Below are 180,222 nucleotides of genomic sequence, written 5' to 3'. Positions count from 1 at the left end.
TATTCAAAAAGCCTTAGGATACTTATCTCCCTTAGAATACAAATTAAAATATCTATAATATTTTATTTGATGTGTACTTGACAGGGCATAGTATCAATAAGCTCTATATTTTTATATTAATTTTTGCATCGCTTCATCTACAAAAAGCTCTGTAATACTGGAGCTAACGGGGGGAATTGAACCCCCGACCTCTACATTACCAATGTAGCGCTCTACCTACTGAGCCACGATAGCATTTCATCTATTATAGCATAATTTATTTAAAAAAGACAAAATAAGCTATCTGATTTTTCAATTTAAATATTTAAGTGCTACATTTATATGAAGCATTGCTGATATTAAAAGACTTCTCTCGTCTATGTCAAAATACTCACTATGATGAGGAAAGTTTGTTTTTTCTGAGCTTGCACTTCCAACATATACAAAGCATCCCTTTGTAACTTCTAAATAATCTGCAAAGTCCTCTGCGCCAAGACTTGGTTTATTTTCTATTATATTTTCTTTTCCAACTATATCTTTTGCAATATTTTCTACAAATTCTGCTGATATTTCATCATTTACAAGTGGTGATGCTGCGTCATAGTTTGAAAACTCTACTTTACAGTTATGAATTTCTGCAGAAAGTTTTGCAATACGCTCTATTTTTTCTAATAAATCTTTTCTAGTTTTTTTATTAAAACATCTTAAGGTCCCCTCCAGTTCTCCATTTGATGCTATAATATTGTATTTTGTTCCTGCACTTATTTTTCCAATAGATATTAGAGCAATATCTTGTGGATTTTTTTGTCTTGATATTATGCTTTGAATTTCAAGAAGTATTGATGCCACTGCTATTGCTGAGTCATTTCCCTGTTCTGGATTTGCTGCATGGGCACTTTTTCCCTTTACTTTTATTTTAAAAATATCGCAAGATGCATTTACTTCTTTTTTATTTATTCCAATTTGTCCTAGTGGCATTTGTGAATTTAAGTGAATTCCAAAGGCAAAGTCCACATCATCTAATACTTTTTCTCTTACAAATATTCTTGCTCCTGCTCCTATTTCTTCTGCTTGTTGAAATATTATTTTTATATTTCCTGAAAATTCATCTTTTTTACTATTTAATATTTTTGTCGCTAAAAGAAGTGAAGCTGTATGCCCATCATGTCCACAGGCATGGCAGACTCCCTTATTTTTAGATACATAATCTACATCTTTTTTGTCAAATAATTCTAATGCATCTATATCTGCACGAAGAAGTATTGTTTTATCACTTTTTGATTTTTCACCTTTTATTTCTGTTAATATTCCAGTTTCTCCAATTTCTTCATAGGAAAGTCCAATTTTTTTAAGTTCATTTTTAATATATTTTGATGTTTCATATTCTTTTAAACTTGGCTCTGGATTTTCATGTAAATGCCTTCTAATATTTACTACATAATCTTTAAGTTCTAAAATCTCTTTATCTAAAATAATATCTTCAAAAATCATTTAATCATCTCCTAAAACTCAATATCCCAAGCTGGTATTGCACTTCCCTTTGAGCTTTCTTCTATTATTTTTTTTGTATCTTCTTCTTGATATACTTCAACTATTTTTTTATATATTTCATTGTCTTTATCTTCAAATCTTGAAACTATAATATTTATATAAGGTTTTGAATTCTTATCAACTGGCTCTAAAAATATTGCATCTTCTGTTGGAATAAAACCTGCATCTGTTGCCACTCCATTATTTATAAGTGATACTGCTACATCATCTAGTGATCTTGCTGTTTGAGATGCGTCCATTTCAATAATCTCTAGGTTTTTATTATTTTCTTCTATATCTTTTAATGTTGGAAAATCTACATTTTTAACTTTTATAAGTCCTGCACTTTGAAGAAGAACTAAAGATCTTGCTTCATTTGTTATATCATCTGGTATTGCTATTTTGTCATTGTTTTTGATTTCATCTACTGATTTTATTTTTGAAGAATAAATTCCAAGAGGAGCTAGTTCTGTATTTCCTATTGCCACTAAATTTGATTTTTTGTCTTCATTAAATTTATCTAAAAATATTTGATGTTGAAAGGCATTAAGTTCAATATCTTTAGATAAAAGTGCATCATTTGGCTGATTATAATCTGTAAATTTAACAAGTTCTACATTTATATTTTCATCTTTTAACTTGTCTATTACATAATCCCATACTTCTTGTTTTTCTCCTACTACACCTATTTTTATAGATGATTTATCAGTATTTCCACAAGCTACAAGTGATAGTGCAAAGGTTGATAAGATTAATGTTAAAGCTAATTTTTTAAATTTTTTCATAATACTCTCCTTAGTGAATTGTTTTTTTTATTAAAATATTTGAAATACCTTGAATTATATATACTATTATTAAAATAATAAACATAGAAACTAATGTTACATCATCTTGAAATCTATTGTATCCCTGAGCTATTGCAAGCTTTCCAAGACCTCCTGCTCCTATTGCTCCTGCCATTGCACTAAGTCCTATTAAACTTATTAATGTAATAGCACAAACTCTTATTAAAGATGGCAGTGATTCTTTTAAATATACTCTTGTAATTATTTCTATTTCGCTACTTCCCATAGCTTCTGCTGCTTCTATAATTCCACTATCTACTTCTAAAAGCACATTTTGAACTTGTCTTGCAAAAAATGGAAAAGTTCCAAAGACAAGTGGCACTATTGCAGCTTTTTCTCCAATTCTTGTACCAACTATTACTCTTGTAAGTGGAGCAAGTATTGCAAGTAGAATAATAAAGGGAATTGATCTAAATAAATTTATTATTTTATCTAATAGACTATTTACTATTTTGTTTTCTAAAATTCCATCTCTTTCTGTTACTGTTAGAATTATTCCTAAAATAAGTCCTATTATTCCTGCTATAATTGCTGTAAAAAACACCATATATATTGTGGATATTGTTGCACTTAAAAATTCTTCTTTTATTGCAATTGCATTTTTAAAATAATTCATAATTACCTCCTAAATTAATCTTTCCACTAGAGTTTTTTCTTCTTCTAAATACTTATAAGCATTATTTATATTTTCAGAATCACCTTCATTTATAACTATTAAATTTCCAAAGGGAGTATCTCCTAAGTATTCAATACTTCCTGATAAAATATTTGTACTTACTTTAAATTTTTCATATAGATTTACTATTAAGGGTTTTTCTGCTGAAGATCCAATATAGGAAAGTTTCACAAGTCTTTTATTTTCATTAAAATCTTTAATATCTAAATGATCTTTTAATTTTTCTAAAGTATTTATTGTATTATTTGCTGTATTTATAAAATTAATTGTCAATTCTTTTTGTGGCTTTGCAAAAATCTCAACTAAACTTCCCCTTTCAATAATCTGCCCCTTGTCCATTATTGCAACTTTATTGCAAATCTCTTTTACAACTTGCATCTCATGAGTTATAAGAACTATAGTAACTCCCAAAGATTTATTTACTTTTTTAAGTAATTTTAATATGGAAACTGTAATTTGAGGATCTAGTGCAGAAGTTGCTTCATCACAAAGTAATATCTCTGGATCATTTGCAAGAGCTCTTGCTATTGCAACTCTTTGCTTTTGTCCTCCTGATAATTCTGATGGATATACATCTCTTTTTTCTTTAATCTCTACAAGTTCTAATAGTTTAATTGCCTTATCTTCTATTTCTTTTTTTGATAATTCTGAATTTTTTAAAGGATATATTACATTTTCAAGAACTGTTCTTGAATTCATTAAATTAAAATGTTGAAATATCATTCCTATATTTTTTCTTTCTTCTCTTAATTCTTTTTTTGATAAATCCATTAAATTTTTATTATTTATTAAAACTTCTCCAGAGCTTGGCTTTTGAAGTAAATTTATAGTTCTTACAAGTGTAGATTTTCCAGCACCAGAAAATCCAACTATTCCATAAATATCTCCTTTACAAACTTCTAAAGAAACATTATTTACTGCATGAAATTTTTCATTTTTTCTATTGAATTCTACATTAATATTTCTTAGTTCTATCATTTTTTTCTCCCACTTTCACTAATTTTGCATAAAAAAAAGCCCTTTGTATTAAAAATACAAAGGACGAATAATCGTGTTACCACCTTATTTTATGTACACCTCACAATATACAACTCTTCAAGTACTATCATACTCTAGCTCTATAACGGGAGCTCCCGTAAATATCTACATTTCGACATTTACCATTAAAGACCATGTTCCCCTTTAATTTTCTCTATCTTCTCTCACCACATGAAGATTCTCTGTAAAAGCTTCCTAAAAGGTACTCTTCTTTTCAACTAGTTTTCTATTTGATTGTTTTTAATATTATAGGCAGGATTTTTTTAATTGTCAAGTTTTATTTTTAATTATTTTTATATTTTTTGCATAAAAAAAGGCCTAAAGTTTATCTTTTGGCCTTTAAATATTTCTTATTTGTCTTCTACAACATATTTTTCAATGTATTCTTCATATGTCATTGAAACATCTCTATATGTTCCATCTGGGAAAAATTCAATTATTCTATTTGCAATAGATGAAATAAATTGATGGTCTTGAGAAGTAAACATAATATTACCTTTAAAGCTAATAAGTCCATTATTTACAGCTTCAATACTTTCAAGGTCTAAGTGATTTGTTGGTTGGTCAAAAGTTAAAACATTTACAGGTTCAAGCATCATTTTAGAAAACATCATTCTAACTCTTTCTCCACCTGATAAAACATTAGCTTTTTTAAGAGCAGCATCACCTTTAAATAGCATTTTACCTAAAAATCCTCTTAGATAAATTTCAGATTGTTCTTCTGAATACTGTCTTAACCAATCAATTAATGTAAGATCTACATCATCAAAATACTTAGAATTATCTTTAGGGAAATATGAACTAGTTATAGTTTGTCCCCATTTAAATTCACCTTCATAATTGTCATCTTCGCCATTAACTATGTCAAAGAATTTTGTAATTGCAAGTTCACTACCTATAAATCCAATTTTATCATCTTTATTTACTCTAAGTGATAAATCTTGTATTAAATAGTTTCCTTCATCATCTTTTGCAGATAATTTTTCACAATTTAATATTTCATTTCCAACTTCTCTTGATAATTCAAATCCAACAAAAGGATATTTTCTTGAAGATGGTTTAATATCATCAAGAGTGATTTTATCAAGAAGTTTCTTTCTACTTGTAGCTTGTTTAGATTTTGATTTATTAGCTGAGAATCTTGTAATAAATTCTTGAAGTTCTTTAATTTTATCTTCTTTTTTCTTATTTTGATCCTTAGCCATTCTTTGTGCCAGTTGTGATGATTCATACCAGAAATCATAGTTTCCTACAAACATTGTAATTTTACTAAAGTCTATATCAACCATATGAGTACATACTTCATTTAAGAAATATCTATCATGGGATACTATAATTACAATTCCATCAAAGTTTGCAAGGAAATCCTCAAGCCAAAGTACAGCTCTAATGTCAATACCATTTGTAGGCTCATCTAGAAGTAAAATATCTGGATTTCCAAATAACGCTTGAGCAAGAAGCACTTTTACTTTGTCTGATTCTACAAGATCTGCCATTTTTTTATCATGAAGATCTGTTTTTATTCCAAGTCCTTGAAGAAGTGTTGCAGCTTCTGATTCTGCTTCATATCCATTCATTTCAGCAAATTCTGCTTCTAATTCTGCAGCTTTCATACCATCTTCATCAGAGAAATCTGGTTTCATATATATTGCATCTTTTTCACGAGCAATATCATATAGTTTTTTATTTCCCATAATTACTGTATCAATTACAATCTCTTCTTCAAAGGCATAGTGATCTTGAGATAATTTACTAAGTCTTGAATTTTTATCTATAGAAACATTTCCTGTTGAAGGATCCTTTTCACCTGATAATATTTTTAAAAATGTAGATTTTCCCGCACCATTTGCACCAATTATTCCATAACAATTTCCAGGTGTAAACATTAAATTTACATCATCAAATAATTTTTTATCTGGAAATATAACACTTAAATTATTAACACTAATCATATATTTCACACTCCAATATCTTAGATATTATAGCATAGAGAGGCTTAAAAGTGGACATATATTTTCTTTTAAAATACAATATTTGTTTAATTAAATATATTTCTTAAATTTTTGCACAAAAAAATCAGCACTTAAGTACTGATTTTCTTTTAATTATAAAGCTGCATCTGTGATATCTGTTAAAAGTGCACCTGTTCCTGCAAGAGTTGCTCCAGAAACTGCATCAATAGGTTCTCCTGCTTTTGATTCAGAAACTACATTTTTAATTTCTTCAGCTGTTTTTCCAGCAGCAAAATCTTCTATTGCCTTGTAATTTTCCATCATAGATTTAGTTGATTTTCCGTATTCTTTCATAGCTTTACTATATTCTTCATTATTAACTTTTTTAGAAACTAATGGAGATTTAGCATCTTTGTATCCTTCTCCGAAAGATTTGTCAGAATTAGGAACTCCAACTCCATTTTCCATAAAGAATAATTCATCAATATTTGCAACTACTATTTTATCTCCATCTTTTAATACTACTGCATCTGTTACATATTTTTCTTCGCCATTTGCAGTGTAAGTTTGAGCTATTTTTAAATCTTCTACATTGCCATCAAAAGCTGCTGTTGTAGCAAGACTTCCATCTTTTGCTGTTTCAACTATTGCATTTAAATATCCAACAGTGTCTGCAAGAGTTGCTCCAGATACTGCATCTACTTTTTCTCCTGGTTTTGCTTCATTTGCAACTTTTTCAACTTCTTCAATTGTCTTACCTACTGCAAAGTTTTCAATCGCTTCATAGTTTTCTACAATTGTCTTAGTTGCTCCACCCTTTTCAGCCATTAATTTACTGTACATTTCGTTATTAAGTCTTTTTGATGCAAGAACTTTTCCATCAGCAAATCCTTTTCCAAACTCTTTGTCTGTATTTGGAAGTTTTTCATCAGCTGAATCTAAAAATTGAAATTCATCAATATTTGCAGCTACAATTTTATCTCCACTTGTTGCTACTATTATTCTACCAAAAGATTTGTCTCCATGAGGAGCTAGATAACTTCTGTGTAGTATAATTTCTCCATTTTCAGCCTTTGTTTCTTCTGTACTTTCTACTACTGCATTATTATTTGTTGCAGTATTTTTATTATTCGCTTCTTTATTTCCACAAGCAGATAAAAGTAGTGCACATGATAAAGCTGTTGTAATTAAAACCTTTGATTTTTTCATACAATTCCTCCTATATTCATATACTATGATTATATAAAATTGTAAAAAAATTGTCAATTTCAGTTTACTTTTTAAAGCAGTATTTCTTAAATTTAAATTATATTTTTATTAAATAGTAGTATTTCTATTTTGGGTACATATATATAAGAGGTGATACTATGAAAAAGCGTTTATTGTCATTTACGCTACTATTTTTATTTATATTTACAATTCCAAGTTTTGCTCAAAATACCAATCAAGTAGAAGCAAATAAAGATGAAGTCTTAAGACTTAAAAAAGTTTTTAATATTTCTAATAATTTTGATAAATTTAATTTTACTTCTACTAATGTTGAAAAAAATCTATTTTATAGTTATTCTTGGTCTAATAATAAGGGCGAAAATATAAATATAATAACAGATAAAAACAATAATATTATTAGTTATGATAAATATTTAAACTTAGAAGAAAATAAAGCTCTAATTAAAAATAAAGATGAAATTGAAAATATTATTAAAGACTATCTAAATAAAATAGACTCTAATTTATTAAAAGAATACTCTTTAGATGATTTTGATATTAATTTTAAAAATAACTATGCAAGATTTACTTATAATAGAAAAGTTAATGATATCTTTGTTTTAAATGATTATTTATCTATTACAATAGAACTTACTAAGGGAGAACTTTCAAACTTTTCAAGAAGTATTGATAAAATAGTAAAAAAAGAAGACTTTGAAAAAACAAATAATATTATAAATATTGAAAAAGCTAAAGAAATATTCCAAGAAAAAGAAAGCTTAAAACTATCTTATTTCATTAAAGATATAGAAAAAAATACAGTTTTAAATGTATATTCTCAAATTAATAAAAATATGCCAATAGATGCAAAAAATGGCGATTTAATTATTATTGAAAATAATATTATGCCAATATCTTTAAATAGTGAAAAAGAAGCTGCCGATGAAAGTGTAGAACTAACTCCTGTTGAAAAAGAAGAAATAGATAAAATCAAAAATCTAAGACCTATTTCAGACTATAAATCTTATATTAGTAAAAACTTTAATACTAAAGGTTTAAATTTTTCAGATTATAGCTTAATTAATAGTGAAGATAAATATTTATATAGCATAATATATAGCGATAAGGAAAATACTCCAAAAATAGAATTTTACTTTGAGGCTAAAGATTTGAATTTAATAAGTTATGATAAATTTATTCAAATTGAAGATGACAAAGATAAACTTGATGAAAAAACTGCAATGAAGATTTCAAAGGACTTTTTAAATAAACACTTTAAAAATAATAATATTGATTTGAAAAATCCTTCTATTAACCTATATGACAGTACAACTTCTATTAGTTTTAATAGAGTTGAAAATAATAATTATGTAATAAATAATAATATCTCAATTGTAATAAATAATAAAAATAAAGAAATTAGTCATTATAGTGTAAACTTCAATAATCTAGATTTTAATAAAATAGATGATTTTATACCTGAAGATAAAGCTCATGATATTGCTTTTTCAAAGGGTGATTTTGGACTATATTATATATATAATAAAAATACTCCAAAACTTGTCTATACTTTTAATGAAAATACTGCACCAATTCTACTTTCAAGTAATGGTGATGAAATAGACTTTAGTGGAAATCTAATAAAAGAAAATCAAATAATTTATGATAATATTGATAATTCTAAATATGCAAAGGAAATAAACTATCTTAAAACTTTAAAAATAGGAGTTCCTGGAGTAAGTAATCTAAAGGAAAAAATCAAAGAAAAAGATTTCGTCTATTTAGTTAAATCTATTTCCTCTAATATTATTTATAGTGAAGAAAGTATAAAGGATATATATGAATATCCTGCAGAACTTGAATTAAACAAATCTGATTTTAATTCAAAAGACAATATTACTAAAAATAATTTTGCAATAAAGTTAATCGTAAATGTATCAGGATACAAAAATCTTTCTAATTTAGAAAATATATTTAGAGATAATTTATTTAAAGATCAAGAGCAATTATCAAAGGAAGATAAAAACTATTTTGCAATTGCCTATGGTCTAAATTTATATAATGATAGTTTAGCAAATCCAAATATAGAGCTTACTCATGAAGATGCACTATATTATATATACGAACTACTAAAATAAAATGGGAATTTCCCATTTTATTTTTTATTAAATTTTATTAACAAATTTTTAACCTTTCTGTTGTTGAAAATTATCTATTTATGTTATATTCTTTTACTATACTCTTTTTGGAGGGAAAAGAATGAGCCAAGATAACAAAAATAATAATTATTCACGAGAAGAACAAATTGCAAGAAGAAAAAGAAATAAAAAAATAATGCTTCGAAAAAAACAGATGAAAAAAAGAAGAATAATGTTTTTTGTTTTAGTTATTGTAATTATTACAATAATTGTAAAAATCTTTGCAAATTTCATCTCTAATAGAAATTCAACAAAGAAAATATCTTATGAAACAACACTTCCTATTTGGTATTTAGAGCAAGTTTTTAGACAAAATAATGGAAAACCTGATCACTCTAAGATAAATTATCATACTGAAGAAGAAAAAATGCTTGCGGCTTTTGATAAGGCAACAGGTGTTGAACAAAAACTTATGAAGGGAACTAATCACTTAGTTTCTGCTAATGAGTATGCCTATGATACTAAGGAAATTAGATCTTATATTAGAGGAGAAAAAAAATACAATGGAAAAGACAAATTAGTATTTTTAACCTTTGATGATGGCCCAAATACTGTAATAACTCCTCAAATTTTAAATACACTATCAAAAAATGATGTTCACGCAACGTTTTTTGTAGTTGGTAAAAATATTGTAGCAGAAAACTACTCAGTTCTTAAAAAAACTGTTATGAATGGAAATGCACTTGGAATACATTCCTTTAGCCATGATTATTCAGGACTTTATCCTGGAAGAAAAGCTAATGAAAATAAAATTATTGAAGAAGCTAGAATTGCAGAAGGTAGAATGAAAAAAGTCTTTGGAGATGATTTTTCTTGTAAGGTTTGGAGATATCCAGGTGGACATATGTCTTGGGAAAATATTCATAATTCTGATGAAACACTAAGAAAAGACGGTTATGAATGGATTGATTGGAACAGTCTTACAGGCGATGCCGAAAGAAAAGAAGTAAGACCTACTAATACTCAAGAACAAATTAATTATCTATCAAAATCACTTCATCAAAACTTACATTCTGATGTTGCAGTTGTATTAATGCATGATGCAAAAAATAAACAATTAACTGCAGATAGTCTTCAAGCTGTAATTGACTATTTTAAAGAAAATAATTACAAATTTGGAATACTAAGATAAAAAAAGCTTAAAGGTTAAACCTTTAAGCTTTTTATAATTCATAACTATATAAGTAAATATCTAAATTATTTCTTTTATTATTTCTTAGATAATTTATAATTTTTTTATTTTTTCTTTTAAATCCCAAGTGATCATAAAATTCATAATTACAAAATGAATCTGTAAATAAATAAATTTTCTCCACACCTTCATTATTTAGATAACTTTTAAATTTTCTAATTAGCTCTTTACCTATTCCACATCCTCTTACTTCTTCTGAAACTATAAATAAGGACAATACTCCATCATATTCTTCTTTACTATTTTCTAAAAAGTAGTCATAAGTTTCATTTATTTTTTTTGAATCAGCTAGTCTATCCTTTTTCAAAAAGGCAAGTATTCTCCATTTTATTAAATTACTATAATATTTAATATAGTGGTCTAAATGTCTAAATACACTATAATCTGACTTAGCTTGTCCCATTAATACGCCAACTACTTTTCCATCTTTTTCAGCAATGCAAGTATAACTTTGCTCTACAAGTGCTTCATACAGTTCACAGTCTAATTCTAAATCTAATACTTTATCATTTTCTACATAATCTTCTATAAAGAAACTTACATTAATTAAGTCCTTTATCTCTTCATAGTCACTTTTTCTAATCTGCCTATATATAATACCTTCCATAAATATCACCTATCAATCTTACAATTTTCATTGCATTAGATCTTTAGGTGTGAACAAAAATAAACTTCCAAAAAGGAAGTTCTAAAAGATGTGCAAATTTATAATAAATTTACTTATTTATTATAACATATATTAATATTGTTTTCAATTCTATTTATTAAGATACAATTTTCATTATATTAATATTTTTATTTAATATACTAAGTTTTTAAGTAAAATCTGCAATTTTATTTTTTAAATTTATTTTTTTAATTATATATATTAATATTACTAAAGATATTAAATCTGCTATTGGCTGAGATAAATAAAGCCCTTTTATTCCAAATATTCTTGGAAGATTTAATATGATTAATGGATATACAATTCCCTGTCTTACAAAGGAAATTAACATTCCAACTTTTGGCATATTTATAACTTGCAATGTAACTGTTAGCATATAGGAAATTCCAAATACAAAATAAAACAAAACCTGTGATATTAATATTTTACTTCCATAGTCTAATATTATTTCATTTTTGTTAAATAATGATATTAAAGGCTTTGCAAATAATATAAAAAATATACTTATTACAATGGAAATAAAAACAGTCATAATTTTTGTAAATTTATAAGACTCTTTAAATCTTTCTTTATTTTTTGCACCCTTTGCATAGGCTATAACTGGTTGATATCCCTGCATAAATCCAAGTATTATAAATAATCCTATTACTATTAATCTTTGAACTACTCCATATGATGCCAAAATATAGTGGGAATTATTAAGTTTTGAAATTGAAATATTTGTAAGTGCTGTTCCAATTGCCATTGTGATTTGCATAATTGCTGTTGGAAGTCCTATTTTTATTATATTTTTTAACATATCTAAATTTATATTTATATTTTTAAAATCCAATTCTACAATAGATCTCTTACTTAGGTAATACCATAATATTATTATAAAACTCACTATTTGAGATATTAAACTTGCCATTGCAGCACCTTTTATTCCAAGGTTTAGTCCAAAGGAAAACATAAATATTGGATCTAGTATTATATTTAAAATAGCTCCTATTGTAACTGCTATTGTCGTTATTTTTACAGAGGATTCTGCTCTTAGTGAAAAACTTAAGGATTCTGATGGAACATTTACTAATATAGACAAAAACATAAATATTGCATATTCCTTTGCTTTTGGAAGTGTTATTTCTGATGCTCCAAATACTTTTAATATATCTTCCATAAAAAATATTCCACTTAAAGAAAATACTAATCCTATTATTATAGATACTAAAAAAGTTGATGATAATATTTCACTAGATTTTTCTTTTTTATTTTCTCCTAAATACTTTCCAACAAGTACTGATGATCCTGATGCAAATATATTTTCTACTGATGATGATATAAGTATTATTGGAAGTGTAACACCTACTGCTGCAAGTGCTATTTCATCATTTAACATTCCTATATAGAAAGTATCTACTATATTGTAAAAAGCCTTTACTAAAAGTGCTATTATAGCGGGAATTGCAAGTTTTACTATTGCATTTCTTGGTTTTTCTTTTGATAAGATAATTTCTCTATTTTTCATATAGTCACCTTTTATGTAAAAAAAAGCCCAGCATAAGCTGGGTTTTAATTATTTATTTAATAGTGAATCTAGTCTTGCTTTATCAAATCCAACTATTTCTTCTTCATCTACAACTATAACAGGAACTCCAGTGTATCCTTTTGCCATAAGTTCTGTTCTAGCTTCTTTGTCAATTTGAACATTTTTCTCTTCAAATGCAACATTTTTTTCTGTTAAATAATCCTTAGCCATTGTGCAATAAGGACATGTGCTTGAAGTGTATACTACTACTTTACTCATTATAATATCCCTCCTCTTTTTTGAATATACCCCTATAAAACTCTACTTAAACTATGGTTATTCTTTTTGTTTATGCTCAGCATGTTCATATCCTTCTTTAAAAAGTGAAATAACATGCTCATCATCTAGAGAGTATATAGCTTTTCTCCCTATTCTGTCAACTTTTATCAGTTCTTTATTTCTAAGTAATGCTAATTGATGAGAAATTGATGATTGACTCATCTCTAACATATTAGAAATATCTGTTACGCAAAGTGGTGACTGAGATAATGCATAAATTATTTTAAGTCTTGTTGGATCTCCAAGTACTTTAAATATTGAAGATAATAAATTTAATGTTTTTTCATCTTCTGCAAAATCTTTTATATTGGCATTTACATTTTCTCTTTCATTATCACTTAACTCTTTGTAAATCATTTTACCTCCTATATTTCAGGAAAATTAATTGATAAAACTATAAATTCCTCTGAGGTTAAAGTCTCAGCACGTCTTTTCTCATCTATATTAGATACTAATAATGCCTCTTTTATTTCATCTTTTGTAGTATCAAATCCATAAGTTGAAAGAGCATTTATTATAGTTTTTCTTCTTTTAGAAAATCCTGCTCTTACTACTTTGAAAAACTTTTCTCTATTTATATCTGGTAATTCATCTTTAATTTTTAATGTTACTACTGCTGAATCTACATTTGGCTTTGGCATAAATACAGTACTTGGTACTGTAAAGTCATAGACTACATCTGAATAAAATTGTATAAATACAGATAGTGAGCCATAGGCTTTTGTTGAAGGCTTTGCTGCAAATCTATTTGCAACTTCTTTTTGAATCATAACAGTAATAGATTCTAAATTTAAATCATCTTCTATAAGTCTTGTAATAATCGGTGTTGTAACATAATAAGGTAAATTTGCAACTACTTTAAATTTATTGTCGCCAAAATTTTCCTTTATTAAGCTTTTTAAATCAGATTTTAATACATCTTCAAAATGAATCACTACATTATCATAATTATCTATTATAGTTTCTTGAAGTAGAGGTTTAAGTCTATTATCAATTTCAATTGATAGCACTTTTTTTGCTCTTAGTGAAAGTTCCTCAGTTAAAGTTCCTATTCCAGGTCCTATTTCTAAGACATAATCATCCTTTGTTATTTCAGCAGCATCTACTATTTTTGATACAATATTTCCATCTATTAGAAAATTTTGTCCTAGAGCTTTTGAAAATCTAAATCCATATTTTCTTAATATTTCGCTTACTCTACTAGGTTTAAATAATCTTTCCATCTTCCACCGCTTTCACTGCATTTTCAAATTCTTCTATGGATATATTAAAACTATTAAGTTTATTTAAAAACTGTTTTCCATTTCCATGTCCAATTTTTAATATATCTGATACTTTATTTCTTTTTTCATTTGCGCCATCTGAATTTACTAGACCATTTAATCTAAGATCTTTTTGAGTAAATCTTTCAATCTTTTCTTCATAATTTGGTCTTGCTCCCTTAAGAGCTTCTATTATATCTTCAGCACTTGCATTTTCAACACCTATATTGTCTTTTTTCATTGCCTTGCCTTGTGGTAAAAATGCATGTTTTGGATTTTCTAAATTTTTAGCCAAATCTTTTCTTATTTTATTTCCCATATAATCTGGATCTGTAAAAATTATAATCCCACGTCTTTTTTCTATATCTTGAAGTAAAGATATAAGTTTTTTACCATATCCAAAGCCATGAGTTGATATAATTTCTGCATCTACTGCTGCTTTTACTGCTGATATATCATCTTTTCCTTCAACAACTATTACTTCTTTAATCATTATAAAACCTCTTGGTATTTTCATCTGTTATTTTAACAAGTTCTTCAACAGACATATTTCTTAATCTTGCAATTTCCACTGCAGTATATTTCATAAACATAGGCTCATTTCTCTTACCTCTCATTGGAACTGCAGTAAGATAAGGAGCATCTGTTTCTAAAAGTAGTTTGTCTATTGGAACAAGTCTTGCAACTTCCTTCGGTACCTTTGAATTTTTAAAAGTAACCACTCCACCAAGAGCTATATAACAACCTAGTTTTGTATATTCTTTCATTAATTCTACACTTTGAGAAAAGCAGTGAATTAAAATATCCATATTAGGATATTTTTCTTTTGTCTCTTTTACTATTTCAAAAGTTTCCATTGCTGCATCTCTTGAGTGTATTACTATTGGTAAATTAAGCTTATTTGCAAGTTCTATTTGTTTAATAAAGGCTTCTTTTTGAATATCTCTTGGTGAATTGTCATAATAAAAATCAAGACCTATTTCACCAATTGCCCTTACATTTTCATCCTTTGAAAGCTCAATTAACTCTTTTTCTACTTTATCATTATAAGTATCAGCATCATGAGGATGCACACCTATAACGGCATGAATATTTTCATACTTTCTAGCAAGCTCTACAGATTTTTTAGAAGATGCAAGATCTGCCCCAATATTGTAGACAAAATCTATTCCATTATCCTTTAAGTTTTTTATTAAAATATCTCTATCATAATTAAATCTCTTATCATCTAAATGAGCATGAGAATCTATCACTATATCACTCCTATGATATTACAGAACCATCTGGTAAGTCTTCATATACTGTTGCTAGAGAGAAGTTTCCATCTTTATCTTCTGCTCCAAGAAGCATTCCCTTAGATTCAATTCCCCTAAATTTCGCAGGTTTTAAATTAGTAAGAACTAGGATTTTTCTTCCAGTTAATTCTTCTTTAGTATAAACATCTTTAATATTTGATACTATAGTTCTTTTTTCATCACCTAATTTTAAGTTTAATAAATATAATCTATCTGCTTTAGGATGGTCTTCCACTGATTCTACAAGTGCAACTTTAATTTCAAGTTTGTCAAAATCATCAATTGTAATTTCTTCTTTTCCACTTGTTTCTTCTTTTTTCTCTTCTTCTACTACTATTGGTTTTTTAGCCCATTTAGCTTTTTCAGCATTTCTCTTTTTAACAAGTTCTTCAGTTTCTGCATTTAGTTTTTCTATTTCTTCATCTACTTTAAGTCTTGGGAATAATACATTTTTAAGTTTAACTTTTGTTCCTGCTTCTAAAAGTCCCCATTTACTTGCATCTTCCCAGTTTATTTCACCTTTAACTCTAATAGATTTTCTAATAACTTTAGAAGTTTTTACTATAAATGGATTTACTAAAATTGAAATAATTCTAAGTGATTCTGCAAGATTATATAATACAGTATCAAGTTTAGCTTTATTTGCTTCATCTTTAGCTAAAATCCAAGGTGTTGTTTCATCTATATATTTATTACATCTTCTTACAAATTTCCAAATTTCTTCAAGTGCAACAGAAAATTGGAAGTGTTCCATTGCAATATCTACTTTTTGTGCAGTTGATACAGCAACATTTATTAAATCTTCATCAAATTCTGTTTTTTCAGTAGCTTCTGGCACATATCCATCATTGTATTTTTCAATCATTGCAATAGATCTAGATACTAAGTTTCCAAGGTCATTTGCAAGATCTGAATTTAATCTATTCATAAATTTCTCTTTATTAAATGAACCATCTGATCCAAAAGAGAACTCACGAAGTAAGAAATATTTTAATGCATCTACTCCATATAATTTAATAATTGGTTCTGGATATACTACATTTCCCTTTGATTTAGACATTTTGTCATTATCAAATAATATCCATCCATGACCAAATATTTTTTCAGGAAGAGGTAGATCAAGTGCCATTAAAAGTGCAGGCCAAATAATTGTATGGAATCTTATAATTTCCTTACCAACTAAATGAACATCTGCTGGCCAGTATTTATTAAACTGCTCTTCATCAGTTCCATATCCAATTGCTGTTAAATAGCAAGATAATGCATCTATCCAAACATATACCACATGTTTATCATCAAAGGGAACTTTAACTCCCCAGTCAAATGATGAACGAGTTACAGATAAATCATCTAATCCTTCTTTTAAGAAGTTATTAACCATTTCGTGTTTTCTTGAATCTGGCTCAATAAACTCTGGATGATCTTCATAATATTTAAGAAGTTTATCTCCATATTTTGAAAGTTTAAAGAAATAAGATTCTTCCTTTTGTAAATGTGTTTCTCTGCCACAATCTGGACAATTATGTCCTTCTAGTAATTGAGCTTCAGTCCAAAAAGATTCACAAGGAGTACAGTAATATCCTTCATACTCATCTTTGTAAATTTCTCCCTTATCATATAGTTTTTGGAATAATTCTTGAACATTTTTCTCATGTTGTGGATCTGTAGAACGAATAAATGCATCATAATCAATATCAAGTTCTTTCCATAATGCTTTTATTGAATCTACAATTTTATCTACATATTCCTTAGGAGAAACTCCTAATTCATTTGCTTTTTCTTCAATTTTTTGACCATGTTCATCTGATCCAGTTGTAAAAAATACATCATATCCTTGTAGCTCTTTGTATCTTTTAATGCAATCTGCTGCAACGGTACAATATGTGTGACCTATATGCAAATTGTCACTTGGATAATAAATAGGTGTAGTTAGATAATATTTTTTAGACATATTTCCCTCCAAATTAAAATATCCTCCGCCAATAACAACGAAGGAACTGCTGTTTACACTTTAGTGCCTGTTTTTTCACAAAATGTATATATGAAAATCGTAAGTGTATTAAGTTAAAAAAATAATATTATTACTTTCTCTAACTTATAGATATAGTAACCTTCCGACTTGTTTAATCTTTATAAAATTATATTATAATATGAAGGTTTTTTCAAGTATTCTAAATGCAAGAAAGAGCCTTAGGGCTCTTCCTCACTATAACAATGAAATTTTACCATTAAGTATAGAGTTAATTAATAATATTTATTATGACTATTCTTCTTTAGCTCCATCTTTAACTACTAAAACGGAAACTTTTGATTGGTTTATAACTTTATTAGATACTGATCCAAGAAAAGTTCTTGAGAAAGCACCAAGTCCACGGTTACCCATAATAATTAAATCTGCATTATGATCTTCTGCAAATTTTACAATTTGATGAGCTGGATTTCCACTTGTGTAGTAAGTTTGAATTTCATAAGGATACTTAATAAGTTCTCTTTCTACATCTGATAAAACATACTCTGCCCTATCAACATTAGCCTTATCCATCTCTAATGTATATGGGAAATTCGTAGGATATTGCTCAAAAACAGTTGTCTCTGGAATAACTGTTAGTATCATAAGTTCAGCTTCAAACTTTTCACCTATTTCACGAGCAAGTACAACTGACTTTTTAGAACTTTTTGAACCATCAATTGGAACTAATATTTTCATTAGCAATCCCTCCTTCTTATATAAAAAATATACCCTTGTTTCAGCTTATTAATCAAGTAAAGCAGTTTTGATTAACAAAAGAGAAGTATCTCTACTTCTCTATTTATCTTATTTATTAAGTTCTAAATTATTATATATTTCAATTAATTCCTTTTCACTTGCACCTTTTTTCATAATACTTACTAAAAGTCCATTAGATTCAAAATCTATTGATCCCTTTGAATAAATAATATCTATTCCATTAATATTTATTTCTTTTATATTTTCTCCACCTGTTTCATAGGCATTTTCTGGAGTTGATATTCTTTCAGATAAAACTATTTTTTCATTTTTATTATTTTCATAAATAAATGTAGCATATTCTGATTTAATATTTTCATCATTTTTAAATCCTTCTGCCTCTACAAAAGTATATTTACTATTTAAAAGTAAAGGTTTAAAAGCTAATGTATTTAAATATTTATCTAAATTATTATACTTTTCTACCATTGCATCACTGTCATTGTCAGAATAATAAGTTGTCTTTCCACTTTGTCCATCTAAGGCAGATCCTGTAATTAATTCACCTTTTTTATTATAAGTTTTCTCACCATATTTTATTTCTTTTAGAATATTTCCATCTTTATCAAAAACTTGTCCTATTGCATCTTCTGGGATTTTTTCTACCATTTCTGATGGATCAATATTTTGTTTTTCTTCAACTACAGAAATTCTTTCTGATGGAATTACTATTTCTTTTACCTTAGTAAAAAATTCTCCAGCAAAGGTATTTGCTGATACTGATACTAATAAAACTCCTGCAATAGCTGCAACTTTAACTCCATTATTCTTCTTTTTATTTTTCATATTATTATAAACCTCTTTTTTTATATCTTCTTTATCATTTTCATCTGACATATAAAGATTATTTAATTTTTCAGTAATATCTAAATCTTTTTCATTAGAGGAAATCTCTTTTTTATTTTTCATAGTAAGCCTCCATTTCACTTCTTAATTTCTTTACTGCTCTGTGATTTATTACACCTACATTTGATACAGAAATATCCATTAAAGAAGCTATTTCAATATTAGTAAGCTCTGCTCCATATTTGTAAGAAATAAGCATCTTTTCTTTTTCTTCTAATTCCTGAACCTTTAATCTTAAATAATCATACTCTTCAAGTTTTTCTATATTATCTTCAACATATTTTTCACTAGAGAAGAAATCTTTAAATTTATCTATAGAAATCATTTTAAATTTATTTTTCTTTCTGTAATAATCATAAATAGTATTTCTAGCAATAGTAAATATCCAAACTGCAAGATGAGATTTCTCTTCATTATAAGTATCTATATTCTTATATATCTTTATGAAAATATTTGATGTAATATCATGAGCATCTTCTTTATTATTTACTCGATAAGAACTAAATTTATATACTCTTTCAAAGAATTCATCATATATTTCATCAAAAAGTTTCTCTTTAGAAAATTCATTATCTAAATTTACAATATTGTTTTTTAAATTTTCCAAATCAAAGACACCTCTTTTCTAATAGCGCTATTTGTCTTGCAATAGTTAATACGTTTGAAAAGACAAAACATTACAAAAAATATTAAAGTTTATAAAATTTTTTTACATTATTTCATAAAAAGCCTAATACTTCAACATTTAAAGTCTTTTTACTGATATAATATTTCTACATTTAAATTTAATTTATGGAGGCTAATATGTCACAAAAAAATGAAGGATTTAGTTCAATCCTAGGATTTATCCTTGTAGCAATAGGGCTTGCCCTTGGTATTGGAAGTTTGTGGCGTTTTCCCTATGTAGTTGGCCAAAATGGTGGAGCACTTTTTATATTAATGTATGTAGCAATTATTTTAGTTATAGGTATTCCATTAATGACAGCTGAAGTTACAATAGGTTTTACAACGCAAAAAACGGCAATAAATGCCTATAAAACTCTTTCTCCAAATTCAAAATGGTACTTAGCAGGTTATTTACATCTTGCTGCAGCTATTGTTATATTAGGTTATACTGCATCAATTTATGCTTGGATTTTAAAATATGTAATTTCAAGTATTTCAGGGGATTTTGTAGGACTTGATACTAAGGGAGTTATAGACTTCTTTGAAGCTTTTAGTTCTAATAAAAAACTTGTACTTATTTATTTTTTAGTTAATTATGCTTTAAATATCTTTGTAATTTTAGGTGGAATTCAAAAGGGTATTGAGAGAATTTCTAAAATTCTTCTACCAGCTCTTTTTGCAATTATGCTTGTTATTATAATAAATGCATTAAAACTTCCTGGATCAAGTGAAGGACTTAAATTTTTATTTAAACCAGATTTTTCAAAATTTACATTTAATTCCCTAATAACTTGTCTTGGACAGGCATTTTTTGCCCTTGGTCTTGCAATGCTTGGATCAATGGTCTTTGGTTCTTATATTAGAAAGCCAAAGGAAAAAATATTTAAATCATCAAGTCTTGTTTGCTCAAGTCTTGTATTTGCAGGAATAGCAGCAGGTCTTATGATACTTCCAATTGTATTTGCAACAGGTCTAAAACCAGAAGAGGGCGTTGCACTTACATTTCTAACTCTTCCAAATGCCTTTAACTTAATAAGTGGCGGAAGATTTTTAAGTATTTTATTTTATTTTGGATTTTATATAGCAGCTTTTACATCAAGTGTTGGAGTACTTGAAGCAATTGTTGGTCTTTTCATAGAAGAATATGATTTATCTCGTGAAAAAGCTATTGCTCTTGCATCTGTATTTATAATTCCAATTGCAATTATTTCTATTTGGTCTAGTAATTTCTTTAACTTTATGGACAAATTACAAAATAATTTTATATTGATAATAGGAGTTCTTGCAATAGCAATATTTACAGGATATGTATGGGGTATTGATAATTGTATTAAGGCTGCAAATATTGAAAATATTTTTGTTCAAAAATGGATGAAAATTTCAATTAAATATATTGCACCAGTTTTAATAATAATAATATTTATTTCACAATTTATAAAATTTTAAAATTAAAGGACAGATATCTGTCCTTTTTTTGCACAAAAAAATAACTGGATAATCCAGTTATTTTAAATTGCTATTTTTTCAAAACCTCTACCACTTATCTCAGCAGTATCTGAAATAGCTATAAAGGCTTTTTTATCTTCTCTTTCAACTAGTTTTTTAACTTGTATTAGTTCTCGTGATGTACATATTAAATAAATAACTTTAACGTCTTTATTTTCATATCCACCTTCACCGTCTAAATAAGTTATTCCCCTAGCTACTTTTTCTTGAATTAAATGTGCTATTTTTTCATTTTTTTCACTTATTATAAATACTTGCTTCTGTCTTCCAACTTTTGTTTGAATTACATCCCCAATTTTAAAGGATAGTGCAAGTGATATAAGTGTATACATTGCCTTATCAGGTGTATAAATAAAAGCACTAGCTCCAATTATAAAGAAATTTACTAATAAAAGAACTTCACCTATTGCAATATTATATTTTTTCTTAAATATGGCTGCTAAAATATCAAATCCACCAGAACTTGCATTATTTTTAAATAATATTCCCACTCCAAGACCTTTTACAATTCCTCCATATATTGCAGCAAGCATTATTTCATTTGTAACTGCAAAACCCTTAGGTGCTAAGCTTTCAAATAATGAAACTGCAACTGAGGATATAAATATTGAAAAAACTGTAAATATTGAAAATTCTTTATCTAAAAATTTAATAGATAAAAACATCAGTGGAACATTTAATAAAAATATTAAAAGTCCAAGAGGAAGTCCAAATAAGTATTCTATCATTATAGCAATACCATTTACTCCTGATGATACCATGAGATTTGGCTTTAAGAAAAACACAATAGAAGCAGCTATTAAGCTATCTCCGATTATGATACTTAGAAACTTTCCTACAACTTCTTTTTTGTCAAAATTGAACTGACCATTCATTTTTTTAAATAGTGACCTCCAAAGTTTTATAAACAATAATTTAAATTAAGAAATTATTTTCTCAATTTAAAACCTATTATATACTATTTAAGAATAAAAGGCCAAGAATTCCTCATTAAATGGCAATTTTTTTAAATCCTCTACCACTTATTTCTGCTGTATCTGATACAGCTATAAATGCTTTTTCGTCTTCATTTTCAACTATATTTTTAACTTTAATAAGTTCTCTTGAAGAACATATTAGATAAATAACTTGTAGGTTTTTATTTTCATAAGCACCTTCTCCATCTAAAAATGTAACTCCTCTTGTAGTTTCTTCTTGAATTAATTTTGCAATTTGTTTATTATGAGAACTTACTATAAATACTTGTTTTTGCTTTCCAACTTTTTGAGCTACAATATCTGAAATTTTAAAAGATAATGTAAGTGCGATCATAGTATACATTGCCTTATCTGGAGAATAAACTATAGCACTTAAAGCTACGATAAATACATTTATTAATAAAAGCATATTTCCAAGGGCTATATTAAAATACTTTTTCATACTTGCAGCTACTATATCAAACCCACCTGCACAGGACTTATTATTAAATACTATTCCAGATCCAATTCCCCTTATAACTCCTCCATATACACAAGCAAGTACTATTTCATTAGTAACTACAAATCCATCAGGCTTTATAAATTCAAAAAATGCAATAGACATAGACAGTGCAAATACTGAAATTATAGTAAGAATTGAAAATTCTAAATCTAAAAACTTAATTGATAAAATTAATAATGGTATATTAAATAACAATATTAATAGTCCCAGTGGAACTCCTGTTATATATTCAATCATAACTGCAAGACCATCTACTCCTGCAGATACCATTTGATTAGGCTTAAATAAAAATACTAGAGCAAAAGCAGCAAGTGCATCTCCTAAAATTATATTAACTACTCTTTTTAAAAATTCACTTCTATCTAAATTTAGTTTCACAACTACCTCCTAATAACATTATTAATAATATTGATATATCTGAGTAGAATTTATGTAAAAAATCAATATTATTAATAATTAAATTTCAATCCTCAATCTTCTTCCCTATTTCCCTTATGTCTTAATCTCAATAAATTATTTAAAATTTTTAAAAGTATTTATAGTATTAATAAAAAACAAATTATTTATTAAATAAAAAAACAAGAGCATAAGCAGAAATAAAATATCTACTAATACACTTGAAAATTTTTTAAAAGGTTTTATTAATTTAAAATTCATCATTACCTTCTAAATAGCAAGTCTTATTATTTAATTAAAATTCATCTTGTCCCTATAATAACTTACTATTATGATAATAGAACCAATACTATATTAAATATTTATTACATTGTCAATTACTTTTCAAAAACATTTTCCCATATTCTTAGTAATTAAATACCAAGACATATTATAACTAATTATTCTACAAAGTAAATAGCTTTTAAGCATTTAAAATTATTTAATTTATCACTAGATTTAAACATAAAAAAAGAAACCCTTTTCAGTTTCTTTTTTTCTAATTTATTAATGATTTTTAATATATTCCATTATCTCATTATGATATTTTTCTAAATCCATTTCCTTAGCATAAGTTTTCTCATTTAAAACTAAATCCATCATATATCTTGGTTTTTTTCCACCATAAGTCATAGACTTTATACAAGATACACAATATACAACTACATCATCACAGGGCATTTGATCTGCTCTTCTTTTTTGAAATTCACGAACTTGTTCTAATGGAAATTTTCCAAATAAATTGTCACCACAACATATTGAATTTGTACCACTAAATTCAGATTCTTCAATTGAAATATTCATCTTTCTAAGAAGACTTCTCAAAGAACTGTGGACTTGAGGTTTTAATCTATAAGAACAAGAATCATGTACAGAAACAGTTAAATCTTCATATTGTGGAAGTTCTAAATCCTCTATTTGATCTAATACTTCCCATAATGAAATAGTATTAATACCTTCATATAGAGATCTAAATCTTCTATCACATCCAGCACAATTATTAATAATTGTAGATCCCTTAGGAAGACCTGGATCATTATGACAACAGATACTATGAAGTTTTACTGGTCCAAAATATTTATTTAAAATTAAAAGCATCTTATCTACTGCTTCTTTATTGTGAAGAGTTAATGCACATCCTGGATTAAAATAGCACTTATCTCTATTTATTTCATCTAAGCTAATACTTTCTAAATACTGAACTTTTTCCTTACTCATTAATACCTCCAAAATATAATTTATTTTTTAAATTTATTTAAATCTAATCCCTCATGCTCTAGAAGCCAAATCTTCTTTTCTACTCCACTTGCATAGCCTGTTAAGCTTCCATTTGATCCAACAACCCTATGACATGGTATTATAATAGAAACTGGATTATGACCTACTGCTCCACCTACAGCTTGTGCTGACATGGACTTTAAATTTCTTTTTTTTGCAATTTTTTTTGCAATTTCTCCATAGCTTATAGTTTCACCATAGGGAATTTCACATAATATCTTCCAAACATCTTTTCTAAATTCTCCTCCAATAGGTCCTAGAGGTATATCATCAATACTTGGATTTTCCTTATTAAAATAACTATCTATCCATTTTTTAGATTTTTTAAATATTTCTAAATCTTCTTTTAATTCCATTTCTTTAAATATAGTATCTCCATGATATTTTTGCCCTTCAAACCAAAGTCCAATTAAGCTATCTCCATCAGATGCAAACTTTATATTACCTAGTGGTGATAAATAATTCATTGTATATATCATATAATCCTCCTAAAATACTTTTAATTTATTAGAATTAAAATTTAAAAAATCATTTTATTTTCATCAATTTATTATAACATATTAAAAGGATTAATTCCCTTAATTTCAAAGATGAAAAGCTTTTTATTATTTTTAAAAAACAATAAAAAAACCTAAGAGAAAAATCTCTTAGATCTTTATTTTTTTATTAAATGACATATCATTTCACAATGACTTGTTCTTGGAAATTGATCAAGTGTCTTTAAATTTTCTATAATATATCCCCTATTTAAAAATTCCTCAATATCCCTTACAAAAGTTACAGGATTACAAGAAATATATAAAAATTCCTCTGGATCAAAATTTATAATATTTTTTATAGCCCTTGGATTTATTCCCTCTCTTGGTGGATCAAGAACAATTATATCTGGATTATATTTTAAATCCTTTACAGCATTAAAAACATCATCACAAATAAATTCTACATTATCTAAATTATTTAACTTTGCATTTTCTCTTGCTGATAAAACAGCATCTTCTACTATTTCAATTCCCAAAGCTTTTTTTGCACTTTGTCCAAAAATTTGAGTAATAGTTCCTGTTCCTGAATACAAATCAAGTAATACCTTATTATCTAAATCACTAATCATATCTTTTGCTAGAGAATATAGAACTCTTGCAGAATCTGTATTTGTTTGGAAAAATGAAAAAGCTGATACTTTAAATTTAAGCCCTAAAATCTCTTCATATATATAATCTCTTCCATATACAGTTTCTACTCTTTCAGGAATAATAGCATCAGATACTGAATTGTTAAAAGTGTGTAATATTCCAACTATTTTTCCGCTTAAATCTAACTTTAATAAATCTTCATAATATCTATTAAAATTAAAATCACTTGATGTAGTTACTAAATTTACTAAAATTTCTCCTATTGAAGATCTTCTAATAACTAGATGTCTCAATGTTCCAGTATGTCTCATTCTATTATATTTCTCAAGCTTTTCATCAAAAAACTCTCTTGTAAATTCTCTTATAATATTAAAATCTTCATTTACAATATTACAATTTGGAGTATTTACAATATCATGGAAATGATTTTTTCTATGAAGTCCTAAAGCTAAAGGACCATCTTTAAACTCATCTCCAAAAGTATATTCCATTTTATTTCTATAAGCTTCATATGTTGGACTTTTTAAAAATTTATAATCCTCAAAATAAATTTCATTTTCATCAAGTAGTTTTTTGATTAAACTTTCTTTATACTCTATTTCCTTATCATAGCTAAAAGTTTGATAAGTACATCCACCACATCTATTAGAATGTTCACAGTAAGAATCTTCTTCTAAATCAGATTTTTCTAATACTTCTACAAGTTTTGCTTTTTTTCCTCTAGTTCTTTTTATTGCAACTTTTTGACCAAGGATTCCACCTTTAAAATCATATTCATAATCTCCATCAATTAATTTACATTTGTTTGGAAATTCAACATCCTTTACAATACCTTCTATTATTTTATTCTTTGCCATATCAGTCTCCTTAAAAACTAATTTTATTATAGAATTAGCTATTTATCAATAATCATTTTAAAATATATACCTCTGTGGTAAAATTTAACTTATAAGTAAAGGGAGGATTTAATGAAACATAAAAAAATATATACTACTATCTTTGTACTTGCATTGATTTTATGTGGTTTTTTATACTTTTGGTTTTTCATAAGAACAGTTGGTGCTAATACTATTCCTGTTATAACTTACCATAGTATACAAGATGAAAACCCTGAAAATAACGAATATATAGTTGAAACTAAAGATTTTGAAAAAATGGTAAAGGGACTATCTGAAGAAAACTTCACATTTTTAGATACTTATTCTCTACTTAATATTATAGAAAATAAAGAAAAACTTCCAAAAAATCCAGTATTAATTACCTTTGATGATGGATATAAGGACAATTATAAAAATGCCTATCCAATTCTTGAAAAATACAATGCAAAAGGAACTATATTTATAATAGGTTCTTATGTTGGATCTAAGGGAAATTATTTAAATTGGGATGAAATTCAGGAAATGGCAGATTCAAATGTAATAGATATACAGTCACATTCTTATAATCTTCATGATCTTTTTGAAGATGGAGAAAATAAGGGAAAAACTTGGCTAAGTGCAAAACTTAAAGATGAAAGTGATGAGCACTACTATGAAAAAATTAAAAATGATTTAATTTGGAATAATAATCTAATCTATGAACACTCTTCAAAGTTCCCAGTAGCTCTTGCCTATCCTGGTGCTATGACTAATGATATTGCCCTTCAAGCTGTTAAAGATTCTGGAATCTCAATTGGCTTTGTTGGTGCAAATAAAAGAGCAAGTAGTCTTGATAATTTAGATAGCTATGAAATAAAAAGATTTCATGTAAAAAATAACTCAAATGTAGAAAATATAATTAGATTTTTACATTCTAATAATAGGTGATTTTTTGGAAAAAGAAATAATAAATATAGACAATAAAGTAATTGTAAATATATATTCTAATAGTGAATATATTTATAATTATAAAAGTGCAATTAAGTTTTTTGACAAAATAGCTTTTAACAATAATTCTAATAATATAATTGTAAATAAAGAAATTTTTTCTAAGAACTTTTTTAAAATATCTAATAATTTATTTAATAGACTTTTTAAATATCTAAATAGAAATAATATAAAAATTGCAATTATTGGAGATTTTTCTATCTATGAAAATGAAGAATTATTAGATTATATTTATAGTATTAATAAAAAAAATTTAGCCTTCTTTTTATATACAAAAGAAGAGGCAATATATTCATTAAAAAAAGGAGACTATTAAGTCTCCTTTTTTAAATATCATAAATTATACTAATTGATCAAGTGATTGTTTTAAATCAGCAATGATATCATCAGCATCTTCAAGACCAATTGATAGACGAATTAGTCCTTCAGCAATTCCTGAAGCTGCTCTTTCTTCTACTGTATATGGTGAGTGAGTCATACTTGCTGGATGTTGAATAAGTGTTTCTGTATCTCCTAGTGATACTGCAACTTTACATAGGTGACATCCATTAAGAAGTTTGATTCCTGCTTCTCTTCCATCTTTAAGTTCAAATGAAATCATAGCTCCTGGAAGCATCATTTGTTTTTTAGCTAGTTCATATTGTGGGAATGATTTTAGTCCTGGGTAGAATACTGCTTCTACTGCTGGATGTCCTTCTAGGAATTCAGCAACTTTCATTGCGTTTGCACAGTGTTTTTCCATTCTGATATCTAGAGTTCTCATTCCTCTTCCTACTAAGAATGCTTCGAAAGGTCCCATAACTGCACCAGTCATGTCTTTTAAGCCTACTCCTCTTATTTCATTAATAAGTTCTTGGCTACCTACTGCAAATCCTGCAATAACATCTCCATGTCCATTTAGGTATTTTGAAGCTGAGTGAACTACAATATCTGCTCCTAGTGGAATAGCTCTTTGTACATATGGAGTTGAATAAGTACAGTCTACTACTAATTTACATCCTTCATTTGCATGAGCAATTTCTGATATTGCTTCAATATCTGAAATGTACATATTTGGGTTTGCTGGAGTTTCAAGATAAACAACTTTTGTGTTTTCTTTCATAGCGTCTTTGAAGTTTTGTGGATCTCTTGGGTCTACAAATGTTACTTCAACACCATATTTTTGGATTCCGTGGCTTAAGAATGCAAATGTACATCCATAAAGAGTTTTTGATGCTACTACATGATCTCCTGCTTTTAGAAGAGTCCATAAAGTTGAAGTTATTGCTCCAATTCCTGATGCTGTAGATATTGCGTCATCTGCTCCTTCAAGGTCTGCAAGTTTCTTTTCAATTACTCTATTTGTAGGGTTTGAAATTCTTGAATAAACATATCCTTCTTCTTCTCCTGCAAATCTTCTTCCACCTTGTTCTGCACTGTCAAATACGAAAGTTGAACTTTGATAAATTGGAGTAGCTAGTGCTCCGTATTTATTGTCTTCATATCCTGCATGTATTTGTCTTGTTGCAAATCCTAAATCTTTAGTGTTTTCCATTGTAAATTCCTCCTAATTTTAATTAACTTTTAACTTTTAACTTTTAAGTAATAACTTTTAATTTTGTCTACCCCATAGTTTTTCGTCCATAGAGTAGACATATATTCACAAAGCTTCTTTAATTAAGCTTTATTTTCTGCTGCTTGTTTTTTTGTTTCAGACATTGGTTGCCATTTTTCAAAATCCCATGGGTTCTTCTTAATATAACCATCTGCAAATGGGAAGAATATTGATGCAATAACTATTATTGTTAGTGCAAATTGATACCATAAAAATGGCATGATATCAAATGGTGAACATTCTCCATTTGTAAATTGAACAGCCATTAAAAGTTGTGCTCCATAAGGTATAAATCCTTGCATTATTGATCCAAATGAGTCAAGTAGTGATGCTGATCTTCTTGGGTCTACTTGGAATTCTTCTGATATATTTCTTGCAATTGGTGCTGCTATTATTATTGCTACTGTATTATTTGCTGTAGCAGCATCTGCTATTGAAGTAATAAGTGCAATACCAACTTCTGCTGATTTTCTTCCCTTAACAAATCCTTTGATTTTATTAAGTAACCAATCAAGTCCACCTGCTTCTTGAACCATAGCAGCAAGTCCACCTATTAACATTGATAGTAAAAATATTTCAAACATTCCTAAGAATCCGTCATAAATAATATTACTACATTCTAAAAGTCCAAATGTTCCATAGTAAAGTCCTATAACACTTGATAAAACTGTTCCAAGAGTAAGTACAACAAATACGTTAACTCCTGCTACTGCAGTTACAAGTACAAATACATATGGTACAACTTTTATAATATTGTATTCTAAGTTTTCAATAACTGGTACAACTTCAGGTCTTCCAAAGATAAGAAGAAGAACTACTGTAATAAGCATAGCTGGAATAGCCATACCAAGGTTTGTTCTGAACTTATCTTTCATTTCAACACCTTGAGTTCTTGTTGCAGCAATTGTTGTATCTGAAATAACTGATAAGTTATCTCCAAACATTGCTCCACCAATTAATGTAGCTATGATAAATGCAATTGGGATATTTGTCTTTTCAGCAAATCCAACTGCTATTGGTCCTATTGCTACTATAGTACCAACACTTGTTCCTGTTGAAATTGAAATGAAACATGCGATAACGAAAATACCAACTGCTATTAAGTTTGGTGGGATTATTGATAATCCTAAGTTAACTGTCGCATCAACACCACCCATTGCAGATGATACTGCTGAAAATGATCCAGCTAATAAGTAAATGATACACATGATAATTATGTTTTCATTACCACAACCCTTAACAAATACGTCAAATTTGTCTTCAATGTTTCCTTTTAAAATTAAAAATGCTACTATAATTCCTAATAAAACTGCTATTGGGGATTTAAATCCATAAAATCCCATTGGATCTCCATTTGCTATAAGCGTTATTCCAATCCCTAAATATGAAACGATAAATACTATAAATGGTATCAGTGCTACTGGATTGGCTTTTCTGTCCTTTCCATTCATTATTAATCCCTCCTATTAAACTCAATCTTAGCTTAACGTTTTCCTAGATGCCCATGATTCCTAAAATGTCAAAACAATATTCGTACAAAAATATTCACAACTATTAACAGCTATGATTATATGCTCCGTTTTTTATTTTGTCAACGTTTTTATGAAATTTTTAATTTTAATCAAAAAACATCTTAGAGGTAGAACCTCTGTCTTTTAGTGAAATATAATTTATTAAAAATACATTTTTTTAATTACTTATATATTTTTAAGTGTTTTTTCTTGTTTTAAATAAATATCTTGGGGTAAATTGTATTATATTATATTTTTTCATTTTTAACAATTCTTTTTATTTGCAAACTCTTTCCTTTTTTTCATTTTATAAAAATTATCCCATTTATAAGATTTATTTTTATTTATTCATAGTTAATATAAGTAATCCATAATAAAGTTATGAAATCATTATCATATTAAAGTGATTTTATATATAGGTTTTGTTTTTTAATCTTTTATATATATTAAACATAAATTTTCATATTTTAATTTTATTAAAGTAAAATACTTTAATTTATTGTATATACCATAATAATTTTTTCGCACAAAAGCTTTCACAAACTATTTATAATTTTTTTAAAGCTATATTTAGAGTATATAATAGAAGGAAGTTGTTCAACTCTAGTTAGAATATTTATTAAAATATCTAATTATAGTAGTTCTCATCTTTTATTGTAATAATAATTTATTATTTCACCTTTTTAAAATTATAAAGTTTTTATCTATAATTAATTTTATTGTCACTACATAAAAAAGTTTTATTTAATACTATCTTATAAACCTTATTTATATTCTCATATAATCTATTCTTTAAAATCACAAAGTATTTACATATAAAAAATCTTCCTTTTACTTTGCTTTGATAAGATCTATTTAGAAAAGGAGGAAATTATGAAAAATTTCAAAAAAAATCTTAGTATATTTCTATTGTTAATTATTTTATTCTCAACAAATACTTTTGCACAGTCTAATAATACAGCTAAAAATGTAATTGTTATGATTCCCGATGGTATGAGTGTAGAGGCTCTTAGTTTTGCTAGATGGATGACAGAGGATAATAAGTTTACTATTGATGATTTAGCAACAGGACTTGTAAGAACAAATAATTCAAATACTCCAATTGCAGATTCTGCTCCTGCTGGAACAGCTATGGCAACAGGTATTAAAACTATATCTCCCTATATAGGAAGCTATCCCCTAACTTCAACTATGCCAGGTAGTGATAATTTTAATAAAAATAAAATTAATTTTCCCGTTGCCAATGTTTTAGAAGGAGCAAATAGACTTAATAAATCTACTGGAATTATATCCACCTCTAATATTCAGCATGCAACTCCTGCTGATTTTTCAGCACATCATCTAGATAGAAATGCCTATGAAGAAATTGCAGAACAACAAGTTTACCAAAATATTGATATTGTCCTTGGTGCAGGTTCTAAATATCTAGAAAAAAGCATTAGAAAAGACAAAGAAGATCTCATAAAGGAAATCAAATCTAGAGGATATGATTATATTACAAATACTCAAGAACTTAAAAATTCTAAATCCGATAAAATTTGGGGCTCTTTTAATGAAGAGTCTATGTCCTATGACTTAGATAGAGATGAAAAAGTTGAACCTTCTTTAGCTGAAATGACAGAAAAAGCACTAGATGTTTTATCTAAAAATAATAATGGACTATTTTTAATGGTTGAAGGATCGGAAATTGATTGGGCAGCCCATGCAAATGATCCAATTGCTCTTAAGTCTGATATTTTAGCTTTTGATAAGGCAGTTAAAGTTGCTAAAGATTTTGCAGATAAAAATCCAAATACTATTTTATTAATCGCTTCTGACCATGGTACTGGTGGTATTACTTTTGGAAATAATAATATTTCAAAGGGATATGATAAAGTTCCCCTAGATGAATTTACAAAAATCATTAAAGATGCAAAAATAACTTCAACAAAACTTACAAAGCAAATAAATAAAGATAAATCTAATATTTCAAATCTATTAGAAGAACATTATAATATTAAGGATTTAAGTACTTTAGAAATTGAAGAAATTAAAAACTCTAAAAGTATGGAAAACACAATTAATAAAATTATAAGTAATAGATCAAATATTGCTTGGACTACTGAAGGACATGTTGGAGGAGATGTTGCTCTTTACTGTTACTCTACAAATGAAAATATAAAACCACTATCAGGTACAGTACACAATTCCGATATTGGAAAATACCTTGCTCAAATTCAAAATATAGATCTTGATAAACTTTCAAAAGAGCTATATATTCCTGCAAGAAAATCTTTTGAAGATAAAGGAGCAAAAGTAGAATTTATATCTTCTCCTAATCAAATTTTAAAAGTTACTAAAGATAATACTTATATTGAGTTTTTTGTTAATAAAAACTACTGTATTATAAATGGAAAGAAAAAAACTTTAAGTGGTCTTATTGTATTTAATGGTGAAAAAGTCTTTATACCAAAAGATGCACTTTCTCTTATTAATTAATCTCTTTACTTGGGGAGAAAACTCCCCAATACATAATGGTTATTTAAATTTGTTTTTTCTTATTATAATAATTTTTTCACATAAAACCCTAACTTAATTATTTGTATTTTAAATAGTATCATATTTACACTATATAATAGAAGGAAGTTGTCTAAAAATATTTCAAAAACTGATTAAAAGCTCTTATTAAAGTCCTTATATAATATTTCTATAATAAAAAATTATTATCTATTATTTTTAAAATTACATACTATTTACATATTATTAATAATATGTTTACTAAGTTTTATTAAAATATAATTAAGATATAAAATACTGTTTTATTTATAGAAAGGAGTTTTATTATGAGATACATTAAAAATAATTTTATCTTAGTTTTTATCTCTCTTTATATATTAATGTTACTTTTTATTAATTCTAAACTTTTTGAATTTTTATAAATATTTAATTTCCCATAAAAAAAAGACTTAAAAATAAAATTTTAAGTCTGATTTTCTTTTTCTAACTCTTGTTTTTCTTTTCTATCTTTTACTTTTTTAAGTCTGAAAAAATCCTCTCTTTCCTTTTCAGCTAATATATTTTCAATTTCATTTACAATATCTGTATATTTAGGAATTTGAATTTTATCTAAGGCATTTGCTCTTTTTTGAGTTTTCTTTATCTCTTGTGCAAGTCTAAATACAGATGTCTCAACTTGAGCAAGTTCATATATTAAATACTCAATATTTATCATATCAACTGTTGCCTCATCAAAGGCTGTTGTTGTTTTATGAATTGAATATTCAGTTTTTAATCCTTCTTTTTCATATTTAATTTCAGGGATTTCAACTCCCATTACAGATCTTGAAATAATTTCATATTCCTTCTCTTTAGGAGTTGATTTTGCAATTTCATACATTGACTCAGATCCCATTGTAATAGTTGCATCTTCTAGGGCTGTGTAAGATTCTTCAAAAGTTTTTTCTATTACTTCTTGAAGTTTCATTGCCCTTTTATTTAGATCCATCATTTCTTTTATTAAAACAGTTCTTTTTTTGTCTAATAAATCATATCCTTTTTTTGCAAAGTTTAAAGCTGATTTTGTAGCTATTAAATTCGCTTTTGTCGGTACAATTTTTTTAGCCATTGTTAATCACAGCCTTATTTAAATATTTCTCCCTTAATTTTGGATCAATTCTATCTAAGCTGTCCTCTGGAAGAAGTTTTAAAAGTTCCCATCCAAGATCTAGTGTTTCATTTATATCTCTATTTTCATCAAATTTTTGAGTTAAAAATCTCTTTTCAAATTCTTCTCCAAATTTTAATATTTTTCTATCATTTTCAGATAAGTCCTCTGCTCCAATGATTTGTGCAAGAGATCTTACTTCTTGAACTCTTGAATAAGATGCAAAAAGTTGTGATGACAAGTCTGAATGATCTTCTCTTGTAAATCCATCTCCTATTCCATCTTTCATAAGTCTTGAAAGTGATGGAAGTACATTTATTGGTGGATAAATTCCAGATTGATTTAAATCTCTTGATAATACAATTTGACCTTCTGTAATATATCCTGTTAAATCTGGAATTGGATGAGTTATATCATCATTTGGCATAGTTAGTATTGGAATAAGTGTAACAGATCCATCTATTTCTTTAATCATTCCTGCTCTTTCATAAAGCATTGCAAGATCAGAATATAAATGTCCTGGGTATCCCTTTCTTGATGGAACTTCTTCTCTTGAAGATGATACTTCACGAAGTGCTTCTCCATAGGAAGTAATATCTGTCATTATTACAAGTACATGTTTATGTTCTTCATAGGCAAGATATTCTGCAGCAGTTAGCGCACATTTTGGCACTATAAGTCTTTCCATAATTGGATCATCTGCATAATTTATATACATTGCTACTTTTTCTGTTACTCCTGCATTTTTAAATGCTTCTCTAAAATAGTCTGCATCATCGTGTTTTACTCCAATTGCAGCAAAAACTATTGCAAAATTATCCTCTTCATCATTTGCAGAAATTTTAGCTTGTCTTACTATTTGTGCTGCAAGTTCATTATGAGGAAGTCCAGATCCTGAAAATATTGGAAGTTTTTGTCCACGAATAAGTGTCATCAAACAGTCTATTGAAGATATTCCTGTTTGAATAAAGTTTCTTGGATATTCTCTTGCAACGGGATTTATAGGCCTTCCATTTACATTATAAAATTTATTAGAATAAATATCTCCGCCCTTATCTATTGGCCTACCAATTCCATCAAATACCCTTCCTAAAATTCTATTTGAAAGTGGTATTTCAAAGGGCCTTGCTTCAAAGGTAATTTTAGTATTATTTGTAGAAACTCCAAGATTTTCACCAAAAACTTGAATTGTTGCTGAATCTCCATCTATTTTTACTACTTGGCCTACCATTTCACTATTAGAATCTGTTGATTTTATTTTTACTACTTCATCATAGGCCACTCGGTGCAAGTTTGAAAGTTCAATTAAAGATCCTTCTACTTGATCTAATAATAAATATTCTTTTTTCATCTTATCACCTACTGTATATATTTAACTTCAAGATTATTATAATAAGCTCTAATCTTGTTGTTAAGTTCTACAAACTTAGAAAGTTCGTCATTTTCAATATCGTATTTCATATTTATTACATCAGCATATATTTTATCATTTCTTATTTTTGAAATTGGAATTGCATGTGATACTGCATCTTTTCCACATTCATATAGAAGATCAATTGTCTTTAGCATTTCAAATTGTTTTTCTAATGGAACAAAAGTATCTATTTTGTTAAAGGCATTTTGTTGTAAAAATGCAACTTTTACTATACGACATATTTCAAGCACAAGTCTTTGATCATCTGGAAGCACATCTTCACCAACTAGCATTACTATTTCATTTAATTTTGATTCTTGATGTAATAAATCTAAAAATTTAGATCTTAATGCTGGAAGATCTCCATCAAGTCTTAAATCATAATAATTTTTAAGTTGTGCAATATATTCTGAATAAGAATCCATCCAGTTTATAGCTGGATAATGTCTTGCATAGGCAAGTTCCTTATCAAGAGCTAAAAATACATTGACAAATCTCTTAGTATTTTCTGTAACTGGTTCAGAAAAATCTCCACCTGCAGGTGATACAGCACCAATTAATGTTACTGATCCTTCTTTTCCTGAAAGTGCATTTACATAACCTGCTCTTTCATAAAACTGTGCAATTCTAGATGGCAAATATGCAGGATATCCTTCCTCTGCTGGCATTTCTTCAAGACGACCCGATATTTCACGCAGTGCCTCAGCCCAACGAGATGTTGAATCTCCCATAAGTGCTACATGATATCCTTGATCTCTAAAATATTCTGCCATTGTAACTCCTGTATATATAGAAGCTTCACGAGCTGCTACTGGCATATTTGAAGTATTTGCAATTAATATAGTTCTATCCATTAGAGGTTTTCCAGTATTTGGATCAATTAGTTTTGGAAAATCTTCAAGAACTTCTGTCATTTCATTTCCACGCTCTCCACATCCAATATATACAATAATATCTGCATCACAATATTTTGCTATTTGATGCTGAGTCATTGTCTTACCAGTTCCAAATCCTCCTGGAATTGCAGTTGTTCCACCCTTTGCTATTGGGAAAAACACATCAAAAACTCTTTGTCCTGTAACTAATAAACGATCAATAGGAAGTCTTTCTTTAGATTTTCTTGGCACACGCACTGGCCACATTTGATACATTTTTAAATTGTGAATTTTTCCTAAATCATCTTTTACCTCAACAAGATCTCTTTCAATATTATATTTTCCGTCTTCAACTTTTTTAGTTACAATTCCATTTACTCCAATTGGAACTAAAAGTCTATGGGTTATAATATCTGTTTCTGGAACTTCACCAAAGATTTCTCCTTCATGAACTCTATCTCCAATATTTACATTTATTTTAGTATCCCAAAGTTTTTCTTCATCTAGAGATATAAGTCCAATTCCCTCTGGCATAAAATTTCCATGTTCAGCTTTTATCTTATTTAATGGCCTTTGTATTCCATCAAACATATTTGATATCATACCAGGTCCAAGTTTTACAGAAAGTGGTGATCCAGTTGATATTATCTTCTCATCTCGTTTAAGTCCCGAAGTTTCCTCATAAACTTGAACAGTTCCAAGATCCCCTTTAATTGATATTACTTCACCAATTAATTTTTTATCTCCAACTACAACCATTTCTCTAAGTTTAAAGTCCTTCATATTTTTTCCAATTACAACAGGACCATTTATACTTTTAATTAATCCACTTTTCAAGCTTGCTCACCTTCTTTTCTAAGTGAAAAGTCTAGAAGCTTTCCAATTTCATATTTTTTGTCCTCTATTTTTTCTTTTAAAGAAGAGTCAATATTATAAGTTTTTTGCTCATCAGAAACAATAAAACCACCTAGAAGATTACTGTCTAATTCCTCATAAATAAAATTAATATCTCGTCCATTAGTTAAAGATATAAGTTCATTAAAAAGTTTATCTTTATCACTAATTGTAAGTTTTAAAATATAATTTCCATCATCAAGTTCTTCAAGAAGAGTTCTAAATTTATCTTTTTCAAACTCTATATATTCATCAGTACTAGTAAATTCCAAAACTTTTTTCTCAAGTTCTTCAATTAGTTTTTTTCTAAGTTCTTCTGTCTTTTGAAGTTCAGCTATTCGCTTATCTTCAGCAACCTTACCTAAAATTTCATATTTTCTTTTTTTAGCAAGACTAGTTCTTCTTTTTATTATTTCATCTGAATTTTTTTCAAGTTCAACTTTTTTCTTTTCAATTTCTTCTTCACATTGTTTTTTTACTTCATCTAATTTTAATTCACATTCACGTTCTTTTGTCTTATATACAATTTTGTTGAACATTTCCAACTTATTTTCAAGTAAAATCATAAATCATCCCTCATTATCCTACTTTAACTCCTATGGATTCTTTTATATATTTAAGGATAAAGTCCTTGTCCTTTAGTCCACCTTTATCAGGAATAGTAACTACTAAAGGGAGCTTTTTTGAGAGTTTTACCTTTATTACTTCTTCTTCTATTTCTTTAAAATCACTTTCAGTTAGAATTATTATTCCTAAATTTTCATAATCTTTGTAGATTTTAAAGTTTTTCTCTAGCTCTTCTAAATCCTTACAATACACCCCTTCAATTCCTGCAAGTCGTATACCTGCAAGTATATCCATACTTCTAGATATCATTAATGATCTCATTATAATCTTCCAAGAATAATTATTGAGATGATTAGTCCATAAATAGCAATACCTTCTGCAAGTCCAATAAATATTAGAGTTTTACCTAAGAATGAAGGGTCTTCTGATACAGCTCCTATTGCAGATGAACCTACGCTACCTACGGCAATACCAGCTCCAAGTGCTGCAAGTCCTGTTGAAAGTGCTGCTCCTAAAAATCCCATTCCACTAGCAGAATCACTTGCACCAGCTGCTGTTACAGCTTGAGGTATTACTGTTACAAGGGCAAAAGCTATAGTTGGAATAAAGGCAAATAAATTAACTTTCATAACTTTTTTTAATTTTTTCTTATTTGCTTCAGTTCCTTTATATACAAGATAAAATCCTGTTGCTATAGTAAATAGCACAATTAGTGATGATAATATTAGTACTTTTTCCATATTAATTCTCCTTTAATTTAACTTTTGCAGGTTCAAACTTATATCCATCGCCTGTAAAATATTTACTAAATAATTCATAATATTCAAGTCTTAAACTTTGAATAAATACAATTAGACCTTCAAGTCCAATAATTATTATATTTCCTACTAAAAGTACAATAAAGTTTCCTGCACTATTCCCAATCATTTCTCCTAAAGTTTGAAATGCAAGGAAAAGTCCAACGTGGTTTATTGCAAATGCTCCAACTCTTATAAATGAAATAATATTACTTAATATTGAAATCAATGTCTCAAGTAATGAGAAAGATCCTTCTATATAATATCCACCCTTATCATTGTTGGGATATGATATTTTTTGTTTTGATAATTTTTGATAAAGTGGTCTTTTAAATATCATTAATACAAGAGATATTAAAATTATTATTCCTGCTACAGAATTTGGAAGAAGTCCCTTTTTAGCAACTAAATTAAGCCCAATATTAATCATTGATAAAAATATTAAAAATCCTGCAATTCCATCTTTTCCAAAAACTGCCTCTTCAACTTCATTATTTCTAATCTTATTAACAAATCCTAATACATAGGCAATTACTAATAATAAAACTCCAAAACCAACTGATATTCCAAGCACTTGATTTATATTTTCAAAGGGTCTCATCCATACTGCTGGAAGAATCTCTTCTGATCCAAAAACCGAACCATATAAAACGCCAAATACCATTGATGACAATCCAAGACATCTTAAAAGTGCGCCAAAACCATCATTTCCTTTCTTAGATAAAATTAATCCACCTAAGAAAAATATAGCCCCTTGACCTAAATCACCAAACATTGCTCCAAATAAAACCATATATGTCAAACCTAGAAACACTGTTGGATCAAGCTCTTTGTAATTTGGTGTACCATACATATTTATTAGTAGTTCAAAGGGTTTAAAAAAATTTCTATTTTTAAGTTTCGTTGGAGGAGTTATCTTCATCTCCTCAGGTGTTCTAAAATCAAGAGATAAATCATCATATTCCATCAAAACTTTCTTCATATCATCAATATCTGATACAGCAATCCATCCTGATAAATAGAAAAATTTATTTGATCTTGCCATAGATTTTTTAACTTCTTCAATCTTTTCATTTAGAAGCATTCTAGCAAGTATCTTCTTTAACTCATCTTCTTTTTCATTAATAAGACTATCTCTATAATCCTCTATTTCTTTTTTCTCTTTTAGTAAAGCTTCTTTTTCCTTAGAAAGCCCCCCTAAAATATCCTCAGCAGTTCCCTTATTTTTTCCAAGTATATCTACATCAATCCAATTTAAACTCTTTAAAACTCTGTCAATTTCATTTGAAACTTCATTTGGATATATAGCAAGATATACCTCATTATTTTCAATAGTTGCTGTATGATAAATCATAGCTAGAATATTTCCATAATTTTTCTTAAATCTAAATCTAGCTTCCTTATCTAAAATTCCAAACCTTGCTGTAAAATATTTTAAATTTGCAAGATCCGATAGATCAATTTCAACATTTCTAAAAAGATCGTAATTGCTTTCTATACCTTCAGTCTTTTTAATTTCTTTATTAATATAATCTAATCTATCAATTTTTACCTTTAAATCATTGTAAAACTTATCAAAATCAAAGTTCTCCTTTAAATCTCCTATATACTTATCTTCAATTGATTTAAAAGAGAAAAAATTCATAAGTTCCCTTGCTCTTTTTACTATAAGCTCCTTAGAACTATCCTTTTCAAAAGGCGAAACATAGTTAAGTTCAATTGTTTTTTCAATATTTTCTTCACTTTCAAGATTAAAAGCAAAGGCATTAGAGTCAATTTCAAGTTGTGAATTAATAATATTTACAGATTTTAATCTTAAAATGTCAATAATAACATTGTCCATATAAGATAGATCTCCTACAACATTCATCATTTTCATTTTTTCTACTGCCACTAAATTTCACTTCCTTTATAACTTCTTACTAAGTATTTAAGTGTTTCCTCAAAGGAAATATTAAATCTTGTCGTTTCCATAATTGCACTTATATCTTTAATTTCTGCATCTAAAAGAACTATATAAGAAAGAAGCTTTCCCATAGTAAAAGTGCTTTTTGAAAATTCTTTTTTTGCAATATAATATAAATATCTATTTGACCTTCTATCCATATAAATATCAGTATTTGTAGCATCAAATAAAAATTTGTATTCAGTATTTAAAATTTTATTTACAAACTCATCTAAATTTTCTGAATAACACAATTCTCTTAAATCATCATATTTTAGATTACAACCTCCAAATATGCAAAAATTAATTAACTCCTCTGGCAAAAGTTTGTAATATTTAAGACCTCTATAAATCCAAATAATATTTAATAAATCAATTTTTTTACCTAAAATATTTTTAACTGCAATCTTGTCATCATTAGCAAAACCCTTAGAAATATTTACTAGATTTGAATAATATAATCTATCTAAATTCATCTCCATATAAAAAAGTATTACATCATTTTCCTCCTCTTGATAACTTTGGAGCACTCTGTAATACTTAGTGTTTTTTAGCGAATTAATAAAGGTTGGTATATCTGTTGAAGAGTCAATTTTAAAATTCGGATCATTATTCATAATTACAAACTTTGAACTTAAATCTTCATAACCTTGATTTCTTTGCAAAACCCTTAGAACTTTTTTAATATCTGCAATCTCAAATTCTAATAATAATGCATTTATATATTTCTTATAATCATCTGTTAAATAATGAGATAATTTTCTAATTTGAGTTAGCTTATATTTTTGCAAACTAAGTTCTGCTTCATCAGTTCTATTATGGGGAATAAGAAGTTCTCCTATTTCAGAATTATCCTTTAGATAATTTACTATTTCATTTACATTATCTAAATGAGCTAAATTAATATAATCAGTATCATCTAAAAAATTAGAATACATCTTGTCAATTTTGGCATTTACTGCAGAAAATCTCACAATACTTCTCATACTATTCTTCCTTACCTAAAATAAATCTATTAAAGGCCTCTTCAAGTAAAATTTCTTTATTTTTTTCAAATAAAACATCTACTTTTTTTAAAGATTCTTCATTTTCAGATTTTCTTTTATCCACCTTTTCTTCTGCCTCTTTTAAGATTTCATCAAATTTTTCTTGAGCTATTTTTTTAGCTCTTTCATTTGATTTATTTTCCATATCTGTAAGAGTTACTCTTAAATCTTCCCAATCTTTTTCAATTTGAATTTCCGTCCTCTCTGTAATGTCCTGAGTTTTTTTGTCAATCTCTAAGATACCTTCAATTCTTTCTTTCAAAATATCCCTTCTTTCTAAATTAATCAGGGTTTTAATATTACGTCGATATATTTTATACCTCATTTACAAAAAAAGAAACTCCTAGAAAGCGCATTCTTGCACATTTTAGAAAACTTTCAAAAACATGTTACTGTATTAATAATATAAATAAGTACATAACTAAAGTTTAGTCCCAAAAAAAATTTCTCTATAACCAATAAAAAAAATAAAAGGCTAAATATAGCTATTCTATATAAACCTCTTATTCCTTATTTTAATAATCTTTTTTAGTTTTTTTGTTTAATATCCTAATCTAACTCATCTAAATCATGAGATTCTATAATTATTATAATTTTTTCTGCATACTTTGGATCAGTTGCATATCCACATTTTTTAATTGCATAAGCTGCTTGCTTATAATCCTTTGCATCTCTTACTGCTTCATATCTAGGTGCTGTTCCTATTAAAAGTCCATAGTGCTCAAAAGATTCATTAATAGAAGTATATTCCCTAAAGGGCTGATTAATTTTTATTTCTTTTCCCTTTACAAACTCAGAAGTCATTAAATCCTTTGAATTTGAACTACTATTTGATTTTATTCCAAAATAATTATTATAATCACTTGAAAGCCCCGAAGTCCCCCAGCTACTTTCCAAGGCAGATTGTGCCAAAACTACACTTGGAAATAAATCATATTTTTTTGCAACTTTTATTGCAATTGGCTTTGCCATATTAATATATTCATCTCTATAATCAACTGGCTCTGAATAATTTCTATCCTTATTTTTATTAAAAATTAAACTTAAAAATACAATAAATATTACACTAAAAAAGAAAACTCTATTTATTTTTCTCTTTTTAGTATTTCTTCTTCTTCTTTTTTTAACTCTCTTATCCATTAAAATCCTTTCTAAGAGATGTAGACAATATATTCATCTCAGTTCTGTATTTTGCTACAGTTCTTCTTTTTATATCTATGCCCTTATTATTTAAAATATCTGCAATTTTTTGATCAGAAAGTGGCTTTTTCTTATTTTCATTATTTATAATATCTAATATTTCCTTTGATATGTAATCCTTTGATATATTATTATTATTAGATTTTAAACCACTTTGGAAAAAGTAATTTAGAGGATAAATACCCTTTTCACATTGTAAATATTTATTTTTTGTAACTCTTGAAATTGTAGATTCAGAATAATCAGTTAAATCAGCAATATCTTTTAAAGTCATAATTTTAAGTGGATCATTTTTTACAAAAAACTCTTTTTGAAAATCTATAATTTCACCTATTACAATTTTAATAGTATTATTTCTTTGATTAATTGCATTTATTAAAAAACTTGCAGAATTAAACTTATTATCTAAATATTTTTTTGTACTATCATCTATATTTTCACTCATAAGATCTTTATAGTAATTATTAACTGATAAATCAGGGTTAAAACCATCTTTAAAACTTAAAATTACCCTCTCATCTTTTACATCTACAAAAAAATCAGGACTAATATATTCCGTTGAAGTATTATCAGTTAGATACCCAGAAGATGGTATTGGATTTAAAGACTTTATAATTTTTATTTTACTTTGTACTTCTTCAATAGTTATATTTAAAGACTTAGAAATAATATCTAATTTATTTTTTGCTATATCTTCTAAATAGTCCTCAATTAAAACAACTAATTTTTCATCACTATTATCTACTTGAGCAAGTAAACAATCCCTTAGATTTGCTGATGCGACACCTCTTGGCTCAAATTGTTTAATAATATTTAAAATTTTTTCTACATCTTTTTTATTTATCTTTAAACAATCACTGATTTCATCTATTGTCATTCTTAAATAGCCATCATCATCAATATTTTCTATTATAAAATATCCTATATTTAATTCTTTTTTGCTTAAATCTAAAGCAGTAAGTTGTTCAAATAAATAATCAACTAATAATAAATCCTTTGCAATATAATTTTCAAAACTCTCTAGCTCATCAGAAGAGAAATTTTTACTATATCCCTTTTTTGAATCTGTATTTTTAAAATCTTTACTAGTTGGACTATAATCAATCATGATATTGTTTTCCGACTCTTTACTAAGATAAGAATTTAACTCATCAGTATTATATTCTAAAAGTGTAATTGCAGAAATAAGTTCAGTACTTAATTTTAATTCCTGTATTTGATTAATATTTAAATCTAATCCCATAGCTATCACCGAGTATATTATAACATGATAAAATACTATATTATCTAATATTCTTCTCTTCTTAATTAAATTTTTATTACATAGATTATATCAATAAATATCTATATAATTCCTAAAGAAATTCTTAAAAATTCCTTAAATAAAGTATTTTTCTATGTTTTTCTATTAATGTATACTATAAATAGTACATATTTAATATAAAAGGAGTTTAAAATGTTTAATAATAATTATGAAGTAGCAAGTAAAGATTTTTGGCAAGGCAGAATAGATAGTGAAACTGATTTTGATTCATTTAGATGGCATCAATGGGTTCAGTTTATAGATTTAAAAGATGAAAACTTAAAGCCCTTTAGTGAAAAACTTGGATTTTGTTTTTTAGGTTTTAGTAGTGACTATGGTATAGAACTTAACAAAGGAAGAGTGGGAGCAGCACTTGGACCTGAAAGTATAAGAAAAGAACTTTCAAATCTTCCCTGCCATTTTTCTGAAGATACTATGCTCTATGATGCAGGAAATATAAGTGTTGAATCCTTAAGTCTTGATGAAGCTCAAGAACTATTAAAAAAAGCAGTATCTAAAATACTATCCCTTAACTTATTTCCAATACTTCTTGGAGGAGGACATGGCATTGCCTTTGGACATTATAAAGGAATAATAGATTACTTTAAAAATAAAAAAGAAATGAAAAATCTAGGAATTATAAACTTTGATGCACATTTTGATCTACGTCCCTATGAAAATGGCGGAAACTCTGGCACAATGTTTAGACAAATTCACGACTTAGCAGAAGAAGAAAATTTAAACTATTCATACTTTTGTCTAGGAATTCAAAAGCATTCTAATACTAGAAATTTATTTAAAACAGCAGATGAATACAATGTAAAATATATACTTGCAAAGGACCTATTAAGTAGCGACTATTATAATACCTTTGAAGAACTAGATGACTTTATAAGAAAACAAGACCATCTATATATTACAATTTGTTCCGATGTATTTTCATCAGCCTTTGCACCAGGAGTATCAGCACCTCAACCTCTTGGACTCGATCCTGAAATTGCACTTATTCTATTAAAACACATACTATCTTCTGAAAAAGCAATTAGTTTTGATATAGCAGAAGTATCACCTAGATTTGATCAAGACAATATTACATCAAATCTTGCATCAGTTATAATATTTACACTTGTTACAACACTTAATAGAATATACGACAAAAGTGCTATATAGCGCTTTTTTTAATCCTTAATCAACAATTTTTTATAACTAAAATCTATTAATTTTGCAAAAATAGGTGCTGTAAATAAAATAGCAAATACCCCAACAGTTAAAATAGTCTCTCCACTAGAAATCCCCATAGAAAGTGGAATAGAAGAAATCGCCGCTTGAACAGTTGCCTTTGGCATATAGGAAATTGTAGTAAATAATCTTTCTTTCTTATTTAAATCACTTTTTAAAATTGCAATATTTACACCAATTGCTCTAAATATAAGCCCAAATATTATTACAATAAGTGGAAGATAAGATAATTTAAAAGCATAGGAAATATTTACACTTGCTCCAACAAGTACAAATAATAAAATCTCTGCAAAAACCCAAATACTAGAAAAAGACTTAGACAAATCCCTTGCAATAGATTCACTTTTTTTCTTTAAACTTGCACTAAAAGCCATTACTGCAATTAGCCCTGAAAAGGGAATAGTTGATTTAATAGTATTTTCAAAAAATAATAATACAAAAGAAATACTAAGTAAAATTAATATCTTTTTTTCATTTATAATATTAAATTTCTTAAATAGAATACTTAAAATATTCCCAAGTATAGATCCAAATAATATTCCAAGTAATATTGAGATTGGAATAGAAATAATACTAAAAATACTTACACTTCCACCAGTTCTAATACTTAAAAGTGCAGTAAATATAACTATTACAAAAATATCATCAACAGATGCTCCAGCCATTATTAAATCAGGAATTCCACTTTTTCTTCCATATCCCTCATCTATTAATTTTAACATCTTTGGAACAACTACAGCAGGTGATACTGCAGCTAAAACTGCTCCTAGAATTAAACTATCTATTGCTGAAATATTTAAAACTTTTGGAGCAATTAAATATATTCCAAAGATTTCAAAAGTAGCTGGCAAAAAACACATTAAAATAGCAGAAATACCAACCTTTCTTAAAATATCTAAATCTAAATTAAGCCCTGCTCTTGTTAATATTACAACTAGTGCAAAAGTCCTAAGTTCTCCAGAAATATTTAAAACTGATTTGTCAATTAAATTAAAACCATAAGGTCCTATAATAATTCCTGCAATTAACATACCTAAAAGACTTGGCAACTTTATCCTTTCAAAAAAACTTCCAAATAATATACCAAATAAAATAATAAGTCCCAAACTAAATAACATAATTACCTCCATTTTGCGCACAAAAAAAGCCAATGATCTCTGCAAAAGCAGAAGTCATTAGCTTATTATCGCGGTTTTGGTTACCATGGGAAACTTCATTCCCAAGATTATTATATATAAATATTAGATTTTGTCAAATTTATTCAACACTTTCTACAAATCCTCTTTGTCTTTGAAGTATTTTTGACAAGATAATACTTACTAAAAAAGTTACTATTGCAGGTATTACCCATCCAAGACTTAAATCTGCAAAGGGAAGTTTCATAAATAAATCATATAATAATGGCACTTTTATATTTAATGCTTTAAAGGCATCTACTAATGAAATCGCCATAGTTACATATATCGTCAAAGTATATACAAGTTTATTTCCATCTAAATACTTATCTAAAAATGATAATAGTACTAGTATTATTGAAACTGGATATATTACAACAAGTAGTGATAAACTATATTTTAATATTGTATTTAATCCAAAATTTGCAAGGACTAAACTTGAAAATGTCCATATTCTCACCCAAGTTCTATAAGATAATCTATTTTTAAATAAATTTGTAAAATAAGCTGAACATGATGTAATAAGCCCTACACTTGTAGTAAGACAAGCAAGTGTAAATATTACAGCTACAAGGATTGCTCCAAAATCTCCTAATAAATATTTTGATACTTCTCTTAATACCTCTGCTCCATTTGCAGTATTTGGAAATAATGATGTACTTCTTGCACCTATTATTGCAAGCATTAAATATATAATCATTAATATACTTCCTGCAAGTATTCCTGATTTAGTTGCAATTGATAATATTTTTCTATCATCACTTATATTAAATTTTGAAATAGTAAGATATATTACAAATCCAAAATTAAGTGCAGCAACAGCATCCATTGTATTATATCCATCTAAAAATCCACTTACTGCAGGATTTTTGCTATATTCCCCAATTGGAGCTGTAAAACTTGGCATTTCTTTAAATAAAGATACTACAAATAAAAATAAAATTAAAGTTAAAAGAGTTGGTGTAAGTATTTTTCCCATTCTCTCTACAAGTTTATTTGGATTTAAGGAAAGCCAATAAGCTATTCCAAAAAATACTAATGTATATATAAGTAATGCTATTTTATTTGAAAAAGTTTCTGGCAGATAGGGTGCTACTGCCATTTCAAAAGGTACACTTCCTGCTCTTGGTATTCCAAGAAGAGGTCCTATTGAAAGATATATTAATACAGTAAATACAGTTGCAAAAACTTTATTTACACGACTTGCAAGATTTTCAAGTCCTTTTGATTTTGCTACTGCTATTACTCCAAGTACTGGAAGAACTACTGCTGTTATACTAAAAAACATCATTACTAAAAGCATATTTGTTCCAGACATTTTCCCTGCCATTGGTGGAAATATTAAATTTCCTGCTCCAAAGAAAAGTGAAAATAACATTAAACTAACCATTATAAATTCTTTTTTTGATAATTTTTCCATTTTTACTCCCTTTCATCAATCATAAATTACTACTTTCTTACATTAGTTATAATCTTGATCAAATCTTGCAAGAGTACAAATAGAAATTGTGAATTAAAATGATTTTGAATAAAAAAAAGCCCTTTGTATTATAAAATACAAAGGGCGAAATATCCGCGTTACCACCTTTATTCCAATTTTCATTGGCTCTTAGCAAGTATCCATCAATACTGTGTTTTTGTAACGGAAAACAAAGCCGTCAAGCCTTACTTTTATTTCAGACTGCTCCTAAGAGATGATTTTCAGTAAATTATATTTTATAGGCTCTCACCAAATGCCCACTCTCTGTAAAAACTTTTATCTACATACTTTTTCTCTATAAAAGGATTTAATTATTGTGATTATAATATACTCTATTAATCATTTTGTCAAGTTATTTTGATAATTATTTAAAATATCAATTTTTTAGTTTTTTCCATTTTCTTATTTTAGTCCTAAAAGTTTTAAAAGGTGCAACTGTATTTATATGTATCCATTTCCATATTGGCCAATTAGATTTCGTACTAGATGCCCATTGTCTTTTGTCTCTTTCAAAAAACTCTTCATCACTTAAATTTTTAACAAGATCAATAATTTTATCTACACTATTATTAAACTCATCTATTAATCCCTCTAAGGAATATTTTTCATACTGTTTATAAAAATCTTCATATAATCCCCTAGATTATTCCATTTATAATCTTTACTTGGAGTTTTTACATCAATTCCCTTTTTATTTTTATCTTCCCAAAAAAGTATTAGATTCATCCAGCCTAGTTGATAGCTAATCATCTGTGCAGGGGTTCTATCTATTTCATCAATTATTATATCTTTTTCATTTTCTTTAATGCTTTCAAATTCATTTATAAAAAGTTCTTTTCGTTTTATTATTTCATCTATTAATTCTTCTTTACTATTATAACTTTGCATATTCCCTCCTTTTTATTATATACCCAAATTAAAATGGAGCATATAAAATGCTCCACTTACAATATTGCTTCTAATGGTGTCCAATCTGTAATTTTACATTGAACATTTTCCCCTGTTTTTAATCTAACAACTTCCCCAATTTGTCGCCCTATTACTGCTTCAGCAAGTGGTGCTTCATGAGATATTCGTCCTTCGATTAAATCTGCTCTTTCTGGCTGTACTATTTCATATTCCTGAATAAAACCATCTGCTAAGTACTTTATTTCAAATGTGTCCCCCACATCTATTCCAGTATTTATTTTTGGTTTTTCTTCTTTAACTTCCTTTTTCTTCTTTTGTAATTCATTTAGTCTTTTTCTAATTCTTTCTTTTTGAATTATAGACTTAATTTCATAGTCGCTTAATTCACGCTCTGTATAATTTTTGCAACCACTACTTGTCTTACATATATCGTGTATTTTACACTCACTTTTTTCAAGAATATATATGCATCTAGATTTATGCCTTCTTCGGTTTTTGTGTTTTAAGCGAACCTTTCCAATAGATTTATTAAATACAAACCCTCCTCTTTTTTTGTTCACTTCACCACTGTAATATGATTATATCACTAAAGATTAGGTAAATGCAAACTTTTAAATAAAAATAAAAAGAGTATATAAAATATACTCTTTTTATTTTGCTACTTTTGCAAATACTTTTTTACTTTTCATTGTCTTAGAAAATACCATTGCCATTGTAAAAGAAATTATCGCTGGCATTACCCAACCTAGATTTAAACTTGCTAGTGGTAAATTCATAAATAAGTCATTTATTACTGGTAATTTAAGATTTAAAACCTTAAATCCATCTACTAAAGAAATAATAAGCACAATATATACTGTTGATCTATAAACTAATTTATCTGATGCAATAAATTTGTTTAAAAGTGACATTGCAATTAATGCTATTGCAACTGGATAAATTACAGTAATTAAAGATGATGTGTATTTTAATATCATATCTAATCCAAAGTTTGCAAGACATAAACTTAATAAAATTAATATTCTAAGCCAAACTTTATAACTTAATTTTTCTTTAAATAAATTTGTAAAAAATGTACTAGTAGATGTTACAAGACCAATACTTATTGTAATACAAGCAAGTGTAAATATAAGTCCTACTATTATAGCTCCAAAATCTCCAAATAAATATCCAGAAACACTACTTAATATTGCAGCTCCATTTTTACTTTCTGGAAATAAACTTGCACTTCTTGCTCCAATTATTGCAAGCATAAAATATACTACCATTAGAAGTGTTCCAGCTATTATTCCTGCTTTTTTAGTTACAGATAAAACTTGTTTTTCATCACCTATATTAAAACTTGCAATAGTTGCATATATTATAAATCCAAAATTTAAAGCTCCTACTGCATCCATTGTATTATATCCATCTAAAAATCCCTGTATTCCTGGATTTGTTCCATATATTCCAACAGGATTACTTGCACTTGGAAGTCCCTTTATTATTGAAGTTGCAAATAAAAGTACTATTAATATAAGTAGTGCAGGTGTTAAAAATTTTCCAATTATGTCTATTAATTTCTTAGGATTTAAAGATAAAAAATAAACTATAGAGAAAAATACTATTGTATATAGTAAAAGTGCTATTCTACTTGGAAATATTTCTGGTAAATATGGTGCTATTGTCATTTCAAAAGGTAAACTTCCAGCTCTTGGAATTCCTAGAAATGGTCCTATGCAAAGATATATACAAACTGTAAAAATAACTGCAAATAAAGGGCTTACTCTTCTTGCTAAATTATCAAGTCCTTTAGTTGTTGAAACAGCTATAACTCCAAGTATTGGAAGAACTACTGCAGTTAATCCAAAACATATCATTACAATAATCATATTTGTTCCAGACATTTTACCTGACATTGGTGGAAATATTAAATTTCCTGCTCCAAAGAAAAAAGAAAAGAGCATTAAACTAACCATTATAAATTCTTTTTTTGATAATTTTTTCATTTTATATACCTCTTTAAATAAATTAATTGTTTTTTTGATAAACAATATTTACCCAAGTTTTTTTAAAATATAGTATCCCAAACTATTTTTTTATAAATTTTTTTAGGTCTATAAAATAAAAAGATAGCTAAGCTATCTTCTTAAAATTATCAAATTATGCAGAGTGACTAAGAACTTTTTCTAGATTGTGTTTTTTTACAAATTCATCTAATACACTTTCTAAGTTTAAATCTCCCTTTTCATCTAAATCATAATAAACCCTTGCAACTGGCTTATTAATATTTATTATTCTAGATAAATCTATTGGAGTTCCAATTATTACAGAATCACAATCTGTATTATTAATTGTCTCTTCAAGGTCCTTAAGTTGTTCTTCACTATATCCCATAGCAGGAAGAAGTGTTCCAATATCTTTATATATTTCAAAAGTTTCAGAAAGTTTTCCAACTGTATATTCCCTTGGATCTACCATTTCCAATGCTCCAAATCTTTCAGCAGCAACAGTTCCTGCTCCAATTTTCATACAGCCATGTGTAAGAGTTGGACCATCTTCTACAACTAAAACTTTTTTACCCTTTATAAGTTCTGGTTTATCAACTGTAATTTTTGATTCAGCACTTATTATTTTTGCATTTTTATTTAAATTATTAATATTTTCTGTAACTATTTCTATTCCCTCTTTTGTTGCAGAATCTATTTTATTTATTATTGCAATATCAGCAGACTTTAAACTTACCTCTCCTGGATAATAGTTAATTTCATCTCCTGGACGAAGGGGATCTACTACTGTAAGTGATAAATCTGGTTTATAAAAAGAGAAGTCATTATTTCCACCATCCCAAAGAATAACATCACATCCATCAGGATCATTTTCTGCTTCTTTTAAGATTTTTTCATAGTCCACTCCTGCATATATTACATTTCCACGAACTATATGAGGCTCATATTCTTCCATTTCTTCAATAGTACAATTGTGTTTTTCAAGATCTGATACTTCTGCAAATCTTTCAACTATTTGATCTTCTAATTTTCCATAAGGCATTGGGTGACGAATTGCTACAACTTTAAGACCTTTTTCCATTAAAATTTCTATTACTTTTCTTGAAGTTTGACTTTTTCCACATCCTGTTCTTACAGCACATACTGAAATTACAGGTTTATTGCTTTTTATCATTGTCTTATTTGGTGCAAGAAGTTTAAAATCAGCTCCAGCTTCATTTACAATTGCACTTATATTCATTAAATCTTTATATTTTATATCACTATATGAAAAAACACATTCATCAACATTATATTCTTTAATAAGTTCTTCTAGCTTATCTTGAGAATAAATTGGTATACCACCTTTATAAAGTTTGCCTGCTAGTTCATAAGGATATTTACGATTATCTATATCAGGAATTTGTGCAGCAGTAAAAGCTACAACATTATAATTTTCATTATCTCTATAATAAGTGTTAAAGTTATGGAAATCTCTACCAGCTGCACCTATTATTATTATATTTTTCTTGCTATACATCTAATCATCTCCTATGTTTTTTAATTTTAAAATAATTGCTAAATACTTTAAAAATTAGAAAATCTGCAGTATAAACTAATTTTTAATATAAAAAAAAGCCCGTCTCAACTAAGAGACGAGCATATTAACCCGTGGTACCACTCTAATTGTATTTCTCCTTTTAAACAAAATTAAAAATACAACTCTTTCAAATTAACGCTTTGATAACGTAATGAGATACTCGAAATTCTTTGTCCCATTCATCTTTGCAACTCTCTTCAAAAATACTTTTGAAATTCTGGCTCTCACCTAATCCAGTTCTCTGTAAAATCTAATCATATATTTACTCTTTGCTTCTTCGATTTTTTTGATATTGCATCCTATCTTACTTGCCAAAGATATTTTTGTCAAGGGATTTTCAAAATGTTTTTTTATTTTCTTTTGTATTTTAAAAATTCCACATTCATTTTTTAGCTTTTAAAATATACAATTAAATTGTTTTTTTATTCAAAATCAACTATTAAAATAGTTCTTTCTCTATCAGTTTAAAGTGTGAATTTATCGCCAATTTCTCTACCTAATAGCTCTTTTGCTATTGGAGAATTAGCATTTATCTTATTATTTAAAATATCTTCATTTTCTAGAACTATCTTGTATAGATCCACTAAATCATCTTCTACATATTTTACTTCTACTAAACTTCCAACTTCTACTGTTTTTCTATATTCATCGTCAATAAAATCTATTTGTTTATTTTGATTTTCTTTTTTCTCTGTTTTTTCTTTTTTTAATTTATTTTCACGATATTTTTCAAACATTTTTCCCACTGTAGCATTATAGAGATTTTTATCCATTTCTTGTTTTGGAATATCACTTTGAATAAGTTCATCATTTATTTCTTTATTTATTTCTTTTTCTTTATAATACTGACAGTGACTACTTCCTATACAACTTTCATATTTTTTGCAATCATATTTATCCACTAAATAAATACATCTTGATTTATGCCTTCTAGAATCATCTTCATCCATTGTCAAATAACCTATGTTATATGGCACTTCTATAAAAGCATTTTTACTCATTTTATACCTCCATTAATTTTCCTCTAAAGATTATAAATTCTATATTCTATTTATCAGATCTAGGAAGTATTTATATTGCAATTAAGTAAATTTTATATATTTATTTAGATTTTTCTATCTCATCAATATAACTATAAACTGTTACACTTTTTATATTCATTCTCTTTGCAACATAGTCAATACTGCCCTTCATATTGAAAATACCCTTATTGTTCATTAACTTAATTTTTTCAATTCTCTCCTTTCTATTTAATTTTTCAACATTTACATCTGACAAAGTTTTGTCTATTAATTTTTCTACTATTTCCACTACATTTTCATCTTTTTCATTAAACTCTCTATAATTTTCTAAATGACTTTCTAAATAATTTAGAGTTTTTATTATTTCTTCTGTTTTAAAATTTATTAAAATACTTCCTATAATTTTCTTCTTTAATTTTATTGGCATAAAAGATGCCTTAATTATTTTTCCATCTTTTGTATAATAAAAGTTTGATTTATATCCCTTATTATCTAAATCTTTTTCTAATATTTTTAATAAATCTTCACTTAGATTCATTCCAATTTCAGTATTTGTAAAATTATTTTTAGATATATAAATAGCTGTATTTTCTAAATTATATATAATTACTTCACAATCACTTCCATAACTTTCTGATAACATTTCTGCAAGTTTTATATAATTTTCTAAATTGTTGTTTTCCATCTTTTCCTCTTCATAGCTTTAATATTTTATTTAATTTTATTTTATGTAATATTTAAGTTTTTTTCAACTTTATATTAAAAAAGAGAAGATTTCTCTTCTCTATCTTTGTAATAAAAACCTAACTCTATTTATAAAAGTTTTTGTATATTCTTTATTTTCTCTAATTTCAATTGCTCTTTCTGGATAATTTGTAATTATTGCATCTATATTTAATCTAAAATATTTTTGCATTAAATCATCTTCATTAATAGTCCAAGCAAAAAGTTTTATATCTCTTTTTTTAGCATCTTCAATTATATTTTTACTTATAGAAAAATCTTCTAATACTAAAAAATCATGATCAGTTTCTGGCAAACTTCCAAAATTTAGAGGAATTATATATCCTGTTTCTATTTCAGGATCTATACTTTTTATTTTATCTAATACTTCTAAATCCAGGGATTGAACCATAAAATGTTTATCTACCTTTTTTTTCTTTAGAAGTTTTACTAAGTTCTCTTCCATTTCATCACTTTCATAGCCATGAGGTTTTACTTCAATTAAAAGTTTTATATTTCTTCTCTTTGCAACATCTATATATTCACTAAGAGATGGAATTTTTTCTTCATAGCCCCTTTGTTTTATAGTTAATTTTTGAAGTTCTTCTAATGTGAGATTTCTCACCTTTTTATTTTTCCCAGTTAGCCTCTTTAAGTTAAAATCATGCATTACTACAAATTTTCCATCTTTAGTCTCTTGTATATCCATCTCAACTGCATCTGCATGGACATTTGCAGCTTCTTTTAAAGCTCTAATAGTATTTTCTGCAGCATTTGTCGTATTTCCTCTATGAGCTATTACAAGAGTTTCTGGCTGATATACTACTGTTAATAGTGAAAATGTATTAAATCCCATAAATATTAAAAGCACTACTATTATTATTTTTTTAGCACCTTTTATTTTCTCAAGAATTTTCTTAATAGAAATTGGCTCTCTTAGTGGATATTCGTGAGTTTTCTCAATAAACCCTGTACTCTCAACTATTACATTTACTATAAGAGGTTGTATTAAACCACCTAGTAAAAGTATTACTATTTGCATTAAAGTAAGAGATATTCCAGATGTTATTGGAGATATTATCGGAGCATATTTATCTGTCAAAAGTACAGGAATTATACAAATAAATAAAAACAAAGACATAATCAAACCATAAATAACTGTTGTAATTAAAATTAAAATTCCATTTTTAAATGTTTTATCCTTTGAAAACTCCATACTTTCTTTCATTGAATTTAGTATATTTTTATCACTTGTTCTAATGAAAAAGTACATAGTATAAATAAGTCTAAAGGCAAGATATACAAGTGCTAGTACAAGTACAAAATAAATAAATTTTCCAAGTTTATTAAGTAACATTTCATCTACTATAAAGTTTGGAATTTTAATCCAATCAGTAAGTTCTGATCCAAGTCCTATTGAAACTATAGGCAAAAGTAAAAGAAAATATCCAATAAATAAAAAAGAATAAATACTTAAAAAATACTTCGCCTTTTTATTTAGTTTTCTCAATATATCTTTAAATGTATAAAACTCATTTTTAACCTGTGCATCTGCAAGTACAAAATAATACCCAAGCTCATAAAATATAAATAAAATAGAGAGTATCAAAAGCGCTATAATTAATAAAATACTAATTGGATTTTCAAATAATCTAAAAAAGTTTTTATTTGTAATATTATAAACTCCTGCTTCATCTAATATTTTTGTAAATAAATAAGAGAGCATTGGAAGTATTAATAGTATTCTAATACCTTGAAGAACAACCATACTTACAAAATAATCTGAAAAATAATGCTTTAATCTAAGAAAACTATTTTTTATAATTTTAAAACTGTTCAAATTATCACCTACTTATTATAATAATTTTCTATATTAAATATTACCATATTATAAATCATATAATCAAAATTACAAATTAATATATTTTACTAAAAAAAATACCTATGGCTAAGCCATAGATACTTTATATTAATCTTCTTTAATTTCTTGATCTTCTGTATTTAAAACCTCTTTAGCATTTTCTGCTATCTCTTTAAGATTTTCTTTTACTTCATCTACTTTTACTATAAATTCCTCTGTTAAGGATTTATAATCTTCTGAGGCATCAGATACAAAATTATAACTTCTAAGTTCCTTGCCCTTTAGTTGAATTTCTTTTACTGTATCATCATCACGAATCATATTTTTAAATACAAATAGATCTTCTTCTTTTGCAATTTTATTTATTTCTTCAATTTCAACAGCTGAAGTTTCAGAATCATCATAACGCATTATAAGAATACAAATACTTTGATTGTCCTCAATACTTTTTTTAATATGTTTTATAGTATGTTTTAAATTTTGAACATCATATCTTTCTGGTATTACAGGAACTACTATAATCTCTGATTGATATATTGCCATAGTAGAAGCCATATTTTCACAAGATGTATCATAGAAAATATAATCATAATTTTCTTCAACTTCTTTTATATGCTCTCTAATACTTTTTTTAATTTCTATATTATTTATATTATAATCTCCAGGAATTAAATCAATATATTCTGTCTTAACTAAAACCTCATCTAATTTTACAATATCCTCAAGTAAAGGACTTATAGTATTTTTATTTTTTATATCAAAACTTTGAGTAATACTATTTTTATAATCTAAATCTACTACTAAAATCTTTTTTCTTTTTCTTTCAAGAAATAGTGATATTTCTCTAACAAAAGTTGACTTACAACTTCCTCCCTTGTCATTATAGACTGCTATATACATCTTCTAAACTAATCCTCCAATGCTTTTAAATCAGAAATAAGTCCATTTATTTCCTCTTCATTTGTCCTATAACTTGTTACAAATCTAAGTACTTTTTCACTATCACTTAGAGGTTGAATTTCAAAGGCATTATTTTCTTCTAAAGGCTTAATTTTTTCTATAGGCATTTCTATAAAAATTTGATTACTTACAGGTTCTTGATTAAATTTAATATTTATTTTTTCAAGTTCTTCTGCAAGTTTTATACTCATATCATTAGCTTTTTTTCCAAGCTCATAATAAAGTCCATCTTCAAATAGAGCTAAGAATTGTGCCCCTGTAATAAATCCCTTTGCTATTACAGATCCTCTTTGACGCATAAAGTTTCTTAAATTGTGCTTAAGCTCTTCTTCTACTATTACAAGTGCCTCTCCAAACATTGCACCATTTTTTGTTCCACCAAGTGTGAAAATATCACAAATATCACAAAGATCTGAAACTTCTATATCTGATGCTGCAAGGCCCACTGCCATTCTAGCACCATCTATATATAAATATAGACCATATTCTAAACAAACATCATAAATTTCTTTAATCTCTTCATAAGAATAAACAGTTCCAAGCTCCGTTGTCTGTGAAATATAAACAAGTTTTGGAACAATATGATACTCATCAGTAAAATCCTTTAATCTATTTAAAAGTAAATCCTTAGATAATTTTCCATCACTTGTTTCAATAAGTTCAACCTTATGTCCAGTTGCCTCAATAGATCCTGTTTCATGACCTACAATATGTCCACTTTTAGCTGCAATAACTCCCTCATAAGGAAGTAAATTTGCAGAAATAGCTATAATATTTGCAATAGTTCCACCAGCTAAAAACTCTATTTGAACATCTTTATTTTCAAGATCTCTTTTTATACATCTTTTTGCTTTTTCAGAATATTCGTCAAAGCCATATCCTATATTTCCCTTTTCCTGAACTTCACTAACTTTTTGATATACATTTTCATGACATAAATCATTATAGTCATTTAAAAAAATATTCATAAAGCACCTCCATATATATATAATTATATCTAACCTAATGATATAATTATATATGAAAGCGATTGTAAATGAAAATGTTTTAAGAATTTATTATAAGAAAGGAGAAATTATGGTCAAAAAAGACAAGCATGGTGCCAACTTATTTGAACTTTCTAAAAAATTTAATTTTAAAATAGAGGATATTCGTGACTTCTCGTCAAATATAAATCCCCTAGGTCCAAGTAAAATTGCACTAGAAAAACTAAAAGAAAATCTAAATTTAGTAACAACATATCCAGATCCTGAATATATTGATCTTAAAAACTCTATTTCTAATTATGTAAATGCAAATTTTGATGATATTTTCTTAGGAAGTGGTACAACACAACTATTAAGAGAATATATTAGCCTAGTTAGTCCAAAAAATTCCCTTCTTTTAAGTCCTTGTTATAGTGAATATGAAAATGAATTATCTAAACTTGATGGAACTATTCATCACTATAAACTTACTGAAGAAAAGAATTTTAAAATAGATGTTAAAGAAATAATAGATTATATTAATGAAAACAAAATAGAACTTTTCGTCTTTGCAAATCCAAATAATCCAACAGGAACTATATTAAATGTTGAAGAAATTGAAGAAATACTTCAAAATACAAATACAAAAATTTTAATTGATGAAACCTATGTAGAATTTACTAATACTTTAGTTTATTCCTCAATTCCACTTACAAAAAAATACAAAAATCTCTTTGTCACAAGAGGAGTAAGTAAGTTTTTTGCAAGTCCTGGAATAAGACTTGGATATGGAATTACATCAGATGAAAAGACAAAGGAAATCTTCTACAAAAATTCAATGCTTTGGAATATAACAATATTTTCAGATATTATGGGAAGATATATGTTTGATGATACATCTTACCAAAATACAGTTTATAATTTTATAAGAGAAGAAAGAGACTATGCAACTTCTGAACTATCTAAAATAGATAATATCAAAGTTTATAGATCAGAGGGAAACTTTGTACTTTGTAAAATTTTAAATGAAAAAACTGCAAATGACTTAAGAGAAAATCTTCTAAAAGACGCTCTTGTAATAAGAGATTGTAGTTCATTTTTAGGACTTAATGAAAAATACTTTAGATTTTGTATTTTAGATAAAGAAGACAATAGAAAATTAGTAGAAAAAATTAAAGACTTTTTTAATTAAAAATCAAACAAAGAAATTAATAAATGATTAAGGTAGATAACTCTACCTTTTCTTTTTATATAAGGAGGTATTTATGCAAATTCACAAAGGTAAATTAAAAGATTTAAAAGAAATATGTAGACTTTATGAAGTGCTTTTTACAAATATGGCAGAGCTTCAAAGTGACTACATTAAAGTAGTTCCTCAAGATGAAAATTTTATAAAAATGGTAATTAATGACAATAATTACGATATTTTCCTAGCTGAAGAAAATAATACCTTACTTGGCTTTGTAATAGTACAAGAGATGAAAACAAGAGAATATAAATGTATAGTTCCCCACAATTATTCCTATATTATAGATATAGTTGTAGATACAAATAGTCGTTCTAATGGAATTGGCAAACTTTTATTAGAAGAAGTTAAAACTTGGTCTAAAAATAGAAATCTAGAATATGTAGAGTTAAGTGTTTTATCTAATAATTATAGAGCTATTAAATTATATGAGAATTTTGGATTTAATGAATATCAAAAAAAATATGAAACTTCATTTATAAATAAAAAAAGATGGCTGAGCCATCTTTTTCTTATTTTAGTATTTTCTATCTAAATCAACAATATTAATTAATTCTTTATTTTCTTTTAAGTTTTCAAGATTTTTTCTTGCACATCTTACAAATCTTTCATAATTGTCCTCTGCTGTTCCTGAAATATGTGGTGTAATATATACATTTTCCATATCCCAAAGTGGGCTTTCTTCACTAAGTGGTTCTTCTTCAAAGACATCTAGTGCAGCTGATGCAATTTTTCCCTTTTCCAAATATTTAATAAGTGCTTTTTCATCTACTACATCTCCACGAGATATATTTATAAATTTCGCACCATCTTTAAATTCTTTTATTAAGTCTTCATTTACAAAATACTTTGTCTTTTCTGTTGATGGAAGTACAAGGACTACATAGTCTGCAGTATTTAATTCACTATTTAAATTTTCTAAATTTACACATTTATTAAAATACTCTACATCTCGTCCATTTGTATTATATCCGATTATTTCAAGATCAAATCCTGATAGTCTTTTTGCTGCTTCTTGTGCAATATCTCCAGTGCCTAAAAACACTGCTTTTTTATTGTATAAATTTCCTGTAATTGCTCGTCTTTTCCAAATTTTATTTTGTTGATTTTCTATATTTGTCCTTGCATATTTTTCCATTGCAAGAAGTGAATATACGATAAATTCACCTATTGGCTCTGCATATGCTCCCTTATTGTTGCAAAGTATAATTTCTTTTTCTTTAATATAATCAAGGGGTAAATAGTCAATTCCCTGAGAATATAAAAATATATATTTTAAATTTTCAAATTCTCTAAGATCCATTCTCTCAAATAACATTGATCCACATAATATTTCAAAGTCTCTACTATAATTATTATTTCCTATATCTTCTTTTGAAATTTTTTCAGTTTCATATCCTAATTCCTGCACATATTCTACAAAACTTTCTTCTACACTTCCTAAAAATGCAACTTTCATAAAGACACCTCTTTTCTTAATTATAGCTTACCCTATTTTTCTTATAGGTCATCTTCTATTACACTTGATTTAGAATAAGCAGATACTTTTGCTTCAAAAAAGTCTGTTTTAATTGCATTTGGATCTGAGTATTCTCTTACCCAAGTCATTGAACTTGGCTCTTTTTCAAATCCTTCATATAGCATTTCAAATCCAAGTCCTCTACATCTAAGATTTCCTAAATATTTTAAATATCCTTCTACCATTTCCATTGTCAAACCTTTAATATTGTCTCCAATAACATAATTTGCCCATTTTATTTCTTCTTCTACACCTTGTTTTATCATATTTCTAAAAGTTTCAATATTTTCACTTGTAAAAAGTTGAGGTTCTTCTTTTTTAAGCTCTAGTATAATAGATCTAAATAGCCATAAATGTGTGTTTTCATCACGATTTATATATCTAATTTCTTGAACTGTTCCTGGCATTTTTCCAATTCTTCCTAGAGAATAGAAAAACATAAATCCTGAATAAAAATAAATTCCTTCTAATACATAATTTGCAACTGCTGTTTTCACAAGATTATAAGAAGTTCTATTATTATAAAAGTCATTATATTGATCTCCTATAAACTTATTGCGTTCAAGAAGAAGTGGATCGTCTTTCCATAGATATAATATTTTACTTCTCTCTTCTGGAGAACATATTGTATCTAGTATATATCCATAACTTTGTGAGTGTATAGCTTCTTGATAGGCTTGTATTGTAAGACATAGATTTACTTCATTTGCTGTAATATACTCAGCTAGATTTGGAAGATTTGCAGTTTGTAGCGAGTCTAGAAAAACTAAAAAAGACAGAGTTTTATCATAGGCTCTTTTTTCATGCTCATCAAGATTTCTATAATCTTTTATATCTTGAGATAAATTTATTTCTTCTGGTATCCAAAAGTTATTCATAGCTTGACGATACCAATCACTTACCCAACTATATTTCATATTGTTAAAATCATTTAAGTTTGTAGTATTTCCATTTATCATTCTACGTTTACTTAGCTCAATATCTCCATGTTCGTTAAATAGAGCTTTTCTCTTTAATTCTTTCATTATTCCTCCTTATGCTGAACAACTATCACAATCTTCTACCTCAAGAGATTTACCTCTTACATAATAAATAGTTTTTACCCCTTCTTTGTAAGCATTAATATATAATCCCAAAATTCTACTCATTGTATATTCAGTAGTTATATATAAATTTAGTGATTGTGATTGATCTATATGTCTTTGACGAATTCCTGCAGCTTTTACTACATAGTTTTGATCTATTTCGTGAGCATTTTCATATAGCCAAAATGTTTTTGGATTAAGCCCTGGTGCAACTCTTGGCACAATTTGTCCCTTTTTCTCCTCAAGGAAGTATCTCTTCATTACAGGATCTACCGCAGCAGTTGTTCCTGCAATAATAGAAGTTGAGCCTGTTGGAGCTATTGCCATTAAATAAGCATTTCTTATTCCAAATTTTTGAACTTCAGATTTTAATTTTTCCCATCTATCTGAATTATAATCTCTATATTCAAAATATTCTCCACTTTGCCATTTTGATCCTTCAAAATAATCATAATGTCCCTTTTCCTTTGCAATATTACAACTTGCCTTTATTGTATAATAATTTATATTTTCATATAGTTTATCTGCAAAGTCAAAATGCTCCTCACTTTCAAAACTAATATTATTTTTTACAAGACAGTGATGATATCCACTTGTTCCAAGTCCAATTGATCTGTATTTTTTATTTGTGATTTTTGCATAAGGTATTGGATAATAGTTAAGATCTATTACATTATCAAGTGCACGAACTACAGTATTTATTATTTCTTCAAGTTCTTCATTATTATTTACATCAATATTTCCAAGTACAAGTGATGCAAGATTACAAACTACAAAATCTCCAGCCTTTGTACTTTCTACAACTATTTCTTCTCCATCAATTATTTTTATTTCTCTTTTTGCAAGTTCTATTGCACTCATATTTTGAGCAATCTCTGTACATAAATTTGAACAGTAAATCATTCCCTTATGTGCATTTGGATTTGCTTCATTTACAATATCACGATTAAATATAAAAGGAGTTCCAGTTTCAACACAAGATTTAATAATAAGACGAACCATATCTTTTACTGAAATTACTCTTTTTTCAATTCTATCATCATCTACACAGTCTAGATATTTTTCAAGCCATTCTTCCCCATAAGAATCCTCAAGACAATATCCTTTTACAGATTCTATTTCATGAGGGCACATCATATACCAATTTGCATCTATATCTTCATCAGCAAGTTTCCAAAAATAATTTGGTACACAAATTCCTGGAAAAACATCATGAGCCTTCATTCTGTCGTCTCCATTATTTGTCTTAAGTTGTAAAAATTCTGCAATATCCTTATGCCAAATATCTAAATAAACAGCAACAGCTCCCTGTCTTACTCCTAGTTGATCTACTGCAACAGCTGTATCATTTGCAAGTTTGATCCATCTTGAAACTCCCCCTGCAACACCTTTAAATCCACGAATATCTGAACCCATTGCACGAACTTTTCCAAAATAAAGTCCCATTCCACCACCATGTTTTGAAACTTGAGCAAAATTTGTAATAGATCTATATATTCCATCTAAACTATCAGGCACAGTATCTATAAAACAAGAGGACAATTGGTGATAGGGCTTTCTAGCATTTGACATAGTTGGAGTTGCCATTGTAACTTTTAAATTACTTAAAATATCATAGATTTTTTTAGCCCAGATAATTTTATTATCACCCTCTGGTATTGCAAGATGCATTGCAATTCCCATAAACATCTCTTGAACAGACTCAAGAACTTCTCCATTGTGATTTTTTATTAAGTATCTTTTCATCACAAGATCAAGACCACTATAATTAAATAGATTATTTCTACTTTCATCTAAATAATCTTCAAGCTCATCTATATCACTACTTGAATAATTCTCTAAAATATAACTTCCATATAAATTTTCATCAGTTAAATACTTTATCTTATCTCTAAAAGTAAAAATCTCAAGTCTATTAGTAATAGATTCAATAGACATTTTTATTTTATAAGATAAAAATCTTGCAGCAATAAACTCCCACTTTGGAGCTTCCTTTGATGTAAGTTCACTTGCAGCTTTTATTAAAATATTTAAATACTCTTCTTCATTCATATTTTCCTTTGCAAAGGAAGAAAATTTAGAATATAAAAAAGACAGATTATAGGCATCTTCTTTGTAATCTTCTTGAATATTTTTCATAATCTCAATAATATTTAAATCCTTAAAATAATCTGAAAAATCTTCAATAGTTTTTCTCATCATATGATGAGAGGCTCTATATAAAATATATGACTTCACAACTGTATAATAGTTATTTTCAAGAAGTGTAATTTCTACTAAATCCTGAATTTCCTCTACATTTATCTCATGGCCCTTTGGAAAATTATTATGAATTTTCTCCTCTACACTTTTTGCCATTTCCTTTATTTTTTCTTCATCTATTGGTTTTCCAACACTAATAAATGCCTTTTTCATAGCTCTTTCAATTTTGGAAATTTCAAATTCCTTCTCTTCGCCACTTCTTTTTCTAATCTTCACTTTACATTCTCCTATACAAACTATATTTAAACTATATTTAGTTATTTCCTTTTTTCCACTTATATAAATATACCATATATAGTATACCCTTTAAACTCATTTAGACAAAATAAGTATAGATTTTTTTATCTTTTATAATGAATTCTATTGATTAATTTTTATATTTTAATCTTTTTATTCAAAATTTAAACAAATGCTTACAATGGATACAATATAGTGACAAAGAGGCTGATTTATTGAATTTGCATTTTTTTTATAATATAATTAGAAATAATACCTATGAAGGGGGAATTTTAAATGAACTCAGATTTTCAAACACTCCCCACTGTAGTAAAATTAAATCCAAAAGATAAAATTCAAATCATAAGAGCTGAAATTACAAGAGATTTAAAACTTGCAATTGATATTTTAAATGTAGATGATAAATCAATTACAGATATTACCTTTAGTATAGTATTCAAAGACGAAAATGATAGTTATCTCTTTAATGGAAGCGAATTTTTTTACTACAGCAAAAATCTGAATATTCAACCACATACAGTTTACTATATAGAGCCTTTTGTAATAGATGAGAGGTTTAATACAGCAAGAAAAATAGAAATTTATATAAAAAATATAACTTTTGTTGATGGTAGAGCTAGAGAATATAATAATTCTTCTGAAAAAGAATTTACACTTCCTATAATACCTGACAAAAAACAAGAAAAAATAGAATCCATCCTTGGACCTGAGATTTTAACCTATGGTGAAAATTTAATCGACGGTTGGAGATGCGTATGTGGTGCTATAAACGAAAAAGAGTCACAAGAATGTATCAACTGTAAAAGAAATAAAAACTTTGTTTTAAATAATTTAACAGAGCCACTTATTAATCTTAAACTTTTAAATACACTTTCTGGTTCTTTAGAATATGATGAGGAGAAAAAGGATATTCTCACAAGTAATCTAACTCAAACTCAACTTACAAAAATAGCTCCAGAGGCAGAAGAGTTAGAAGAAAAAAGAGTAAATCCTATAGATATTGTTCCCGTAAAACAAAAATCTAGTTTAAAAATATTTTTAAAGGTTTTGGTAACAGTATTAGTAATTTTTGCATTATTATTTGCTGGAATTTTTGCATTTAAGTTTTTTATAAAATTAAAAACAACACATCAACTAGAAGATGCAAGAGCCTATGTTGCATCAGGAAAATACGAAGATGCACTTGTTCTTTATAATGATGTTAAAGAAAATAATAATAAAAAAGATATAAATTCTGAAATTGAAGATACTAAAAAACTTCTAGAATCACAAAGATCCTATGAAAGAGGAAATGACTTAATATTAAAAAGCGAATATTTAGCATCAGTTAAAAGTTTCAAAGAAGTAATACCAGAAGATACTATTAACTTTTCTAATTCTCAGGATAAAATATCAGAACTTGAAAATATAATACTTCAAAAAGCTAAGACAAAACTTAAAGCTTCTGATAAAAACACAGCTTTGAAAATAGTAAATGACTATTTAAAAGTAGTTCCAGAATCTGCAAATGCAATTAATTTAAGAGATATGATCTTAAAAAATTCACTTGAAGAAAAATCACTTGAAGAAAAACTAAATGACTCTATAGAAGAAGGTTTTGAAACTGATAAATCCAGAGCTAAAATTACAAAAAAAGCTGAAAACTTACTAAACACCTACCAAAAAGTTCGAGCTTCAAAGGGAAATCTAAGAGTAAGTCCTAGTATTGATTCAGATATAATAGTAGTGCTTCCAACAGATTCAGACCTATATGTACAAGAAACTAAAATTGAAGGTGAAGAGAGAATTTGGTGTAAAGTTGCAGCTAAAAATGTAAATACAGGAGAAGTTTTTCATGGTTGGATATCAAATAAAATCATGGAAGAAGGAACTGATTTATAAAAAATAAAAGAGATGAATATTCATCTCTTTTTTCTTACATTTTATTCTATTAGTTTAATAATATTTATAATAGGCTCTTCATAAGGGTGCTTTATTTCAATTATTTTTCTAACTTCGTCTAAATCTTCTTCTTTAATTCTAAACTCCATTTTAACTTCGTCACATTCATGTACAACACCAATTTCTCCACTAAAAGGATTTGCACCTTCAATAGGTCTAAAATGGCCCTTTACCTTTGTTGTAGCAAAAACATAATCATAGTTTCCTTCTCTTAAAACATTACTTTCATTTAATCCATTTACTATTTCTACAACATATTCTTCAGGTATAAATACCTCTATTTTTAAATGATTTAACATTATATCACCCCACTTTCATTATATATTAGCAAAAAATTTTTTTCAATATCTTCCATGTATAAAGTATGAAAACGTGTTATTATTACTCTTGAGGTGATTATATGAAATTATTATGTCCAGGACCTACATCTGTAAATGAAGAAGTTATTAAAGCTATGGCAAATTGCAAAACTAATCCAGATCTAGATCCAGAATACAAGATATTCCACAGAAATATGGAAAAGAAAATCTCAAAATTACTTAATACAAAAGCAACTAGTTTTATAATGCTTGGAGAGGGAATTTTAGGCCTTGAAGCATCAATTGTTTCACTTATGGAAAAAGGTGAAAGAGTTTTAGTTATATATAATGGATTTTTTGGAGAGGGCTTTGCTGATTATGTTAGATTTTATGGCGGAGAAGCTGTAAAATACGAAGATGATTTTAGACATGGAATAAATCTTGAAAAACTTGAAAATTTCCTAGAAAAAGATCATGACTTTAAAATAGCAACAATGGTTCACTGCGAAACTCCATCAGGACTTACAAATGATATAGAAGCAATTTGTACATTACTTAAAAAATATAATATTTTAACTATTGTAGATTCAGTATCTGCAATGGGTGGAGAAAAAATAAACTTTGACTCATCAAATGTAGATTGCTTACTTGGTGGATCTCAAAAATGTATTTCAGCACCTGCTGGACTTACTTTAGTTACACTTTCAGAATCTGCAAAAGAAAAAATTGAAAATAGAAAAGAAGAAATTCCTAGCTACTATATGAATTTTAAAAATCATTATGATTGTAGCTTTGCACCATTTCCCTACACTATGAATGAAAACCTTGTCTATGCTCTTGATAAAGCACTAGATATTACACTTGAATCTGACTTTGCAAATCTTCATGAAAAATACGCATCATCTACTCGTGAAGTATTTACAAAAGCTGGATTTGAATTATATCCAAAAGACTCTTTTTCAAATACAGTAACTGCAGTTTTAGTTCCTGAAGAACATAATAGTAGTGAAATTGAACTTGCCCTTCAAAAAAAAGGCATTATTATCGGTAAAGGCGTTGGACCTTTAAAAGAAAATATCATAAGAATTGGACATATGGGACAAAATATTAATTATGAAAACTTTGAAGAATTATACTCCTCTCTTGATGAAGTTTTTGAAGAATTAAATATTAAAACCAATGAATCTCTTCTTGAGTTATTTAAGAAAACTAATGTAAAATAATGAAAACTGGTCATATTCAATGAATATGGCCTTTTTTTATTGAAATCCTCTCTTTTTTGGTATATATCTAAGGATATTTAGAAATTCTTTAGATTTTATTAATATTTTTTTAAAAATCTTATATTATAATTATTAAAGCAATTATAAATTGGAAAAAGGGGGAAATTCCATATATGAGTAAATTCATTAATATAATAAAAAACAATAAAAAAAAAGTAATTATTCTTTCTGTAATTATTATTGTACTTCTAGGATTTTTTGCAATAAAAAGCAAATCTTCTAACAAAGGACCAGTAATTGCAAAAAGTGAAACTACTACACTTGCAAAAAAAGACTTAACTAGTTCTGTAAATGAGTCAGGTACTGTTAAAGCTGAAAAATCAATGCAAGTTTTTACAACAAAATCTCTTCCTGTAAAGGAAATTTTTGTAAAAGTTGGAGATAAAGTAAATGAAGGAGATATTATAGCAAAGCTTGATGACTCTTCTATTAAACAACAAATAGCACAAAAAAATGCAGCTATTAGTTCAACTAATAAATCTGCAGGCACTCAAATAAAAAGTGCAAAGGACAAATTAAATGAAGCCCACAGAAATAAAAACGAGGGCACAAATACAGCTTTAATATCTGCAAATAATGCTGTTGTATCTGCTTATGATGCATGGCAAGCTCAAGAAAAAATATATAATGATTTTAAAAAGTCCATAGAAGAAGGATATAATGAGCAAATTGTTGCATCTGAATCTTCAAAAGACAGTTTAAACTCATCTATTAAAAGTGCAGAGCTAAACAAAAGACAATCTGAAGAAAAGAAAAATGAAACCTATGACAAAATTTCAGAAAATGAAAATAAAGCAGATGATGCAAAAGATGATGTGAGAAAATATGAAAGAAGAGTTAGAGATTTACAAGAAGATGTTGATGATGTAACTGGTATTGAAAATACTATTTCTAGCATTGAAAATAAAATTTCTAAACTAAATCCTAAAAATGACAAAGAAAATATAAAAAAACTTGAAGAAGAACTTGAACTTGAAGAAGAACTTGAAGAAGAACAAAATAAATTAGATAATTATGATAGTTTTAGCGAATTAAAAAGAAATTTGGCAAAGGCTGAAAAAGATTTAGCATCTGCTGAAGCTGATAAGTCTAAATATGAAAATATTGCTGAAGAATCAAGAAATGCAATTGACTCTATAAATAAAGAAATTGAACAAACTACTCTTGCTGCTGAAAATGCTAGAGAATCTCTAGCTACTAATTACAAACAAGATTTGTCTAGTAAAAAATCAAGAGAAGATATGTTAAAAACTTATAGATCTAGTGCAGATACTGCACATAATTCATATATTGCCGCTCTTGAAAACTTAAAATCAACTGAGGTGTCAGTAGATGATGAAATTCGTGCTTTAGAAAATAATCTAAAATCTGCAAATGCAGGAGCAGATAATTCTATGAATGCAGTTGATCTTAAATATTTAAAAGAAGATTTAGCTGATACTATAATAAAATCACCTGTAAGTGGTGCTATTACAGAGCTTGATGCTGAAATCGGAACTGCTCCAACTTCTGCTGTTGCAAAGGTTGAAACTTTAAATAAGGTAATAGTTGAAAGTCATATTAAAGAATTTGATGTAAATAATATTAAACTTGGAATGAAAGTTGAAATCACAAGTGATGCTTTAAGTAAAAAAGATGTCTTTGAGGGAAAAGTTATTTCAATAGATCCAACTCCTGAAAAGAAAGCTCAAGGTGCTACTTCAAATGAAGTCTATTACAAAACACAAATTGAACTTGTATCTAAGGATCTTTCAAAATTAAAACCTGGTATGAATGTTCGTGTAAAATATATTCTTGAAGAAAATAAAGATGTATTTGCTGTTCCATCTACTGCTATTTATGAAAAGGGAAATAAAAAGTTTGTCCTTGGAATTAAAAAATCAGCAAGTGGATCTACTATTCAAGAATATGAGGTAAAAACAGGTTCTGAAAATGATATTGAAACTATAATCACAGGAGATAATGTAAGAAATAAACTTATAATTATAAATGCACCAGAAAATTATAGTAATGGTATGGAGATAAGTGTAGAAGACTCCCCAGAAATTAAGTAGGCGATAATATGAAAGAAAAAGTAATTTCAATGCGTAATATCACTAAAAAATATTATATTGGAGAACCAAATGAACTTGAAATATTACATGGAATAGATCTTGATGTATATTCTGGAGATTTCATTTCAATAGTTGGTCAATCTGGTTCTGGTAAATCAACTCTTATGAATATTATAGGACTTTTAGATAGGCCAACTACTGGCGATTATGAACTTGGTGATTTAGTAGTAAGTGAGGCAAAGGACTCTGAACTTTCTCAAATTAGAAATAAAAGAATAGGCTTTGTATTTCAAAGTTTTAATTTAATTCCAAGATCTAATGCCCTTTCAAATGTTGAACTTCCAATGCTCTATGCTAAAATACCAAAAAAAGAAAGACAAAAAAAGGCAATGGAACTTTTAAAACTTGTAGATATGGACGAAAGATATAATCACAGACCAAATGAACTATCAGGTGGACAAAAGCAAAGAGTTGCAATTGCAAGAGCTATGGCAAATAATCCCGATATTATTCTTGCTGATGAGCCAACAGGAGCTCTTGATTCAAAAACTGGACGAACTGTTATGGACTTGTTCCATAAATTAAATAAAGAAGAAAAAAAGACCATTATTCTAATTACTCACAACTACGAACTTGCTGAGGAAACTAGTAGAATTTTAACTATGAAAGATGGCTTTTTAGAAGAAGAGTAGGTGAAAAATGGATATTTTAGAAAGTGTAAAACTTGCACTTGAGGGTTTAAGATCTAACAAAATGCGTTCATTTTTAACTATGCTTGGTATTATTATTGGTATTAGTTCTGTAATTTCAATTATGACAATTGGACGAGCTATGAGTGATTCTGTAAGTAAGTCCTTTGACTCTCTTGGAAATACAAATATATTTCTAAGTGTAAGTCCAAGATCAGGTTCTCAAGATTATGACACTATGGCAACTATGCAAGATACAGACTATATGACTGATGAAATGTTAGATGCTCTAAAGGAAAGATTTCCCAGTGAAATAAAATCAATTGCACTAGATGGCCCTTCAAAATCAGGCTTTGTACGCGATGGTCGTAAAAAGGCAAATATATCTTTAAACTCTGTAAATGAGGGAACTAAGGATTCAAATAATATAAAATTACAAGCTGGACGATTTATTGAAGAAAAAGATTTACAATCTAATAGGTCTGTTGCTGTAATTTCAGACAAAGTTGTCAAAAAAATCTTTAACAATAGCAATGAAGAGGCTTTAGGAAATGAAATCACAGTTTATCTTGATGATAAAATGGAAGTTTTTTCTGTAATTGGTATTTATAAATTTGAACAACAAAGTTTTGGAGGATTTGGTGGTGCTGTTAATTCAGATGATGTAACTACATCTACTTATATTCCTCTAACTACTGGAAAAAATTTACTTTCAACAGAAGACACTGAAGATGGATATAGATTTGTTACTCTATCTGCATCAAGTAGTGAAATTTTAAAAACACTATCTACTGAAGTGGCAGACTTTTTTAATAATACTTATTATAAAAACAATGACAAGTTTGAAATCCAATCACAAAGTATTGAGTCTATTACAGATGAGGTAAATAAAACTCTTGGCACAGTTAAACTTGCAATAGGTGCTATTGCTGCAATATCTCTTCTTGTAGGTGGTATTGGAGTTATGAATATACTACTTGTCTCTGTAACAGAAAGAACTCGTGAAATAGGTATTAGAAAGGCTCTTGGAGCTACAAATAGAGATATTAAATCCCAATTTATAATAGAGAGTATTATAATATGTATAATCGGTGGACTATTAGGAGTTCTCCTTGGTACAACTATTGGATTTGCAGGAAGTAGTTTAATGAAGATGCCTACTTTCCCATCTCTATTGTCTATTATTATTGCAGTAGGTTTTTCAATGTTTATTGGAATATTCTTTGGATATTATCCAGCAAATAAAGCAGCTCAACTTGATCCTATTGATGCACTTAGATATGAATAGAATTTATAAAAAGCAAGGTTTAGGCCTTGTTTTTTTATATCTTTTTTTAGATTTATAATATAAGATACTTAAAAAGAGGTGTATATGAATAATTTTTTAAAATCTTTACTTTATTATTTTATTGCAGGTTTTGGAATAAGTCTTACTGTAATTGCAAATATTGGAGTCAGTTCTTATAGTTCTATGAGCTTATCTCTATCACATATTACTAATTTAAAATTTGGAACTATTATGACTATATTAAATTTAATATTTTTACTTTTATATTTTATAATTTCAAAAAATAAAAACCTAAAAAATATTTTTATAATGTTTATCTCTCTTATTTCCTTTGGATATGTAACTAACTTTTATCTATATTATGTACTTAAAAATCTATCTTTTGATAATTATATATATAATATATTTCTATTTATTCTAGGAACTATTATTGCAGGATTTGGCTCAGGGCGAGTTTTAAAACTAGATATTTTAAAATTTCCACTAGAAGCCTTTTGCAAAGAACTTGGAGAACTTACAAAATTTTCCTTTTCTTTTTATAGATATTTATTAGATTTTATTTTTACAATACTATCAATATTTTTATCCTATTATTTTTCTGTACCATACTTTATAAGAGAGGGCACTATTATTAGTTTATTTTTGCTTCCTGGTGTTATTTCAATATTTAGTAAAGATAATAGTTTAAAATCAAAGTAAAAAGCAAGGTTAACCTTGCTTTTATAATTTTTTATACATTTTTTTAAATTCTTCAAAATTAATATTATTCTTTTCTAAAATATTTTTTATTTTTTCAATATCCCTATGTTCATCAAGATTTACTTTTTCAACTAATTCACTTGCCATCTCAAGAATATCACTTTCTTTTATATCCTCAATATCTATATGATTTAATATAAGAGCTGACTTTATTTTTGCACTATAATAATTCTCAGGATTTACTCTTGGATATATTAACTTATCATTAATATTTGCAACTAAACTATCATATTCTAGAACTTCATCATAGTATTTTCTTATTTCTTCTTGTTGAAATATAGAATAATCATCAAGATCTATATCTAAATCTTCTAAATCTCTAATTAATCTTTTTTCTATTCGCTCTTCTTTTTTTCTTTCAAAATAATTTTCACTCATTTAATTTCCTCCTATAAAATTTTCTTTTTTTCTTATTACCCAAATTTTACAAAAAAATAAAAGCAGAATTAAATCTACTTTTATCTTTTTCCTATTTTAAATTCTCTATCAATAAAATCTTCATAAAAATCTCTCTCATGACATACTAAAATAACAGTTCCCTCAAAATTAACTATTGCCCTTTGTAGCACTTCTTTAGTTTCTTTATCTAAATGGTTTGTTGGCTCATCTAAAAATAAGAAGTTGTATTCTTTTAATATAAGTCTACAAATTTTCACCTTAGACTGCTCTCCTCCACTTAGTGTACCCACTGCTTGCTCAAGGTCTTTAGACTCTATTCCACACTTTGTAAGCTCACGTCTAATACGCTCTGTCTTAAGTCTTGGAAACTCATCTCTAATTATTTCTAGTGGATTTAAAGAAGGATCTTTCCAATTCAATTCCTGCTCATAATATCCTATTTTATGATCTTTAGAAAATTTAAAAGATCCATCAATTTTTTCAATTTCTCCATATAATGTCTTTAAAAGAGTTGATTTACCTATTCCATTAAATCCAGTAATTGCAACTTTTTCTCCTGTTTGAATTCTAAAATTTAGTGGTGGCAATAGTGAATAGTCATATCCTACTTCTAAATCTTTTACAATAAGTGTATTTTCAAAAACTCCATTGAAATATGAAAAATCAAAGTTTGCAGTTTTACTTTCTGATGGTGGAGTAAGTCTATCTACTCTATCTAGTTGCTTTTGTCTACCTCTTGCTATTTTTGAATTTACACCTGCTTTATTTCTTCTAATAAATTCTTCAGTTTTCTTAATATGAACTTGTTGCATTTCATAACTTCTAATATAGTTTCTTTTATATTCATCTTTTAGTCTTAAAAACTTATTATAATCTCCATGATATTTTTTAATATCTTGAAACTCAATATCTATAATAGTATTTGTAACTGATTCTAAAAATTCTATATTATGTGAAATAACTATAAATGTTCCCTTAAAATTACTTAAATATTCACTAAGCCATTTTATATGATTGTCATCTAAAAAGTTTGTCGGCTCATCAAGTAATAATACATCAGATTTCTCTAGTAAAAGTTTTGCTATTATTACCTTAGTTTGTTGACCTCCTGATAATTCACTAAGAAGTTTATTTTCTCCAAAGGAATTTATTCCAAGTCCAACTATTACCTTATCTATTTCACTTTCTATTTGATAAAATTCTCTTTTTTCAAGTTCTTCTTGATATTTTCCAATTCTATTTAATAATTTTTCATCATAGTCCTGTGCAAGTTCTTCATACATTTTATTTAATTCTTTTTCAATATCAAATTCTTCTTTATAGGCTTCTTTTAAATATTCTAAAACAGATATATTATCTGATTTTAAATGCTGTTTTATATAGCCTATTTTTATATTTTTTTGCCAGATAATTTCTCCGTCATCTGGAAGTATTTCATTAAGTAAAAGTCTAAATAGTGTAGATTTTCCTGCACCATTTTCTCCTACAAGTCCCATATGCTCACCTTTATATAACTCAAAGGAAGCATCTTCAAATAATTCTTTATCTCTAAATCTATGTTTTAAGTTTTTAACTTCTAATAAACTCATAATTTCCTCCTAAAATAAAAAAGAAGGCTTTAGCCCTCTTATTGACAATAAAAAAAGACTCCATACAATATCAGAGCCTTAAGCATGACAAAAAAGCATGATCATAACCATACTTTTCACAACCTAATATCTATTTGAATTTATTTTTTTAGGCTCTGAACAATATTAAACTTTTTTAGTTTAGTACAGAGCTTACTTTTATAATATATCTTTTATTCATTCTATTCATTATTATCACCAGATTCATACTATAAAGATTTTTTTAATCTTTGTCAAGTTTATATATAAATTTAATAAATAATTAATATTTTTTTAAAATTTATATCATACAATATAATAGGTGATGAAATGAAAAAAATACTAAAAATACTTATTACTTTTCTTTTAATAATATTAATCTATATATTAATATTTAATTTTAAATCTTTAAATTTTAACAATTTAAGTGATTTAAACAAAAAGGCCCTAGAAGAATATAATACTGCAATGTCTTCTAATCTTTGGGAAGGATACTCTTTAGATCATCCAATGATCTTAATTGAAAAGGGAGATTTTTTTAATAATAAAAAACACAGTATAAATCTCTATAGGAAAAATATTTTTTTAGTAAATGTAGATATTAAAAGTCCCCTTGCTAAGAAAATTAAAATGCCAAAGGATTTTAAACTTCAAAAAGTCTATAAACTAAATAGATTACATCCTCTTGCAATAAAGACAATAAGTCCTATTGGAAATTTTTCTTCAATAGATGAAAATTTAAAATACAAAAATTATAATAATATTTATAAATTTAAATATGGTAAAAACAATTTTAATAGTGCTAAAAAATCACAAGAATTTATTCCCTTTTTGTCTCATGAATTCTTCCACTACAATATGCAAAAGACTTGGTCTATTAAAAATGAATATTTAGATATTATAAATAATAAAGACTATATTTCCCTAATTGGACTTGAATATAAAATTCTTGATAATATAATGAATAATTTAAACAATAAAGTTCTTTTAGAAAATTATTTAAAGGAATATATTGTAGTTTCTCGTGAAAAAGAAAATATCAATAAAGAATATTTTAATACTGAAAAAGACTATGAAACTATTGAAGGATCTGCAACATATATTGGAATGAAATATGGAAATTTTGTAAATACTCCTCTTCCTTTTTTAGAAGGTGCTAGAAGAGATGAAGATAGAAGTTTTTATTATATTTTTACTGTAGTTGCAAATTATGACAATTATATAAATGAATTAAGATACTCAAGATATGACAGTGGCTCTTTACTTCTTTTTGCTCTTAATAATTTAGATTATAATTTTTATAATAATTTAGAAAATAGTACTATTTATAAGGAAGTTGAAAAATACAATAAAGATGATTTAAATTCTTTAGATTTAAATTCTATTAAAGAAAAATATGATTTTAAAAGTATTGAAATAGAATCCTCTAAAATTTTTAATAAGTTAAATTAAAAGAAGCAAGATTTCTCTTGCTTCTTTCTTCTAATAGTCCTGATATTAGAAGAGTTTATTTTAGGAAAAATAAATAACTTAGTCTTCACTTCTCAATATATTTATGTCTTTACCATCCATTACTCTATTCATATTTCTTACAGAGCACATTTTTCCACACATTGTGCAACTATCTGAAAATTCTGGTGTTGATTCTTTTCTATAAGTTCTAGCCTTATCTTCATCTATACTTAATTTAAAGATTTCTTCCCAGTTTAATTCTTGTCTTGCATGGGCCATTTTAAGATCCCATTCTTCTGCTCCACTTACACCCTTTGATATATCTGCTACATGTGCTGCTATTTGTGATGCAATAATTCCCTCTTTCATATCATCAAGAGTTGGAAGTCTTAAATGCTCTGCTGGTGTTACATAACATAAAAAGTCCACTCCACAGCTTGCTGCTATTGCTCCACCTATTGCTGATGTTATATGGTCATATCCTGGTGCTATATCTGTTACAAGTGGTCCTAATGTATAAAAAGGTGCATCAAAGCAAAGTTTTTTCTCAAGTAATACATTTGCTTTAATTTCATCAATTTTTATATGTCCTGGTCCTTCTACTATTACTTGAACATTTCTCTCCCATGCTCTTTTTGTAAGTTCTCCTAGAAGGATTAACTCTGCTATTTGTGATGCATCTGTTCCATCATCAATACAACCAGGTCTTAGAGAATCTCCAAGACTTATTGTCATATCATATTCTTCACAGATATTAAGTAATTCATCATAGTATTCAAAAAATGGATTTTCTGCCTTATTAAGTTCCATCCAAGCATATAGAAGTGATCCTCCTCTTGAAACTATATTCATAACTCTTTTATTTCTTTTAAATACATCTGCAGTTGCATTTGTTATTCCTGCATGAACTGTAATAAAGTCTACTCCATCTTCACCATGTTTTCTTGCAACATCTAAAAATTCCTTTGATGTTATATCTTGAAGTTCCTTATCATAAAAACCAACAGCATCATATACGGGAACTGTACCAATCATAGCAGTTGATCTATCTATTAATTTTTTTCTAAATTCTTCAGTTTTTCCATAGGAAGAAAGATCCATTATTGCATGAGCATTCATTTTTATAGCCCAATCAACTTTTTCAATTTCCTTATCTACATTTGGGCAATCTCTTGAGATTCCAAGATTTACATTTATTTTTGTACTAAGTCCCTTTCCTATACCACAAGGTTTTAAAGATTTATGATTTTTATTTGCAGGAATTACAATTTGTCCCTTTGCAATTCGCTCTACTAAAAGATCAATATTAATATTTTCTTCTTTTGCTACTATTTCCATTTCCTTTGTTATTATGCCACGTTTTGCAGCATCCATTTGTGTAGTGTAGTTCATTTAAATCTCCTTTTAGTTTTAATTTTAAATAAAAAAAAGCTGTACACCAAAAAAGGTATACAGCATAAATTACTATAAAAATAGTCTGTCGCTAATCCCTTCGTTGGCATTATCCAAATCAGGTTCTTAGGGTCAGAAATAACATTTCTATCTCAGCTTATTAATATAAGCACCCCCTTAACTTTATTAAGTTGTAAGTTAATCTTACTACTTTTTTAAGGATTAGTCTAGTTTAAGTCTCATTGCATTTATTGCAACTATAACTGTACTTAGCGACATAAATATTGCACCAATTGCTGGATTTAGCATAATACCAATAGGTGCAAGAATTCCTGCTGCAAGTGGAATTGCAATTAAATTATATCCTGCTCCCCACCATAAATTTTGAATAGTTTTTTTCCAAGTGTTTCTTGAAAGTTTTAATAAATTTAAAATATCCATAGGATCTGATTTCACAAGTATAATATCGGCTGAATCAATTGCTACATCTGTGCCTGCTCCTATAGCCACTCCAACAGTTGCTCTTGCAAGACTTGGTGCATCATTTACACCATCTCCAACCATCATAACTTTTTTATCATTTTCTATATATTTTTTTATAACCATCTCTTTGTCTTCAGGCATAAGTTCTGCATAAACCTCATTTATTCCAAGTATTTTTCCTACGTTTTCAGCAACCATTTTATTGTCACCTGTAAGCATTGCTACTTTTATTCCTTGACTTTTAATTTTAGAAATAATTTCACTTGCATTTTCTTTAATTTCATCACCTTGTGAAACTATTCCAGAAACTTTATTTTCTATTAATAAAAAACTAATTGTATTTCCAGAAGAAGCATATTTATTAAACATATCCTCATTAAAATCAATATTATTTTTTACTAAATAAGCTCTATTTACAATCATTACTTCTTTATTATTATAAATACCTTTAAGTCCAACCCCAGAAATATTTTTAATATCTAGTATATTTGCACTTTTTATATTTAATTCTTTTGCCTTATCTAATATTCCAACTGCAAGAGGATGAGAAGAACCTTCTTCTATTCCTGCAATAATAGATAAAATTTCCTCTTTTGAATATTCACTATTTAGAGAATCAAAATAATTTAATTTGAAATTCCCCTCAGTTAATGTACCAGTTTTATCCATTACTATATAATCAAGATTTCTAGACTCCTCAAGTCCATTTCTGTTTTTTATTAAAAGTCCATTTTTAGCTCCAATTGAAGTTGACCTTGCACTTACTAGTGGAATTGCAAGACCTAATGCGTGAGGACATGCAATTACTAAAACAGTAACCATTATTTCAATTGCAATATTTATATTATTTGAAACTATAAACCATACTATAAAGGCTATTATTCCAACAGAAAGTGCAATATAAAATAAATATTTTGCAACCTTGTCTGATAAATTTTCCATTTTTGACTTGTCCTTTTGTGCTTCACTTACAAGATTCATAACTTGTGCTAAATATCCACTTTCTCCTGTTGCACTAACTTTTACTGTAATAGTTCCATTTCCATTTATTGAGCCTCCTATTACCTTGTCCTTTATATTTTTTTCGACAAGTTTAGATTCTCCTGTAATCATTGACTCATTTATTGATGTTGAACCCTTTATTACTTCTCCATCAGTTGGCACAATCTCTCCAGCTCTTACTAAAATATTATCATCTTTTTTTACATCTTTTAAAGATATAACTTCAATGCTTTCATCAGATTTTAATAAATTTGCATCACTTGGAAGAAGTTCAGCCATCTTTTTAAGTGCATCTCCTGCATCTCCTACAGCTTTCATTTCAATATAATGACCAAGTAGCATTATTAAAATTAAAGATGCAAGTTCCCAGAAAAAATCCATCAACATATTTTCTAAATGTAAAATATTATTTCCTATAAAAGCATAGACACTATAAATATATGAAACTGTAATACCAAGTGAAATAAGCATCATCATTCCAGGACTTTTCTTTTTTAACTCATCTCTTGCACCAGATAAAAATGGCTTACCTCCATAGAAAAATAAAATTGTAGAAAGTATTAATACAACCCAATCTGAACCTTTAAATATAATTGTAAAAGGAAGGTTAATACCCATCATTGGTGATAAAATTAAAATCGGAATTCCCAAAAATAATGAATATATAAATTTCTTTTTAAACATCTGAGCATGGTGAGAATGCCCACCCATTGCCATATGTTCCTGTTCATTCATATTCATATGTTCATGTTCATTCATATTCATATGTTCATGTTCATTCATATTCATATGTTCATCTTTGCTTTTTAAATTATCTTTTTTCAAATTTAAATCATCTTCTTTTTTATCTTTAAAATTATGATTATTTTTAGTATTCATTAAATTTCACTCCTTATTCAAATATCCAACTATATTTATTTTATAGCCCCAATTTATTTATTCAAACATTTGTACTATTGTATTAAAGTTTTTTATGTTATAATCTAATAAACTAATAGATATAGTATTTAATACTAGATAAAGAGGTGTTTAAGATAAATAATCAAATTATTAATATAATAAAAGATTTTAAGATGACAAAATATGAAGATTTACCAAGTTTTGATCTATATGTTGATCAATTAATTCAAATAGTACAAGAGGAATTAAAACCATTTTTTTTGCTTTCAAATAGCCAAAAATTAACTACTTCTATGGTAAATAATTATGTAAAGTCTAATGTTATGGATAAGCCAATTAAGAAAAAATATAATAAAGAGCAACTTTCAACATTAATTTTAATTACATCACTTAAATCGGTTTTTTCCATAGATGAAATAGACCAATTTATTAAACAAATTATAAATAATGAAGATTTTCAAAATTCTTATAATAAGTTTTGCATATCTTTAGAAACATCTATAAAAAATCTTTTTCTAAATAATGAGTATAAAGTTTTACAAGAAAAAAATTCCATAGATATTATTGTAAATGCAGTAGTTTCAAAATTATACATTCAATTAAAACTTGAATTGTTAAAAGGAGATTTTATTAATGAAGAATTTAGATAAGAAAAATATTTTAGTAGAAATTTTAAATAGTATTACTCATGGAATAGGAGTTATTTTAGGAATTGTATTTTTAATTATAATGATTGTTCAATCTTCTAAAATGCATAGTGGTTTAAGTGTTGCAAGTTTTGCAATATATGGCAGTTTTTTTATATTTATGTTTCTTGCAAGTACTATTTATCATGCTACAACTTTTACAAGATTTAAAAATTTCTTTAGAATTTTTGATCACAGCTCCATATTCTTTTTTATAGCAGGATCTTATACTCCTATTATAATAAATATCTTAAGTGGTAAAGAAAGAATTATTTCAATTTCTCTAATTTGGGCTATTGCTCTTATGGGATTTTTATTTAAAATATTTACTTATGGTAAGTATGATAAATATATTAAAGTTTCAGTTTTACTTTATATTGCAATGGGCTGGCTTGCAATTTTTCTAATAAGACCTATGATACTTTATACATCTTTTAAATGTGTCTTAATGATTGTTTTAGGTGGAATTTTATATACAGTTGGAACTTATTTTTACAAACAAAAATCTTCACAATATAGTCATGTAATATGGCATTGTTTCGTGCTAATGGCCGCTGTTTTTCAATTTATTGGAATATATGATTTGATTTAATTTATACTTTTAATCAAACAATTTTCTTATTATATCTTTTTTATAAAAATAAGATTTTTCTATTGTATCTTTTTTAATCTTTATATATAATACAGTCTTTGGAGGGCTTTATGAATATAAGAGAATATAATAAAACAGATAATAATGAAATCTTTAATTTATTTTACAACACTGTTCACAGCATAAATACTAAAGATTATTTAGAAGAACAAGTAAATGTTTGGGCTAAAAAAGATATTGATATTGATTGTTGGTGTGAAAAGTTTATAAATAGTTATACTATTATAGCTGAGGAAGATAATAAAATAGTTGGTTTTTCTAATATAGATAATGATGGATATCTTGATATGTTATACATTCACAAAGATTATCAACATAAAAATATAGCTTCTGAACTTTTAAATATAATTGAAAAATATTCTAAAGACAATAATATTTGCCAAATAACTACTTATTCTTCAAAAACTGCTAAAGACTTTTTTCTAAAAAAATATTTTGATTTAGTAGAAAATAATATTGTTATAGGAGATAATGTTGAACTTGAAAATTATTTAATGAAAAAAGAAATAAAAATAGGCTAATTAATTAGCCTATTTTTTATTTAAAAAAAAGATGCCTAAGCATCTTCTTTAATTTATTTTCCAAGACAAGTTTTACAATTATCAAAGTCTTTTAAATTTTCTTCTAATACTATTCTTAGATTTACATATTTTACATTTTTAATAAATCTACAATCTAAACTATGACATTTGTTTGAATTTTTTGAATGTGCATATTTTATATTTCCAAAGGATAATATATATACGCCCATTAAAATAATTAAGTTTGAGTATAAAATCTTAAATATACTAGACATTTGTCCTAATATTGGCATATTTCCAAAAAAGTCCTTAACTACTAAATTCATATTATTATTATTTAATAAGTTTCTTTTTTCTAAAGAAATAAGTAAGTCTTTATTAAAATTATTATTTTTAAAAGCTTCTTCAGCTATTGAAAAATATAATTTATTTACAAATATAACAAATCTCTCTCTTTCTAAGGGATCTATTCTACCAATAGTTTTTAAAGCAAGTTGCTCTAATTCTATTTCACTTTCTATATTGAGATTTATAAAATTATAATATTCTCTTTTAAAGTCAGTAGATACAAATAGTTTTTTAGCGTATTTATTTAAATCACTTCTAAAATCTTCTAAATAACTTCCATCGCTAAATAAAATAACTTGTTTAAATAGCTTTACATAATCTTCAATCATAAAATCATAATAGTTTTCTAAACTCTTATTAAAATCTTTATTAATCACTCTATTCCTCCAATAATTTACAATATACCTTTTATTATATTACTAATATAGATAAAATCAAAATTTTTATATAAAAAGTATTATTTTTAGTCCCATTTTTAAAATTCACAAAAAAAATCTATGAAAACTCATAGACTTTTATTTTTAAATAAATACTGCACTTATTAAAACTATTATTCCAAGTATTATTCTATATATACCAAATACTTGAAAATCATGTTTTTTAATATATCCCATAAATTTAACTATTACAGCATAAGCTACTGCAAAAGATACTACTGATCCTATTAGAATTAATATCCATTGATAAGATGTAAAAGCAAGTCCAACTTTAATAATCTTTAAAAGTGTTGCTCCAATCATTGTTGGAATTGCAAGGAAAAATGAAAATTCTGCTGATGCTGTTCTTGAACATCCAAGTATCATTGCTCCTATTATTGTTGCAGCTGATCTTGATGTGCCAGGTACCATTGCAAGACATTGGAAAAATCCAATAAAAAATGCAGTTTTCAAGCTTATTTCATCAAGAGTTTCAAATTTAAAGCTCTTTGTCTTATTTCTTCTTTCCATTATTATTATAATAATTCCATAAAATATAAGTGCTATTGCAACAGTTATCTTATTAAATAAGTATTTGTCTATTAAATCATCAAATAGTAGTCCTAGTACCATTGCTGGTATTACTCCAACTATTATCTTTGCAATAAGTCTCATAGTTTTCTTATCTAAGTATTTAAATCTTTCTAAAAAGCTAAGTTCATCTGCTTTTTCTTTTCCAACTCTTTTTACAAGTTTCTTTTTGTCTAAGGGATTTAATGTATTAAAATAAAGAACTACTACTGAAAGTATTGCTCCAAGTTGTATTATTACATTAAATGCATTTTGAAATTCCTTAGGTTCAAGTGTTAAAAACTCTCCAACTAATATAAGATGTCCTGTTGATGATATTGGAAGAAATTCTGTAATTCCCTCTACTATTCCAAGTATTAAAACCTTTAAAAAATCCATTTAGTCCTCCATAAATTTTTGATTAATCTCTATAAATTCTGTAAGTGGCTCTATTAATATATTATATGTTTCTGAACTATTTACTATTTTATATGATCCATCTTGTTTTTCTAAAACTAATTCTATTATAGTTTCCTTCTTTTCATCATATTTGTCTAGCTTTTTTGACAGTTCTTTATAATATTGTTCGAATTTATTAGCAAAGTCTTCTTCATTTAATTCTGGTCTATCTATTTTTAATACTTCATCTTTATAATCTGTTCCATCTTGATATTCTAGTTTAATTTTAACAATTCCATGATTTTTATCATTTTTAGAACTTAATATTTCATAGTCAAAATCCATTGCCTTTTCATAAGCTAAATCATTATAAGATTTAATTGCCTCTGTAACTTTATTTAAATCTTCTTCAGATTCTATTTTATTTTTTTGAATTATTCTAAATCCATCACTAATTCTATCTGTAAAATCTTTTAAGACAAAAAATTCATTTTCATTTGCATAATAACTCTTTGTCTTTTCATATTCTAAATTCTTTAAGCTATCTAAATAATCTGATGCAACATTTTCTGGATTGTTCTTTCCACATCCTACTAATAGTAATAAAAGTGTCAATATTGGTATTAGTTTCTTCATATGTCTATATTTCCTTTTCTAAGTTTAAGAATTTTGTAAATTCCTTTTTAAATGCTAGCTCTATTGTACCTGTTGGTCCATTTCTATGTTTTGCTATTATAACTTCACCAATATTTGGCTTTTCAGATTCCTCTTTATTATAATATTCATCTCTATATAAAAACATTACAACATCGGCATCTTGCTCTATTGCTCCTGATTCACGAAGATCCGATAAAATCGGTCTATGATCTGTTCTTGTCTCTGGCATACGTGATAATTGAGAAAGTGCTATTATTGGAACTTCAAGTTCCTTTGCTATTGCCTTTAGATTTCTAGATATTGCAGAAATCTCTTGTTGACGGGACTCTACACGTCCACCCATTTGCATAAGTTGAAGATAATCGACTACTATAAGGTCTAGTCCTCTTTCTATTTTTAGTCTTCTACATTTTGCCTTTAATTCTAGTGGTGATATTCCTGCTGTATCATCTATTTCAAGTTTCATTTCAGATAATACTGGCATTGTATTTATAACTTTAAGCCATTCATCTTCATTTAAATTACCACTTATTACCTTTTGAAGATCTACATGGGCAGTAGAAGATATAATTCTTTGCACAAGCTGATGCCTACTCATCTCTAGAGAAAACATTGCAACTGATGCTCCAGCCTTTAAAGCTGTATTTGTTGCTATATTTACCATTAAAGCAGTTTTTCCCATAGATGGACGAGCTGCAAGAAGTATAAGATCTGATTTTTGCATTCCAGATAGTTGATTGTCAAGATCTACAAATCCTGTAGTAAGGCCTGTTAATTTATCAGGATTTTGTGCTCTTTTTTCCATTTGTGCAAAGGACTCAAGTAGCACTTCTTTTACTGGAACAAGACCTGTTCTATGAGAGTCTTGAGTTATGTCAAAGATATTTTTTTCAGCTGATTCAATAATTCCATCTATTTCTGCATCTGATGAATAAGATTTTGAAATTATAGAATCACTTACTTCTATAAGTCTTCTAAGAGTTGATTTTTCTTTTATTATTTCGCAGTAATATCCTGTATTTGCAATTGCTGCAACAGAACTTGTAAGATTTGCAAGATAAGATAATCCTCCAACTTCTTCCATTACATTTCTTTTTTTAAGTTCTTCTGAAACTGTTACTATATCTGCTGGCTCATTTCTATTATATATAGAAAGAACAGCTGAATATATTTCACCATGTGCTGGTGAATAGAAATCCTCTGGTCTAAGAATTTCAATTGCAGTTGTTATTGCATCCTTTGAAAGCATTAGAGCACCTAGTACAGACTCCTCTGCTTCTTGATTATGTGGTGGAATTTTTAGCTCCATTTTTTCACCTCAATTAAGGAAACTCTAAAATATCTTTTGAAAGTATTTTAGAGTCTCACATTTTTTTATTCTGTTACTACTGAAACTTTAAGTGTTGCTACTATTTCAGGATAAAGTTTTATATTTACATTTTTTACTCCTGAAGTTTTTATATTATCACTAAGTTCAATTTTTTTCTTATCAATTTTAAATCCAAGTTGTTTTTCAGCTGCAGTTGCAATGTCCTTTGATGTTACAGCACCAAAAAGTTTTCCATTTTCTCCGCCTTTTGCTTTGATTTCAACTTTTGACTTTTCAATTTTTTTCTTTAATTCTTCAGCTTCTTTTTTATTTTCAGCTTCTTCTTTAGCTTCAATAGCCTTTTGTTTTTTCCATTCTTCTAAATTTTCAGGTGTTGCTTCTATTGCAACCTTTCTAGGAAATAGAAAGTTTCTAGCAAAACCATCCTTTGCCTCTACTAATTCTCCTGCTTTTCCCAGTTGTTTATGGTCTTTTATTAAAATTACTTTCATTCTTTCTCATCCTCTTCATAATATTCTTTTATTGCATTTATTAAACTTTCTTCAGCATAATTTACATCTGTTGATTCAAGTTGAGCTCCTGCCATATTTAAGTGACCTCCGCCACCTAGTTTTTCAAGGATTAATTGAACTGAAATATTTCCTCTACTTCTTCCTGATATATGAGTTTTTCCACTAGAAACAGTTATTACAAAACTTGCATTTACTCCATTTATATCTAGAAGTTCATCTGCAGCTTGAGCTGCTATTAATATAGAGTTTGGAGCTTCTCTTTCCATTTTAGAAATAGCTATTTCATTAAATATTATCTTTGTATTATGCACTACTTCTGCTTTATTTAGAAGTGTATCTAAATCATCTTGGAAAAGTTGTTTAACCTTAAACATATCTGCTCCAGCTCTTTTTAATATAGATGCTGCTTCAAAAGTTCTAACTCCAGTTTGGAAACTAAAGTTTTTCGTATCTACTACTATACCACTCATTAGAGCATCTGCTTCAAAATGAGTAAGATTTAATTCATCATTCATATAAGTAAGCATTTCTGTTACAAGCTCACTTGTAGAAGATGCATAGGGTTCTACATATGTTAATACAGGATCTTTAACAAATTCCTTTCCTCTTCTATGATGATCTATAATTACAACTTGTGGTGTCATCTCTAAAAGTTCAGGTGCCTCTGTAAAGGAAGGTTTGTGATTATCTACAAGTATTAATAGTGATTTTGGAGTAATATTATTCATTGCATATTCTCCTGTTACTATCATATTATATGTTTCTTCCTCTTCTTCTTTCATTCTATTTAATAGATTTTCTATTGAAGGATTAGAATTATTTAATACAATATGACCTTTTTTACCTCTATTTAATACAGCTCTAAGCACTCCTATTCCAGAGCCTATTGCATCCATATCAGCATTTTTATGTCCCATAATATAAACATCACTTGCTCCATCTATTAATTGACGAAGTGCAATACCAAGGACTCTTGCCTTAACTTTATTTCTTTTTTCAACGGCCTTTGATTTTCCACCAAAGAACTCATAATTGTCATCTACTTTTACTACAGCTTGATCTCCACCACGTCCTAGTGCAAGATCTAAACATGTATCTGATTCTGCATAAGCTTCCTTATAAGATAGTCCAAAAGAAGATACTCCAATTGAAAGTGTAATTGGAATTGTATTTCCCTTATCAAGTTCTCTTAAATCATCAAGTAAATCAAATCTCTTTTCTTTAATTTGTTTTAATGATTTAAAACTCATAACTACAAGATACATATCCGTATCATATTTTCTTACAAGAGCATCAAAATCTTCAAAATATCCTCTTATTGTAGAGTCTATTTCTGCAATTAATTGTGGTCTATTACTTGATGGAGCAGAATCCATTGCCTCATCAAAGTTATCTACTTCAATTCTTGCTACTATTGAATTACTATCAATATATTTTCTCTCTAGCTTTTTAAAATGTGTCTCATTAATAAAATAAAACATCATCATTCTATTTCGATCTGAATTTGTCTTTGATACATCAATTAAATTTGGATAAACACTATAATTGCTATTTTCTATTGTTATTGGAAATGTATTTTTTAAACTTCCATCTAAAACAGATTCTATATCAATTCCATTTATTAAATCATTTAGATCAGCATTCATAATATCTTGATCTTTAAATAAATTTAAAAAGGGCGTATTATACCAAATTATTATTCCCTTTTCATCTGCTATTACAAGGGGAAAAGGCATACTAAAAACTGCTTGTTTAGTTACAGTATCAAAATCATCACTTATTTCTTCAATATACTTTTTAGACTCTTCATTTTTAATTTTAATATTTTTCAATAAAGTATATACAATATATACATACAAAAATACTGCTACAAGTCCTATTAATGGCGTAAAATAAGCGACAATAACTATTAATAAGGCCGAAAATATAAGATAATATTTAATATCTTCTACAGAATACTTACTATTCATATAATCACCTCTTAGTTAGGTACATTTCTAAAGTTTAATAAAACATCAAAAAATCCTAACACAATAAATATAATTTGTACACCTGGTATTATTAAGGCACAAACTATAATTAAAATTTGTAAAATACTTGCCATTCTAGCTTTCATCATTAAAAACTTAGCTACACTAAGTCCCTCAAAAAGTAAAAGAGTTCCCATTACAATTACTATATTTTCTATAATAACAAAATAATTTTCTCCAATTAATTCTTGAAATAGAAATACTCCTGCTACACCTATTATACTACTAATTACAATACCATTTGGTAGTCTAAAAAATATAAAAGAACTTGGTTGCATTATTATTTTATTCTCTTTTAATAAAGTTCTTCCTGTTATTGTATAAGTTGTATATGAAATAAATAAAGACATTAAAAGCAAAATAGCTGGCATTATCTGAAGTGTTCTATTATATATCATTGTAATATTTGATGTTGAAAAATCAACATTAACACTTGCATCTAAAAGCTCTTTTTGCATTTCTATAAATTTTGAAATTGTATCTTGTGATTTTAAAGTTTCAGGAGTTATTCCAAAAGTATAACTTATAAAAATCATTGATACAAAAAATAATATTGCATTTATAACAATAGTTGTATTTACATCGTATTTATTTATAATCATATAATTAAATATCAGAATCATTGGCCCAAACATTGTAAGTACAGAGATTCCAACTACTGGAGATATTAATATTGCAAGTATTAAACACACTCCAATAAAACACCCCATTACTTTTACTATACCTTCTTTTAAAGACTCTGCAACAAACATTGCAGGAAATAAAATATATAGCACAGGAAAGAATGATCCAAGCAATGCTATAAGAGAAGATTTAGTCATTAATTTTAACAAATTATTAATGGTTTTTTTATTCAAAGAATCACTCCTAACTATCTTAGTTTACCATATTTAGAAGTTTTTTTATAGTATTTGAGCTCTTCAATATAAGTATATAAAAATTAATATAAAATTCGTTATTCCTCATAGTGATATTCATTTCATTTTATGGTATACTAAAAATAGTATATTTATTCTTAAAGGAGAACAATTATGATACAAAGTTTAGTTAAAGCATCAAATATTTTAGAGTTTATGAAACCAGTTAATAAGGAATATACTATAGCTGAAATTTCAGAAGGTGTAGATATTCCACCTAGTACTACTCATAGAATACTAAACACATTAATCGGATGCGATTATGTAATGAAAGATGAAAGAACTCATCTTTATAAACTAGGACCCGGACTTATTTCTTTAGGTATTGCTGCAACATCTAATATTAATCTACAAGAAGATGCCTATCCTATTTTAAAAGCACTTTCAAAGGTTACTGAAGAAGATGCCTTTTTAATGATAAAATCAGGCAATAAAGGTCTTGTTATAGCAAAAGCTGAAGGCCCTCACTCTTTAAAAGCTGTAGAGCATTTCGGTCTTGAAATTCCTCTACATATGGGCGCTATAAGAAAAGTGCTTCTTGCTTTTCAACCTGAAAAGTATATTGATTTTTATTTAAATGAAAAATTAACACCTTATATTAATGGTGGTGTTCCTGATAAGGACAAACTTATAGCAGAGTTAAAGCATATAAAAGAAACTAATATTTCAATATCTACTTCTGAATATATTAAAAATGGTGGAGGAATAGCAGCTCCTGTATTTGACTACAAAAAAGATATTGTGGCATCTATTGGAATAATTGCACCATCTTATAGAATTACACCTGATAATCAAGAAGAACTTGTAAAACAAGTTTCTTATTATGCAAATGAACTTTCTAAAAAACTTGGATATTATTAAAAAAGTCTTGCCATTGGCAAGACTTTTTTATTTATTACATCATTCCCATTCCTGGATTCATTGGCATTTCTGGTTCTTTTTCAGGTATTACAGCTACTGCTGCTTCTGTAGTTAGAATCATAGATGCAACAGATGATGCATTTTGAATAGCTGATCTTGTAACCTTAGTTGGATCAACAATTCCTGCTTTAATCATCTCTTTATAATTGTTATTAAGTGCATCATATCCCATTCCCTTTTCAAGGCTTTTTACTTTTTCAACAATTACAGAACCTTCAAGTCCAGCATTTTCTGCTATTTGACGAAGTGGAGCTTCTAAAGCTTTAAGAATAATATTAACTCCTGTTCTTTCGTCTCCTTCAAATTCCTCAGCAAGTTTTGAAACTGCAGCAATACAATCTACAAGTACAGTTCCACCTCCTGGAACAATACCCTCTTCAACAGCTGCTCTTGTTGCAGATAGAGCATCTTCTATTCTTAATTTTCTTTCTTTAAGTTCAACTTCTGTTGCAGCTCCAACTTTTACAACTGCAACTCCACCTGATAATTTTGCAAGTCTTTCTTGAAGTTTTTCTTTGTCAAATTCAGATTCAGTTTCTTCAAGTTGTGCTTTAATATGGTTAATTCTATCATCTAAATCATCTTTAGATCCAGCACCATCTACTATTACAGTTAAATCTTTTTCAACTCTAACCTTAGCACAGCTTCCTAAATCTTCTATTGTAGCATCTTTGATTTCTTGACCTAAATCAGCTGAAATAACACTTCCACCTGTTAAGATTGCAATATCTTCAAGCATTTCTTTTCTTCTATCGCCATATCCTGGAGCTTTAACACTTACAACATTTAAAGTTCCTCTTAATTTATTTAATACTAAAGTAGCAAGAGCTTCTCCTTCTAAATCTTCAGCAATAATTAAAAGTGGTTTTGATTGTTGTAAAACTTGTTCAAGTAATGGAAGAATTTCTTGTATATTTGTAATTTTCTTATCAGTAATTAAAATATATGGATTATCAAGTTCAGCAACCATTTTTTCATTATCAGTTACCATATAAGGAGATACATATCCTCTGTCAAATTGCATACCCTCTACTACATCAAGGCTAGTTCCCATTGATCTAGATTCTTCAACAGTAATAACTCCGTCTTTTCCAACTTTTTCCATTGCTTCAGCAATTAAGTGACCAATTTCTTCATCAGCTGCAGAAATCGATGCAACTTGTGCAATTGACTCCTTAGTTTCCACAGGTTTTGAAAATTCTTTTATATTTTTAACAGTTTCATCAACAGCTTTTCTAATTCCCTTTTGAAGAATCATAGGATTTGCTCCTGCTGCTAAGTTTTTCATACCTTCTTGAATCATAGCTTGAGCTAGAATTGTAGCAGTAGTAGTACCATCACCAGCAACATCATTAGTCTTAGTAGCTACTTCCTTAACAAGTTGAGCGCCCATATTTTCAAATTTATCTTCACATTCAATTTCTCTTGCAATAGTTACACCATCATTTGTAATAAGAGGTGAACCATATTCTTTATCTAAAATAACATTTCTTCCCTTAGGTCCAAGTGTTACCTTTACAGTATCAGCAAGTATATTAATACCATTAATTAAACCTTTTCTTGCATCTTCTGAAAATTTAATTTCTTTTGCCATTTTTTCTCCCTCCAAAAATTACTTTTCAATAACAGCTAAAATATCTGAAAATTTAATAATTGTGTATTTCTCTTCTTCAAGTTCTAGTTCTGTTCCAGCATATTTTGAAAATACAACTTTATCTCCTATTGAGATTTCACCTTGTTTCTTTTCATCATCAGAAATACCCTTTCCTATAGCAATTACTTCAGCTATGTTGGATTCTTCTTTTGCAGAAGAAGGAAGTACAATACCAGATGCTGTAGTTTCTTCTTGTTCAACTTTTTTAATTACAACTTTGTCCTCTAATGGTTTTAAATTCATAATATGCCTCCTAATAATTATTTTTCTTTTTTAGCACTCACAATGTTTAAGTGCTAACTTTATTAATATAATAATACATTTCAAAAATAAATTCAAGTATTTTTGACATTTACTTACCTTCGTTTTGACATTTTTTTACCATTGATTTTCTCTATTGATATACCCAGTTTAAATACTTTCTCACAAATTAATATTTATATTGCTTTTTTATATAGATAGGATTAGAATATTCTCATTGTTCAAAATTTTAATAATATTTTAAAAGGTAGGTTTGTAAATTGAATCTAGTTAAATTAAGCAATAATGTATATTTCACATCTTCTACATCTTATGAGAACTATCCAAATATTGGATATATTAGAGGAAATAAATACTCTATTATGATTGACTCTTGTAGCTCAAAAGAATACTTAAAGGATTTTGAAAATTCCTTAAAAAATAATAATTTTAGAAATCCAAAACTTACTATTATTACTAATTATTATAAAGATAAATTTAAAAAAGAAAATTATCTAAAATCAAAAACTATATCTTCTATTAATATTAATAATAAAATTAAAAATGCTATTAATTGTACAAAGGGATCAAATCTATGCTTTTCAGGTAAAACTACATTTTCTCTTGGAAATTTAACTTGTGAAGTCTTAGAAATTCCATCACCTTATTGTAATGAAGCAGTATCTGTATTTGTAAAAGAAGATAAAATACTATTTTTGGCAAATGCCCTTACAAGTAATAATAATCCTTACAATATAAACAATGCAAAAAAACTATATAAGATGCTTTATGCATTAAATTTTAATAAATGTCTTTTAGCACATTTAGATAAAATCTTTACAAAAAATGAAATTATGAATATATTAGAAAATCAAATAGATGAAAATAAAAAAAGAATGGCTTAAAACCATTCTTTTATTTGCTTCCCAGTTTATTTTCACGACCATAGAAGAATAAATACTGTTGTGCAATACCTGCATATTCTTTAAATAACTTTCTTCCCTCATTTGCTATTTGGTTTTTATTAGTTTCCTTATGAAAGTACAACTCTTCCATAACTCTTTTTATCCAAACATCAACAGGAAAAGACTCAGATCTCTTAAAAGAAAATAATAAGCAACAATCAGCAACCTTTGGACCTACTCCAGGCAATTTCATAAGTTCATTTCTTGCATCTTCCAAATCTCCATTAAAACAAATATCAAAATCTATTTCATTATTATTTATCATAATTGCAGATTCAACTATTCTCTTATCACGAAATCCTACCTTTGCAAACTCCCTTAAATCCTCAACTTTTGCACGAGACAACTGCTCAGGACTTGGAAAAGCATAGTATTTTTTTCCATTAATCTGCTCAATTAAATCGCCATACATCTCAGAGATTAACTCAACAGATTTTTTTATTCTTGGAATTTGATTATTTGCAGAAATAATAAATGTAATAATCGTCTCAAAATTTGATTGATTTAAAATTCTAATACCTTCTCCATAATCAATACAAGTCTTTAAAATCTCATCTTTTGAAAGAACTTCCTTCATTTTATTATAATCTCTATTTAAATCAAAATAGTCTTTCCATATATTATTAAAATCTTCTTCATTTACATTACTTAAAATAATATTATTTTTCTCTTTCTTTACATTAATAACTCTATTAAAAGCTACATTTGTAAAAGAAGAATCCTCTTCTTCATTCCATCTAAAAGCTTGCCCACATTTAAAAATATGTGCAGGCTCAAAAGAATCTACATTTTCTATTATATATTTTTCCATATTTCACCTTTTAAAAAATGGCACAGTTTCCTGTACCATTATTTCTCACTAAAATGTTCCTTTAAGTAATATGAAAGTTTAAGTAGTGAATCATTAAGTCTAATATTTTCAATGATTACATCACTATCTTCTGGCATATGAAAATCTATTGGTGCGAAATTCCATATTCCCTTTATACCAGCTTCTATTAGTGTATGAATAACATCAATTGCATTTTGCTTTGGAACTGTGATAATACCTACGTCAATATTGTTTTCTTTTACATATTCTTTCATCTCAGAATAAGGAAGGATTGGTACATTATCCACTTTTTCCCCTATAAGTTTATCATTTGTATCAAAAAGTGCTTCAATTTTAAAGCCACTTGCTCTAAAATCGTCATACTTTGCAACAGCAGAACCTAAAGAACCTGCCCCAACTACAATAGTCTTATAAGTGTGATCCATCCCTAAAATCTTATCAATTTGATTTCTTAAATCAACGGCATTATATCCATAACCCTGTTGACCAAATCCACCAAAGTTGTTTAAATCTTGTCTAATTTGAGACGCTGTAAATCCGGTTAATTTACTTAACTCAGATGAAGAGATTCTCTCAATATCTCTATCTATTATTTCTGTTAAATATCTGTGGTAAATAGGCAATCTTCTAATTACTGTTTCCGAAACTTTACTAGCCTTATTCGCCATTGACGCACCTCCCTTTATGTTAATATTATATCAAGCTTTCCATAATTTGTAAAATTTGATAAAATTAAAGTCTGAGGTGTAAATATGTTATTAAGTATATCCAATATTAAAAAATCCTATATTACAGATCCTGTACTTGATGGTGTATCTCTTATAGTTGAAGAACATGATAAAGTTGGTTTAATTGGAAACAATGGTTCAGGTAAAACTACTTTATTTAATATAATAACTGGAGAAATATCTAAAGATGATGGCGATATATTTATGCCAAAAGATTTAAAAATAGGATATTTAAAACAACAACTTCATATTGAAAGTGAAGAAAGTATTTATAAAGATTGTGAAAATATATTTGTAGATTTAATAAATATGGAAAAGAATTTAAGAAAACTTGAACATGAGATTGCAGATCCAAATTGCAAAAATTTAGAAAATCTTATGAATAAATACGGCAAACTCCAAGAAGAATTTCAAGAAAGAGAAGGATATTCCTACCCTTCTAAAATACGAGGCACATTAATAGGTCTTGGATTTAAAGAAGAGGACTTTGAAAAAAAAGTAAAAGAATTATCAGGAGGACAAAAATCACGTCTTGCCCTTGCAAAACTCTTACTAGAAGAACCTGATCTTATGCTTCTTGATGAGCCTACAAACCATCTAGATATAAATGCAATATCTTGGCTTGAAAAATATTTAAAAGACTTTAAAGGTGGACTTATTTTAATATCTCATGATAGATATTTTTTAAATAATGTTGTAAATAAAATAGCTCTACTTGAATATCACAAATTAACTATATTTAAAGGAAACTACTCATCCTATGCAAAAGAGCGAAAAAAACAAATAGAACTTTTAAAAAAGCAATATGAAGATCAACAAAAAGAAATTAAAAGACAAGAAGCAGTAATAGAAAGATACTTAGGTCTTGGTAGAGAAAGATTTATAAGACAGGGTAAATCACGTCAAAAACTATTAGACAAAATGAAAAAACTTCCACCACCACAAGAAGTTAAAAAAACTCAAATAAGATTTGCTCCAAAATATGAATCAGGACGTGAAGTTTTAAAAGCGACAGACTTAGAAAAAGCCTATGATGACAACTTAATATTTCAAAATATAAACTTTATGGTCTATAAAAAAGATAAAGTTGGAATTATTGGACCAAATGGAGTAGGTAAATCTACACTATTTAAAATAATCACAGAAAAATTAGAAGCAACAAGTGGAAGTGTAGAATTTGGATCAAATGTAAATATTGCCTACTTTGATCAAGAAATGGAAAATCTAAGTGATGAAAAGACAATTATAGATGAAATTTGGGACGAATATCCAACACTTGATCACTTTCAAATAAGAAGATACTTAGCACAATTTCTCTTTGTAGGTGATGATATCTTTAAAATCATAGGTGACCTATCAGGTGGAGAAAAAGGTAGAGTTTCACTACTTAAAATAATGCTTCGTGGTGCTAATCTATTATTACTAGATGAGCCAACAAACCATTTAGACATAGACTCTAAAGAAATCTTAGAAGAAGCACTAAATATTTACGATGGAACTATTATCTCAATATCCCATGATAGATACTTTTTAAACTCCACTTGCAATAAAATTTTTGCAATGAGTAAAAATAGTATAGATGAATATCTTGGAAACTATGACTACTATCTTGAAAAAACAACAATTACAGAAGAAGAGGACGAAGAAATAATCTCTAAAACTGAACTAGACAATATTAAAAAACTAAAAAGACAAGATAGACTTAAAAAGAAAAAAGAACGAGAAGAAAAAGAAAAACTTGAAAAAGATATCCACAATATAGAAGAAAACATTAAAAAAATTGACTTAGAACTTTCTAGCCCAGAAATATATGAAAATTTAGAAAAAGTACATGAACTTTCAGACAAAAGAGATGCACTTAATATTGAGCTAGAAGAACTTTATGAAATTTGGTTTAGCTTTGAAGAATAAAATCCTATGAAAATAGGATTTTTTTATTGTAAAAAATGAATATCCACAGAATATAGACAATGTAAACAATTTTCATGAAAAATTAGCTTTAAAATATTTAATTAACATAAAACTTATCAACAGTTTTATATATAAACAATAGTTTTCAACAAAGTTATGCACATACTCAACAGCTCTAATTTACACACTTATTTTCTTTGTTTATTAAATATACTTGATAAACCTCTATTCTATGCCATTCATCTTAGTTTTTACTAAAAAATAACTATAAACAGCTTTAAGCCTTGATTATAAGCTTATCCCCAAAGTTATGCACATTATCAACAATATTCTGAACATACTTTTTTGTGGAAAGGTATTAATACCCATGAAATAATGTACTAAATAAAGATTAAAATTTATATGTATAATATAATAAATATTAATACTAAAAAAACTTTTACTTTAAAACAATTTTAATTTTACATAAAAAAAAGACACCAAAGTGCCTTTTATAAAAATTGTTCAAATATATTTTCTTTTAAATTTTGAACTTCCTTTTCTCTTTCTTCCTTCTCTTTTTCTATTTGTTCCTGTGACTTAGAAATTTTAATAATATAGTTTTTAGGATCTTGATTGTCAAATTCAACAGTATATCCTAAATTTTCAGAAACAAATCTTAAAGGAACCATAGTTCTATTATTTATTACTTGAGCAGGAACATCAAGTTCTACCTTTTCAGTACCTACAAGAGCATTTTTATTTCCAATTTCAAGAGCAATTCCAACACCATCTTTATTTGCTCTAGCAACTCTATTGGCATTGTCCCAAGAAATATCAGCACCCATTGCTTCAAATACAGCTCTAAATGGCACTAAAGTTCTATTCTCTTTTATAATAGGAGCTTGATCTTTAAAATCTATTGCAACATCATTTATTAAAACTGAAATATTTACATTGCTTTTTTCTGCTATAAAAATTGAAGTAGGTCCATCAGCTTGTCCAATTATCTCACCTGAGCCTTCCTCTGTAACTAAAGACACAGCCTCAGCAGCATATGAAATATTTGGAGCAATTATCATAGACATAAAACAAAACGCACTTAAACCTAAAACCTTTAAACTCTTTCTCATATTTCCTCCTTAAAAATTTAAATTTTATCTAGATTTAGTTTATCATATAAATTATAAATTCAATATAAAATTCATTAAAAGCATAATATTTGATAATTATAAATTAGTTCCAAATGTATTTATACATACAATCTTGAACGGACGGTTAGGGACAACCGTCCCTACAAATAGGTCCGAACATATAAATCTTTTTATTGTAAGGAGCTTTGTCCCCAACGCTCAACATACAATGCATATATTTACACAATTAAAGATTAGTTAAAACCCTTATCATTCAAAGATTTCTTTAATACATACAATTTAAGCGGACGGTTAGGGATAACCGTCCCTACAAATAGGTCCGCACATTTAAATCTCTTTACAATAATAATTTTGAAATGTCAGTTGATATTGTAAGGAGCGTTGTCCCCAACGCTCAGCATACAATGTATATATCTACACAATTAAAGATTAGTTAAAACCCTTATCCTTCAAAGATATTTTTAATACATACAATCTTGAACGGATGGCTCACGACAACCGTCCCTACAAATAGGTCCGCACATTTAAATCTCTTTACAATAATAATTTTGAAATGTAGGTTGATATTGTAAGGAGCGTTGTCCTCAACGCTCAGCATACAATCTATATATCTTCACAATCATAAATTCCTTCCAACATACCTTTAATTATATCCACACAATAAAAAAGACCACTTTCGTGGCCTTCTATTATTTTGCTACTTCTTCTTTTGCAATTTGTTCTTCTTTTTCATCTGCAAACATAGCTTCTAATTCTTTTAATTTTTCTTCTTCTTTTTTAGCTAGTTCTTCATCACTAATATTATATATATCAATCATATATATTGGAGAATTTTCATTATCAAATTTAACTTTATATCCTAAGTTTTCTGAAATAAATCTTAGTGGTATCATAGTTCTATTATTTAATACTTCTGCTGGTACATCAAGATTTACTTCTTTCCCATTTACCTTAGCTACTTTTGATCCAATAATAAGTTCTATATCCATATCATCTTTTTTAGCACTTACTTTTTGAGCTTTTTGATCCCATTTAACTTCTGCTCCAATATTTTCAAGTAATGCTCTTACTGGTACTAAAGTTCTATTTTCTTTTAGTACTGGTTCTTGATCTTCAAAATAAATTTCTTCTCCATTTACTTTTACAAATATCATTGGTCCTGATATTTCTTGTGGACTTATTCCACTTATCATTGTAAAGTATTCCATCATTGTAATTTCTTTTACTGATGTTGGAAGAGTAATTTCAACATTATCTACTTTTTTAGAATTAGTAGTCATAGTCATATTCATACTAACCATATTTTCTACATTTAAAAGATATTTAATTTCTTGAGTATATGAATCTTTATCAAATGTTGTTTTTGAAGAAATTTTTGATCCTTTTAATGTTTCTTCTACAAGTTTAGTTTGTTCTTCAAATTTTTCTTTATTATAAGAATTAACCATTTCTTTTAAATCTTCTTTTTCAATTGGCATTTCAAATTTTTTCATTAATTCTATAATTGGTTCTTCAAATTCCGAATAGTTATTTACAACACTATCTACTGCATTATTAAAATCTTTTACAATATCATTAATACTTGCCTCATAGGAATAAGTATTGTCTTTAACTTTTACATCTGTAGATGGCTTAAATCCTTTAAATGCTTTTTCTACAATCCCAAAAATTTCTGCTTCAAATTCTTTACTTTGCATATATTTTGTAATTGTTTCAATTTTTGCTTGGTCAATCGTATTTGCACCTTGCATTGAATTTGCACCTATATTAATAGCTAAATAATCTTCTTTTATATTTTTAAGTTCTTCTGAAGCTTCATCTCCTAGCATATCTGTAAAAAATTTCTTTTCTATATATGCTTTTTCATTTGTTGCAAAAATATTCATATTAACTTCATCTGGAATACTTACTGGAATTTCTTCTCCTAGTTCTTTTGCCATAGATTTTATAGCTTTAAGATCCATTTTCATATTCATTTGCACAAGATTTTGCCCTTTAGATTTTCCTTTTAATTCCATTGGAATACTAAATTTAATTGCTTTTTCATCTTTAACTTCAACTTCAATATTTGCCTTTGCATCTATTGATGTGCCTTCCCATTGTGAAACTCTTTGTAATTCTTTAGAATAGCTCATCATATTTGGACTACATCCTACTAAAGAAAACATCATTACAGCAATCATTAAAACTGCCATTAATCTTTTTTTCATTTTATCCTCCTTATTAACACAACTGTGTATGTAACATATACACATTATATTCTTAGCAGTCATTTCTGTCAACAGTTGCATTTACATATTTATAAAGGATTTTATATGAACTATAGTCATTTATTTGCATAAAAAAAGACTAACATAAGTTAGTCCTTATTTCTATATTTAGTTGTATTTATCATATTCTAATTTTTAAACAAAGTGTTTAGGCTTTTAGCATTTAGCTACAAAAATATTCAAATTATCCTATGATATCTTTGAGTACCTTTCTAATCGCCTTAGAAAGGTTTTTAAATTCACTTTTCATTGGAATCACCTTTCCTTTATACCCTAAGCAATATCCCTTTTGAAATTTTCATTGGTATCACCCAAGTCTTTCATAAAATAGTTATAGCTTCTTTAAAATTTTCATTGGTATCACCCAAATCTTTCATAAATACAGTTATAGCTTCTTTAAATCTTTCATTGGTATCACCCTTAAGATATTAAGTTATTTTACATTCACAAGTGTTATTATAATATTACCCTGTGTTTTAAAATTTAAACTTTTCTAAATAAAATTTTTTTAACTTTTATTCTATCTTAAAGCTGTGATATAATCTCCTTTAGACTTATGGGAGGATTAATATGAATAAAGAAAACATCAAAGTTGGAATTGTCGTACTAATTTCTTGTGGTATTCCTGCAGTTGTGCAAAGGGCCTTTGGACCAAGTCCCTATATGCTATCTCCTGGAATGCTTTATGTATTATGGGCAGTAATAAACTTTTTATTTATAACTACTGTTTCTGAGCTTAGCTCTCAGTACACAAAAGTATTTAAATTAAAAAAACTTAAAATGCAAAAAATGACATTTTTCGTAAATTTAATTGTTTATTATAGTTTTTTAATATTTATAAACTTATACTTTACTCAACAAATATTTATTAGAGACAATCAAACTTTAAACAGATTTACTAGTGTATATATACTTATTGTAATTTTAATAGCTTATTTACTTAATTTAAATTCTGGGCAATTTCCAGAAGAAAATGAAACTGATAGTACTAAAATTTATAATATGAGAGAAAAAGGACCTTTTAAATTTGGTAAAGAAAAATTTGCAACTCTTATTGGAGAGTATGAAGATGGATTTGTAATGGGAGTTCATAGTTTTAAATATGAAGATATTAAAAATATCTATAATGACAAAAAACAAGATTCTCTAGTAATAAAAGGTAAAGATGAAGAGGGTAATTTTAGAATTTCAGTAGCTGCTGAAAAATCTAAAAAAGAACTTAAAGATATTCTTTTAAAAGCTAATAAAGAAAATAAATTAGTTAATGGACAAGTTAACTTATAAAAAAATAACCACCTAAGGTGGTTATTTTTATTTTATATTAAAGCCTTGTTTTTCAATTGATTTTAAAACATCTTTTCTAAGTTCTATTATATTTTCAAATTGTTTTACTACTTGTTTTGAAAAAGAATCTGATCTTCTTCCACTCATTCTTGTGTCATAATAGTGAGTCATTTCTTCATCATAGTCTTTTATTTTTTCAAGATAATTGTCAAATCTTTCATATTCATCTGTAAATATTTTAAGTTCCATTGGCATTCTTGGTTTTAATTGAGGATCTTGTGCTGGATATCCAAATCCAACTCCAAAAACAGGAAAAGTATATTCAGGAAGATTTAAAATTTCACATACTGAGTCATAATCATTTAAAATTGATCCAAAATAAACTGCTCCCATATCCATAGATTCAAGTGCCACTGTCATATTTTGTGCTGCAAGACAAGCATCTGTAAATCCTTGGAAAAATCTATCCATATCTTTATAAGTTTTTGCACTAGAGTTCATTTCTTCTAATATACTTTTATTTCTATATATATCTACAATAAAAACAAATAGTTCAGGGCATCTTTTTAAATATTCTTGATTTGCAATTTTAGAAAGTTTTTCTCTTTTATCTATATCTTTTACTCTAATTATAGAATATTGTTGCATTCCAGTTGATGTTGCAGTTTTATTTAATACATCTAATAGAGTTTTTAAAACTTCATCACTTACTTCTCTATCTTCAAATTCTCGAATTGTTCTGTGATTTAATTGTTTCTTTATAGTTTCATTCATCTTTAACTCTCCTTTATATATCTTTTACTTTTTTCTCTTCTAAATCAAATTTATTTTTAATTGCCATTGTTGGACAAACTCTCTTACAGTCTAAACATCTAATACACTCTGGACTATTTGGATTTTTGTAAGGTTCTATATGCATCTTACAAGTATTTGTGCACTTATTACACTTAATGCACTTGTCCTTATCTACTTCTAATTTGTAAAAAGAAATAGGATTAAACAATCCATAAAAAGCTCCTAAGGGACATATATATTTACAAAAAACTCTATATATTAATATTGAAAATACTACAAATAATAATGCAAGAAACACTTTCCAGGAAAATAAAAAACCTATTGCACTTCTTAAAAAACTATTTTTTATAAGTAAAGGTGCTGCTCCTTCAATAATTCCTGCAGGGCATATGTATTTACAAAAATATGGATCTGAATATCCCTTAAAAATTGAAACTATAAAAGGCAGTGCTATTACAAATATTATAAGATTAAAGTATTTTAAAAATTTAAGTTTATTGTGAATACTATCTTTAACCTTTATTTTTTTAGATTTAATCTTATATAATAAGTCCTGAATAAATCCAAAGAGACATAAATATCCACAAAAAAATCTTCCAAAAGTAATTCCAAATAAAATTAAAAGTCCCATTACATAATAACTAAATTTTTTATTTGATCCAAGAACTGCTTGCATAGATCCTATGGGACAAGCTCCTATGGCTCCTGGGCAGGAATAGCAATTTAAAACAGGCACACATACTCCCTTTGTAGGTCCTGTATATATTCGCCCTTCTAAAAATCCCTTTAAATTTCCATTAAAAAATAATGCTCCTAGTCCTTGAATTAAATGTCTATTATCTTTTTTAAATATATTAACCAATTCCAATACACTCCATACAAATATTTGCAGCTTTTGTCAAAACTATTCCCATTTCACCTGTATATATTCCATAGCTTATAAGTAAAATTGAAAATAAAAGTAATGTTTTTTTCATAATATCACCTAAGTTTATATTACCCTATAATAAACTTATTGCAATAAAAAAAGAGCATATAAAATGCCCTTTACAAAATTATCTTCTTACAAAGATTTTTTCTAATTTACCAAAATAGTTTTTTGCAATATTTACTTTAAATACTTTTGCTAAAAATAACATTACTAAATTAAATAAAATATTATATATAATTAGAAACTTAAAAAGTTCTATTAAATTACCACCTGTTGAAAAACTAATATCTATTGTTCCTAAAAACATATTATAAAAATATGTTGCAATAATAGGCATAATTATAAACCAATATTTTTTTATACTTTTAGACAATTAATCACCCTCCAAAATTATATGCTTTTGCATATTAAAACACTTTTCATTATAAAGTCTTCTTGTTTCTTTATTGTCTTTTTACTTAGCTTCATTTCAAGCCTTATTATGAGATACCCAAACGTAAGTCTAAATAATATTAAAATTGATATTTAATTTCAATAAATTCATTATACTCTTTAAAATTAAATTATGATAGATGAAAAGAGCTTAAAATAGTTAAGGTTTTTCAAGTTTTTCTATAATTATTTCTATACTTTTTTAACTTTTCTATAAGATTTTGCAAAAATAAATATTCCAAAAAATATTAAATTTATAATAATTGCATCTATTGTGTCATTTAAAGATATAACTTTATTTGCTATTTCTCCACCTGATACCATTCCAGCTAAATTATTATTTAAATAATGTATAATTACACAAAGCCAAATATTTTCTGTTTCCATATAGCACATTCCCATAAATATAGACATTGCTATACAAAAAAACACCTGTATTAAAACTTGATATAAAAAAGTATCTGGGCTGTAATAATATAATGAAATAAAAATATGCCATACTCCCCATATTACTCCAAGTATTATTACACCAATTCTCTTACCAAAAATCTTTTGAAGTTTTGGTTGAAGAAAGTATCTCCATCCAAGCTCTTCTCCAAAGAAAAAATAAAAAGAAAAGAAATAATTTAAAAATAAAATTAAAAATAATAAAATATTAATATTATTAATCATATTGAAAAATTCATCTCTATTGAAGAAAAATGCCATAAAAGATCTAAGAGCAAATAAAAACACAAATAAAATTATAAAAAATATAGATTTTCTACTATTTGTAAATGTATATAATCTCTCCTCTCTTACAAGTATTGACTCTTTAAAGTATATTGTAATGAGAAGTAGATGAAATATTGCCGAAGAAATCCCAAAAATCATATTAAAAATTTCATTTTGAAATAATAGTCCAAGCATTAAAATAATATATGAAAACATTGTAAAAATTGTAAATAGAAAATTAAAAGTAAAAAGTATATCTTCATGTTTTTCAGTTTTTAATTCTGCAATCATTACAGAAATAGCAGGAATTAACATTTGAACTGCCACTAGATTTGTAATAGTCATATTATCCTTTAAAATATATGCCCATCTTAAAGATAAACCTAATATAAATGTTGTAATAATTAATACTATAAAAAATATCTTCATTTGTTTTCTTTCTAATCTAGTTATCATACTTTCCTCCTAATATTATTAATCATATTATATAGTAAATAAATAAACTTTTGTACATTAATATTCATAATCTCTGGGTAATAAATAAATAGGTGATATTATGGATTATAAAAAATTAAATGAAAAAGAATTAAAAGAAAAACTTACAAAAATTGAATATGATGTAACTCAAAACGCTCATACTGAAATGCCCTTTTCATCAATATATGACAACTTCTATGAAGAGGGAATATATGTAGATATTACAAGTGGAGAGCCACTTTTTTCATCAAAGGACAAATTTAATGCAGGCTGTGGGTGGCCAAGCTTTTCTAATCCAATAGATGAAAATAATATTAAAACAAAAGATGATTTCTCCCATGGATTAAATCGAACAGAAGTAAAATCAAATATTGGAAATGCTCATTTAGGTCATGTCTTTGAAGATGGTCCTTTAACACTTGGAGGGCTTAGATACTGCATAAATGGAGCAAGTCTTAAGTTTATAAAAAAAGAAGATTTAGCAAAGGAAGGATATGAACAATATTTAGAACTATTTGAAATATAATTAAATAAATTGAATATTTTTTAAACAAATTCCTACTTTATTAAAAAATTATATTTATTTAATGTAATTTGTTGACAAAGGCCTTAAAATTTGATATTCTATCAAAAATAATTTATTTAAGGATTGAGACTGTATTTAATCAAATTGATTAAATACTTTTATTTTAGAAATATTTAATTATTAATGAATAGTTTTTTTATAAATATCCCTATAAACTTTTAAATATACAAACTTTTAAACATAGTATTAATCTCCTTCTTAAATATTTCTAATTAACTTTATAGTATTAAATAAATTAATTTACACATTCATAAAAAAGAGCTGTTTGGCAGTTCTTTTTTATTGAAAATCAAAGATGTCAAAGTTTTATCGCAAATAAGACAAAATCTATATATTAACTAGTTTTTATATGGTAAAATCTTTTTAATTCTTACATATTAATATTAAAAGCAGGAGGTCAAAATGGCTAAATTTAAAAGTTTCTTTAAAGATCAATTTATAAAAGTATTTTGTATGGTTATACTTTTATTTCTTTCAGATAAAATGTAAAAATATCTACTAAGCTAAGATTACTTAGCTTTTTTTATTTGCAAAAAAAGAAGAACTAAATTTCTTAGCTCTTCTTATTATTTATTATTTTATTTTGCAAGTGATCCCATTGGATCCCAAGGTTTTAAGTGTTTAGGTTCTTTTTCCCAATTTTTAAGGATTTCTTCTGATAAATATTTTTTATTTATAGCAACTTGATACATATATTGATCAAACCATCTATCAGTCATTACAAGATATCCGTCTTTTCCTGCATCTTTACCCCAAGAGTTTTCCACTCTCCATCTTGTAGAATTTCCATTTTCATCTAAATCTACACCTTGAAATACCATTGCATGAGTCATTAATGATTCTGAATAATCAAGTCTTTCTTCCTTAGTCATATCATAATCTACTTTAAATAAATCATCTACTTTAACAGCTTCAAGATCAAGCACAAATCCATCTCTTGAGAAGAATTGTCCAACATCACATCCAAACCATACAGGTTCTCCTGCTTTTAATTGTTCAATAGCTGCCTGTTTTAATTCTTCAATTGGAAGGTTGATATATTTTACATTTTTTCCTTCTACTACATTTCCTAAGAAATCAACAGTATAAGTTTCATTATATGGCTTGTCCTTAGTAGGAGCATTTATAATTGAAATATATTCATTTAAATCTTGTTTTACATATTTTTTAAAGAACTCTTGTGGAGTAATATTTTTTTCACTTATAAAATTATCATCTTTATCTCTTACTTCAAAATCAAATACTTCTGGAGGAGTTCCTAAAGAAACACATAATGCTCTATGAACATCTTCCATGTATCCCTCTACCATTTTTTCAAGTTCTTCCATAGATGCACCATTTTCGTGAGATGATCTTAATTTAGAAGCATAAGTTCTTAGAAGTTTTGTTAAATACTCATCCATAAATCTAGTACTTTCAGAGTTAGCAGATTCTGGCATAACATCTTTTGGAACAACACCATATTTATCTACAAGATTTACAAACATATCCCATTGTCCACCATCTCCAAGGGGATCTGATAATAAATGAGCTAGAAGTCTTCCATCTAAATCTTCATCTAATGTTTTTAAAATACTATTGAAGAAATAATTTGATTTTTCAAGTTTATCATAAAATAATGGATAACTTTGTGATAATTCAAAGTTTTTAAGGTTTAAATCTTTAATAATTCTATATCTAAAAGTATTAAGTGCTGCAAACATCCAGCATCTTCCTGATTGCTTTTGATTTGTAATTTCACCTTGATTTAAGTTTATTGAGAAGCTGTGTCTTTCAATACCCTCAATCTTTTTATTTGTTGCAGCTTGTGCAACTCCATTTGTCATAGCAGCATTTTGTGCTATTCTATTTCCACGACAATTGTCAAATTTTTCATTTAATTCTTTTATCTTTTCTACTTTAATGTCCATAACTTCCTCCTGTTATATGAATTTTCGTCCAAATATATATAATTTAATATACCACTTAATAATCATTCTCAAACTTATTAAGTAAATTATCTACAATTAATCACTATAATATCACAATAGCTCTTTATTTTAAAGAATAGTAGTTATCATTTACAATACTATTTTAGTATATTTCTAATTGATAATTGATTTATATTCATTTTTGGCTTATAATCCTTATTATAAAGCGATTTATGATACGACATATTTCTAATTGATAATAATATTTAATAAGAGGTGTAATATGAGTTTTGTTCAAACACTAAGTTTTGACTTATTTATAGATGGTCATCACGCAAGAGATCTAATCTCAAATAGTGAAGAAATTAATAATTTAAAAAATTTTCTAGATAGTGGATACTTTTATAAAACAACAGAACCACTAGACTCTAGAGATGAGGTCTTTATAATAAATGGAGATTTTTACAAATGGGACAATAAAATGCACTTACTTCTTTTAATATCATCAGATTCCTTTAAAAACTCTAAAAAATTAGTAATAAATGAAACAAATTCTTTTAAATACAAAAACGAACTTTCAATAACACTTTCACTTATTGCAATATTTTTACTTATTTTTAACTTAAATAAATATACATTTTCTATTTCAACTGTATTATTTATTTTAAACTATATAATTTACAAAAAATAAAGAGCAGATATCTGCTCTTTTTAAATATTTATTAATTTTACTTTATTTTTATTTACTTTAATTAACCCTTCTTCTTCCATTCTAGACATCTCTCTTGAAAGTGCTGATCTGTCACAGGATAAGTAAGATGCAAGGTCTGATCTCTTAAAGGGAAGCATTATTATATTGTCACTATACATATGATCAAGTCTTTTAAAATACTTTATAATCTTTTTTCTAAGAGATTTCTCAAGATAAATATCTACTTTATAATTCAATTCCTCAGTTTGCATATTTTGAAGTTTTATTATATTTTCCATTATATTTTTGCGTATGGCACAATTACTCTTTTCTTTTTTAAATATAGATTCTAAATCTAATATTAATATTTTAGAATTTTCTATTGCAATAAAATCCTTTGATTCATCTTTTATATCAAAAATAAAGCTTTGATTTTTAAAAAATCTATTGTGTAATATTAATTTCCCATCTTCATCAGAGCTTATTAAATCAATTACTCCATCAAGTATTATTGCAGATGATAATGTATTTTTGTCTATATTTAAGTATTCTTTTTTATCATAATTTTTAACATATCCATTTAGGCATTTTATAGCCTTTGAATAATCTTTTTTATCTATATTTTCAAAAAATATAATATTTTCTAAATTATTCATAATAAAACCTCCTATGTTGCCATGGCAACAGATAATAATTATCACAAGTATATAATATAAGTATAAATACTTCAAAGAAATTCCTATTTTTGAAAGGATGATATTATGAAAAATTTACCTAAATCAAAAGTTTTTAAAATTATAGATTCAATTCCTCTAAAGGAGCATCATACTATTTCAAAGTCTTTATCTAATAATGCAGATTTAGATTTTATGCTTTTTTCACTTGCAAAGGATACAGATATAAGTAAGGAGCATTACAATAATCAAAGTATTTTTTATGTATTAAAGGGAAGTATTAATATACTTGATAAGTTTATAAAAGAAGATAATATTTTTATTACTCCAAAAGAAAGTTTACGTGGAGTAAGTACAAAGGAAGATAGTGTATATTTAGAAATTAGTTTTAATGGAGATGATTTTATGAAAAATATAGAAAAAGGACAAGTTATAAATTTAAAAGATCAAATTGATTATATTTATGGAGGTATTTCAAATTTAGATATTGTTTCTAAAGATGGTATTAAAATAATGCTTATGGCCTTTGATAAGGGTGAGGGACTATCTGATCATGCAGCTCCAGGAGATGCTATGGTAATTGCACTTGAGGGAAGTGCAGATCTTAAAGTTGGAGATGAAATTCACGAAATAAAAGCTGGTGAGCAACTAGTATTCCCAAAAAATATTACTCACAATGTCTTTGCAAAGGAAAAATTTAAAATGGCTCTTATTTTAGTAAGAGATTAAAAAAAGAGCAGAAAATCTGCTCTTTTTTATATTTCTAATTCTTCATTTGGTTTTACTGAAAATATTTTATATTCTCCACCACAAACTTCTTTTATATTTTCACAAATTTCACCTAAGACTTCTTCTCTAAATTCTTTAGAAGTTTTAGAGTTTCCTTGTATTACTAAAAGTACATTTTTAGTATCATCAACTATTTTATAATCATCTGCATCTCTTGCATCTAAGTAAGCTGCAATTCCCTTATTATCTCTATATACAAAGTCTCCTACATGAACTGGCTTTGATCCTCCACCTACTGGTGTAAATGTATCTGCCTCATCTGCAAAGGTAAACTCTATTGGTCCTTCAAAGGAATCTGCATCATGAGCTCCTATTGATAACATACTTTTTAGTGAGCCTATATTATAAATATCTATTAATGTTTTTATTCTAGGCATTTCTCCACGTCTTTTCATATTGTTAATTAATGCTTCTGCTGATGGTGGATACCTCTTTAAAGATCTTCCTATTTGTCTTGTCTTTTCTCTATAACCCTCTAATATTTCATTTTCTTTTAATGTTTCATCTGAAATATTAAGTGCATTTTCTGTAACTTCTTTAATTTCTTCTTCAAACTTTTCAGGAAGAGGGGCATCTATATCTACATTTGTAAGAAGTGCTGCTACTATTGCATCTACTCCAAGTATGCTTCCAACTCTTTCATCAATAATAAATTTCATATGTCCTCCTTTTTAATAATTTATTTTAAATTCGCCATTTTCTATAATAATTTCATCATCTAAATAAAGCGTTGGTTTTAATATTATTCCATCTAAATGACAACTTGCAGAATTCTCTCCTCCAAAAGAAGTATTTGTTCCAAAAGCTATATGAACTGTTCCAAAAACTTTTTCATCTTCTAGTATTATTCCTGTAAGTCTTGCTGCTGGATTAGTTCCTATTCCAAGTTCTGCAATAGTATGATTTTCTTCACTTTCAAATAGTATATCTAGCTTATTTTCTATATCGCCTTTTAATTCTACTATTTTTCCACTTTCTATTTTCATATATAGTGGATTTTCTAAAAGTCCTATTCCAACCATACTTCCATCTATAATAATTTCGCCATTTACACTACTTTCAACTGGTGCAATAAAAGCCTCTCCCGATGGAATATTTCCTGCTTCTTTTTTATTTATATATACTCCTGGTGAATTTATTCCCTGTCTATCTTCTAAATTAAATTCTAGTACTTTATTATCTTTTTCAATTCTTGCATATTTTGCCTTAGTTAATTTTTTAGACAATTTTTCTGTTAATTTTAAAACTATATCAAAATCTGCATTAATAGCTCCATTTATAAACATATCTTCTGTAATATTTGGCATAGAACCAATTCTAGTCCCACTACTAGATGCCTCTGATCTTGCTAAGGTGTGAGTTATAGAAACAGTTGTTGGAGCAATTACAACATCTACACTTCTCATAAAATCTGCAATTTCTTCTGGAGGTTCTTCTCCATTTACATCCCTTGGCTTCATAATAGTCATATATACATTGTCTGTTATTTTTCTAGCTTCATTGTATAAATTTTGTGCAATATTAATTTTATTGTCATCTGTAAGTATAAGAACGCTTTCTTCTTTTTTAATACCCATACAATCATTAATAACTTTATTATACCCCATGATAAATCACCTTTTTTATTTTTATAAACCTTTATATAATATCAATCCTAACAAATAGGCTAAATTTAATCAAATTATAAAAAAAGAAAGTAGAAATATCTACCTTCTTAATCTTATTTTAATTTTTCAACTATTTCATCTATGCTAAATTCTTCTTGTTCACCTGTTTGCATATTTTTAAGTGAGAATTTTTGATCCTTTACCTCTTGTTCTCCAACTACAATAGTATATGGAATGTCTAAATTATCTGCATATTTAAACTTCTTGCCCATTTTTGCTTTTTCTGTATATAAAACTACTTTTACGCCCTTTTCTCTTAATTCTGATACTAGTTTTATTGCATCTAGCATTTGTTCTTCCATTGGAATTACCATTACATCTACTAAACTTTTCTTTTGTGATTTGATTATTTTTGCTTCATTTAGTTGATAGAAGAGTCTTGATAGTCCTATGGATATTCCCACGCCTGGAAGTTTCATATCTGTATAAAAGCTTGCAAGATTTTCATATCTTCCACCAGAGCAAACTGATCCTACTTTTGGATAATCATCAAGAGTTGTCTCATAAACTGTACCTGTATAATAGTCTAGTCCTCTTGCTATTTTTAAATCTACTGCAAAATTCTTTTTATCTACTCCAAAAGCCTCTATATATTCTACTACTGTTTTAAGCTCATTAAGTCCTTCATTAAATACTTCATTTTCAATATTTAAATCACTAAGGGATTCTAAAATTTCTTCACTACTTCCTTTAATTGAAATAAAGTTTATTATTTTTTCTGCAGATTCCTCAGAAACTCCATTTTCCATTAATTCTTTTTTAACAGAGGCATTTCCAATTTTATCTACTTTATCTACAGTTCTTAAAACTTGTACTGTATCTTCTATATCAAGTGATGAATAAAAACCATTTAAGATTTTTCTATTATTAATTCTAATTGTAAAATTATCAAATCCTAAATCTTTAAAAGTGTGATAAATTACAACAGGAATTTCTGCATCATTTACTATATCTAGCTTTCCATTTCCAATTATATCTATATCACATTGATAAAATTCTCTAAAGCGTCCCTTTTGAGCCTTTTCTCCTCTATAAACCTTTCCTATATGATATCTTCTAAAGGGAAAGGACAATTCGTGAAAATGCTCTACTGTATATCTTGCTAATGGAACTGTAAGATCAAATCTTAGGGACATATCAGTCTCACCCTTTTGGAATCTATAAATTTGCTTTTCTGTATCTCCACCACCCTTAGCAAGTAATACTTCTGACTTTTCTATTGCTGGTGTATTAATTGGCAAAAATCCATGTTTTTCATAGTTCTTTCTTATAGTATCAAGCATTTCATTAAATAATATTTGGTCCTGTGGCAACAATTCCATAAATCCAGGAAGTGTTGATGGTTTTACAATTTCTGTCATTTTATCCCTCCGTTATCACGATATTTTATTAATTTAATATTTTATATCATATTTATTTATATTACCAATTTTTTGTATAAATTTCCTTATTTTCTCAAAGATTTTAAAAGTTCAATCTCTTCTTTATATCCATCTAAATCATTTGGAGTTTCTAAAAACATTGGAATATCCTTTAATCTTTCATTATTTACAATATTATTAAAAGTATCTAGTCCAATACTCCCCTCACCTATTTTCTCATGTCTATCCTTATGAGATTTAAAAGGATTTTTTGAGTCATTTAAGTGAATTGCCTTTAAATATTTAAGACCTATTACTCTATCAAACTCATCTAGAACATAGTCTAAATCTTCTACAATATCATATCCTGCATCATATATATGACAAGTATCAAGACATACTCCAAGTTTTTCTTTAAGTTCAACTTTATCTATTATTCTCTTTATCTCATCAAAACTTCTTCCAACTTCAGTTCCCTTTCCTGCCATTGTTTCAAGTAAAACTGTAGTTGTCATATCTTTATTTAAAATTTCATTTAAAAGACTAGATATCATATCTATTGCAAGATCCACTCCCTGTCCCACATGAGATCCTGGGTGAAAATTATATAAATTATTTGGAAAATACTCCATTCTTTTTAAATCATCTTCCATTACAATATGAGCAAATTCACGAACATGCTCCTTATCCGAACAAGGATTTAATGTATAGGGTGCATGACATAGTATTTTACCAAAACTATTTTCTTTCATAAAATCTTTTAAATTATCTGCATCTTTTTCATCAAATTTTTTGGCACGAGATCCCCTTGGATTTCTCATAAAAAATTGAAATGTATTTGAATCAATATATTTTGCATCTTTTCCCATTTGTAAAAAACCTTTAGAAAAAGATTGATGTGCTCCTATTACAAAATTATTCATTATATCACCTTTTAATATTCTACCATAGTTTTAGACAAAAAAATAAAAGCCCTTATTTTGAGCTCTTATTTTTATTTATTTTTCTAATTGTACTTCTTACCATATCTGGAAATGTGCAAGTTAATCCAACAAATCCAATTATATTTCTATCACTTATTTTACAATTTATACAGTATTCTTTTTCACAAGTTACCATTCCGCACTTTTTGCAGGTATTTATTTCCTTTTTCTTCATAATACCTCCTTGTTACTTTATCTCTACCCCAATATTTATATTGTAATAAAATAAAAGCCCATAGGAGCTCTTATTTTCCTTTTTTTCTATTAAATTTTATTCCACCAAATAGAGATGTTCCAGCATCTAGGATATTATTTCCAAGTCTTGTTATTTTAGATTTGCAATTATGGCATATATTTGCCTTTGAAAATAATACTCCCCCACAAAATTTACAAACATTTTCTTTCTTTTTCATAAGTATCCCCCTAATCGCTATATTTTTATAAATTTTTTACCCTGCTTTTTTAAGAAAAAACTTCCCTAGATAAACTTTAGAATTTCCTTTATATTTTCTTTTCTTATTCCTCTATTTTTAAAGCTTCTTACGACTTTACTCGATAAAAATCTACTGATTTGTTATAATATTACAAAAGGGGGAATTTTAATGTTTGGTAAAATTCTTGTAGTTGATGATGAGGCAGCTATTGCTGAAATTATTCAATATAATTTAACACGTGAAGGATATGAAGCAAAAATAGCACATGATGGTAAAGAATGTCTTGATATTGTAGAAAAAGAAGACTTTGATCTTATTATTCTTGATGTTATGATGCCTAAAATCGACGGTTTTACTGTTCTTAAAGAAATTCGTAAAGAAAAAAATATTCCAATTATTATGCTTACAGCAAAAGAAGAAGAGGTTGACAAAATACTTGGTCTTGAGCTTGGTGCTGATGATTATGTTGTTAAACCTTTTTCCATGAGAGAGCTTACTGCTCGTGTTAAGGCTATTTTAAGAAGATGTGATTTTGAAATGGAAAACTCCGAAAATCCAGAGGTTATTGAAGCAGGAGATCTTGTAATAGACTTAAATAAATATGAAATCAAAAAAAGAGATAAAGTTATAGATCTTACTCTTCGTGAATATGAACTATTAAAATTTTTAGCTTCAAATAAGGATCAAGTTTTTTCAAGAGAAGAACTTTTAGAAGAAGTTTGGGACTATGACTATTACGGAGATATTCGTACTGTTGATGTAACTGTAAGAAGACTTCGTGAAAAAATTGAAGATAAAGACAAAGAATTTAAATATATTTTAACTAAACGTGGAGTTGGATATTACTTTGGAGGATAAGTATGTTTAATAGTATTAAATACAGATTTATTACAATATACTTTTTACTAGTTCTTCTAGTTATGTCCATTGTAGGCACATTTATTATTAATAGACTTGAAACTCAACAAATTAATAATGTAGCTGAAAATATGAGTCAAACTCTTGATTCGATAAATAGAACTTCAACATATATGACTAATAAAAATTGGCAGGAGCAAAATTCTGAAATTTCCAACACTTTGACGGAGTGGAAACTATCACCTGATGAAAGTATCTATGCTATATCAGGAAGTAAATCTCCAGAGATAATTGCATCTACAACAAATAGAGATGAACTAATTAAGGGAACTAATGCACTTTCTTATAAGATTTTAAACTCTGAACTTGTACTTAGTGCCTTAAATGGTGAAACTACTGATGCAATTGTTGTAAATAATAATAGTGCACAAAGGGAAAAACACATTGCTATGCCAATTTTTTCATCTGATGGAGATGTTCGTGGCATCTTATATATGACTCATAATCTATCTAATGTATATAAGGTTATAAATGATGCTAAAATAATTCTTACTTATGCAACTATTCTTGCACTAATCATAACAACTGTACTTGGATATTTTATAGCATCATCTATTACAGAACCTATTCGTGATGTAACTAAAACAGCTAGCGAAATGGCAAAGGGAAACTTCGATCAAAAAGTAGAAGTAAAATCAAAAGATGAAATTGGTAATCTTGCTTCTATGTTTAATTTTTTAACAGAAGAACTTAAAGTTACAATTAATCAAATGGATCTTGAAAAAAGTAAGTTAAATACTATCTTTAACTATATGGCAGAAGGTGTTATTGCAATTGACAGAGATGGATACTTAATCCATGTAAACCCTATTGCTCGTAAAATATTAAAACTTGATGAAAATGCACTTTTCAAAAAACAAGACCTTGGAGATTTGAAAATTTATAATTTAAATTATTATGATACATCTTCTCTTCAAGGTGAGAGCCAAGTTGAAATTGATGATAATTTTTATAAGGTTAAATATGCTCCTTTTAAAAGAGAAAATATGGAAAACTCAGGCATTATAGTTGTTTTACAAGATATTACTAAGGAACATAAACTTGATATGATGAGAAAAGAGTTTGTTGCAAATGTATCTCATGAGCTTAAAACTCCAATTACAACTATAAAAACTTACACAGAAACTCTGCTTGATTCTCCTGTTGATGAAGAGCAAACTAGATATTTTTTAAATGTTATAGATAGAGAAAATAATAGAATGGCAAGACTTGTATCTGATTTATTACAACTTTCAAATATGGATTATAATAATTATAATTTTGATCTTCAAGAAGTTGACACCTATGATATTATAAATCAAACTCTTGATGGACTTGCTGTTTTAATTAAAGAAAAAAATCACAATATTATTATTGATGTACCTGTTGATATTAAAAATATAATTGCAGATAGACACTCTCTTGAACAAATTCTAATGAATATAGTATCTAATGCTGTAAAATATACTGATCCTTCTGGAGAAATTAAAATTTCTGCATCATCAAATTATTTTAATGTAAATATAGTTGTAGAAGACAATGGTATTGGAATTCCTCAAGAAGACTTAAATAGAATATTTGAAAGATTTTATAGAGTTGAAAAGGGACGAAGTCGTGCAATGGGTGGCACTGGACTTGGACTTTCTATTGCAAAACAAACTACAAAAGAAATGGGCGGAGATATAAAAATAGAATCAGATTTTGGAAAAGGTACAAAGGTTACTCTAACCTTTAAGGCAGCCTAGGTGATAATATGAAGAGAAAAGAAATTTATTTGAATTTAAGCTTAATTCTACTTATTGCCCTTATGATAGTTCAAGCAAGTTTGCTTTGGATTAAACTTCCAGAACTAAAGCAAAAAACAATAGTTCAAGAACAATATAATACAGAAGATATATTTAAAAATCTTTTAAAACCTAAAAAGTTAATAGTTAATTTTGGAGCAAATAATCATACAGTATTATATGATTTTCCAGAAATTTGGAATGAATATGTAGATGTAATATCTTCAATATTTATGCAGATTTCAGATAGTAATTTAAGTCTTATAAGTCCACAGGAATATATGGACCTTCAAAAGGAAAAATCAATTGTATTTTCATTTACTAAAGAAATGACTGCAAATTTATTTTTAAACTTAATTGGAAAATCAACTCACTCAGAGCCAAAGACAAATATTGTAATAAGAGAAATTTATATTTCAAATGATGATATTGTAATTTCAAACTCTAAGGGGATTTATAAATTAAAGATAAACCTTGGAAAAGATCCAACATCTAAAATAGAAGAGCTTGCTAAATTTAGCACTAGAAAATATGAAAATTTTTATGAAAAATATAATATTGCAAAAAATATCTATATTCCAATAAATAATAAAATGACATATAGAGAAATATCTTATAAAGATGAAATTTCAGATATGGAAAAACAATATAAAAACAATCTTGCATCAAGAGTATTAAATCAAAATATCGACTATATAAGAGAGATAACTCAAGCTGATGGAACTACCTATATATATGAAGATAGATTTTTAAAACTTCTTTCTTCAGGAATAATTAATTATGAAAATCCAGAAAATTTTCAAATAAAAGAAAATAACTTATTCCTATCTTTAAAAACAGCAATGTCTTTTATATCTTCTAAAATGGGAATATCATCATATATTAGATTAAATAAAATAGAACCTATAAAAGAAAAAGACAACTTAGGATATAAATTTACCTTTAACTTTACAGAGGACTCTATTCCTGTATATTTAATAAGCAATAAATTATTTGATTATATAGAAATCGAAGTATATTCTGATCATGTAAAAAGTTATAGACAAGTTTATAGATCATCTATAAAAGAACCTGAAGAAACTTATAGAGAAATTGCAGAAACTACCATAGAAGAAATCATCAAAAATAATTTCAATAAATTTGTTGAAAATTACAATGGCATTGATGAAATTGAACTTATTGATATAATACAAAATATTGATGATATTGACCTTGTATATATTGATAGTGATTTAAATGATAATATTTCAAAACTTGAGATTAGCGTATGTATTACTTATAAAAATAGAGATTTGTTCTTCTCACTTGATGATGGCAAATTTATAATGGAGAGATAGTATGGATTGGGCAAAGGCAAAAAGTATATTAATAGTTGCTCTATTGATTACAAATATTACACTATTTGGATTTAACTTTTACAATCATAATCTTACAAAGGATAGTTCTAGATCTAAAAACTTTGCAAATGAAACTATTGAACTCTTAGCAGAAAAGGGAATTAAAGTTAATTCTTACATTCCAAGATCTGAAAATAAACTTCCAACTTTAAGAGTTGAGTTTGAAAATTATAATCCAGATGAATTAAATAGTAAATTTTTTGAAAGTCTTGGAAATGTTGAAAATCCAAGTACGGATTTTTCAAAAGTAAATTATGCAACAAAATTAATTACAATAATGAACAATAGAAGAATGAGATATGAAGATTCTAGTATGACAGAAGAATATAATCTTACAAAAATATCAGAAGCTCAAGATATAGCAACTGATTTTCTATTAGAACATGGCTTTGATACAAGAGATATGGAAATAACTCATACTGAAAAATCAGACAATCAATATATTATAAACTTCTCAAAAATTCATGATGGAATTGTTTTAGAAAGATCTTATACAAATTTTGTAATAGATAATAGAGGCGTCATATCAATGGATAGACTATGGCTTAATGTAACTGATATATCACAGTCAGAAGTCCATCTAATGCCTGCTGCAAAGGCTCTACTTACACTTCTAGATGACAACGACTACTACAATAAAACAGTTAAAAATATAGATGAATGCTATTATTTTGATCCAGAAGAACAAGGTTATGTAGAAGATATTACAAAGGCAGAAAGAGGACGTGCAATTCCTGCTTGGAGAATTCAATTTACTGATGGAGAAAATATTGAAATAGACAACTATTAAAAAAAAGACATATTTCTATGTCTTTTTTTATACATATTTTATTATCATTGGCATTAAAACCACTGTTATTATTCCTGCTACAACTATAGAAAGCCCACTCATTGCACCTTCTATTTCTCCTATTTTTCTAGCTCTTGATGTACCTATGGAGTGAGTTGCTGTTCCAATGGCAATACCAGTTGCAATAGGATCATCTACACCAGTTTTTTTAAGGAAATTAGGTCCACAAATTGCACCTTGAATCCCTGTAAGCATAATGGCAACAGCAGTAATAGCTGCCATTCCACCAAATTCATTTGTAAGTTCAACTGCAATTGATGTAGTAATTGATTTAGATAAAAGTGAAATTGTAAGTGGAAAATTAAATCCAAATAATTTTGAAAAAAACATTACAGAAAGTAAAGCAGATACACTACCTGCTAAAATTCCAGCTAAAATAGCAATAAAGTTTTTCTTTAAAATATGAATTTGTTCAAATAATGGAACGATTAAAGCAACAGTTGCAGGACCTAATAAAAAGTTTATGTATTCTCCTCCAACATAAAAGTCTTCATATGTTATTCCAGTATAATATAAAAAAATCATAGATAATATAACCGCAATTAAAAGCGGATTTGCAAGTGGACTTTTAACTTTTTTAGAAATCAAAGTACCTATTGCATAAGTAATAATTGAAAGCAAAATTCCAAAAAGTGGATTACTACTCATCTAATACCTCCTCTAGAACTTCTCTTTTCTCTAAAGCTCTTTGTACAATTTGTACAACATGGCCTGTTACAAATAAAACTATAAAAGTTGTGATAAAAAGCATTAATAGTATTAACAAAACCTTTCCCTTAACATTGTCCATTTCATTTATCATAGCAACTCCAGTTGGTACGAATAAAAAAGGCATTATGTCAAGAAGTCTTGTAGTTACAGGTTTTATGCTATCTGCTTTTACAATTTTAAAACTTAATAATAAAAATAATAAAATCATCCCATATACAGGCGCTGGAATAGTTGCGGGAATTATCTCTCTTAGGACAAGACCTGCAAATAAAACACCTATATATACCCCAAATTGATATAATGTGTGCATATTTCTCCCTTCGCTAAATTATAAATTAACTCAATAATAGTATAATGTGTATTTTTCAACATTTCAAGAAAATATTTTCATAAATCATAAAAAATCACAAAAAAAATGTATTTATTAAATTAATAATAAATACATTCTATCTTTTAATTAAACTAGGCTTACAAATATTGGCATTAAAAGAACTGTTATTATTCCACAAATTCCAATACATAAACCACTCATTGCTCCTTCTTCTTCTCCAAGCTCCATAGCCTTTGAAGTTCCAACAGCATGAGATGCAGTTCCCATAGCAATACCAACAGCGACAGGATCTTTTACCTTTACAGCCTTTAATATTGAAGGTCCTGCAACAGCTCCAAAAACTCCAGTTAAAACAATTGCAAAAGCAGCAATAGCTGGAAGTCCTCCAAACTCAGCAGCAACATCAACACCAATAGCAGTAGTAATTGATTTAGGTAATATTGAATAAATTAATTCAGTATTTAAATTAAATGCCTTTGACATAACTAAAACAGTAATTAGTGAAGTTAGTCCACCTGCAAAAATACCACCTAATACAGCTACTATATTTTTCTTTAAAATGTCTAGTTTTTTATAAAGTGGTACTACCATACAAACTGTAGCAGGTCCTAATAAAAACTTAATATACTCTCCACCCATCTTAAAATCTTCATATGGGATCTTAAAGATTTGAAGAAATGCAATTGAAAGCATTATAGAAATCAAAAGCGGATTTGCAATTGGAGATTTAGTCTTTCTAGCAAGATATGCTCCGAATTCATAAGTAATAATCGCAAGTAAAATTCCAAAAAAAGGATTATTAGTCATTTTCCTTCTTCAACCTCCTTTGAATAAACTGAACTACATGCCCAGTTACAATAAAAGTAATAATATTACTTATTATTATAATTAATAAAACCTTTACTAAACTTCCCTCTAGAGTTTTAAACTCTGTTATCATTCCAACACCAGCTGGAACAAATAAAAAGGCAAGGTTTGCAAGTAATCTACTAGATACAGGTTCTATCTTTTCAACCTTTACTACATTGATTTTTAATAATATAAATAATACTATCATTCCGTAAACAGTTGCAGGTATTGGAAATGGTATTACCAGTCGTAAAAGCGTACCGACTAAAAGGGATACCATTAAAACACCTATTTGAGCTAAAACACTCATACTTCCCCTTCTTTCTTTCATATTAAATAAATAACTTCTATTAATATAAAATTATACTTGTTAATTGAATGTTTTTCAATACATCCTAAGCAAATCCCTTAAAATAAACAATTTTTCAAATTTAAGTATTTTTTGTTAACAAAAATAATACTATGTGTTAGAATAATCTTCTGGAGGTAATGACATGAAATTTTGTTCGCTTGCTAGCGGATCTAGTGGAAATTGTGAATACATTGAGTACAAAGATACAAAAATTTTAATAGATGCCGGCCTTTCTGGAAAAAAAGTAGAAAATCTTTTAGACAGTATTAATGTAGATATAAAATCTATTGATGCAATATTTGTAACACATGAGCATATTGACCATGTTAAGGGTGTTGGTGTACTTGCTAGAAGACATAAATTAAAAGTTTTTACAAATGAAGATACTTTTAATTCAATGATTCCTACTACAAAGGAAATAGATCCAAACAATGTTTTCTTTTTTGAAAACGAAAAACCATTTCAATATAAAGATCTATATATAGAACCTATTAATTCTTTTCACGACTGTTCAAAAGGTAGTTGTTTTACTATCACTGGAAATAAAAAAATATCACTTGTAACAGATACAGGCTTTGTTGACCAAAATATAATGGAAAAAATATCTGATTCAGACCTTTATTTTATTGAGGCAAATCACGATAAAGAAATGCTTTTAAGTGGAAGTTATCCTTGGTCCTTAAAGCAAAGAATTTTATCTAATCATGGACATCTATCAAATGAAAATACATCAAATATGCTACAAAAACTTTTAAAAAGAAATAAAGAAATTGTTATGCTTTCACATTTATCAGAGGACAATAATCTACCTAGTGTTGCATCAAGAACTGTAAGAAATTCTCTTTTAAATAAAAACATAAACGAAGGAACTGATTATATTTTAGAAGTTGCCAAAAGAGAATGTGCATCTACTATGTATGAACTATAATAAGGGGGCTTAAATGAATATATTATTAACAAATGATGATGGAGTTTTTGCACCAGGAATAGCTGAACTTGGAAGACAATTATTAGAAAAAGGCTATAATGTAACAATTGTAGCACCAGAAAAACAAAATTCTGGAAAGAGCCATGCTATTACATTAATGAAAAAATTAATCGTAAAAAAAGTTCACATTGAAGAAATAAATTTAGATGCATATAGCGTATCAGGAACACCAGCTGATTGTGTAAGAGCAGCACTTGAAATATATGGCAATAAGTTTGACTATTGCTTTTCAGGATGCAATCTTGGATATAATGCTGGTATGGACATATTGTACTCAGGTACAGTTTCAGCAGCTATAGAAGCAAATGTATTTAGAATACCATCAATTGCTGTTTCAGCACAATATAATAGAGAAAATACTAATTATAAAACTGCATCAAAAGTTGCAATTGAAATTTTTGAAAAAGTTCATAGTCAAATTAATGATGCAATAGTCTTAAATGTAAATGCACCAAAACTTGAATATGAAGACTTAAAAGGTATTAAAACTTGCAAAATTGGTGGCTCTGTAATGGACAAATACACTACATTTAAAATAGAAAATGGATATTCACTAGAGCTTCATGGTAGAAATAAAAGTGAAAATAAAGAAAATACTGATAGACACTATTTAGAAAATGGTTATGCTACAGTTACACCACTACTTTATGATTTGACAAGCGACTCATTACTAAAATCATTAAGGGAGTATATGAAATAAAATGAACGTTAAGCTTTGGAAGAAGAGAGAAAAATTAGCAGAAATTATTTTTGCTATATGTTTAGTTATTGCTGTAAGTTTCACATTTTTATGTGATATTGTTACAAATGGAAAAATAGTATTTTTTGTAATAATGGGACTTTTAGAAGCAAGCTTGCTTGTTTTAATATTTTCAAGTATAGTTAGCTTAGTAGAACTTTATATTAATAAATACAAAATTAACTTTGAAAGAATTGTATCATTAGCTATTTATTTTATAATGTTTGCAAGTTTCGGATATTACTTTAACTTAATTTACCTAATATAAATGAGAAAAAATAAAAACTATGAAAAATGAAATATATTTTAAATCCTCAAATAAAAAAAATGACATTCGTGCCTTAATATATGACTGCGAAAAACCTACTTTAATTGTTCAAATGCTTCATGGCATGTGCGAACATATAGAAAGATACGAAGAATTTGCAGAATTTTTAAATGCTCACAATATAATATTTGCTGGAAATGACCACTTAGGTCATGGCAAATCTACAGATTATCTTGGATATTTTGGCACAGGAGATACAATTGAATATGCAGTAGATGATGTAAATAAACTATCTCTAATATTAAAAGAAAAATACGACCTACCAATAGTCTATATCGGTCATAGTATGGGATCTTTTATATTGAGATACTATATTTCAAAATATAATACAGAAAAAATAGTTTTAATGGGAACTGGATATATAAATAATATCTCAGCCTTCACATTAAAAACACTATCTAGTATTATCGCCATTTTAAAAGGTGAAAAATATACAAGTAAACTTTTAGTTAATCTTACTACTAATAAATTTGCAAGAATGGTCAAAGGAAATAAACATGACTGGATTAGTTTTAATGAAGAAAATATAAAATCCTTTGAAAATGATCCCTATTGTAACTTTGACTTTACAGTAAATGGATATAAAACTCTTGCAAACTGCCTTCTAAAAATAAATAATAAAAATAGACTTAATAAAAGCAATAAATCTACAGAAATATTATTTATATCAGGAGCAGAAGATCCCGTTGGAAACTTTAAAAAAGGTGTCTTAAAAGTTTATAAAATTTATAAAAATGCAGGATTTAAAAATATTAAATTTAAGTTTTTAAAAAATATGCGTCATGAAATATTAAATGAAAAAGAAAAAGATGAAGTCTATAAAATACTATTAGATTATTTAAAGAAGTGATTAATCACTTCTTTTTTTATGCAAAATTTATTGACAAACGATAAAACTATGCTATAATTTATTTATCGTTAAACGATAAGGAGGCAATATGAAAAAAGCTAATAACATACTTTATTATTTAGTTAAAATAGGTTTAGCATTTACTATTCTTGGACTTCTTTTATTTCCAGGAATATTTACTACATTTTTAAAAGTACTCTATGGAGATAGTAGTCTAATAGCAATACCAAAACAAAAAAGTTTCATAATAGGAATAATCTCCTTTTATACACTTTCTATCCCCTATACAATTATAATTTTTCATTTAAATAAAATTGTAAATCTCTTAAAAAAAGAAAATTACTATAATAGTATTATTGTAAAAAAACTAGAAAATATATCCTTAATATTTTTAATCTTATCAGTACTATATCCATTAATAAATATATTTTTATATTATGGATTTAATATATTTTTATATGCATTTACAATAATCCCATCAATAATCCTTCCTTTTTTAGGAATTGTACTTTCTCTTTTATTTTTTATAGCAGCAAAATTCTACGAAAATGCAATAGCTATAAAAGAAGAAAATGACCTTACAGTGTAGGTGATAAAATGGCTATAATTGTAAACTTAGATAAAATTATGGAAAAAAGAAATATTACACTTACAGAACTATCTGAAAAAGTGGGCATTACAATGGCAAACCTTTCAAATTTAAAAAACCAAAAAGCTCGTGCAATTAGATTTTCAACACTTGATAGTATATGTAAAGCGCTAGATTGCAGCCCAGGAGATATTTTAGAATATATAGAGGATAATAGTAATGAAAAAAATAATTAGATTTATACCATTTATACTAACAGCAATTTGTTTTATTTCATATAATATCAAAGGATCTTATATTGATACAAATGGATTTTTAATAGAACCTTTCTTTTTAATTCCAATGGCATATATTTTTTTCTTTGTAGGAATAATACTTAATATAATTTTACTAATTAAAAATTTAAACAAATAAAAAAAGCAGTTATATAACTGCTTTTTTTATTATCATTATTAAAATTGAAAATATCCAAAATTAATAATGCATATTAAAAAATAATTTTTCAATATAATAATAACATTTAAATCCACGCACCCCACTTAAAACTACACTTAATATATCGTTGTTTAACATCGCTATAGGGGGAAAAGTGTATCATATACGGGCTTATCTAATTAAGCAGGATGCGGCCTTACGGCTTGGGGAAAAGTTGTTTTAATCCACACATCTAATGATGCGACAATTGCTTTATTTTCACATATAATATGTGATATTTTTATCCACGCACCTAAAAAGGTGCGACTATATCCTAAGCAAGATCCTAATATAGTAAAAATATAAGTATTATTTATAATTCAATTCTACTAAGTCACCTTTTTCATTTCTTTCAAAGGTATTAGGTATATTTTCTACTATTCTATACCTATTAAAATCTTTTAAATTTGGATCTTGTATCTCTAGTTTAACACATTTATGCACTTTTGAGGCAGGATAATCTCCAATTTTACTTTTATGTTTAAACCAATAAAGTCTACTAACCTCCATACTACCCTCAGGTCTTGAAGAAGAAGCATCATTTTCAAAAATAGTCAGTAAAGACTTTTTAAGAATCTCAACATCATTCTCATTAAAACCAGTTATCTCCGAAAGTTGCGGGTTAATACTTCCCACAATTTTATAAGTACCAAACTCAACTCTATGTTTATTTCCCATAGTATCAGAAGATCTTATAGTTGGATTTTTTTTATTAGAGACACTATTTACAGATTTTGTAATTTGCATAGAAGAAATCTCAACAACCTCTTCACTTATTCCAGTATGAATACTTACAGGTCCTCTAATTCCAACAGAAATACCCTTTTTATTATTAGCATTCTTACCAAAGGCAAAAACCTGTCCAAAACTTCTAACATCAGTCCAAATACTACTTGCAATCTCTACAATCCTATCAGGATCGCTTTCAGTTTTTAGACTTGGTATTTTTTCAAATCTCTCTTGTAAACTCTTACAATTATCAATCTTTCTTTCATTTGATTGGACAAAGACACTCTCGCCTAAATCCATCATTCTATTTCTTATTTTTCTTTTTAAGCACACATCAGAAATTTCACCAAATCCATCATAATCTATTCTTGGTCTATTCCCATTTAAAGGATCCCCATTTGGATTGGCTTTTTTTACTGTTACATACATAATAAAATCATACTTGTGATCTAAGGCCATAACTACTCCTATATATTTTCATTTATTATTTCTCATCTCATACTCTTGAGAATAAAATCCAAGTAAAAACTCACCATTTAATGGACCATTATTATAAAAATCCTCACCAGAAAAAGACAATATCACATCTGCGACTAAATCTTTATAATAATTATTTAGATAGGGTAAAAATTGATTATACACCATATTCCAAACTCTACAAGGGCTTTTTGAGAAAAACTGCATATTTCTCTTTACAATTGTAAATTTAACCTCTTTTTTTTGTAAATTATAAAAATCTTCCTCAAAAAAATTTATAATAGCTAAAAGCCTACCATATAAATAATCCCTACTTGTATTTTTATAATCAATATTTAAAGTATATTCCCTATTTTTCTTTCTACTATAATAACTTTTATAAAAAGCACAAGTTGTAGACAAAAATCTCCTCCAAGACAAATCATCAAGTAGCATTGGATTAGTAGCATTTCTATATAACATATTTAACAAATCAATTGAAATATTTTCATCCTCACTAATACTTCTAAAAATTCTTTCTAGAGTACTTTTGTATAAATTTTCCTGTTTTCTTTCACCACAACAAGCCCTTATAATCTCCTTAATAGAAGGAGACTTATAAATATAATTTTTGTTTTTATTTTTTATTCTCAAAAATTCCCAAGACGTATTCTTTAACCATTTCTCAATATTTAAAATGTAATTTTCATATAGCATTTCACTATAATAATTTACAGAAATCCTACCAGCAGTAGGTGAATCCAAGACTAGAAGATGTATTCTACTATCAAAATCATTAAAATTTATATCTTTAAACTCAATAAATTTACTATTTATATAATCAATATATAAAGACTCAATACAAACTCCATAACTAGATTCTATGTAATAACAATCTTTAAAAATATTTGGAAAAGAGTAGTTTTCATTAGAATAAATCAAAAAAACTTTACTAAATATATAAAAACCACTACTATTAATTAAATATCTTAAAGAATTATGTAACTTCTCACTTACCTCATGTCCAATAGACAAAGCCTCAACAGGATTAACAAACCTTCCCTTAAAAGTAAAATTTCTCTCATCATTACTTGAAATAAGCTTTGCTGGAGAAGAAGAATTTAAAATACACTTTTGATGCTTAAGCGTAATTCCCATATACTTTCCCGTAATATAATCATAATCCTTAACTGGATTAGCTAAATTCAAATAATATCCATAGGACTTTTGGATACTTATATTTTTTTCAACCTCAACAATATTACCATTATTTAAAACCCTAAACCTAACAAGAGATTTTATTACATTTGAAATAACTAAAGATAAATCACTCTTTTTACTATTACAATAATTAGACAAAAAGCCCTCACTATCCAAATGCAATACATCTTCCTTAATTAAATCTTGCAAAATACTTTTTTTTCTAATATAAACATTAATTGCCCTTAAATAAATCAAAGCCTCCATAGGATCAAAATTATAAATTACATCAGAATTATATCTAATAAAATTAATCCACTTTTCATTCTCTTTCAAATAAGATTTAAAATAAAGTCCCCTAGAAAGATCATTATATAACTTCTTATTACAATTTTTTTTATTAATATAATTTACAATATCAGAAGATAAATACTGCAAATTATCAAAAAGTGGGTGAGCAAATATTCCACTAGTCCTACTTTGAGACTCTATTGACACAGGTATCATAGTCCTTAGATCCTTTTTATCTACAACTTTTGCAAATAAAAAATCACCATCTAAATTAATAACAATCTCAATATAAGCATTCTTATTTGAAAAACCATAATTAGTAAGCTTCAAAGAACCCTTACTAGAAGAATTCATAAGCTCATAATAATCATACAAACTTTCTAAAAGAGCCACAATCATTCCCCCTCATAGAAAATTTCTTCATATAAATCATCTACATCTTGAATATTATCTTGAGAGAATTTTTTCATTCTAAACTTTCTTATCTTTCTTACAGTCTTAATATCCTCTGGCCTCTTAAAATAAATAACACCTTTTTCCATCTCTGGCTGCCATAGTCTTATTTCAAAAGAAGAATCCATATTCTCATCAGGATAATTAATACCATGAACCATAGTACCTAAAGGAATAGACGAAAGATTTTCATAAAAAGAAACACCCTCATCAAAATCAAAAGGCTCAACATAACCTTGACACTCACGAGTACCAAGAAATATATCCCTTCTACCGCCCCTTGAAAGAACTCTTTTTGCAATATTATGATGCTTATTTTCATTCCAATCATCTTGCAAATCAGGCCTATTTTTATTAAACTCAAAATGAGCAGAAACATGATACTCAACATTTCTTAAATAACAATAATTAGAAAGATCATTCTCCTTAAAACTATCCCTATACTTCTTCGTCTTAACCCCAATTGATTGAGTACTAATCCTATTTACAATCCTAACCTTATCAATATACCAAGTAATAGATGGCTTCCAATAAATTGACTCAGTAATTCCCTTTAAAGCCTGATAAGTAGGTACTTGATAAGAACACTTCTCACCACCAACCCTCATAATAGGATTAAAAAAAAGCGCATATCTACCCCAAACCTTATATTCTATTGAGTTTCTCATTTCTCACCTCAATTCCAAAAATAAATTAATATAATAAAAAATCAATTACTTTACATACTTTGTTAAAATATAAACTATTATAAATAAAAAAATAATTATAACAAATCACTAAACATAAACTAGTTTATATAAAACTTATTTCTTCCACAAATCTACACTAAGTTTAATCAAGCATTTAACCAACTTAAAACTAAAACTGTATATTGTTCATTTTAGTAATGTACATATTGTAACGCATAATGATAAATTTATAAACACCTAAATTATAAATTTTATAAAAAAATATATAAACTAATAATGTTCAAATCATGACATTAAAGCATAGTATTACACATACTTCCATATCTTAATATATTTGTTCTTCTTAAAGATGAATAATAAACTATTTTCCAAATATAATGAAAATAAATCATACATAAACGAAAAACATCATTAAAAATACACAATATTTTATCTTATAAAATAATACACTTAAAAAACACTAAAATAATATAATTAAAATATAATATATAAAATCTAAAAAATATTTTAAACAAACGTTTTCATTATATATGAAATAACCTCTCTAAAAATTTTATGAACATTAAACATAGTTTGTTTATACTTGTATATTAACATAATATAAATTAAAAATATAGTACCATTTGTTAATTTATACTTAAACTCACACATTTCTATCCATACATCTCTTAACCCTAGTATCAACTTAACAGTAGATAATTTCAATCCACGCACCCTTGTGAGGGTGCGATAACAACGCAACAGGTTTTGATTATGGCATAACTCTTGTTTCAATCCACGCACCCTTGTGAGGGTGCGATGTATGGGTACAAGAGAAAATTCCTAGTAAACCTATTGTTTCAATCCACGCACCCTTGTGAGGGTGCGATAATAGTAACAATTACTATCATATGTGTAGTGTTTAGTTTCAATCCACGCACCCTTGTGAGGGTGCGATTATCAAATCCTAATGCTTGTAGTACGGCCTTTAGATTGTTTCAATCCACGCACCCTTGTGAGGGTGCGATTGGGGCAAATTCTAACTCCCTTATATCTTTAAATGTTTCAATCCACGCACCCTTGTGAGGGTGCGATAACTACTAAACAACTTGCTGAACGTTGGGAGTGCAACGTTTCAATCCACGCACCCTTGTGAGGGTGCGATGTGTTGCCATCTTAACTTCGTTACTCATGAGTTTATTTCAATCCACGCACCCTTGTGAGGGTGCGATAGAAGTAATAAGAAAGAAAAACAATTATAAAGTCGTGTTTCAATCCACGCACCCTTGTGAGGGTGCGATACCAGAAAATCTAGTTATACCAAAAAATGAAATAGGTTTCAATCCACGCACCCTTGTGAGGGTGCGATGCATACTATACCAATCCATAGAGCGACCTTCTACGTTTCAATCCACGCACCCTTGTGAGGGTGCGATTTGTATTTACTGTTGAAATGGTAGAAAATTATTTGTTTCAATCCACGCACCCTTGTGAGGGTGCGATGAACAGAATTCACAGCATCAGAAATAGAAGAACTGTTTCAATCCACGCACCCTTGTGAGGGTGCGATTCTTTTTTTTTAATTTTTGTCAACTATTTTTTTAATGTTTCAATCCACGCACCCTTGTGAGGGTGCGATATAATAAGAGAGTTGGGAGATGTGCAAGGTAAAACGTTTCAATCCACGCACCCTTGTGAGGGTGCGATCTTTCAGTTTCTGCTTTAGTCTTAGATCTTACTTGTGTTTCAATCCACGCACCCTTGTGAGGGTGCGATTTGAAGAATATAGAAAGAAAATCCAGGAGGTAATGTTTCAATCCACGCACCCTTGTGAGGGTGCGATTTGAGTTAGTCGGTTCTTGGATATGGCTAAGTGGTCGTTTCAATCCACGCACCCTTGTGAGGGTGCGATATCAAATTGTAGTGTTACAACTGCAAGAGAGTTCTTGTTTCAATCCACGCACCCTTGTGAGGGTGCGATAAGCAGTTTTCGAGCAAGTTTCAATTCCTGCCAAGTTTCAATCCACGCACCCTTGTGAGGGTGCGATTGTACCATCTTCATTTATTTTCTTTCCATATATTCCGTTTCAATCCACGCACCCTTGTGAGGGTGCGATTCTCCATTTTTCATATTTAAAGGCTCATTTTCTTGTGTTTCAATCCACGCACCCTTGTGAGGGTGCGATAGTATATAGTAATTCATGACACAGGCAATTATTCGTTTCAATCCACGCACCCTTGTGAGGGTGCGATTTTATATGGTCGTGATGATTTAGATGTATCAAGGGTGTTTCAATCCACGCACCCTTGTGAGGGTGCGATAACTAGTTTTTAAGCCGTTTAGGCTGTATAATTCTATTTTTATACTTTTTAGTAATATTAAAACCAGCTATTTATATGCTATATTCTTCGTTTTTTGCGCGAAGCTTATAGGTGTTTTATGTTTAATATACTTTCGCACTAAAAGATTAGTATATCTTCTATATCATATTCAGTATTTTTACCTAAGGATATTATTTTACTATCTATATTTTTTCCAAGTTTAAATATCTTAATATTATCTTTTTTTAAGTCCATTAAGTTTTTAAGGTCATTTTCAATTGATGGAAGCATATAGTTTTCAATTTTACATTTAAATACTGAGTTTTGTATTCTCTGACCATAATTTTGACAGTATTTTGCAACTTGTCTTAATCTTTTAGCTCCATTTTTATCTTTTGTACTTACATCATAAGTTATTAAAATATACATTTTTTCACTTCCATAAAAAAGGAGGATATAATTCTAAGTCTCCTCTGATACTTCTTGCTAATAACATTGATTGAATATAGGGAATCATTCCCCACTGAACTTTTTCTTTTAAGTAAGGATGTGTTATCTCTTCTAATTTTTTACTTCTTATATTTGAAAATATTTTCTTTTTTCCTTCATCTGTTATTAACACTACATTATTTTCAAGTATTCGAAAATCTTCTATTGTTATTTGTTTTTGATTTACTAATGTTATTGCCATTCTATCAACTACTGGAGCTCTTAGTTCTTCTACTAGATCAAGTGCTAAGGATATTCTTCCTGCTCTGTCTGTATGCATAAATCCAACATAGGGATCTAGTCCTACAGTTTCTAGTGATGATGCTATTTCATAGGATAATATTGTATACAAAAAGGAAAGTAAACTATTAAATGGATCTAGTGGTGGTCTTTTACTCCTCTCTTTAAAATAAAAGTCATCTTTTTGATTTAATATTAATTTATCCAGTACTGAAAAATACATTTGAGATGTTAGCCCTTCATATCCTCGAAGTTCCGCTTTATTTTCTGAGCTCCATACTTTTTTAGAGTAATATTTTAACATTTGTGCTACATCTGCTATTTCCTCGGTTTCAATTCTCAACGAATAGTCTCTTACTGCTCTATTTAATACTATTCGTTGGTTATGGATTTTTCCAGATATAAAAGATTTTGCATATTTTAAAGATTCTATATCTTCTGATATTTTATACTGTTCTTTTCTAAGATGAACATTTCCCTTTGTTTCTCCTACTACTCTTGCAAGAAATCTTCCGTTACTATTTAAAAATGTTAAAGATATATTTTTTTCTGCACATTTGTACATAAGTTTTGGGCTTGCTCCTATATATCCACAAGTTACTATTGCTTCTAGATTATGAAGTGGTAATCGCCCTAAAGTTTCTCCATTATCTTTTATTAAAATATTTTCTCCATCTAAGGCAAGATATACTGATGGTGTTGTAATATACAAGGTATTTAATATTTTTCTCATAAATCTAACCTTCTATTTATATAATTAACTACATCTTCTTTATTGCTTAAATTTGGCATACATATTTCATTTACTGAACAACTTTTACACTTTTTTGAAATTCTTACTTTTGGATTTTTCTTTTGTTTATATATTCTATGCATTTCTTCTACAATGTTTTTAAAGTTATTTATATCTTCTTCTGTGAAATTAATTTCTTCTCTTTTTCGAGTTTTATTATAATAAATAGCTCCTTTTCTTATTTTTGTTACAAACATTTCTTCAAGAGATATACATTGTGCTAAAAGTTGCATTTTATCACTTTCATCTTTTTTAATATTTCCTCTTTTATATTCCACTGGATATATAATATATTTATCTTTTTTTTCTTTTATGTTTATTCCATTTTCATCTTTTATAAATTCTACAATGTCACATTCTCCTGTTAGTTTGTAAGTATGTGATTTGATTGGCATACTTCTTATTACAAAATAATCTTTTCTACTTTCTTTAAGGTTATTATCATGTGCTCTTTCATGAATTACTCTTCCTTCTGCTGTTAAAAAATTTTCTTGCCATTGATCTTCTAAATAAAGTATAGCCCATTGTCTTTTACAAAATACAAAATGTTGAATGCTTGATATATGAAGATAGTCTTCTTCCATTTTATTTACCTATTAAGTTTACTATTTTTCCTTCTTCTTCTTTTTTAAATTCTTTAGGTATATTTTCTACTATTTCATATCTGTCAAAGCTATTTTTTTCAGGATCTATAATTTTTAAGTCTACACTACTATGAATTTCAGCTGGTGAATACTTACCAAGTTTAGAGTTATGTTTAAACCAATATAATTTATTTACTTCCATACTTCCTGCTGGTCTTGCTGATGAATAATCATTTTCAAATATATTAATTAATGCTTTTTTTACAGTTTCCGCATCTTTTTCTGTAAATCCAGTTTTTTCTGCTAGTTGTGGACTTATTGTTCCAACTACTTTATATGTTCCAAATTCAACTCTATGTTTCATTCCCATTGTATCTGGTGTTTTAGCTGATGGATTCTTTTTGTTTGTTGTACTATTTACAGATTTTGTAATTTGCATTGAAGATATTTCTACTTCTTCTTTACTTTCTGCTGTTTGAATACTTACAGGTCCACGAATTCCTATTGAAAGCTTGTCTCCAGAAAAGGCAAATACTTGACCAAAACTTCTCACATCTATCCAATTTTCACATACTGCTTTTGCAAGAACATCTTCATCAGCTTTTTCTAATCCCTTCTCTTTTTTTAAAGCATCATATCTATCTTTAAGACTTCTATGTTCATCTACTCTTTTATCATCATTTTGAACAAATACATCTTCTCCAGATTCAATTAGTCTATCTCTTATTTTTCTTTTAATACATACATCTGATACTTCTCCATATCCGTTATAATCTATTCTTGGTCTATTTCCATTTAGTGGATCTCCATTTGGATTTGCCTTTATTACTGTAAAGTACATTATAAAATCAATTTTATTTTCTAATATCATTATTTTTCCTCCTTATTTTTCTTTGAAAGTTCTTTTATTCTTTGTCTTATTTCGTATTTTTGTGAATAATAACTAAGTAAATAATTCTCTTCTAAGGCTTTATTATTTGAAAAATCATCTTCATTAAATTTCGAACTAATTTCTTCTAATAATTCGTTATAATAGTTAGTTTTTACGCCTACTGTATCTAGGTACGGAAGTATTGCATTGTGAATTATTCCCCAAATTTTATAAGGACTTCTAGAAAACGAACTCATATATCTCTTTGCATTTGTAGTTCTTTTTCCTGCATCTTTAATATATATTGCATAATTTTCCACTTCATCTGCCACTGCAAGAAGTCTTCCATATAGATAGGACCTATCTTTGTTTTCATATTCAAGTGTCATATAGTTATACTCCTTTTCTTTTCTATTTATATAAAAATTTCTTATTACACTACATGCTACTGACAGTACTTTTTCATATTCATACTCTTTCTTTTTTTTATTATCTTTCTTTTTTTTATTATCTTTCTCAAAACTCATTGGGTTTGATGCTCTTTGATATAATTTTTTTACGATATCTATTGGTATTTTTCTTCCATCTACTATAGATATAAATAGCCTTTCATAAGTATTTTTATAAAGACTATCATTTACCATTTTTCCATAGGCAGATTCTATTATTTCTTTTATTCTAGGAGTTTCGTTATAATATTGACCTTTGTATTTAAATTCCCAAAATGTATCTATATACCATTTTTCAAGTTTATCTAAATAATCATTTATATTTATTTCTTTATAGTAAAGAACTGAAACTCTTCCTGGTACTGGTGAGTCTAATATTAAAATATTTATATTGTCTTCTCTTTTAAATTCTTTTTTTCTATAACCATTTAACATAGAGTTTATTTTTTCTGCATAATTTCTTCTTGTTATATCTTTTATTTCTAAATCACTATCATCAAAAAGATTACCTCCTATTTTTGGAATACTTTGATTTTCATTTCCAAATATTAAAAAAACTCTTTCTTTTTGTCTACTTGCTTGATTTTTTATTAAATACCTTAGTGCCATATGAGCTTTTTCACTAGTATAATATCCTATGGAAAGGGCTTCTTGATCGTCTATAAATCTTCCTTTAAATGAGAAGTTAGCAGTATCATTTGACGATATTAATTTTGCACCTGAACCTGCATTTAAAATATATTTTTGATGTTTTGTTGAGATTGGTGATATTTCACCTGTTATATAGTCAATATCTTTTTCATATTTCTGATTTTTTAGATGATTATAATAAGCTATTTGCAAGTCTTTATCTTTTTCTATTTCATAACCTCTTTTATTTTTTTTATCACTTATTCTAAATTTAACTAATGCCTTTTCAAAATTGCCACTACTTATTTTTTCTAGTTCAATTTTTTCATTATTTTCATCTTTATTTGTAAGTTTTTGATTTTCATCTAAGTATAAAATTTTCTCTTTTACAAGGTCATCTATTATACTTCCACTTTCTATATAGTTTTTTATTGTATTTAGATATGATAGTACTTTTTCTTTGTCATAGGATTTATCACTATCTTTTTCAACTGATTTTATAAAAGAACTTAATTCTTCAATGTAAGATTTGTAATGATCTTCATTTTCCAAAATAGGTTTTTTATTTTTAAAAGTTGAATATTCTTCTAAGTTTTTTGAAATATATTGAATAGTGTCAAATAATGGATGCGCAATAATTCCTCTTGTTCTACTTTGAGAGTCACTTGTTGCGGGTATTATCGTTTTATATTCATCTTCATCTACTAAATTAGCACTTATAAATCCTTTATCCCTATTTAAATTTATATCCACATAGGCTTTTTTTGTCGTAAATCCAAAAGGCTCTAATTCAATATCTAAATCTTTTTCATTTTCAATCATATAATCATAATAATTATATAAATTTTCTAAAAGACTCATTATTCACCTCCAAATATCTCATCATATGTTGCTTCTACATTTTTAAAATTATTTTTATTAAATTCTTTTTTATCATATTTTCTAAGTAGTCTTACTATTTCAATATCTTCTGGTCTTTCAAATTCTATTATTCCATTTTTCATAATAGGTCTACAAAATCTTATATTAAAATTTCCATCTTTACTTTCATCTGGATAGTCTACTCCATGAACCATTGTGCCAAAGTACATCTCTTCTATATTTTCATAGTAGGATTTACCCTCATTAAAGCTAAAAGGAGCAACATATCCTTGACACTCACGTGTTCCAAGAAATATATCTCTTCTTCCTCCACTATTTAAAGATCTCTTTGCAATTGCACTATGTTTATTTACATTCCAATCTTTTTTTAAATCAGGCCTATTTTCATTAAATTCAAAATGTGCAACAACATGATACTCTACATCTCTTAAATAGGAATACATTGAAAGGTCTGATTTTTTTTCTTTATTTCTTTCATTGTATTTTAGTGTCTTTATTCCCACAGATTGACTTTCTATTTTATTTACTATTCTTACTCGATCTATATACCATATAATAGATGGTTTCCAATAAATCGATTCTGTAATACCCTTTAATGCTTCATAGGTTGGGATTTGATATGAATACTTTTCTCCACCAACTCTCATTATTGGATCTGAAAAAAGTGCATATTTTGCCCAAACTTTATATTCAATTTGATTTTTCATACTTCACCTCAAAATATAAAATCCTCTACATTTTCTCCCTCTAAATCTAAACCATTTTCTCCATAATATGTACTTACTAGTGCATATATTCCTTCTATTTTAAGTTCATAAATCGCCCCTTTTTCAACTAAATCTTTAAATGTATTTTCATATATATTTAAAGAATATCTTTGTGATTTTTGTAAAATTTTCTTAATATCTGGTATTTCTCTTTGAGAGTTTAAATTCTCAATTATATCTTCTCCCTCTTTGTAGGGAACTATTATAGATTTATTATTTTCCTCTATTACATAAAAATTTTCTTTTACATCTTTTATTGCTGAGTTAAGAACTAACTTTCCTGCTCCAGGCTTATTGCTATTTTTGCCATCATTATTTATAGAAAATAAATCAGAAAGAGTTGTATTTTTAAATATAAAATCATATTCTTTTTTATCTATTTCATCATTTTCACATTTAAAATACTCATCTAGAGATGCTTTTGATAGATAATCAAAGTTTTCTATTTCTTTTCCATAAGCTAATAAGTCCTTCATAATATTTTTCCCTTTTTGAATATCCTTTAAATTTTTTAAACTTTCTCTACTTGGACTAAAGTTTACTATTATTACATCTGCTATTTCTCTTTCTTTATTTCTATTGCATCTTCCAGAAGACTGAGCTATTGATGTTAATGAAGATAGAGATCTTATTACTTTTTCAAAACTTATATCCACTCCAGCTTCAATTAATTGAGTACTTATCATAATTAATTTTTTATCTCTTTTTTTATCTTGAATATCTTTTAATTTCTTCTTTGTTTCTTTAATTATTTCACTTCTGTGTTCTGGACAAAAATTTGTATTTAATGTAATTACTTCATATTCATCTGATGAAATAGAGTTTTTTACAAAATCTACAGTTTTTTTAGTATTTACTATAAATAATATTGAACTTACATCTTTTATTTCTTCATTAATTAATATATTTACATCTTCTTCTGTTGTTAAAATATTTTCAGTCTTATCTAAAATATTTACTCTTTTAAATTTCTCAAAATACTTTTCTTCATTTTCTATTAATTTAATAGGCTCTTTATATCCAAGCCTTATTAAATCTTCATTAAATTTAGGTTGTGTTGCAGTCATTAAAAGAATTGTTGTATTTAAATATTTTTCTAAAAATCCTATAGCATAAAAAAACAATGTTCTAGTATAGTATGGAATTGATTGAACTTCATCAAATACTATTACCGAATTTTTAAGACTATTTAGTCTTCTATTATTTCTCGTTGGTTTTGAATAAAAAACATTTAAAAACTGAACTAATGATGTAAATATAAGATCATTATCCCATCTATCTTCATAGGTTTTTTTCTTTCTAGAATTGATATATTCTTTAAAATCCCCTATTTCCTCTTCATCTCTTATTACATTTGAATGAAACTCTAATAAGTTTGATCCAGTAGCTTTTTTAATCACTTCTGCATTTTGCTCTATTATTGAAATATAGGGCATTATATAAATAATTCTTTCTTTTTTATGCTTTATTGCATGATTAAGCGCAAACCTCATTGAAGAAATCGTCTTCCCGCCACCGACAGGTACTGTTAAATCATATATTCCTTTTTGCAAAGAACTTTTTTCTAAACAAATATTTGAAATTTCGCTTCTAAGTTTATCTATTTCATTATTTACTTTAAACTTTTTAATATACTTTTCTAAATTTTTACTATAATCTATAAATTTATTTTCTTGTTCTTCATACTCTAAATTCAAATCAAAATTAAAGGCATCAAGCCTATCTGCATCAATTAAAGCTGAAAATAAAAAATTAATTAAATTAGATATATCATATCTCTTATTACAATTTTTCATAAAAACTTTAATTTCTTCTAAACCTTTATTGAAAAGTTTTTCAAATTCTTCCTTTTCTATTATGTATTTGTAGAAGTTTTCGATACATTCCTCTTCATATTCAAAATCTCTATTTAATCTATTTAAAAAATCTTCATTGCCATTTATATCTATAAAATTATTAAGTCCTGTGTGATGTGACATTACGACTTGAGCAATTATTTCTTTATATAATTTTGATATTGAGTTTTCTTCTATATTATATTTATAAATAAATTTAGCGCCAATCGTTGAATGGTCTGATTTTGCAGGCACTTTAATAGACTCATCTTGAGTTGACATATAAGATTTAATTAAATATTCAGTAAAAGAATCTCTACACTTGCCCATATCATGTAAATATCCTAAAATCTTTCCAGTATTCTTAAAGCCTATACTGTCACAAAAAATAGAACAAATTCGAGAAACGTTTTCACAATGTTCAAGTATACTTTGCTTTTTTCCAAAAGAATTTATATGAGCTATTAGATTTACCATATAATCACCTCTTTACTTGTATATTAACATATCCAAATTTTAAATTACAGTTTTTAAAAAAAATTCTCACTGGACTCATCAATTCTTTTCATTACAGTAACAATATAAACTTAAAATCATGGTCCATTAATATATATAGTTCTACTATTTAATATTTATTTCTTTAACAAATTTTATAATTCAAATAATAATTTTTATTTATTTTATCGTTATTTAATTAATTATATATTATATTACTATTTACCTATCTCTAATAACTATCATTTTTTATAATATCATAAAATTTTATATATTTATTTTTTATGGTTTTATTAATAAATTTTGTCATAAAAACAATATCATCTTTAAAGTTTCATTTAATATAAAAAACTCTAATGATCTTTTCTTGTAGTTAATTTCTACAATATTAGTTTATCACTAGAGTTTTTTATTTTTTAATAGTTTAATAATAAATCTTTAAATTATTTCTTTGAATTTCCTCTTATATCTACGTTAATAATTTGTTCTATATTTTCTCCTCGATACCCATATATAAAGCTAGTTAAATTTGCTGTTGAACATGAATGATTTGGTATTATTTGAATTCTTTCTGATACTTTCAAATCTTTTGCTTTTACTTTTCCAACTTCTTCAGATAAACTTTCTATTACAGCTTCAGAATGTCCAATTATTTTTCCATGTCCTATTATTGAATCATTACCATGTGCACCTTTATCAAGTCCTATACTCTTTGCTCCCGCATCTAAAAGATAGTCACCGTCTCTTGGATTTGATATTATTGAGGCCAATACTCTAAGAGCGCAATCTTCTTCTTTTGCAATTCCTAAAGACATTTGAATTGCGTCTAAATAAACATAGTTTCCTGGATGAAAAATATTTATTACATCACTTTCAACTGCATACAAAAATGTAGGTGTTGATCCAGAACTTATTATTTCATAAATAATATTTTCTTTATCTAATTCATTTTTTACATATTTGAGAGTATTTATTTCATCTTCAACATATTTTTGCACTTCAGAATTTTTAGTAGCACTATATACATGACCAGGATGTGTAGAAATTCCTTTAAATATTAAGTTTTCATATTGATTAATTTTTTTAATCGTATCTATAGCATCTTCTTTTCTTACACCAAATCTATGAAGTCCACAATCTATTATTAATGTATAATTTATTTTTATATCTTTTTCTTTTGCAATATTATTTACAATTTTTGCAACTTTAACATCATCAATTCTAAGTATAAAATTTGTCTTTTTTGAAATCTCAATAATTCGTTTTATTGAAATAATATCACTTACAGGATAAGCATACATTACATTATTAAATCCAACATCCGCTGCTAGTTCACATTCATCAAGCGTTCCGCAAAGAACTCCATTGGATCCAAATTTTTTTTGCATTTGCAATATCTCTGAAGATTTATGAGTTTTTATCATAGGCCAAATCTCTTTGTTATTCTCACTTGCCAGTGAATGGAATTTTTGTAAGTTTTTTTCTAATATATCTAAATCTAAAATTATAGACGGAGTTTTAAGTTCATTTAGTTTCATTTTTATCCCCCTTTAAAGTAAAATAGCTTTTAAAATGAATACAACTATTATACCTGTTATTGATTGAGCAATTGATGCTACAGTAAAAGTTTTATAAGCTGTTCCCGTATCTATTCCCATAGTAGAAGAAGCTACCCAGAAATAGTCATCATTAGCATGAAATATCATTGATCCACCAGATGCACATGCAAGCATAGCTATAACTCGTCCCATTGGAGAACCCATTCCTAAAACATCTAATAATGGAGCTAACATACTTGCTGCTGTTACCATTGCAACTGTTCCAGATCCTATAGCTGTTCTAAAAATTGCCCCTATTATAAATGGTGCTAATATACCAATGTCGATTCCAGAGAAAAAATCCACTAAAATATTTTGAAGTTCTGATGCTTTTAATACTCCTCCAAAAGCTCCTCCTGCTCCTACTATTAATACAATCTGTCCAGCAGTCTTTAAAGATTCCCCGAATTCTCCATCAAAAGAATATACTGATTTATCCCCAGGAAAAATCTTAAAATATCCTATTAAAGCGATTATCATACCTATCAATAATGCTATCATCGGAGTTCCCACAAAATTTATAATATTTACAGCTAAATTATTAGCTCCTTCTTTCCCTATTGTCATATCTGAAAATGTCTTTATTAACATTAATATTACTGGCAATATAATTGGAATAAATGACATAAATGGAGATGGCAAAGTATGGTTTTCATCTAATTCTTCAATATCATCTGGTACAAAATAATATTTTTTACCCATTTTATCACCAAGAAAATGAGCTACTAACATTACTGGAATGGAAACTATTGCTCCAAATCCTATAACATATCCAAGATCTGCGCCTAAAATTCCAGCTACAGCTAAAGGTCCTGGAGTTGGCGGAACAAACATATGAGTTGCATGTAGTCCCATTGTAAGAGATACTGCAAGTGCAGTCATAGATATTTTAGTATCTTTTGAAATTCTCTTTGCGATTGGTGCAAGTAATACAACTGCAGCATCACAAAATACTGGAATCGATACCAAATATCCTGTTATTGCAAGTCCAAGAGATGCATGTTTCTCTCCTGTAACTTTTAATATACTTTGTGCCATAGTTTCTACTGCACCACTTTTTTCTAATAAAGATCCTGTAACAGTACCTATTGCAATTACTATTCCAATTCCTGCAATAGTACCTCCCATTCCTTCAGTAAATGCTTCCAATGCATTTTCCATTCCCATTCCTGAAATTATTCCAAAAGTAAAAGATGCTGCTAAAAGTGAAAAAAATGGATGAATCTTAAGCTTTACAGTACCAATTATCAATACAGCAATTCCTATTAAAAGAGCTAATATAGTTATAAATTCATTATTCATTTTTTCCTCCTATAAGTAAGTTTTTAAATATTCTTGCATAATATTTTCAGGGACAAGTTTACCACCAGTAGCCCAAATAATATGCGTAGAATTCTTCATTTTATCATTTAAACTATTGTCTTCTAAATAGTTTTTAGATAATTCATATTCTTTTAGTTTTAAAGGTCCTTCAAATGCTGCACAAGAAGAGGGTTCTATTTTTATATTTTCTGTTTCATTTAACAATCTCATATAATCAAATAGTTTTTTATCCTCTACTGTGAAAATACCACTTAAGATAGGTTTCATAATAGATCCAACAAAACCAGAAGGACGTCCTACTGCTAATCCATCCGCTTCAGTTTTCCCATCAATTCCAAAGTCTTGAACCGAAATTTTTTCATTAAGTCCTGTTGCCATTCCTAATAACATAGATGGAGCATGCGTTGGTTCTATAAAAAATACATGTGCATAATCACCAAAAATCTTCTTTAAACCAAAAGTAACCCCTCCAGGAGAACCTCCTACACCACAAGGAATATATACAAATAATGGATTGTCTTCATTTATAGTAATGTCTTTTTCTTCAAATTGCTTTTTTATTCTAAGAGCTGCAACAGCGTAACCTAAAAATAAAGTTTTAGAATTTTCATCATCTACAAAATATGAATTTGGATCTGCATCAGATTCTTTTCGTCCTTCACTGACTGCTGCTGTAAAATCACCATCATATTCTCTTACAATAGCGCCTTTTGATCTTAATAAATTTTTCTTCCATTCTTTTGCATCACTAGACATGTGAACAATTACATTAAATCCTAATGTAGCAGAGGTTATACCTATCGATAATCCTAAATTTCCAGTTGATCCTACTTGAATTGTATATTGTGAAAAAAAATCTCTATTGCTTTCACTTGCAAGCACTGAATAATCATCTTCTATAGTTATTAAATTATTTTCTAATGCTAATTTCTCTGCAAGATATAGTACTTCATATATACCTCCACGAGCTTTTATCGAACCCGCTACTGCAAGGTGCGAATCCATTTTAAGATATAAATCACCTTCAAATTCCGATCCATTTTTTATTTTATTTTCAAGTTTGTCTATTCTCTTAAGAGGAGATTCAATCACTCCGTTATATTCTTTTGTGTCTTCAAAATATTTCATTAAAAGTGGAGCGAACCTTCTTAATCTTTTATCTGCTTCTTTAATATCCTCTATACTAATATCAATGTTTTCCCAAGCTGTTTCTCCATATTTAAGATCAGGATTAATCCAAACTGTTGGTTTTAAATCCTTTACATTATCTAGTATAGGCTCTTTTTCTAAAAAATTTTTGATATCCATAAAACCCTCCTTAAATTTAAAAATGATAAACGATTTCTTGCTTAGATATTATAATAGCACTGCCAAAAAGTCAACTGTATTTAACTATTATTAAATTACATTTAACTATTTTAAATTTATTCATTATATAAATACTCAAATATAAAAATTATGATATAATTAAATTCATTAAAGAGGTGATTACACATAAATATTAAATTACTAGGTGAAAAAATTAAATCTGTACGAATTGAACATTCTATGTCTATTAAACAATTAAGTGAAATTATCGGAGTCTCTTCTTCACTTCTAAGTCAAATTGAACGCGGTTTAGCTAACCCATCATTAAATACTTTAAGAGCAATTTCAGATGCGCTAAACGTACCAATATTTTCTTTATTTATGACTGAAGATAACGAAATAGGTGCTGTCGAAGTAGTAAAAAAAATAGATAGAATTAATATAAAAGATGGAGATACAGAAGAAAAAAATGTAGAATTACGCTATGATTTACTTACTCCAGATTTAAAAGGGGCTATTCAACTTTGTGAAATGATTCTTGCACCAGGAGAAATCAACTCTACAAGTCTAAATAGACATAATGCTGAAGAAGTTGCCGTTTGTACTATTGGTGAAATAACACTTATATTAAACGATAAATCTATTCTTTTAGAAAAAGGCGATAGTGTTAGAATAGAAAAAAATACAGGCCACAGATGGAAAAATAATACTAAAGATTTTACAGGTATAATTTTTGCAATATCTCCACCAATTTTTTAAATTATTAATATTTAAAAATATAGTATTATTGAAACAAGTGCTATCTATAAATTAATAATAACAATATGACAATTTGATTTAGATATTAACAATATGAACTATATAAAACCTACTATTAACCACTGTATTCTATAGACACTAAAAGATTTGTAAAATAAAGAATTATATCACTATATATAAATATTTGAATTTTAAAATCTGAAAATAATTTAGTAACTAATACAAATTAAGATTTATTATACTATTCATATAATTCTATTAAATATCTAAAAAATTTAAATCTACTACTGAATTAGAGAAACTAATGTCAAGTAATATAGAAAGTATAAAAAACTATTTTTAAGATAATAAGAAAGATCCACTGGCTTAGCTAGTGGTTTTTAATTTACAGGCACAAGGACCTTTTTTACTTTCTAAACCTAAAAGGTATAAAAAATTGCCTATCACTTACTATTTCTTACTTAAATAGATTTGATGCATCAAAGGTTAATTATCCTGTTAATTCATCATTTTTTAACTTATTATTTATATATTCTTCTATCATTTTTTTATTTCTTTCTACCAAATCAATACAATATCCCCTATGCCAAAAACTTCTATTCCTATAATTATATATTAAATTTTGTCATAATTAAATATATAATTATACTGATTTTCACTTTTAGAAATCCTATAAAACTTAATATGATAATTTGGGGTGGTATTTCTAATAAAATATGAACATGATCTGAACATACTTCTGCTCATATTTTATTTAATCCCTTCCTATTACAAGACTCTATTAAAATTACTCATATTTCCGATCTTCTATATCCATAAAAATTTTTTATTCTATATTTTAGTACAAACACTATATGATATTTACAAGTTTTATTTTATTTTTGATAAATTATGTATATTATTATTTAACATAAAAAACATCTAGTGATTTTTCTTGTAGTTTACAGTCTACAATATTATTTTATCGCTAGAGTTTTTTTTAATGATTTAACGCTAAAACTTTATGGAACACATAGTCTAATTGGAGATTTTCTATTTACAAAAAGACATTCAGTTGTAAATATCTGAACGTATCCAAAAAACTTTAACATTTTCATCTCTCTTACATATCCAAATTTTAAATTACAGTTTTTAAAAAAATAAAAAGGTGATCTCTCACCTTTTTATTTAGTTACATTTTCATAAAAGTTATTTATCTTATTAAAGGAATTAAAAAAACAAACAAAGGAGTTTATTAAAAAAATATAAAAATTAAAGGGTAATAAACTATACCCAAGACTTAATAAATAAGTAATAAATAATCTATATATAAAAATATAACTATACTTATTATACCTAATATCTTATCTATAATAAAGCATTACTTTGCTAAATTGATAAATTATTTTATTTTTTATGTATTTTTTTGCCATTTTAGCAATAAAAAAGAGAATGAACTAATAACTAATCTTAAAAGTTCACTCTCTTAATATCTTAACAAAGTCATCCAACTAAACCTTTTTGGTTCTATCACTATTTTATCTACCTTCATTCGTCAATATTTTACATTCTAGTTGTAATATTTTCGTTAAATCATATAACTCGATTCCATTTTTTTCTTCTAAATTTAATCTATCCTTTAAATCTTTTTTTGTCTAATTCCCAACTCTTAAGAATTAGAAAATTTTCAGAACGACTAAATTTAAATTCTTTATAATCTAATAATTTACATTCTTTACACTTTTTATATTTTTAATTTAATTAATTTTTTACATTTTTACATTTTTTACATTTTTACATTTTTACATTTTTTACATTTTTTACATTTTTTAATTTAATTAATTTTTTTACTATAGTGTCGTCTTTAATAATATTATATTAACTAGCTTTAGCAAATACAATTTAGTCAACATCTATATCAAAGTCCCACTTAGGACTATTAAAAATCACGTTGGATGAAATTGTCAAGATTCACACCAAGTGAGTTGGTTGTTTCTTATAACTCTTTCTTGGTATTAATTATTTACCCAGTGTAATTCTTTCTAAACACTTTCTATAAAGTTTTTTAAATTTATTTATTTTTTTATAAAGCGCTATTTTTCAATATTTTTTATTATATTTTCTAAATTTTTAATATAGTTTTTTGACAATTTAATTATATTTTCTATTAATTCTTTTTCATTTTCAAAGTTTGGATTTTCATTAAGAGCTATTTCTATTATTGAATATTTTGTAATATCTTTTATTTGATTTTCTACTTTTATATCTTTTAATAATTTTATATATTTATTTTTTATTTCTTCATTTTGTCCCATTAGCCAAAGTTCAAATCTCATTTTTTTATGATTTAAAACTATTCCAAATCTTAATTGTTTTTCTCTTAATTTTTCATTATATATTGAAAAGTAACTATAATCTAAGTTTCCTGGTGAAATATATCCTGTTTTATATTGATCTTTGTATTTTTTTGAAAATTCACTTTTTATACTTGCAAGTAATTCTATTAAGTATCTATATGTATAGCTTAAGTTTTTTTCTATTAAGGTTTTTTGATAGTCGTTTATTAAGATATTTATTTCTTTATTTTTCATTCTTTCTCCTTTGCTTTTTATTTAGTTTTTTTATAAAATTATCTTGAGGTGATTTTTTGAATTCTAATCATGAGTTTTTCATGAATGAGGCTTTAAAACTTGCACAAATTTCCTATGATAATGGTGATATTCCAATAGGTGCTGTTGTAGTTTTAGATAATAAAATAATTGGATGTGGATATAATAGAAAAGAACTTCTTCAAGATGGTACTGAACATGCTGAAATTATGGCTCTTAAGGAGGCTTCTAAAAATCTAAATTCTCATCATTTAGATGATTGTAATATATATATAACTCTTGAACCATGCGTAATGTGCGCCGGTGCGATTTTAAATTGTAGGATTAATAATGTTTTTGTTGGTGCTAGGAATAAAAGGTTTGGAGCTTGTGGTTCTTATATTAATATTTTAGATATGGATTTTAATCATAGGTCTAATGTATTTTTTGGAGTTCTTGAGAAGAGTTGTTCTAGTATTATTTCAAAGTTTTTTAAAAATTTAAGAAACAGTAAAAATTAATTAAACTTTTACTGTTTTTTCTATTATTTTATTTGAAATTATTCCTATTATTATTCCAAGTACTATTCCTGCTAATACATCTGTTGGATAATGTACGTATAGGTACATTCTTGAAAATCCCATTATAAATGCAAATATAAAAAATACTACTCCCCATTTTTTATTGTTTAGATAAACTGCTGTTGCTGCTGCGAAGGCTGAGTAAGTATGTCCTGATGGGAATGAATATCCAGATGGTGGATTTACTATTATTGGCACTGAATGCTCTATATATGGTCTTATTCTGCTAAAGTATGGCTTTAAGATTCCATTTCCTATTATTGCACAAAGCATTAATGATAGTGATATTGTAAGTCCTAGTTTTCTTGTTTTTTTATTTAGTAAAAATATTACTGAAATTATTATAAATACTATTCCACCTGATCCTAAAGCTGACATTATGCTCATTATTTTATCTAAAAAAGGATTGTGAATTTTTGCTATTTCATTTAATATATTAATTTCCATGTTTTCCTCGCTGATTTTATTGTGTATTTATTATATGAATAATATGTAAGAAAGAGAGATTTCTCTCTCTTTTTTTATTTACATTCTTGTTTCTTCGTCAACCCAAGCTTTTGCTTCAACAACTGATTCTTCTGTTGGCACTTCTACTCCTGTTTCTGGATCTTTTGAATGGATATCTGCATATAAGTCACTACCAGGTCTTTTTTCGTCATTAATTGCCATTTCTTCTTCAATTTTTGCTTTTAGTTGTCTTTTTTTGGCTTCCGATATGTTCATATTCTTATCTACCATAATATTCCCTCCATTTATATATATATCTTAATCTGCTAATTTATTAACATATACCCTATTTTTAAGTTTTTAAATAAGGGGTATAATTATTTATAGTTAAATTGTTGTAATTTTTTTATTTAATGTTACAATAATTTGTTAAAAAGGAGGTAATTTATGGTAAAAAATATTCTTTCTAATTTGAAGGAAAATAAAAAATACGCAATACTATCTCCAATTTTTGTAATAGTTGAAGTTTTTATGGATATCGCTCTACCTTATTTAATGAGTCTTATAATCGACAGAGGAATTTCAGCTAAATCTAAAGAAGATTTATTAAAAATTGGAGTTTTACTTATTTTAAGTATAGTTATTGCCTTTGTTTCTGGAATTTATTCTGGTTATTTTGCGACTAAGGCTTCATCTGGTCTTGCAAAAAATTTAAGAGAAAGTATGTTTAATAATATTCAAAGTTTTTCTTTTGAAGATGTAGATAAGTTTTCAACTGGCTCTTTAATTACTAGAATGACTACAGATGTTCAAAATATTCAAATGGCTTTTCAAGCAAGTATTAGAATAGCAATTAGATCTCCTCTAATGCTTATTTTTTCTTTTATTATGAGTTTTAGAATTCATAGGGAGCTTGCTATGAACTTTTTGTTTATTTTTCCAATTATAATTCTTGGAATGTATTTGATTATATCAAAAGCTCATCCTATTTTTTCTCAAATATTTAAAACTTTTGACCGATTAAATACTATTGTTTCTGAGAATTTAAGCGGTATTCGTGTTGTTAAGTCTTTTGTTAAGGAAGATCATGAGATTGAAAAGTTTAATGATACTTCTTATGATTTATACGAAAAACATGTTAAGGTATCTAAGCTAATGGCTTTTGGTATGCCACTTATGCAATTTTCAATTTATTTAATTACAATTTTAATTGCTTGGTTTGGTGCACATTTTGTAGTTGTTGGAAGTCTAACTACTGGTGAGCTTATGAGTCTTATAACTTATGCTTTTCAAATTCAAATATCACTTATGATTCTTTCTATGATTCTTGTTCAGGTTACTATATCTAGAAATTCTGCTGAAAGAGTTTCTGATGTTTTATCTGCTACTTCTAGTATTAGAAGTCCTAAAAATCCTGTTTTAGAAGTTGCAAATGGTGATATTGAATTTAATGATGTATATTTTTCTTATGTACATGATTCTGATAAATGTGCTCTTAAAAATATAAATTTAAATATTAAATCTGGAGATAATGTAGGGATTATTGGCTCTACTGGTTCTTCTAAGACTACTCTTATAAATCTTATTCCAAGACTTTATGATACTTTGTCTGGAAATGTAAAAGTTTCTGGTGTTGATGTTAGGGATTATGATTTAAAGACTCTTCGTGATTCTGTTTCTGTAGTTTTACAAAAAAATCAACTTTTTACTGGAACTATTATTGAAAATTTAAGATGGGGTAATGAAGATGCTAGTCTTGATGATGTTATTAAGGCTTCTAAAATTGCTCAGGCTCATGACTTTATTTTAAGTGAAAGCGATCAGTATGATGCAAAAGTTGAAAGAGGTGGCACAAATTTCTCCGGTGGTCAAAGGCAAAGACTTTGTATTGCAAGGGCTCTTCTTAAAAAGCCTAAGATTTTAATTCTAGATGACTCCACTTCTGCTCTTGATAATACTACTGAGCAAACTTTAATAAATGAACTTGATAAAAACCTTCCTTCTATGACTAGAATAATAATTTCTCAAAGGGTTAATTCTCTAAGAAATTGCGATTATATTATAGTTATGGATAAGGGCAGAATAAATGGTATTGGTACTCATGATGAGCTTGTAAAGACCAATAAAATTTATAATGAAATTGTAAGCACTCAAGTGGAAGGGGGAGATTTTGATGCGTAATAAAGAAAAAACTAAAAGTAATCTTTTGTCAGCAGAAAATAAAGAAGTTACTAAAAGGCTTTTTAAATATATCTTTAAAGATGCAAAGCTTAAATTTTTCTTTGTTCTTATTCTTGTTGTAATATCCTCTTTTGTTGGTGTTGCTTCTTCACTTTTTATAAAGGTGTTAATTGATGATTATATTGTGGTTTTAGTTAATCAAGGTACTCCTGATTATGCTCCACTTATTAGTCTTTTAATAAAAATGGGAATTATTTATGCAATTGGAATTTTATCTACACTGACTTATTCTAGAATGATGGTAGATATTACTGAAGTAACTTTAAGAGATATGAGAAATGATTTATTTGCTCATTTACAAAAACTTCCAATTTCATACTTTGATACAAATTCTCATGGAGATATTATGTCTCACTTTACAAATGATATTCAAGCTCTTGAAAGAATGATTGCAGATGTGCTTCCTGGTCTTTTTTCATCGATTATGACTATTTTTGCAGTTGGATTTGCAATGATATATTCTTCTATTATTCTTACAGTTGTTGTATTTATAACTTTAATATTTTTAATTTTAGTTATGAAAAATGTTTCAAAGAAATCTTCAAAATATTTCTTAAAACAACAACAAATGATTGGTAAGACAAATGGATATATTGAAGAGATGATTGATGGACAAAAGGTTGTTAAAGTTTTCTCTCATGAGAAAAATATAATAGATGAGTTTAATAAAATAAATTCTGATCTTGCAGAAAATACTATGCTTGCTAATAGATATTCTCTATATTTAATACCTATTGTATTTAATATTGGAAATCTTCAATATGCTTTTATTGCAATTATTGGAGGACTTCTTGCTATATCTGGTAAGTTTGGAATTACAGTTGGTACTATTGCAGCTTTTCTACAACTTTCAAAGTCCTTTGGTGGACCTATGAGAAATATATCTCAACAAATGAATCAACTTATTATGTCTCTTGCTGGAGCTGTAAGAATTTTTGATTTATTTGATGAAGTTGAAGAAGAAGACAATGGAAATATTGAGCTTGTTAGAATATGTAAAGACGATAGTGGAAATATTAAAGAATGTAGTGAAAGAACTGATATGTGGGCTTGGAAAGATATTCAAGATGAAAAAGAAGTATATACAGAGCTTAAAGGTGATATTAGATTTAAAAATGTAAACTTCTCCTATGACGGCGAAAATGATGTACTTCACGATATATCTCTTTTTGCAAAGCCTGGACAAAAACTTGCCTTTGTTGGCGAAACTGGTGCTGGTAAGACTACTATTACAAATCTTATAAATAGATTTTATGAAATTCAAAGTGGTACTATTACCTATGATGGCATTGATATAAAAAATATCAAAAAAAGAGATTTAAGAAAATCCCTTGGTATGGTTCTTCAAGATACAAATTTATTTACAGGTACTATTAATTATAATTTAAGTTATGGTAATCCTGATGCCTCTTCTGAAAAAATCATTGAAGGAGCTAAAAAAGTTCAAGCAAATCACTTTATTGAACTTCTTCCTGATGGATATAATACAAGAATTTCAGGAACTGTATCTGATTTATCTCAAGGACAATCTCAACTACTTTCTATTGGTAGAACAGAAATATATAATCCACCTGTTTTAATACTTGATGAGGCAACTTCATCTATAGACTCTCGTACAGAAAAACTTGTTCAAGAATCTATGAATGAGGTTATGGTTGGAAGAACAACTTTTGTAATAGCACATAGACTTTCTACTGTTCGTGATGCCGATGCGATTATTGTACTTTCAAAGGGTAAAATCATTGAAAGAGGATCCCATGATGAGCTTCTAGAACAAAAAGGTGTATATTATAAACTCTATACAAGTGGACTTGAATAATAAAAAGGACTTCTAATTTTTTAGAAGTCTTTTCTTATATAAATCTTAATCTTATCTCAATTGACTTTTACACTTTCCTAAACTAAAATTAATCCAAGGGAGTGAGATTTTTGGACAAAAAAACATATTCTTCTTTTAGAAAAATACTAGTATATTTACTTATCTACATAGCAATAGGATATGTAATAATTCACTTTGGTTTTAATAAAAGATATTTAATTTTCAATGCAGGACTTTCCTTTATACCATATATTCTCACATCATTTTGTGCTAATAATAAAGATAGAATTTTACTTTGTACTATACTTACACTTATAGCAATAATTTTTTATCCTAATGCTATATATATGTTTACAGACTTTACTCATATTAAAACTAAAGAATATTATGAATTTGTAAATGGTGTTGTAACTTACAATATGGACTATCTTGTATGGATTAAACTTTCTTGTGAAGTGTCTCTTATTACACTTTCTCTAGTATTGTCTTTTGAATCTTTTTTAAATATTTTAAAAATAGTAAACTGCTACAATCATTTAGTGGCAAGCTTTATAGTTTTATTATTTTTCTCTGCTATTACAGGAATAGCTCTTTATTTAGGAAGATTTTTAAGATTAAACTCTTGGGATATTTATAAAATAAAAGAGATTTTTATACATTTATTGCATAATTTGACTACTAATGACTATATTTTAATTGGAGTTTTTGCAGCAATACATTTTGTAATAATTTTAATATTTGCAAATTTAAAAAATAATTAAAGGAGTATTATGAAAAAATTTACTGGTTATTTTGCATCACATTTTTTTAATGATGCAATGTTTACATGGACTGAAAAAGTAGCATCTAGAATTGAAAAAGAAACAGAGCTTTCTCTATATGTTCCTCAGAGAAATAGCTCAATTAATGATAAGAAAAATAATGATGATATTATTACAGATATAGCTATTTCAAAGGCTGATACCTTAGAGCTTAAATCTGCTAATATATTAATAGCAAATCTTGATGGACTTACTATTGATGATGGAGTTTCTGCAGAGATTATGGCTCATGGAGTTATTTCTGAAATGGAAGATGAATACAATATAAATACTGATTTTCCAAGAATGATTATAGGAATTATAACAGATATGAGATATGCTGGAACTGGAGACAACCATCTTTATAGAAATCTTATGATCATTGGCAAGGTAAAAGAACATGGTCATATTGTAGTTGGATATCCTTCAGATGATAGCTATATTGATGAGGTTATAAAACTTATTAATAATTTTATAGAAGAACATAAATAAAAAAAGCATCAGTGATTATAAGTACTTATACTATTACTTAAATCATTGATGCTTTTTGTAAGTTCTGAAATTTTAAACTCAATTCTAATTAGCAAATAGCAAGATATTGCAATGGGAAATCCAACATTTGCTATTTGATTAAATAACTCTTCCATAATTCACCTATACTATATCTTCATAATTAATTTCTTTAATATATGCCTTTGTAAATTTTTCTAACTTTCCAACTTTTCCCACAAATAACTCTGAGTCTATTACAAGACTTGATATATTATTTATTTGAGATAGTTCAATATTATCTATTGGATCATCTAATGAAATTTTAAACTTTTTCTTTCCAATATCTTCAAACTCAATTTCTAATATTTTATTATTTTTCAAATTATGCCTCCTTTGTTAATAATTCTTCTATTACAGTTTTTGTTGCTAAATGCTCTTTCTTACATAATGAGGACAAGTCCTTTGCAAAGTCATAAATATCTTCAAGCTCTGCTTTTTCGTTTAAATTTGAATAAGTTTTAGTCTTTTTAAGTTCTCTTCCACTTTCACTAAGTCCATTTTCAAATTCAAGTTTAAGTTTTCTATTTAAGATTTCTTTTTTTATCATTTTCTCACCTCCACTATATACATAGTAAATTTCTTAAAAAGTTGCTATTATTATTCACAAAAACTTAAAATCAATAAAAAAATATCCACAATTAAAGACATTTATCTTCAACTGTGGATATTTATTATGCTGCATTTCTTATATTATAAAATATATTTTCGCATATATTTTGTATTTTAAATAAAAATCCCTTTTCACTTGCACTATTTGTAAGGACTAAATCAGTTTTAAAAACTTCCTTATCTCCCATATAATAGCTTACTTCTCCTACTATTTCTCCTGCTGGAAGTGGTGCTTTAAGATTTTTTCTAATATTTACTTTTGTGCTTATTTCTGTCTTATTGTCCCAAAGTGCTGTTCCAATTTCTTTTGGATATACATTTGTTTCTTCTTCGCTACAACCTTCTATATTTACCTTTGTCACAATATCTTCAAGATTATTAACTGGAATATAGGAATAATTTTTAAATCCATCTTCCATAAGTCTTCTTGATGCAGAGTATCTTTGCCAATCACCCTTTGATCCTGTTGTAACTCCAATTAGTCTAATATCCTTTGTAGATCCATCTTCAGCCCCATTTTTAAGACCTGTTGCTATAAGACATCTTCCTGCTGCATTTGTATATCCTGTTTTTAATCCATCTATTCCCTCAACTACTCCAAGAAGTGGGTTTGTATTGTATTCATGATATTCTCTATCTGTTTTATTTAACTCCTGTATGCTTGTAAGTTGCAAAATATTTGGATGAGTTCTAATTAGTTCTCTTGTTAAAATAAACATTTCTCTTGTTGTCATTTTATTATAATCTTCTATGGAATAATCTGTAAGACCTGTTGGATTTACCATATGTGCATTTGTAAGACCAAGTTCTTTACACTTTTTATTCATCATATTTACAAAGCCCTCTTTTGTTCCTGATACATGCTTTCCAAGTGCTGTAATAGCATCATTTCCAGAAACTACAAGAGAAGCCTTTAAAAGATCATCTACAGTTATTTCTTCATTTTCCTTTAGTTTGTAAGTTGAACCAGTAAGAGAAGAACATTCATGATCTATTTTTACAATATCATCTCTACTAATAGTTCCATCTTTAATCTTATCTAGCACTACAAATACTGCTACAAGTTTTGAAGTAGATGCCATTGCCCTTACTTCATCAATATTATATCCTTCTAATATTTCACCTGATTTATAATCTCCTAAAATATAGGAACCAGTTAATTCTTCTAAGCCCATTTTGTTGAATTTATCTATTTTAATTGCCTCTTCATATGTAGCTCTTTGAACTCCATTTCTTGTTGGAACATATATATTTTGATCACGAATTTCTACATGTTCCTTTAATACATTTTCATCAATAGCTTGTGCAAAAGAAGTTGATGGTACAAGTAAAGTACAAGCTGCTAATAAAATGCTTATAAATTTTTTCATTATTTCACCTCGTTAGCTATTCTATCAAACTATTATAGATTATTACAGAAAATAAAAAAAGTAAATAGATCTTATTTAATATAATTATAATAATATCTTAGATATTAAAAGAAAAAAGAGAGGAATTACTCCCCTCTTTAAATTACTCCTCTTAATAAAAATAATATAAATAATATTATTAAGACTAAATATACTATTAAAAGTCTTTTAAAAAACTCTTTATTTTCTTTTTTGGCATATACTAAAGTTGTTATCATTATTAATGCCATAACTACATACTCCATATATCTAATATTTTTATTATATACTCCAGTTTTTAATTTTATTTGAGAATAAACAAATTGAAGTATTAAAAATACTATAGATAAAGAGATTAATATTTTGTTGAAAGTTTTTTGTTTCAACTTATCACCTTTAACTATTTATTTTTTTATATTCATCTAATCCTATTTTCAAAAGATTAATAGCTTTTTTCAAATCTTCGCAATTTAATACAAAAGCAAGTCTTATTTGTGACTTTCCAACATTAGAATCATGATAAAAACCAAATCCTGGAGCAACCATTACAGTTTCACCATCTAAATCAAAATCAGTTAGCATCCACTTTGCAAAATCTTCAGCATCCTCTACTGGAAGTTCAGGCATTACATAAAATGCTCCCTTAGGTGCATAAGTTTTAACTCCATCTATTTTTTGAAGCTCTTCATATACACAGTCTCTTCTTCTTTGGTATTCTTCATTGATTTCTTTAAAATAACTATCTTGAACATCATATAATTTTGTTGCACCAATTTGTTCAAGAGTTGGTGCTGCAAGTCTTCCTGTTGCAAGTTTAACTATCTCAGTCATAAGATCTTTATTTTTACTTGCAATAGAACCAATTCTAGCTCCACATGCTCCAAATCTCTTTGAAATAGAATCAAGTAAAATAAGTCTATCTTCTATTCCCTCGATTTCTGCAAAGGACATAAATTCTTTATTATCATATACGAACTCTCTATATACTTCATCAGCTATAATAAATAAATCTTTTTCTATAGCAACTCTTGCAACTCTTCTAATCTCTTCTTCTGTATATACAGCTCCAGTTGGATTTGAAGGATTTGAAAGAAGTACTGCCTTAGTATCTTCATTTACTGAATTTAATATAGTCTCATAATCTGGAAGTTTATATCCATCTTCTACTTTTGTATCAAAGGTTTGAGGTTTGATGCCAATTTGTCTAAAGATTGTATAGTAATTAGAGTAAAATGGATTACAAGTAAGAACATTATCACCTAAGTCTGTAACAGCTATTAAAGCAAAAACTAAGGCTTCACTTGCACCTGCAGTTATGATAATTTCATCTTCTGCATCATAGGCGATCGCGCGATCCTTATAATATTTACTTGTTGCTTCTCTAAGCTCTAAAAGTCCCTTTGATGGGGCATATCCCACTCTATCTTGATTGAAATCTTGAACGGCCTCGAAAAACTCCTTAGGAGTTCTAGTATCTGGCTCACCAATATTTAAGTGATATATTTTTTTGCCACTTTTCTTCGCCGCATCGGCATATGGTGTTAACTTTCTTATTGCCGAATAGGGAACTTCTTTTACTCTTTGTGATACTTTCATCTTCTTTTCACCTCTTAAGAATTTGTTTTTAATCTTAAATCATTCCCATAAAATTTAATAGGAATAAATTTTTGAAACACTCTTGAAAAGACTCTATCAGTATAAGTACTTGACAACTCTTTTGGTGATAAATTTGTTGATATTAAAGTTTTTTTACCGCCAAGTAGTCTTTTGTTAATAATGTTAAAAATTCCAGAAGCAGTAAAGGAATTAGTCATTTCTATTCCAAGGTCATCTACAATAAGTAGATCTGAGCTAAAAAGTTGAGAGTACTTTAAATTACTTATTTCAGTTCTTCTAAACTTTTGCTCCTCCATTACTTCACAAAGTGTAAAAGCAGTTTGATAAACTACATTTACATTTTCATCTAAAAGTTCCTTTGCAATACAATTTAGCATAAAGGTCTTACCCTGTCCTGTTGGACCATAGAACAATAGATTTCTGTCATTTTCATCATTAAAAGTCTTGATAAAATCTCTTGAAATTTTAAGAATCATCTCCATATTTTCCCTAGGAGATAAATCCTCATCATTATATTTTTCTTTAGAGAAAACACCTAGATCAAAGGTATTAAAATTTTCTCTTTTCAATGTATAGGAAAGATTACTAATATTATAAAGTTCTCTTGCAAGTTTATTTTCCATACAAGAACATCTCTTGCCATTTGGAAGTTTTCCTGTATCCTTGCATTTATTACAAGAATAAATCTCATCAAGATAATCTCTAGAATATCCAGCATTCTTTAATAAGCTTTCTTTTTTGCCCCTAAGGGCTATTATCTCAGCATTTGCTCTTTCACGAGCATCTTCTGAAGGATTTAAAATTTGCTCCTTTGCAGCAATAAATCCAATATTTTTTATAAATTCATCTATTTCTTTAATTTGTGGAATTTCAGAGTAAATCTTAGAAGTTCTAAATTCTAAAATCCTATTATTTTCTCTTCTTAACTCCTCATATTCTCTTTCAATATCTCTAAAAATATCCTTCATATTACTCTCCTAGCGTCTTTAGAAAATCCTCACGTTTCTTTCTTGCAAGATCTTCTAAATCATCCTCAGAATAATCATCAGAAAGTTGTTTAAAATTATGAAATTTCGTCTTTTGAACACTTGATTTAGGTTTTACATCTTTAGTTTTAATATCTTCAAGATTTTTAATGCCCTTCTCTTGCCAATTCATAAGTATTCTATTTACATATCCAAGATTTGGGTTACTAATATTTATACACTTATCACAAGCTGCATAAACAACATCAATATCAAAATTATATTTTTCAAACCAATCATTTACAATATCAAAATCAACTTTAGTATAAGGTTTAAAACCTATACCTATTCTATTTTTGATTTTCATAAATCTATAATACTTCTCATCATATTCAATATAACTTTTTTCAACATCTTCCATAGTTCTAATGTTTTTTTCTGACCAATTTCTAACAATTGCTTCAATATAACTTAAACTATTTATTTCTTTTACATTTATCGAATAATTAAAAGCCTCAATTATTAACTCCACAGGCATATTGTAAATATCTCGCCAATTTGCAATATCTTGTTTCTGTGCAATAGTAAGCCTTGCGCCCATAAGTTTATCAGCTTGAGACAATAAATTTGCAATCTTTGGATCATCAAGTATTGAATTTTGATTTCTTCTTGTATCTTTTTCAGGAACAGAGTAGATATTTTTAATATATAATTCCTTTAAATTTACAAATTGTATACTAAAATTTTTCTCATCTCCAACAAAGACTTTTTTTATAACTCCATTTTTCTCCCAATAGTCCCAGGCCCTAAGTACATCTGATTCAATAAGACCTAATAAATCTGCAATTAAATTAGAATCAAAGCTTTTAAGCCCCATCGATTCCTTTGCAAGTTTATACCCCATTAAATAGACCTTAACAAAATTCCCATCAGCCATTGGCATAAAATCATTAATAAATATATTTTCAATAGGAGTATCTCCTAAATCCATACTTAAATTTTGAAGTTTGAAATACATTTTATCACTCCATTGAACTTATTTCTATCTAAAACCATCTTATCTACATAAAAAAGAGTTTTCCCCATAAAATTTATAAAAGAATCACTATTTTCTCTATAATCAACTATTGTATCATCAAAATATCCATTTTCATAAAAATTCAAATGAGTTGAAACTTTTTTAAATCCAACTTTACTATATAAACTAATAGCTCTTTTGTTAAAAGTTGCAACCTTTAAAGAAATCTTTTTTTGATCTAAACTATTAAAATAATAATCCATCATATATAGTAAAATTTCACTGCCATATCCCTTATTTATCTCACTAGGATCTAAAACAATACCTAAAGTTGCAGACTTTATTAATTTATTAAAATATTTAAAACTAATATAGCCTATTGCAAAATCTTCCTTAAATATGGAAAAATACATATTATTTGGATTTTGCGTCTTCCAATTAAACCAGTCTTTCAATTCAATATCTGTATCTTCATAAAAATTATAATCATCAAGTAATGGAGTATTATGTCTGCCCCATTTTTTAAAATCATATACATCTTCTAATTTCATTTTCCTATAAGAAAAATTTTTACTCTTTAGCATATTCACAACCCTAATATAATAGTTTTATTTCTTCATAAATTTTAATGATTATTCTATATTATAGATTATATATATAAAAAGAACAAAGTTTTTTATACAAAAAATAGGCCTTTTGGCCTATTTTTGTTATAAATTTTCACTTTTAAAATATTTATCTATATTTTATTTATGAAAAATAAAAAGATATTCATGAGCTAACAATAAAAAATTATATTTAATACTGTTTGTTTTCCAGAATCCCGTTGCCCTACAATTATGCTGTTCTTTTATAACTATCTCTTTTAATATAAACCCTTCTTCAATAAATATATTCATTATATTAAATCCCATTGGAATTACATGACCTTTTTTCCTAGTATCTCCCATTAGAACTGCACAAAATTTTTCTTCTTTTAACACCCTATAGCTTTCCTTTGCTACCAATTTCATAGATTTATAAAAATCATCAAGTTTCATAAGAGATAAATCTCCATCAATGTCTTCGCTATATTTTATTATATTTGAATAAGGAGGATGCATCATTATTAAATCTATACTATCACTCTTTAAAAAGTCAAGATTTCTAGAATCTCCTTTTCTCAATGTAACATTGGATTTAGTATTAGAATCAAATTTAATTTTCTCTTCACATATCTTCAATGCTTTAGGATTTATATCAACTCCTATTATATTTCGATTTAATATTTTAGCTTCAATTAAACTCGTTCCTGAACCTACAAATTGATCTAATACTAAATCATCTTCTTTTGAATATCTTTTCAAAATATTTCTCGGTATGTATGGAGACCAATTCCCTCTATATTTAGAATCATGAGTTGCCCATTTTCCTCTTTTCGGAAAACTCCAAACAGACGTATTTTCAATTTCAAAATCTTCTAATTCAAATCTATCTATATTCAATACTATCCTCCTATTACAATATCCTCTAAAACCCCATTTTCTAAATCTTTTATATTCAATATATTATCTATTTCATTAAAAGCTTCCTCTAAAGGATTTTTTGCTGTTTCCCATCCCTTCCCATCAGTTATCCATACAAATTTTGTATTCTCATTTTTATTTATTAAATTATTTAATGTAATAAATTCTCCAGCAGTTGCTTTTAATTTTGAACCGCCACCATTATAAAAATTAGTTTCTATTAAAATAATCTCTTTTCCTTTTTTTATTGCAAAATCATACCTACGACTAGATTTATCTGTTGGTACTTGTTCATTAAACTCAGACTCAATTTTTTTTGATGTAGCTTGACTAATATAACTTATATTATTTTGTTTACACATCTTTTTTAAATATTGCTCTACCAAATTTTCCATTAAATTCCCTGTTCTATTTTTTCTTGCATTAGTATCTAATCCAACTTCAATTCCAAAATAATAATCTGATAAATTTTTAATATTTTTGTTTTTTAATATATTTAAAAAGCCTGTTTTTTCTGAAAAATCTACTATATGCTGAATTTCTTCATTTGTATATTCTTTCTTTTTATAAAATTTATAAATAATTGATTCTTGATTATCAAAAATATCTATTTTACTTTCTCGAATTGCTAAACACATTGGAATAACAGGTACTACTTCTGGATATTCTTTAATTATATATCTAAATTCATCCAAAATATTTTGCTTTCCTATTAAAGTATTTAAAATATTTAATGGTATTTCAACTTTACCTGTATTTCCAATCACTTTATCCCAACAAACAAAATAGTCGTACCCTTTAATTGAATCTCTCATGTTATTAATTAAATCATTGAAATTTCTCTCCATAACTAAACCTCCATGTTTGTAATTAACACTTCTTTAACTTCTCCTCTTTTATCTCCTTGTGAATTTATTACTCTCTTAGAATATATTTCAATAATATTATAATCACTATATAAATCTAAAATAAAATCACAATAAGAATTAGATTGTAAAAAATTAATATTTTTTTTATTTAACTTATCACAATTTTCTTTCAATCTAATTTGGTCCTCTTTATTAAAACCATCTTTACTATAATCTGTGAAATTTGATGTATCTGATATAGGATAATATGGTGGATCTAAATATACAAAATCTTCTTTTTTAGCCATCATAAGTATATCTTCAAAATCTTTATTAAATATCTTAATATCATTTTTATTTAAATATTTATTCAAATTATATAAATTTAATTCATCTATTATTTTTGGATTCTTATAATTTCCATAAGGAACATTAAACTCATTTTTCTTATTAACTCTATACATACCATTAAAACATGTCTTATTCAAATAAAGCATCCTAGATGCTTTTTCTATATTTGATAATTTATTAAAATCATCTATACTTCTGTCTATTTCTCTAATTTCATAAAAATATTCTTTATTATTTTTATGTTTATTTAAATCTAAAATAAGTTCAGATACATCACTTTTAATAATATTGTATAAGTTTATTAGTTCTCCATTTATATCATTAATAATAGCTTTTTTTGGTTGCAACTTAAAAAATAATGCACCACCACCTATAAATGGTTCAATATAATTATTATAATCATCAGGTATATACTTCTCTAACTCACTTAAACTCTGTCTTTTTCCACCAACCCACTTAACTATTGGTTTTAATTCTACATTACTCAATTTATCACCTTTTAATTTCTATTTGTATTTCTATTATAATTTATATCTCTAAAAAGAACAAAGTTTTAAAAATAGGCCTTTTGGCCTATTTTTGTTATAAATTTTCACTTTTAAAATATTTATCTATATTATACTGATATTTTTCCTTTGCAATAACAGTTATCTTATCTCCATTTAGAAGTTTATCCTTTGATGTTGGCACTATTTCAACTCCATCTCTTTCTATTGAAGCTACTATTAAATGATGAGGAAATTCAATTTCTTCAAGGGTTTTTCCAGTACATTTTGAAATATCAGAAATTATATATTTATATATTCCATATCCTTCTTCTTCACTTACTTCTTTGATTTTTAAGTTTTTCATTATTCCATCAAAAAGCGTTTCGTAAATTGGTGGATTATGAAAGGACTCTGCTATAAAAAATGCAACTATTGAAACTGCTGTTAGAGATATTAAATGAGAAAAAGATCCTGTCATTTCTGTTACAAGAAGTATGCTCATAATCGGTGCTCTTACAACTGATGTTAAAACTCCTGCCATTCCTAGTATTATAAAATTAATATAATATTCTTCTATATTAAGTACAGGACTTACTAATTTAAAAAATATTGCCCCACTTACTCCTCCAAGCACAAGCACTGGCAAAAATATACCACCTTGAGCTCCTGAGCCATAGGAAATCCATGTATAAATTAGTTTTACTACTAATACTACTAATAGAAATTTAATTGGATAAAACTCCCCAGAAATACTTTCTATAAGCTCATGCCCTCCACCTGTTGCAAAGTGAAAGTTATATCCTACAAAAAGTGCCACAACCATTGCTATTATAAGTCTTGCACTTTGATTTAATTTTGTCTTTTTATATAATTTTTGAGTCTTAACAAGTCCTATATTAAATAGTATTCCAACAAGCCCTGTTATTATTCCTAAAATAATTGCAATATAAATGTATTTTACTGGAAGAGTTTCTTTTACACTAAAAGAAAAAGCTGACTCTTCACCTAATAATAAAAAGGAAATATAATTTGCTATAACAGATGCTATAAGACAAGGTACAAGAACAAAATGTGAAAAACTCTTATGAATTTCCTCTAGAGAAAATAATGTTCCTGCAAGTGGAGCATTAAAAGCTGCTGCAAGTCCTGCTGAAGATCCTGCTGTAATCATATATTTTGTTTCAATTTCATCTCTTTTTAAAATTTCCGCTATTTTTTTAGCAATAGCTCCACCTATTTGAATTGATGGACCTTCTCGACCTAGTGATAGTCCTGCAATATTACCTAATGTTCCTCCAATATATTTTGATATTAAAGTTTTATTTTCATCCATACTTACTCTTCCTAAAACTTCTGCTCTTATTTGTGGAATACCTGATCCACCTGATAAGGGTGCCCATTTTAGTAATTTGGCCATTATTAATGCCATTAATATAAATAAGAAAAGAAAAAGAATAATATGAGGTATATCTTTAAAACTATAAATATATTCTCTTACTATATTAGTTTTAGAAATTATGTATCTATATAGTACTGAGAAAAATCCTGATATAATTCCAATTAATATACCATCAAAAACCATTCTTAAAATCAACCTATTATCCTTTGGTTTTTTTATAAAATCTTCTTTCAAATTTTTCACCTCATTAATATAATATCAAATATTTTTTTAAATTTAAAATTTTACATAAAAAAACTGCCCTATTTCTAAGACAGTTTAATTTTTATATACTTTGTTTTTGTTCTTTTAGTTGTTCTTTTAGTTGTTCTTTTAGTTGTTCTTTTGGTCTCCACTTTCCGAAGAAATAATATAATGTAGTTAAAATACAAGTCACAATCCAAGATATTGGATAGGATAAATATATTATTCTCATACTTGGCCATACTTCAAGTGCTGTATAAATCCAAACCATTCTAAGTCCACACATTGAAAATATTGAAATAATCATTGGTGGCATAGCTTTACCTGCACCTCTTATAAATCCTCCAAAGACTTCACTTATTCCATATATCCAGTAGGATGTTGCTAAAACATAAAAACATTCTGCTCCATATTTTATTACAGCTGGATCCTTATTAAATATTCCAATAAGTTCTTCTGCAAATATTGCTCCTATTAGTGAAAGAACTGCTGCAAGACCTATTACAAGTCCTATTGAAACTTTTACACCTTGTTTAATTCTTTCGTGTTTTTTAGCTCCATAGTTTTGTCCTGCAAAAGTAGTAGCTGCAAGTGCTATTGCCTGTAAGGCCATAAATATAAATCCATCTATTTTAGTTTCAGCTGCCATTCCTGCAATTGCATCTGGTCCAAAAGCATTTATCTTTGCTTGAATCAAAACATTTGATAAGGAAATAACTGCTGATTGAATTCCTGTTGGTATTCCTATTTTAAATATTGTATTTAACATAATTTTGTCAAATTTAATATCTTTTATTTTAAGTCTAAAGTTTCTTTCTGATTTTATTAAGTTATAAGTAACTAATATAGCCGCTGCAGTTTGAGCACCAAATGTAGCCCAACCAGCACCTCTTGCAGACATTTTAAAACCTGCAACAAATATTAAATCTAGTACAATATTTATTACAGCACTTATACATAAGAAGTTAAAAGGTCTTCTTGAATCTCCAACAGACCTTAATATTCCAGCTCCCATATTATATATAAGAAGAGGAGTTACACCTAAGAAAAATATTCTCATATAAGCTGCTGCATCATCCATAATTTCAGCAGGAGTATTTAACATCTCAAGAAGTTTTGGAGATGTAACTATACCAATTACTGATAAAATAAGCCCTCCTACTATTGCTATTGCATAAGATGTGTGAACTGACTTTTGTAAATTCTCACGATCTTCAGATGCAAATAGTTGAGCAACTACAACAGATGCTCCCGTAGTAAGACCTAAAAAAAGTCCAATTAATAAGTTTGCAATCTGTCCTGTTGCTCCAACAGCTGCCATTGGATTTTTTCCTGCAAATTTACCTACTATCATAAGATCTGCAGTATTATAAAGTTGTTGTAAAAAATTTGATAATAAAATAGGTATTGCAAAATAAATAATACCTGATGCTATTGAACCTGTTGTTAAACTTAAATTTTTCTCTAATCTTTTCATATCTTTGGTATCCCTACATAAACTTCCTTAATTTTTCCCACAAAATCGTTCTTTAATAATCCATGTTTTATATCATGAATAGTAATAGTTTCATCTGATTTAACCATTATTCCTAAAATATCTCCAGAATTGGCATCAAGACCTGATGGTATATCAATAGCAATTGTATAATTTGAATGTTGATTTATACAATTTATTACATCTTTATAAATCCCACTTATATTTCTTGAAAGTCCCGTTCCAAAAATACAATCAATGCTTATTTCATTTATCTCTAAACTATTTACTAAATTATCTAAATCTTCTTTTTTATTAATATAATAAATATTTTTTGTAAGTTTTTTTAAAATTTCAAGATTTTCAGTAAATTCATTACTTTGTCTTCCTTCAATAATAAAAATATCTACATCTTTCTTATTAAGTAATAAATGTCGTCCAAGGGCCAGTCCATCTCCACCATTATTTCCACTTCCACATATAATAGTAAAGGAATTATAGTCTTTGACTTCATTAAATACACCCATTGCTGCGTTCTCCATTAAAACAATTGATCTTATACCATAATTTTCTATGGCATTTCTATCAAGCTCAATCATTTCTTCTCTTGATATACTCATAGTCTCACCTCATTTGCTCTACTTTTATCATAACAGAAATAAACTATATTAATAGCAAAATCCTCTTTTAAAACACTTTATTTCAAACAAGTATTTATAGCTATTATGCATATTTTTATAATATTAATACAAAGTAAATATTTTGTCTATATATTTTTACACTATATATTGATTTTTACCCATTTAATCATTAAACTAAAGTAGCAGACAAAAGCAATAATTAAAATTGTTAATAATATCATTATTAAAATATATATAAAGGACGAAATATGAAAACATTAAAAAAAATCACATTAATAATTTCTCTTTCTATTTTCTTAACATCTTGTGGATCAAATAGTCCCATTAAAGAATCTAAAGTAGAAGAAAAACCAAAATACTATGCACCACTTAGTGGAGTTGAAACAGAAAAAGACATTAAAAATGAACCAGTTTTTTCTATTATGTTAGATAATCACCCAGGCGCTAGACCTCAATCAGGACTTAATGATGCAGAAATAATCTATGAATTTAAAGCAGAAGGTCAGTACACAAGATATCTTGCACTATTTCAAAAAAATCAAGCCTCTGTAATAGGACCAGTTAGATCTGCAAGACCTTATTTTGTAAATACAGCCTCTGAATATAACTCAATCTATGCCCATTGGGGAGGATCAGAAGCTGGATATAATCAAATTCAAAAATTATCTCTAAAGGATTTAGACGGAATATTTCTTGAAGGAAGTACTTATTATAGAAATAGAGATGTAAAAAAATATGCCCCACATAATGGTTATACAAATTATGAACTATTAAAAAAATCATCAGAAGAAAAGGGCTATTTAGAAAATATTGAAGAATTTCACAGTTTTTATTATGACTATTCTAAAGATCTTGAAAGTGTAAATAAACAAATGGGTGAAATAAATGCAACTAATATGTCCTTTGACTTTTTTAAACAATATAATATGAGTTTTGAATATAATATAGAAACTAAATACTATAAGGCAATTAGAAATAATGAAACTTTAATTGATGAAAAAGACTCATCAGAAGTAAGACCTAAAAATATAATACTGCAATTTGCAAACTCAAAAGTTACAGGTCCAAATCTAACTCTTACAATAGATCATATTGGAAGTGGTAGTGGAAAATTATTTACTCAAGGAAAAGTTATAGATATAAACTGGACAAAAGACTCAGAAAGTTCAAAAACTATTTTTACAACTTCTTCAGGTGATGAAATAATACTATCTCCTGGACTTACTCTTATAGAAGTACTAGATGAAAATGACAATATTAAAATCACTCCAGATATAGATTAACAAATTAAAAATCTTGAGCAAATTGAAAAAGAAAAAGAAATTGAAGAATTAAAAATTGAAGAAGAAAATTCTAAAAAATTAAACTATAAAATTAAAAATAAAATAGACTCTATTAAAAACAAAAAAGACGCCTAGGCGTCTTTTATTATTTTACTTTTCCTTCTTTTATAAAATCAACTAATTTGTCAAATAATACATCTTTTTTTACAGCTTCTGCTGCTTTTTCATCATTTAAATATTCAATTAATTCAAAAGCTAAAACTTGAGCAAAAGATGGTCCCATAGCAGTGATAATATTATTATCATGAACTACTGCCTCATCTAAATTTCCCTTAGTTTCAAGGTTTTTTTCAAATCCAGGATAACAAGTATATTTTCCCTCTTTTAATATTCCAGTTTTATCAAATACAATAGGTCCTGCACAAATTGCAGATACAAGTCTATCTGAATTTTCATACATTTTAACCATTTCTTTAACTCTAGAATCATCAGCAAGATTTGTAGCACCAGGAAGTCCACCTGGAATATAAATTCCTCTATATTCTTTTAAATTAATTTCATCAATATGTTTATCAGCTACAACATCTATACCATGTGCACCTTTGACACGTTTTCTATCTGTCATAATACTTACAAGATCTATTTCAAAATCTGCACGTCTTAAATAATCACATACTGTTAAAGCTTCAATTTCTTCAAATCCATCTGCTAAAAAAATAAGTAAATCTTTCAAAAATTATCCCTTCTTTCTATAATACACTAAATTAAAGTTCTTAATTTTATAATAAATATTCTCTATATTACTTACCCATATTCTTGCTTTTTTTAACTGAGGCATCTATTGCAGATATTATAGCTGATCTAAAACCATTATCTTCTAGTGCTTTTACTCCCTCAATAGTTGTACCACCTGGAGATGTAACCATATCCTTTAACTCTCCTGGATGAAGATTTGTCTCAAGAAGCATCTTTGCAGATCCAAGTACACTTTGTGCTATAAATTTATAAGCATCTGCTCTTTTCATACCATTTAGTACAGCTGCATCAGAAGCCGCCTCTATAAACATATATACATAGGCAGGAAGACATCCACAAGATCCAGAAAATGCTGGAAAATACATTTCATCTAAAACCTGCGCTATACCAAAACTACTAAAAATCTCCACAATATCTTGAATTTCTTTTTCATCAATTAAACTATTTGGACAAATTGCAGTAATAGCTTCCTCAACCATAGCTGGTGTATTTGGCATAGTCATTACTATTTTTCTATTTGGAAGCATCTCTTCAAGAGATTTAATACTAAAACCTGCAGCAATTGAAATAAAAACTTTATCACTAGTTAAATATTCATTTATTTCATTAATTACCTTTTCATATATATTTGGCTTAACAGCAAGAATTATATAATCAGATTCCTTTGCAACTTCTATATTGGAAGTAGTTGTTTTAATATTTTCAAAATTTTCAAACTTCTCTAAGTTTTTTTTGCTATGATTCGAAAGTATTAAATCATATTTATTTTTACAAAGTGCAGTTGCAATTGCACCACCCATATTTCCAACGCCGATTATTCCTATTTTCTTCATAAATTACCTCCTATAATTAATTTCATTATTGCACAAAGACAGTTTTTTTTCTATATTTTATAATTAATTATCCTTTATACCTTGATTTTACCTACTTAGTAGGTGTTATACTAGTATAGGTGATAAAATCAATGGAAAAAACAGAAAGAACTATCAAAGAAAAAGAAGAGAAAAATATTTCTCTACTTAAATTATTTACGACATTTTTCAAAATTAACGCCATTACCTTTGGTGGGGGTTATACTATTGTGCCCATTATTAAGGACACTTTCGTAAGAGATTATAATCTTATGACAGAAGATGAAATGCTAGATATTATGGCCCTTGCTCAAAGTGGACCAGGCGCTATGGCAATTTCAACTTCAATACTTACAGGATACAAGCTAAGAGGACCAATAGGTGCTATTACTACACTTAGTGCATCAACTTTACCTTGTATACTAATACTTTCAACAGTATCTGTATTTTATCAAGAATTTAAAACAAATTTTTATGTAAATGCAGCACTTGAAGGAATAAGTGGAGTTATATGTGCAATTCTTTTGACAACAGTATATAACATGGGCAAACTTGCCTTTGACAAATATCCTGGATTTTCATTATTAGTTATGGTTTTAATATTTATACTTGGATTTTTTATTAAAGTCCATACAGCAAAACTAATATTACTATCAGCAAGTCTTGGAATAATTATTTTCTTTTTACTTCATATAGGAGGTAAACTAAATGATTAAATTTTTTACAACACTTTATTTAACATGTCTTAAAATTGGAGTATTAGCCTTTGGTGGAGGATATGCTGCAATGCCTCTAATAGAAAGATTTATAGTTAAAGAAAATGGCTGGCTTCAAATGAGTGAATTTGTAGATTTAGTTTCAATATCTCAAATGACACCAGGACCAATTGCAATAAATGCAGCAACCTTTGTCGGTCAAAAAGTAGGACATTTACCAGGCGCCTTTGTAGCAACACTTGGAGTAGTTACACCACAATTTATACTTATGATGATTTTTGGACATTTACTTTTTACAAAGGGCAAAAAATTCAAAGTACTAGACTGGATGTTAAATGGTGTAAAAGCAGGAATTGTAGCATTAATACTTATTACAGCTCTAAAACTTATAGGAGCAAGTATATTTCCACAAGGACTTGTAATTTCTAAAATGCAAATAGCAGCAGCTATTACATTTATAGTTGGATTTATACTATATTTTAAAAAACTTCAACTATTTCAAATAGTAGGAATAGGAGCAGTACTTGGAATAGCAATTAATCTTATAATTGTAAATATATAAAATTGACCTTTTTAGGTCTTTTTTTATTATTAAAAATAAAATTTTTCTATATTGCTTTTTACTTATTGCCTTATTGGATATAATAAAATTAGGTGGTGATTTTTTGGAAAATAAAAAAGACATATCTTTAATGAAACTATTTACAACATTTTTTAAAATTAACGCCCTTACCTTTGGTGGTGGTTATACAATAGTTCCAATTATAAAAGATACTTTTGTAGAAGATTTAAAACTAATTAGTGATGATGAAATGCTTGATCTTGTTGCCCTTGCACAAGGTGGACCAGGAGCTATGGCAATATCTACATCACTACTTACTGGATATAAACTTCGTGGAGCACTTGGTGCTATTACTTGCTTAATTGCATCTGCACTTCCCTGTTTATTAATACTTTCAGTAGTATCTTTATTCTATAAAGAATTTAGATCAAATTTTTATGTAAATGCAGCCCTAGAAGGAATAAGTGGTGCGATCTGTGCAGTTTTATTTATAACAGTTTTTAATATGGGAAAAACTGCCTATAAAAAATTCCCAGTATTCTCATCAATAATTATGATTTTAATATTTGTACTTGGATTTATACTTGGAGTTCATACAGCTCCATTAATATTACTAAGTGCCATTTTAGGATTTAGTGTATTTTTCATAATAGACAGGAGGGGTGAACTTGATTAGTTTAATGGTGCAATTATACTTTACTTTTTTAAAAATCGGCGCCCTAGCCTTTGGAGGAGGATATGCAACAATACCTCTAATAGAAAGATATGTAGTTAACGAAAATGGTTGGCTCATAATGGAAGAATTTATAGATCTAATATCAATATCTCAAATGACACCAGGACCAATAGCAGTAAATGCAGCAACATTTGTTGGACAAAAAGTAGGTGGATTTGTAGGAGCAGTTATAGCAACACTTGGAGTTATAACACCTCAATTTATACTTATGATGATCCTTGGATACTTCTTATTTTCTAAAGGTAAAAAATTCAAAGCACTTGATTGGATACTAAATGGAATAAAAGCAGGAGTAGTCTCTCTTATTTTAATAACAGCAATAGAACTTTTTGTAACTAGTCTATTTCCAGAGGGAATAAATGCCTTTAAAATAGTTCCTGCAATAACATTTATAGTAGGATTTATACTATATATTAAAAAAATAGATATGTTAAAAATTATTGGAATAAGCGCCCTTTGTGGCATAATACTTAATTTTGTAATATAAAAGGACCTTTTAAAAAGGCCCTTTTTTTATTATAAGAAAGATTTTAAAATATTGATTAAATCTTCTTTTTTAATAGGATCATTATGTCCTAAAATTCCAATTTCAAAATCAATAGATTCTAAATTTTTTATTAAAATATTTAATTTTTCTAAATCATAATACATATTATTATAATAATCTTTACTTATTGAATCTCCTAAAAATAAAACTTTATCTTTTGGTACATAAATTAATACACTGTCATTAGAATGAGGTGCTTCTGTATGAAAAATCTCCACTACTAAATTTCCCAAATCAAACTTTAAATTATCTTCAAATTCAATATCACCCTTTAAAATTTTAATCTTAGATAAATCATCAAATTCCTTTAAGATATTATCATGAGCAAAGGGTATATCAATATTATTGCTAAGCCTGTAATTCATATCTTCAATATTCCAAGACCATTTAGACATTTCCTCTAACTTTTCATTAGTTTTTTTGTGCACAATAGTCTTTGCATCTAAAGCACTCATACCAAAAGTATGATCCCAATGCCAATAGTCAATATTGTAAAACTTGGCATAATAAAACCCAATTCCCTTAAAGCTTTATTATAAGAATTAACATGCTTATAAGAGGCACCAGCATCAACCATTATAGAATAGTTGTCCCCCTTAATATATCCAAGATTTGGATAGTCTTTTTCTTTGATTTGTGGAAGGTAGTAAATATTTTTACTAATTTGTTCAAACTTCATATTATCACCTTCTTTATTTAATTCATGCTTATTATAATCTCATAATCTAAAATTCTCTAGTATTATAAACTTAAAAATACTAATAAAGTAAATAATAATACAGAAAAAACATCAATAAAATATATTATAATAAAATAGTTTAAATATTTCTTAATAGGCCTATTTATCTTAAAATTATAATTAGTTAAAATAAATAAAACTATTAAAAAAATAAAATATAAAGCACCAAAATAAAAACTAATTTTATTAAAAAAATCTACACTTAAAACTCGTCTTTTTAAATACAAAGCTAAAAAATATATTAAATAAGCAAAACTCATTAAAATTCTTTGCAAAAAATATATCTTTGAATTTTTAAATCTCAAAAAATCACCTAATTAATAATAACACAAAATGAATAATATACATAAATTAATCAAAATGGTTAAATTTCAATATCAAGGGTATATTTTAATTAAAGGTAGTACCAGTTTACCTATTAAAAAGATTTTATTTAAGGAATTGTAATTTATAATGTTAAAAATATAACAATCTAGTAGGTGATCAAATGAAAGAAAAAAATATCTCACTTTTTAAATTATTTATAACTTTTTTTAAAATAAGTGCTTTAACCTTTGGTGGTGGATATACAATTATTCCCGTAATAAATAATGTCTTTGTAAATGACTTAAATTTAATTAAAGAAGATGAAATGTTAGATATTATAGCCCTTGCTCAAAGTGGCCCTGGCGCTATTACAATATCTACATCTATTCTAACAGGATATAGACTTCGTGGAGCAAAAGGTGCTATTACATCACTTATAGCTTCCTCCCTTCCCTGTCTATTAATTCTTTCTTTAGTTTCTTTATTTTATCAAGAATTTAAGACAAACTTTTACATTAAATCTGCTCTTGATGGAATTAGTGGAGTTATTTGCGCAATGCTATTTATAAGTGTATTTAATATGGCAAAGTCCTCTTACAAAAACTATCCAATATTTTCAGTAGTAGTTATGATTTTAATATTTTTCTTAGGATATACTTTATCAATACATACAGCACCACTTATTTTACTATCAGCACTTCTTGGATTTAATGTGTTTTTTATACTCAATAGAGGTGATAATATTGACTAATTTATTTAATTTATATATTACATTTTTTAAAATAGGATCTCTTGCCTTTGGTGGAGGATATGCAACAATACCACTTATAGAGAGATTTGTCGTAGAAGAAAATAACTGGCTTAGTATAATGGAATTTAGAGATATAGTATCTATTTCTCAAATGACACCAGGACCTCTTTCAGTAAATTCAGCAACCTTCGTCGGCCAAAAAGTATCAGGGACAATAGGAGCAATTATTGCAACAATTGGAGTAGAAACACCACAATTTATCCTTTTAATGATACTTGCAAATTTACTATTTAAAAAAGGCAAAAACTTTATAGCACTAGACTGGATTCTAACAGGAATAAAAGCAGGAATAGTTTCATTAATTTTTATAACAGCTTTAGAACTATTTAAAACTTGCATAATTCCAAATGGAATTAATAGCTTAAATATTATTTCAGCTATTACATTTATTATTGGAATAAAACTACATACTAAAAAAATAAGCCTATTTAAAATAATAGGTCTTGGAGCATCTCTTGGAATAATACTAAATATTATAACTCAAACAAATCTAATATAATAAAATCCCTTGGGTATATACTTTAACGAGGTGAAAAACTTTTGAAAAAATTAAATCTAGAAAAAAGAAATCATTATATTGATATGATTCGTGGAATTAGCTTAATTAGTATGATTTTATATCATCTCTTTTATGATTTAGTTTATGTTTTTAATATAAATATTGATTTCTATCGATTAAATAATGTAAAACCTTGGCAACTTTCCATATGTATTACATTTATATTAATAAGTGGCATTAGCTTTCACTTTTATAAAAATCATAGGAAACAAGGCTTAATAGTCTTTGGACTTAGTCTATTAATAAGCCTAATAACATATATATTTATACCCGAAGAAGCAGTAAAATTTGGTGTACTATCATTAATAGGTGCATCAATTATAATAATGGACTTGCTAAATAAATTTTTAAATAAACTAAACCCCTACTTTGGATTTGTATTATTTATATTATTATTTTTAATTTTTTATAATCTTCCCTATGGAAACCTTGGAATTAGCAGCATTGAAATATTAAATATTCCAGATTATATTTATAAAAGTAAATACCTATATCCAATAGGACTTCCCCACGAAGACTTTGTATCAGCAGATTACTTTCCACTATTTCCATGGAGTTTTCTATTTATATCAGGATATTTCTTGGGACATATATTAAAAAGAAAAAATCTCCTAAAACCAATGGGGAAAAACAATATTATTTCAGCAATAGGAAGACATAGTTTAGTCGTGTACCTTCTTCACCAACCAATACTTTACTTTGGACTTTTCATAATATTTGAAATAATAATTAGAAGATAGCCTAGGCTATCTTTTTTTTATGTAAATATTTAAGAAGTGTCTAATTTTTAGTTTCGCCCGATTTATCAATCTTTTCACAGGGTAATTTTACAATATAAATTATAGCATTTTATTTAAACAGTTTTAGTCACTTATGCTATGTTTTTTATATAAATGGAAGAATATTTTAACTTTTAATGAAAGAGGTGTTTTTATAGGAGAGGGCTATTATGAAAAATTTAATTAAAAAACTCATACTTTTTACTTTAGTTATTTCCCTATTATTTGATGTAAATATTTTTATGGGTTCTGTTTTTGCAAAGAATAATATTAAAAATAATGCAGTAAATACTATTGTAAAAAAAGATAATAATGAAACTCATAATCTAAATGATGATGATGAAAAAGATAGTGATAATAAAGAAGATTTAGATGATGATGAAAAAGATAGTGATAATAAAGAAGATTTAGATGATGATGAAAAAGATAGTGATAATAAAGAAAAAGATATTGATGAAGATATTGAGCTCGATACTAAAACTAAAATAAATGTAGTTGCTCTTTTAGATGGAGAAAAAATTCAAGATTCCTCTTTAAGTCCATCAAAAAATTTCGATAAATTTGAATATTCAATTTTTGATATTTTATATAATATTTTTGGAACTATTAATTTTGAAAATAATTATACTAATAAAAATTATGAAATATTAAACTATGAAATAAACGGGAAAATATATGATAAAAATTCCATTAAGGATAATAAAATAGATTTATCTGATAAGGATTTAAAAGAGTTAAATATAAATGTAAATTGTCAAAATATTTATTCTGTAAAAATCAATATCGGTCTAAATGATATATATCACCCAGAAAAAAAGCTATCAAACTTATCAAGAAATATAAAAGTAAGACCAAAAGATAAAATTAATATTAGTATTAATACAACAAGTAGAAATATTTCAATTAAATCTAGTTATGAAAGTACAAATATTTCTATTCCTAGTTACTATAGATCAATTAAAGAAATAGAAGAAGAATATGATTTTGAATTTGATAAAGATCTTGATATTTTCCAAAAAGATTTAAACTTAGATTTAAGACCAATAGAAATAACAAACACAGGAATTTCTTTTAAAAATATTCACAACGAAAAAAGTGTTAATATTAATTTTAAAAAATTAAATGAAATTGAAAATAAAAGTAATAAAAATGTTTTTTCTAATGAATATAAAATTGAAAAAATTACTGAAGATAAAGATTTAAAAGAAAAAATCAATAATTCTAAAAATGATGATAAAAAAGATACAGACAAAGTTGATACAGAAGATGTAGACCAAGATGATAAAGATAAAGAAGATAAAGATAAAGAGGATAAAGAAGAAAATAACTTTATTGATTCTGCGAAATTAACTGTTTTAAATAGATCTAATGAAATAAACGAAGAAAATTATAAAGAAGATTCTATTTATTATAATGACGAAATTAATGCATCTCTAAAAAACACTTTTGCAGAAGATGTATTAAGTAGTGGTAATCATATTTATGATTTTGATCTTTTCTTAGATGATGGAAATAAAAAAGAAATGTCAGAAGAAGAATTAAATTTTTCTATTATTCCAAATAGAAGTGTTAATAAAACTTTTAATTTTGATTCAAAAAGAGTTAATTATATTATAATAAGTGACTTTAATGGACAAAAAGTTGAAAATGAGTATTGGGTTACAATGGACCAAATAGTTAAATTTAATGGACAAAACATTGATAACTACACACTTAAAAATAAAAATATAAATTATATATTTGATGCTTCTACTGGTAATTTTAAAAATAATAATTCTAATACAGTTACTCTTGAATATATATTAAAATCAAGAACTGTTCCAGATAGTGACTCTTTAAATATAAATTATAATGTTTTAAATAAGCTTACTAATCAATTTGGAGCCGACGAAAATACTAATAAAAAACATGCACCTAGATTTTATAAAGGATACAAAGGTTCAGAGATTACTGTAAGCCCTATTAGAAACCACGATTTTGAAGATGATGATTACAAAATGTCTAGATTTAGACTTGCTGATGATAAAACTAAGACTAAGATTTTAAAATCTGATCATGATTTTTCTTTTCAATATATTTGTAACAACTTAACTTATTATATTGTTAAATATTTAGTATCTGATAAAGATGAAAATGGAAATGAAGTAATTAAAGAATTTATGAAGCCAGAGGTTAAATTTGATAAAACTGATACAACTGTAAAAATCATAGCAAAAGATTTAAGCAAATATAACCTATATCTTTCTGAGGACTGTATTAATCATAAAGATACTGAAATAGAAAAAGATGAAGATGGAAATGTTATAAATTATTATAAAAAAATCAAACTTGATGAAGACGGAAAAGTAGTATTTTTTAAATATGATGGAAATTTAGAACTACCAGAAATAAAGACAGCTGATATTACTATTGCTTTTTATAGACATAGAAAAGAATGTAATATTGAATATCCATACACAGATAAAAACTGTACTGAGAATTGTAAATATTTTCAAGATATAAAATCTAAAACTGGAGAATATGTAAAATTTAGCATACCACTTTCTGAGACTAAATCTATTATAGAGATGCCTATAATCCAAACAATTGGTTCAGGTTCTATTAAAACTGTAAAACTAAATAATAAACTATTAAAAGATTTAACACAATTTAAAAATAAATCCTCAGGCGAAGTAGCTCAATACGACGAAGAACATAATGTATATATAACACCTGATAGTTTAAACGTTGATTTATGTCGTGAAAAATTCAAAGATTATAAATCACTTACTGAAGAAGGTAATAAAAAATATGATATTGAAGTTTTTTATAAAATGACAAAAGGTGATCCAGAAACTCTTCCATCAATATTAAGTGATGTAAATTTAAACCATAAATATAGAGATGGAATTGAATTTAAAGATATTAATCTAGAAAATCAAGATTATTCTAATTTAATAACTCAATATTTAACTGGAACAACAATATCTCCAAGACCAATTAGCGAAAATATCGGTATTTATGAAAGAGAAGATGAAGAATTTAATGTAGTTGAAGAACCTAATAAATCATTTAAAGATGGTTCTACTTTATTAATAGATGGCGATAAAACAATAATTTATAAATATAAAACTAAAGATGAATTTATACCAAAAGATGATTTTAGATACAAAACAAATTACTACTGGATAAATAATAGTTCTTATGAAAATCTTATAGCTAATGATAAAAATATTGATATTAAAAACTTTACTAAATATTCAAAACTTGGTTCTCATGGAAGTATAAGCCCAAACAGTCAGGTATCTCCTATTGTAGTGCCTGCAAGTAATCTATATTCTAGTCCTGAAATTAAATATGTAGATCTTGATGGAAAAGAACATCTTGATGAAAATGGAAATAAATATAGATTTAGATATGAATATATATTTGAAGAAGGTCCATTTTATGATGAAAATCATATGACACGTAAAATTGTGAAAAACGAACAAGAAATACAAATTAAATATATAAGACATACAAAAGTTACTAAATTACCTCCAAATATTCCTGGAGAAAAAGATGATGGATCTTATACTGTAAATTATTTATATTCTAAAAAACAAAATGAAGATGGAACTATAACAAATGTAACTCCTGCAAAAAGTTTCTTTAAAATACAAGGAAATCTTTTAAGAGGAACTGTTGTTGGTGCTATTGCTTTTGATTTTGAAAACTTTGGATACACTCATCTTAAAGAAGATGATGAAGCATATAAAACTATGGTAATTTCAAATAACAAAACAAATGTATTAAATTTTTATTATCAAAAAAAATATAATTCTACAGAAATAGACCAACTTCCTGAAAATTGTTATATAAATTATTTAGACTATGATGACAAAAACAATATGAATATTTCTCCATCTGATATAACAATAGCTTTTCCAGAAGAAAAAGTTTCAGCAATAGCAAAAAACTTTGAAGATATTGGATACTTCTTACTAGCAAAAAATAAAGCTGGCAAAAAAGAACTAACTCTTAATTATGATTACGAAAAAAATACTATTATAGAAAATGGAAAATATAATAAAATCGACTTTTATTATAGAAAACTAAAAGACAATGAATATTTAAAAAACTATAAAGTGCGCTATGTAGAAAAACTTGAAGATGGTAGTTATCTAGATCTTATCCCTTCTAAAGAAGTTAAAAAACTTGAACTTAATGGATTTGAAGAATACTTTGAAAATCCAGAATTAATAGAAGGATATAGAACAACTGATAAACCTTATAAAATAAATGAAGAAAATATTAAAGAAACTAAAGAGATAATATTTGTATATACAAAACTTGGATATGTAGTTAAATATATTGATATGGACACTAAGGAAATCCTAGATATTTCAGAGAAAAAAATAGTTAATATTCCTGAAAATAAAAATGGCGAAAATACTATTTATGCTATTGAAAAGCCAAAAGAAATTGAACATCATATAGCTATATCTGATAATAAGACAATAGATCATAAGGGATTACTTGAAAAATATTCTATTGAAAATAATGATGAAAATAATGAGCCTATTACTGAAAATAATCAGGAATATGCAGTGTATAAAATAAAATACAAAAGAGTTCTTCCTTTTGAAGTAGCATATAGAGATATAGATACCTTAGAATTAATTAAAGATAATCTAAGAACAGGACTTAAGACAGAAGATCAAAAAGAAAAGAAAGCAAAACCTATTGAAAACTATATAAAAGTAGGAACTAAGAAAAAGAAAGTATATAGAAAAAACTTCTTCAAAAATCCTGACAATCCAAAAGAAGGATATAAGACTATTGAATATATTGATGAAGACAAAAATCTAACTAAAAAAAGCCTTCTTGCTCTAATAGTAAATTAAGATAATCAAGTAGAAAAAGAAAGCTTTAAAAAGTTAAAAATATTTAACTATAGACTTGATCTTCCTTATGAAGTCAAATATATTGATGAAAGTACAAAAGCTGAAATTGCAAATACAAAACACGCTTCTCTTTCTGATAAAGATGAAGTACTAGAAAAATCAATTGATATTTCTGGATACTATGGCCCTGATATTACAGAGCAATTAGTAAAAAGATCAGACTATATAAAAGAAAATAAAGATGGCAAAAAAGAATATCAAAAAGATAAAATAGTAATCGTATTTGATTACAAAAAAATTCCAAAATCAGGAATTCCATTTTTTGGAAAAATCACTCCTAAAGAGGATAAATTTTCTGAAAAATTGAATATTGATGATCACTTTGAATATATACAAGGCTATCCTGATCAAAGTGTAAGACCTAATTCTAATATATCAAGAGAAGAGGTTGCAGCAGTATTTTATAGACTTTTAGATGAAGATTATAAAAAAGAAATTTATTCACTAAAAAATAACTTCAATGATATTTCTAAAGACAGATGGTCAAATAAGCATATATCAACACTTACAAAGGGAAATATATTAAAAGGATATAAAGATAATAGCTTTAAAGGAAGTAATTTTATAACAAGAGCTGAAGCAGCAGCAATTGCATCTAGATTTGATAATTTAGAAAAAGTAAACTATAACTTCAAAAATACAAAGGGCCACTGGGCAGAAAAATATATCGGATCAAGCTACAATAAAGGCTGGATCAAAGGTTATGAAGATGGTACTTTTAAACCTGACGAATATATTACAAGAGCTGAATTTATAACACTTGTAAATAATGTTCTAAATAGAAAAGTTCTTCGTGAAAATATTTTAGATGGAATAAAAGAATTCAATGACCTAGAAAAAGACAAATGGTACTACGAAGCAATAGTAGAAGCCGTAAATGGCCATATTTACAACAAAAAAAATAATGTTGAGATTTGGAAAGTACTAGAAGACTTTAATCTTGATATGTAAAAATAAAAGGAGGCTTTAAAGATACTATGCCCTGTCAAGTACACATCAAATAAAATATTATAGATATTTTAATTTGTATTCTAAGGGAGATAAGTATCCTAAGACTTTTTGAATACGTTCAGTATTATACCACTGAACGTATTTTTTTATCTCCAAAATAGTTTCTTTCATATTTTTTAAACCAACTAATCTTAATCTT

At 27.1% G+C, this 180,222-nt stretch carries 173 protein-coding genes, 1 tRNA gene, 1 pseudogene, 1 CRISPR repeat array, 2 riboswitches and 2 other annotated features; of the genes and pseudogenes, 53 read left to right on the top strand and 122 right to left on the bottom strand.

Translation table 11 applies throughout. The annotated features are described in order from the left end of the window. Positions 1-158: 158 nt before the first annotated feature. The 7 genes from J2Z71_RS00875 to J2Z71_RS00845 form a co-directional block, all read right to left on the bottom strand. Positions 159-234 (bottom strand) — tRNA-Thr (locus tag J2Z71_RS00875). 57 nt (positions 235-291) lie between these two features. Beyond that, positions 292-1,470, bottom strand: a complete 1,179-nt coding sequence (locus J2Z71_RS00870) for a M20 metallopeptidase family protein (protein ID WP_210059961.1) — start codon at positions 1,468-1,470, stop codon at positions 292-294. Positions 1,471-1,481: 11 nt separating this feature from the next. After that, the gene (locus J2Z71_RS00865; protein ID WP_210059960.1) at positions 1,482-2,294 is read right to left on the bottom strand and encodes a MetQ/NlpA family ABC transporter substrate-binding protein; all 813 of its coding nucleotides are present in this window, start codon (positions 2,292-2,294) and stop codon (positions 1,482-1,484) included. Between the two features lie 10 nt (positions 2,295-2,304). Then, positions 2,305-2,970: a methionine ABC transporter permease gene (locus tag J2Z71_RS00860; RefSeq protein WP_210059959.1), complete on the bottom strand. Its 666-nt coding sequence runs from the start codon at positions 2,968-2,970 to the stop codon at positions 2,305-2,307. Between the two features lie 9 nt (positions 2,971-2,979). Beyond that, positions 2,980-4,008 carry a methionine ABC transporter ATP-binding protein gene (locus J2Z71_RS00855; protein WP_210059958.1) on the bottom strand — a complete coding sequence of 343 codons (1,029 nt, stop codon included), beginning with the start codon at positions 4,006-4,008 and terminating at the stop codon, positions 2,980-2,982. Positions 4,009-4,064: 56 nt separating this feature from the next. Then, positions 4,065-4,295, bottom strand: a binding site (T-box leader). Positions 4,296-4,418: 123 nt separating this feature from the next. After that, on the bottom strand, positions 4,419-6,020 hold the full coding sequence (locus tag J2Z71_RS00850) for an ABC-F family ATP-binding cassette domain-containing protein (protein ID WP_210059957.1): 1,602 nt from the start codon (positions 6,018-6,020) through the stop codon (positions 4,419-4,421). A 153-nt stretch (positions 6,021-6,173) separates the two neighbouring features. Further along, positions 6,174-7,229, bottom strand: a complete 1,056-nt coding sequence (locus J2Z71_RS00845; RefSeq protein ID WP_210059956.1) for a peptidoglycan-binding protein — start codon at positions 7,227-7,229, stop codon at positions 6,174-6,176. 158 nt (positions 7,230-7,387) lie between these two features. On the opposite strand from J2Z71_RS00845, the gene J2Z71_RS00840 reads away from it, so the two are divergent. Beyond that, positions 7,388-9,367 carry a YcdB/YcdC domain-containing protein gene (locus J2Z71_RS00840; protein ID WP_210059955.1) on the top strand — a complete coding sequence of 660 codons (1,980 nt, stop codon included), beginning with the start codon at positions 7,388-7,390 and terminating at the stop codon, positions 9,365-9,367. Between the two features lie 121 nt (positions 9,368-9,488). Beyond that, positions 9,489-10,559: a polysaccharide deacetylase family protein gene (locus J2Z71_RS00835; protein WP_210059954.1), complete on the top strand. Its 1,071-nt coding sequence runs from the start codon at positions 9,489-9,491 to the stop codon at positions 10,557-10,559. Positions 10,560-10,590: 31 nt separating this feature from the next. Here the strand turns inward: J2Z71_RS00835 and J2Z71_RS00830 are convergent, their stop codons facing one another. From J2Z71_RS00830 to J2Z71_RS00780, 11 genes are all read right to left on the bottom strand, one after another. After that, positions 10,591-11,226, bottom strand: a complete 636-nt coding sequence (locus J2Z71_RS00830) for a GNAT family N-acetyltransferase (RefSeq protein ID WP_210059953.1) — start codon at positions 11,224-11,226, stop codon at positions 10,591-10,593. A gap of 208 nt (positions 11,227-11,434) precedes the next feature. Further along, positions 11,435-12,793: an MATE family efflux transporter gene (locus tag J2Z71_RS00825; protein WP_210059952.1), complete on the bottom strand. Its 1,359-nt coding sequence runs from the start codon at positions 12,791-12,793 to the stop codon at positions 11,435-11,437. 48 nt (positions 12,794-12,841) lie between these two features. Continuing rightward, positions 12,842-13,072: a glutaredoxin family protein gene (locus J2Z71_RS00820; RefSeq protein ID WP_210059951.1), complete on the bottom strand. Its 231-nt coding sequence runs from the start codon at positions 13,070-13,072 to the stop codon at positions 12,842-12,844. A gap of 57 nt (positions 13,073-13,129) precedes the next feature. Then, positions 13,130-13,489, bottom strand: coding sequence for an ArsR/SmtB family transcription factor (locus tag J2Z71_RS00815; protein ID WP_210059950.1), 360 nt, complete (start codon positions 13,487-13,489; stop codon positions 13,130-13,132). Positions 13,490-13,497: 8 nt separating this feature from the next. After that, complete coding sequence (rsmA, locus tag J2Z71_RS00810) at positions 13,498-14,355, bottom strand: 16S rRNA (adenine(1518)-N(6)/adenine(1519)-N(6))-dimethyltransferase RsmA (protein ID WP_210059949.1); 858 nt, start codon at positions 14,353-14,355, stop codon at positions 13,498-13,500. Continuing rightward, positions 14,339-14,887: a ribonuclease M5 gene (gene rnmV / locus J2Z71_RS00805; RefSeq protein ID WP_210059948.1), complete on the bottom strand. Its 549-nt coding sequence runs from the start codon at positions 14,885-14,887 to the stop codon at positions 14,339-14,341. The genes rsmA and rnmV overlap by 17 nt, the downstream gene beginning before the upstream one ends. Further along, entirely contained in the window at positions 14,880-15,647 is a 768-nt protein-coding gene (locus J2Z71_RS00800; RefSeq protein WP_210059947.1) for a TatD family hydrolase, read from the bottom strand. The genes rnmV and J2Z71_RS00800 overlap by 8 nt, the downstream gene beginning before the upstream one ends. 10 nt (positions 15,648-15,657) lie before the next feature. Further along, on the bottom strand, positions 15,658-17,640 hold the full coding sequence (metG, locus tag J2Z71_RS00795; protein ID WP_210059946.1) for a methionine--tRNA ligase: 1,983 nt from the start codon (positions 17,638-17,640) through the stop codon (positions 15,658-15,660). A gap of 312 nt (positions 17,641-17,952) precedes the next feature. Beyond that, complete coding sequence (locus tag J2Z71_RS00790; RefSeq protein WP_210059945.1) at positions 17,953-18,396, bottom strand: universal stress protein; 444 nt, start codon at positions 18,394-18,396, stop codon at positions 17,953-17,955. Between the two features lie 108 nt (positions 18,397-18,504). Then, positions 18,505-19,365, bottom strand: a complete 861-nt coding sequence (locus J2Z71_RS00785; RefSeq protein ID WP_210059944.1) for a hypothetical protein — start codon at positions 19,363-19,365, stop codon at positions 18,505-18,507. Beyond that, on the bottom strand, positions 19,355-19,909 hold the full coding sequence (locus tag J2Z71_RS00780; RefSeq protein WP_210059943.1) for an RNA polymerase sigma factor: 555 nt from the start codon (positions 19,907-19,909) through the stop codon (positions 19,355-19,357). The genes J2Z71_RS00785 and J2Z71_RS00780 overlap by 11 nt, the downstream gene beginning before the upstream one ends. Before the next feature lie 197 nt (positions 19,910-20,106). Here J2Z71_RS00780 and J2Z71_RS00775 point away from each other — a divergent pair, with 197 nt between their 5' ends. Beyond that, complete coding sequence (locus J2Z71_RS00775) at positions 20,107-21,414, top strand: sodium-dependent transporter (protein ID WP_210059942.1); 1,308 nt, start codon at positions 20,107-20,109, stop codon at positions 21,412-21,414. A 62-nt stretch (positions 21,415-21,476) separates the two neighbouring features. On the opposite strand, the gene J2Z71_RS00770 is transcribed toward J2Z71_RS00775, so the two are convergent. From J2Z71_RS00770 to rlmD, 5 genes are all read right to left on the bottom strand, one after another. After that, positions 21,477-22,349, bottom strand: coding sequence for a YitT family protein (locus J2Z71_RS00770; protein ID WP_210059941.1), 873 nt, complete (start codon positions 22,347-22,349; stop codon positions 21,477-21,479). Positions 22,350-22,464: 115 nt separating this feature from the next. Then, entirely contained in the window at positions 22,465-23,331 is an 867-nt protein-coding gene (locus J2Z71_RS00765; protein WP_210059940.1) for a YitT family protein, read from the bottom strand. A 564-nt stretch (positions 23,332-23,895) separates the two neighbouring features. Then, on the bottom strand, positions 23,896-24,606 hold the full coding sequence (locus J2Z71_RS00760; protein ID WP_210059939.1) for a heterodisulfide reductase-related iron-sulfur binding cluster: 711 nt from the start codon (positions 24,604-24,606) through the stop codon (positions 23,896-23,898). 20 nt (positions 24,607-24,626) lie between these two features. After that, a complete protein-coding gene (locus J2Z71_RS00755; protein WP_210059938.1) occupies positions 24,627-25,145 on the bottom strand; it encodes a methylated-DNA--[protein]-cysteine S-methyltransferase in 519 nt (172 codons plus the stop codon). Positions 25,146-25,321: 176 nt separating this feature from the next. Then, positions 25,322-26,653, bottom strand: a complete 1,332-nt coding sequence (rlmD, locus tag J2Z71_RS00750; protein ID WP_210059937.1) for a 23S rRNA (uracil(1939)-C(5))-methyltransferase RlmD — start codon at positions 26,651-26,653, stop codon at positions 25,322-25,324. 111 nt (positions 26,654-26,764) lie between these two features. Between rlmD and J2Z71_RS00745 the strand changes: the two genes are divergently transcribed. Both J2Z71_RS00745 and J2Z71_RS00740 read left to right on the top strand, forming a co-directional pair. Continuing rightward, a complete protein-coding gene (locus J2Z71_RS00745) occupies positions 26,765-27,601 on the top strand; it encodes a polysaccharide deacetylase family protein (RefSeq protein WP_210059936.1) in 837 nt (278 codons plus the stop codon). 4 nt (positions 27,602-27,605) lie between these two features. Then, positions 27,606-27,977: a DUF4180 domain-containing protein gene (locus J2Z71_RS00740; protein ID WP_210059935.1), complete on the top strand. Its 372-nt coding sequence runs from the start codon at positions 27,606-27,608 to the stop codon at positions 27,975-27,977. Positions 27,978-28,001: 24 nt separating this feature from the next. Here the strand turns inward: J2Z71_RS00740 and megL are convergent, their stop codons facing one another. Then, positions 28,002-29,195 carry a methionine gamma-lyase gene (gene megL, locus J2Z71_RS00735; protein WP_210059934.1) on the bottom strand — a complete coding sequence of 398 codons (1,194 nt, stop codon included), beginning with the start codon at positions 29,193-29,195 and terminating at the stop codon, positions 28,002-28,004. Positions 29,196-29,317: 122 nt separating this feature from the next. Next, positions 29,318-30,706, bottom strand: coding sequence for a Na+/H+ antiporter NhaC family protein (locus J2Z71_RS00730; protein ID WP_210059933.1), 1,389 nt, complete (start codon positions 30,704-30,706; stop codon positions 29,318-29,320). Positions 30,707-31,639: 933 nt separating this feature from the next. Between J2Z71_RS00730 and J2Z71_RS00725 the strand changes: the two genes are divergently transcribed. After that, on the top strand, positions 31,640-33,244 hold the full coding sequence (locus J2Z71_RS00725; protein ID WP_210059932.1) for an alkaline phosphatase: 1,605 nt from the start codon (positions 31,640-31,642) through the stop codon (positions 33,242-33,244). A gap of 481 nt (positions 33,245-33,725) precedes the next feature. Here the strand turns inward: J2Z71_RS00725 and J2Z71_RS00720 are convergent, their stop codons facing one another. The 11 genes from J2Z71_RS00720 to rpoN form a co-directional block, all read right to left on the bottom strand. Then, positions 33,726-34,370, bottom strand: coding sequence for a V-type ATP synthase subunit D (locus J2Z71_RS00720; protein WP_210059931.1), 645 nt, complete (start codon positions 34,368-34,370; stop codon positions 33,726-33,728). Continuing rightward, entirely contained in the window at positions 34,363-35,760 is a 1,398-nt protein-coding gene (locus J2Z71_RS00715; RefSeq protein ID WP_210059930.1) for a V-type ATP synthase subunit B, read from the bottom strand. The genes J2Z71_RS00720 and J2Z71_RS00715 overlap by 8 nt, the downstream gene beginning before the upstream one ends. Positions 35,761-35,768: 8 nt before the next feature. Then, complete coding sequence (locus tag J2Z71_RS00710; protein WP_210059929.1) at positions 35,769-37,535, bottom strand: V-type ATP synthase subunit A; 1,767 nt, start codon at positions 37,533-37,535, stop codon at positions 35,769-35,771. After that, entirely contained in the window at positions 37,532-38,158 is a 627-nt protein-coding gene (locus J2Z71_RS00705; RefSeq protein ID WP_210059928.1) for a hypothetical protein, read from the bottom strand. The genes J2Z71_RS00710 and J2Z71_RS00705 overlap by 4 nt, the downstream gene beginning before the upstream one ends. Positions 38,159-38,171: 13 nt before the next feature. After that, positions 38,172-38,480 carry a V-type ATP synthase subunit F gene (locus J2Z71_RS00700; protein ID WP_210059927.1) on the bottom strand — a complete coding sequence of 103 codons (309 nt, stop codon included), beginning with the start codon at positions 38,478-38,480 and terminating at the stop codon, positions 38,172-38,174. Further along, complete coding sequence (locus J2Z71_RS00695) at positions 38,480-38,899, bottom strand: ATP synthase subunit C (RefSeq protein WP_210059926.1); 420 nt, start codon at positions 38,897-38,899, stop codon at positions 38,480-38,482. The genes J2Z71_RS00700 and J2Z71_RS00695 overlap by 1 nt, the downstream gene beginning before the upstream one ends. 1 nt (position 38,900) lies before the next feature. Next, positions 38,901-40,850: a V-type ATP synthase subunit I gene (locus tag J2Z71_RS00690; protein WP_210059925.1), complete on the bottom strand. Its 1,950-nt coding sequence runs from the start codon at positions 40,848-40,850 to the stop codon at positions 38,901-38,903. After that, on the bottom strand, positions 40,850-41,887 hold the full coding sequence (locus J2Z71_RS00685; protein ID WP_210059924.1) for a V-type ATPase subunit: 1,038 nt from the start codon (positions 41,885-41,887) through the stop codon (positions 40,850-40,852). Before J2Z71_RS00685 ends, J2Z71_RS00690 begins: the two co-directional genes overlap by 1 nt. A gap of 1 nt (position 41,888) precedes the next feature. After that, positions 41,889-42,209, bottom strand: coding sequence for a hypothetical protein (locus J2Z71_RS00680; RefSeq protein ID WP_210059923.1), 321 nt, complete (start codon positions 42,207-42,209; stop codon positions 41,889-41,891). Positions 42,210-42,496: 287 nt separating this feature from the next. Then, positions 42,497-43,087 carry a glycoside hydrolase family 73 protein gene (locus tag J2Z71_RS00675; protein ID WP_210059922.1) on the bottom strand — a complete coding sequence of 197 codons (591 nt, stop codon included), beginning with the start codon at positions 43,085-43,087 and terminating at the stop codon, positions 42,497-42,499. Further along, the gene (gene rpoN / locus J2Z71_RS00670; protein ID WP_210059921.1) at positions 43,080-44,390 is read right to left on the bottom strand and encodes an RNA polymerase factor sigma-54; all 1,311 of its coding nucleotides are present in this window, start codon (positions 44,388-44,390) and stop codon (positions 43,080-43,082) included. Before rpoN ends, J2Z71_RS00675 begins: the two co-directional genes overlap by 8 nt. 213 nt (positions 44,391-44,603) lie before the next feature. Between rpoN and hutG the strand changes: the two genes are divergently transcribed. Beyond that, entirely contained in the window at positions 44,604-45,620 is a 1,017-nt protein-coding gene (gene hutG / locus J2Z71_RS00665) for a formimidoylglutamase (RefSeq protein WP_210059920.1), read from the top strand. An 8-nt stretch (positions 45,621-45,628) separates the two neighbouring features. On the opposite strand, the gene J2Z71_RS00660 is transcribed toward hutG, so the two are convergent. The 11 genes and pseudogenes from J2Z71_RS00660 to J2Z71_RS00610 all read right to left on the bottom strand — a co-directional run bounded on the left by J2Z71_RS00660 (position 45,629) and on the right by J2Z71_RS00610 (position 58,354). Then, positions 45,629-46,807, bottom strand: a complete 1,179-nt coding sequence (locus tag J2Z71_RS00660; RefSeq protein ID WP_210059919.1) for a cation:proton antiporter — start codon at positions 46,805-46,807, stop codon at positions 45,629-45,631. A gap of 41 nt (positions 46,808-46,848) precedes the next feature. Next, positions 46,849-46,919, bottom strand: a riboswitch (Fluoride riboswitch). 27 nt (positions 46,920-46,946) lie between these two features. After that, on the bottom strand, positions 46,947-48,284 hold the full coding sequence (brnQ, locus tag J2Z71_RS00655) for a branched-chain amino acid transport system II carrier protein (protein ID WP_210059918.1): 1,338 nt from the start codon (positions 48,282-48,284) through the stop codon (positions 46,947-46,949). Positions 48,285-48,421: 137 nt separating this feature from the next. Further along, positions 48,422-48,655, bottom strand: a binding site (T-box leader). 65 nt (positions 48,656-48,720) lie between these two features. Next, positions 48,721-49,232: pseudogene (locus J2Z71_RS00650) on the bottom strand (ClbS/DfsB family four-helix bundle protein). 56 nt (positions 49,233-49,288) lie between these two features. Then, positions 49,289-49,813 carry a GreA/GreB family elongation factor gene (locus J2Z71_RS09040; RefSeq protein WP_210059917.1) on the bottom strand — a complete coding sequence of 175 codons (525 nt, stop codon included), beginning with the start codon at positions 49,811-49,813 and terminating at the stop codon, positions 49,289-49,291. Positions 49,814-49,903: 90 nt separating this feature from the next. Further along, entirely contained in the window at positions 49,904-51,241 is a 1,338-nt protein-coding gene (gene brnQ, locus J2Z71_RS00640) for a branched-chain amino acid transport system II carrier protein (protein WP_210059916.1), read from the bottom strand. Between the two features lie 154 nt (positions 51,242-51,395). Then, complete coding sequence (locus J2Z71_RS00635; RefSeq protein ID WP_210059915.1) at positions 51,396-52,760, bottom strand: cyclic 2,3-diphosphoglycerate synthase; 1,365 nt, start codon at positions 52,758-52,760, stop codon at positions 51,396-51,398. A gap of 524 nt (positions 52,761-53,284) precedes the next feature. Further along, the gene (locus tag J2Z71_RS00630) at positions 53,285-53,821 is read right to left on the bottom strand and encodes a GreA/GreB family elongation factor (RefSeq protein ID WP_210059914.1); all 537 of its coding nucleotides are present in this window, start codon (positions 53,819-53,821) and stop codon (positions 53,285-53,287) included. Between the two features lie 100 nt (positions 53,822-53,921). Beyond that, positions 53,922-54,527 carry a helix-turn-helix domain-containing protein gene (locus J2Z71_RS00625; protein WP_210059913.1) on the bottom strand — a complete coding sequence of 202 codons (606 nt, stop codon included), beginning with the start codon at positions 54,525-54,527 and terminating at the stop codon, positions 53,922-53,924. A 99-nt stretch (positions 54,528-54,626) separates the two neighbouring features. Continuing rightward, positions 54,627-56,405, bottom strand: a complete 1,779-nt coding sequence (locus J2Z71_RS00620; protein ID WP_210059912.1) for a glycerophosphoryl diester phosphodiesterase membrane domain-containing protein — start codon at positions 56,403-56,405, stop codon at positions 54,627-54,629. 129 nt (positions 56,406-56,534) lie between these two features. Then, positions 56,535-57,326: a ParA family protein gene (locus J2Z71_RS00615; protein ID WP_210059911.1), complete on the bottom strand. Its 792-nt coding sequence runs from the start codon at positions 57,324-57,326 to the stop codon at positions 56,535-56,537. 8 nt (positions 57,327-57,334) lie between these two features. After that, positions 57,335-58,354, bottom strand: a complete 1,020-nt coding sequence (locus J2Z71_RS00610; protein WP_210059910.1) for a threonine aldolase family protein — start codon at positions 58,352-58,354, stop codon at positions 57,335-57,337. 109 nt (positions 58,355-58,463) lie between these two features. Between J2Z71_RS00610 and J2Z71_RS00605 the strand changes: the two genes are divergently transcribed. Together J2Z71_RS00605 and J2Z71_RS00600 are read left to right on the top strand one after the other, a co-directional pair. After that, positions 58,464-59,543, top strand: a complete 1,080-nt coding sequence (locus tag J2Z71_RS00605; protein WP_210059909.1) for a pyridoxal phosphate-dependent aminotransferase — start codon at positions 58,464-58,466, stop codon at positions 59,541-59,543. A gap of 73 nt (positions 59,544-59,616) precedes the next feature. Further along, positions 59,617-60,132 carry a GNAT family N-acetyltransferase gene (locus J2Z71_RS00600; RefSeq protein WP_210059908.1) on the top strand — a complete coding sequence of 172 codons (516 nt, stop codon included), beginning with the start codon at positions 59,617-59,619 and terminating at the stop codon, positions 60,130-60,132. On the opposite strand, the gene J2Z71_RS00595 is transcribed toward J2Z71_RS00600, so the two are convergent. From J2Z71_RS00595 to J2Z71_RS00585, 3 genes are read right to left on the bottom strand one after another with little or no spacing between them, the layout of a single operon-like run. Then, the gene (locus J2Z71_RS00595) at positions 60,115-61,056 is read right to left on the bottom strand and encodes an NAD(P)-dependent oxidoreductase (protein WP_210059907.1); all 942 of its coding nucleotides are present in this window, start codon (positions 61,054-61,056) and stop codon (positions 60,115-60,117) included. The two genes, J2Z71_RS00600 and J2Z71_RS00595, sit on opposite strands and share 18 nt — an antisense overlap. 41 nt (positions 61,057-61,097) lie before the next feature. Next, positions 61,098-62,141, bottom strand: a complete 1,044-nt coding sequence (locus tag J2Z71_RS00590) for a ribonucleotide-diphosphate reductase subunit beta (protein ID WP_210059906.1) — start codon at positions 62,139-62,141, stop codon at positions 61,098-61,100. A gap of 9 nt (positions 62,142-62,150) precedes the next feature. Continuing rightward, positions 62,151-64,679, bottom strand: a complete 2,529-nt coding sequence (locus J2Z71_RS00585) for a ribonucleoside-diphosphate reductase subunit alpha (protein ID WP_210059905.1) — start codon at positions 64,677-64,679, stop codon at positions 62,151-62,153. A 297-nt stretch (positions 64,680-64,976) separates the two neighbouring features. On the opposite strand from J2Z71_RS00585, the gene J2Z71_RS00580 reads away from it, so the two are divergent. Beyond that, positions 64,977-66,581 carry an SH3 domain-containing protein gene (locus J2Z71_RS00580; RefSeq protein WP_210059904.1) on the top strand — a complete coding sequence of 535 codons (1,605 nt, stop codon included), beginning with the start codon at positions 64,977-64,979 and terminating at the stop codon, positions 66,579-66,581. A 41-nt stretch (positions 66,582-66,622) separates the two neighbouring features. Here J2Z71_RS00580 and J2Z71_RS00575 read toward each other — a convergent pair whose 3' ends face one another. Further along, on the bottom strand, positions 66,623-66,940 hold the full coding sequence (locus tag J2Z71_RS00575; RefSeq protein WP_210059903.1) for a YqfO family protein: 318 nt from the start codon (positions 66,938-66,940) through the stop codon (positions 66,623-66,625). 101 nt (positions 66,941-67,041) lie between these two features. On the opposite strand from J2Z71_RS00575, the gene J2Z71_RS00570 reads away from it, so the two are divergent. The 5 genes from J2Z71_RS00570 to J2Z71_RS00550 all read left to right on the top strand — a co-directional run bounded on the left by J2Z71_RS00570 (position 67,042) and on the right by J2Z71_RS00550 (position 72,953). Next, positions 67,042-68,163 carry a pyridoxal-phosphate-dependent aminotransferase family protein gene (locus tag J2Z71_RS00570; protein WP_210059902.1) on the top strand — a complete coding sequence of 374 codons (1,122 nt, stop codon included), beginning with the start codon at positions 67,042-67,044 and terminating at the stop codon, positions 68,161-68,163. A gap of 173 nt (positions 68,164-68,336) precedes the next feature. Then, positions 68,337-70,277 (top strand): beta-barrel domain-containing protein, encoded by a 1,941-nt coding sequence (locus J2Z71_RS00565; RefSeq protein ID WP_210059901.1) that lies wholly within the window; start codon positions 68,337-68,339, stop codon positions 70,275-70,277. An 8-nt stretch (positions 70,278-70,285) separates the two neighbouring features. Next, a complete protein-coding gene (locus J2Z71_RS00560; protein ID WP_210059900.1) occupies positions 70,286-70,969 on the top strand; it encodes an ABC transporter ATP-binding protein in 684 nt (227 codons plus the stop codon). 7 nt (positions 70,970-70,976) lie between these two features. After that, complete coding sequence (locus J2Z71_RS00555) at positions 70,977-72,254, top strand: ABC transporter permease (protein WP_210059899.1); 1,278 nt, start codon at positions 70,977-70,979, stop codon at positions 72,252-72,254. Positions 72,255-72,338: 84 nt separating this feature from the next. After that, positions 72,339-72,953, top strand: coding sequence for a DUF6198 family protein (locus J2Z71_RS00550; protein WP_210059898.1), 615 nt, complete (start codon positions 72,339-72,341; stop codon positions 72,951-72,953). 21 nt (positions 72,954-72,974) lie between these two features. Here the strand turns inward: J2Z71_RS00550 and J2Z71_RS00545 are convergent, their stop codons facing one another. Then, the gene (locus tag J2Z71_RS00545) at positions 72,975-73,391 is read right to left on the bottom strand and encodes a hypothetical protein (RefSeq protein WP_210059897.1); all 417 of its coding nucleotides are present in this window, start codon (positions 73,389-73,391) and stop codon (positions 72,975-72,977) included. Positions 73,392-73,471: 80 nt separating this feature from the next. After that, entirely contained in the window at positions 73,472-75,001 is a 1,530-nt protein-coding gene (locus J2Z71_RS00540; RefSeq protein ID WP_210059896.1) for an ABC-F family ATP-binding cassette domain-containing protein, read from the bottom strand. A 348-nt stretch (positions 75,002-75,349) separates the two neighbouring features. On the opposite strand from J2Z71_RS00540, the gene J2Z71_RS00535 reads away from it, so the two are divergent. Continuing rightward, positions 75,350-76,471, top strand: coding sequence for a hypothetical protein (locus tag J2Z71_RS00535; RefSeq protein WP_210059895.1), 1,122 nt, complete (start codon positions 75,350-75,352; stop codon positions 76,469-76,471). 78 nt (positions 76,472-76,549) lie between these two features. On the opposite strand, the gene thiC is transcribed toward J2Z71_RS00535, so the two are convergent. Together thiC and J2Z71_RS00525 are read right to left on the bottom strand one after the other, a co-directional pair. Beyond that, entirely contained in the window at positions 76,550-77,863 is a 1,314-nt protein-coding gene (gene thiC / locus J2Z71_RS00530; protein WP_210059894.1) for a phosphomethylpyrimidine synthase ThiC, read from the bottom strand. Positions 77,864-77,941: 78 nt separating this feature from the next. After that, a riboswitch (TPP riboswitch) is annotated at positions 77,942-78,050 on the bottom strand. Positions 78,051-78,085: 35 nt separating this feature from the next. Beyond that, positions 78,086-80,227 carry a heavy metal translocating P-type ATPase gene (locus tag J2Z71_RS00525; RefSeq protein ID WP_280954002.1) on the bottom strand — a complete coding sequence of 714 codons (2,142 nt, stop codon included), beginning with the start codon at positions 80,225-80,227 and terminating at the stop codon, positions 78,086-78,088. Between the two features lie 194 nt (positions 80,228-80,421). On the opposite strand from J2Z71_RS00525, the gene J2Z71_RS00520 reads away from it, so the two are divergent. From J2Z71_RS00520 to J2Z71_RS00510, 3 genes are all read left to right on the top strand, one after another. After that, a complete protein-coding gene (locus J2Z71_RS00520; RefSeq protein WP_210059893.1) occupies positions 80,422-80,898 on the top strand; it encodes a DUF1836 domain-containing protein in 477 nt (158 codons plus the stop codon). Next, the gene (gene trhA, locus J2Z71_RS00515; protein WP_210059892.1) at positions 80,882-81,526 is read left to right on the top strand and encodes a PAQR family membrane homeostasis protein TrhA; all 645 of its coding nucleotides are present in this window, start codon (positions 80,882-80,884) and stop codon (positions 81,524-81,526) included. The genes J2Z71_RS00520 and trhA overlap by 17 nt, the downstream gene beginning before the upstream one ends. A 110-nt stretch (positions 81,527-81,636) precedes the next feature. Beyond that, a complete protein-coding gene (locus J2Z71_RS00510) occupies positions 81,637-82,107 on the top strand; it encodes a GNAT family N-acetyltransferase (protein WP_210059891.1) in 471 nt (156 codons plus the stop codon). Positions 82,108-82,160: 53 nt separating this feature from the next. Here the strand turns inward: J2Z71_RS00510 and J2Z71_RS00505 are convergent, their stop codons facing one another. From J2Z71_RS00505 to J2Z71_RS00475, 7 genes are all read right to left on the bottom strand, one after another. Next, positions 82,161-82,832, bottom strand: coding sequence for a hypothetical protein (locus tag J2Z71_RS00505; protein WP_210059890.1), 672 nt, complete (start codon positions 82,830-82,832; stop codon positions 82,161-82,163). 144 nt (positions 82,833-82,976) lie between these two features. Further along, positions 82,977-83,840: an undecaprenyl-diphosphate phosphatase gene (locus J2Z71_RS00500; RefSeq protein ID WP_210059889.1), complete on the bottom strand. Its 864-nt coding sequence runs from the start codon at positions 83,838-83,840 to the stop codon at positions 82,977-82,979. Continuing rightward, positions 83,841-84,476 (bottom strand): hypothetical protein, encoded by a 636-nt coding sequence (locus J2Z71_RS00495; protein WP_210059888.1) that lies wholly within the window; start codon positions 84,474-84,476, stop codon positions 83,841-83,843. It lies immediately after the preceding gene. Positions 84,477-84,480: 4 nt separating this feature from the next. Continuing rightward, entirely contained in the window at positions 84,481-85,806 is a 1,326-nt protein-coding gene (gene dnaB, locus J2Z71_RS00490) for a replicative DNA helicase (protein ID WP_210059887.1), read from the bottom strand. A gap of 65 nt (positions 85,807-85,871) precedes the next feature. Then, positions 85,872-86,318 (bottom strand): 50S ribosomal protein L9, encoded by a 447-nt coding sequence (gene rplI, locus J2Z71_RS00485; protein ID WP_210059886.1) that lies wholly within the window; start codon positions 86,316-86,318, stop codon positions 85,872-85,874. Then, on the bottom strand, positions 86,315-88,309 hold the full coding sequence (locus J2Z71_RS00480; RefSeq protein WP_210059885.1) for a DHH family phosphoesterase: 1,995 nt from the start codon (positions 88,307-88,309) through the stop codon (positions 86,315-86,317). Before J2Z71_RS00480 ends, rplI begins: the two co-directional genes overlap by 4 nt. An 11-nt stretch (positions 88,310-88,320) precedes the next feature. After that, the gene (locus J2Z71_RS00475) at positions 88,321-89,226 is read right to left on the bottom strand and encodes a DUF2232 domain-containing protein (RefSeq protein WP_210059884.1); all 906 of its coding nucleotides are present in this window, start codon (positions 89,224-89,226) and stop codon (positions 88,321-88,323) included. 174 nt (positions 89,227-89,400) lie between these two features. On the opposite strand from J2Z71_RS00475, the gene J2Z71_RS00470 reads away from it, so the two are divergent. After that, positions 89,401-90,147 carry an IclR family transcriptional regulator gene (locus J2Z71_RS00470; protein WP_210059883.1) on the top strand — a complete coding sequence of 249 codons (747 nt, stop codon included), beginning with the start codon at positions 89,401-89,403 and terminating at the stop codon, positions 90,145-90,147. 34 nt (positions 90,148-90,181) lie between these two features. Here J2Z71_RS00470 and groL read toward each other — a convergent pair whose 3' ends face one another. Next, positions 90,182-91,801 (bottom strand): chaperonin GroEL, encoded by a 1,620-nt coding sequence (gene groL, locus J2Z71_RS00465; RefSeq protein ID WP_210059882.1) that lies wholly within the window; start codon positions 91,799-91,801, stop codon positions 90,182-90,184. A gap of 18 nt (positions 91,802-91,819) precedes the next feature. After that, positions 91,820-92,104: a co-chaperone GroES gene (locus tag J2Z71_RS00460; RefSeq protein ID WP_210059881.1), complete on the bottom strand. Its 285-nt coding sequence runs from the start codon at positions 92,102-92,104 to the stop codon at positions 91,820-91,822. A 278-nt stretch (positions 92,105-92,382) separates the two neighbouring features. On the opposite strand from J2Z71_RS00460, the gene J2Z71_RS00455 reads away from it, so the two are divergent. Continuing rightward, a complete protein-coding gene (locus J2Z71_RS00455; protein ID WP_210059880.1) occupies positions 92,383-93,006 on the top strand; it encodes a hypothetical protein in 624 nt (207 codons plus the stop codon). Between the two features lie 10 nt (positions 93,007-93,016). On the opposite strand, the gene J2Z71_RS00450 is transcribed toward J2Z71_RS00455, so the two are convergent. Together J2Z71_RS00450 and J2Z71_RS00445 are read right to left on the bottom strand one after the other, a co-directional pair. Beyond that, positions 93,017-93,877: a DNA-3-methyladenine glycosylase family protein gene (locus tag J2Z71_RS00450; protein ID WP_210059879.1), complete on the bottom strand. Its 861-nt coding sequence runs from the start codon at positions 93,875-93,877 to the stop codon at positions 93,017-93,019. A gap of 38 nt (positions 93,878-93,915) precedes the next feature. After that, positions 93,916-94,566: a redox-sensing transcriptional repressor Rex gene (locus J2Z71_RS00445; RefSeq protein ID WP_210059878.1), complete on the bottom strand. Its 651-nt coding sequence runs from the start codon at positions 94,564-94,566 to the stop codon at positions 93,916-93,918. Positions 94,567-94,650: 84 nt separating this feature from the next. On the opposite strand from J2Z71_RS00445, the gene J2Z71_RS00440 reads away from it, so the two are divergent. Continuing rightward, positions 94,651-96,537, top strand: a complete 1,887-nt coding sequence (locus J2Z71_RS00440) for an ABC-F family ATP-binding cassette domain-containing protein (protein ID WP_210059877.1) — start codon at positions 94,651-94,653, stop codon at positions 96,535-96,537. 491 nt (positions 96,538-97,028) lie between these two features. On the opposite strand, the gene J2Z71_RS00435 is transcribed toward J2Z71_RS00440, so the two are convergent. Then, the gene (locus J2Z71_RS00435) at positions 97,029-97,649 is read right to left on the bottom strand and encodes a stalk domain-containing protein (protein ID WP_210059876.1); all 621 of its coding nucleotides are present in this window, start codon (positions 97,647-97,649) and stop codon (positions 97,029-97,031) included. Between the two features lie 710 nt (positions 97,650-98,359). Continuing rightward, positions 98,360-99,880: a copper amine oxidase N-terminal domain-containing protein gene (locus J2Z71_RS00430; RefSeq protein ID WP_210059875.1), complete on the bottom strand. Its 1,521-nt coding sequence runs from the start codon at positions 99,878-99,880 to the stop codon at positions 98,360-98,362. A 630-nt stretch (positions 99,881-100,510) separates the two neighbouring features. Between J2Z71_RS00430 and J2Z71_RS00425 the strand changes: the two genes are divergently transcribed. Continuing rightward, the gene (locus J2Z71_RS00425; protein ID WP_210059874.1) at positions 100,511-101,224 is read left to right on the top strand and encodes a hypothetical protein; all 714 of its coding nucleotides are present in this window, start codon (positions 100,511-100,513) and stop codon (positions 101,222-101,224) included. 27 nt (positions 101,225-101,251) lie between these two features. Here J2Z71_RS00425 and J2Z71_RS00420 read toward each other — a convergent pair whose 3' ends face one another. The 5 genes from J2Z71_RS00420 to J2Z71_RS00400 all read right to left on the bottom strand — a co-directional run bounded on the left by J2Z71_RS00420 (position 101,252) and on the right by J2Z71_RS00400 (position 104,552). Next, the gene (locus J2Z71_RS00420; protein ID WP_210059873.1) at positions 101,252-101,998 is read right to left on the bottom strand and encodes an NADPH-dependent oxidoreductase; all 747 of its coding nucleotides are present in this window, start codon (positions 101,996-101,998) and stop codon (positions 101,252-101,254) included. A 13-nt stretch (positions 101,999-102,011) separates the two neighbouring features. Beyond that, the gene (locus J2Z71_RS00415; RefSeq protein ID WP_245311138.1) at positions 102,012-102,887 is read right to left on the bottom strand and encodes a 4Fe-4S binding protein; all 876 of its coding nucleotides are present in this window, start codon (positions 102,885-102,887) and stop codon (positions 102,012-102,014) included. Then, positions 102,874-102,996, bottom strand: a complete 123-nt coding sequence (locus J2Z71_RS00410; RefSeq protein WP_210059872.1) for a CD1871A family CXXC motif-containing protein — start codon at positions 102,994-102,996, stop codon at positions 102,874-102,876. The genes J2Z71_RS00415 and J2Z71_RS00410 overlap by 14 nt, the downstream gene beginning before the upstream one ends. A gap of 78 nt (positions 102,997-103,074) precedes the next feature. Beyond that, positions 103,075-103,323, bottom strand: a complete 249-nt coding sequence (locus tag J2Z71_RS00405; RefSeq protein ID WP_210059871.1) for a hypothetical protein — start codon at positions 103,321-103,323, stop codon at positions 103,075-103,077. A gap of 251 nt (positions 103,324-103,574) precedes the next feature. Continuing rightward, the gene (locus J2Z71_RS00400; RefSeq protein ID WP_210059870.1) at positions 103,575-104,552 is read right to left on the bottom strand and encodes a CPBP family intramembrane glutamic endopeptidase; all 978 of its coding nucleotides are present in this window, start codon (positions 104,550-104,552) and stop codon (positions 103,575-103,577) included. A 100-nt stretch (positions 104,553-104,652) separates the two neighbouring features. Between J2Z71_RS00400 and msrB the strand changes: the two genes are divergently transcribed. Next, positions 104,653-105,099: a peptide-methionine (R)-S-oxide reductase MsrB gene (gene msrB, locus J2Z71_RS00395; protein ID WP_210059869.1), complete on the top strand. Its 447-nt coding sequence runs from the start codon at positions 104,653-104,655 to the stop codon at positions 105,097-105,099. 638 nt (positions 105,100-105,737) lie between these two features. On the opposite strand, the gene J2Z71_RS00390 is transcribed toward msrB, so the two are convergent. Next, a complete protein-coding gene (locus tag J2Z71_RS00390) occupies positions 105,738-107,069 on the bottom strand; it encodes a C1 family peptidase (protein ID WP_210059868.1) in 1,332 nt (443 codons plus the stop codon). 283 nt (positions 107,070-107,352) lie between these two features. Between J2Z71_RS00390 and J2Z71_RS00385 the strand changes: the two genes are divergently transcribed. Next, a complete protein-coding gene (locus J2Z71_RS00385) occupies positions 107,353-107,760 on the top strand; it encodes a hypothetical protein (RefSeq protein ID WP_210059867.1) in 408 nt (135 codons plus the stop codon). Between the two features lie 20 nt (positions 107,761-107,780). On the opposite strand, the gene J2Z71_RS00380 is transcribed toward J2Z71_RS00385, so the two are convergent. Then, complete coding sequence (locus J2Z71_RS00380) at positions 107,781-108,416, bottom strand: Crp/Fnr family transcriptional regulator (protein ID WP_210059866.1); 636 nt, start codon at positions 108,414-108,416, stop codon at positions 107,781-107,783. Between the two features lie 105 nt (positions 108,417-108,521). Here J2Z71_RS00380 and J2Z71_RS00375 point away from each other — a divergent pair, with 105 nt between their 5' ends. Beyond that, positions 108,522-109,163: a cupin domain-containing protein gene (locus tag J2Z71_RS00375; protein WP_210059865.1), complete on the top strand. Its 642-nt coding sequence runs from the start codon at positions 108,522-108,524 to the stop codon at positions 109,161-109,163. A 26-nt stretch (positions 109,164-109,189) separates the two neighbouring features. Here J2Z71_RS00375 and J2Z71_RS00370 read toward each other — a convergent pair whose 3' ends face one another. The 6 genes from J2Z71_RS00370 to J2Z71_RS00345 all read right to left on the bottom strand — a co-directional run bounded on the left by J2Z71_RS00370 (position 109,190) and on the right by J2Z71_RS00345 (position 113,647). Then, positions 109,190-109,882 (bottom strand): B3/B4 domain-containing protein, encoded by a 693-nt coding sequence (locus tag J2Z71_RS00370; RefSeq protein ID WP_210059864.1) that lies wholly within the window; start codon positions 109,880-109,882, stop codon positions 109,190-109,192. A 12-nt stretch (positions 109,883-109,894) separates the two neighbouring features. Continuing rightward, positions 109,895-110,830: an aminopeptidase gene (locus J2Z71_RS00365; protein ID WP_210059863.1), complete on the bottom strand. Its 936-nt coding sequence runs from the start codon at positions 110,828-110,830 to the stop codon at positions 109,895-109,897. Between the two features lie 113 nt (positions 110,831-110,943). Continuing rightward, positions 110,944-112,251, bottom strand: a complete 1,308-nt coding sequence (gene hisS / locus J2Z71_RS00360; RefSeq protein WP_210059862.1) for a histidine--tRNA ligase — start codon at positions 112,249-112,251, stop codon at positions 110,944-110,946. An 86-nt stretch (positions 112,252-112,337) separates the two neighbouring features. After that, positions 112,338-113,174, bottom strand: coding sequence for a deoxyribonuclease IV (locus tag J2Z71_RS00355; protein ID WP_210059861.1), 837 nt, complete (start codon positions 113,172-113,174; stop codon positions 112,338-112,340). A 52-nt stretch (positions 113,175-113,226) separates the two neighbouring features. Next, positions 113,227-113,409, bottom strand: coding sequence for a hypothetical protein (locus J2Z71_RS00350; protein WP_210059860.1), 183 nt, complete (start codon positions 113,407-113,409; stop codon positions 113,227-113,229). A gap of 70 nt (positions 113,410-113,479) precedes the next feature. After that, positions 113,480-113,647, bottom strand: coding sequence for a hypothetical protein (locus J2Z71_RS00345; protein WP_210059859.1), 168 nt, complete (start codon positions 113,645-113,647; stop codon positions 113,480-113,482). Between the two features lie 189 nt (positions 113,648-113,836). Between J2Z71_RS00345 and J2Z71_RS00340 the strand changes: the two genes are divergently transcribed. Genes J2Z71_RS00340 through yycI form a run of 4 tightly spaced genes read left to right on the top strand, consistent with a single transcriptional unit; the run spans position 113,837 to position 118,536 of the window. After that, positions 113,837-114,526, top strand: coding sequence for a response regulator (locus J2Z71_RS00340; protein WP_210059858.1), 690 nt, complete (start codon positions 113,837-113,839; stop codon positions 114,524-114,526). A 2-nt stretch (positions 114,527-114,528) separates the two neighbouring features. After that, positions 114,529-116,310 (top strand): HAMP domain-containing sensor histidine kinase, encoded by a 1,782-nt coding sequence (locus tag J2Z71_RS00335; RefSeq protein WP_210059857.1) that lies wholly within the window; start codon positions 114,529-114,531, stop codon positions 116,308-116,310. An 8-nt stretch (positions 116,311-116,318) separates the two neighbouring features. Then, a complete protein-coding gene (locus J2Z71_RS00330) occupies positions 116,319-117,686 on the top strand; it encodes a hypothetical protein (RefSeq protein WP_210059856.1) in 1,368 nt (455 codons plus the stop codon). Position 117,687: 1 nt separating this feature from the next. Further along, positions 117,688-118,536, top strand: coding sequence for a two-component system regulatory protein YycI (gene yycI, locus J2Z71_RS00325; protein ID WP_210059855.1), 849 nt, complete (start codon positions 117,688-117,690; stop codon positions 118,534-118,536). A gap of 27 nt (positions 118,537-118,563) precedes the next feature. On the opposite strand, the gene J2Z71_RS00320 is transcribed toward yycI, so the two are convergent. From J2Z71_RS00320 to J2Z71_RS00305, 4 genes are all read right to left on the bottom strand, one after another. Next, positions 118,564-119,244: an LrgB family protein gene (locus J2Z71_RS00320; protein ID WP_210059854.1), complete on the bottom strand. Its 681-nt coding sequence runs from the start codon at positions 119,242-119,244 to the stop codon at positions 118,564-118,566. Next, positions 119,237-119,617 (bottom strand): CidA/LrgA family protein, encoded by a 381-nt coding sequence (locus J2Z71_RS00315; RefSeq protein WP_210059853.1) that lies wholly within the window; start codon positions 119,615-119,617, stop codon positions 119,237-119,239. The genes J2Z71_RS00320 and J2Z71_RS00315 overlap by 8 nt, the downstream gene beginning before the upstream one ends. Positions 119,618-119,764: 147 nt before the next feature. Continuing rightward, on the bottom strand, positions 119,765-120,445 hold the full coding sequence (locus J2Z71_RS00310; RefSeq protein ID WP_210059852.1) for an LrgB family protein: 681 nt from the start codon (positions 120,443-120,445) through the stop codon (positions 119,765-119,767). Continuing rightward, on the bottom strand, positions 120,438-120,797 hold the full coding sequence (locus J2Z71_RS00305) for a CidA/LrgA family protein (protein WP_210059851.1): 360 nt from the start codon (positions 120,795-120,797) through the stop codon (positions 120,438-120,440). Before J2Z71_RS00305 ends, J2Z71_RS00310 begins: the two co-directional genes overlap by 8 nt. A gap of 184 nt (positions 120,798-120,981) precedes the next feature. Here J2Z71_RS00305 and J2Z71_RS00300 point away from each other — a divergent pair, with 184 nt between their 5' ends. From J2Z71_RS00300 to J2Z71_RS00270, 7 genes are all read left to right on the top strand, one after another. Next, the gene (locus J2Z71_RS00300; RefSeq protein ID WP_210059850.1) at positions 120,982-121,767 is read left to right on the top strand and encodes an MBL fold metallo-hydrolase; all 786 of its coding nucleotides are present in this window, start codon (positions 120,982-120,984) and stop codon (positions 121,765-121,767) included. 13 nt (positions 121,768-121,780) lie between these two features. Next, a complete protein-coding gene (surE, locus tag J2Z71_RS00295; RefSeq protein WP_210059849.1) occupies positions 121,781-122,527 on the top strand; it encodes a 5'/3'-nucleotidase SurE in 747 nt (248 codons plus the stop codon). 1 nt (position 122,528) lies between these two features. Beyond that, positions 122,529-122,834 carry a hypothetical protein gene (locus tag J2Z71_RS00290; RefSeq protein WP_210059848.1) on the top strand — a complete coding sequence of 102 codons (306 nt, stop codon included), beginning with the start codon at positions 122,529-122,531 and terminating at the stop codon, positions 122,832-122,834. A 19-nt stretch (positions 122,835-122,853) separates the two neighbouring features. Then, complete coding sequence (locus tag J2Z71_RS00285) at positions 122,854-123,744, top strand: alpha/beta fold hydrolase (RefSeq protein ID WP_210059847.1); 891 nt, start codon at positions 122,854-122,856, stop codon at positions 123,742-123,744. Positions 123,745-123,832: 88 nt separating this feature from the next. Then, positions 123,833-124,333: a DUF2975 domain-containing protein gene (locus tag J2Z71_RS00280; RefSeq protein ID WP_210059846.1), complete on the top strand. Its 501-nt coding sequence runs from the start codon at positions 123,833-123,835 to the stop codon at positions 124,331-124,333. 8 nt (positions 124,334-124,341) lie between these two features. Then, entirely contained in the window at positions 124,342-124,569 is a 228-nt protein-coding gene (locus J2Z71_RS00275) for a helix-turn-helix domain-containing protein (protein WP_210059845.1), read from the top strand. Then, positions 124,553-124,747: a DUF3955 domain-containing protein gene (locus J2Z71_RS00270; RefSeq protein ID WP_210059844.1), complete on the top strand. Its 195-nt coding sequence runs from the start codon at positions 124,553-124,555 to the stop codon at positions 124,745-124,747. The genes J2Z71_RS00275 and J2Z71_RS00270 overlap by 17 nt, the downstream gene beginning before the upstream one ends. 369 nt (positions 124,748-125,116) lie before the next feature. Here the strand turns inward: J2Z71_RS00270 and cas7c (J2Z71_RS00265) are convergent, their stop codons facing one another. The 13 genes from cas7c (J2Z71_RS00265) to J2Z71_RS00205 all read right to left on the bottom strand — a co-directional run bounded on the left by cas7c (J2Z71_RS00265) (position 125,117) and on the right by J2Z71_RS00205 (position 143,190). After that, complete coding sequence (cas7c, locus tag J2Z71_RS00265; protein WP_210059843.1) at positions 125,117-125,995, bottom strand: type I-C CRISPR-associated protein Cas7/Csd2; 879 nt, start codon at positions 125,993-125,995, stop codon at positions 125,117-125,119. 18 nt (positions 125,996-126,013) lie between these two features. Further along, positions 126,014-127,876 (bottom strand): type I-C CRISPR-associated protein Cas8c/Csd1, encoded by a 1,863-nt coding sequence (locus J2Z71_RS00260; protein WP_210059842.1) that lies wholly within the window; start codon positions 127,874-127,876, stop codon positions 126,014-126,016. A gap of 2 nt (positions 127,877-127,878) precedes the next feature. Then, positions 127,879-128,604, bottom strand: a complete 726-nt coding sequence (gene cas5c, locus J2Z71_RS00255; RefSeq protein ID WP_210059841.1) for a type I-C CRISPR-associated protein Cas5c — start codon at positions 128,602-128,604, stop codon at positions 127,879-127,881. Positions 128,605-129,323: 719 nt separating this feature from the next. After that, a CRISPR array of direct repeats spans positions 129,324-130,926; the repeat unit is 33 nt; unit sequence GTTTCAATCCACGCACCCTTGTGAGGGTGCGAT. 138 nt (positions 130,927-131,064) lie between these two features. Then, positions 131,065-131,355 (bottom strand): CRISPR-associated endonuclease Cas2, encoded by a 291-nt coding sequence (gene cas2, locus J2Z71_RS00250; protein ID WP_210059840.1) that lies wholly within the window; start codon positions 131,353-131,355, stop codon positions 131,065-131,067. A 4-nt stretch (positions 131,356-131,359) separates the two neighbouring features. After that, entirely contained in the window at positions 131,360-132,388 is a 1,029-nt protein-coding gene (cas1c, locus tag J2Z71_RS00245; RefSeq protein WP_210059839.1) for a type I-C CRISPR-associated endonuclease Cas1c, read from the bottom strand. Beyond that, the gene (gene cas4 / locus J2Z71_RS00240; RefSeq protein WP_210059838.1) at positions 132,385-133,032 is read right to left on the bottom strand and encodes a CRISPR-associated protein Cas4; all 648 of its coding nucleotides are present in this window, start codon (positions 133,030-133,032) and stop codon (positions 132,385-132,387) included. The genes cas1c and cas4 overlap by 4 nt, the downstream gene beginning before the upstream one ends. Position 133,033: 1 nt before the next feature. Next, positions 133,034-133,903: a type I-C CRISPR-associated protein Cas7/Csd2 gene (gene cas7c, locus J2Z71_RS00235; RefSeq protein WP_210059837.1), complete on the bottom strand. Its 870-nt coding sequence runs from the start codon at positions 133,901-133,903 to the stop codon at positions 133,034-133,036. Further along, positions 133,903-135,843 (bottom strand): type I-C CRISPR-associated protein Cas8c/Csd1, encoded by a 1,941-nt coding sequence (cas8c, locus tag J2Z71_RS00230; protein WP_210059836.1) that lies wholly within the window; start codon positions 135,841-135,843, stop codon positions 133,903-133,905. Before cas8c ends, cas7c (J2Z71_RS00235) begins: the two co-directional genes overlap by 1 nt. Next, complete coding sequence (gene cas5c, locus J2Z71_RS00225; protein WP_210059835.1) at positions 135,843-136,571, bottom strand: type I-C CRISPR-associated protein Cas5c; 729 nt, start codon at positions 136,569-136,571, stop codon at positions 135,843-135,845. The genes cas8c and cas5c (J2Z71_RS00225) overlap by 1 nt, the downstream gene beginning before the upstream one ends. Positions 136,572-136,579: 8 nt before the next feature. Next, positions 136,580-138,943 (bottom strand): CRISPR-associated helicase Cas3', encoded by a 2,364-nt coding sequence (gene cas3 / locus J2Z71_RS00220; RefSeq protein ID WP_210059834.1) that lies wholly within the window; start codon positions 138,941-138,943, stop codon positions 136,580-136,582. A gap of 461 nt (positions 138,944-139,404) precedes the next feature. Continuing rightward, entirely contained in the window at positions 139,405-140,499 is a 1,095-nt protein-coding gene (locus tag J2Z71_RS00215; RefSeq protein WP_210059833.1) for an alanine racemase, read from the bottom strand. Positions 140,500-140,511: 12 nt separating this feature from the next. Continuing rightward, positions 140,512-141,861 carry a GntP family permease gene (locus J2Z71_RS00210; RefSeq protein ID WP_210059832.1) on the bottom strand — a complete coding sequence of 450 codons (1,350 nt, stop codon included), beginning with the start codon at positions 141,859-141,861 and terminating at the stop codon, positions 140,512-140,514. A gap of 9 nt (positions 141,862-141,870) precedes the next feature. Then, positions 141,871-143,190, bottom strand: a complete 1,320-nt coding sequence (locus J2Z71_RS00205; protein ID WP_210059831.1) for a D-serine ammonia-lyase — start codon at positions 143,188-143,190, stop codon at positions 141,871-141,873. Positions 143,191-143,376: 186 nt separating this feature from the next. On the opposite strand from J2Z71_RS00205, the gene J2Z71_RS09035 reads away from it, so the two are divergent. Further along, entirely contained in the window at positions 143,377-143,949 is a 573-nt protein-coding gene (locus J2Z71_RS09035; RefSeq protein WP_342590791.1) for a helix-turn-helix domain-containing protein, read from the top strand. Between the two features lie 608 nt (positions 143,950-144,557). On the opposite strand, the gene J2Z71_RS08900 is transcribed toward J2Z71_RS09035, so the two are convergent. Both J2Z71_RS08900 and J2Z71_RS00190 read right to left on the bottom strand, forming a co-directional pair. Beyond that, positions 144,558-144,641 carry a hypothetical protein gene (locus tag J2Z71_RS08900; RefSeq protein WP_342590790.1) on the bottom strand — a complete coding sequence of 28 codons (84 nt, stop codon included), beginning with the start codon at positions 144,639-144,641 and terminating at the stop codon, positions 144,558-144,560. A 1,380-nt stretch (positions 144,642-146,021) separates the two neighbouring features. Then, positions 146,022-146,519 carry a DUF7000 family protein gene (locus tag J2Z71_RS00190; RefSeq protein ID WP_210059830.1) on the bottom strand — a complete coding sequence of 166 codons (498 nt, stop codon included), beginning with the start codon at positions 146,517-146,519 and terminating at the stop codon, positions 146,022-146,024. 56 nt (positions 146,520-146,575) lie between these two features. Here J2Z71_RS00190 and tadA point away from each other — a divergent pair, with 56 nt between their 5' ends. Beyond that, complete coding sequence (tadA, locus tag J2Z71_RS00185) at positions 146,576-147,037, top strand: tRNA adenosine(34) deaminase TadA (protein ID WP_210059829.1); 462 nt, start codon at positions 146,576-146,578, stop codon at positions 147,035-147,037. Here the strand turns inward: tadA and J2Z71_RS00180 are convergent, their stop codons facing one another. Both J2Z71_RS00180 and J2Z71_RS00175 read right to left on the bottom strand, forming a co-directional pair. Continuing rightward, a complete protein-coding gene (locus tag J2Z71_RS00180) occupies positions 147,038-147,544 on the bottom strand; it encodes a phosphatase PAP2 family protein (protein ID WP_210059828.1) in 507 nt (168 codons plus the stop codon). Between the two features lie 78 nt (positions 147,545-147,622). Beyond that, positions 147,623-147,835 carry a CDIF630_02480 family spore surface protein gene (locus J2Z71_RS00175; protein WP_210059827.1) on the bottom strand — a complete coding sequence of 71 codons (213 nt, stop codon included), beginning with the start codon at positions 147,833-147,835 and terminating at the stop codon, positions 147,623-147,625. A gap of 156 nt (positions 147,836-147,991) precedes the next feature. Between J2Z71_RS00175 and J2Z71_RS00170 the strand changes: the two genes are divergently transcribed. The 4 genes from J2Z71_RS00170 to J2Z71_RS00155 all read left to right on the top strand — a co-directional run bounded on the left by J2Z71_RS00170 (position 147,992) and on the right by J2Z71_RS00155 (position 152,896). Next, the gene (locus J2Z71_RS00170; RefSeq protein ID WP_210059826.1) at positions 147,992-149,725 is read left to right on the top strand and encodes an ABC transporter ATP-binding protein; all 1,734 of its coding nucleotides are present in this window, start codon (positions 147,992-147,994) and stop codon (positions 149,723-149,725) included. Continuing rightward, a complete protein-coding gene (locus tag J2Z71_RS00165) occupies positions 149,718-151,604 on the top strand; it encodes an ABC transporter ATP-binding protein (protein ID WP_210059825.1) in 1,887 nt (628 codons plus the stop codon). The genes J2Z71_RS00170 and J2Z71_RS00165 overlap by 8 nt, the downstream gene beginning before the upstream one ends. A 110-nt stretch (positions 151,605-151,714) precedes the next feature. After that, on the top strand, positions 151,715-152,365 hold the full coding sequence (locus J2Z71_RS00160; RefSeq protein ID WP_210059824.1) for a DUF1361 domain-containing protein: 651 nt from the start codon (positions 151,715-151,717) through the stop codon (positions 152,363-152,365). Positions 152,366-152,374: 9 nt separating this feature from the next. Continuing rightward, a complete protein-coding gene (locus J2Z71_RS00155; protein WP_210059823.1) occupies positions 152,375-152,896 on the top strand; it encodes a nucleoside 2-deoxyribosyltransferase in 522 nt (173 codons plus the stop codon). An 8-nt stretch (positions 152,897-152,904) separates the two neighbouring features. Here the strand turns inward: J2Z71_RS00155 and J2Z71_RS00150 are convergent, their stop codons facing one another. The 15 genes from J2Z71_RS00150 to J2Z71_RS00080 all read right to left on the bottom strand — a co-directional run bounded on the left by J2Z71_RS00150 (position 152,905) and on the right by J2Z71_RS00080 (position 165,481). Further along, positions 152,905-153,051: a YvrJ family protein gene (locus J2Z71_RS00150; protein WP_210059822.1), complete on the bottom strand. Its 147-nt coding sequence runs from the start codon at positions 153,049-153,051 to the stop codon at positions 152,905-152,907. A 7-nt stretch (positions 153,052-153,058) separates the two neighbouring features. Continuing rightward, the gene (locus J2Z71_RS00145; protein WP_210059821.1) at positions 153,059-153,277 is read right to left on the bottom strand and encodes a DUF2922 family protein; all 219 of its coding nucleotides are present in this window, start codon (positions 153,275-153,277) and stop codon (positions 153,059-153,061) included. A gap of 1 nt (position 153,278) precedes the next feature. Then, a complete protein-coding gene (locus J2Z71_RS00140; protein WP_210059820.1) occupies positions 153,279-153,503 on the bottom strand; it encodes a DUF1659 domain-containing protein in 225 nt (74 codons plus the stop codon). A gap of 124 nt (positions 153,504-153,627) precedes the next feature. Then, positions 153,628-154,935, bottom strand: a complete 1,308-nt coding sequence (locus J2Z71_RS00135; RefSeq protein ID WP_210059819.1) for a D-alanyl-D-alanine carboxypeptidase family protein — start codon at positions 154,933-154,935, stop codon at positions 153,628-153,630. Positions 154,936-155,072: 137 nt separating this feature from the next. Next, positions 155,073-155,339, bottom strand: a complete 267-nt coding sequence (locus J2Z71_RS00130) for a hypothetical protein (RefSeq protein ID WP_210059818.1) — start codon at positions 155,337-155,339, stop codon at positions 155,073-155,075. Between the two features lie 10 nt (positions 155,340-155,349). Further along, positions 155,350-156,549 (bottom strand): pyridoxal phosphate-dependent aminotransferase, encoded by a 1,200-nt coding sequence (locus J2Z71_RS00125; protein WP_210059817.1) that lies wholly within the window; start codon positions 156,547-156,549, stop codon positions 155,350-155,352. Positions 156,550-156,563: 14 nt separating this feature from the next. Continuing rightward, positions 156,564-157,538 carry an ATP-binding protein gene (locus J2Z71_RS00120; RefSeq protein ID WP_210059816.1) on the bottom strand — a complete coding sequence of 325 codons (975 nt, stop codon included), beginning with the start codon at positions 157,536-157,538 and terminating at the stop codon, positions 156,564-156,566. Between the two features lies 1 nt (position 157,539). Then, positions 157,540-158,553, bottom strand: a complete 1,014-nt coding sequence (locus J2Z71_RS00115) for a DnaD domain protein (protein ID WP_210059815.1) — start codon at positions 158,551-158,553, stop codon at positions 157,540-157,542. Beyond that, positions 158,529-159,137 carry a GNAT family N-acetyltransferase gene (locus J2Z71_RS00110; RefSeq protein WP_210059814.1) on the bottom strand — a complete coding sequence of 203 codons (609 nt, stop codon included), beginning with the start codon at positions 159,135-159,137 and terminating at the stop codon, positions 158,529-158,531. Before J2Z71_RS00110 ends, J2Z71_RS00115 begins: the two co-directional genes overlap by 25 nt. A gap of 162 nt (positions 159,138-159,299) precedes the next feature. Next, positions 159,300-160,037 carry a TRM11 family SAM-dependent methyltransferase gene (locus J2Z71_RS00105; RefSeq protein ID WP_245311135.1) on the bottom strand — a complete coding sequence of 246 codons (738 nt, stop codon included), beginning with the start codon at positions 160,035-160,037 and terminating at the stop codon, positions 159,300-159,302. A 2-nt stretch (positions 160,038-160,039) separates the two neighbouring features. Continuing rightward, complete coding sequence (locus J2Z71_RS00100) at positions 160,040-160,906, bottom strand: type II restriction endonuclease (protein ID WP_210059813.1); 867 nt, start codon at positions 160,904-160,906, stop codon at positions 160,040-160,042. A gap of 2 nt (positions 160,907-160,908) precedes the next feature. Beyond that, a complete protein-coding gene (locus J2Z71_RS00095) occupies positions 160,909-161,745 on the bottom strand; it encodes a DNA adenine methylase (protein WP_210059812.1) in 837 nt (278 codons plus the stop codon). Positions 161,746-161,839: 94 nt separating this feature from the next. Further along, on the bottom strand, positions 161,840-163,378 hold the full coding sequence (locus tag J2Z71_RS00090) for a ClC family H(+)/Cl(-) exchange transporter (RefSeq protein ID WP_210059811.1): 1,539 nt from the start codon (positions 163,376-163,378) through the stop codon (positions 161,840-161,842). A 91-nt stretch (positions 163,379-163,469) separates the two neighbouring features. Further along, the gene (locus J2Z71_RS00085; RefSeq protein ID WP_210059810.1) at positions 163,470-164,864 is read right to left on the bottom strand and encodes an MATE family efflux transporter; all 1,395 of its coding nucleotides are present in this window, start codon (positions 164,862-164,864) and stop codon (positions 163,470-163,472) included. Further along, positions 164,861-165,481, bottom strand: coding sequence for an NAD(P)H-hydrate epimerase (locus J2Z71_RS00080; protein ID WP_210059809.1), 621 nt, complete (start codon positions 165,479-165,481; stop codon positions 164,861-164,863). The genes J2Z71_RS00085 and J2Z71_RS00080 overlap by 4 nt, the downstream gene beginning before the upstream one ends. A 269-nt stretch (positions 165,482-165,750) precedes the next feature. On the opposite strand from J2Z71_RS00080, the gene J2Z71_RS00075 reads away from it, so the two are divergent. Next, on the top strand, positions 165,751-166,785 hold the full coding sequence (locus J2Z71_RS00075) for a DUF3048 domain-containing protein (protein ID WP_210059808.1): 1,035 nt from the start codon (positions 165,751-165,753) through the stop codon (positions 166,783-166,785). Between the two features lie 145 nt (positions 166,786-166,930). Here the strand turns inward: J2Z71_RS00075 and J2Z71_RS00070 are convergent, their stop codons facing one another. Both J2Z71_RS00070 and proC read right to left on the bottom strand, forming a co-directional pair. Next, on the bottom strand, positions 166,931-167,518 hold the full coding sequence (locus J2Z71_RS00070; RefSeq protein ID WP_210059807.1) for a DJ-1 family glyoxalase III: 588 nt from the start codon (positions 167,516-167,518) through the stop codon (positions 166,931-166,933). Between the two features lie 67 nt (positions 167,519-167,585). Beyond that, positions 167,586-168,374 (bottom strand): pyrroline-5-carboxylate reductase, encoded by a 789-nt coding sequence (proC, locus tag J2Z71_RS00065; RefSeq protein ID WP_210059806.1) that lies wholly within the window; start codon positions 168,372-168,374, stop codon positions 167,586-167,588. Positions 168,375-168,505: 131 nt separating this feature from the next. Here proC and J2Z71_RS00060 point away from each other — a divergent pair, with 131 nt between their 5' ends. From J2Z71_RS00060 to J2Z71_RS00045, 4 genes are all read left to right on the top strand, one after another. Then, positions 168,506-169,108: a chromate transporter gene (locus J2Z71_RS00060; RefSeq protein ID WP_210059805.1), complete on the top strand. Its 603-nt coding sequence runs from the start codon at positions 168,506-168,508 to the stop codon at positions 169,106-169,108. Next, positions 169,101-169,670 carry a chromate transporter gene (locus J2Z71_RS00055; RefSeq protein ID WP_210059804.1) on the top strand — a complete coding sequence of 190 codons (570 nt, stop codon included), beginning with the start codon at positions 169,101-169,103 and terminating at the stop codon, positions 169,668-169,670. The genes J2Z71_RS00060 and J2Z71_RS00055 overlap by 8 nt, the downstream gene beginning before the upstream one ends. A gap of 103 nt (positions 169,671-169,773) precedes the next feature. Continuing rightward, positions 169,774-170,346: a chromate transporter gene (locus tag J2Z71_RS00050; protein WP_425351645.1), complete on the top strand. Its 573-nt coding sequence runs from the start codon at positions 169,774-169,776 to the stop codon at positions 170,344-170,346. Further along, positions 170,339-170,893, top strand: coding sequence for a chromate transporter (locus tag J2Z71_RS00045; protein WP_245311133.1), 555 nt, complete (start codon positions 170,339-170,341; stop codon positions 170,891-170,893). The genes J2Z71_RS00050 and J2Z71_RS00045 overlap by 8 nt, the downstream gene beginning before the upstream one ends. A gap of 29 nt (positions 170,894-170,922) precedes the next feature. On the opposite strand, the gene J2Z71_RS00040 is transcribed toward J2Z71_RS00045, so the two are convergent. Continuing rightward, complete coding sequence (locus tag J2Z71_RS00040) at positions 170,923-171,408, bottom strand: MBL fold metallo-hydrolase (protein ID WP_210059803.1); 486 nt, start codon at positions 171,406-171,408, stop codon at positions 170,923-170,925. Next, positions 171,405-171,632, bottom strand: coding sequence for a hypothetical protein (locus tag J2Z71_RS00035; protein ID WP_210059802.1), 228 nt, complete (start codon positions 171,630-171,632; stop codon positions 171,405-171,407). Before J2Z71_RS00035 ends, J2Z71_RS00040 begins: the two co-directional genes overlap by 4 nt. 547 nt (positions 171,633-172,179) lie before the next feature. On the opposite strand from J2Z71_RS00035, the gene J2Z71_RS00030 reads away from it, so the two are divergent. The 5 genes from J2Z71_RS00030 to J2Z71_RS00010 all read left to right on the top strand — a co-directional run bounded on the left by J2Z71_RS00030 (position 172,180) and on the right by J2Z71_RS00010 (position 180,023). Further along, on the top strand, positions 172,180-172,749 hold the full coding sequence (locus tag J2Z71_RS00030) for a chromate transporter (RefSeq protein ID WP_210059801.1): 570 nt from the start codon (positions 172,180-172,182) through the stop codon (positions 172,747-172,749). Further along, on the top strand, positions 172,742-173,308 hold the full coding sequence (locus tag J2Z71_RS00025; protein WP_245311131.1) for a chromate transporter: 567 nt from the start codon (positions 172,742-172,744) through the stop codon (positions 173,306-173,308). The genes J2Z71_RS00030 and J2Z71_RS00025 overlap by 8 nt, the downstream gene beginning before the upstream one ends. A 41-nt stretch (positions 173,309-173,349) precedes the next feature. Beyond that, positions 173,350-174,108 (top strand): heparan-alpha-glucosaminide N-acetyltransferase, encoded by a 759-nt coding sequence (locus J2Z71_RS00020; RefSeq protein ID WP_210059799.1) that lies wholly within the window; start codon positions 173,350-173,352, stop codon positions 174,106-174,108. 209 nt (positions 174,109-174,317) lie between these two features. Beyond that, a complete protein-coding gene (locus J2Z71_RS00015) occupies positions 174,318-179,012 on the top strand; it encodes a hypothetical protein (protein ID WP_210059798.1) in 4,695 nt (1,564 codons plus the stop codon). A gap of 363 nt (positions 179,013-179,375) precedes the next feature. Further along, positions 179,376-180,023: an S-layer homology domain-containing protein gene (locus J2Z71_RS00010; RefSeq protein ID WP_210059797.1), complete on the top strand. Its 648-nt coding sequence runs from the start codon at positions 179,376-179,378 to the stop codon at positions 180,021-180,023. Between the two features lie 57 nt (positions 180,024-180,080). Here J2Z71_RS00010 and J2Z71_RS09065 read toward each other — a convergent pair whose 3' ends face one another. Further along, complete coding sequence (locus J2Z71_RS09065) at positions 180,081-180,194, bottom strand: IS3 family transposase (protein ID WP_425351647.1); 114 nt, start codon at positions 180,192-180,194, stop codon at positions 180,081-180,083. Positions 180,195-180,222 lie beyond the last annotated feature (28 nt).

It is taken from the genome of Peptoniphilus stercorisuis (genome assembly GCF_017874395.1).
In the GTDB taxonomy this organism is placed as follows: domain Bacteria; phylum Bacillota; class Clostridia; order Tissierellales; family Peptoniphilaceae; genus Anaerosphaera; species Anaerosphaera stercorisuis.
Note: the sequence above shows the minus strand (reverse complement) of the source record. Positions and strands in the feature narration are given on the sequence as shown.

Coding starts and splice junctions, on each gene's coding strand:
- cas4 (WP_210059838.1), bottom strand. CDS start 133,032: ATGGAAGAAGACTATCTTCATATATCAAGCATTCAACATTTTGTATTT.
- J2Z71_RS00675 (WP_210059922.1), bottom strand. CDS start 43,087: ATGGATAAGAGAGTTAAAAAAAGAAGAAGAAGAAATACTAAAAAGAGA.
- J2Z71_RS00775 (WP_210059942.1), top strand. CDS start 20,107: ATGTCACAAAAAAATGAAGGATTTAGTTCAATCCTAGGATTTATCCTT.
- J2Z71_RS00135 (WP_210059819.1), bottom strand. CDS start 154,935: ATGAAAAAATTTATAAGCATTTTATTAGCAGCTTGTACTTTACTTGTA.
- J2Z71_RS00725 (WP_210059932.1), top strand. CDS start 31,640: ATGAAAAATTTCAAAAAAAATCTTAGTATATTTCTATTGTTAATTATT.
- J2Z71_RS00435 (WP_210059876.1), bottom strand. CDS start 97,649: ATGAGAAAGAGTTTAAAGGTTTTAGGTTTAAGTGCGTTTTGTTTTATG.
- J2Z71_RS00630 (WP_210059914.1), bottom strand. CDS start 53,821: ATGAGTAAAAATGCTTTTATAGAAGTGCCATATAACATAGGTTATTTG.
- J2Z71_RS00625 (WP_210059913.1), bottom strand. CDS start 54,527: ATGGAAAACAACAATTTAGAAAATTATATAAAACTTGCAGAAATGTTA.
- J2Z71_RS00525 (WP_280954002.1), bottom strand. CDS start 80,227: ATGAATACTAAAAATAATCATAATTTTAAAGATAAAAAAGAAGATGAT.
- J2Z71_RS00125 (WP_210059817.1), bottom strand. CDS start 156,549: ATGAAAGTATCACAAAGAGTAAAAGAAGTTCCCTATTCGGCAATAAGA.
- cas1c (WP_210059839.1), bottom strand. CDS start 132,388: ATGAGAAAAATATTAAATACCTTGTATATTACAACACCATCAGTATAT.
- J2Z71_RS00305 (WP_210059851.1), bottom strand. CDS start 120,797: ATGAGTGTTTTAGCTCAAATAGGTGTTTTAATGGTATCCCTTTTAGTC.
- J2Z71_RS00355 (WP_210059861.1), bottom strand. CDS start 113,174: ATGAATAATTTTGTAATAGGAGCACATCAATCTTTTTCTAAAGGTTTT.
- J2Z71_RS00340 (WP_210059858.1), top strand. CDS start 113,837: ATGTTTGGTAAAATTCTTGTAGTTGATGATGAGGCAGCTATTGCTGAA.
- J2Z71_RS00520 (WP_210059893.1), top strand. CDS start 80,422: ATGACAAAATATGAAGATTTACCAAGTTTTGATCTATATGTTGATCAA.
- J2Z71_RS00685 (WP_210059924.1), bottom strand. CDS start 41,887: ATGAGAAGTATTGTGAGATTTTCTGCAGTAAATGCCAAAATTGACAAG.
- msrB (WP_210059869.1), top strand. CDS start 104,653: ATGGATTATAAAAAATTAAATGAAAAAGAATTAAAAGAAAAACTTACA.
- J2Z71_RS00275 (WP_210059845.1), top strand. CDS start 124,342: ATGGCTATAATTGTAAACTTAGATAAAATTATGGAAAAAAGAAATATT.
- J2Z71_RS00280 (WP_210059846.1), top strand. CDS start 123,833: ATGAAAAAAGCTAATAACATACTTTATTATTTAGTTAAAATAGGTTTA.
- J2Z71_RS00430 (WP_210059875.1), bottom strand. CDS start 99,880: ATGAAAAAAAGATTAATGGCAGTTTTAATGATTGCTGTAATGATGTTT.
- J2Z71_RS00310 (WP_210059852.1), bottom strand. CDS start 120,445: ATGACTAATAATCCTTTTTTTGGAATTTTACTTGCGATTATTACTTAT.
- J2Z71_RS00165 (WP_210059825.1), top strand. CDS start 149,718: ATGCGTAATAAAGAAAAAACTAAAAGTAATCTTTTGTCAGCAGAAAAT.
- J2Z71_RS00425 (WP_210059874.1), top strand. CDS start 100,511: ATGAATAAAGAAAACATCAAAGTTGGAATTGTCGTACTAATTTCTTGT.
- J2Z71_RS00850 (WP_210059957.1), bottom strand. CDS start 6,020: ATGATTAGTGTTAATAATTTAAGTGTTATATTTCCAGATAAAAAATTA.
- J2Z71_RS00470 (WP_210059883.1), top strand. CDS start 89,401: ATGATACAAAGTTTAGTTAAAGCATCAAATATTTTAGAGTTTATGAAA.
- J2Z71_RS00540 (WP_210059896.1), bottom strand. CDS start 75,001: ATGAGTTTATTAGAAGTTAAAAACTTAAAACATAGATTTAGAGATAAA.
- J2Z71_RS00350 (WP_210059860.1), bottom strand. CDS start 113,409: ATGAAGAAAAAGGAAATAAATACCTGCAAAAAGTGCGGAATGGTAACT.
- J2Z71_RS00760 (WP_210059939.1), bottom strand. CDS start 24,606: ATGAGTAAGGAAAAAGTTCAGTATTTAGAAAGTATTAGCTTAGATGAA.
- J2Z71_RS00595 (WP_210059907.1), bottom strand. CDS start 61,056: ATGAAAGTTGCATTTTTAGGAAGTGTAGAAGAAAGTTTTGTAGAATAT.
- surE (WP_210059849.1), top strand. CDS start 121,781: ATGAATATATTATTAACAAATGATGATGGAGTTTTTGCACCAGGAATA.
- yycI (WP_210059855.1), top strand. CDS start 117,688: ATGGATTGGGCAAAGGCAAAAAGTATATTAATAGTTGCTCTATTGATT.
- J2Z71_RS00215 (WP_210059833.1), bottom strand. CDS start 140,499: ATGAAACTAAATGAACTTAAAACTCCGTCTATAATTTTAGATTTAGAT.
- dnaB (WP_210059887.1), bottom strand. CDS start 85,806: ATGGAGCTAAAAATTCCACCACATAATCAAGAAGCAGAGGAGTCTGTA.
- J2Z71_RS00450 (WP_210059879.1), bottom strand. CDS start 93,877: ATGGAAAAATATATAATAGAAAATGTAGATTCTTTTGAGCCTGCACAT.
- J2Z71_RS00855 (WP_210059958.1), bottom strand. CDS start 4,008: ATGATAGAACTAAGAAATATTAATGTAGAATTCAATAGAAAAAATGAA.
- trhA (WP_210059892.1), top strand. CDS start 80,882: ATGAAGAATTTAGATAAGAAAAATATTTTAGTAGAAATTTTAAATAGT.
- J2Z71_RS00835 (WP_210059954.1), top strand. CDS start 9,489: ATGAGCCAAGATAACAAAAATAATAATTATTCACGAGAAGAACAAATT.
- J2Z71_RS00055 (WP_210059804.1), top strand. CDS start 169,101: ATGATTAAATTTTTTACAACACTTTATTTAACATGTCTTAAAATTGGA.
- J2Z71_RS00785 (WP_210059944.1), bottom strand. CDS start 19,365: ATGAAAAATAAAAAAGAGATTTCCTCTAATGAAAAAGATTTAGATATT.
- J2Z71_RS00155 (WP_210059823.1), top strand. CDS start 152,375: ATGAAAAAATTTACTGGTTATTTTGCATCACATTTTTTTAATGATGCA.
- J2Z71_RS00015 (WP_210059798.1), top strand. CDS start 174,318: ATGAAAAATTTAATTAAAAAACTCATACTTTTTACTTTAGTTATTTCC.
- rplI (WP_210059886.1), bottom strand. CDS start 86,318: ATGAAAGTAATTTTAATAAAAGACCATAAACAACTGGGAAAAGCAGGA.
- brnQ (WP_210059916.1), bottom strand. CDS start 51,241: ATGAAAAAATTATCAAAAAAAGAATTTATAATGGTTAGTTTAATGCTC.
- J2Z71_RS00480 (WP_210059885.1), bottom strand. CDS start 88,309: ATGAATAGTAAGTATTCTGTAGAAGATATTAAATATTATCTTATATTT.
- J2Z71_RS00500 (WP_210059889.1), bottom strand. CDS start 83,840: ATGGATTTTTTAAAGGTTTTAATACTTGGAATAGTAGAGGGAATTACA.
- J2Z71_RS00270 (WP_210059844.1), top strand. CDS start 124,553: ATGAAAAAAATAATTAGATTTATACCATTTATACTAACAGCAATTTGT.
- cas8c (WP_210059836.1), bottom strand. CDS start 135,843: ATGAGTCTTTTAGAAAATTTATATAATTATTATGATTATATGATTGAA.
- J2Z71_RS00400 (WP_210059870.1), bottom strand. CDS start 104,552: ATGATAACTAGATTAGAAAGAAAACAAATGAAGATATTTTTTATAGTA.
- J2Z71_RS00580 (WP_210059904.1), top strand. CDS start 64,977: ATGAACTCAGATTTTCAAACACTCCCCACTGTAGTAAAATTAAATCCA.
- brnQ (WP_210059918.1), bottom strand. CDS start 48,284: ATGGAAAAATTATCAAAAAAAGAATTTATAATGGTTAGTTTAATGTTA.
- J2Z71_RS00755 (WP_210059938.1), bottom strand. CDS start 25,145: ATGATATATACAATGAATTATTTATCACCACTAGGTAATATAAAGTTT.
- J2Z71_RS00035 (WP_210059802.1), bottom strand. CDS start 171,632: ATGAAGTTTGAACAAATTAGTAAAAATATTTACTACCTTCCACAAATC.
- hutG (WP_210059920.1), top strand. CDS start 44,604: ATGTTTAATAATAATTATGAAGTAGCAAGTAAAGATTTTTGGCAAGGC.
- J2Z71_RS00730 (WP_210059933.1), bottom strand. CDS start 30,706: ATGAATGGAAAGGACAGAAAAGCCAATCCAGTAGCACTGATACCATTT.
- J2Z71_RS00600 (WP_210059908.1), top strand. CDS start 59,617: ATGCAAATTCACAAAGGTAAATTAAAAGATTTAAAAGAAATATGTAGA.
- cas5c (WP_210059835.1), bottom strand. CDS start 136,571: ATGAAAAATCAAATTGAATATAAAGTTTGGGCAAAATATGCACTTTTT.
- J2Z71_RS00290 (WP_210059848.1), top strand. CDS start 122,529: ATGAACGTTAAGCTTTGGAAGAAGAGAGAAAAATTAGCAGAAATTATT.
- J2Z71_RS00370 (WP_210059864.1), bottom strand. CDS start 109,882: ATGAAATTTATTATTGATGAAAGAGTTGGAAGCATACTTGGAGTAGAT.
- J2Z71_RS00140 (WP_210059820.1), bottom strand. CDS start 153,503: ATGATAAAAAAAGAAATCTTAAATAGAAAACTTAAACTTGAATTTGAA.
- J2Z71_RS00210 (WP_210059832.1), bottom strand. CDS start 141,861: ATGAATAATGAATTTATAACTATATTAGCTCTTTTAATAGGAATTGCT.
- J2Z71_RS00315 (WP_210059853.1), bottom strand. CDS start 119,617: ATGCACACATTATATCAATTTGGGGTATATATAGGTGTTTTATTTGCA.
- J2Z71_RS00865 (WP_210059960.1), bottom strand. CDS start 2,294: ATGAAAAAATTTAAAAAATTAGCTTTAACATTAATCTTATCAACCTTT.
- megL (WP_210059934.1), bottom strand. CDS start 29,195: ATGGAAAACACTAAAGATTTAGGATTTGCAACAAGACAAATACATGCA.
- J2Z71_RS00825 (WP_210059952.1), bottom strand. CDS start 12,793: ATGAAAAATAGAGAAATTATCTTATCAAAAGAAAAACCAAGAAATGCA.
- J2Z71_RS00080 (WP_210059809.1), bottom strand. CDS start 165,481: ATGAGTATATCAAGAGAAGAAATGATTGAGCTTGATAGAAATGCCATA.
- thiC (WP_210059894.1), bottom strand. CDS start 77,863: ATGAACTACACTACACAAATGGATGCTGCAAAACGTGGCATAATAACA.
- J2Z71_RS00820 (WP_210059951.1), bottom strand. CDS start 13,072: ATGAGTAAAGTAGTAGTATACACTTCAAGCACATGTCCTTATTGCACA.
- J2Z71_RS00510 (WP_210059891.1), top strand. CDS start 81,637: ATGAATATAAGAGAATATAATAAAACAGATAATAATGAAATCTTTAAT.
- J2Z71_RS00715 (WP_210059930.1), bottom strand. CDS start 35,760: ATGAAAAAAGAATATTTATTATTAGATCAAGTAGAAGGATCTTTAATT.
- J2Z71_RS00605 (WP_210059909.1), top strand. CDS start 58,464: ATGGTCAAAAAAGACAAGCATGGTGCCAACTTATTTGAACTTTCTAAA.
- J2Z71_RS00390 (WP_210059868.1), bottom strand. CDS start 107,069: ATGGACATTAAAGTAGAAAAGATAAAAGAATTAAATGAAAAATTTGAC.
- J2Z71_RS00330 (WP_210059856.1), top strand. CDS start 116,319: ATGAAGAGAAAAGAAATTTATTTGAATTTAAGCTTAATTCTACTTATT.
- metG (WP_210059946.1), bottom strand. CDS start 17,640: ATGTCTAAAAAATATTATCTAACTACACCTATTTATTATCCAAGTGAC.
- J2Z71_RS00575 (WP_210059903.1), bottom strand. CDS start 66,940: ATGTTAAATCATTTAAAAATAGAGGTATTTATACCTGAAGAATATGTT.
- hisS (WP_210059862.1), bottom strand. CDS start 112,251: ATGACAGAAATTGTAAAACCATCAACACTTCCTGGATTTATGGAATTG.
- J2Z71_RS00545 (WP_210059897.1), bottom strand. CDS start 73,391: ATGAGTGAAAATTATTTTGAAAGAAAAAAAGAAGAGCGAATAGAAAAA.
- rpoN (WP_210059921.1), bottom strand. CDS start 44,390: ATGGGATTAGATTTAAATATTAATCAAATACAGGAATTAAAATTAAGT.
- J2Z71_RS00100 (WP_210059813.1), bottom strand. CDS start 160,906: ATGGAGAGAAATTTCAATGATTTAATTAATAACATGAGAGATTCAATT.
- cas5c (WP_210059841.1), bottom strand. CDS start 128,604: ATGAGAAACTCAATAGAATATAAGGTTTGGGGTAGATATGCGCTTTTT.
- rnmV (WP_210059948.1), bottom strand. CDS start 14,887: ATGATTAAAGAAGTAATAGTTGTTGAAGGAAAAGATGATATATCAGCA.
- J2Z71_RS00535 (WP_210059895.1), top strand. CDS start 75,350: ATGAAAAAAATACTAAAAATACTTATTACTTTTCTTTTAATAATATTA.
- J2Z71_RS00345 (WP_210059859.1), bottom strand. CDS start 113,647: ATGAAAAAGAAAGAAAATGTTTGTAAATTTTGTGGGGGAGTATTATTT.
- J2Z71_RS00380 (WP_210059866.1), bottom strand. CDS start 108,416: ATGAATAATTTAGAAAATATTATATTTTTTGAAAATATAGATAAAAAA.
- groL (WP_210059882.1), bottom strand. CDS start 91,801: ATGGCAAAAGAAATTAAATTTTCAGAAGATGCAAGAAAAGGTTTAATT.
- J2Z71_RS00440 (WP_210059877.1), top strand. CDS start 94,651: ATGTTATTAAGTATATCCAATATTAAAAAATCCTATATTACAGATCCT.
- J2Z71_RS00320 (WP_210059854.1), bottom strand. CDS start 119,244: ATGAGTAGTAATCCACTTTTTGGAATTTTGCTTTCAATTATTACTTAT.
- cas3 (WP_210059834.1), bottom strand. CDS start 138,943: ATGGTAAATCTAATAGCTCATATAAATTCTTTTGGAAAAAAGCAAAGT.
- J2Z71_RS00610 (WP_210059910.1), bottom strand. CDS start 58,354: ATGAATATTTTTTTAAATGACTATAATGATTTATGTCATGAAAATGTA.
- J2Z71_RS00570 (WP_210059902.1), top strand. CDS start 67,042: ATGAAATTATTATGTCCAGGACCTACATCTGTAAATGAAGAAGTTATT.
- J2Z71_RS00695 (WP_210059926.1), bottom strand. CDS start 38,899: ATGGAAAAAGTACTAATATTATCATCACTAATTGTGCTATTTACTATA.
- J2Z71_RS00110 (WP_210059814.1), bottom strand. CDS start 159,137: ATGCTAAAGAGTAAAAATTTTTCTTATAGGAAAATGAAATTAGAAGAT.
- J2Z71_RS00190 (WP_210059830.1), bottom strand. CDS start 146,519: ATGAAAAATAAAGAAATAAATATCTTAATAAACGACTATCAAAAAACC.
- cas7c (WP_210059837.1), bottom strand. CDS start 133,903: ATGATATTAGAAAATAAAATTGATTTTATAATGTACTTTACAGTAATA.
- J2Z71_RS00460 (WP_210059881.1), bottom strand. CDS start 92,104: ATGAATTTAAAACCATTAGAGGACAAAGTTGTAATTAAAAAAGTTGAA.
- J2Z71_RS00830 (WP_210059953.1), bottom strand. CDS start 11,226: ATGGAAGGTATTATATATAGGCAGATTAGAAAAAGTGACTATGAAGAG.
- rsmA (WP_210059949.1), bottom strand. CDS start 14,355: ATGGAAAGATTATTTAAACCTAGTAGAGTAAGCGAAATATTAAGAAAA.
- J2Z71_RS00700 (WP_210059927.1), bottom strand. CDS start 38,480: ATGAGATCATTAATGATATCTAGAAGTATGGATATACTTGCAGGTATA.
- J2Z71_RS00720 (WP_210059931.1), bottom strand. CDS start 34,370: ATGGCTAAAAAAATTGTACCGACAAAAGCGAATTTAATAGCTACAAAA.
- J2Z71_RS00385 (WP_210059867.1), top strand. CDS start 107,353: ATGAGTTTTGTTCAAACACTAAGTTTTGACTTATTTATAGATGGTCAT.
- cas7c (WP_210059843.1), bottom strand. CDS start 125,995: ATGGCCTTAGATCACAAGTATGATTTTATTATGTATGTAACAGTAAAA.
- J2Z71_RS00845 (WP_210059956.1), bottom strand. CDS start 7,229: ATGAAAAAATCAAAGGTTTTAATTACAACAGCTTTATCATGTGCACTA.
- J2Z71_RS00860 (WP_210059959.1), bottom strand. CDS start 2,970: ATGAATTATTTTAAAAATGCAATTGCAATAAAAGAAGAATTTTTAAGT.
- J2Z71_RS00815 (WP_210059950.1), bottom strand. CDS start 13,489: ATGATTTACAAAGAGTTAAGTGATAATGAAAGAGAAAATGTAAATGCC.
- J2Z71_RS00285 (WP_210059847.1), top strand. CDS start 122,854: ATGAAAAATGAAATATATTTTAAATCCTCAAATAAAAAAAATGACATT.
- J2Z71_RS00495 (WP_210059888.1), bottom strand. CDS start 84,476: ATGAAGAAACTAATACCAATATTGACACTTTTATTACTATTAGTAGGA.
- J2Z71_RS00040 (WP_210059803.1), bottom strand. CDS start 171,408: ATGAGTGCTTTAGATGCAAAGACTATTGTGCACAAAAAAACTAATGAA.
- J2Z71_RS09065 (WP_425351647.1), bottom strand. CDS start 180,194: ATGAAAGAAACTATTTTGGAGATAAAAAAATACGTTCAGTGGTATAAT.
- J2Z71_RS00115 (WP_210059815.1), bottom strand. CDS start 158,553: ATGTATTTCAAACTTCAAAATTTAAGTATGGATTTAGGAGATACTCCT.
- J2Z71_RS00180 (WP_210059828.1), bottom strand. CDS start 147,544: ATGGAAATTAATATATTAAATGAAATAGCAAAAATTCACAATCCTTTT.
- J2Z71_RS00375 (WP_210059865.1), top strand. CDS start 108,522: ATGAAAAATTTACCTAAATCAAAAGTTTTTAAAATTATAGATTCAATT.
- J2Z71_RS00705 (WP_210059928.1), bottom strand. CDS start 38,158: ATGATTTTACTTGAAAATAAGTTGGAAATGTTCAACAAAATTGTATAT.
- J2Z71_RS00410 (WP_210059872.1), bottom strand. CDS start 102,996: ATGAAAAAAACATTACTTTTATTTTCAATTTTACTTATAAGCTATGGA.
- J2Z71_RS00365 (WP_210059863.1), bottom strand. CDS start 110,830: ATGGGGTATAATAAAGTTATTAATGATTGTATGGGTATTAAAAAAGAA.
- J2Z71_RS00150 (WP_210059822.1), bottom strand. CDS start 153,051: ATGGAAGAGTTATTTAATCAAATAGCAAATGTTGGATTTCCCATTGCA.
- J2Z71_RS00660 (WP_210059919.1), bottom strand. CDS start 46,807: ATGTTATTTAGTTTGGGACTTATTATTTTATTTGGTATATTATTTGGA.
- J2Z71_RS00840 (WP_210059955.1), top strand. CDS start 7,388: ATGAAAAAGCGTTTATTGTCATTTACGCTACTATTTTTATTTATATTT.
- J2Z71_RS00205 (WP_210059831.1), bottom strand. CDS start 143,190: ATGGATATCAAAAATTTTTTAGAAAAAGAGCCTATACTAGATAATGTA.
- rlmD (WP_210059937.1), bottom strand. CDS start 26,653: ATGGCAAAGAATAAAATAATAGAAGGTATTGTAAAGGATGTTGAATTT.
- J2Z71_RS00550 (WP_210059898.1), top strand. CDS start 72,339: ATGAATAATTTTTTAAAATCTTTACTTTATTATTTTATTGCAGGTTTT.
- J2Z71_RS00770 (WP_210059941.1), bottom strand. CDS start 22,349: ATGAATGGTCAGTTCAATTTTGACAAAAAAGAAGTTGTAGGAAAGTTT.
- J2Z71_RS00590 (WP_210059906.1), bottom strand. CDS start 62,141: ATGAAAGAATTAAAGAGAAAAGCTCTATTTAACGAACATGGAGATATT.
- J2Z71_RS00560 (WP_210059900.1), top strand. CDS start 70,286: ATGAAAGAAAAAGTAATTTCAATGCGTAATATCACTAAAAAATATTAT.
- J2Z71_RS00335 (WP_210059857.1), top strand. CDS start 114,529: ATGTTTAATAGTATTAAATACAGATTTATTACAATATACTTTTTACTA.
- J2Z71_RS00555 (WP_210059899.1), top strand. CDS start 70,977: ATGGATATTTTAGAAAGTGTAAAACTTGCACTTGAGGGTTTAAGATCT.
- J2Z71_RS00790 (WP_210059945.1), bottom strand. CDS start 18,396: ATGAAAATATTAGTTCCAATTGATGGTTCAAAAAGTTCTAAAAAGTCA.
- J2Z71_RS00745 (WP_210059936.1), top strand. CDS start 26,765: ATGAAACATAAAAAAATATATACTACTATCTTTGTACTTGCATTGATT.
- J2Z71_RS00870 (WP_210059961.1), bottom strand. CDS start 1,470: ATGATTTTTGAAGATATTATTTTAGATAAAGAGATTTTAGAACTTAAA.
- J2Z71_RS00175 (WP_210059827.1), bottom strand. CDS start 147,835: ATGGTAGATAAGAATATGAACATATCGGAAGCCAAAAAAAGACAACTA.
- J2Z71_RS00615 (WP_210059911.1), bottom strand. CDS start 57,326: ATGTATATAGCAGTCTATAATGACAAGGGAGGAAGTTGTAAGTCAACT.
- J2Z71_RS00120 (WP_210059816.1), bottom strand. CDS start 157,538: ATGAAGGATATTTTTAGAGATATTGAAAGAGAATATGAGGAGTTAAGA.
- cas2 (WP_210059840.1), bottom strand. CDS start 131,355: ATGTATATTTTAATAACTTATGATGTAAGTACAAAAGATAAAAATGGA.
- proC (WP_210059806.1), bottom strand. CDS start 168,374: ATGAAGAAAATAGGAATAATCGGCGTTGGAAATATGGGTGGTGCAATT.
- J2Z71_RS00635 (WP_210059915.1), bottom strand. CDS start 52,760: ATGTATAGCAAGAAAAATATAATAATAATAGGTGCAGCTGGTAGAGAT.
- J2Z71_RS00170 (WP_210059826.1), top strand. CDS start 147,992: ATGGTAAAAAATATTCTTTCTAATTTGAAGGAAAATAAAAAATACGCA.
- J2Z71_RS00300 (WP_210059850.1), top strand. CDS start 120,982: ATGAAATTTTGTTCGCTTGCTAGCGGATCTAGTGGAAATTGTGAATAC.
- J2Z71_RS00565 (WP_210059901.1), top strand. CDS start 68,337: ATGAGTAAATTCATTAATATAATAAAAAACAATAAAAAAAAAGTAATT.
- J2Z71_RS00030 (WP_210059801.1), top strand. CDS start 172,180: ATGAAAGAAAAAAATATCTCACTTTTTAAATTATTTATAACTTTTTTT.
- J2Z71_RS00445 (WP_210059878.1), bottom strand. CDS start 94,566: ATGGCGAATAAGGCTAGTAAAGTTTCGGAAACAGTAATTAGAAGATTG.
- J2Z71_RS00075 (WP_210059808.1), top strand. CDS start 165,751: ATGAAAACATTAAAAAAAATCACATTAATAATTTCTCTTTCTATTTTC.
- J2Z71_RS00060 (WP_210059805.1), top strand. CDS start 168,506: ATGGAAAAAACAGAAAGAACTATCAAAGAAAAAGAAGAGAAAAATATT.
- J2Z71_RS00085 (WP_210059810.1), bottom strand. CDS start 164,864: ATGAAAAGATTAGAGAAAAATTTAAGTTTAACAACAGGTTCAATAGCA.
- J2Z71_RS00420 (WP_210059873.1), bottom strand. CDS start 101,998: ATGAATGAAACTATAAAGAAACAATTAAATCACAGAACAATTCGAGAA.